At 43.5% G+C, this 230,686-nt stretch carries 215 protein-coding genes, 2 tRNA genes, 1 other RNA gene, 2 pseudogenes, 1 riboswitch and 4 other annotated features (2 of these 225 running past the window's edge); of the genes and pseudogenes, 195 read left to right on the top strand and 25 right to left on the bottom strand.

Annotation, left to right across the window (positions count from 1 at the left end):
• Together ACXAFV_RS06915 and ACXAFV_RS06920 are read left to right on the top strand one after the other, a co-directional pair.
• Nucleotides 1-764, top strand: partial view of an acetate kinase gene (locus tag ACXAFV_RS06915; RefSeq protein ID WP_475125342.1) — the 3' portion only. The gene continues 430 nt to the left of window position 1, outside the view; 764 of the gene's 1,194 nt are visible here — the last part of the coding sequence; its start codon lies beyond the left edge, outside the window; the stop codon is at nt 762-764.
• 166 nt (nt 765-930) lie between these two features.
• The gene (locus ACXAFV_RS06920; protein WP_475125343.1) at nt 931-1,767 is read left to right on the top strand and encodes an EcsC family protein; all 837 of its coding nucleotides are present in this window, start codon (nt 931-933) and stop codon (nt 1,765-1,767) included.
• 62 nt (nt 1,768-1,829) lie between these two features.
• Here ACXAFV_RS06920 and ACXAFV_RS06925 read toward each other — a convergent pair whose 3' ends face one another.
• On the bottom strand, nt 1,830-2,216 hold the full coding sequence (locus tag ACXAFV_RS06925) for a hypothetical protein (protein ID WP_475125345.1): 387 nt from the start codon (nt 2,214-2,216) through the stop codon (nt 1,830-1,832).
• A 167-nt stretch (nt 2,217-2,383) separates the two neighbouring features.
• On the opposite strand from ACXAFV_RS06925, the gene ACXAFV_RS06930 reads away from it, so the two are divergent.
• Both ACXAFV_RS06930 and argH read left to right on the top strand, forming a co-directional pair.
• Nucleotides 2,384-3,595 carry an argininosuccinate synthase gene (locus ACXAFV_RS06930; RefSeq protein WP_475125347.1) on the top strand — a complete coding sequence of 404 codons (1,212 nt, stop codon included), beginning with the start codon at nt 2,384-2,386 and terminating at the stop codon, nt 3,593-3,595.
• Nucleotides 3,592-4,989 (top strand): argininosuccinate lyase, encoded by a 1,398-nt coding sequence (argH, locus tag ACXAFV_RS06935; RefSeq protein WP_475125348.1) that lies wholly within the window; start codon nt 3,592-3,594, stop codon nt 4,987-4,989. Before ACXAFV_RS06930 ends, argH begins: the two co-directional genes overlap by 4 nt.
• A gap of 62 nt (nt 4,990-5,051) precedes the next feature.
• On the opposite strand, the gene ACXAFV_RS06940 is transcribed toward argH, so the two are convergent.
• Nucleotides 5,052-5,504: a universal stress protein gene (locus tag ACXAFV_RS06940; RefSeq protein ID WP_475125349.1), complete on the bottom strand. Its 453-nt coding sequence runs from the start codon at nt 5,502-5,504 to the stop codon at nt 5,052-5,054.
• 106 nt (nt 5,505-5,610) lie between these two features.
• On the opposite strand from ACXAFV_RS06940, the gene ACXAFV_RS06945 reads away from it, so the two are divergent.
• Nucleotides 5,611-5,766: a hypothetical protein gene (locus tag ACXAFV_RS06945; RefSeq protein WP_475125350.1), complete on the top strand. Its 156-nt coding sequence runs from the start codon at nt 5,611-5,613 to the stop codon at nt 5,764-5,766.
• A 44-nt stretch (nt 5,767-5,810) separates the two neighbouring features.
• On the opposite strand, the gene ACXAFV_RS06950 is transcribed toward ACXAFV_RS06945, so the two are convergent.
• Complete coding sequence (locus tag ACXAFV_RS06950) at nt 5,811-7,154, bottom strand: purine-cytosine permease family protein (protein ID WP_475125352.1); 1,344 nt, start codon at nt 7,152-7,154, stop codon at nt 5,811-5,813.
• Nucleotides 7,155-7,391: 237 nt separating this feature from the next.
• Here ACXAFV_RS06950 and ald point away from each other — a divergent pair, with 237 nt between their 5' ends.
• The 4 genes from ald to ACXAFV_RS06970 all read left to right on the top strand — a co-directional run bounded on the left by ald (nt 7,392) and on the right by ACXAFV_RS06970 (nt 11,523).
• The gene (gene ald / locus ACXAFV_RS06955; RefSeq protein ID WP_475125353.1) at nt 7,392-8,510 is read left to right on the top strand and encodes an alanine dehydrogenase; all 1,119 of its coding nucleotides are present in this window, start codon (nt 7,392-7,394) and stop codon (nt 8,508-8,510) included.
• 554 nt (nt 8,511-9,064) lie between these two features.
• On the top strand, nt 9,065-9,745 hold the full coding sequence (locus ACXAFV_RS06960) for a metal-dependent hydrolase (protein ID WP_475125355.1): 681 nt from the start codon (nt 9,065-9,067) through the stop codon (nt 9,743-9,745).
• A gap of 123 nt (nt 9,746-9,868) precedes the next feature.
• Nucleotides 9,869-10,108: a hypothetical protein gene (locus ACXAFV_RS06965; protein WP_475125356.1), complete on the top strand. Its 240-nt coding sequence runs from the start codon at nt 9,869-9,871 to the stop codon at nt 10,106-10,108.
• Between the two features lie 98 nt (nt 10,109-10,206).
• Complete coding sequence (locus ACXAFV_RS06970; RefSeq protein ID WP_475125357.1) at nt 10,207-11,523, top strand: DRTGG domain-containing protein; 1,317 nt, start codon at nt 10,207-10,209, stop codon at nt 11,521-11,523.
• 159 nt (nt 11,524-11,682) lie between these two features.
• Here the strand turns inward: ACXAFV_RS06970 and ACXAFV_RS06975 are convergent, their stop codons facing one another.
• Entirely contained in the window at nt 11,683-11,988 is a 306-nt protein-coding gene (locus ACXAFV_RS06975; RefSeq protein ID WP_475125358.1) for a YtpI family protein, read from the bottom strand.
• A gap of 94 nt (nt 11,989-12,082) precedes the next feature.
• Here ACXAFV_RS06975 and ACXAFV_RS06980 point away from each other — a divergent pair, with 94 nt between their 5' ends.
• Entirely contained in the window at nt 12,083-13,021 is a 939-nt protein-coding gene (locus ACXAFV_RS06980; protein ID WP_475125359.1) for a DHH family phosphoesterase, read from the top strand.
• 580 nt (nt 13,022-13,601) lie between these two features.
• On the opposite strand, the gene ytrI is transcribed toward ACXAFV_RS06980, so the two are convergent.
• Both ytrI and ytrH read right to left on the bottom strand, forming a co-directional pair.
• The gene (gene ytrI, locus ACXAFV_RS06985; RefSeq protein WP_475125360.1) at nt 13,602-14,105 is read right to left on the bottom strand and encodes a sporulation membrane protein YtrI; all 504 of its coding nucleotides are present in this window, start codon (nt 14,103-14,105) and stop codon (nt 13,602-13,604) included.
• Nucleotides 14,102-14,437, bottom strand: coding sequence for a sporulation membrane protein YtrH (gene ytrH / locus ACXAFV_RS06990; RefSeq protein ID WP_475125361.1), 336 nt, complete (start codon nt 14,435-14,437; stop codon nt 14,102-14,104). Before ytrH ends, ytrI begins: the two co-directional genes overlap by 4 nt.
• A 142-nt stretch (nt 14,438-14,579) precedes the next feature.
• On the opposite strand from ytrH, the gene dnaE reads away from it, so the two are divergent.
• The 8 genes from dnaE to ACXAFV_RS07030 all read left to right on the top strand — a co-directional run bounded on the left by dnaE (nt 14,580) and on the right by ACXAFV_RS07030 (nt 26,152).
• Nucleotides 14,580-17,933, top strand: a complete 3,354-nt coding sequence (dnaE, locus tag ACXAFV_RS06995; protein ID WP_475125362.1) for a DNA polymerase III subunit alpha — start codon at nt 14,580-14,582, stop codon at nt 17,931-17,933.
• Nucleotides 17,934-18,082: 149 nt separating this feature from the next.
• On the top strand, nt 18,083-19,321 hold the full coding sequence (gene ystJ / locus ACXAFV_RS07000; protein WP_475125363.1) for an NADP-dependent malic enzyme: 1,239 nt from the start codon (nt 18,083-18,085) through the stop codon (nt 19,319-19,321).
• The gene (locus ACXAFV_RS07005) at nt 19,321-19,986 is read left to right on the top strand and encodes a FadR/GntR family transcriptional regulator (RefSeq protein ID WP_475125364.1); all 666 of its coding nucleotides are present in this window, start codon (nt 19,321-19,323) and stop codon (nt 19,984-19,986) included. Before ystJ ends, ACXAFV_RS07005 begins: the two co-directional genes overlap by 1 nt.
• Nucleotides 19,987-20,111: 125 nt before the next feature.
• Nucleotides 20,112-20,990: an acetyl-CoA carboxylase, carboxyltransferase subunit beta gene (gene accD / locus ACXAFV_RS07010; protein WP_475125365.1), complete on the top strand. Its 879-nt coding sequence runs from the start codon at nt 20,112-20,114 to the stop codon at nt 20,988-20,990.
• On the top strand, nt 20,984-21,964 hold the full coding sequence (gene accA / locus ACXAFV_RS07015; protein ID WP_475125366.1) for an acetyl-CoA carboxylase carboxyl transferase subunit alpha: 981 nt from the start codon (nt 20,984-20,986) through the stop codon (nt 21,962-21,964). The genes accD and accA overlap by 7 nt, the downstream gene beginning before the upstream one ends.
• A 433-nt stretch (nt 21,965-22,397) precedes the next feature.
• On the top strand, nt 22,398-23,357 hold the full coding sequence (pfkA, locus tag ACXAFV_RS07020; RefSeq protein WP_475125367.1) for a 6-phosphofructokinase: 960 nt from the start codon (nt 22,398-22,400) through the stop codon (nt 23,355-23,357).
• Between the two features lie 34 nt (nt 23,358-23,391).
• Nucleotides 23,392-25,152: a pyruvate kinase gene (gene pyk / locus ACXAFV_RS07025; protein WP_475125368.1), complete on the top strand. Its 1,761-nt coding sequence runs from the start codon at nt 23,392-23,394 to the stop codon at nt 25,150-25,152.
• Between the two features lie 613 nt (nt 25,153-25,765).
• Nucleotides 25,766-26,152, top strand: coding sequence for an FxsA family protein (locus tag ACXAFV_RS07030; RefSeq protein ID WP_475125370.1), 387 nt, complete (start codon nt 25,766-25,768; stop codon nt 26,150-26,152).
• 421 nt (nt 26,153-26,573) lie between these two features.
• Here the strand turns inward: ACXAFV_RS07030 and ytvI are convergent, their stop codons facing one another.
• Nucleotides 26,574-27,686: a sporulation integral membrane protein YtvI gene (ytvI, locus tag ACXAFV_RS07035; RefSeq protein WP_475125371.1), complete on the bottom strand. Its 1,113-nt coding sequence runs from the start codon at nt 27,684-27,686 to the stop codon at nt 26,574-26,576.
• Nucleotides 27,687-28,153: 467 nt separating this feature from the next.
• Between ytvI and citZ the strand changes: the two genes are divergently transcribed.
• The 25 genes from citZ to ACXAFV_RS07160 all read left to right on the top strand — a co-directional run bounded on the left by citZ (nt 28,154) and on the right by ACXAFV_RS07160 (nt 54,869).
• Nucleotides 28,154-29,272: a citrate synthase gene (gene citZ, locus ACXAFV_RS07040; RefSeq protein WP_475125373.1), complete on the top strand. Its 1,119-nt coding sequence runs from the start codon at nt 28,154-28,156 to the stop codon at nt 29,270-29,272.
• Nucleotides 29,273-29,394: 122 nt separating this feature from the next.
• The gene (gene icd, locus ACXAFV_RS07045; protein WP_475125375.1) at nt 29,395-30,666 is read left to right on the top strand and encodes an NADP-dependent isocitrate dehydrogenase; all 1,272 of its coding nucleotides are present in this window, start codon (nt 29,395-29,397) and stop codon (nt 30,664-30,666) included.
• A 70-nt stretch (nt 30,667-30,736) separates the two neighbouring features.
• Complete coding sequence (mdh, locus tag ACXAFV_RS07050; protein ID WP_475125377.1) at nt 30,737-31,675, top strand: malate dehydrogenase; 939 nt, start codon at nt 30,737-30,739, stop codon at nt 31,673-31,675.
• A 466-nt stretch (nt 31,676-32,141) separates the two neighbouring features.
• Complete coding sequence (locus ACXAFV_RS07055; protein ID WP_475125379.1) at nt 32,142-32,618, top strand: MaoC/PaaZ C-terminal domain-containing protein; 477 nt, start codon at nt 32,142-32,144, stop codon at nt 32,616-32,618.
• A 173-nt stretch (nt 32,619-32,791) separates the two neighbouring features.
• Nucleotides 32,792-33,508, top strand: coding sequence for a response regulator transcription factor (locus ACXAFV_RS07060; RefSeq protein ID WP_475125381.1), 717 nt, complete (start codon nt 32,792-32,794; stop codon nt 33,506-33,508).
• Complete coding sequence (pnpS, locus tag ACXAFV_RS07065; protein WP_475125383.1) at nt 33,505-35,301, top strand: two-component system histidine kinase PnpS; 1,797 nt, start codon at nt 33,505-33,507, stop codon at nt 35,299-35,301. Before ACXAFV_RS07060 ends, pnpS begins: the two co-directional genes overlap by 4 nt.
• Before the next feature lie 276 nt (nt 35,302-35,577).
• On the top strand, nt 35,578-36,534 hold the full coding sequence (hflK, locus tag ACXAFV_RS07070) for an FtsH protease activity modulator HflK (RefSeq protein ID WP_475125384.1): 957 nt from the start codon (nt 35,578-35,580) through the stop codon (nt 36,532-36,534).
• Nucleotides 36,534-37,469, top strand: a complete 936-nt coding sequence (gene hflC, locus ACXAFV_RS07075; RefSeq protein ID WP_475125385.1) for a protease modulator HflC — start codon at nt 36,534-36,536, stop codon at nt 37,467-37,469. The genes hflK and hflC overlap by 1 nt, the downstream gene beginning before the upstream one ends.
• Nucleotides 37,470-37,658: 189 nt before the next feature.
• On the top strand, nt 37,659-40,289 hold the full coding sequence (polA, locus tag ACXAFV_RS07080; protein WP_475125386.1) for a DNA polymerase I: 2,631 nt from the start codon (nt 37,659-37,661) through the stop codon (nt 40,287-40,289).
• A 22-nt stretch (nt 40,290-40,311) separates the two neighbouring features.
• The gene (gene mutM / locus ACXAFV_RS07085) at nt 40,312-41,142 is read left to right on the top strand and encodes a DNA-formamidopyrimidine glycosylase (RefSeq protein ID WP_475125388.1); all 831 of its coding nucleotides are present in this window, start codon (nt 40,312-40,314) and stop codon (nt 41,140-41,142) included.
• A 71-nt stretch (nt 41,143-41,213) separates the two neighbouring features.
• Nucleotides 41,214-41,852 carry a sporulation membrane protein YtaF gene (ytaF, locus tag ACXAFV_RS07090; RefSeq protein ID WP_475125389.1) on the top strand — a complete coding sequence of 213 codons (639 nt, stop codon included), beginning with the start codon at nt 41,214-41,216 and terminating at the stop codon, nt 41,850-41,852.
• Between the two features lie 22 nt (nt 41,853-41,874).
• Entirely contained in the window at nt 41,875-42,480 is a 606-nt protein-coding gene (gene coaE, locus ACXAFV_RS07095) for a dephospho-CoA kinase (protein ID WP_475125390.1), read from the top strand.
• 408 nt (nt 42,481-42,888) lie between these two features.
• Nucleotides 42,889-43,917: a glyceraldehyde-3-phosphate dehydrogenase gene (locus ACXAFV_RS07100; protein ID WP_475125392.1), complete on the top strand. Its 1,029-nt coding sequence runs from the start codon at nt 42,889-42,891 to the stop codon at nt 43,915-43,917.
• A gap of 564 nt (nt 43,918-44,481) precedes the next feature.
• On the top strand, nt 44,482-44,862 hold the full coding sequence (speD, locus tag ACXAFV_RS07105) for an adenosylmethionine decarboxylase (protein ID WP_475125393.1): 381 nt from the start codon (nt 44,482-44,484) through the stop codon (nt 44,860-44,862).
• Between the two features lie 406 nt (nt 44,863-45,268).
• Nucleotides 45,269-45,649 carry a cytosolic protein gene (locus ACXAFV_RS07110; RefSeq protein ID WP_475125394.1) on the top strand — a complete coding sequence of 127 codons (381 nt, stop codon included), beginning with the start codon at nt 45,269-45,271 and terminating at the stop codon, nt 45,647-45,649.
• An 82-nt stretch (nt 45,650-45,731) separates the two neighbouring features.
• The gene (nrdR, locus tag ACXAFV_RS07115) at nt 45,732-46,187 is read left to right on the top strand and encodes a transcriptional regulator NrdR (RefSeq protein WP_475125395.1); all 456 of its coding nucleotides are present in this window, start codon (nt 45,732-45,734) and stop codon (nt 46,185-46,187) included.
• A 125-nt stretch (nt 46,188-46,312) separates the two neighbouring features.
• A complete protein-coding gene (locus tag ACXAFV_RS07120) occupies nt 46,313-47,704 on the top strand; it encodes a replication initiation and membrane attachment family protein (protein WP_475125397.1) in 1,392 nt (463 codons plus the stop codon).
• Between the two features lie 12 nt (nt 47,705-47,716).
• Entirely contained in the window at nt 47,717-48,649 is a 933-nt protein-coding gene (dnaI, locus tag ACXAFV_RS07125) for a primosomal protein DnaI (protein ID WP_475125398.1), read from the top strand.
• Nucleotides 48,650-49,057: 408 nt separating this feature from the next.
• Nucleotides 49,058-49,924, top strand: a complete 867-nt coding sequence (locus tag ACXAFV_RS07130) for a putative sporulation protein YtxC (RefSeq protein ID WP_475125399.1) — start codon at nt 49,058-49,060, stop codon at nt 49,922-49,924.
• Between the two features lie 388 nt (nt 49,925-50,312).
• Nucleotides 50,313-52,244, top strand: coding sequence for a threonine--tRNA ligase (gene thrS / locus ACXAFV_RS07135; protein WP_475125400.1), 1,932 nt, complete (start codon nt 50,313-50,315; stop codon nt 52,242-52,244).
• A gap of 181 nt (nt 52,245-52,425) precedes the next feature.
• Nucleotides 52,426-52,567 (top strand) — a sequence feature (ribosomal protein L20 leader region).
• Between the two features lie 9 nt (nt 52,568-52,576).
• A complete protein-coding gene (gene infC, locus ACXAFV_RS07140; RefSeq protein WP_475126090.1) occupies nt 52,577-53,155 on the top strand; it encodes a translation initiation factor IF-3 in 579 nt (192 codons plus the stop codon).
• Between the two features lie 22 nt (nt 53,156-53,177).
• On the top strand, nt 53,178-53,378 hold the full coding sequence (gene rpmI, locus ACXAFV_RS07145) for a 50S ribosomal protein L35 (protein ID WP_032087387.1): 201 nt from the start codon (nt 53,178-53,180) through the stop codon (nt 53,376-53,378).
• A gap of 28 nt (nt 53,379-53,406) precedes the next feature.
• Nucleotides 53,407-53,766 (top strand): 50S ribosomal protein L20, encoded by a 360-nt coding sequence (rplT, locus tag ACXAFV_RS07150; protein WP_032087388.1) that lies wholly within the window; start codon nt 53,407-53,409, stop codon nt 53,764-53,766.
• A 97-nt stretch (nt 53,767-53,863) separates the two neighbouring features.
• The gene (locus ACXAFV_RS07155) at nt 53,864-54,142 is read left to right on the top strand and encodes a DUF1294 domain-containing protein (RefSeq protein ID WP_475125401.1); all 279 of its coding nucleotides are present in this window, start codon (nt 53,864-53,866) and stop codon (nt 54,140-54,142) included.
• Between the two features lie 148 nt (nt 54,143-54,290).
• Nucleotides 54,291-54,869, top strand: coding sequence for a TVP38/TMEM64 family protein (locus ACXAFV_RS07160; protein ID WP_475125402.1), 579 nt, complete (start codon nt 54,291-54,293; stop codon nt 54,867-54,869).
• Between the two features lie 48 nt (nt 54,870-54,917).
• On the opposite strand, the gene ACXAFV_RS07165 is transcribed toward ACXAFV_RS07160, so the two are convergent.
• Nucleotides 54,918-55,376, bottom strand: a complete 459-nt coding sequence (locus ACXAFV_RS07165) for a sigma-w pathway protein ysdB (RefSeq protein ID WP_475125403.1) — start codon at nt 55,374-55,376, stop codon at nt 54,918-54,920.
• A 142-nt stretch (nt 55,377-55,518) separates the two neighbouring features.
• Here ACXAFV_RS07165 and ACXAFV_RS07170 point away from each other — a divergent pair, with 142 nt between their 5' ends.
• Nucleotides 55,519-56,007 carry a dUTP diphosphatase gene (locus ACXAFV_RS07170; RefSeq protein ID WP_475125404.1) on the top strand — a complete coding sequence of 163 codons (489 nt, stop codon included), beginning with the start codon at nt 55,519-55,521 and terminating at the stop codon, nt 56,005-56,007.
• Nucleotides 56,008-56,089: 82 nt separating this feature from the next.
• The gene (locus tag ACXAFV_RS07175; RefSeq protein ID WP_475125405.1) at nt 56,090-57,175 is read left to right on the top strand and encodes a M42 family metallopeptidase; all 1,086 of its coding nucleotides are present in this window, start codon (nt 56,090-56,092) and stop codon (nt 57,173-57,175) included.
• Between the two features lie 48 nt (nt 57,176-57,223).
• On the opposite strand, the gene ACXAFV_RS07180 is transcribed toward ACXAFV_RS07175, so the two are convergent.
• On the bottom strand, nt 57,224-57,763 hold the full coding sequence (locus ACXAFV_RS07180; RefSeq protein WP_475125406.1) for a cysteine hydrolase family protein: 540 nt from the start codon (nt 57,761-57,763) through the stop codon (nt 57,224-57,226).
• A gap of 250 nt (nt 57,764-58,013) precedes the next feature.
• A complete protein-coding gene (gene sspI, locus ACXAFV_RS07185; RefSeq protein WP_175990816.1) occupies nt 58,014-58,232 on the bottom strand; it encodes a small acid-soluble spore protein SspI in 219 nt (72 codons plus the stop codon).
• A gap of 125 nt (nt 58,233-58,357) precedes the next feature.
• Here sspI and ACXAFV_RS07190 point away from each other — a divergent pair, with 125 nt between their 5' ends.
• The 6 genes from ACXAFV_RS07190 (at nt 58,358) to ACXAFV_RS07215 (ending at nt 64,818) form a co-directional block, all read left to right on the top strand.
• Nucleotides 58,358-59,116, top strand: a complete 759-nt coding sequence (locus tag ACXAFV_RS07190) for a TrmH family RNA methyltransferase (RefSeq protein ID WP_475125407.1) — start codon at nt 58,358-58,360, stop codon at nt 59,114-59,116.
• Between the two features lie 366 nt (nt 59,117-59,482).
• Nucleotides 59,483-60,520 carry a phenylalanine--tRNA ligase subunit alpha gene (pheS, locus tag ACXAFV_RS07195; RefSeq protein WP_475125408.1) on the top strand — a complete coding sequence of 346 codons (1,038 nt, stop codon included), beginning with the start codon at nt 59,483-59,485 and terminating at the stop codon, nt 60,518-60,520.
• A gap of 31 nt (nt 60,521-60,551) precedes the next feature.
• Entirely contained in the window at nt 60,552-62,966 is a 2,415-nt protein-coding gene (gene pheT, locus ACXAFV_RS07200) for a phenylalanine--tRNA ligase subunit beta (protein WP_475125409.1), read from the top strand.
• 274 nt (nt 62,967-63,240) lie between these two features.
• Nucleotides 63,241-63,729 (top strand): DUF4489 domain-containing protein, encoded by a 489-nt coding sequence (locus ACXAFV_RS07205; protein WP_475125410.1) that lies wholly within the window; start codon nt 63,241-63,243, stop codon nt 63,727-63,729.
• Nucleotides 63,730-63,759: 30 nt separating this feature from the next.
• Nucleotides 63,760-64,311 carry a DUF4489 domain-containing protein gene (locus tag ACXAFV_RS07210; RefSeq protein WP_475125411.1) on the top strand — a complete coding sequence of 184 codons (552 nt, stop codon included), beginning with the start codon at nt 63,760-63,762 and terminating at the stop codon, nt 64,309-64,311.
• 27 nt (nt 64,312-64,338) lie between these two features.
• Nucleotides 64,339-64,818: a DUF4489 domain-containing protein gene (locus ACXAFV_RS07215; RefSeq protein ID WP_475125412.1), complete on the top strand. Its 480-nt coding sequence runs from the start codon at nt 64,339-64,341 to the stop codon at nt 64,816-64,818.
• 146 nt (nt 64,819-64,964) lie between these two features.
• On the opposite strand, the gene rnhC is transcribed toward ACXAFV_RS07215, so the two are convergent.
• Nucleotides 64,965-65,888 (bottom strand): ribonuclease HIII, encoded by a 924-nt coding sequence (gene rnhC / locus ACXAFV_RS07220; protein WP_475125413.1) that lies wholly within the window; start codon nt 65,886-65,888, stop codon nt 64,965-64,967.
• Between the two features lie 132 nt (nt 65,889-66,020).
• Here rnhC and zapA point away from each other — a divergent pair, with 132 nt between their 5' ends.
• From zapA to ACXAFV_RS07245, 5 genes are all read left to right on the top strand, one after another.
• Nucleotides 66,021-66,281 (top strand): cell division protein ZapA, encoded by a 261-nt coding sequence (gene zapA / locus ACXAFV_RS07225; protein ID WP_475125414.1) that lies wholly within the window; start codon nt 66,021-66,023, stop codon nt 66,279-66,281.
• Nucleotides 66,282-66,288: 7 nt separating this feature from the next.
• Nucleotides 66,289-66,828, top strand: a complete 540-nt coding sequence (locus ACXAFV_RS07230) for a CvpA family protein (RefSeq protein ID WP_475125415.1) — start codon at nt 66,289-66,291, stop codon at nt 66,826-66,828.
• Nucleotides 66,829-67,181: 353 nt separating this feature from the next.
• Nucleotides 67,182-68,894 (top strand): DNA polymerase/3'-5' exonuclease PolX, encoded by a 1,713-nt coding sequence (polX, locus tag ACXAFV_RS07235; RefSeq protein ID WP_475125416.1) that lies wholly within the window; start codon nt 67,182-67,184, stop codon nt 68,892-68,894.
• A 180-nt stretch (nt 68,895-69,074) separates the two neighbouring features.
• Nucleotides 69,075-71,438: an endonuclease MutS2 gene (locus tag ACXAFV_RS07240; RefSeq protein ID WP_475125417.1), complete on the top strand. Its 2,364-nt coding sequence runs from the start codon at nt 69,075-69,077 to the stop codon at nt 71,436-71,438.
• A gap of 21 nt (nt 71,439-71,459) precedes the next feature.
• Nucleotides 71,460-71,867, top strand: a complete 408-nt coding sequence (locus tag ACXAFV_RS07245) for a DUF350 domain-containing protein (RefSeq protein WP_175990825.1) — start codon at nt 71,460-71,462, stop codon at nt 71,865-71,867.
• Nucleotides 71,868-72,262: 395 nt separating this feature from the next.
• On the opposite strand, the gene ACXAFV_RS07250 is transcribed toward ACXAFV_RS07245, so the two are convergent.
• Nucleotides 72,263-73,612, bottom strand: a complete 1,350-nt coding sequence (locus tag ACXAFV_RS07250) for a glucoamylase family protein (RefSeq protein WP_475125418.1) — start codon at nt 73,610-73,612, stop codon at nt 72,263-72,265.
• 352 nt (nt 73,613-73,964) lie between these two features.
• Between ACXAFV_RS07250 and ACXAFV_RS07255 the strand changes: the two genes are divergently transcribed.
• The 17 genes and pseudogenes from ACXAFV_RS07255 to ACXAFV_RS07335 all read left to right on the top strand — a co-directional run bounded on the left by ACXAFV_RS07255 (nt 73,965) and on the right by ACXAFV_RS07335 (nt 92,485).
• The gene (locus ACXAFV_RS07255; protein ID WP_475125419.1) at nt 73,965-75,659 is read left to right on the top strand and encodes an AMP-binding protein; all 1,695 of its coding nucleotides are present in this window, start codon (nt 73,965-73,967) and stop codon (nt 75,657-75,659) included.
• A gap of 146 nt (nt 75,660-75,805) precedes the next feature.
• The gene (locus tag ACXAFV_RS07260; protein ID WP_446243847.1) at nt 75,806-76,393 is read left to right on the top strand and encodes a TetR/AcrR family transcriptional regulator; all 588 of its coding nucleotides are present in this window, start codon (nt 75,806-75,808) and stop codon (nt 76,391-76,393) included.
• Between the two features lie 21 nt (nt 76,394-76,414).
• Nucleotides 76,415-77,185 carry an enoyl-CoA hydratase gene (locus tag ACXAFV_RS07265; protein WP_475125420.1) on the top strand — a complete coding sequence of 257 codons (771 nt, stop codon included), beginning with the start codon at nt 76,415-76,417 and terminating at the stop codon, nt 77,183-77,185.
• Between the two features lie 143 nt (nt 77,186-77,328).
• Complete coding sequence (locus ACXAFV_RS07270) at nt 77,329-78,102, top strand: electron transfer flavoprotein subunit beta/FixA family protein (RefSeq protein WP_446243845.1); 774 nt, start codon at nt 77,329-77,331, stop codon at nt 78,100-78,102.
• Between the two features lie 65 nt (nt 78,103-78,167).
• Nucleotides 78,168-79,148: an electron transfer flavoprotein subunit alpha/FixB family protein gene (locus tag ACXAFV_RS07275; RefSeq protein WP_475125421.1), complete on the top strand. Its 981-nt coding sequence runs from the start codon at nt 78,168-78,170 to the stop codon at nt 79,146-79,148.
• A 133-nt stretch (nt 79,149-79,281) separates the two neighbouring features.
• Nucleotides 79,282-79,529 (top strand): annotated as a pseudogene (locus ACXAFV_RS07280) (hypothetical protein).
• A gap of 19 nt (nt 79,530-79,548) precedes the next feature.
• Entirely contained in the window at nt 79,549-79,863 is a 315-nt protein-coding gene (gene trxA, locus ACXAFV_RS07285) for a thioredoxin (protein WP_058297920.1), read from the top strand.
• Between the two features lie 211 nt (nt 79,864-80,074).
• The gene (locus ACXAFV_RS07290; RefSeq protein WP_475125422.1) at nt 80,075-81,259 is read left to right on the top strand and encodes a hypothetical protein; all 1,185 of its coding nucleotides are present in this window, start codon (nt 80,075-80,077) and stop codon (nt 81,257-81,259) included.
• 114 nt (nt 81,260-81,373) lie between these two features.
• A complete protein-coding gene (locus tag ACXAFV_RS07295; RefSeq protein ID WP_475125424.1) occupies nt 81,374-82,321 on the top strand; it encodes an NAD-dependent epimerase/dehydratase family protein in 948 nt (315 codons plus the stop codon).
• On the top strand, nt 82,305-83,243 hold the full coding sequence (locus ACXAFV_RS07300; protein WP_475125425.1) for a lysylphosphatidylglycerol synthase transmembrane domain-containing protein: 939 nt from the start codon (nt 82,305-82,307) through the stop codon (nt 83,241-83,243). The genes ACXAFV_RS07295 and ACXAFV_RS07300 overlap by 17 nt, the downstream gene beginning before the upstream one ends.
• Entirely contained in the window at nt 83,227-84,690 is a 1,464-nt protein-coding gene (locus tag ACXAFV_RS07305) for an alkaline phosphatase family protein (RefSeq protein ID WP_475125427.1), read from the top strand. The genes ACXAFV_RS07300 and ACXAFV_RS07305 overlap by 17 nt, the downstream gene beginning before the upstream one ends.
• Nucleotides 84,683-85,441 carry a glycosyltransferase family 2 protein gene (locus ACXAFV_RS07310; protein ID WP_475125428.1) on the top strand — a complete coding sequence of 253 codons (759 nt, stop codon included), beginning with the start codon at nt 84,683-84,685 and terminating at the stop codon, nt 85,439-85,441. Before ACXAFV_RS07305 ends, ACXAFV_RS07310 begins: the two co-directional genes overlap by 8 nt.
• Before the next feature lie 61 nt (nt 85,442-85,502).
• Nucleotides 85,503-86,252, top strand: a complete 750-nt coding sequence (locus ACXAFV_RS07315; RefSeq protein WP_475125430.1) for a hypothetical protein — start codon at nt 85,503-85,505, stop codon at nt 86,250-86,252.
• A 24-nt stretch (nt 86,253-86,276) separates the two neighbouring features.
• Nucleotides 86,277-87,260 (top strand): FTR1 family iron permease, encoded by a 984-nt coding sequence (locus ACXAFV_RS07320; RefSeq protein WP_475125432.1) that lies wholly within the window; start codon nt 86,277-86,279, stop codon nt 87,258-87,260.
• A 119-nt stretch (nt 87,261-87,379) separates the two neighbouring features.
• On the top strand, nt 87,380-88,864 hold the full coding sequence (locus tag ACXAFV_RS07325; RefSeq protein ID WP_475125433.1) for a hypothetical protein: 1,485 nt from the start codon (nt 87,380-87,382) through the stop codon (nt 88,862-88,864).
• Nucleotides 88,861-90,633: an excinuclease ABC subunit UvrC gene (uvrC, locus tag ACXAFV_RS07330; RefSeq protein ID WP_475125435.1), complete on the top strand. Its 1,773-nt coding sequence runs from the start codon at nt 88,861-88,863 to the stop codon at nt 90,631-90,633. Before ACXAFV_RS07325 ends, uvrC begins: the two co-directional genes overlap by 4 nt.
• Before the next feature lie 237 nt (nt 90,634-90,870).
• Nucleotides 90,871-91,049: riboswitch (Lysine riboswitch) on the top strand.
• 197 nt (nt 91,050-91,246) lie between these two features.
• A complete protein-coding gene (locus ACXAFV_RS07335) occupies nt 91,247-92,485 on the top strand; it encodes an aspartate kinase (RefSeq protein ID WP_475125436.1) in 1,239 nt (412 codons plus the stop codon).
• 66 nt (nt 92,486-92,551) lie between these two features.
• Here the strand turns inward: ACXAFV_RS07335 and ACXAFV_RS07340 are convergent, their stop codons facing one another.
• Nucleotides 92,552-92,989: a YslB family protein gene (locus ACXAFV_RS07340; protein ID WP_475125437.1), complete on the bottom strand. Its 438-nt coding sequence runs from the start codon at nt 92,987-92,989 to the stop codon at nt 92,552-92,554.
• 347 nt (nt 92,990-93,336) lie between these two features.
• Here ACXAFV_RS07340 and ACXAFV_RS07345 point away from each other — a divergent pair, with 347 nt between their 5' ends.
• The 24 genes and pseudogenes from ACXAFV_RS07345 to ACXAFV_RS07460 all read left to right on the top strand — a co-directional run bounded on the left by ACXAFV_RS07345 (nt 93,337) and on the right by ACXAFV_RS07460 (nt 117,230).
• The gene (locus ACXAFV_RS07345; protein WP_475125438.1) at nt 93,337-93,945 is read left to right on the top strand and encodes a succinate dehydrogenase cytochrome b558 subunit; all 609 of its coding nucleotides are present in this window, start codon (nt 93,337-93,339) and stop codon (nt 93,943-93,945) included.
• Between the two features lie 67 nt (nt 93,946-94,012).
• A complete protein-coding gene (gene sdhA, locus ACXAFV_RS07350; protein ID WP_475125440.1) occupies nt 94,013-95,776 on the top strand; it encodes a succinate dehydrogenase flavoprotein subunit in 1,764 nt (587 codons plus the stop codon).
• Nucleotides 95,776-96,543, top strand: coding sequence for a succinate dehydrogenase iron-sulfur subunit (gene sdhB, locus ACXAFV_RS07355; protein ID WP_475125442.1), 768 nt, complete (start codon nt 95,776-95,778; stop codon nt 96,541-96,543). The genes sdhA and sdhB overlap by 1 nt, the downstream gene beginning before the upstream one ends.
• Nucleotides 96,544-97,282: 739 nt before the next feature.
• A complete protein-coding gene (locus tag ACXAFV_RS07360; RefSeq protein ID WP_475125443.1) occupies nt 97,283-97,753 on the top strand; it encodes an acyl-CoA thioesterase in 471 nt (156 codons plus the stop codon).
• Nucleotides 97,754-97,900: 147 nt separating this feature from the next.
• Nucleotides 97,901-98,125, top strand: a complete 225-nt coding sequence (locus tag ACXAFV_RS07365; RefSeq protein ID WP_032087424.1) for a helix-turn-helix domain-containing protein — start codon at nt 97,901-97,903, stop codon at nt 98,123-98,125.
• A gap of 252 nt (nt 98,126-98,377) precedes the next feature.
• Nucleotides 98,378-98,836, top strand: coding sequence for a MarR family winged helix-turn-helix transcriptional regulator (locus tag ACXAFV_RS07370; RefSeq protein ID WP_475125445.1), 459 nt, complete (start codon nt 98,378-98,380; stop codon nt 98,834-98,836).
• A 9-nt stretch (nt 98,837-98,845) separates the two neighbouring features.
• Entirely contained in the window at nt 98,846-99,646 is an 801-nt protein-coding gene (gene racE / locus ACXAFV_RS07375; protein WP_475125446.1) for a glutamate racemase, read from the top strand.
• 131 nt (nt 99,647-99,777) lie between these two features.
• Nucleotides 99,778-100,851 (top strand): GerMN domain-containing protein, encoded by a 1,074-nt coding sequence (locus ACXAFV_RS07380; RefSeq protein ID WP_475125447.1) that lies wholly within the window; start codon nt 99,778-99,780, stop codon nt 100,849-100,851.
• Nucleotides 100,852-100,974: 123 nt separating this feature from the next.
• Complete coding sequence (gene rph / locus ACXAFV_RS07385) at nt 100,975-101,712, top strand: ribonuclease PH (protein ID WP_475125449.1); 738 nt, start codon at nt 100,975-100,977, stop codon at nt 101,710-101,712.
• 15 nt (nt 101,713-101,727) lie between these two features.
• Nucleotides 101,728-102,324 (top strand): XTP/dITP diphosphatase, encoded by a 597-nt coding sequence (locus ACXAFV_RS07390; RefSeq protein WP_475125451.1) that lies wholly within the window; start codon nt 101,728-101,730, stop codon nt 102,322-102,324.
• 15 nt (nt 102,325-102,339) lie between these two features.
• Nucleotides 102,340-102,843 carry a metallophosphoesterase family protein gene (locus ACXAFV_RS07395; RefSeq protein ID WP_475125452.1) on the top strand — a complete coding sequence of 168 codons (504 nt, stop codon included), beginning with the start codon at nt 102,340-102,342 and terminating at the stop codon, nt 102,841-102,843.
• 224 nt (nt 102,844-103,067) lie between these two features.
• Nucleotides 103,068-103,144: transfer RNA gene (locus ACXAFV_RS07400), tRNA-Arg, on the top strand.
• Nucleotides 103,145-103,329: 185 nt separating this feature from the next.
• Nucleotides 103,330-103,406: transfer RNA gene (locus ACXAFV_RS07405), tRNA-Arg, on the top strand.
• A gap of 152 nt (nt 103,407-103,558) precedes the next feature.
• Nucleotides 103,559-104,569, top strand: coding sequence for a tetratricopeptide repeat protein (locus ACXAFV_RS07410; protein WP_475125454.1), 1,011 nt, complete (start codon nt 103,559-103,561; stop codon nt 104,567-104,569).
• Nucleotides 104,570-104,730: 161 nt separating this feature from the next.
• Nucleotides 104,731-106,014: a trigger factor gene (gene tig / locus ACXAFV_RS07415; protein WP_475125455.1), complete on the top strand. Its 1,284-nt coding sequence runs from the start codon at nt 104,731-104,733 to the stop codon at nt 106,012-106,014.
• A 362-nt stretch (nt 106,015-106,376) separates the two neighbouring features.
• Nucleotides 106,377-107,648, top strand: coding sequence for an ATP-dependent protease ATP-binding subunit ClpX (gene clpX / locus ACXAFV_RS07420; protein ID WP_475125457.1), 1,272 nt, complete (start codon nt 106,377-106,379; stop codon nt 107,646-107,648).
• A 129-nt stretch (nt 107,649-107,777) separates the two neighbouring features.
• Nucleotides 107,778-109,442, top strand: a complete 1,665-nt coding sequence (lonB, locus tag ACXAFV_RS07425) for an ATP-dependent protease LonB (protein ID WP_475125458.1) — start codon at nt 107,778-107,780, stop codon at nt 109,440-109,442.
• Nucleotides 109,443-109,707: 265 nt separating this feature from the next.
• Nucleotides 109,708-112,032: an endopeptidase La gene (gene lon / locus ACXAFV_RS07430; protein ID WP_475125460.1), complete on the top strand. Its 2,325-nt coding sequence runs from the start codon at nt 109,708-109,710 to the stop codon at nt 112,030-112,032.
• A complete protein-coding gene (gene yihA, locus ACXAFV_RS07435; RefSeq protein WP_475125461.1) occupies nt 112,029-112,613 on the top strand; it encodes a ribosome biogenesis GTP-binding protein YihA/YsxC in 585 nt (194 codons plus the stop codon). Before lon ends, yihA begins: the two co-directional genes overlap by 4 nt.
• 622 nt (nt 112,614-113,235) lie before the next feature.
• On the top strand, nt 113,236-114,012 hold the full coding sequence (locus ACXAFV_RS07440) for a transporter substrate-binding domain-containing protein (RefSeq protein WP_475125463.1): 777 nt from the start codon (nt 113,236-113,238) through the stop codon (nt 114,010-114,012).
• Between the two features lie 105 nt (nt 114,013-114,117).
• The gene (locus tag ACXAFV_RS07445) at nt 114,118-114,765 is read left to right on the top strand and encodes an amino acid ABC transporter permease (protein WP_446243799.1); all 648 of its coding nucleotides are present in this window, start codon (nt 114,118-114,120) and stop codon (nt 114,763-114,765) included.
• A gap of 21 nt (nt 114,766-114,786) precedes the next feature.
• Nucleotides 114,787-115,521 carry an amino acid ABC transporter ATP-binding protein gene (locus ACXAFV_RS07450; RefSeq protein WP_475125465.1) on the top strand — a complete coding sequence of 245 codons (735 nt, stop codon included), beginning with the start codon at nt 114,787-114,789 and terminating at the stop codon, nt 115,519-115,521.
• A 174-nt stretch (nt 115,522-115,695) separates the two neighbouring features.
• Nucleotides 115,696-116,603, top strand: a pseudogene (locus ACXAFV_RS07455) (DMT family transporter).
• A gap of 69 nt (nt 116,604-116,672) precedes the next feature.
• Nucleotides 116,673-117,230: a cysteine dioxygenase gene (locus ACXAFV_RS07460; RefSeq protein WP_475125466.1), complete on the top strand. Its 558-nt coding sequence runs from the start codon at nt 116,673-116,675 to the stop codon at nt 117,228-117,230.
• A 105-nt stretch (nt 117,231-117,335) separates the two neighbouring features.
• Here the strand turns inward: ACXAFV_RS07460 and ACXAFV_RS07465 are convergent, their stop codons facing one another.
• Nucleotides 117,336-117,821: a LiaI-LiaF-like domain-containing protein gene (locus ACXAFV_RS07465; RefSeq protein WP_475125467.1), complete on the bottom strand. Its 486-nt coding sequence runs from the start codon at nt 117,819-117,821 to the stop codon at nt 117,336-117,338.
• A gap of 567 nt (nt 117,822-118,388) precedes the next feature.
• Here ACXAFV_RS07465 and hemA point away from each other — a divergent pair.
• The 8 genes from hemA (at nt 118,389) to ysxE (ending at nt 127,616) form a co-directional block, all read left to right on the top strand.
• A complete protein-coding gene (gene hemA / locus ACXAFV_RS07470; protein ID WP_475126091.1) occupies nt 118,389-119,741 on the top strand; it encodes a glutamyl-tRNA reductase in 1,353 nt (450 codons plus the stop codon).
• A 15-nt stretch (nt 119,742-119,756) separates the two neighbouring features.
• Nucleotides 119,757-120,590 carry a cytochrome c biogenesis protein gene (locus ACXAFV_RS07475; protein ID WP_475125469.1) on the top strand — a complete coding sequence of 278 codons (834 nt, stop codon included), beginning with the start codon at nt 119,757-119,759 and terminating at the stop codon, nt 120,588-120,590.
• Between the two features lie 17 nt (nt 120,591-120,607).
• A complete protein-coding gene (gene hemC, locus ACXAFV_RS07480; RefSeq protein WP_475125470.1) occupies nt 120,608-121,540 on the top strand; it encodes a hydroxymethylbilane synthase in 933 nt (310 codons plus the stop codon).
• The gene (locus ACXAFV_RS07485; protein WP_475125471.1) at nt 121,540-122,334 is read left to right on the top strand and encodes a uroporphyrinogen-III synthase; all 795 of its coding nucleotides are present in this window, start codon (nt 121,540-121,542) and stop codon (nt 122,332-122,334) included. Before hemC ends, ACXAFV_RS07485 begins: the two co-directional genes overlap by 1 nt.
• Nucleotides 122,335-122,361: 27 nt before the next feature.
• Complete coding sequence (gene hemB, locus ACXAFV_RS07490) at nt 122,362-123,336, top strand: porphobilinogen synthase (protein WP_475125472.1); 975 nt, start codon at nt 122,362-122,364, stop codon at nt 123,334-123,336.
• A gap of 44 nt (nt 123,337-123,380) precedes the next feature.
• Nucleotides 123,381-124,673, top strand: coding sequence for a glutamate-1-semialdehyde 2,1-aminomutase (hemL, locus tag ACXAFV_RS07495; protein WP_475125474.1), 1,293 nt, complete (start codon nt 123,381-123,383; stop codon nt 124,671-124,673).
• Nucleotides 124,674-125,174: 501 nt separating this feature from the next.
• Complete coding sequence (gene spoVID, locus ACXAFV_RS07500; RefSeq protein ID WP_475125475.1) at nt 125,175-126,380, top strand: stage VI sporulation protein D; 1,206 nt, start codon at nt 125,175-125,177, stop codon at nt 126,378-126,380.
• Nucleotides 126,381-126,584: 204 nt separating this feature from the next.
• The gene (gene ysxE / locus ACXAFV_RS07505; protein WP_475125476.1) at nt 126,585-127,616 is read left to right on the top strand and encodes a spore coat protein YsxE; all 1,032 of its coding nucleotides are present in this window, start codon (nt 126,585-126,587) and stop codon (nt 127,614-127,616) included.
• Nucleotides 127,617-127,658: 42 nt separating this feature from the next.
• On the opposite strand, the gene ACXAFV_RS07510 is transcribed toward ysxE, so the two are convergent.
• Nucleotides 127,659-127,847: a hypothetical protein gene (locus tag ACXAFV_RS07510; RefSeq protein WP_175990861.1), complete on the bottom strand. Its 189-nt coding sequence runs from the start codon at nt 127,845-127,847 to the stop codon at nt 127,659-127,661.
• 171 nt (nt 127,848-128,018) lie between these two features.
• Nucleotides 128,019-128,246, top strand: a binding site (T-box leader).
• Between the two features lie 70 nt (nt 128,247-128,316).
• Between ACXAFV_RS07510 and ACXAFV_RS07515 the strand changes: the two genes are divergently transcribed.
• From ACXAFV_RS07515 to minD, 21 genes are all read left to right on the top strand, one after another.
• The gene (locus ACXAFV_RS07515; RefSeq protein WP_475125477.1) at nt 128,317-130,968 is read left to right on the top strand and encodes a valine--tRNA ligase; all 2,652 of its coding nucleotides are present in this window, start codon (nt 128,317-128,319) and stop codon (nt 130,966-130,968) included.
• A gap of 107 nt (nt 130,969-131,075) precedes the next feature.
• Nucleotides 131,076-132,392, top strand: coding sequence for a bifunctional folylpolyglutamate synthase/dihydrofolate synthase (locus ACXAFV_RS07520; protein WP_475125479.1), 1,317 nt, complete (start codon nt 131,076-131,078; stop codon nt 132,390-132,392).
• A gap of 88 nt (nt 132,393-132,480) precedes the next feature.
• Nucleotides 132,481-134,193, top strand: a complete 1,713-nt coding sequence (locus ACXAFV_RS07525) for a diguanylate cyclase (RefSeq protein ID WP_475125480.1) — start codon at nt 132,481-132,483, stop codon at nt 134,191-134,193.
• 215 nt (nt 134,194-134,408) lie between these two features.
• Nucleotides 134,409-135,038: a hypothetical protein gene (locus ACXAFV_RS07530; RefSeq protein ID WP_475125482.1), complete on the top strand. Its 630-nt coding sequence runs from the start codon at nt 134,409-134,411 to the stop codon at nt 135,036-135,038.
• 27 nt (nt 135,039-135,065) lie between these two features.
• A complete protein-coding gene (locus ACXAFV_RS07535) occupies nt 135,066-136,424 on the top strand; it encodes a VanW family protein (protein ID WP_475125483.1) in 1,359 nt (452 codons plus the stop codon).
• A gap of 29 nt (nt 136,425-136,453) precedes the next feature.
• Nucleotides 136,454-138,112 carry a GspE/PulE family protein gene (locus ACXAFV_RS07540; protein WP_475125485.1) on the top strand — a complete coding sequence of 553 codons (1,659 nt, stop codon included), beginning with the start codon at nt 136,454-136,456 and terminating at the stop codon, nt 138,110-138,112.
• Nucleotides 138,113-138,126: 14 nt separating this feature from the next.
• Nucleotides 138,127-139,170 (top strand): type IV pilus twitching motility protein PilT, encoded by a 1,044-nt coding sequence (locus ACXAFV_RS07545; protein WP_475125487.1) that lies wholly within the window; start codon nt 138,127-138,129, stop codon nt 139,168-139,170.
• Nucleotides 139,167-140,378 (top strand): type II secretion system F family protein, encoded by a 1,212-nt coding sequence (locus ACXAFV_RS07550; protein WP_475125488.1) that lies wholly within the window; start codon nt 139,167-139,169, stop codon nt 140,376-140,378. Before ACXAFV_RS07545 ends, ACXAFV_RS07550 begins: the two co-directional genes overlap by 4 nt.
• A 117-nt stretch (nt 140,379-140,495) precedes the next feature.
• Nucleotides 140,496-140,936 (top strand): type IV pilin protein, encoded by a 441-nt coding sequence (locus tag ACXAFV_RS07555; RefSeq protein WP_475125489.1) that lies wholly within the window; start codon nt 140,496-140,498, stop codon nt 140,934-140,936.
• Nucleotides 140,937-140,943: 7 nt separating this feature from the next.
• Nucleotides 140,944-141,687 (top strand): prepilin peptidase, encoded by a 744-nt coding sequence (locus tag ACXAFV_RS07560; RefSeq protein ID WP_475125491.1) that lies wholly within the window; start codon nt 140,944-140,946, stop codon nt 141,685-141,687.
• A 26-nt stretch (nt 141,688-141,713) separates the two neighbouring features.
• Nucleotides 141,714-142,685 (top strand): type IV pilus biogenesis protein PilM, encoded by a 972-nt coding sequence (pilM, locus tag ACXAFV_RS07565; protein WP_475125493.1) that lies wholly within the window; start codon nt 141,714-141,716, stop codon nt 142,683-142,685.
• Entirely contained in the window at nt 142,672-143,265 is a 594-nt protein-coding gene (locus ACXAFV_RS07570; RefSeq protein ID WP_475125495.1) for a PilN domain-containing protein, read from the top strand. Before pilM ends, ACXAFV_RS07570 begins: the two co-directional genes overlap by 14 nt.
• Nucleotides 143,262-143,978 (top strand): hypothetical protein, encoded by a 717-nt coding sequence (locus tag ACXAFV_RS07575; RefSeq protein WP_475125497.1) that lies wholly within the window; start codon nt 143,262-143,264, stop codon nt 143,976-143,978. The genes ACXAFV_RS07570 and ACXAFV_RS07575 overlap by 4 nt, the downstream gene beginning before the upstream one ends.
• A gap of 330 nt (nt 143,979-144,308) precedes the next feature.
• Nucleotides 144,309-145,289, top strand: a complete 981-nt coding sequence (locus ACXAFV_RS07580) for a hypothetical protein (protein WP_475125499.1) — start codon at nt 144,309-144,311, stop codon at nt 145,287-145,289.
• A gap of 146 nt (nt 145,290-145,435) precedes the next feature.
• Nucleotides 145,436-146,002, top strand: a complete 567-nt coding sequence (locus ACXAFV_RS07585) for a Maf family protein (protein ID WP_475126092.1) — start codon at nt 145,436-145,438, stop codon at nt 146,000-146,002.
• A 32-nt stretch (nt 146,003-146,034) separates the two neighbouring features.
• On the top strand, nt 146,035-146,739 hold the full coding sequence (radC, locus tag ACXAFV_RS07590) for a RadC family protein (protein ID WP_475125501.1): 705 nt from the start codon (nt 146,035-146,037) through the stop codon (nt 146,737-146,739).
• Between the two features lie 235 nt (nt 146,740-146,974).
• On the top strand, nt 146,975-147,982 hold the full coding sequence (locus ACXAFV_RS07595) for a rod shape-determining protein (RefSeq protein WP_475125503.1): 1,008 nt from the start codon (nt 146,975-146,977) through the stop codon (nt 147,980-147,982).
• Nucleotides 147,983-148,337: 355 nt separating this feature from the next.
• The gene (gene mreC / locus ACXAFV_RS07600) at nt 148,338-149,222 is read left to right on the top strand and encodes a rod shape-determining protein MreC (RefSeq protein WP_475125504.1); all 885 of its coding nucleotides are present in this window, start codon (nt 148,338-148,340) and stop codon (nt 149,220-149,222) included.
• Entirely contained in the window at nt 149,219-149,740 is a 522-nt protein-coding gene (gene mreD, locus ACXAFV_RS07605; RefSeq protein ID WP_475125505.1) for a rod shape-determining protein MreD, read from the top strand. Before mreC ends, mreD begins: the two co-directional genes overlap by 4 nt.
• Before the next feature lie 127 nt (nt 149,741-149,867).
• A complete protein-coding gene (minC, locus tag ACXAFV_RS07610) occupies nt 149,868-150,548 on the top strand; it encodes a septum site-determining protein MinC (RefSeq protein WP_475125506.1) in 681 nt (226 codons plus the stop codon).
• A gap of 1 nt (nt 150,549) precedes the next feature.
• Nucleotides 150,550-151,353, top strand: a complete 804-nt coding sequence (gene minD, locus ACXAFV_RS07615; RefSeq protein WP_475125507.1) for a septum site-determining protein MinD — start codon at nt 150,550-150,552, stop codon at nt 151,351-151,353.
• A gap of 66 nt (nt 151,354-151,419) precedes the next feature.
• Here the strand turns inward: minD and ACXAFV_RS07620 are convergent, their stop codons facing one another.
• Nucleotides 151,420-151,752, bottom strand: a complete 333-nt coding sequence (locus ACXAFV_RS07620) for a hypothetical protein (RefSeq protein WP_475125508.1) — start codon at nt 151,750-151,752, stop codon at nt 151,420-151,422.
• Between the two features lie 99 nt (nt 151,753-151,851).
• Between ACXAFV_RS07620 and ACXAFV_RS07625 the strand changes: the two genes are divergently transcribed.
• From ACXAFV_RS07625 to pheA, 10 genes are all read left to right on the top strand, one after another.
• Nucleotides 151,852-152,640, top strand: a complete 789-nt coding sequence (locus tag ACXAFV_RS07625; protein ID WP_475125509.1) for a peptidoglycan DD-metalloendopeptidase family protein — start codon at nt 151,852-151,854, stop codon at nt 152,638-152,640.
• Nucleotides 152,633-153,499, top strand: coding sequence for a M50 family metallopeptidase (locus ACXAFV_RS07630; RefSeq protein WP_475125511.1), 867 nt, complete (start codon nt 152,633-152,635; stop codon nt 153,497-153,499). The genes ACXAFV_RS07625 and ACXAFV_RS07630 overlap by 8 nt, the downstream gene beginning before the upstream one ends.
• Nucleotides 153,500-153,621: 122 nt before the next feature.
• On the top strand, nt 153,622-155,067 hold the full coding sequence (locus ACXAFV_RS07635; RefSeq protein ID WP_475125513.1) for an Rne/Rng family ribonuclease: 1,446 nt from the start codon (nt 153,622-153,624) through the stop codon (nt 155,065-155,067).
• Between the two features lie 67 nt (nt 155,068-155,134).
• Nucleotides 155,135-155,213: a sequence feature (ribosomal protein L21 leader region), on the top strand.
• 13 nt (nt 155,214-155,226) lie between these two features.
• Entirely contained in the window at nt 155,227-155,535 is a 309-nt protein-coding gene (gene rplU / locus ACXAFV_RS07640) for a 50S ribosomal protein L21 (protein WP_064092499.1), read from the top strand.
• Nucleotides 155,536-155,546: 11 nt separating this feature from the next.
• The gene (locus tag ACXAFV_RS07645) at nt 155,547-155,879 is read left to right on the top strand and encodes a ribosomal-processing cysteine protease Prp (RefSeq protein WP_475125515.1); all 333 of its coding nucleotides are present in this window, start codon (nt 155,547-155,549) and stop codon (nt 155,877-155,879) included.
• Nucleotides 155,880-155,891: 12 nt separating this feature from the next.
• Complete coding sequence (rpmA, locus tag ACXAFV_RS07650; protein WP_032087495.1) at nt 155,892-156,182, top strand: 50S ribosomal protein L27; 291 nt, start codon at nt 155,892-155,894, stop codon at nt 156,180-156,182.
• Between the two features lie 529 nt (nt 156,183-156,711).
• Nucleotides 156,712-157,245, top strand: a complete 534-nt coding sequence (locus tag ACXAFV_RS07655; RefSeq protein ID WP_475125516.1) for a Spo0B C-terminal domain-containing protein — start codon at nt 156,712-156,714, stop codon at nt 157,243-157,245.
• Nucleotides 157,246-157,292: 47 nt separating this feature from the next.
• Nucleotides 157,293-158,582, top strand: a complete 1,290-nt coding sequence (gene obgE / locus ACXAFV_RS07660) for a GTPase ObgE (protein ID WP_475125518.1) — start codon at nt 157,293-157,295, stop codon at nt 158,580-158,582.
• Between the two features lie 26 nt (nt 158,583-158,608).
• Complete coding sequence (locus ACXAFV_RS07665; RefSeq protein WP_475125520.1) at nt 158,609-159,064, top strand: ACT domain-containing protein; 456 nt, start codon at nt 158,609-158,611, stop codon at nt 159,062-159,064.
• A 163-nt stretch (nt 159,065-159,227) separates the two neighbouring features.
• Entirely contained in the window at nt 159,228-160,079 is an 852-nt protein-coding gene (gene pheA, locus ACXAFV_RS07670) for a prephenate dehydratase (protein WP_475125521.1), read from the top strand.
• 338 nt (nt 160,080-160,417) lie between these two features.
• Here pheA and ACXAFV_RS07675 read toward each other — a convergent pair whose 3' ends face one another.
• Together ACXAFV_RS07675 and ACXAFV_RS07680 are read right to left on the bottom strand one after the other, a co-directional pair.
• Nucleotides 160,418-160,960 carry a 3H domain-containing protein gene (locus ACXAFV_RS07675; protein WP_475125523.1) on the bottom strand — a complete coding sequence of 181 codons (543 nt, stop codon included), beginning with the start codon at nt 160,958-160,960 and terminating at the stop codon, nt 160,418-160,420.
• Nucleotides 160,961-161,018: 58 nt separating this feature from the next.
• Complete coding sequence (locus ACXAFV_RS07680; RefSeq protein ID WP_475125524.1) at nt 161,019-162,155, bottom strand: IscS subfamily cysteine desulfurase; 1,137 nt, start codon at nt 162,153-162,155, stop codon at nt 161,019-161,021.
• A gap of 248 nt (nt 162,156-162,403) precedes the next feature.
• On the opposite strand from ACXAFV_RS07680, the gene nadB reads away from it, so the two are divergent.
• From nadB to yajC, 13 genes are all read left to right on the top strand, one after another.
• A complete protein-coding gene (gene nadB, locus ACXAFV_RS07685) occupies nt 162,404-163,987 on the top strand; it encodes an L-aspartate oxidase (RefSeq protein WP_475125525.1) in 1,584 nt (527 codons plus the stop codon).
• On the top strand, nt 163,956-164,816 hold the full coding sequence (nadC, locus tag ACXAFV_RS07690; RefSeq protein ID WP_475125526.1) for a carboxylating nicotinate-nucleotide diphosphorylase: 861 nt from the start codon (nt 163,956-163,958) through the stop codon (nt 164,814-164,816). Before nadB ends, nadC begins: the two co-directional genes overlap by 32 nt.
• Nucleotides 164,803-165,909, top strand: coding sequence for a quinolinate synthase NadA (nadA, locus tag ACXAFV_RS07695; protein WP_475125528.1), 1,107 nt, complete (start codon nt 164,803-164,805; stop codon nt 165,907-165,909). Before nadC ends, nadA begins: the two co-directional genes overlap by 14 nt.
• 237 nt (nt 165,910-166,146) lie before the next feature.
• Nucleotides 166,147-168,150, top strand: a complete 2,004-nt coding sequence (gene safA, locus ACXAFV_RS07700) for a SafA/ExsA family spore coat assembly protein (RefSeq protein ID WP_475125530.1) — start codon at nt 166,147-166,149, stop codon at nt 168,148-168,150.
• Nucleotides 168,140-169,123, top strand: a complete 984-nt coding sequence (locus tag ACXAFV_RS07705) for a phosphotransferase (protein ID WP_475125531.1) — start codon at nt 168,140-168,142, stop codon at nt 169,121-169,123. Before safA ends, ACXAFV_RS07705 begins: the two co-directional genes overlap by 11 nt.
• Nucleotides 169,124-169,231: 108 nt before the next feature.
• On the top strand, nt 169,232-169,972 hold the full coding sequence (locus tag ACXAFV_RS07710) for a YhcN/YlaJ family sporulation lipoprotein (RefSeq protein WP_475125532.1): 741 nt from the start codon (nt 169,232-169,234) through the stop codon (nt 169,970-169,972).
• A 185-nt stretch (nt 169,973-170,157) separates the two neighbouring features.
• Nucleotides 170,158-170,712, top strand: a complete 555-nt coding sequence (locus tag ACXAFV_RS07715) for a BofC C-terminal domain-containing protein (RefSeq protein WP_475125533.1) — start codon at nt 170,158-170,160, stop codon at nt 170,710-170,712.
• A gap of 281 nt (nt 170,713-170,993) precedes the next feature.
• Entirely contained in the window at nt 170,994-171,608 is a 615-nt protein-coding gene (ruvA, locus tag ACXAFV_RS07720; RefSeq protein ID WP_475125535.1) for a Holliday junction branch migration protein RuvA, read from the top strand.
• Nucleotides 171,609-171,636: 28 nt separating this feature from the next.
• Complete coding sequence (gene ruvB / locus ACXAFV_RS07725; RefSeq protein ID WP_475125536.1) at nt 171,637-172,638, top strand: Holliday junction branch migration DNA helicase RuvB; 1,002 nt, start codon at nt 171,637-171,639, stop codon at nt 172,636-172,638.
• Nucleotides 172,635-172,841, top strand: coding sequence for a DUF2905 domain-containing protein (locus ACXAFV_RS07730; protein WP_058297873.1), 207 nt, complete (start codon nt 172,635-172,637; stop codon nt 172,839-172,841). The genes ruvB and ACXAFV_RS07730 overlap by 4 nt, the downstream gene beginning before the upstream one ends.
• 37 nt (nt 172,842-172,878) lie before the next feature.
• A complete protein-coding gene (queA, locus tag ACXAFV_RS07735; RefSeq protein ID WP_475125537.1) occupies nt 172,879-173,904 on the top strand; it encodes a tRNA preQ1(34) S-adenosylmethionine ribosyltransferase-isomerase QueA in 1,026 nt (341 codons plus the stop codon).
• A 102-nt stretch (nt 173,905-174,006) separates the two neighbouring features.
• Entirely contained in the window at nt 174,007-175,146 is a 1,140-nt protein-coding gene (gene tgt / locus ACXAFV_RS07740; RefSeq protein ID WP_475125538.1) for a tRNA guanosine(34) transglycosylase Tgt, read from the top strand.
• Nucleotides 175,147-175,177: 31 nt separating this feature from the next.
• Nucleotides 175,178-175,438: a preprotein translocase subunit YajC gene (yajC, locus tag ACXAFV_RS07745; RefSeq protein WP_446243744.1), complete on the top strand. Its 261-nt coding sequence runs from the start codon at nt 175,178-175,180 to the stop codon at nt 175,436-175,438.
• An 81-nt stretch (nt 175,439-175,519) separates the two neighbouring features.
• Here yajC and ACXAFV_RS07750 read toward each other — a convergent pair whose 3' ends face one another.
• Nucleotides 175,520-175,906, bottom strand: coding sequence for a TIGR04086 family membrane protein (locus ACXAFV_RS07750; protein ID WP_475126093.1), 387 nt, complete (start codon nt 175,904-175,906; stop codon nt 175,520-175,522).
• A 147-nt stretch (nt 175,907-176,053) separates the two neighbouring features.
• Between ACXAFV_RS07750 and ACXAFV_RS07755 the strand changes: the two genes are divergently transcribed.
• Both ACXAFV_RS07755 and ACXAFV_RS07760 read left to right on the top strand, forming a co-directional pair.
• The gene (locus ACXAFV_RS07755; protein ID WP_475125539.1) at nt 176,054-177,349 is read left to right on the top strand and encodes an ArsB/NhaD family transporter; all 1,296 of its coding nucleotides are present in this window, start codon (nt 176,054-176,056) and stop codon (nt 177,347-177,349) included.
• A gap of 71 nt (nt 177,350-177,420) precedes the next feature.
• A complete protein-coding gene (locus tag ACXAFV_RS07760; RefSeq protein WP_475125540.1) occupies nt 177,421-178,065 on the top strand; it encodes a DUF421 domain-containing protein in 645 nt (214 codons plus the stop codon).
• Between the two features lie 56 nt (nt 178,066-178,121).
• Here ACXAFV_RS07760 and spoVB read toward each other — a convergent pair whose 3' ends face one another.
• Entirely contained in the window at nt 178,122-179,669 is a 1,548-nt protein-coding gene (spoVB, locus tag ACXAFV_RS07765; protein ID WP_475125541.1) for a stage V sporulation protein B, read from the bottom strand.
• Between the two features lie 131 nt (nt 179,670-179,800).
• Here spoVB and ACXAFV_RS07770 point away from each other — a divergent pair, with 131 nt between their 5' ends.
• The 8 genes from ACXAFV_RS07770 to dtd all read left to right on the top strand — a co-directional run bounded on the left by ACXAFV_RS07770 (nt 179,801) and on the right by dtd (nt 190,050).
• Nucleotides 179,801-180,118, top strand: coding sequence for a post-transcriptional regulator (locus ACXAFV_RS07770; protein ID WP_475125543.1), 318 nt, complete (start codon nt 179,801-179,803; stop codon nt 180,116-180,118).
• Between the two features lie 121 nt (nt 180,119-180,239).
• Complete coding sequence (gene secDF, locus ACXAFV_RS07775; protein ID WP_475125544.1) at nt 180,240-182,504, top strand: protein translocase subunit SecDF; 2,265 nt, start codon at nt 180,240-180,242, stop codon at nt 182,502-182,504.
• Nucleotides 182,505-182,617: 113 nt separating this feature from the next.
• Nucleotides 182,618-183,544 (top strand): cation diffusion facilitator family transporter, encoded by a 927-nt coding sequence (locus ACXAFV_RS07780; protein WP_475125546.1) that lies wholly within the window; start codon nt 182,618-182,620, stop codon nt 183,542-183,544.
• Between the two features lie 11 nt (nt 183,545-183,555).
• Nucleotides 183,556-183,891, top strand: coding sequence for a LapA family protein (locus ACXAFV_RS07785; RefSeq protein WP_475125547.1), 336 nt, complete (start codon nt 183,556-183,558; stop codon nt 183,889-183,891).
• A 107-nt stretch (nt 183,892-183,998) separates the two neighbouring features.
• Nucleotides 183,999-186,365, top strand: coding sequence for a single-stranded-DNA-specific exonuclease RecJ (gene recJ / locus ACXAFV_RS07790; RefSeq protein WP_475125548.1), 2,367 nt, complete (start codon nt 183,999-184,001; stop codon nt 186,363-186,365).
• The gene (locus ACXAFV_RS07795) at nt 186,356-186,868 is read left to right on the top strand and encodes an adenine phosphoribosyltransferase (protein ID WP_446243735.1); all 513 of its coding nucleotides are present in this window, start codon (nt 186,356-186,358) and stop codon (nt 186,866-186,868) included. Before recJ ends, ACXAFV_RS07795 begins: the two co-directional genes overlap by 10 nt.
• Nucleotides 186,869-187,404: 536 nt before the next feature.
• On the top strand, nt 187,405-189,594 hold the full coding sequence (locus ACXAFV_RS07800; protein ID WP_475125550.1) for a RelA/SpoT family protein: 2,190 nt from the start codon (nt 187,405-187,407) through the stop codon (nt 189,592-189,594).
• Nucleotides 189,595-189,609: 15 nt separating this feature from the next.
• A complete protein-coding gene (gene dtd / locus ACXAFV_RS07805) occupies nt 189,610-190,050 on the top strand; it encodes a D-aminoacyl-tRNA deacylase (protein WP_475125551.1) in 441 nt (146 codons plus the stop codon).
• Between the two features lie 66 nt (nt 190,051-190,116).
• On the opposite strand, the gene ACXAFV_RS07810 is transcribed toward dtd, so the two are convergent.
• Nucleotides 190,117-191,871 (bottom strand): SH3 domain-containing protein, encoded by a 1,755-nt coding sequence (locus ACXAFV_RS07810; protein ID WP_475125553.1) that lies wholly within the window; start codon nt 191,869-191,871, stop codon nt 190,117-190,119.
• Between the two features lie 181 nt (nt 191,872-192,052).
• Here ACXAFV_RS07810 and ACXAFV_RS07815 point away from each other — a divergent pair, with 181 nt between their 5' ends.
• From ACXAFV_RS07815 to ACXAFV_RS07835, 5 genes are all read left to right on the top strand, one after another.
• Nucleotides 192,053-192,229, top strand: a complete 177-nt coding sequence (locus ACXAFV_RS07815; protein ID WP_341985482.1) for an RNA polymerase subunit sigma-70 — start codon at nt 192,053-192,055, stop codon at nt 192,227-192,229.
• A 75-nt stretch (nt 192,230-192,304) separates the two neighbouring features.
• Nucleotides 192,305-192,534 (top strand) — a binding site (T-box leader).
• Nucleotides 192,535-192,607: 73 nt separating this feature from the next.
• Nucleotides 192,608-193,879 carry a histidine--tRNA ligase gene (gene hisS, locus ACXAFV_RS07820; protein ID WP_475125555.1) on the top strand — a complete coding sequence of 424 codons (1,272 nt, stop codon included), beginning with the start codon at nt 192,608-192,610 and terminating at the stop codon, nt 193,877-193,879.
• A gap of 40 nt (nt 193,880-193,919) precedes the next feature.
• Nucleotides 193,920-195,692, top strand: coding sequence for an aspartate--tRNA ligase (aspS, locus tag ACXAFV_RS07825; protein WP_475125556.1), 1,773 nt, complete (start codon nt 193,920-193,922; stop codon nt 195,690-195,692).
• Nucleotides 195,693-195,756: 64 nt separating this feature from the next.
• Nucleotides 195,757-195,942, top strand: a non-coding RNA gene (gene ssrS, locus ACXAFV_RS07830) — 6S RNA.
• Between the two features lie 387 nt (nt 195,943-196,329).
• Nucleotides 196,330-197,094: a tRNA threonylcarbamoyladenosine dehydratase gene (locus ACXAFV_RS07835; RefSeq protein ID WP_475125558.1), complete on the top strand. Its 765-nt coding sequence runs from the start codon at nt 196,330-196,332 to the stop codon at nt 197,092-197,094.
• A 52-nt stretch (nt 197,095-197,146) separates the two neighbouring features.
• Here ACXAFV_RS07835 and ACXAFV_RS07840 read toward each other — a convergent pair whose 3' ends face one another.
• Nucleotides 197,147-197,581, bottom strand: coding sequence for a hypothetical protein (locus tag ACXAFV_RS07840; RefSeq protein WP_475125559.1), 435 nt, complete (start codon nt 197,579-197,581; stop codon nt 197,147-197,149).
• A 148-nt stretch (nt 197,582-197,729) separates the two neighbouring features.
• Here ACXAFV_RS07840 and ACXAFV_RS07845 point away from each other — a divergent pair, with 148 nt between their 5' ends.
• Genes ACXAFV_RS07845 through ACXAFV_RS07865 form a run of 5 tightly spaced genes read left to right on the top strand, consistent with a single transcriptional unit; the run spans nt 197,730 to nt 201,451 of the window.
• Entirely contained in the window at nt 197,730-198,509 is a 780-nt protein-coding gene (locus ACXAFV_RS07845; RefSeq protein ID WP_475125560.1) for a hypothetical protein, read from the top strand.
• A gap of 3 nt (nt 198,510-198,512) precedes the next feature.
• Nucleotides 198,513-198,878: a GntR family transcriptional regulator gene (locus ACXAFV_RS07850; RefSeq protein WP_446243725.1), complete on the top strand. Its 366-nt coding sequence runs from the start codon at nt 198,513-198,515 to the stop codon at nt 198,876-198,878.
• Between the two features lie 2 nt (nt 198,879-198,880).
• Nucleotides 198,881-199,588, top strand: a complete 708-nt coding sequence (locus ACXAFV_RS07855) for an ABC transporter ATP-binding protein (protein WP_475125562.1) — start codon at nt 198,881-198,883, stop codon at nt 199,586-199,588.
• On the top strand, nt 199,585-200,511 hold the full coding sequence (locus tag ACXAFV_RS07860) for an ABC transporter ATP-binding protein (protein ID WP_475125563.1): 927 nt from the start codon (nt 199,585-199,587) through the stop codon (nt 200,509-200,511). The genes ACXAFV_RS07855 and ACXAFV_RS07860 overlap by 4 nt, the downstream gene beginning before the upstream one ends.
• Complete coding sequence (locus ACXAFV_RS07865; protein WP_475125564.1) at nt 200,504-201,451, top strand: ABC transporter permease; 948 nt, start codon at nt 200,504-200,506, stop codon at nt 201,449-201,451. The genes ACXAFV_RS07860 and ACXAFV_RS07865 overlap by 8 nt, the downstream gene beginning before the upstream one ends.
• 96 nt (nt 201,452-201,547) lie before the next feature.
• On the opposite strand, the gene ACXAFV_RS07870 is transcribed toward ACXAFV_RS07865, so the two are convergent.
• On the bottom strand, nt 201,548-202,267 hold the full coding sequence (locus tag ACXAFV_RS07870) for a protein-glutamine gamma-glutamyltransferase (RefSeq protein WP_475125565.1): 720 nt from the start codon (nt 202,265-202,267) through the stop codon (nt 201,548-201,550).
• A gap of 184 nt (nt 202,268-202,451) precedes the next feature.
• Complete coding sequence (locus ACXAFV_RS07875) at nt 202,452-203,726, bottom strand: replication-associated recombination protein A (protein WP_475125566.1); 1,275 nt, start codon at nt 203,724-203,726, stop codon at nt 202,452-202,454.
• 584 nt (nt 203,727-204,310) lie between these two features.
• Here ACXAFV_RS07875 and cymR point away from each other — a divergent pair.
• From cymR to ACXAFV_RS07985, 22 genes are all read left to right on the top strand, one after another.
• Nucleotides 204,311-204,730, top strand: a complete 420-nt coding sequence (gene cymR / locus ACXAFV_RS07880; RefSeq protein WP_175990924.1) for a cysteine metabolism transcriptional regulator CymR — start codon at nt 204,311-204,313, stop codon at nt 204,728-204,730.
• Nucleotides 204,731-204,744: 14 nt separating this feature from the next.
• The gene (locus tag ACXAFV_RS07885) at nt 204,745-205,887 is read left to right on the top strand and encodes a cysteine desulfurase family protein (RefSeq protein WP_475125568.1); all 1,143 of its coding nucleotides are present in this window, start codon (nt 204,745-204,747) and stop codon (nt 205,885-205,887) included.
• Nucleotides 205,888-205,933: 46 nt separating this feature from the next.
• Nucleotides 205,934-207,049, top strand: a complete 1,116-nt coding sequence (gene mnmA / locus ACXAFV_RS07890) for a tRNA 2-thiouridine(34) synthase MnmA (protein ID WP_475125570.1) — start codon at nt 205,934-205,936, stop codon at nt 207,047-207,049.
• Nucleotides 207,050-207,213: 164 nt separating this feature from the next.
• Nucleotides 207,214-207,876 carry a tetratricopeptide repeat protein gene (locus ACXAFV_RS07895; RefSeq protein WP_475125572.1) on the top strand — a complete coding sequence of 221 codons (663 nt, stop codon included), beginning with the start codon at nt 207,214-207,216 and terminating at the stop codon, nt 207,874-207,876.
• A gap of 18 nt (nt 207,877-207,894) precedes the next feature.
• Nucleotides 207,895-210,294: an SF1B family DNA helicase RecD2 gene (gene recD2 / locus ACXAFV_RS07900; protein WP_475125574.1), complete on the top strand. Its 2,400-nt coding sequence runs from the start codon at nt 207,895-207,897 to the stop codon at nt 210,292-210,294.
• Nucleotides 210,295-210,448: 154 nt separating this feature from the next.
• Nucleotides 210,449-211,045, top strand: coding sequence for a biotin transporter BioY (locus ACXAFV_RS07905; protein WP_475125576.1), 597 nt, complete (start codon nt 210,449-210,451; stop codon nt 211,043-211,045).
• A 22-nt stretch (nt 211,046-211,067) separates the two neighbouring features.
• On the top strand, nt 211,068-212,078 hold the full coding sequence (gene bioB / locus ACXAFV_RS07910) for a biotin synthase BioB (protein ID WP_475125578.1): 1,011 nt from the start codon (nt 211,068-211,070) through the stop codon (nt 212,076-212,078).
• Between the two features lie 245 nt (nt 212,079-212,323).
• Nucleotides 212,324-212,509 carry a hypothetical protein gene (locus tag ACXAFV_RS07915; RefSeq protein WP_071619022.1) on the top strand — a complete coding sequence of 62 codons (186 nt, stop codon included), beginning with the start codon at nt 212,324-212,326 and terminating at the stop codon, nt 212,507-212,509.
• Between the two features lie 6 nt (nt 212,510-212,515).
• On the top strand, nt 212,516-212,656 hold the full coding sequence (locus ACXAFV_RS07920) for a YrzQ family protein (protein ID WP_175990931.1): 141 nt from the start codon (nt 212,516-212,518) through the stop codon (nt 212,654-212,656).
• A gap of 99 nt (nt 212,657-212,755) precedes the next feature.
• On the top strand, nt 212,756-213,826 hold the full coding sequence (locus ACXAFV_RS07925) for an AI-2E family transporter (RefSeq protein WP_475125579.1): 1,071 nt from the start codon (nt 212,756-212,758) through the stop codon (nt 213,824-213,826).
• A gap of 354 nt (nt 213,827-214,180) precedes the next feature.
• The gene (gene alaS, locus ACXAFV_RS07930) at nt 214,181-216,814 is read left to right on the top strand and encodes an alanine--tRNA ligase (protein WP_475125581.1); all 2,634 of its coding nucleotides are present in this window, start codon (nt 214,181-214,183) and stop codon (nt 216,812-216,814) included.
• A gap of 83 nt (nt 216,815-216,897) precedes the next feature.
• Complete coding sequence (locus ACXAFV_RS07935; protein ID WP_071619018.1) at nt 216,898-217,164, top strand: IreB family regulatory phosphoprotein; 267 nt, start codon at nt 216,898-216,900, stop codon at nt 217,162-217,164.
• A gap of 3 nt (nt 217,165-217,167) precedes the next feature.
• On the top strand, nt 217,168-217,584 hold the full coding sequence (gene ruvX, locus ACXAFV_RS07940; RefSeq protein WP_475125582.1) for a Holliday junction resolvase RuvX: 417 nt from the start codon (nt 217,168-217,170) through the stop codon (nt 217,582-217,584).
• 15 nt (nt 217,585-217,599) lie between these two features.
• On the top strand, nt 217,600-217,887 hold the full coding sequence (locus ACXAFV_RS07945) for a DUF1292 domain-containing protein (protein WP_475125584.1): 288 nt from the start codon (nt 217,600-217,602) through the stop codon (nt 217,885-217,887).
• A gap of 214 nt (nt 217,888-218,101) precedes the next feature.
• The gene (gene mltG, locus ACXAFV_RS07950) at nt 218,102-219,202 is read left to right on the top strand and encodes an endolytic transglycosylase MltG (protein WP_475126094.1); all 1,101 of its coding nucleotides are present in this window, start codon (nt 218,102-218,104) and stop codon (nt 219,200-219,202) included.
• 225 nt (nt 219,203-219,427) lie between these two features.
• Complete coding sequence (locus tag ACXAFV_RS07955) at nt 219,428-220,078, top strand: O-methyltransferase (RefSeq protein WP_475125585.1); 651 nt, start codon at nt 219,428-219,430, stop codon at nt 220,076-220,078.
• The gene (locus ACXAFV_RS07960; protein WP_475125587.1) at nt 220,075-221,004 is read left to right on the top strand and encodes a peptidase U32 family protein; all 930 of its coding nucleotides are present in this window, start codon (nt 220,075-220,077) and stop codon (nt 221,002-221,004) included. Before ACXAFV_RS07955 ends, ACXAFV_RS07960 begins: the two co-directional genes overlap by 4 nt.
• 43 nt (nt 221,005-221,047) lie before the next feature.
• Complete coding sequence (locus ACXAFV_RS07965) at nt 221,048-222,319, top strand: peptidase U32 family protein (RefSeq protein WP_475126096.1); 1,272 nt, start codon at nt 221,048-221,050, stop codon at nt 222,317-222,319.
• Between the two features lie 5 nt (nt 222,320-222,324).
• On the top strand, nt 222,325-222,960 hold the full coding sequence (udk, locus tag ACXAFV_RS07970) for a uridine kinase (RefSeq protein WP_475125588.1): 636 nt from the start codon (nt 222,325-222,327) through the stop codon (nt 222,958-222,960).
• Between the two features lie 172 nt (nt 222,961-223,132).
• Nucleotides 223,133-223,609 (top strand): transcription elongation factor GreA, encoded by a 477-nt coding sequence (gene greA, locus ACXAFV_RS07975; protein WP_475125590.1) that lies wholly within the window; start codon nt 223,133-223,135, stop codon nt 223,607-223,609.
• A 497-nt stretch (nt 223,610-224,106) separates the two neighbouring features.
• The gene (locus tag ACXAFV_RS07980; RefSeq protein WP_475125591.1) at nt 224,107-225,852 is read left to right on the top strand and encodes a peptidoglycan D,D-transpeptidase FtsI family protein; all 1,746 of its coding nucleotides are present in this window, start codon (nt 224,107-224,109) and stop codon (nt 225,850-225,852) included.
• A 114-nt stretch (nt 225,853-225,966) separates the two neighbouring features.
• On the top strand, nt 225,967-226,683 hold the full coding sequence (locus ACXAFV_RS07985) for a YrrS family protein (protein WP_475125593.1): 717 nt from the start codon (nt 225,967-225,969) through the stop codon (nt 226,681-226,683).
• A 51-nt stretch (nt 226,684-226,734) separates the two neighbouring features.
• Here the strand turns inward: ACXAFV_RS07985 and ACXAFV_RS07990 are convergent, their stop codons facing one another.
• On the bottom strand, nt 226,735-226,941 hold the full coding sequence (locus tag ACXAFV_RS07990) for a DUF2536 family protein (protein ID WP_475125594.1): 207 nt from the start codon (nt 226,939-226,941) through the stop codon (nt 226,735-226,737).
• Nucleotides 226,942-227,140: 199 nt separating this feature from the next.
• On the opposite strand from ACXAFV_RS07990, the gene ACXAFV_RS07995 reads away from it, so the two are divergent.
• From ACXAFV_RS07995 to ACXAFV_RS08010, 4 genes are all read left to right on the top strand, one after another.
• Nucleotides 227,141-227,779: a class I SAM-dependent methyltransferase gene (locus ACXAFV_RS07995; RefSeq protein ID WP_475125596.1), complete on the top strand. Its 639-nt coding sequence runs from the start codon at nt 227,141-227,143 to the stop codon at nt 227,777-227,779.
• A gap of 14 nt (nt 227,780-227,793) precedes the next feature.
• Nucleotides 227,794-228,486: a 5'-methylthioadenosine/S-adenosylhomocysteine nucleosidase gene (gene mtnN, locus ACXAFV_RS08000; RefSeq protein WP_475125597.1), complete on the top strand. Its 693-nt coding sequence runs from the start codon at nt 227,794-227,796 to the stop codon at nt 228,484-228,486.
• 153 nt (nt 228,487-228,639) lie between these two features.
• Nucleotides 228,640-229,563, top strand: coding sequence for a PLP-dependent cysteine synthase family protein (locus ACXAFV_RS08005; protein ID WP_475125599.1), 924 nt, complete (start codon nt 228,640-228,642; stop codon nt 229,561-229,563).
• 2 nt (nt 229,564-229,565) lie between these two features.
• On the top strand, nt 229,566-230,686 hold the 5' portion of the coding sequence (locus tag ACXAFV_RS08010; protein WP_475125600.1) for a bifunctional cystathionine gamma-lyase/homocysteine desulfhydrase. Its footprint extends 16 nt past the window's final position; the window shows 1,121 of its 1,137 coding nt (coding positions 1-1,121); the start codon lies at nt 229,566-229,568; its stop codon lies off the right edge, out of view.

Below are 230,686 nucleotides of genomic sequence, written 5' to 3' on the forward strand. Positions count from 1 at the left end.
CGGTATTTGATACAGCTTTCCATCAGTCCATGCCTGAAAGCTCATTCTTATACAGCCTCCCGTATGAGTATTATGAAGATTTCGGAATCCGTAAATACGGATTCCACGGTACTTCACATAAATACGTATCCGAAAGGGCGGCTGAAATGCTTGGACGTCCGAAAGAGCAAGTACGCCTCATTTCTTGTCACTTGGGTAATGGTGCCAGTATCGCTGCCATTGAAGGCGGAAAGTCAATTGACACATCCATGGGCTTCACACCGCTTGCTGGAGTAGCCATGGGGACACGTTCAGGAAACATCGACCCTGCATTGATTCCATTCATCATGGAAAAAACAGGTTCAACAGCTGAAGAAGTCCTGAACATCCTTAATAAAAAATCAGGTATGCTTGGTGTATCCGGATTCTCAAGCGACCTTCGTGATATCGAGCAGCAAGCTTCTGAAGGAAACGAACGTGCTGAACTGGCCCTTGAAGTATTCGCGAATCGTATTCACAAATACATCGGCTCCTATGCTTCCCGCATGTACGGAGTAGATGCGATCGTCTTCACTGCCGGTATCGGTGAGAACAGCAGCCTTGTCCGTGAAAAAGTACTTCAGGGCCTTGAATTCATGGGTGTATACTGGGATCCTGCACGCAACAACGTGCGCGGAGAAGAAGCATTCCTCAACTATCCGCACTCCCCGGTAAAAGTCATGATCATCCCGACAAACGAAGAAGTCATGATCGCACGCGACGTAATGGAAAAAGGAAACATCTAATTTTTAATTTCAAAACAGGATCGCCCTCTATCGGTGATCCTGTTTTTTGTCCAATATTATAGAAGGAAATGACAGAAAATTCACATTGCAATGCTGATGAACGGAAAGCAATGAACTTTTTATGATATACTAAAATTAATTTTACAACTGTAAGGAGTGGGAAGTCATGAGCTGGTCAGATCGGGATAAACAAATTTGGCAGTCAATCAAAGCTTGGAAAGAAGACTTGTATGAATATGAAGCGAATGATTTGGAACATACATATGTTAAATGGTTAGATTATGCATTTGAATCCATCCCGCAAGATGTTCAGGAACAGTTCTTTCAGCGCCTGGACGGCTGGCTGTTCCACATGCATTCCCTCATCCAGGGGTCCCAGATGCAAAACGATGCGCGTGAACGGATTCTTGTGACAGCACGTGCTTTCAATCAGGAGATTCAGACGATAGAAGATCTTCAATACCTCACGATCGATCAGCTTCACTATATCGCAGAGCAGCATGCAGGACGCCACCGCATCTACTCATTATTCCAAGGCGGGATTACGGGAACAGGCGGCATTGTGGCCCTCGGTTCTGATTTGCCGGCAATGGCGGTAATCAATCTGCGTTCTGTCCAGCTGATTGCCATTACCTACGGATTTGACGTCCAGACCCCGTTTGAAATGATGACGGCATTGAAAGTGTTCCATGCATCAACCCTGCCTTCACGACTCCGTGCGCTGGCCTGGGAGGATCTGATGGAGGATTTAAATAAGAAGGATACGAATTATTTTTACGACGGATCTGAACAGCTGACTGATTATACTTGGCTTGAAGGACCGATGAAGCATGCGCTCAAAGGACTTGCAATCACGATGTTCAAAGGTAAGAAGTGGTCCGGTCTTCCGCTTGTCAGCATGGCGATCGGTGCCGGAGTGAATTATCAGCTCTCCCGTAAGATCACCGATTTTGCAGAGAAGTATTATCAGTATCGTTATCTGCGTTTGAAGAAAAATCAATAAATGAAAGAAAGCGAAGGAGCTGGAAGTGCTCCTTCGCTTTTTTTGAATTCAAGAGAGAATGCCTATTTTTTTTTCGGCGTTGTTCGATACCATAGCCACAAGTCATTGATCTCGGAAGCCCTCTCGGATATCTCGCTGTTCAGTCTGCATGATTCCTCAAAATCATCCTCTTGTCCAAGAGAGGACAGCAGCTCTTCAATATCCTTTTCAATTTCTCCAATACGATCAGGAATAGTGCCTCTTACCCTTTCCCACTCGAGAAGTATGGTTTCCTGAGTTTGAGGAGGATATGCGATCCAATCCTCTAACAGGCAAGGCACATCTATTTTTAAGCGCGGGTCGAAGGTGAAATATTTTTTTATTGTGCTCATATATGCTAGACAGTTCTCCTTTTCTGGTTGTATCGATACCATAAATCCTACATCAAAATCCCTCCAAAATCCATTCATCCCAATATTTCCAGCTTCGCTCGATAAAATATTTATACAAATTTATGAATAAGTATTGATAAACACAATAGAAGTTGTTAATATAAATTCATTCAAAAGAATAATTATTCATTTAAATGCTTTTATTAATCTCGATTTATATAAAACAACAACTGGAGGGAATACGATTGAATAAAAAAGTGGTTTTGGCTTATTCAGGAGGATTAGATACGTCAGTGGCAGTGCAATGGTTAAAGGAAAAAGGGTATGAAGTCATCGCCTGCTGTTTAGATGTCGGAGAAGGAAAGGACTTGGATTTTGTAAAAGAAAAAGCATTGACGGTCGGCGCGTCAAAAAGCTATGTGATCGATGCAAAGGAAGAATTTGCGAAGGATTATGCACTGCTTGCTTTACAAAGTCATGCTTTATATGAAGGGAAATATCCGTTGGTTTCAGCTCTTTCAAGACCATTGATTGCAAGTAAGCTTGTTGAGGTGGCTGAAAAAGAGGGAGCAGCAGCAGTGGCGCACGGATGTACAGGTAAAGGAAATGACCAGGTGCGTTTTGAAGTTTCCATTCAGGCTTTGAATCCGGATCTTGAAGTGATTGCCCCCGTACGTGAGTGGAAATGGTCCCGTGAAGAAGAAATCGAGTATGCAAAAGAGAAAGGCATTCCGATTCCAATCAACCTTGATTCACCATATTCCATCGACCAGAACTTATGGGGAAGAAGCAACGAATGCGGTGTATTGGAAAACCCTTGGACGGCTCCACCGGAAGATGCATATGATCTCACATGCAGCATTGAATACGCACCAGATGTGGCAGATATAGTGGAAATCACATTTGAGCACGGAGTTCCGGTTGAATTGAACGGCCAGGCGTACCCGTTGGATCAATTGATTTCTGAATTGAACGTCGTTGCAGGAAAACACGGGGTAGGGCGCATCGACCATGTGGAAAACCGTTTGATCGGCATCAAGTCCCGTGAAGTGTATGAGTGCCCGGGTGCTGTTACATTGTTAAAGGCACATAAAGAACTTGAAGATCTTACATTGGTGAAAGAATTAGCCCATTTCAAACCGGTCATTGAGAAAAAAATGACGGAATTAATTTATGAAGGCCTGTGGTTCTCACCATTAAATAAAGCACTAAAAGCATTTCTTGATCAAACTCAGGTGTATGTAAACGGAGTCGTTCGCGTGAAATTGTTCAAAGGTCATGCCATCGTGGAAGGAAGAAAATCCCCGAATTCTTTATATGATGAAAATCTGGCTACCTATACAAAAGCGGATGAATTCGATCATGATGCTGCAGTTGGTTTCATCAAGCTTTGGGGTCTGCCTACGAAGGTTTCTTCCGTGATTAACAATGAGAAAAAGGAGAAAGTGACTTTATGAGTAAGCTCTGGGGCGGAAGATTCACGAAAAAGCCTGAAGAATGGGTGGATGAGTTCAACGCATCCATCTCATTCGACCAGGAATTGGTCCTTGAGGACATTGAAGGCAGCATCGCCCATGTGACCATGCTGAAAAAATGCAGCATCCTTTCTGGAAAAGAAGCCGAACAAATTCTTCAAGGGCTCCAAACGTTATATCAAAAGGCTGTTGATCAGGAACTCGATTTCTCTGTGGAGTATGAAGATATCCACTTGAATCTTGAGAGACTATTGATCGACGAGATTGGTGAAGTCGGCGGTAAGCTTCACACAGGAAGAAGCCGGAATGACCAGATCGCTACGGATATGCATTTATTTTTAAAACGCAGAGTGCAGGAAATCATTGAATTGATCAATGAACTGCAGGAAGGGATCCTCCTCCAATCCGAGAAGAATGTGGAAACGATCATACCCGGTTATACCCACCTGCAGCGTGCTCAGCCGATCTCTTTTGCTCATCATCTAATGTGTTATTTCTGGATGCTGCAGAGGGATAAAGAGAGGTTATCAGATTCACTGAAGAGAATCGATATTTCGCCTCTCGGGGCCGGTGCGCTTGCAGGCACGACATTTCCGATTGACAGAGCGTATTCAGCTGAACAGCTTGGTTTCGGTTCCTATTACGAAAACAGCCTGGATGCAGTGAGCGACCGCGATTTCATCGTGGAGTTCTTAAGCAACAGCTCTCTCTTGATGACACATCTTTCCCGACTGGCTGAAGAGTTCATCCTCTGGTCGACGGAAGAGTTTCAATTCATCGAATTGGATGACAGCTTTACGACGGGAAGCAGCATCATGCCACAGAAGAAAAATCCTGACATGGCCGAGCTGGTCAGAGGGAAAACGGGGAGAGTGAATGGAAATCTCGTCTCACTTCTGACCGTACTGAAAGGCCTTCCGCTCGCGTATAACAAAGATATGCAGGAAGATAAAGAGGGCATGTTCGACACTGTCAAAACAGTTGTCGGTTCATTGAAGATTTTCAATGGAATGATCCGGACGATGACGGTCAAACAACAGAGAATGAAAGAAGCCGTTTCGAATGATTTTTCGAATGCAACCGAGCTTGCTGATTATTTGGCAGCTAAAGGCGTCCCTTTCAGACAAGCTCATGAGATTGTGGGAAAGTTGGTCCTGCACTGTATCGAGGAAGGGTATTATTTAAAAGATGTTTCACTGGAGCATTATCAGCGATATTCGGACCTTATCCAAGAGGATTTATATTCAATCTTGACGCTCTATGCAGCGGTTGAAAGAAGGAATTCATACGGCGGGACAGGGTTTGAACAAGTGAAACTCCAAATCGATAAAGGTAAATCACTTTTAAAAGCAGATGAAATGATAAAAACCAAATAAAGAAAAAGAGGCAGGATCTGGCGATTCCTGCCTCTCTTCACTTTCTGACGTCATAATTCATATTAATCTTCTTTGTCTTCTGTCCGTACAACAAGGACATCACAATGCGCAGCACGTGTAATATGTTCTGATACGCTTCCGATCAGAAAGCGTTCAACGGCATTTAAGCCGGTTGCCCCGCATATGATCAGGTCTGCTTTAATGTTCTTGTTTGCTTCTCTGGGGATGATAACTTTAGGAGAACCATATTCAACATACGTTTTTACCTTTGTTGCTCCTGCTTCGGCCGCTTCTGCTTTATATTCTTGCAGAAGTTCTTCAGCATAATGGATCGCTCTTTCACCGACTGTGCGATCATATGACTCAATCGCTGCAAAAGAGCGGGTATCGATAACATGAATCAATGAAAGTGTAGCATCATTTCGCTTAGCGATCGCAATCGCTTTTTGGAAAGCCCATTCCGCTTCTTTAGATCCATCTACGGCTACTAATATGTTCTGATATTTTAAACTCATTGTTATCCCCTCCTTACCTTTATCATACTACATTTTTCCACTTATAGCTTGTGGCAGATAATCGAACAATATAGAAGAAAAAAATCTCATGATAGGGGGATGTCCCATGAAGAAAAAGAATCCGCAGGAGCAGTATACGTACGATGAGCAGGGAAGCGAGCAAGTAAGCCAGCAAATCATGAATTCATATACGAGTGGTGTGATCGATACGGAGAATGGCCATTACAACACGTATGAAAATCACGGGGAAGATAATCAGTAATCGCCAGGAAAAAGGCTGATCCGCACGGTAGGATCAGCCTTTTGTTATCCAAGCTTATTTTCAAGTGAAGGAGAGTGTTCACCTGAATACGAACGCTGCTTCACAATCGAATAAACAACCGATGTCAAGATGAAAGATAGAAAGCCGGGGGAATAGGTTTCGGGGATGAGTATATAGGTTATCATCCCGGTGACAAGCACCCATAAAGCTTCTTTATTATAGGTTGATGTGCCATTCATAAGCTGAAGAAGAGAGCTTTCGGTCAATTTTCCTTTTTTTACGAACAGATAATCAGCTGTCACGATTGCTGAAATGGGGATGATCAGAATGCCAAGGAATGATATGTAGCCCTGTGCATTGAGAACGAGAGATGGAATACAGCTTAAAAAAATACCTGCAGCTCCAAAGGCAGCAGCACATTGAATCCTCGAGAGCCTTGGCAGGGCATTCAGTAAGCTGTAGCCCCCTGTATAGGCATTGCTGAGGTTGATAGAAATCATGGAAACCATCGCACATAAGGTAATGATTATTAAAAGTATCAGAGAAGAAGTAAGCTCACTTGCGACGACAAATGGATTAAGTTCCCCGAACAAGCTTGCGCACAAACCGCCTAATAAAGCGGTCATCATGAATCCCACTACATTTCCTCCATACAGACCCCAAAATCCGTGGGAACTGCTTTTACTGTAGCGTGTAATATCGGCGGATGCACTGACACCGGATACATATTGAACGAACACTAAACTGGAATAAAAAAAGAATGCAGCAGCCCCCGACTCTTTTGTTCCTTCTGTTAAAACAGACAAGTTTCCAGGTAACAGCCCTTTCGTTACAAACAAATAAAGGATGACCAGCTGGCCGAGTACAAGGACCGGGATGAAATATTTCGTCGCTTCTTTCACTGCTTGAAATCCGACTAAAGCGAGAAGCGTCATGATGAGCGCCAGACCTGCTGCGATGGGGATGAAAGGCAGTGACACGCCTGAAACCTTTTCAACGATCGACAAAAAGACATACGTACCACCGATCGTCTGTACACTGAACCAGTAAAGGGATGTCAGTGACCGGATCGGGGAAGCGATACGCATTGAAAGCTTTGTACCGAGCAGGGTCCTGAGTACATATTGTGCAGGCAGTCCATACCTGGATCCCGGAAGCGACAGAAAAGACACAAGCAGAAACGCAGCTAGCGCCCCTATGACTGTACACGTGAATGCAGCTGCAAAAGACAAGCCTCCTTCAAGCACAGCCAAAGCGGGAAGCAGGAAGTTGCCGGCATTGACCGAAAAGGCTAGCTGAATGATGAAATATTCTTTCCATGTCGTATTTTTTTGATCTATTGGAACCGGCTCCAGACCAAGCCGTTCAATCACTGGTTGTTTCACCATTGGAGTCTCCTTTGTACGTTTATTTCATATCCATCCTATTTTATAGAATTTTTGCAAAAAAGCGAAGAAATAAACATTAATAATTTTAGTGGAAAGTAGAGATATTTTGTTGTTTATTTGTTAGAATGTAAGTGCTTACAGGGATGCGAAATTCTCTTAGCTATTATATATGGAAAATGTTATATTTATGAAGTGATGCTCTGAAGGAGCAATAGTGGAAATAGGAGGTAGGCATATATGCGTATTGGTGTGCCAATGGAAATCAAGAATAATGAAAACCGTGTAGCGATGACTCCCGCTGGTGTCGTCAACCTTGTTCAATTTGGACATGAGGTTTATATTGAGTCCGGAGCAGGGATGGGATCTGGTTTTACAGATGAAGACTACACTGCTGCAGGCGGACATATTGTAAGAACTGCTTCAGAAGCATGGTCGATGGATATGGTCATGAAGGTAAAAGAACCACTTCCAAGCGAGTATTCTTATTTCCGTGAAGGGCTGATTTTATTTACATACTTACATCTTGCACCAGAACCGGAACTTACAAAGGCTCTTATCGATAATAAAGTAGTAGCGATTGCTTACGAAACTGTCGAAGTGAATCGTGCGCTTCCACTGCTGACTCCAATGAGTGAAGTGGCAGGACGCATGGCTACCCAGATCGGTGCTCAATTCCTTGAAAAGATTCATGGAGGTAAAGGAGTGCTTCTATCAGGAGTCCCAGGTGTGCGCCGCAGTAAAGTAACGATCATCGGCGGAGGGGTTGCCGGAACGAATGCAGCGAAAATGGCTGTCGGATTAGGGGCGAATGTAACCATCCTTGATCTGAACCCGGACCGTCTGCGTCAGCTTGATGATATTTTCGGCAGCGATGTGACTACGCTTATGTCCAACCCGTTAAATATCGAGCAGGCAGTAAAAGAAGCCGACCTGGTTATCGGTGCCGTTCTGATCCCTGGAGCCAAAGCACCGAAACTGGTAACAGAAGACATGATCAAATCAATGACTCCTGGATCGGTTGTAGTTGATATCGCGATTGATCAAGGTGGTATCTTTGAAACGACAGACCGCATCACGACTCATGATGATCCAACGTATGAAAAACATGGTGTCGTTCACTATGCCGTTGCGAACATGCCAGGAGCTGTACCGCGTACTTCTACGATTGCATTAACAAACGTAACTGTGCCTTATGCAATCCAAATCGCTTCTAAAGGCTACAAGAAAGCATGCCTCGATAATGAAGCACTTCTTAAAGGTATCAATACCTTGAACGGATATGTAACATATCAAGCTGTTGCAGAAGCACACGGCCTTGATTACTCAGATACAAGAACACAATTAGAACAGCTTTAATACACCCATGCCGGCCGCAGACGAATTTCTCTGGGCCGGTTTTTGTTTATCCATAGTTAAATACCGCAGTTGATTTCCGTGCAATACTTCGCTTTCCGCGGGTGACCCCTGAGCCTCCTCGGCAAGCCTGCGGTGTCTCACATTGGCCACTTCTCCCGCAGGAGTCTTCGTCTTGCACTCCAATCAACAGCTAGAACGACTCAAAATCTTAAGCATAATCAGTGTTTTTATTAATGCTAAGTAACGCACATTAGTGAGTATATTAATCTTGTTTTATTGAATGGCTGTTTGCATTTAATACTATTCTTAAAACTTAGAGTGGATTGGAGCGGAAGGCACTTGACTCCGGCGGGAAATAGAGGAAAAGTCAAGACCCCACAGGCGGAACGCCGAGGAGGCTTGACTTCCTCCCCGCGGAAAGCAAGTGCCTGCAGCGGAAAGGAACGGTCAAGGATATTCAAACAACAATCCATTTAGTAATTCAACTTTTAAAAACTTGAAAATCAGGGTATATCAAACTATATACAATAATAGATCATGCAGGAGGAGATACAATGAAGATTTCTTACCATGGACATTCAGTAGTGAAAATTGAAACGAATGACAAAACAATCTTGATCGATCCATTCATTAATGGAAATGAACTGACAGATCTTAAGGTAGAGGACGAAAAGCCGGACGTGATCATCCTGACACACGGTCATAACGATCACGTAGGAGATACAGTGGAACTGGCAAAGAAAAACGATTCACTTGTGATTGCCAACCATGAACTCGCGACGTACCTCAGCTGGCAGCTTGTCAAGACCCATCCGATGCACATTGGTGGAGCGTATGAGTTCGATTTCGGGAAAGTGAAGTTGACACAGGCTTTCCACGGTTCAGGACTCATGACAGATGGAAATGAAATCATCTATATGGGCATGCCGGCAGGTCTTCTTTTATTCATCGAAGGAAAAACGATCTATCATGCAGGAGATACGGGATTATTCTCGGATATGAAACTGATCGGTGAACGTCATCCGATTGATCTGGCATTCCTGCCGATCGGGGATAACTTCACGATGGGCCCTGAGGATGCAGCAGAAGCCGCTCGATTCCTGAAACCGAAGAAGGTGGTACCGATTCATTACAATACCTTCCCTCCTATCAAACAGGATCCGCATCAATTTGTGGAGATGCTGGATGGCTGCGAAGGACAGGTCATGTCTGCAGGAGACGTAATCGAATATTGATGGAAGAAGAGAGTGATGTATAGAAGTTGGATGTGACCTATGCGTCACTCTCTTTTCAGTTTTCACACAATATCTTGTCCTTCTCTGCATATACATGAAACATGCTTAGAGAGGAGGAATAATGTGAAGAAACAACGTTATATTCTTTGTTTATTATTGACGGGGGCATTATTGTATTATGCAGCTCCACGATTATCGATCGAAGCCGGGGGACTGGAGGGGGCATTCGCAATCGGCTGGCTCGTATTGGCCACATTTGTGATTGCCGGCAACCTTGCTGCACTCCTTTTCAGCCCTGCTAAAGCATCTAAAGGTACAAAGGCTTCGACGGTACGAAAAAAGAGGCTGCGCTCCTTCGGTTGATGGATAAACAGCCGTAAACCCTGATAAAATTGAAACCCCAAGCTTTTCACATTATAATGATACTATTAAGCAGGACGTAAAAAAGAAGGGTGAAAAGCTTGGCAACCAAACATGAACAAATTTTAGAATACATAGATTCCCTCCCCGTTGGAGAAAAAATATCCGTCCGCCAAATCGCAAAAGCACTGAGCGTCAGTGAAGGAACAGCTTATCGAGCGATTAAAGATGCGGAAATAAAAGGCTACGTGAGTACGATCGAACGTGTCGGAACGATCCGGATCGAACAGAAGAAAAAAGAAAATATCGAGAAACTGACATATGCCGAAGTGGTAAATATCATCGATGGACAAGTTCTCGGCGGAAGAACGGGTCTTCACAAGATGCTCAATAAATTTGTCATCGGTGCTATGAAGCTGGAAGCGATGATGCGTTATACCGAAGCGGGCAACCTGCTGATCGTCGGAAATCGTACAAAAGCCCATGAGCATGCATTAAGAGCGGGAGCTGCCGTCCTGATCACAGGAGGCTTTGACACTGAAGATGAAGTGAAGAAGCTTGCTGATGAACTGGAACTTCCAATCATTTCCACCTCCTACGACACGTTTACAGTGGCGGCAATGATCAACAGGGCGATTTATGATCAACTGATCAAAAAGGAAATCGTCCTCGTAGAAGATATTTTGACGAAAGTGGATAACACGGCTTACTTATATGTAAATGATACTCTTGAAGATTGGTATGAAAAAAATCAATACACATTCCACAGCAGGTTCCCGGTCGTCGATCAAAACCTGAAAGTGCATGGGATGGTGACGTCCAAGGATGTAATGGGACAGGAAAAGCATATCGGGATTGACAAGATCATGACCAAGCAGCCGATCATGGTCAGTTCGAAGACAAGTGTTGCCTCGGCAGCCCATATGATGATCTGGGAAGGAATCGAGGTCCTGCCGGTCGTAAATGAACAGAACAAGCTGCAGGGGATCATTTCACGCCAGGATGTCCTGAAGGCGCTGCAAATGATCCAGAGACAGCCCCAGGTGGGAGAAACGATCGATGACCTGATCAGCAATGGAGTGGAAGCGGGTGAGAAGAAAGGAGACAAAGAAATCTATCACTTTGCGGTCACCCCCCAGATGACAACAGGGCTTGGAACCATGTCCTACGGGGTCTTCACCACACTCATGACAGAAGCTGCCAACCGGGTATTGAAGCCATATAAAAAAGGTGATCTCGTTGTCGAGAACATGACCATCTATTTCATCAAACCGGTGCAGATGGAAAGTATGCTTGAAATTCATCCTAAGGTCCTTGATGTCGGGAGAAAGTTCGGTAAAGTGGATGTTGAAGTATACAGTGACGGGGTTCTTGTCGGTAAGTCCCTTATGATCTGTCAATTGATAGACAGACATTAAGAAAAAAGATTTTTATAAAAGGTACAGCTTGAAATACAGAGTGGATGTGACCAGGGAAGATGTGATGTGTACGAGCGGAAAGAAAAGTCAACTTTTATCCCGGCAGCAGCATGCTTGCAGAAAAAAAGACCGGGAATGACGATCCCGGTCTTCATGGCCTTAGTTGCCGTCCAGTTCTTTGGCTTCACGTTCCGCATAGGGAAGCACATGCTTATAATATTTATAGCCTGTCCAGCCGCTTGCGAATCCGATCAAGATGAACAGGGCCCCCACGATATATGTCACTGTACCTGGAAATAATACAAGCTGATTGACACCGAATAAAGCGACGAACAAGCCGAGAGCCATACTAGCCTTTGCAGAAAGCCACTTCTTCTCCATCGGCCGATTGCTTCTGACTTGCTTAACTTTATAAAAAATATAAAAAGTAAAAGCTAATGTAATGAAAAATGCGAGAAAATACATAGTCCTTATCCTCCAGTGCTGGCTTTCTCGCTACTATTTTACAGGTAAGAGATCAGATTGCCAAATGAAAATTTCGTGAAAAAAGGAGATACTTATGAAAGAACAGATCCTGGAATTAATCAAACAATATGAAACCATCATCATCCATAGACACGTCCGTCCAGATCCCGATGCATACGGTTCACAGGGCGGACTTGCTGAAATGCTGAAAGCTTCTTTTCCTGAAAAAAACATATATGCTGTCGGATTGGAGGAAGAAACTCTTCATTATCTGAACCGTCTTGATCCGATAGAAGATGAAGTCTTTGAGGGAGCCCTGATCATTGTCTGCGACACTGCCAACGAAGAACGGATCTGCGACAGCCGCTACAAACTGGGGGAAAAGCTTGTGAAAATCGATCATCATCCAAATGAAGATGCGTATGGTGATCATTTGTGGATCGATACGACTGCCAGTTCCGTCAGTGAGATGATTTATGAATTCTATCAATTCGGCAAAGACAAAGGGCTGGTTCTTCCGGATAGCGCAGCGCGTCTGTTGTTTGCCGGCATCGTCGGAGACACGGGAAGATTCCTTTATCCGAGCACCACGCAGAAAACATTTGATATAGCAGGTGAATTGATCCGTTTCGATTTTGACCGGAACGAACTTTTCAACAGAATGTATGAAGTCGATCCGAATGTAATGAAGCTTCACGGATTTGTTCTCCAAAACTTCGAAATGGATGAAGATGGATGCGGCCAGATGGTGATGTCCAAAGAAATCCTTGAACAGCATGGAGTGGTCCCTTCGGAAGCCTCCCTATTGGTAAGTACGCTAGGCAATGTGAAAGGAATCAAAGCATGGGTATTCTTTATCGAAGAAGATGACCAGATCCGTGTACGCCTGCGTTCGAAAGGACCAGTCATCAACACCATCGCCAAAAAATACAACGGCGGCGGACACCCGTTGGCGGCAGGCGCTTCGATTTATTCTTGGGAAGAGAAAGAGGATGTGCTTCGGGACCTGCGTGAGGTTTGCAGGGCTGATTGAATTATTATTGTTAATAAATAATTGTAAAAGCTCCCTGTTTTAGGGAGCTTTACATATGCTTGCCGCCTCCGCTTTTCGTATTGTCCAGCCCCAGGTCTTAGATGCACATGTCATAAGCCGAAACGTCCAAGAAGGCAAAAGACGCCTTCATGGCCGCTTCATCTTATGCCACCCGCCTCTGAGCAAAGCCCTTCCGCATTTCGTATTGTCCAGCTCCAGGGCTTAGAGGCACATGTCATAAGCCGAAACGTCCAAGAAGGCAAAAGACGCCTTCATGGCCGCTTCATCTTATGCCACCCGCCTCTGAGCAAAGCCCTTCCGCATTTCGTATTGTCCAGCTCCAGGGCTTAGAGGCACATGTCATAAGCCGAAACGTCCAAGAAGGCAAAAGACGCCTTCATGGCCGCTTCATCTTATGCCACCCGCCTCTGAGCAAAGCCCTTCCGCATTTCGTATTGTCCAGCTCTGGCGGCTAGAGGCTCGAGGTCATAAGCTAAACCTGCCAAAAAGGCAAAAAGCGCCTTTCCGTCAGGTTCATCTTATGCTTGTCGCCTCTGGTCGAGCCGCCTCCGCATTTCTTTTAATCCTCATATTTTAGCTCCAGCGTAATTTGAGTGGTCGTCCAGAAATACATCTCCCGCACTTTAAAGGTGAAGTCTTTTTCATTCAGTTTCACGGTTTTATTCTCGATGATTTTCTTGATCAGGTCCCGGTTTCCGTATACGGATTCCAAATCATTATTGATCAGGCTTCGGAGGTCCCCGCTCAACCGATCCTCAGTTTCATGGATGCTTAGCAATTCAACTTTTGTTTTAGTAGGATTTACAATTTTGATTTTCACTTCCTGAATGGTTAACTGTTCTTCGTTTTCTTCATTCAATTGTTTGTATTCTTCCTGCAGGTAGGAGAGGGTGTTTTTATATTTGCTGATTTCATTTTTCTGCTCTTCAATCAGTTGCGTTTGCTTTTCGTGCATGGCCCCGAACATGTAAATGAAGATCATCCAGCTGACGATGCCCCCTACAACCATACCGACAAAAAAACGCTGCCATGATGGCAGTTTGTAATATGGCGGGATCCTCATGACGATATATGCTCCTGTGTCAGCCAGGAAATAATCAGTGCGGCAGTGTTGGCTCCGCCTAAAGCAGAAAGAATCAATAGGAATTGTTTAAACACTTCTTTTGTTTCTCCATTTAAGAATCCCTTTTCAACATTGTATACCGTATCGAACGTACCCCCGATTGCAGCGATGATTGCCCAGATCCGCAAGAAATTGGAAAGGCGCCACATCTCGATGAACAAAGGCTGTCCCATCATAAACGAAGCCAACCCGCCCATTAAGGACCCTCCTAATAAAACGCCAAAAGCGATAAAGAAACTTTTAATCAATTCAGGAAAAAAGGCTTCAGCCATTTCATCAACTCCATATGAGCAAATCTTCTCTTACGATAACTATATGGGTTTCTGGGACAGGATATGAGGGAGAACATATTTTCTTTTTTTGCTTTTCTTACCTATAATATAAGTATATTGAAACTAAAAGGGTGTGCATAATATGTCGTTTGTTCATTTGCAGGTAGCAAGCGCTTATAGTTTACTTTCCAGCACAATCTCCATAGATGGACTTGTACATAAAGCGAAAACGCTCGGATATAAAGCATTGGCGTTAACTGATAAAAATATGATGTATGCTGCCATTCCTTTTTATAAGGCGTGCTTGAAGGAAGGGGTCAAGCCGATCATTGGATTGACGGCAGATGTGGCTGTCAGTGAAGATCAGTCTTTTCCCTTGGTGCTTTTAAGCAAGAATAATAGAGGATATCAGAATCTATTGAAGATATCGAGTGCGATCGGAGCCAAATCCTCAAACGGAATTCCACTGAAATGGCTCAATTCCTACAGTGAAGGTTTGATTGCCATCACTCCAGGTCCTCACGGTGAAATAGAAACCCATCTATTAAATGATGAAGAGGATAAGGCGAAGGAAGCCATACATACCTATCAACAAATGTTTGGACAGGATTCTTTTTATATAAGTCTGCAAAAACACGGATTGAAAGCAGAAGAAGCACTTATCCCGCTACTTAAAAAGACAGCCAGGGAATCCGGTGTGAACATGGTCGCGGCAAACAACGTCCAATATTTGAACCAGGAAGATCATTTTGCACATGAATGCATGGGTGCGATCAGGGATGGAGTCAAGCTTTCAGAAGATGAACGGGTGGTACTTGAGACAGAGGAGTACTATTTCAAGACTAGAGAGCAAATGGTCGATCTTTTCTCAGAAGAGGTGGAAGTGCTTGAGAACACATTGAAGATCGCGGACGAATGCAGAGTGCGGATCCCCTTTCATCAGCAGCTCCTCCCAAAATATCCTCTGCCTGATGGAGTGACCGCTCAGCAGGAACTGACCCATCTTTGTGAAAAAGGATTGAGTGAAAAGGTTGATGAAATAACCCCGGAGTATCTCGAGCGTCTTGATTATGAACTCGATGTTATTGGAAGGATGGGGTTCAGTGATTATTTCCTCATCGTCTGGGACTTTATGAAGTTTGCAAGGGATAGAGATATCCTGACCGGCCCGGGAAGGGGATCTGCAGCGGGTTCACTTGTTTCCTACGCCCTCAGTATCACCGATGTCGATCCAATCAAACATCATTTACTCTTTGAGCGTTTTCTTAATCCTGAAAGAGTATCGATGCCTGATATCGATATTGATTTTCCGGATCACCGCCGGGATGAAGTGATTGAATATGTGGAAGCAAAATACGGATCTCTTCATGTCGCGCAGATCATTACATTCGGTACTTTTGCAGCGAAGGCTGCCTTGAGGGATACAGGCAGGGTCTTCGGCTTGAATATGAAAGAACAGGAGCAGCTTTCCAAACTGATTCCGAATCAACTGGGCATCACATTGAAAGAAGCCTTTGGAAAATCAAAAGAGCTGCGTGAATTCATAGAGAATAATGAGTTATATAAAAAGCTATTCGAAACAGCCCTGAAGCTTGAGGGTCTCCCGCGCCATACATCTACCCATGCCGCCGGCGTTGTGATCAGCGAAGATCCTTTGGTGCAGTGGATCCCGATACAGGGAAGTGCTTCAGGGATTCACCTGACCCAGTATTCAATGGATATCCTTGAAGAAATCGGCTTATTGAAAATGGACTTTCTCGGTCTCAGGAATCTAAGCATCTTGGAGAGGATCGTAAAGAATATCAGGAGGGGAAGAGATAAACGGTTTTCATTGGAAGAGATTCCGGTAAATGATTCCAAGACATTCGAGCTGCTGAGTAAAGGGCAGACCAATGGAATTTTTCAACTTGAATCAGAAGGTATGCGCAATGTATTGACCAGGTTGAAGCCGACTTCATTTGAAGATATCGTAGCTGTCAATGCCCTGTACAGGCCTGGCCCGATGGAAAACATCCCGACCTATATTAATCGGAAGCACGGAAAGGAAAGCGTGGAATATCCACATCCTGACTTAAAACCGATCCTTGAAATGACGTACGGAGTCATTGTCTATCAGGAACAGATCATGCAAATCGCTTCGAAAATGGCAGGATTCTCCCTAGGGGAAGCCGATCTATTAAGAAGAGCCGTTTCTAAAAAGAAAAAAGACGTCCTTGATCAGGAGAGAGAGCATTTTGTGAAAGGATCCATTCAAAAAGGATACACAAGAGAAGTGGCGGATGGCATTTATGACCTTATCGTCCGGTTTGCGGATTATGGATTTAACAGGTCCCATGCTGTCGCATACAGCATGATCGCTTATCAATTGGCCTACTTGAAAACTCATTATCCTGCTTACTTTTTATCTGCCCTTCTTACTTCGGTCGTTGGAAATGAGACGAAAATCTCACAGTATATCAGGGAAGCAAAACAATATGGCATCGACATTCTGCCTCCTTCCGTAAATAGCAGTCAATTTGTTTTTTCTGTAGAGGGAAAAGACAGGATCCGTTACAGTTTAGGTGCGATCAAGGGGATCGGGGCACAGGCTTTGAAAGAAATCATCGCTGTGAGGAATGATAAACCCTTTGATGATTTGTTCGATTTCTGCATGAGGGTGTCTTCAAAAATCATTAACCGAAAGATTTTGGAGAATCTGGTTCTTGCCGGTGCCTTTGATGAATTCAATATAGACCGGGCAACGCTTTTAGCAAGCCTTGACGTCGCTATCCAGCATGCAGAGCTCGTCAATCCTGAGGATGACCATGATTTGTTCAAAGAAGAAGATGTGTTCCTGCTTAAACCGAAATATGTAGAAGTGGAAACCATGAATGTGGAAACGAAATTAAGTTTCGAAAAACAAGTATTGGGACTGTATCTGTCGAATCATCCTGTATCATCCTACAGGCCTCTTTTTGAAGACGTTGGTGTGACATTGATTACTGATTCCAGGCAGGGATCAAGAACGTCAATAGGAGGCTATATTACTTCTATCCGTTCGATACGCACTAAAAAAGGGGAAGTCATGGCTTTTCTCGAAATCAGTGATGAAACAGGAGAACTGGAAGCAGTCGTATTTCCTGCAGTCTATCGTCAAATTATGACACACTTAAAGGAAGGAAATGTGTTATGGTTTGATGGAAAAATGGAGGAAAGGAACAATAAGCTGCAGCTAATTATCAACAATGTGCAAACCATCGAAGATATAAAAGAACGAGCGGAAAAGCGGGAGAAGAAATTATTTTTAAAAATACCTTTTCACAGGGAACAGGATGCAGTCATGAAGGACATACAACAGATCATTCAACATAACAGAGGGACACATCCTGTGATTGTCTATATGGAGAAAGACAAAAAGAGTATAAAACTGTCTGATTTTTATAGAATCGCACCGACCCGGGATGTGCTGAATGAATTAGAATCGTTTTTAGGAAAACCCAATGTCGTTTTAAAATAACATACTTTACTTCAACCGATATTTATATTATTGTTTAATAGAAAAAGGTGGTCTGACCACTAAATTTCTGAATGCTATAGGAAGATATAGCCTTTGATGAATCGAAAAAAAGACCATATAGCACGGAAAATGATAAGGAGTGAATGATTTTGTCATTACGCGAAGAAGCTTTGCATATGCATCGAGTAAATAAAGGGAAATTGGAATCCAAATCAAAGGTAGAGGTACGAAATGCTGATGATTTAAGCCTGGCATATTCTCCGGGCGTCGCAGAACCTTGCAAAGTAATCTATGACAAACCGGAAACGGTATATGACTATACGATGAAGGGCAATATGGTGGCAGTCGTGTCAGACGGGACGGCTGTACTTGGTCTTGGAAATATCGGTCCGGAAGCCTCACTTCCTGTAATGGAAGGGAAGGCTGTTCTGTTTAAGAGCTTTGCAGGAGTCGATGCATTTCCTATCTGTTTGAATACAACCGATGTGGACAAGATTGTTGAAACAGTAAAGCTTCTTGAACCAACTTTCGGAGGAGTGAATTTAGAGGATATTGCCGCTCCGAATTGCTTTGAAATCGAAGAACGCCTCAAGAAAGAAACCAATATACCGGTGTTTCACGATGATCAGCACGGTACTGCGATTGTCACGGTCGCTGGCCTTGTTAATGCACTGAAGATCGTCGGCAAGAAAATGTCTGAAATCAAAGTGGTGGCCAATGGTGCCGGAGCTGCCGGAATTGCCATCATCAAACTGCTTTATCGTTATGGTGTAAGAGATATCATTATGTGTGATTCTAAAGGAGCGATCTTTGAGGGGCGCTCACAAGGAATGAACACGATCAAAGACGAAGTGGCAAAATTCACGAATCGTGACCGCATTGAAGGCGGTCTCAGTGACGTATTGAAAGATGCAGATGTATTCATCGGAGTTTCTGTCGCAGGTGCATTGACCGAGGAAATGGTGTCATCCATGAAAGAAGACCCGATCATTTTTGCAATGGCGAACCCTGTTCCGGAAATCATGCCGGATCTGGCAAAAGCTGCAGGGGCGAAAGTGGTAGGCACCGGCCGCTCTGACTTCCCGAATCAGGTGAACAATGTACTTGCCTTCCCAGGGATTTTCCGGGGGGCTTTGGATGTGCGTGCCACTCATATCAATGAGAAGATGAAACAGGCTGCCGTTGAAGCGATTGCTGATTTAATCAGTGAAAGTGAATTGAATGCAGACTATGTCATCCCAGGACCGTTTGATAAACGTGTAGCACCTGCTGTTGCAGCTGCAGTAGCGAAAACGGCAATGGAAACAGGAGTAGCCCGATTGAAGGTCGATCCTGAGGAAATCCGTAAAAAGACGGAAGAATTAGCCGTTATCGGGAAGAGTGAATGATGGCGAAAGTGAACTCTCTCCATACTCAATCAAAAGTATACATTGGAATTGTTCACCAACTTAGAGAAATGATATCGAAAGATGGCCTCAAGCAGGGGGATAAAATCCCTTCTGAAAGAGAGCTTTCTGAAAGGCTGAATGTCGGCCGCTCTTCCGTCAGGGAAGCACTGAGGGCCCTTGAACTATTAGGATTGATTGAAACCAGGAGAGGCGAAGGAACATTTCTGCGGGATTTCCGTGATCATCACCTGATTGATCTTCTCGGGATGTTCATTCTCCAGGATCAAAAAGCCCAGGAGGATGTCAAGTGTACGAAAACGATGATTGAAAAAGAAGCGCTTCGTACCATATTCTGCCATAATCTTGATGTGTCTAAACTGATTTCTAAGGTTACAGAAGACAATGACACTCTTACCTGGAGAGAAATATTTGAAGAAATCATTCTCATAAGCAACAACTATTTGTCACATAGAATCTGGAACGTCCTGAATGATTACGAAACTTTAATCATCGGAGAGAAGAAGATAACCCCTGAGATAAAAGAAAAGCTTTTAAGCCTGCTTCAAGGATTAGAAAAACAAGATAAAGAATCGGTGCAGACTGCCTATAAACAGCTCTCGGAAATCGGCGATCGCGAGCTGACAAATTCCAACATCTTTTTATAAACTCTTCAGTTAAACTGGGAGACAAGCATTTAATGGAATTCACCTGCACCTTGCACTTATATATTTCTAGCATCCAAAGAATACGAATACAAAAGCGACTGTAATTAGTTAAGGAGGTTTCAACCTTGCTTAAGGAACTTTTCAATAAATCCAATAAACCCAAAAAGAAAAAATATGCCACCATTCCTTCCGAAGCATCCAAACAGGATGTTCCTGAAGGGATCATGACCAAGTGTCCCAATTGTAAAAAAATCATGTACACAAAAGAACTGCAGAAGAACCTGAAGGTCTGTATCCATTGTGGACACCATCATGGGATGAGCTCGACGGAGCGAGTCGACTGTTTCATCGATGATGGGACATTTGAAGAAATTGATGCGGGCCTTGTATCCGTGAATCCGCTCGGCTTTCCCGACTACCTTGAAAAAGTGGAAAAAGATCGAAAGAAGACCGGTTTAAACGAAGCAGTACTTACAGGATCGGGGAAAATAAATGGTATCGACGTCGTCGTTGCGATCATGGATTCCAGATTCCGAATGGGAAGTATGGGATCAGTGGTCGGTGAGAAAATCACGAAAGCCATTGAGGAAGCAGACAAACGACACGTCCCGTTCATCATTTTTACAGCATCAGGCGGTGCCAGAATGCAGGAAGGTGTGCTGTCCCTTATGCAGATGGCCAAAACCAGTGTCGCCCTTAAACGATTCAGTGAAAATGGAGGTCTCTTCATTTCGATCATGACTCATCCGACGACAGGGGGAGTATCTGCAAGCTTCGCTTCTGTAGGGGACTATAATTTCGCAGAGCCGGGTGCATTGATTGGTTTTGCAGGAAGAAGAATCATTGAACAAACGATTCGGGAAGATCTCCCTGAAGACTTTCAAACAGCGGAATTCCTTCTCAAGCATGGTCAGCTTGATGGAGTCATTTCCCGGATGGAAATGAAAGAGAAGATAGGTTTAGTACTAGATATACATCAGTGGGATGGTGATCTGCCATGGTAAATGAGCTCGAGTTTGAAAAGCCTGTAGTAGAACTGAAAAAGAAAATTGCAGAGCTTAAAGAATTCACTCAGAATTCGGAAGTGGATTTATCAAAGGAAATTGAAAAATTGGAAGCTAGATTACAAAAGCTTGAAAATGATATATATGAAAACATGAAGCCATGGGAGAGGGTACAGGTTGCCCGTCATCCGAATCGACCGACAACCCTGGATTATATCCGCTATCTGTTCACAGATTTCATGGAGATGCATGGTGACCGTCTATACGGTGATGATGAAGCAATTGTTTCTGGGCTTGCCAAATTTGATGGTGTACCGATCACGATAATCGGACACCAGCGCGGGAAGGACACAAAAGAGAATATCCGCAGAAACTTCGGGATGCCTCATCCGGAAGGATATCGTAAGGCGCTAAGATTAATGAAACAGGCGGAAAAGTTTAACCGCCCGATTGTTTGTTTCATCGATACAAAAGGGGCCTATCCCGGGAAAGCAGCTGAGGAACGCGGACAGAGTGAAGCCATCGCCAGAAACCTGGTTGAAATGGCCGGACTGACGGTTCCTGTCGTTTGTATCGTCATCGGTGAAGGAGGAAGCGGGGGAGCATTGGCTTTGGGTGTCGGCAATCACATTCACATGCTTGAAAACTCCACCTATTCCGTGATTTCGCCGGAAGGTGCTGCAGCCCTTTTATGGAAAGATTCCACTCAAGCGAAGAGAGCGGCAGAATCCATGAAAATAACGGCTCCAGACCTTAAAGAACTCGGAATAATCGATGAAATCATTACTGAAGTGACCGGGGGAGCACATAAGAATGTGGAAGAACAGGCTCACTTCATGAAAGACGTATTAAAACAGTCACTAAAAGAACTGATCCCAATGAGTAAAGAGGAATTGATCCAGCATCGATATGAAAAATTCAAAGCGATGGGTGATTATTCTGTTTTAAATGAATATATTGGGGTACAATCATAATGAAACCACTGGACTGACAAATAGGAACCTGCCTTTTGTCAGTCCTTTTATTTAAAATGCATTTTGTGAAGGCTGTGCTTTTTACATGATTGAATCTTAGAGTGCAGCGGAATGGAACGGTATACGTTAATTTCTTTTTACGAAACTATATATAAGAAACCCTATTAAAAAGTATAGTATTCGATTTTTTGAAAGTTTTAACAATTAAAACGCTTTCAGTTAAAAGATTATTTCGTCTATTGTATTTACAATGGGGAACTTGTTGAGATGCTTGACTCTTCGTGTTATTTTAGAAATAATCAATAGTCTATTGGTCCATAATAAATGGGAATAAAGATATTCCATAATAATGTTAACTGATGATATGTGAAACCATTAACAATTTGGTGAATTATTCCTTTACATATTAATTTATCTTCATGAGGTGATGAAAGTGAAAAAGATAGGAGTACTAACAAGTGGCGGAGATTCTCCGGGCATGAATGCCGCTGTACGTGCGGTCGTTCGTAAAGCTATATTTCATGGGGTTGACGTGTACGGTATTTACCAGGGATATAACGGCTTGATCAATGGCAACATCAAAAAGCTGGAGCTTGGTTCTGTAGGGGATATCATTCACCGGGGCGGAACGATGCTGTATACTGCCCGCTGCGAAGAATTCAAAACAAAAGAAGGTCAGAAAAAAGGGATCGAGCAGCTTGAAAAACACGGTATTGAAGGTCTTGTCGTAATCGGCGGCGACGGTTCTTATCAAGGTGCCAAAGCCTTGACTGAGTGGGGATATCCTTGTGTTGGAGTACCTGGTACGATTGATAATGATATCCCGGGTACAGAGTTTACGATCGGTTTTGATACAGCACTGAACACAGTGATTGATGCGATTGACAAAATCCGCGATACTGCCACTTCTCATGAGCGGACATTCATCATTGAAGTCATGGGCCGGAATGCAGGAGATATTGCTCTATGGTCGGGGCTTGCAGGGGGAGCAGAGACTGTTCTTATTCCTGAAGAAAAATTTGACATGGACGATATCGTCAGCCGTTTGAACAAAGGTCAGGAACGCGGTAAAAAGCACAGTGTCATTATTGTAGCAGAAGGTGTTATGTCCGGTAACGAATTTGCAAATCGTTTCACAGAAGCGACAGGCATGGACACAAGAGTTTCGGTTCTCGGCCATATTCAGCGCGGAGGAACTCCGACAGCTTCTGACCGCGTGTTAGCCAGCCGATTGGGTGCGCGTGCCGTTGAACTCTTGATGGCCGGAAAAGGCGGAAGAGCCGTAGGGATCGAAAAGAATGAAATGGTTGATTATGACATCATCGAAGCACTTGCAAAGCCTCACAAAATTGACTTAGATATGTACCGACTTTCAAAAGAGCTTTCTATATAAATAATTGCTGAAAGATTCAGGAGGTAAAAAAATAATGAGAAAAGCAAAAATTGTATGTACCATTGGCCCTGCCAGTGAAAGTGTAGAAAAATTATCCCAGCTGATCGAGGCGGGAATGAACGTTGCCCGTTTGAACTTCTCGCATGGTGATCATGACGAGCATGGACAGCGAATTAAAAACATTCGCGAAGCAGCTTCAAAAGCAGGTAAAAACGTAGGGATCCTTCTTGATACAAAAGGCCCTGAAATCCGTACAAACAACATGGAAAATGATGGGTTCGAACTAAAGCAGGGAGATTCCGTCATTGTATCCATGAAAGAAGTATTGGGTACTCCTGAAAAATTCTCCGTTACATATGAAGGATTGATCGATGACGTACATGTCGGTTCTAAAATTCTTTTAGATGACGGACTGATTGGACTAGAAGTGACAGACATCGATAAAGCGAACGGTGAAATCCATACCACTGTTGCAAACAGCGGCATGCTGAAAAATAAAAAAGGTGTAAACGTTCCTGGTGTTTCTGTTAACCTGCCTGGAATCACTGATAAAGACGCGAAAGATATCATTTTCGGTATCCAACAGGAAGTTGATTTCATTGCAGCTTCATTCGTACGCCGAGCATCAGACGTACTTGAAATCCGTCAATTATTGGAAGAACATAATGCATCACACATTCAAATCATCCCTAAGATCGAAAACCAAGAGGGTGTTGATAATATCGATGAAATCCTTGAAGTGTCTGATGGATTGATGGTTGCCCGTGGAGATCTTGGTGTCGAAATCCCGGCAGAAGAAGTACCTCTTGTACAAAAACAATTGATCAAGAAATGCAACTCACAAGGGAAGCCTGTCATCACAGCTACTCAAATGCTTGACTCCATGCAGCGCAACCCAAGACCGACAAGAGCGGAAGCAAGTGACGTGGCCAATGCCATTTTTGACGGTACGGATGCCATCATGCTTTCAGGTGAAACAGCAGCAGGTACGTATCCTGTAGAAGCGGTTCAAACAATGCATAACATTGCTTCAAGAGCGGAAACTGCACTTGATTTCAATGAAATCCTTTCAGCACGCAGCAAAGAAAGCGATCATAACATGACAGATGCCATCGGTCAGTCAGTGGCTCACACTGCAATCAACCTGGATGTCAATGCCATCGTAGCACCTACGGAAAGCGGTCATACAGCACGCATGATTTCTAAGTATCGTCCTAAAGCTCCGATCGTAGCTGTAACTGGAACGGAATCTGTATCCAGAAGACTTGCTCTTGTATGGGGCGTGTATCCTACAGTCGGACGCAGAGTATCCACAACGGATGAAATGCTTGATATGGCTGTGGAAGAAAGCATGAATTCCGGAATGACAAAACACGGTGACCTGATCGTGATCACTGCAGGGGTTCCAATCGGTGAATCAGGCACGACCAACCTGATGAAGATCCATGTAGTGGGTGACATCGTCGCTAAAGGACAAGGGATCGGACGTAAATCTGCTTACGGAAAAGCTGTCGTAGCTTCAAACGCAGAAGAAGCAGTGAAAAACGTTCAACCCGGCTCAGTACTTGTGACGATCGGTACTGATAAAGACATGATGCCTGCCCTTGAGAAATGCTCTGCATTGATTGTAGAGGAAGGCGGATTGACAAGCCACGCAGCTGTAGTAGGGATCAACCTTGGTATTCCTGTGGTTGTTGGAGTGGAAAATGCAACTTCCATGTTTGAAAATGGACAGGAAATTACAGTGGATGCCACTCGCGGCGTGATCTATAACGGTCATGCAAGTGTACTTTAATATTTAAAAAATAACCGGGGCCTCTTTATGGGGCTCCGGTTTTTTGTTTTAGAGGATGTTAGAGAGGGCTGTTTGCAGGGATTCGATTTTCATGTGAAAAGGCTGGAGTATAGAAATGATTGAGTTTTTTCGTGGGAAGAAGGGATGTTTTGTTAGAAAAAGGGCCGTGCTTTGACGGAAATGGAATAGGAGACGTTGTTACGATCCATTATCAAGGGATGTGAGGCTGTCATTTTGAAGAAATAATTTTTTTGGAGATTTATGATCCTGTTTTGGAATTTATGATCCTATTTTGAGATTTATGATCCCTGTTTTGAGATTTATGATCCTATTTCAAAAAATACGATCCTTTTTAGAATTTTATGATCTATTAATAATCATTCTAATTAGTATCTGAATCCCGATCCCAATCCCAATCCCAATCCCCACTACTAACAATCATCTAACCACGAATTTCTCTGCGAATTTAGCAGAATTGCCGTCATTAGCTCATAAATCCCAAATCAGCACAATACTACCTTTTGGACGATGCTTAATCAACAGGAATAATACCTGTCCAGCCCCGATATGTTATAATAAAGAAGCAAGTCATACATTACAGGAGGAATTCCTCGTGAGATATATTCTGCCGTTTTTAATTGTAGTGCCTGCTTTGGAAATCGGGATCCTTATACTGGCTGGACAAACAATCGGTGTGATACCGACCGTATTGATGATTATAGCAACCGGGATTGCCGGAGCATATTTGGCGAAGAAACAAGGTCTTGAAACAATCAGGAGAGCTCAGCAGGACATGCAATATGCCCAGTTCCCAGGTGATGTCATCATCGACGGTCTATGCATATTGGTCGGCGGCGTGCTGTTATTGACCCCTGGCTTCATTACAGATGCAACAGGCTTTTTATTGCTGCTTCCTCCGACGCGGAAACTATTCAAACCTTTTATCTACAAGTTATTTAAGAGATGGTTCAATAAAGGGAACCTAATTATTTATCGATAATATGAAAAAGCACCGCCTCGGCCAGTGAACCGAAGCCGTGCTTTTTTATTTGTCCAGCTCCTGCGGCTAGAGGCTCGAGACATAAGCCATGCCATCCAAAAAGGCAAAAAACGCCTTTATGGCTGCCCTGTCTTATGCTTGTCGCCTCTGAGCGAGCCGCCTGCGCTTTTCGTGTTGTCCAGCTCCTGCGGCTAGAGGCTCGAGACATAAGCCATGCCATCCAAAAAGGCAAAAAACGCCTTTATGGCTGCCCTGTCTTATGCTTGTCGCCTCTGAGCGAGCTGCCTGCGCTTTTCGTGTTGTCCAGCTCCAGGGCTTAGAGGCACATGTCATAAGCCAAATCGTCCAAGAAGGCAAAGTGCGCCTTCTAGGCCAATCCGTCTTATGCCACCCGCCTATGAGCAAAGCCCTTCCGCTTTTCTTATTTATTCCCCATTATAAATCTCCATGTATCTTCAAAAACCCCTGCACGCCTTAATGTGGACAGGATGACAAGGACGACAGGGCCCACGATCAATCCGAGGAACCCGATCAATTTGAACCCTACGAATAAAGCGATCAATGTAGCGAGGGGGTCCAAGCCGATGCTTGAAGACAGCACTTTTGGTTCCATGATCTGGCGCTGAACGACGACGACTAAATATAACACAGAAAGCCCGATGCCAAGTCCGACATTTCCTGTAATGAATTCATAAGCAATCCACGGTACAAATACCGCTCCAGTTCCTAAATAAGGAAGGATATCCACCAGGCCGCTTACTAACGCGATGGTTATGGCATAATCGACCCTTAGAATGATTAACCCGATCAATACGATTATGGCCGTAATCGAAATCAATGTAAATTGAGCTCTTATAAAACCGAACAGAGCTTTTTTGAGATCCATGAACACGGTTCTTCCACTCGTCATTGCTTTCCCAGGAACGAATCTCTCTGCTTTTGCCGATAATTTATACCAATCTTTACTGATAAAAAAGGTTGCTAACGCTGAAAAAATTAGTACAGACGCAGCATTTGGTATCCACGAAATAAGTTGAGGAAGCCTCTGGAAGAAGTTTTGAAGAAAATCACCTGCCGATTGGGCAATCTTGCTGCCTGCTGTTTCAATGTTTTCCAGGATGGTATTCTGCTGTCCCGCATCTAGATTTTTGAAAAGTCCAGCAATCTGGTGGTAAAAAGGAATCACCTGCCCGACAATGAAGTTCTCTGCATAGGTTACGAGAGTCCTGACGTGTTCAGGCAGCACTTCTGATAGATAGTTTGCTCCGGATACAATTTCTGCAATCAATAAGGTGATCAGACCGGCAAATATCCCCACAATCAGAAATAGGGAAACGACTACTGCCCACACCCTCGGCAGCCTGCCTTTCGTTTCAAGCCAATTGACGAAAGGATTGATCAGTAGAGCGATTCCAACGGCAATGACGAAGGGGTATGCGAGTTTCCATATGTAGTACAAAGCGAATAATGAAAGAAAGATGATAGCGATCACAATAAGAAAGCGAATGGTTCTATACACATATTCCAAGTTCAACTGAGTTCCCCCTGACCTGTCTATTACTACCTATTTTATAAGAGACTGGAAATGAAAGAAAGTTCTAATTTTAATAAAATTGTTCTATTTGCAGCAGTAGTTTAGTAGGGGGGATATACAAATTTTCATGGAGTTCCAGCACCGTGAAGTCAGATAGGTTTATTTTTCTAGTAAAATAATTTTAGATAAATTCGAGCGTTTTCATTCACAAATGTCAGATAATTGTTTATAATAGAAAATGTAAGCGCATCCCAAGCTCTATTTCCCTGCTGGTTTTTCAACGTACAGGGAATCATTTTTTGTGCAGGGATTGAGCAATCGCTCAACATACGAAACGGAATGATTAATAGCCCTCAACAAGTGATCTACTTGCTTCTATTAAACAAGCCCGCTACAAATTTTCGTGCAGGGTTTTATGCTCATAAGAAAATGGGTAAAAGGGAAATACATTCAAAGGAGAGATTATTATGACAGCGACTCGCGGACTAGAAGGAGTTGTAGCTACTACTTCATCCATCAGTTCAATCATTGATGACACTCTTACATATGTCGGTTATAACATTGATGATTTAACAAACAATGCTACATTTGAAGAGGTAATTTATTTGCTGTGGCATTTGAAACTACCTACTCAATCAGAGCTTCAGGAGCTGACAGATCAATTAGCGGAAAACATGGCTCTTCCTCAGGAGGTTCTTGATCACTTCAAGATGTACAATATCAAAGAAGTGCACCCGATGGCTGCATTGCGTTCTGCAGTATCTTTACTGGGCTTATATGATGAGCAGGCAGATGTTATGGAAGAGGAAGCAAACTACATGAAAGCCGTTCGTCTTCAGGCGAAGATCCCTACGATCGTAACGAGTTTTGCGAGAATCCGTAACGGCCAGGAGCCGATTGCCCCTCGTAAGGACCTTGGTTTTGCTGCTAACTTCCTATATATGCTGACAGGTAAAGATCCTGAGCCTATCGAAATCGAAGCATTTAATAAGGCGCTTGTCCTTCATGCGGACCATGAGTTAAACGCTTCCACGTTCACTGCACGTGTGTGTGTAGCTACACTTTCAGATGTTTACTCTGGTGTTACAGCTGCAATCGGAGCGCTTAAAGGACCTCTTCACGGTGGAGCCAACGAGCAGGTTATGAAGATGCTTACTGAAATCGGATCAGTCGATAAAGCGGAATCCTATATTTTAGATAAGCTTGAGAAGAAAGAGAAGATCATGGGCTTCGGTCACCGTGTTTATCGTCAAGGAGACCCGCGTGCCAAGCACCTTAAAGAAATGTCCAAAAAGCTGACTGAGCTTAGAGGAGAAAGTAAATATTATGAAATGTCTGCGAAGATCGAGGAAGTCTTCACAGCAAATAAAGGGCTTCCGCCAAATGTTGATTTCTATTCAGCATCTGTGTATCACAGCCTTGGCATCGATCATGACCTGTTTACACCGATCTTTGCTGTAAGCCGTGTATCCGGCTGGCTGGCTCATATCCTTGAGCAATATTCAAATAACCGTTTAATCCGCCCGCGTGCTGATTATATTGGGCCTGGCAAACAGAAATATGTGCCGGTTGATCAAAGAGGTTAATCATCAATATTTACAAATAGTGAAAATATTGGTGTAATAAATAAGAAGGGGAATGACTCTGAATGCCAAGATGCAGTTATGGGTCATCCCCTTTGATAATGAATGAAAATGGAGGTTACATAATGACACAAGGTGAAAAGATTACAAACCAAAACGGCCAGCTGAATGTGCCAAACAATCCAATCGTTCCATTTATCGAAGGTGACGGGACAGGTCCTGATATCTGGGCTGCAGCGCAGCGCGTATTAGATGCATCTGTTGAAAAAGCATATAAAGGTGAGCGTAAAATTGAATGGAAAGAAGTTTACGCGGGTGAAAAAGCATTCAACAAAACAGGTGAATGGCTTCCAAATGATACCCTGGAAGCGATCCGTGAATATTTCATCGCCATCAAAGGCCCTCTTACAACTCCTGTCGGCGGCGGAATCCGTTCATTGAACGTGGCTCTTCGCCAAGAGTTGGATTTATTCACATGCTTGCGTCCAGTACGCTACTTCGAAGGTGTTCCTTCTCCGGTTAAGCGTCCTGAAGATACAGACATGGTCATCTTCCGTGAAAACACTGAGGATATCTATGCAGGTATCGAATATGCGAGTGGTTCTGATGAAGTAAAGAAATTGATCAGCTTCCTTCAAGATGAAATGGGAGTAAATAAAATCCGCTTCCCTGAAACTTCAGGAATCGGTATCAAGCCTGTATCAGAAGAAGGTACTTCCCGCTTGGTTCGTGCGGCAATCAACTATGCCATCACAGAAGGCCGTAAATCAGTGACGCTTGTACACAAAGGAAACATCATGAAATTCACTGAAGGTGCTTTCAAGAACTGGGGTTACGAGCTTGCTGAGAAAGAGTTTGGCGATAAAGTATTCACTTGGGCTCAATACGATAAGATCAAAGACGCTGAAGGCGTTGAAGCAGCGAACAAAGCACAATCTGAAGCAGAAGCTGCAGGCAAGATCATCGTTAAAGACTCAATCGCTGATATCTTCTTACAACAAATCCTTACTCGTCCGGCTGAGTTCGATGTAGTTGCAACAATGAACTTAAACGGAGATTATATTTCTGATGCCCTTGCTGCACAAGTAGGAGGAATCGGTATCGCACCAGGAGCGAACATCAACTATGAGTCCGGACATGCGATTTTTGAAGCAACTCATGGTACTGCTCCTAAGTATGCAGGTATGGATAAAGTGAATCCTTCTTCAGTCATCCTTTCAGGAGTGCTTATGCTAGAGCACCTTGGCTGGTCTGAAGCTGCAAACCTGATCACGAAGTCAATGGAAAAAACCATTGCTTCAAAAGTCGTAACGTATGACTTTGCCCGTCTGATGGATGGCGCGACTGAAGTGAAATGTTCTGAATTCGGAACAGCTCTAATCGAAAACATGGAATAATTTAACCCGCAGAAGCATTCCTTTTAGGAGTGCTTCTGTCTTACATATCAATTGAACAGGGGGAACCATGATGACAATTAAACGCAGAAAAGTTTCAGTGATAGGCGGAGGTTTTACAGGTGCAACGACTGCACTCATGCTGGCGCAAAAAGAACTTGGTGATGTGGTGCTCGTTGATATTCCGCAAATGGAAGATCCAACAAAAGGAAAGGCTTTGGACATGCTTGAAGCGAGTCCGGTTCAAGGGTTTGATGCAAACATCATCGGTACTTCAAACTATGAAGACACAAAGGATTCTGATATTGTCGTCATTACTGCAGGAATCGCACGCAAACCAGGGATGAGCCGTGACGACCTGGTTCAGACAAACCAAAAAATCATGAAATCTGTGACAGAACAAATTGTCAAATATTCTCCAAACTGCTATATCATCGTACTGACTAACCCCGTCGATGCGATGACCTACACGGTCTTCAAAGAATCAGGATTCCCTAAAGAACGAGTAATCGGTCAATCGGGTGTCCTTGATACTGCCCGCTTCCGTACGTTCGTTGCACAGGAATTGAAGCTGTCTGTGAAAGACGTGACAGGTTTTGTACTTGGTGGACACGGAGATGACATGGTTCCATTAATCCGTTACTCCTATGCGGGAGGAATTCCTTTAGAAACCCTGATTCCGAAAGAACGCCTAGATGCGATCGTTGAACGTACCCGTAAAGGCGGGGGGGAGATTGTCGGTCTTTTAGGCAATGGATCTGCATACTACGCTCCAGCTGCTTCCCTCGTTCAAATGGTGGAAGCAATCCTTAAAGATCAACGCCGCGTAATCCCGGCAATCGCCTACCTCGAAGGCGAATACGGCTTCGAAGGAATCTACCTTGGAGTCCCAACCATCCTGGGAGGCAACGGCCTGGAAAAAATCATCGAACTAGAACTAACAGAAGAAGAACAGTCAGCCCTAGCAAAATCAGCTGACTCTGTTAAGAACGTCATGTCATCTTTGGCGTAAGTTATATTTAGCCGGTTCCTATAATAGGAACCGGCTTTTTTTGTACATTTTAATGAAGATACAATTTAATACGTTTTGTAATTTTAAACCGGATCTAGCTGTTGATTGGAGTGCAAGACGAAGACTCCTATCAGAAAAGCGGAAGGGCTTTGCTCAGAGGCGGGTGTCATAAGACGAATCGGCCGGGAAGGCGCTCTTTACCTTCTTGGTCGGTTTGGCTTATGACATGTGCCTCTAAGCCCTGCAGCTGGACAGTTATCCTCCTGATATGAATTTTCAGGCTCACCAACCGCCCGCGGAAAGCGAAGTCTTGCACGGAAATCAACAGCGGTGTTAGAAGTGGAATAATTATGTGTAAAATCCCTTTGATTGGAAAGCCTATAAGTGATATTATAGTAATATACAGATAATAATGACTATTTCTATTATTGTAAATTGTATGCGTTTACATACGGAGGTGCTTCTTATGTTATTAGGGAAGAAAAGAAAACTAGGAAGAAAAATAGAGGAAATGACAATCGGAGAAAAATTAACATTAACAGAAAAAATAGAAGATAATGATCTGCTGCTGTATTTGGGGCTGACGAATGATGCCAACCCTTTGTACATCCAGCATGATTATGCTTCCCAGACCCCATTTAAAAAACCGATTGTTCCATCCATCATGCTGACAGGTATCATAACATCTGCCGTTTCGAAGTATTTACCCGGACCAGGTTCACACATCATCGAACAGAATATCGACTTTCCCAGACCCGTTTATCATTATGCAACGATCCAGTTCCTTTTTGAAGTCACTGAAGTCGAACCGGTATCCCATACCGTCACAATCAGCGTAACAGCAGTGAATGAAGAAAATGAAAAAGTCATAAACGGATTAATCAAAGTGTGTCCGCCTCACAAGCTTGAAAAAATGAACAGCCACGCACTGGAAAACTTCTAATACTAGTCGTAAAGCTATAAAATCCATTTGGATTTTATAGCTTTTTTTTATATGCATATACTAATACTATCTTTATGGTATAGTCAGGACATACAATTGTATTATAATGAAAGTATAATTACATAATATCGTTGGATGATGGGGTTAATTTCTTTTGTATGGAGGCACATTAAATGAGCAAAAAAATCCTTGTAGTAGAAGATGAACAATCGATCGCCACTTTGTTAAAGTACAACTTGGAGCAGTCGGGTTATTCGGTCATCACCGCACAAGATGGTGAAGAGGGAAGAGATATGGCTGTCGATCAGCTCCCTGACTTGATGATCCTGGATCTCATGCTCCCTAAAATGGATGGAATCGAAGTATGTAAAGAATTAAGGCAGAGGAAAGTGAATATTCCCATCCTCATGCTGACAGCGAAGGATGATGAATTCGATAAAGTCCTCGGCTTGGAGCTTGGTGCTGATGATTATATGACAAAGCCATTCAGTCCGAGAGAAGTGGTGGCAAGAGTAAAAGCAATCCTGCGTAGAAGTCAAACGATTCAGAACGCCGGGGAAGTAGAAGAAGAACCTGCTGATTATAAAGAAGTAGGAGAACTGAAAGTATATCCTGAGCAATATGAAGCGTATTTCCAAGGTGAATTATTAGAATTGACGCCAAAGGAATTTGAACTTCTCCTTTATTTGACGAACAACAAAGGGAGGGTGCTGACCCGGGATCAGCTTCTTAGTGCCGTCTGGAATTATGATTTCGCAGGCGATACTAGAATCGTCGATGTCCATATCAGCCACTTGCGTGAAAAAATTGAATCCAATACAAAGAAACCTGTTTATATTAAAACGATCCGCGGACTCGGTTATAAGCTGGAGGAGCCAAAGGTTCGATGACGAAGTTCAGAACGAAACTTCTTTTTGCACTGATTACGTTAATCATTCTCGTTTTGATCGGCCTTGGCCTCGTATTGGGCCAGATATTCAAAAACTTCTATTTGGACACCTTTAATTCAAGGATCCAAAAGGAATCAAGATTATTGGCAAGCTCAATCGAAGAGAACGGAAGCTTAAGTGACATCAACCCTTCCATGATTGAAGAACTCAGCGATATACTGGACGTCCGGATTACAATCCTCAGTGATTCCGGCAAGGTCATTCATGATACAGAATCGGCTGATTCGCTCTTGGACGTCCATCAGAAGCGGATGATCAATGAAATCGGTGAGAACTGGGATGTCAAAGATAAAAATAAAAAACTTGTGTTAGCCGGAAAGGAATACCGTTATTATTGGTATCCACTCAGAAAACAAGACGAAACGATTAATGGACTCCTGATAATGAGTACTGAAGTAGACGCACTAGAAAAAGGTACAGGACAGATTTGGCTTGTCCTGACGGTTTCCCTCGGTCTTGCGTTGATACTCATCATCATTCTGGGTTCAAGGATCACGGTACGCTATACGAGGCCCATCGAGTCTGCCACTAAAGTGGCGATTGAACTTGCAAAAGGGAATTTCAGGGCAAGGACCTATGAAGATCGATTGGATGAGACCAGCATGCTGAGTACATCCATTAATATATTGGCTCGTAATCTGCAGGAGATGGTTACTTCACAAGAGATGCAGCAGGACCGGCTGACTACTCTGATCGAGAATATGGGAAGTGCTTTGCTCCTCATCGATCAGCGCGGGTTTGTTGTGTTGACGAATCGCACATTCAGGGAGTTCTTTAATCTGAAAGAAAGCCAGTTGAAGAAAGTGCGCTATCATGAAGTGATACACTACCAGCAGGTCAATAAGCTGGTGGAAGAAATCTTTATGACGGAAGACCGCGTAAGAAGGCAGATTCTCCTTCCCCATCGGATTGAAAGAAAGCATTATGAAGTGTATGGTGCGCCGATCATCGGTCAAAACGATGAGTGGAAAGGGATTGTCGTCGTTTTCCATGATATTACCGAACTCAAGAACCTGGAGCAAATGAGAAAAGACTTCGTAGCCAATGTATCCCATGAATTGAAGACCCCTATCACTTCAATCAAAGGATTTTCTGAAACGCTTCTTGATGGTGCCATGAAGGATGAGGATACGTTGAAGTCTTTCCTTGAAATCATCCTGACTGAAAGTGATCGCCTTCAATCCCTGATACAGGATCTATTGGAGCTATCAAAAATCGAAAAACACGGATTTGAGTTATCTTTGGAAAAGCAAGAGATTTCAGAGCTTGTTGGAGAGGTCCTGCCGATCCTGAAAGACAGGGCTGAGAAGAAGGAGATTTCAATCCATACCCGATTTGAATCTAATGGAGAAGCGGAGATTGATACTTATCGGTTGAAGCAGGTATTCATCAATCTGATTTCCAATGCTATTGTTTACACTCCGAAAGGCGGAGATGTCACCATAACCATTACGGAAGATAAAGAAAAGGTGCACGTTTCCATTAAGGACAATGGGATCGGGATAAGTGAAGAAGAGCTGCCGAGGATCTTTGAACGTTTCTACCGGGTAGACAAAGCAAGAAGCCGTAATTCAGGTGGGACCGGACTTGGCCTTGCCATTGTTAAACATATAATCGAAGCCCATGAAGGGAAGATCGAAGTGGAGAGTGAAGTGAACAAGGGTACAACATTCACGGTCTGCCTTCATAAAAAATTTCCTGAACACTCATTCGGAGAAAATAGTAGAAAATAATCCAACCTCTTACTCATTTTTTACATTCTATTTACAAAGGGTTAAACCAGACTTAATAAAGAGGTGCTACCATAATAGATGAAACCCCTTCATCCAAGGAGTGAAGAAAAGACGAGAACCAACCCCGTTCTCGTCTTTTCGCATTGGCTGAACTTTCTCCCCCGCTTATCTGTTTTTTTGTCATAAACTTGAAACCTTTCTGTATTCCAATCGTATATATTGTTATCAACCAATAGTATAGAGATAGGTTGCTTTTAAAGAAAGGGGAGGAAGTTTATGAGTCTAAAACGCATTTATATGATTACCGGAATGGTAGTTGCCGCTCTCATATTAATCCTAGTATTAGTCACATCCTGGTACACCGTCGATGAATCAGAGCAAGCGCTCGTCTTGACATTCGGTGAAGCAGGTGAACCTGTTGTGGAACCCGGGCTGCATTTCAAAATGCCCTGGCCGATGCAACAGGTAGAGGTACTTTCAAAAGAAACATTCAGTCTTCAGTTCGGTTATGAAGAAAAGGATGGAGAAATCAAGGAAGTTCCCAAAGAAACAAAAATGATAACGGGTGATGAATACATCGTCCTTGCCGACCTCGTTGTCCAATGGAAGATCACGGATCCCGAAAGTTACCTTTATAACTCGGATGATCCCAAGGAAATCCTGTATGATGCTACTTCTGCTTCGTTAAGAAGTATTATAGGAAGTTCACTCATCGATGATGCATTGACTTCGGGAAAAGCAGAAATCGAAGCCAATGTCAGGGATTTATTAACGGAACTGATCGATAAGTATGATATCGGTATTTCCATACTGGCTGTCAAACTGCAGGATGTAGAGCTTCCTAATGAAGAGGTCCGCAGTGCTTTTACAGCTGTTACAGATGCTCGTGAAACGATGAATACGAAAATCAACGAAGCCAAAAAATACCGCAATCAGCGGACGAATGAAGCGCAGGGTGAAAAAGACGCGATCATCTCGAGAGCCAAGGGGGACAAAATTGCCCGCGTAGAGCAAGCACGCGGTGATGTGGCTGTCTTTGATAAGCTGTATACGGAGTACAAAAGCAATCCTGAAATCACCCGAAAGCGTTTAGTCCTCGAAACGCTTGAAAATGTCCTGCCTGACGCTGAAATATATATCATGAAGGATAATGGCGACACACTTAAATATTTTCCTATCAGACAGCTTGAAAATCAAACACCACCGGTAAAACAGGAAGGGAGTGAGGAATAATGTCTGATCAAAATGTCTATGATTTCAAATCAAAACAGAAAGATCCGGTTGAATGGAAAAGATATAAGAAAATGGGCATTTTCCTTGTCCTCCTTCTTGCTGCTCTTCTCCTTCTTTTCACCAGTCTTTACATTGTGAAAGAAAGTGAATATAAGGTGGTAAGGCAATTTGGTGAGGTGGTTAGAATTGATAAGGAACCAGGTTTGAAGGTGAAAATCCCGTTTATTCAATCCGTCACTACGCTGCCAAAACATCAAATGACCTACGATGTAACCGAAGCAGAAATCAACACGAAGGATAAAAAGCGGATCTTGATTGATAATTTTGCTGTATGGCGCATTGAAGACCCCCTGAAAATGATCAAGAATGCAAGAACGGTGGTCAATGCTGAAACTAAGATGGAAGAGTTTATTTACTCGGTTGTCCGCGCAGAGCTTGGCCGCTTGAAATATGATGAGATCATTGATGATGAAAAGTCATCGCGGGGAAGTCTCAATGATCAAATCACCAAGAAAGTAAATGAACTGCTGGCAAAGGATGAATACGGAATTGTCGTAAAAGATGTCCGCATGAAGAGGACCGATCTGCCTGAAGCCAATGAAAACTCTGTTTATACTCGTATGATTTCTGAGCGTGAATCGAAATCCCAGGAATATCTATCGATGGGAGACGCAGAGAAACAGAGGATCACAGCCGATACGGACAGGGAAGTGAAGGAGCTGCTTGCCAAAGCAAGTGCAGATGCAAATGTCATCCGCGCAGAGGGAGAATCGGAGGCAGCCAAAATTTATAACAATTCATTCTCGAAAGACCCTAGTTTCTATGATTTATATAAAACCCTGGAAACATATAAGAAGACGGTAGATGATAAAACGGTCATCATCCTCCCTTCAGATTCACCGTATGCCAGATTACTGATGGGCTATACGGAATGACAAATGAGCCTTTCCGACAAGGAGATTCCTCCTCGGAAGGGCTTATTTTTTTCTGAGGGTCACCCGCTTTTTCCTTTCTCCCTTCGACATGATAGAATAAAAGTGGATGACATAGAAAATAATGGCCAATCAAAGGCCGGCATAAATAAAAGTTAAAGTATACTCAACCCTTTTTATAGGAGGTTCGTTATGACGAAGAAGTTAGTATTGATTGATGGAAACAGCATTGCTTACCGGGCATTTTTTGCCCTGCCCTTACTGAATAATGATAAAGGTGTACATACAAATGCAGTTTACGGGTTCACCACAATGCTGCAAAAGGTCCTGGAAGACGAAAAGCCCACCCACATCCTGGTTGCCTTCGATGCAGGCAAAACGACTTTCAGACATAAGACATTCAAAGAATACAAAGGAGGGAGGCAGAAAACTCCACCTGAGCTGTCAGAGCAATTTCCGTATATCAGGGAACTCCTTGATGCTTACGGCATCAAACGCTACGAAAAGGAAAATTATGAGGCTGATGACATCATCGGGACGCTTTCCCTTCAAGCTGAATCAGACGGCTATGAAGTGAAGATCTTTTCAGGAGATAAAGACCTCACTCAGCTCAGCACGGATAAAACGACCGTATGCATCACTAGAAAAGGGATTACGGATCTTGAAGTCTATACTCCTGACCATATCAAGGAAAAGTGGGAGATTTCGCCTGATCAAATCATTGATATGAAAGGATTGATGGGGGACAGCTCCGATAATATTCCAGGCGTTCCCGGCGTTGGGGAGAAAACAGCGATCAAGCTCCTGAAGGAATTCGGTTCGATTGAAACCCTCCTTGAATCCATCGACAAGGTAAGCGGAAAAAAATTGAAAGAAAAGCTCGAGGATAATAAAGAATCAGCCGTCATGAGCAAGGAGCTGGCTACTATCCTCAGGGAAGCACCGATTGAGCTCAAAGTGGACGAGCTGAACTATGACGGCATGGATACAGCCAAGCTGAAAGAAGTTTTCAAAGACTTAGGCTTCAATTCACTGCTCGAAAAAATGGGCGATACGCCTCAGGAAGAAGCACAGGATCTAGAAGCAATTTCTTATGAAACACTTCAAAAAGTGGAAGAAAAGCACCTTGCAAAAGAGAGCTCATTATATATCGAGATGCTCGAAGACAATTACCATCTCGGGTCCATCATTGGATTGAGTCTGCATAACGATAAAGGTACATTCTGTTTTTCATTGGATACCGCACTGGAGTCGGAAGATTTTAAAAAATGGGCGGAAAGCAATGAAAATATCAAATATGTATACGATTCGAAACAGACCGTCGTTTCTCTAAAAAGGTACGGCATCGATGTAAAGGGAATCGAATTCGACTTATTATTGACCTCCTATATCCTTAACCCATCCACTTCAGGTGACGATTTTGCTGCAATCGCGAAAGCACACGGTCTTCCTGCAGTGGATACCGATGAAGCGGTTTACGGTAAAGGAGCGAAACAAAAAGTGCCGTCAGAAGACATCCTTTCCGAGCACTTGGCGAGAAAAGCAGCTGCCCTCTATGAACTTAAATCTGTGTGTACGAAAGAGCTCGAGGATAACGATCAATTAGAATTGATTACGGAGCTCGAGCTGCCTTTGGCACTGATCTTAGCTGAAATGGAGCATACCGGAGTAAAGGTAGATCAGCAGCGACTAACCGATATGAAAGAAGAACTTGGAATCCGGATTGAAGAGCTGGAGAAGAAGATTCATGAATTGGCCGGTGAAAATTTTAATATCAACTCACCGAAACAACTTGGTGTCATCCTCTTTGAAAACCTGGGACTGCCAGTCGTCAAGAAAACCAAGACTGGGTATTCAACATCCGCGGATGTACTGGAGAAACTCCAATCAAAGCATGAAATCATTGACTACATTCTGCACTATCGTCAATTAGGAAAGCTTCAGTCCACTTACCTGGAAGGTCTTTTAAAGGTGGTACATGAAGACTCGAGCAAAATTCATACACGATTCAATCAAGCACTGACGCAAACGGGCAGACTAAGTTCGATCGATCCGAATCTGCAAAACATTCCGATCAGGCTTGAGGAAGGAAGAAAAATCCGCCAGGCGTTCATTCCATCAGAAAAAGGATGGGTGATGTTTGCAGCAGATTATTCTCAAATCGAGCTCAGGGTGCTTGCTCATATCGCAGGTGATGAGAAACTCATCGAAGCGTTCCGGAATGATATGGATATTCATACGAAAACAGCGATGGATGTTTTCGGTGTGTCGAAGGATGAAGTGACTTCCAATATGAGGCGTCATGCGAAAGCGGTCAATTTCGGTATTGTATATGGTATCAGTGACTACGGCCTTTCACAGAGCCTTGATATCACCCGTAAGGAAGCCGGCGAATTCATCAAGAAGTACTTAGAAAGCTTCCCGGGGGTCAAAGAATATATGGATGATATCGTTCAGGAAGCGAAGCAGAAGGGGTATGTTACGACCTTGCTGAATCGACGCCGCTATCTGCCTGAAATCACGAGCAGAAACTTCAATCTGAGAAGTTTTGCAGAGCGGACAGCCATGAATACACCGATTCAGGGAAGTGCAGCTGATATTATCAAGAAAGCGATGATTGAAATGGCCGCCCGTCTGAAAGAAGAAAACCTTCAATCACGTTTATTATTGCAGGTGCATGATGAACTGATTTTTGAAGCTCCTGAAGAAGAGATTGAAACATTGAAGAAGATTGTACCGGAAGTGATGGAAAATGCGATGGAACTGGAGGTTCCTCTCAAGGTCGATTATTCTTATGGACCTACCTGGTACGATGCCAAATAACCAATTCTAGGAGGTGCCCGGCATGCCTGAGCTTCCTGAAGTAGAAACCGTCAGAAAGACGCTGGAGATGCTTGTCATCGGAAAAAAGATAAAGGAAGTTTCTGTTTTCTGGCCTAAAATGATTAAACATCCTGAAGATAGCGAAGAATTCATTCATGCTCTCAAGGGACAGGAAATACTTGAAATGAGACGAAGAGGAAAATTCTTGATTTTCTATATGAACGAAGTGTCCATGGTATCCCACTTAAGAATGGAAGGCAAATATGGCCTGTATGTTGAGAATGATCCCATCGAAAAACATACCCATGTCATTTTTCATTTTTCTGATGGTACAGAACTCAGATATCGGGATGTCCGTAAATTCGGAACGATGCATCTTTTTAAAAAAGGGGAAGAACTCGTGCATCGGCCGCTCCTCCAATTAGGGGCTGAACCTTTTGATAAAGAGTTTACCGTTCAATACCTCCAGCAGAAACTGAAGAAAACGGAGCGAATCGTAAAAGCTGCCCTGCTGGATCAGTCTGTATTGGTGGGCCTCGGAAATATTTACGTAGATGAGGCACTGTTCAGGGCAGGGATTCATCCCGATCGAAAAGCAAAATCGCTTACCAGGAAAGAAATGAATGAATTACACCGCTGTATTATCGAGACGCTTAGAGAAGCTGTCGAGATGGGCGGCAGCACAATCAGGTCGTATGTGAATTCACAGGGACAAATGGGAATGTTCCAGCAAAACCTGTTTGTATACAGTCGAAAAGACGAAGACTGCAGAATTTGCGGCACTCCCATCGAAAAGAAGGTATCAGCCGGCAGAGGGACCCATTATTGTCCCCGCTGCCAGAAAGCTAAATAAGCCTAAAGACATTTAACATCTGATAAGCCCTTGCCATATAGTATTGTAATGATTTTTGGGAGGGCTTTTAGATGACTGAAACATTCTCCTTGTTACTGCTTGCGTTTGCTGTAAGTCTTGATAGCTTTAGCACCGGTTTAACTTATGGATTACGAAAAGTAAAAATTCCTTTAAAATCAATCAGTATCATATCTGTCTGTTCGGCAAGTTCCCTTCTCGCGGCCATGATGGTCGGCGGTGCGATTCAATCATTCATCACCCCTGTTTGGGCGGGCAGAATAGGCGGCCTCATCCTTGTCGCTATTGGTGCAGCTGTCCTGTATCAGTTTTTCAGACCTGAAAAAGCGGCAGAGCATCACCCATCTGAAGAGAAGACGCTGATCAATTTTGAAATCAAGTCCATCGGATTGGTGATTCAAATTCTGAGAAGGCCTTTGACAGCTGACTTTGACCGATCAGGTACGATTACCGGAATCGAAGCGTTCATGCTCGGGATCGCGCTGTCGCTGGATGCATTCGGCGCTGGAATCGGCGCGGCTCTATTGAATTTCTCCCCACTTCTATTAGCCGTGGCCATTCTTTGCATGAGCTTCATTTTCTTATCTTCGGGCTTGAGAATGGGGCAGTTTTTTTCCCATTTAAAATGGATTCACCGGGTCTCTTTCCTGCCGGGCGTTTTATTGATACTTATAGGGATTTTGCGTTTTTAAGAGAATAGGAAGTGTAGAAATTATGGCAATAATTTTAGGTTTAACAGGCGGTATCGCGAGCGGCAAGAGTACCGTATCAAGTATGCTTGGGCAAAAAGGGTATACAGTGATCGATGCGGATCTTGCGGCACGCAAGGTTGTTGAGGTCGGACAGCCGGCTTACCTCGCGATCGTAGAAGAGTTCGGTAAGAGCATTCTTCATGAGGAAGACGAAACAATCGACCGTATAAAGCTCGGTAATATTGTGTTCCATAACGAAGAATTGAGAAAAAAATTGAATGGCATCGTCCATCCTGCAGTACGCGGCCTGATGCTTTCAGAAAAAGATCAGGCCATTAAGTCGGGGAAAAACACGATCATCATGGACATCCCGCTTCTATATGAAAGTGAGCTGACATGGATGGTGGATCGGACTATCGTCGTATATGTAAATGAAGAAACCCAATTATCGAGGCTGATGAAACGAAACCAATTCACCGAACAAGAAGCATCATCACGAATCGCTTCCCAATTTCCACTGAAAAATAAAGTCGGCCTTGCCGATGCCGTCATCGACAACAACGGAACCATTGAAGAAACAGAAGAACAGCTCGAGAAGATTTTAAAAGATTGGGATTTGAGACCATAATACTTAACCTAAGCCGACAGGAATTTTGTTCTTGTCGGCTTTTTAATTTTGGGCAGGTATAAATTATTGTTAATTGTAGAACGGCGCCAGCTTTTGATTGGAGTGCAAGACGAAGACTCCTGCGGGAAAAGTAGCTTATGTGAGACCCCGCAGGAGCGAATGCGACGAGGAGGCTCACGGGCTACCCGCGGAAAGCGTAGTCTTGCACGGAAATCAAAAGCGGTAATCAAGGCTTGATTTATTTCTGCTCACATTCATTTTCCGGAGAGAAAAAGAATATACATTTGTCAGAATAATAAAACATTTAAAATCCGCAAATTACTTATTAACTATTTCTCTAAATATGTTATACTATTTTTAGTTAATAAACATATAAGTATAACATTAATATAGAGGGGAGCCGGATTTATGAAGGCGAAAATTGCGATTAACGGTTTTGGACGTATTGGAAGAATGGTTTTCAGAAAAGCGATTATGGAAGATAACTTAGAAGTTGTGGCGGTTAATGCGAGTTACCCAGCTGCGACACTGGCACATTTGATTAAGTATGACACAAATCATGGAACATTCGAAGCAGAGGTACTGACTGAAGAGAATGCCATCATCGTAAATGGAAAAAGAGTTCAATTATTAAGTAATCGTGATCCAAAAGCATTACCTTGGAACGAAATGGACATCGATATTGTCATCGAAGCAACCGGGAAATTCAATTCCAAGGATAAAGCGAGTCTTCACCTGGAAGCCGGCGCTAAAAAAGTAATCCTTACAGCTCCAGGAAAAGATGAAGATGTTACGATTGTCATGGGAGTAAATGAAAGCGCATTAAATATCGAAGAGCATTCGATTATTTCAAATGCATCTTGTACGACTAACTGCCTGGCTCCGGTAGCCAAAGTACTGGATGAACAGTTCGGAATTGAAAACGGACTGATGACAACTGTCCATGCTTATACAAATGATCAAAAAAATATCGATAACCCACATAAAGATCTGCGTAGAGCAAGAGCATGCGGACAATCAATCATTCCTACAACAACCGGAGCTGCAAAAGCATTGTCGCTTGTGCTTCCTCAATTACAAGGAAAGCTGCACGGGATGGCTCTGCGTGTTCCTACTCCAAATGTATCACTTGTTGATCTGGTAGTGGATGTGAAGAGGGATGTAACAGCAGAAGAGATCAATGAAGCGTTTATCACAGCATCATTGGGGTCACTGCAAGGAGTTTTGGAATATACTACTGAACCGTTAGTATCCATTGACTTCAACACGAATCCGCACTCTGCCATCATTGATGGACTATCGACAATGGTGATGGGTGACCGCAAAGTGAAGGTCCTTGCATGGTATGACAATGAGTGGGGCTATTCCTGCCGCGTCGTCGATCTTGCTAAATACGTAGCATCAAAAATGAATGTCAAAACTGAAGTAAACGTTTGAAAGAACCGAGAAAAATAATAAGTAACATCATTCGAACGTCCTCCGGGACGTTCTTTTCTTTTGAAGTAATTTCTTCTAGCTCTGCTTGGTAAGGATGATTTAAGGCAGCTTTTTTATGTTTTTTTGTTAAAGGATTCGCTGATTTAAGGTGACTTCAGCTGTTGATTGGAGTGCAAGACGAAGACTCCTATCAGAAAAGCGGAAGGGCTTTGAAGAGAGGCTTATGACATGTGCCTCTAAGCCCTGCAGCTGGACAGTTAAGTCGACACTTCAAGGCTAGCCTCAGGAGGCTCACCGGCCGCCCGCGGAAAGCGAAGTCTTGCACGGAAATCAATAGCGGTGTTTAAACAGGTTCATTAAAAAAGTTTTAATAAACTTATTGCAAAAGAATATTAAACAAAGTATACTATTTTTCGTGAACTTCTTAATGGCAGATGAATACTGATTTAGCTACTTAAAGGGTTAGGACCTCTTCGGACTAACTTTCCCCCGTGGTAGTTAAGATTTTGCTAAGGGATTCGTTCATTTTGACGAAAAAAATTATGTCAAAGGGGGAAACGATCAATGGAAACAATGGGTCGTCATGTAATCGCAGAACTTTGGGGCTGTGATTTCGAAAAGCTTAATGATGTTGTAGGAATTGAAAAAACGTTTGTAGATGCTGCACTTAAATCAGGTGCTGAAATCCGTGAGGTAGCCTTTCATAAATTCGCTCCTCAAGGTGTGAGCGGTGTTGTGATCATTTCTGAATCACACTTAACCATCCACAGTTTTCCTGAACATGGTTATGCAAGTATTGACGTATATACGTGCGGTGATTTAGATCCAAACATTGCTGCTGAATATATAGCAGAAGCTCTTGGTGCAGATACTCGCGAAATAATCGAGCTGCCTAGAGGAATGGGTCCGGTTCAAGTGAAAAAATCACAGGCTCAAGCACTTTAATAGTGATAACGTAAAGAGATGCATGATGGTGCATCTCTTTTTTGATGTGTTTTACTGAGGATTGATCTTGTAACTAGCGTTAATTGGGACTTGGAAGGTGCTTGAATTGAAAAGCTGGGGCTTTGTATGAAGCTGAAGCCTTCTTTAGGTGGGATATCTGCCTTTTTATCATTTTATCTGCCATTATTTTCGTTTATCATCCAAAAAAAAATTTTATCTGCCATTTTAAAATTATATCTCCCATTCTACAAAAAACGACAATTCTCGCGAAGCAATTTCCGAATCCGCAACCTGCTCTTCCCCACACGCACTTCCATACTCATCAATCTCCCCGCCATTCACCATCAACAATTTCCATCTCTCTATTTTTCGTGTAAAATAAGGGTAAATAAAGGGAGGCAGTTAAATGAGTGGATTAAAAACCCTGTTAAGAAGATTTCAATCAGAATGTGAAACATCCGATCAGCATGAAGATTCTGATTTACGTTCACACTATTATAAATCGATGCATGGAGCTGCATATACTTCGGTTCTTGATTTATTCTCATCTTCAGAGTATGAGGTCATTTCAGAATCAAAGGAACGAGGAGAAATAACGGTCCGCAAAAACGGGACTCCGCGTCTTTTCATCGTCGCAACCGTGATTACTGTCCGCCCCCTTGAAACAGCTGTAGACTTCAAGGTAAGTGCAGATAAAGGAAAAATCTTTGGTACATATACAGTGTTGAAAGCTCAAATCAGACATTACTATGGAAGACTGGAAAGTCAATTGACAAAGGTAAAATAACGGTAATTCCGTCATTTGCTTGTTTAAATGACAGCTTTTTAATATGATAAAAGTAATAGTTTGTTAAAACGGAGCTGATATTATGAAATGCCCGTCATGCCAGCATAATGGGACGCGTGTAGTCGATTCCCGTCCAGCTGACGAAGGACGCTCGATCAGAAGACGGAGAGAATGCGAAGAGTGCAATTTTCGGTTTACGACATTCGAAAAAGTGGAGGAGCTTCCATTGATTGTCGTAAAAAAAGAAGGCGTTCGCGAGGAGTTCAGCCGTGAAAAGATCCTCAGGGGATTAATCAAGGCTTGTGAAAAGAGACCTGTCCCTCTGGAGAGCTTGGAGAAAATCTCTATGAATATCGAGAAGGAGCTCAGAAACCAGGGTGCGTCCGAAGTGGAATCTGTCAAAATCGGCGAAATGGTGATGGATGAGCTAGCGAAAGTCGATGAAGTGGCATATGTACGTTTTGCATCTGTTTATCGACAGTTCAAGGATATCAATGTATTTATAGATGAATTAAAAGAGTTAATAAAAAAAGAGTAAAGTGTTGAGCTGAAGAGACATTCTTTAGCTCTTTTTCTCTTTATTATTTTGAAGGCTATGTTAAAGAACCGTAAGCAATCAGCAGCGGAGTTTAATAGAGTAATTTTGAAAGGTAGAATCAGATGATGAAGAAGCATTGGAACGAAATACAGCCGATCGATCACTACACCGTAGCGACAAATGGAATGCTTCAGGACTATGACCGGAAGATTATCACGTTTCTTTATCAGCCGTTAATCGGTGCAGCTCCCTATAGCTTGTTCATGAGTCTATGGGGTGAGGTAGAGGAAAACAGGCTATGGTCCATAGAATCTGCTCATTATCATTTAATGAACGTTCTTTCTGTGAATCTCCAGGAAGTATATGAAGCAAGACTGAAGCTCGAAGGTATCGGTCTTTTGAAGGTGTATGAAAAAAAAAGCGACGGGGAACGCAGATTTGTGTATGAATTGCAGAGACCGCTTTCACCTCAGGAGTTCTTTCATGATGGCATGCTAAATGTGTATCTTTATCAGAAAATCGGCAGAACCCATTATATGCGTTTAAAGAACTTCTTTACCGACCAGGCTGTCGAAAAGGATCAATTCAGTGAAATCACCCGTTCATTTCAGGATGTCTTCACTTCAGAACAGAACATCAATTTCCTGCAGCATGATGCAAATGCAGATTCGGAAACTGACTCCGGCCGGCAGTTCATTCAATATCAGGACGGATCCGGATTGCCCCTGGATGAGGTGGATTTTGATTTTCATTTATTACTCTCGGGCCTTTCAGAGGCAATGGTACCGAGAAAGGCTTTCACTGTGAAGGTTAAAGAAACGGTTATAAAGCTAAGTTATTTATACGGGATCGATCCTCTTCAGATGAAGAACCTTATATTAAGCTCCATGGATTCGGAAGATGAAATTGACCTCGAAATGCTAAGGAAAGCTGCGAGGGACTGGTATCAGCTTCAAACGGGAGATCAGCTGCCAGATTTGGCTGCACGCGTCTCGACTGCGAGAGAGGTTAAAACAACGGATAAGCCGCTTTCGAAGGAAGATGAGCTCCTGGAATATCTTGAAACGACTTCACCAAAAGATGTATTGGCGGATATTTCAAATGGAAGCAATCCTTCCAAGTCTGATCTTCAAGCGGTCGAAGAAGTATTGATGTCACAGAAACTTCCGATCGGGGTCATGAATGTACTCATCCAGTATGTGTTGCTGAAAACCGATATGAAGCTCACCAAAGGCTACATGGAGAAAATTGCTTCTCACTGGGCACGCAAGAAAGTGACGACAGCCGGACAAGCAATGGAGCTCGCGAAAAGAGAGCATCAGCAATACCTTGAATGGGCGCAGGGCAAAAAAGAAAACAAAACGAGAAAAAGAAAACCGATACGTACAGAAAAGCTTCCTGAGTGGTTCCAGGAAGGGGGAAGTACGGGTGATAAATCTTCTTCAGACAATGAAGATTACGACTTTGAAGCCGAAAAGAAAAAGCTTGAAGAAGAATTGAAAAAATTCAGGAAGTAGGTGAATGACAAGATGGAAAGAATCAACAATACGCTAAAGAAACTGGCGGCTTCGAGTTCATTTCAGCAGCGCTATGAAAAAATGAAAAAAGAAATCCTTGAAAATCAAGATGTAAGAGATTTCATCAGCAAACATCGGGATCAAGTCACATCTGACATGGTGAATGAGAGCCTGATGAAACTTTATGAATACATTTCTCAAAGTAAGGAATGCAGGGAATGTCCTTCTCTTCAGGAATGTAAAAATATGATGCAGGGATACGACCCTCATCTCGTCATCCGTGGGAACACGATTGATATCGAATACCACCGGTGCCCGCGAAAAGTAGTGCACGATGAACGGACAAGTTCTCAAAAACTCATAAAGAGTCTTTATGTACCGAAAGATATTCTTCAAGCTTCATTCTCCACTCTCGAACTTGATTCGAAGAGCCGACTGGAAGCCGTGCGACAGGCGAAGAATTTTGTAGAAAATTATTCACCTGATGACCGGTTGAAAGGATATTATTTTTATGGGAAGTTCGGTGTAGGGAAGTCCTATATCCTCGGTGCGATTGCAAATGAGCTTGCTCAGAATAAAGTGGCATCGATGATTGTATATGTTCCGGAGTTTTTCCGTGAAATCAAGCAATCTCTTGGTGACAACTCGCTTAACGAAAAACTTGATGCTGTTAAATCAGCACCTGTCTTAATGCTGGATGATATCGGGGCAGAAACGATGTCAAGCTGGGGAAGGGACGAAATCCTCGGCACCATCTTGCAGTACAGAATGCTTGAAAACCTGCCTACATTCTTCACATCAAACTTTAACTTTGACGAGCTGACGCACCATTTGACCTACACACAACGTGGGGAAGAAGAGAAACTGAAAGCTGCAAGAATCATGGAAAGAATAAAATACCTCGCCAGGCCTGTCCTCATCGACGGCAGGAATAGAAGAGAATAGAATCAAACAAAAAGAAAAGGTGCGATTGCCTTTTCTTTTTTTATCCATTCAATTAATAAATTGTAATTGGATTGATGGTATGAATGTTTTTGATCTTAGCACTATCCAGCGGTTGACTGGAGTGCTAGACGAAGACTCCTATCAGAAAAGCGGAAGGGCTTTGCTCAGAGGCGGTTAGGCTTATGACATGTGCCTCTAAGCCCTGCAGCTGGACAGTTAAGTCTACTTCAAGGCTTGCCCGAGGAGGCTCACCGGCCGCCCGTGGAGAGCGATGTCCTGCACGGAAATCAAAAGCGGTGATAAAAGCACAACAAAACATTATCAAATAATTCACAAACAAACTTCTAATTCATACAAGCCCCCCATATATATAAAGCAGGGATTCCGGCTTTAAGGAGGGGAGCAAGTTTGATTGAATTCATTTTCAGACAGAAAAATGATGCATTAAAGCTTCAACAATGCCTGACCAAGTTTGATCTGCAATCATGGTTTCATGAAACGCTTTTTCAACATAAAACCCATTATAACCTTACTATAGATAGTTCAACTCCGTATAACGGAAAAGAACGGCTTTTAAAAGGAACAACAGAGTTCATCCTTTTTGATAAGTGCATCGATTGGGCGGAAGATATTCTGCGGACCCAATTTTATTTCGAAGATGTCCATGAGATTGAGCAGATTCTGGAAATCGTTTCCGATATGAGGATGGGAGAACGTCCCGAACTGGATCAGCTCCTGGAAAAGTGGGACGAAACGTCCTTTGTCAGTGAGAGTCTGGATCTGTTACTGGATGGAAATACACCTGTATCGTTTGATTCTTTCAGCACTTTCAGGTTGAAGAAGCTGCAGCTCCGGATTACCGAAATGGTGGAACTGGCGATTGATGAATATAAGATGGAACAGGAATATCAAATGTTCATCCATATGCTCAGGGAATATTTAGCTTCAAGAGAGAAGAAGCTGGATACGATTCATCTTTACTCCACAGGATTCGGATTTCGGTTTTTTGATGAAAATATGAAGGAAGTATCAAGAAAAGAGCTTGCCAAGTTCATTGATAAGCGGCTTTTGACCAATCATCCTCTGTATGTGGATTCCTATACGATTGCGCCGCTATTGTCTATTGCTCCTGAAAAAATATATGTGTATGGGAGCGGGGAGCATAACCTGGTAAGAACACTTCAAAATATTTTTGAGGAGCGGATCGATCTTCTTCCTCTCCACTATTTTCCGGAAACACTCCTGTATCCTTCTATTGACATCGCAAATGAATAGGAAGTCTAATTCTGCCTTTTACCCCCTTGCTTTTGCCTGCATAACCGATTATAATACCTACATAATAAGTCTATAAGGTAAAGGTTATGAAGAGGACAACAATATTCCTATTCGATTCACAGAGAGGGAAGTCACGGCTGCAAGCTTCCTAATTCGACAGTAATATTTACCGCCTCGGAACTTCAATCCTGAAAAGGCACAACTGCCTCGTTAAGGGTTGACGGCTAAATGTCGTTATTCGTTTTCAATGAAGTCATTCTTTGCATTGTGCAGAGGATGAGAAGTTGGGTGGAACCACGAGTATATCTATAAACCTCGTCCCTTCAATTATGAAGGGGCGGGGTTTTTTATTTTTTTACCCCCGAAAAATTTAAAGGAGTGAACACAAATGTCTGAACAGATTAAAATTACGTTCCCGGACGGAAATGTGAAGGAGTTTCCCAAAGGGACAAGTACTGAGGACATAGCTGCATCGATCAGCCCGGGCCTGAAGAAAAAGGCGATTGCGGGTAAGATAAATGACGAATTGATTGATCTTCGTACAGGGATCATGGAAGATGGGGAAATTGAAATCATAATGCCGGACAGTAAAGACGCACTGGAAATCCTGCGCCACAGTACGGCCCACTTAATGGCACAGGCAATTAAACGCCTGTACCCGGAAACAAAGCTTGGAATCGGTCCTGTCATCGAGGGCGGCTTCTACTATGACGTGGATTCCGAACACACATTTACTCCTGAAGATCTTCCTCTTATTGAAAAAGAAATGAAGAAGCTCACAGGTGAAAATCTTGACGTTATCAGAAAAGAAGTAAGCCGTGATGAAGCGAAGAAAATCTATGAAGAAGTCGGGGATGAATACAAGCTTGAACTTCTTGAAGCGATTCCTGAGGGTGAGCAGGTATCGATTTATGAACAGGGAGAGTTCTTTGATCTTTGCCGTGGTGTCCATATCCCATCCACTAATAAAATTAAAGAATTCAAGCTGTTGAGCATTGCAGGTGCCTACTGGCGTGGAAACAGTGACAATAAGATGCTTCAGCGTATCTACGGAACTGCCTTCTTCAAGAAAGCAGATCTGGACGAGCACCTGCGCCTATTGGAAGAAGCGAAAGAGCGTGATCACCGTAAAATCGGTAAAGAACTGAACCTGTTTATGAATTCACAAAAAGTAGGTCAGGGCCTTCCGATGTGGCTGCCAAAAGGTGCGACAATCCGCCGCATTATCGAGCGCTATATCGTAGATAAAGAAGAACGCCTGGGCTACGACCATGTTTATACTCCGGTGATGGGAAGTGTAGAGCTTTACAAAACAAGCGGACACTGGGATCACTACCAGGAAAACATGTTCCCAGTCATGGAAATGGACAACGAAGACCTTGTTCTCCGCCCAATGAACTGTCCTCATCATATGATGATTTACAAAAATGATATCCACAGCTATCGCGAACTGCCAATCCGTATCGCAGAACTTGGTTTGATGCACCGCTACGAAATGTCCGGCGCACTTTCAGGCCTTCAGCGTGTTCGAGGCATGACGTTGAATGATGCTCATATCTTCGTCCGCCCTGATCAAATCAAGGAAGAATTCAAGCGAGTCGTCCGTCTGGTCCAGGAAGTGTACAAAGACTTTGATCTTAAGGACTATTCATTCCGATTATCGTATCGTGATCCTGAAGATACTGAGAAATACTTCGATGACGATGAAATGTGGAACCGTGCACAAGGAATGATCAAAGAAGCGATGGATGAACTGGATATTGAATATTTTGAAGCAGAAGGTGAAGCGGCATTCTACGGACCAAAGCTTGATGTACAGGTGAAGACAGCTCTTGGAAAAGAAGAGACGTTATCCACTGTTCAGCTTGACTTCCTTCTCCCTGAGCGATTCGATTTATCTTATGTCGGAGAAGATGGTAAACAGCATCGTCCGGTTGTTATCCACCGCGGTGTGGTATCGACAATGGAACGCTTTGTTGCTTTCCTGATCGAAGAATACAAAGGGGCATTCCCGACTTGGCTCGCACCTGTACAGGTTCAGCTGATCCCGGTTTCTCCTGACGTACACTTCGACTATGCAAAAGAAGTGAAGGAGAGGCTTCAAGCCGAAGGCCTTCGTGTTGAAATCGATGACCGCAACGAAAAAATGGGTTATAAGATCCGTGAAGCTCAAATGAGCAAAGTTCCGTATATGCTTGTACTGGGAGATAATGAGATTTCAGATCGAGCAGTGAATGTCCGTAAATACGGCGAGCAAAAGTCTGAAACAATTTCATTGGATCAGTTCGTGGAAGAAATCGTGAAAGAAGCAAAGCGATAATAGATTATTGAGGACGGACCTGGTTTGGGGTCCGTTCTTTTTCTAGAGAACAATCATTTCAAAAAAACTATTGCACGAAAAAGAGATGTCTGCTATTATAAGAAACGTTGTGACATCAGAACGATAGTTTGACATCACGTATGTCATGTGATATAGTATCTAAGGTGAATTGAATACAGTTTGGTACAAGAAGAAGCTACCCGCTTCTCACCTGAATGACGCTTTTATAGCAGTTGCCAGGTATGATAATGACTATTAAAGCTTTATTATATATGCTTAATAATCAGATGCGGGTGTTTCGACACTCGCATCTTTTTTTGTGCAAACAAAAAATGGGCGGGTGCCTGAGACCAAAGCCGTTGTATTCTTTTAATAAACCTTGGAGGTGGCTAATTATTAGCAAAGACATGATCTTAAACGAAACCATTCGTGCCCGTGAAGTACGTCTTATCGATCAAAATGGCGAGCAGCTTGGAATCAAATCCAAGAATGAAGCCCTTGAAATCGCTGAACGTGTAAATCTTGATCTTGTTCTTGTTGCTCCAAATGCCAAACCACCCGTTGCCCGTATCATGGACTACGGAAAGTTTAAATTTGAACAGCAAAAGAAAGAAAAAGAAGCGCGTAAAAATCAGAAGATCATCAACCTTAAAGAGGTGCGCCTAAGCCCTACGATTGATGAGCATGATTTCAATACTAAGCTTCGCAACGCCCGCAAGTTCCTTGAAAAAGGAGACAAAGTAAAGGCGTCAATCCGATTTAAAGGCCGTGCGATCACGCACAAAGAAATTGGTCAACGTGTGCTGGATCGTTTCTCAGATGAGTGTAAAGATCTTGCAACTGTTGAATCAAAGCCGAAAATGGATGGTCGCAGCATGTTCTTGGTGCTAGCACCAGTTAACGAAAAATAAAGGACCCGAGGAGGAAAAGCACATGCCAAAAATGAAAACTCACCGCGGCTCAGCTAAGCGTTTCAAGAAAACAGGTTCTGGTAAACTTAAACGTTCTCACGCTTACACAAGCCACTTATTCGCAAACAAATCTACTAAAGCGAAGCGTAAACTTCGTAAAGCGGCTGTTGTCTCTAAAGGAGATTTCAAACGCATTCGTCATATGCTTGACAACCTAAAATAAGAAGTAATAGAAACAGGAGGGAATTATTATGCCACGCGTAAAAGGCGGAACAGTAACACGCAGACGTCGTAAAAAAGTTCTTAAATTAGCCAAAGGTTATTTCGGTTCAAAACATACTTTATATAAAGTAGCAAATCAACAGGTTATGAAATCATACATGTATGCTTATCGTGACCGTCGCCAAAAGAAACGTGATTTCCGTAAACTATGGATCACACGTATCAATGCGGCTGCACGTATGAACGGTCTTTCTTACAGCCGTTTAATGCACGGATTGAAGCTTGCTGGTATCGAAGTAAACCGCAAAATGCTTGCTGAGCTTGCGATTGCTGACGAAAAAGCATTCAACCAATTAGCAGAAGCTGCTAAAGCTCAACTTAACAAGTAATATCTAATTGCATTCGTGCAAGCAGATTAAAAGGACTGGCCTGATGGGTCAGTCCTTTCTTCATAATCAGCTCAATTTTATAATAGGAGGTTTCAAAATGGAATCTTTATTGAGTCTTCTTTATGTGTATATCCTGATCATCAATATCTTCGGCTTCGGTCTCATGAGGAGCGACAAAAAGAAAGCAGAGAAACATGAATATAGGATCAAGGAGCGGACATTATGGACAATTGCAATCATAGGTGGAAGCATCGGCTCTTATATTGCCATGAAGGCTTACCGGCATAAAACCAAGCACAGATTATTTGCAATGGGCTTTCCCTTCCTTGTCATCGTACATAGTGTTCTGTTTATCTGGATCAATCAAGGGATTTAATAAAGAGGTGAGTTTGATTTCCTTCTGTACCCTTCCCATAGGTGGACAATCTCCAGTCTGCCATAAATCTTCTCCATTTGTCATACAGTGTAGACTGTATGTATAAACTGTAGAGAATAGAGGTAACAGAAGGAGGTCTGCATTAGCTATGGACGACCGATTAGTAGCAGCATTCGCCATCATGGAAGCTAGTGGATATATCGCTCCTGTTCTGTTTATTTTGTTTCATGTATTGAGGCAGTTTCTTTTTATTCCTGTCGCCCTGGTGTGTATGGCTGGAGGTATACTATTCGGCAGTATTCTGGGTACGGTGTACTCGCTGATCGGATTAACGCTTTTATCCATCATTTTTTACTTTGCCATTAAAAGTTTTACGTCATTTTATGAACGCCTGTTGAGATTAAAAGAAAAATGGTTCGGGAGAAGTGCCGATTTGACAACGGGGCAGATTGCGGTATTACGGCTGATTCCCTTTATACACTACCAATTACTCAATCTCTGTTTGATGCAGAAAAATCCACAGTTCAAGCCTTTCGTTCGTGCCACCATCATTTCCAATATCCCTCTCGCTTTTTTCTACACAGTATTCGGCCAATATATCAAGCAATTCTCCCCTCCCATACTTGTCATGATTCTGCTGGCTTTGGTTGTACTTTTCTATTTGTTAAGAGAGAAAGTGAGAGTCATTGGATGGAATGAGTTTTTTCCTGAGAAAAGCCGTATGTAATCAAAATCTCGCTGAGTAACAAACGCTGCATGCAAAAAAGGGAACCTGTCAAGGTTCCCTTTTTTCGTATACGTCTTTATCGTTATTTACAGTGTTCATATCTGCTAAGTTACCATTTTCATTTATTGGTTTTCTCATAAACTCGTGAATCGGACTCTTCCAGTCAATTTTTGCGTTAGGGTAGCGTTCTTTAATTTCATTCTGGACATAATGAAAATCCTCATACCCCAGACCTTTCAATGACGAAATATTATTGGCCCATACAAAGATCGATACCACTTCAAAGGACCTTTCCGTTGTCCCCAGATATTTTTCACCTTCAAATAAAACACCTTTATATGTTACATAAAAGTTCTTTCTGACGTTTTCCTGGTCATCAAGGAAATAAAAGCGTTTCTGTTCTTGAGCAAGCTCCAGCTTTCGTTTAGGATCAATGATATATTTTATACTGCGGTAAAAAAGGTAGATGATAAGCACAAGAATGAATAAGCGAATGAGCCATAGCATGTAAATTACCTCCATAGGCATAGATCTTCTATTATTATTTACGGCATAAAAATAAAAAGGTTTCATTTTTATTTAAAAAATATCAAAAAGTTTGTCATACTAAACTAAGAAAGCGAAAAAAGAAAGGAAGAGGAGATCAGTTATGAATATAGAAAAGCTATTACATATGCAAAAGAAGCTGGATCAACATATTGAAAGTGAGCATGGACTCGAAAATGAGGATTTAGTCGATAAAAAGATATTGGCTTTATTGGTGGAAACAGGTGAGCTTGCGAATGAAGCGAGAAGCTTCAAATTCTGGAGTAAGAAGTCACCTTCGGCAAAGGAGGTCATTTTGGAAGAATACGTCGATGGTATCCACTTCATCCTGTCCTTAGGTCTTGAAATGGGTCTGAAGGAGATTGACTTGGATGAAAATCATACTGCCAGTGAGGACTTGAATGAGCAGTTTCTTCATGTGTACAAAGCGATAATTGATTTGAGGGAAGAGCGATCGGTTCGCCACTTTTTTACGCTGCTTAATCAGTATTTATCACTGGGAGAAATACTTGGTTTTTCCAGCGGAGACGTATTTGATGCGTATGTGGAGAAAAACAACGTGAATTATGAACGTCAAAAAGAAGGATATTAAGCTTGGTTCATTAGCTTATTTTGAAGTATTAGTAAGATTTTAGTATAATGGGAATAGTTTAAACATTTAGGGGGTCGAAAGAATGACAAAATTAGACGAAACTTTAACCATGCTTAAAGATCTGACAGATGCAAAAGGTGTTCCTGGAAATGAAAAAGAAGCAAGGGACGTAATGAAACGATACATAGAACCATTTTCAGACGAAATCACAACAGATAACTTAGGCAGCCTTATCGCAAAAAAAGTCGGGGATGAAAACGGTCCTAAAATCATGGTGGCTGGACATCTTGATGAAGTCGGCTTCATGGTCACGCAAATTGATAAAAAAGGCTTCCTGCGTTTCCAGACGGTTGGCGGCTGGTGGTCACAGGTCATGCTTGCCCAGCGTGTGACAATCGTGACAAGCAAAGGGGAAGTAACGGGAGTGATCGGCTCCAAGCCTCCTCATATCCTGCCTGCAGAAGCACGCAAAAAGCCTGTTGATATTAAAGATATGTTCATTGACATTGGGGCATCAAGCAGAGAAGAGGCCCAGGAGTGGGGCGTTAAGCCGGGGGATATGGTCGTTCCATATTTCGAATTCACTGTGATGAATAATGAAAAGATGCTCCTTGCCAAAGCATGGGATAACCGCATCGGATGTGCGATTGCGATCGACGTCCTGAAAAATCTTAAAAATGAGCAGCATCCAAACGTCGTTTATGGCGTGGGTACAGTGCAGGAAGAAGTAGGCCTTCGCGGGGCAAGAACGTCTGCAGCGAAGATCCAGCCTGATATCGCATTCGGTGTTGATGTGGGAATCGCAGGGGATACACCTGGAATCTCAGAAAAAGAAGCCCAAAGTAAAATGGGTGAAGGCCCGCAGATCATCCTTTATGATGCATCCATGGTCTCTCATAAAGGGCTTCGTGACTTTGTGACAGATACAGCAGACGAGCACAATATCCCTTATCAGTTCGATGCGATTGCAGGCGGCGGAACGGATTCCGGTGCCATCCATTTAACGGCAAACGGTGTTCCTGCACTTTCAATCACGATCGCCACTCGTTATATTCACTCTCACGCTGCAATGCTTCATCGTGATGACTATGAAAATGCAGTTAAATTGATTACCGAAGTGATTAAAAAGTTAGACAAAGACACAGTTGCTAAAATTACATTTGATTGATCGTTCAAAAAAGACCCTGTTCGATGCAGGGTCTTTTCGTATGGTGGATTAAAATTCTATCTCAGTTGATCCGGCCATATCGGCATCGATCGTTTTATTGATGATATGAATGGCGCTGTCATTATCCTCCTTGCGTTCGGATGCGATACAGTCACTTGGGATGCTGACTTCGTATTCTCTCATATATGCATCGTTAGCAGTAAATAGTACGCAGATATCACCGGCGATTCCAGTTAAAATCAAATGGTTCACTTCCAGCTGATGAAGGAGGATTTCAAGCTGGGTACCGAAGAAACAGGAATGCTTCGGCTTTACAATAAAGTAATCATCTTCATCAGGATGGATCTTTTCAATGATGGATTTACCCTTACCGTCTTTACACTTGTTGATGATATCATTCATATTATCCTGCCAAAGGCCGTAATTGTCGTTTACATAAATGACTGGGATGTCTGCTTTTTTAGCCTTCTTCTTCAACTTCCTGATGGGTTGGACGATGTCTTCTGTATTTGATAGTAATTCGTCTCCACCGTTAAAATCGAATGTATTGATCATATCAATGATTAATAAAGCCTTCTTGTTACTCAAACAAAGCAATCTCCTTTCTTGGAAATCAGACTATATCATCGGTGATTATTCCGACATGAAATATGTTGGGGTTTGTCGAATTGTCGGCAAATCCCTTAAAAATGTCCGCAAATCCAACTTTTCGTCCGAATATCAAAAAAAATGTCCGATCCCCGTTTTTGTGAAGGTTATTCTTCTCTTTACCACGTAAAAGCGGGAGGTAAAACAGCAATAATGAAAAACGGGTGACCCAGCTGGGTCACCCGCTTCATTATTGCTGTTGTTGCTGTAATGACTCTTCTAACGTTTCGAGCAGCATTTGTTGTTCCTGAGGGTCGGCATTTTGCCAGAACACTTCAAGCAGAACACCTAAACCGGGAAGTGTTTTCTCTTCTCCGCCTTGAATGGCATCGACGATTGTATCCTTTATTTCTTCCTGGCTGTTTCCAGAAACGTTGTGTATAATCGCTTTTCTCAAGTTAAGGTTCATCAAGCATTTCTCCTTTTGCTTTAGGATGAGGAATTCATTGTTATCTTGTCTCAAATTGAATTTATTATGTATATAAGTTAAGGTATAATGAAAACTTGAAATGTAAAATGAAGGAGCGGGTACGATTGAAGTATATTCAATCCTCTAAAAACCCTGTCGTGAAGCAGTGGAAAAAATTATTGACTAAAAAGGGAAGAGATCAGTCCCTTACATATATTGTAGAAGGCTTTCACCTCGTTGAAGAAGCATTGAAGCAAGACGATACCGTGATAGAGCTGATTTTTGTCGAAGGCATTGCACTTCCGAATAAATGGAATCTCGATGGTGTCGAGTTGACACAGGTTTCAGAGGAAGCAGGGAATGCACTGGCTGATACTGAAACGACTCAGGGAGTGTTTGCGGTATGCAAGCAGAAAGATACAGCATCCATTGATGAATACAAGACATTTTTACTCCTTGATGGCCTCCAGGATCCGGGGAATATCGGAACGATCATCCGTACGGCAGAAGCTTCCGGTATCGAAGCAATCATCCTTGGGAAAGGAACCGTCGATCTATATAATCCTAAGGTGCTCAGGTCCGCACAGGGAAGTCATTTTCACTTGCCGGTCATCAAGGGTGAGCTTCCAGAAATTATTTCAGTCCTTAAAGAAAAAGGGATACCTGTCTATGGTACGGCACTGGAGAACGGTGAAGAATATACGACCGTGAAGCCGCGGGATGAATATGCACTGATCGTAGGGAATGAAGGAAACGGAATGAGTTCTGAAATTCTTTCCCAAACCGATCAGAATCTGTATATTCCGATCTACGGGAAGAGCGAATCACTGAATGTCGCAATTGCGGCAGGCATCTTGTTATATTATTTTAAAAATGGGCAATAATTTTTCTTAAATGGTTTGAATTATTGAGAATAATTCACTATAATTATGCACATATACTTTTAAAAACGAAGACAGAGGAAAGTAACGCATGAAGATCTTCAAGGGAGAGAATGCCATCAGACTGAAAGCATTCTTAAGAAAAGCATGACGTGAACATTTCACCTCTCGAGTTGGCATCGGGACCATTTCATCATTGAAATGTAAAGATGCACCGGCAAAGCCGTTATCCGAATCAAGTGAGTGTATCAGTATATCGATACGCTTATAAGGGTGGTACCGCGATCACAACCTCGTCCCTTTCCAGGGATGGGGTTTTTTTGTTTTTTATAAAGCTGCCTGATTCACGACCATAAAGGAGGAAGAAACATGGAGGATAAATTACGATCCCTTCAGACCGAAGCAATTGAAAAGATTAACGAAGCACAGGACTTAAAAGAACTGAACAACATTCGTGTTGCCTACTTAGGAAAGAAAGGTCCTGTAACCGAAGTATTGAAAGGTATGGGAAAACTCTCTGCAGAAGAACGCCCTAAAATGGGTGCACTTGCGAATGAAGTCCGCGGTGCAATCACCGAGAAGATAGAAGCGAAGCAGGAGAAGCTTGAAAAAGAAGCAGTGGAGAAGAAGCTTCAATCAGAAACGATTGATGTGACACTGCCGGGCAGACCTGTCAGAAAAGGGAATCATCATCCGCTTACGATGATCATCGAAGAAATTGAGGACTTATTCATCGGTATGGGGTATACGGTTGCAGAAGGTCCTGAAGTCGAAAAGGATTACTACAACTTCGAAGCGCTGAACCTTCCGAAAGGACACCCTGCCCGCGATATGCAGGATTCCTTCTACATCACAGAAGAAACATTGCTTAGAACCCATACATCACCGGTGCAGGCGAGAACGATGGAACTTGCTAAAGGTAAAGGCCCTATTAAAATCATCTGTCCGGGTAAAGTATACCGCCGTGATACAGATGATGCGACGCATTCTCATCAGTTCATGCAAATCGAAGGACTTGTCGTGGATAAAGATATCCGAATGAGTGACCTGAAAGGGACGCTGAATGTATTCGCGAAGAAAATGTTCGGTGAAGACCGTGAAATCCGTCTGCGCCCGAGTTTCTTCCCATTCACGGAACCTTCAGTAGAGATGGATATCTCTTGTAAAATCTGCGGGGGAGAAGGCTGCCGAGTATGTAAAGGAACGGGCTGGATCGAAATTCTTGGAGCGGGAATGGTTCATCCGAACGTTCTTGAGATGGCAGGATTCGATCCTAACGAATATACAGGTTTCGCATTCGGAATGGGACCTGAACGAATCGCGATGCTGAAATACGGAATCGATGACATCCGTCACTTCTACACGAACGATACCCGTTTTGTAACACAATTCAAAGTGACAGAGTAATGCAACACTATTATCGAGCGGAGGTAAAAACATGTTTGTTTCATATAAATGGTTAGAAAACTATGTGGATCTGTCAGGAGTCACTCCTGAAGATCTGGCTGAAAAAATCACAAGAAGCGGGATCGAGGTTGAAGGCGTCGAAAGAATCGGTGAAGAAATCAAGAACGTCGTTGTCGGGCATGTGCTCGAGTGCGAACCGCACCCGGACGCAGATAAATTGAATAAGTGCCAGGTTGACGTTGGTGAAGAAGAGCCGGTTCAGATCATCTGCGGTGCTCCGAATGTCGCCAAGGGCCAAAAAGTGGCTGTCGCTAAAGTTGGCGCGGTGCTCCCGGGTAATTTTAAAATCAAAAAAGCAAAACTTCGCGGAGAGGCATCTCATGGGATGATCTGTTCACTTCAGGAATTAGGCGTTGAAGGAAAACTTGTGCCAAAAGAGCATGCTGAGGGCATTTATAACTTCTCCAATGATGCAGAGGTTGGCAGCAATGCAGTTGAATTACTGAATTTGGATGATGCAATTCTTGAACTTGGCTTGACGCCAAACCGTTCTGACTGCTTGAGCATGCTTGGCGTTGCGTATGAAGTGGCTGCCATTTTAGACCGTGAAGTAAAGCTTCCGGAAGTCAAGGAGACAGCAGGAAACGAAAAGGCATCCGATTACATCACTGTTAATGTGGAAGCAAAGGAAGATAACCCGCTGTACGGTGCGAAAATCATTAAGAATGTAAAAGTGGGTCCTTCACCTATATGGATGCAGAATGCGCTGATCGCTGCAGGGATTCGCCCTCATAATAACGTGGTAGACATCACGAATTATATTCTATTGGAATATGGTCAGCCGCTTCACGCATTTGATTATGACCGCTTGGGATCTAAGGAAATCCTTGTCCGCCGTGCGAAAGATGGAGAAACATTCGTCACACTTGATGATGCTGAAAGAACCTTATCTTCAAGTCAATTGGTGATCACGAACGGAGAAGAGCCGGTTGCCCTTGCAGGGGTAATGGGCGGAGCCAATTCCGAAGTCCAAAATGATACGACGACAGTTCTTCTGGAAGCAGCTTACTTCACAGGTGCAATTGTCAGAGGTGCCTCAAAGGATCACGGTCTGCGAAGTGAAGCAAGTACCCGTTTTGAAAAAGGAGTAGATCCGGACCGCGTCCTGAAAGCAGGAGAGCGTGCAGCTGAATTGATGGCAGAATACGCAGGCGGCGAAGTCCTTGAAGGAACAGTTCTATTCGACGAACTGACCGTTGAGCCTGCAGTCGTGGAAATCACGCTTGAGAAAATCAATTCTTCATTGGGAACTTCGATTACCGCTGAAGAGGTGAAAGACATTTTCCGCCGCCTTCAATTCGAAGTAAGTGTGGATGGAACGGCAATTACTGTCACGGCTCCAACGAGAAGGGGAGACATCACCATTCCTGAAGATCTGCTCGAGGAGGTTGCCCGTCTATACGGATATGACAATCTTCCGCTTACTCTGCCTAAAGGAGAAAGTACTCCGGGAGGATTGAATAATCATCAGCTGAAGCGCCGTACAGTCCGCCGTTACTTGGAAGGTGCCGGACTTCTTCAGGCAATCACATATTCATTGACAAACGACGAGAAGGCGACGAAATATGCACTTGATGTAAAAGATCCGGTCCGTCTCCTGATGCCGATGAGTGAAGAACGCAGCAACCTGCGTTTGAGCATCATTCCACAGCTTCTGGAGGTAGTCTCCTATAATAAAGCACGTCAAAATGATTCTCTTGCTTTCTATGAAGTGGGATCCGTGTTCTTGAAGGAAGACGGGGAAGAGCTTCCATCGGAAGAGGAGCATATCGCAGGGGTGTTGACAGGCTTATGGCATATGCACCCATGGCAGGGAGAAAAGAAGGCTGTCGACTTCTATGTGGCTAAAGGCATTCTTGAAGGACTGTTTGAAGAATTGGGTGTTACAGAAGCTGTATCATTCCGCCAGGCAGCAATAGACGGCCTGCACCCTGGAAGAACAGCTGAAATCCTCTTGGACAATGAGGTAATCGGCATGATTGGAGCGGTCCATCCTGAGGTAGAAAAAGAGCTCGATCTGAATGAGACCTATGTATTTGAACTTAAAGCGAAGCCGGTCTTCCATTATGAAAAGCCGGCATTGAGCTACTCACCGATTCCGCGCCATCCGTCTATCACGAGGGACATCGCTCTTGTTGTAGACACGGAGGTAAAAGCAGGTGAACTGAAGGCTGTGATCAAAGAGGCTGGTGGCAAACTTCTTAAAGAGGTATCCGTATTCGACCTTTATGAAGGCGAACATATGGAACCTGGCAAGAAATCGCTAGCATTCTCACTTAAATACTTCGACCCTGCAAAGACACTGACTGATGAAGAGGTCGTTAAAGTACATGACGGCGTCCTTGCTGCAGTGAAGGAGAAAGCCGGAGCGGAATTAAGAGGATAATTTTAAATATTTTATAAAGATGTCTGGCCTGTAAGTTGGTCGGGCATCTTTTTTGTTTGGAAAAATATTAGAAACTCTTTTCGAAAATTGTGTAAGAGCAGCTCATTATTTAACAAACTGGCCATATTACTGGAATATCCTTAACATTTATAAATGTGATCATAATGTTGCGATACCCCATATACTGCATAAAATGTATGAAGTGATTAATGAAAGTTATCTTAAAATGCATGCCAAGAAACTACATTTGGAAAAAAAGATGAAGGAGGAAAATATGATTAGGAAAAGTAATTTACCATTTGTAAAGTGTGGTAAGGTATTCAATCCTGATTTGCCATTCCATATAGATGCAAGTGAACCTCCAATAGTATTAGCTGTGGTCAATGTAAATCCAAAGTCCGTCACAAGACCATGTGTACTAGTAAAATACTCGCAATTTATAAACTTTTCGTTATTAGGGTTGAACCCTAAGATAAATATATTTTACCGACTAGTCAGAGAAAGCAGCAGAACAAAGGATGCACAAATTTTACAGGAATGGGAACTTGGAATTGAATCATTAGAGTTACTAGAAGTTGCTAATGTGGATACTAATCAACCAACAGTTCTTAATTTTTGTGATTGTTTAGATCATTATGAAAGAGAAAGCCTAACTTACAAGCTGGAAATCGTTCAAATCGAAACTAATAATGTTAGAAGATTTGGTATTACGAATAAAAGTATTACAGCTACAGTAATTAGTGAGGCACCTGAGTGCGAATAAAAGGGCTTGTTAGTAAAAGGAGGTGATAAGTTGAAAAAACGTGGAGATGCTCCTAAACCTCTAATGTATATTGATCAAGGACATAAAAAAAGTGCAGATGGAAAGAGGCTGGAACATGATAAAAGTTTTGTGCCTTTTGTAAAGTGTGGAAAAGTATTTAATCCTGTCTTACCACTTCGACTGAGCAAAGAAGATCCGCCTGTCGTACTGACGCAATTAAAAATTAATACAGAAAAAATAAGTAATCCATGCATTTTAGTGAACTTTTCTTGCTTTGTCACTTCTATTTTAAAAGTAGAACGATTCAATAAATTAGTATTCAGGCTGGTAAGTACTTGTACTGAAAACTCAAAGACAGAGGTTCTTGAAGAATGGCCGTTTAAAAGGGAATTTGTAAATGATACGAATATTAAAGAACCTGTCGTGTTTAACTTTTGTAAATGTTTAAATACGAACAATGAAAGGTGTTGTACGTACACCATCGAATTGGTTGAGGTGAGGTTATCAGAACAATCATCATACAATATCACTCAAAAAAGTATGACTGCTCAAGTTTACAGTAGTTCAGGTAAACAGACTTAGGCATTATTTTTGTAAGGAGGATTTACCATGCAATCATATTCGGGTATGCCTTTTTTAAGTTGCGGAAAAGTATTTAAAGGTAATTTGCCAAATGTGTTAACTAGAAGTGATCGACCAATTAACTTAGCTGCAGTAAAAGTAAATACAAGGAATATAGAAATGCCTTGTGTTCTTTTTAATTACTCTCAAATATTAGAGTTTGAGATTTCTGGCTTTAATCCAGAATTAACTATATTGTATAGACTAATTCGTAGTTCTAATCAAACAAATAGAATAAGAGTACTGGAAGAATGGACTTTTAGAGCAGCAGAGGTCTTTCCAACTATGGTACAGGATATCAATACAATTGAACCTTTAGTTCTTAACTTCTGTGATTGTCTGGATAGAAATAGTAATGAATCATTAACTTATATTTTGCAAATTAAAGAAATAGTTGAAAATAATACTACTTTTAAAATAACGAACCAAGAGATTTCCGCAATTGTAAGTAGCGGAAAATCAGAATGAAAAAAGTTAATCTGTTTTTGTGTGTAATAAAGTAAAACTTTAAAAACTGAAAAACATAGCATTAATTAAAAAGCAGCCTGAAAGCGTGATACTAAATCTTCATAAACAAAAACCCCTGCCGTCCGAAAAACGGTAGAGGTTCCCTTCTACTTTCCTGCCAGCCGGATGGCCTTCTCGCTATTCGCAAAATGCCACTTCGTCATCGATTTCAACTCTTCAATCCCTTTACGCTTAATGATTTTTGCAGCGGCAACATCCACCTGCTTGCCTGCACCTTTGGGAATGTCCACGCCTGCTTTGGCACTGAGCTTATCCATCTCCTTCAGGAAGGCGTACCTTGCAATGATGGATGCGGCAGCGACCGCGATATGGATGCTTTCCCCTTTTGTACTGAAGTAGACACGGTCACGCTGAATCTTCTTTTGGGCGCTGATATGCTTGAAGTATGTGTTCTTTTCGACAAACTGGTCGATCAGAATGCCTTCAGGCTCTTGGGGTGCCATTTTGTCCAGTAAATGAAGGATGGCCTGGTTATGCAGGATGGCTTTCATCTTTCCTTGGGTCATTCCGCCGCTTTGTAGCGAATTGTATTTTTCATTATGCAGGACCAATAAGCTGTATGGTATGGTCTTGACCAGATCTTTTGCAATGGAGATGATCTGTGGATCGTTTAAGTTCTTAGAATCCTTTACGCCAAGCTCTTTCATTAAAGGGATTTGCTCTTTCTTCACATAGGCACTTACGACTGTGATGGGGCCGAAGAAGTCGCCTGTCCCTACCTCATCCGAACCTATAACGGACCAATCCGCAAAGTTTTCAGGCAGTGTCGTCGTTCCTTTGGAAGGTGATTTCACCTTTGGTGCCTGGACACTGCCCCATTTCTTTGCTTCTGCTTCCCCGTTTGCCCCTTGAAACAGGACTTTTCCAGATTTGTAAGCCGTCACTGTGCAGCCGGCGGGTTTGGCAGAAAAAACGGCACCGGGGGGCAGCTTGCTGACAAGAGTATCCTTATAGTAATCTTTCATTTTTGTTGTTAATGCACTGTTTGCTTGAATGACTGTATTCGCCAAATAAACCTCTCCTCATGACAAAATTCTATGTAATAACAAAAAATTAGACTATAATTGACAATTTCTTTTCAAAACAAAAAGATTTCATGGTATGATATTGTTTAGGATTCTTATGAACAGGGGGTACTCAGATTGTCAGAAGAACAAAAAAGTCGCACAACTGTAGACATATATGGTCAACAATACACTATTGTCGGAACTGAGTCGACAAGTCAAATTCGATTTGTTTGTTCGAAAGTCGATGACAAAATGAGAGAAATCAAATCTATGAATCCATCTCTTGATACTGGTAAGCTCGCTGTGTTGACAGCCGTTAATGCAGTCAATGACTATATCAAACTGAAAGAGCAGTTTGAGGAGCTGGAAAGAGAAATTAAACGCTTAAAGGGTTGAAAATGACATGCTTGATTTAGTTTTACTGATTATCCTGTTAGTGGGATTCTTCACCGGTCTAAAACGCGGTTTTATTCTGCAGGCTGTCCATATGACAGGTTTTATCATTTCTTTTATTGTAGCATACATATATTATGATCAGCTTGCACCAAAACTTACTCTCTGGATTCCATATCCAGTACTTGATGAACAATCAAAATTGAATATGATCTTTGAAATGACCAACATGGATCAGGCGTATTATCGGGTAATCGCTTTTGCCATGATTTTCTTTGCGGTCAAGATCATTGTTCATATTTTTGGATCAATGCTCGACTTCGTGGCACATCTTCCGATTCTGAAACAATTGAATGTCATTGGCGGAGGACTCTTGGGGTTGATCGAAACGTATCTTATCATTTTTATACTATTATTTATTGCCGTACTGCTGCCAATCGATACGGTACAGTCTTTTATTAACGATTCATTTATTGCACAGGCGATGGTCAAGCATACACCTGTATTCTCTGAAATGGTTAAAGACTGGTGGATTGAAAACGCAGCTTGATTGGAAGGCTGACTTGAAGAGGATGGAATGATTGATGTTAAGTAGGATACTCTTAACATCATCGCTCTTCCTTGAAAAGTCAGCTTTTTTTAAGGTAAGAGTCCTGATTTTTGGCTTATCGAGTGAAACGAATGTTTCACTCGCTTTTCAGCGAAGCTGAAAATTCGTCAGTATGGAAAGACCCTGAAGCATAAATGTATTTATGCTTCAGGGTCTTTCCATACTGACGGAATAAGCCAAAAATCAAACGGATTCCAGGTGCATCGCTTTCTTTTTTTGGTTATTTTGCTACTATATAATAAGAGAAGTATGACGGGATTACCTATTTATATAGAGAGAAGCAGGTGAATGGGATGAATAAGAAGGATATTATCAAATTGTTGGAAACGATAGCTATTTATATGGAACTTAAGGGTGAAAACTCTTTTAAAATATCAGCATACAGAAAAGCGGCCCTTGCGCTGGAAAATGACGACCGCAGTTTAAGTGATATCAGTGATTTTACCAAACTGAGCGGAATCGGCAAAGGAACAGCGGGGGTCATAGAAGAGTACATTAACGAAGGTTCGTCTTCTGTTCTTGAGGAACTGAAGTCAGAAGTGCCCGAGGGATTGATCCCTCTTCTTCAGCTTCCCGGGCTCGGAGGCAAGAAGATCGCCAAACTGTATAGCGAGCTAGGTGTTGAAGGGATTGAAGATTTAGAGGAAGCCTGCCGTTCGGAGAAAGTCCAGGGTCTTCCAGGGTTCGGCAAGAAGACAGAGGAGAAGATACTGGCTGCGATCGCTCAGGCAGGTAAACGTCCGGACCGTCTGCCTATTGCGTTCATGACTGGCATAGCGGAAGAAATCGAAGCTCATTTAACCAATATACAGGAAATAGGCACCTACTCAAGAGCGGGAAGTTTAAGAAGGATGCGGGAAACGATCAAGGACTTGGATTTCATCATTTCAACAGAGGAACCGAAGAAGGTAAAGGACGCGTTACTAAAGCTGCCCAATATTGTGGAGACGATCGCAGCGGGCGAAACAAAAGTTTCACTGACCCTTCAATACAAATGGGATGTCAGCATCGATTTTCGTATTGTAAAACCGGAAGAATTCGCGACCACGCTCCACCATTTCACCGGATCTAAAGAGCATAATGTCCGGATGAGGCAGCTGGCAAAAGAACGCGGAGAGAAAATAAGCGAGTACGGCGTAGAAAATAGTGAAACAGGAGAGATCAAAACGTTCGAGACCGAAGAAGAATTTTATTCCCACTTCAATCTTCCGCTCATTCCGCCTGAACTAAGGGAAGACGGGAAGGAAGTCGATGAGTACCATAAAGGCTATGACTTGATTGAATCTACGCATATCAAAGGTGATTTGCACATGCATACCACATGGTCGGATGGAGCCTATTCCATTGATGAAATGGTACAGGCATGTATTGCCAAAGGCTATCAATATATGGCCATCACCGATCACTCCAAATATTTACGTGTGGCAAACGGCCTGACGGATGAACGCCTGTTGAAACAAATAGAGGAAATCAAGCAAATCAATGAGAAGTATGACGAGATTGAAGTACTGTCGGGAATCGAAATGGATATCCTTCCGGACGGCACCCTTGATTATGGTGATGAAATCCTTGAAAAAGTCGATGTCGTCATCGCTTCCATCCATTCAAGCTTTTCACAATCGCAGGAAAAAATCATGGAACGCCTCATAAATGCACTCCATAGTGCGCATGTCGATGTCATCGCCCACCCGACAGGAAGAATCATCGGTCGGAGAGAAGGGTACGATGTAGACATGGATCTGCTAATCGAGCTGGCAAAAGAAACGGATACGGCGCTGGAGCTGAATGCGAATCCAAACAGGCTCGATCTCTCTGCCGAAAATATACGGAAAGCCCAGGACAACGGTGTAAAACTTTTTATCAATACCGATGCACACAGCCATGAACATCTTGAGTTCATGAATATAGGTGTGGCTACCGCAAGAAAAGGCTGGATCAAGAAAGAAACCGTCATTAATACATGGGGCAAAGAAGAACTATTGAATTTCTTAAGAAGGAATAATTGATTAATTAAGGCATAAAAACATTACTAAATTTGAGAAAGTGCCAGCTCCAGCGCCAAGACCCTCGAGACGTTTCGGTCCGCCCGGTGAAGTCATAGAACGACTTCACCAGGCGGCCCTAAAGCGCTTGTCGGGGCTGAACTAGGCGCTTGCGCTCTTCTTATAAAAGGTGGAATAAAGTCTGTGAATTCTAAAGTACTGAAAACATTGGAATTTGATAAAATAAAGGAATTGTTAAAAGAGTTTGCTGCATCTGCACTCGGTCATGCAAGGGTTGCAGCACTGACTCCATCCATTGATTTTGAAGAAATTACCGGTATGCACGAGGAAACCGATGAAGCGATGACGATCCTTCGTTTGAAAGGCCATGCACCTTTAGGGGGAATCTTTGATATCCGTCCACACGTGAAACGTGCCGGAATCGGAGGAATGCTCTCTCCAGGTGAATTGGTGCAGGTAGGCAGCACGATACGTGCGAGCAGAAAACTTAAGACGTTTGTGGAAGAATTAGTGGACGATGAAGTTTCCATTCCCCTTCTGCAGGCTAAATTAGATACAGTGATACCGCTGCCCCATTTAGAGCAGGAGATTCGCAATGTCGTGGATGATAACGGTGAAATCCTCGACTCTGCAAGCGACACATTGCGCACGATCCGTACACAGCTTCGTGCGAATGAAGGAAGGATCAGGGAAAAGCTCGAGCGCATGATACGTTCTTCCAATGCGTCCAAGATGTTATCTGATGCCATCATCACCATCCGAAATGATCGTTACGTCATCCCTGTAAAGCAGGAATACAGAGGTCACTACGGAGGGATCATCCATGATCAGTCGTCTTCCGGTCAGACCCTATTCATCGAACCGGAAGCGATTGTTCAATTAAATAATCAACTTCGCGAGCTGCGGTTGAAAGAACAGAATGAGATTGAAAAAATCCTTCTTGCCCTTTCTCAAAAAGTACAAGAATCAGGAGAAGAATTGCTGTTAATCGTAAGTGTCTTATCAGATATTGATTTTATGTTCACAAAAGCAAAATTCGGCCAATCCATCAAGGGTTCGAAACCGATCATCAATAACGAAAGGCGCATCAAATTGAATAAAGCCCGCCACCCGTTATTGCCGATAGAGGAAGCAGTCGCCAATGATATTGAATTAGGCAATGAATTTTCATCCATCGTCATCACAGGTCCGAATACAGGAGGAAAAACTGTCACACTTAAAACGCTTGGGCTAACGAACATCATGGCGCAGGCAGGCCTTCCGATCCCTGCGCTGGATGGATCCGAGGTGGGAATCTTCCGTTCCATCTATGCAGATATCGGAGATGAACAATCGATCGAACAAAGTCTAAGTACATTCTCCTCTCATATGGTCAACATCGTGGAAATTCTAACTAAAGTGAATCATGAGAGTCTTGTCTTATTTGATGAGCTGGGAGCAGGTACCGACCCTCAGGAAGGTGCCGCACTTGCCATCTCCATCCTTGATGAAGTCCATGGCAAAGGGGCAAGAGTGCTGGCGACAACCCACTACCCCGAATTAAAAGCATATGGCTATAACCGGGAAGGTGTCGTCAATGCAAGCGTCGAGTTTGACGTTGAGACATTGAGCCCGACCTATAAACTACTGTTGGGTGTACCGGGAAGAAGTAACGCGTTCGACATTTCTAAACGCCTTGGCTTATCGGACACCGTCATCCATAGGGCCAAATCACATATCGGCACAGACAGTAAAGAAGTCGAAAACATGATCGCCTCTTTGGAAGAAAGCAGACGCCAGGGTGAAAAAGAATTGGAAGAAGCCCATGAGCTGTTAAAACAAGCAGAGAAAATGCATAAAGACATGCAAAAGCAAATGATGGAGTACTACGAAAAGAAAGATCTAATGTTTGAAAAAGCTCAGCAAAAAGCCGAAACAGTGGTTGAAAAAGCGAAAGAAGAAGCAGAGCAGGTCATCAAAGACTTGCGAAGAATGCAGAAGGAAAAATCTGCTCAAATCAAGGAGCACGAACTGATAGAAGCCAGAAAGCAGCTGGAGGAAGCAGCACCATCCCTTCCTAAGTCATCTCGACAAAAGAGTAAGGTTGCGCAGAGCACAAAACGTGAGCTGCATCCGGGAGACGAAGTTAAGGTATTGAGCTTTGACCAGAAAGGCCACCTCGTTGAACGAGTGTCCGACAAAGAGTGGCAGGTTCAAATGGGGATCATGAAAATGAAAGTAAAAGAATCCGACCTTGAATTCATCCAAACGCAGCAAAAGGTTGAAACCAAGCCGTTGGCTGTGGTTAAAGGAAAAGATTTTCACGTAAATGTCGAGCTTGATTTAAGAGGGGAACGATTCGATAATGCCATCTCAAGGGTTGAGAAGTATATCGATGATGCTCTTCTCGCCGGATATCCTCAAGTGTCGATCATCCATGGAAAAGGAACCGGGGCTCTAAGACAAGGTGTTCAAGAATATTTAAGAAATCATCGGGCGGTCAAAGGGATCCGTTTCGGGGATGCCGGTGAAGGTGGAACGGGTGTCACGGTAGTTAAGTTTAAATAAGGAAGAAAAGGGAGCAGGGAAATGGAGAATTTTTGGGAGAATGAATACATTCAAACAGCAGGAAATTATAGTGTTGTCATACTATGTCTCATCCTTTTCTTAACTGTATTCGAATTGGTCACAAAATATAAAAATTGGGAAGAGATCAAAAAAGGCAACCTGGCCGTGGCAATGGCTACAGGTGGGAAAATATTCGGGATTGCGAATATTTTCCGGCATTCCATTCAGCAGCATGAGACGATCCTTGCAACGATCGGTTGGGGGGTATTTGGTTTTTTCCTGCTGCTGATCGGCTATTTCATTTATGAATTTTTGACCCCGAAGTTCAAAATAGATGAAGAAATTGCAAATGATAACCGGGCGGTCGGTTTCATTTCACTCGTCATTTCAGTCGGATTATCGTTTGTCATAGGAGCAGGGATTTCTTAAGGAGAGGAATTATGGAAACATTAGCGAAAGTGTTACTTGTTTTATGTGCAGGGTTTATCATGGTCGGTGTTATTTATATGGTGTTTTTTGCTTAGCAGGAGGACTGTCTCGTTGGATGAGGCAGTCTTTTTATGTGCGCTCTTATTACCGCTAATGATTTCCGTGCAAGACTTCGCTTTCCGCGGGCGGTTGGTGAGCCTCCTCGTCGCATTAGCTCCTGCGGGGTCTCACCTAACTCGCTTTTCCCGCAGGAGTCTACGTTTTGCACTCCAATCAACCGCTGGAACAAGCATAAAACTAAAAAAAAGCCCGAACTAATTTGAATCCTTAAAGTCAAATTAGTTCGGGTTTTATTAAACTAAAATACTTTTCTCCCGGATTCCACTTCAATTACATCATTGAATTGAAAAAGCTTCCTTCTTCAGCAGCTCTTCAGGGTTCTTGCCGATCGGATCCTGATGGAAGTGATCACGGATCACTCCATCTTTTAAATAATTTGCGATTGACACCATGATCATCCCTTGATCGAGTGCCAGATAAGCTTTCGCAATTTCACCTGTTTCGACGTTGACGGAATCATAAAAGCCATATTTTCCGTAAGTATTCATTTCTTTTAACGCTTTGATGTTTTTGCGCACTTCGTCTGGAGCATATTCAAGAGCGAGGAAAGTCGCATGAGCTGTGACGGTTGCTTTGTCGCTGTAGCCGGAAGTTCCAAGCGGCGTAGCGGCAAATTCACTGTAGCCGTCTGGTGACGCGGCTGGTGAGAAGCCCCACGCTTTGTATCCTTTATCTTTGGCATATTGGATCTGAAGTTCGACGTGTCGCTTATTATTCAGTCCCAGTGCCTGTTTGCCAATTTCTTTTTCTTTTAATACGATGCCAGGCATCAGAGCTTCGAACATACTGCCTCCCCAGCTTGGAACAAATTTCACTCCATTGTATTCATAGTGGCCCTCGAATACGGAAACACCGTCATATTCAGCATACTCACCCTGAGGGACTTGAGACTGCCAATCCAATTCGGCTGGAATGGTGCGCTCCATTTTCCACCAGTGCTCGCTCGGGACATCGCCTTTACCGATTGAAATATAACTTGCCACGCGCGGTTCTGTATAGAGGAGACCATAATGATGATCCGTCATTTTTCCCTGAGCGACATCGTATCCTCCCCGGAATTGCCCTACTTCAGGATCATAAAGAGTAGTATAATTCATATTCTCGACCAATTCGCTTGTCTGGTCATTCAATTCATCATATGCCTGTCCGACAACGATCAATCCTGCAGACAGCCATCCATTATCGACCTGGGAAATGAATTGTCCCCAGTCTTTTTTCAGTGAACCGTCTTCAGTATAGTACCAGTTATAAAATAAGCCATTCCATTTTTCTAATGATTCTAGTGTATCCAATGTAATTTGGATACGGTCGACCGCTTCTTCTTTTGAAATGATCCCCATTTCTTGGGCAGATACAGTACTCATCATATACATACCGATATTTGTCGGTGAGGTGTGTGTTGCATTTTTCTTGCCTTCATCGGTGTAGCGGGTTTCATCGAACGTAAGGCCAGTATCGGGATCGGTGTGATCCTCATAATATTTATACGTTTTCTTTGCAATCGCTTTCAATTCAGCGCGTAAAGCTGTGTCCTGATCATTCTTACCATGTGCAGAAACAGCCGGGATGTACAGGAGACTGGTGATAAGACAAAAAATAGTGAACAGACTGATTTTCTTTTTCAAACTCAATACCCCTTTCAAAATTGGAATCGAAACGTTTCACCAACAGTGTAACACGTTTATCTCCAAAAAAAAGCCTGTTTCTGAATATTCGGTCATATGGTACAGAAGCTGTTGATTTGTTGGGTAATAAGACGGGGTGAAAGGATTAACAGTCTAGAGGTATGTGGGAAAGGCCTACTATCATATCTTTTAAAGTAAGGAACTTTTAAAAGGACGTTTCCTTACATCCTCTAATCAACGAAGTAGTAATTAAGTCGTGGTTGAAAGGTAATTCAAATTGTAACTGGTGTCCCCTTATATTATAATAGTAAAAAGAACTAAATTTTCTAAAAATTCTGGAGGAGGGATAACAATGACAAAACCTTGGCTTGCAGAGTACCCTGAAGAAATACCAGGTGAATTGACACTACCGGAGAAACCATTGCACTCTTTTTTGACTGAGGCAGCTGAACTTTACGGATCGAAATCGGCCATCCACTTTATGGGGAAGGAATTGACGTTCAGGGAAGTTTATGAATCGGCATTGAAGTTTGGCAATTACTTGAGAAGACTGGGAATTGAACGAGGGGACCGGGTAGCAATCATGCTTCCGAATACACCTCAATCAGTCATCGCGTATTACGGCGTCCTTTATGCCGGGGGAGTGGTGGTGCAGACCAATCCGCTGTATACGGAGAGGGAGATAGAATATCAAATGAAGGATTCGGGTGCAAAAGCGATCCTCACGTTGGACATTCTCTACCCAAGAGTATCAAAAGTCATGAAGGAAACAGACCTTGAGCACATTATTGTAACCGCTATCAAAGAGTATCTTCCATTCCCTAAAAACATGATTTACCCATTCATTCAAAAGAAGCAATACGGAATAGTCGTTAAAGTGGAACCATCTGAGCAGAATCATTTATTCCCAGACATCATGGCTTCCTCTTCACCTGAACCGATTCCTGGTGAATTTGATTTCGAGAATGATATAGCCCTGCTGCAATACACCGGAGGCACAACTGGGTTTCCAAAAGGAGTCATGCTTACTCATAAAAATCTGGTGGCAAACGCGGCGATGTGTGATGCCTGGCTGTATAAGTGTAAAAAAGGCGAAGAGAAGATCCTCGGCATTCTTCCATTCTTCCATGTATACGGGATGACAGCCGTGATGATCCTTTCAATCATGCAGGGATATAAAATGATCCTTCTGCCGAAATTCGATGTTGAAACGACACTGAAAACGATCCATAAGCAGAAGCCAACATTGTTTCCTGGCGCACCGACGATATACATCGGTATTTTGAATCATCCTGAACTGAAGAAGTATGATCTATCATCCATTGATTCATGTCTCAGTGGGAGTGCCCCCCTTCCAGTGGAAGTGCAGCAGAAATTTGAAGAAGTCACCGGCGGGAAACTGGTAGAAGGATACGGCTTGACTGAATCCTCTCCTGTCACTCACGCAAACTTTCTTTGGGATAAAGAAAGAATTAAAGGAAGTATCGGGCTGCCATGGCCTAGTACAGATAGTGCTGTCTTCTCACTTGAAACAGGCGAACCGCTGCCTCCAAATGAGATCGGTGAGATTGCGGTCAAAGGTCCGCAAGTGATGAAAGGGTATTGGAACCGTCCAGAAGAAACTGAGCATACGTTAAAAGACGGCTGGCTGTTGACAGGAGATTTAGGGTATATGGATGAAAGAGGATATTTCTACGTGGTGGACCGTAAAAAAGATATGATCATAGCGGGAGGCTTTAATATCTATCCAAGGGAAATAGAAGAAGTATTGTATGAACATCCGGCTATACAAGAAGTGGTTTCTGCGGGAGTACCGGATCCATACAGGGGAGAAACGGTCAAAGCATACGTGGTTCTTAAAGAAGGGGAGACCCTCACAGAAAAGGAGCTGGATGAATTTGCACGGAAATATCTAGCCGCCTATAAAGTGCCAAGGATCTATGAATTCAGAAAAGAACTTCCTAAAACTGCAGTCGGAAAAATCTTGAGAAGAGCGCTTGTGGACGAAGAACGGAAAAAGATAGAAGAAGAACAGAAATTAAGTTAAAATGAATTAGGGAATCTTCATATAGATTCGCTTTCTTTTTTAACAGAATCGGACAAGGGTCCTTCTTGACAATTATACTCAACCATTTTATTATAAAAATATGAATGACCATTCATTCATATTTTGATAAGGCAGGTCAACTATCTATGAAAAGAAATAAACCGAAATACAAACAAATCATTGATGCTGCCGTCGTCGTTATAGCGGAGAATGGATATCATCAGGCGCAGGTTTCGAAGATAGCCAAACAAGCCGGCGTCGCCGATGGCACCATTTATCTTTATTTTAAAAACAAGGAAGACATTCTGATATCTTTATTCAGGGAGAAAATGTCCATCTTTGTTGAAAAAATTGAAGAAGTTATAGCAGGAAAACAGACGGTTTCAGAGAAGTTATATGTGATGGTGGAAAATCACTGCAAGCTTCTATCAGAAGATCATCATTTAGCAATAGTCACTCAGTTGGAGCTCCGCCAGTCCAATAAAGATATCCGGGTAAAGATCAACGATGTGTTAAAAGGATATCTGCAATTGGTGGATAAGATACTGATCAGCGGAATCGAGGCCGGTGAACTTCCCAAAGATCTTGAAGTGCGGCTTGCACGTCAAATGATCTTTGGAACACTGGACGAAGTCGTCACAACCTGGGTAATGAATGATCAAAAATATGATATAGTGGCTCAAGTCCCTGCTATACACAAGCTATTACTTCATGGATGTGGAGGCAGGAACTAATTACGTATAGGAGGATGACACATGGAAAATTTATCTTGGACACTAGAAGGAAAGGTAGCGCATGTTACCATTCAGCGCCCGCCTGCGAATGCACTGGCAAGCGGTCTGATAAGAGAAATCGATGCCATCCTTGACGAACTTGAAGGAAATACGGAAGTCCGTGTCATCCTGCTGAAAGGCGAAGGCCGATTCTTCTCGGCGGGAGCGGATATAAAAGAATTCACAACAATCGAAACAGGTGAAGAATTTTCTCAGCTTGCTAAAAAAGGACAGGATGTTTTCGAACGGATGGAAAACTTCTCGAAACCTATCATCGCAGCCATTCACGGTGCTGCTTTGGGAGGCGGTCTGGAGCTTGCAATGGGCTGTCATATCCGCCTTGTCAGTGAAAATGCCAAACTTGGCCTGCCGGAACTGCAATTAGGTCTTGTACCGGGATTTGCAGGTTCGCAGCGTCTGCCAAAACTTGTCGGAAGGGCAAAAGCGGCAGAAATGCTCCTGACAAGCGATCCGATAAGCGGTACGGAAGCAGTTCAATGGGGACTTGCCAATAAAGCATACCCTGAAGATGAACTTTTTGCGAAAGCTGATGAAATGGCACAAAAGATCGCCAAGAAAAGCCCGGGAGCCATGAAAGCGGCAATCGAGCTATTAAGCTATACAAAAGACGACCGCTTCTATGAAGGGGTTATGAGAGAATCTTCCCTTTTTGGCGATGTCTTTGTTTCAGATGATGCGAAAGAAGGCATTTCAGCTTTCATAGAAAAAAGAGAACCTGAATTTAAAGGGTAGAAAACATTCTACTAATATAGTAAAATCAAGACAAGGGCAGTGTGAAAACGTTATCATTTTTTCGCACTGCCCCTACAAAGGGGTTAAATTTTCAAAATCTTTTTAAGGGAAAGAATGTTTTAATTATTAGGAGGGACTTAGGAATGAACATCTATGTACTTTTGAAAAGAACGTTTGATACTGAGGAGAAAATTTCTATCCAAAACGGTCAAATCGCAGAAGATGGGGCTGAATTTATTATAAATCCGTACGATGAATATGCGGTGGAAGAAGCGATCCAAGTCCGCGATGCACATGGCGGGGAAGTGACAGTCGTGACAGTCGGCGGAGAAGAAAGTGAAAAGCAATTAAGAACTGCTTTGGCAATGGGAGCAGATAAAGCTGTATTGATCAATACAGAAGATGATCTTGATTATGGAGATCAATTCACAACGGCATCGGTTCTATCACAATACTTAAAAGATCAGGAAGTTGATTTAATCCTTGCTGGTAATGTGGCGATTGATGGCGGTTCAGGCCAGGTCGGCCCGCGTGTAGCAGAGCAATTGGATATCCCATACGTAACAACCATCACAAAACTGGAAATCGATGGTGAAACAGTGACAGTCACACGCGATGTCGAAGGTGACTCTGAAGTGATTGAAACTTCACTTCCTTTATTGGTGACTGCGCAGCAAGGATTAAATGAACCGCGTTACCCATCTCTGCCTGGAATCATGAAGGCGAAGAAAAAGCCTCTTGAAGAATTGGAACTTGATGATTTAGATCTGGATGAAGATGACGTAGAAGCGAAGACCAAAACGATTGAAATCTATCTGCCGCCTAAGAAGGAAGCAGGAAAGGTATTGGAAGGCGAGCTGGATGCACAGGTTTCAGAACTTGTACAGCTTCTTCGCAACGAAGCGAAAGTAGTATAATTTCGGATCGAATTCCTTAGAAACGTATCTAATCACAATCAACTAACACTCAGGGGGTATATAACATGGCAAGAAAAGTATTGGTACTAGGAGAAGTTAGAGACAGTTCATTGCGTAACGTTTCTTTTGAAGCGATTGCTGCAGGTAAAACCGTTGCAGAAGGCGGCGAAGTCATCGGTGTTTTAGCGGGTAAAGAAGTAAGCGCTTTAGGCCAGGAAATGATCCAGTATGGTGCAGATAAAGTGATTATTGTTGAAAACGATAAGCTTGAACAATACACTTCGGATGGGTATGCGCAGGCATTGATGGCTGTCATCGAGCAGGAGAAACCGGAAGGAATCATTTTCGGTCACACTGCATTAGGAAAAGATTTGTCACCAAAGCTTGCCAGTAAGCTCAGCACGGGGCTGATCTCTGATGCAACGCACTTGGAAGAAGCGGGTGGAAACCTTGTTTTCACACGTCCTATCTACTCCGGTAAAGCATTTGAAAAGAAAATCGTCACTGACGGTTTGATCTTTGCAACAATCCGTCCAAACAATATTGAACCTTTGGTAAAAGATGAGTCACGTTCCGGCGATGTTTCCTCATTGTCTGTGGATGTGAAAGACTTACGTACAATCATCAAGGAAGTAGTACGCAAAGCAAGTGAAGGTGTAGACTTGTCTGAAGCGAAAGTCATCATTGCGGGCGGACGTGGAGTGAAAAGTGAAGACGGCTTCGAGCCGCTGAAGGAATTAGCTGACGTTCTCGGCGGAGCTGTAGGTGCATCGCGCGGTGCCTGCGACGCCGATTACTGTGATTACTCTTTACAAATCGGACAGACAGGTAAGGTGGTTACACCTGACTTATACATCGCATGCGGAATCTCTGGAGCAATCCAGCACTTAGCGGGTATGTCAAACTCCAAAGTAATCGTAGCCATCAACAAAGACCCTGAAGCGAATATCTTTAACGTTGCAGACTACGGTATTGTCGGTGACCTTTTTGAAGTTGTTCCAATGCTGACAGAAGAATTCAAAAAGCTTAAAGTCGCTTCTTCTTAATCAGTAAGTTTTAAAAGCAAATGAATGGGTAATTGAATAATATAAGAATAAAATAAGGAAGTAGCCCCATGTGGTTACTCCTTATTTTTTGCTTTGTTAAAAGGTGTTCTTATTATATAACCTGTTCTAGCTGTTGATTGGAGTGCAAGACGAAGACTCCTGCGGGAAAAGCGAGACAGGTGAGACCCCGCAGGAGCAGAGCGACGAGGAGGCTTACCGGCCGCCCGCGGAAAGCGAAGTCTTGCACGGAAATCAACAGCGGTTTTTAAAGAGCAATATTTTGAAGGCTTGAATAGAACGGTTACGGAAGGGTATATTACCAACGAGCAGATTTATAGCATAGCAATGTTATCGGTGATATACTTACGCTATATTCATTGAAATTAGGAGGCATATACTTATGGCAATTACAAACGCTACAGATCAAAATTTCGTAAATGAAACAAACTCTGGACTCGTATTGGCAGATTTCTGGGCACCTTGGTGCGGACCTTGTAAAATGATCGCTCCAGTATTAGAAGAGCTTGACAGTGAAATGGGCGACAAAGTTAAAATCGTCAAAGTTGACGTTGATGAAAACCAAGAAACAGCTGGGAAATATGGTGTAATGAGCATCCCGACACTAGTTGTCCTTAAAGACGGCGAAGTGGTGGATAAAGTAATCGGATTCCAGCCGAAAGAAGCACTTGCAGAACTATTAAATAAACATGCTTAATGAGCATTGATTGAAAAGCCGAGGCCGCATTCAGCCTCGGCTTTTTTTATGCATGTAAATCGTATTGTCCTGTATGTGGTTTTCTGTTTTTTATGGCTAATGAAAGATGATGTAAGCAAATACATTTTCAAATAATCGTTGACTCTGAGAATCGTTCTCGATATAATGTGAATGAAAATCATTATCAATTATTTGCTGGGGGTACATACATATGAGAAAGTCAGAATTAGCTAAAATCTTTGGAGCATTTCTTTTAACGGGTTCAGTATTGGCAGGATGTTCTAGTGCTTCAGACGAACCGAAAGAAGAAAAGTCTGCTGAAGAAAGCAAGGAAAAATCAAATGAAGATCAGAAAGAAGAAGCTGCTCTGACATCGGAAACTCAGGTTAAAGCCTATTCAGATATGAAAGCAGAACTGGAGAAAATGAAAGAAGATCAAGAAGTCGATTGGGATAAAGTGAATGAAATCTACACTTCTGATTTGCAAGCACACGTAAATGAAGTGGATGGTGAATTTTCACAAGCGATCGAAGCCGCTATTTCAGGCGGACAGTCAGGGGATCTCGACAAAAACGTTGCACGCCAGATTATCGATAAAGTGACTCAGTCCTATTTCTATCAAATGCAAAAAGGCCTTCAAGGGCAAGCGGCTGAAGACCTGAAAGCAGACAAAGGTGAAGATGCAGCAAAGAAAATGGATGAAGTAAAATACCTTGCTGATAACGTCTTTATCCCAACTGCGGAAAAGCGTGACAGTTACTATGAGCTATCCGGAGAATCAAGCATGGTTGAAAACATCAAAAATGGCCTTTCTTTACAAGAAGAGGCGATCGCCAATTCAAATGCAGAAGATTTTTCAGTATACAAACAAGTGACGGATAAATCAATCTATCAAAGCTATTATATGGCTTCTAATTCCTACGGTGAGAAAATCAGCAAGGCAGTCGAAGAAGGGAATACAGAGGAACTTGCCATCATGCAGGCAGAAGGATATGGATTCCTGCAGGCAATCAAAGGTTCTTTATCTGGTGGAGACGAAGCGGCTGCTGCCGAGCTGAATGACATTTTCTCTTTAGAGAATGACCCGGCAACAATCGATGCTGAAAAAGTAAACAGCCTTTACACGAAAGCCATTACAGGAAAAGTGAAAGGGTACCATGAGAAAGTGACAGAATCACTTGAAAAAGGTGAAGTAGCTTCAGCTAAGGAACAGGCAATGGAAGGTAATATGTTCAGTAAAATGCTCGAAGTGAACATCAAGAACAAGCTTGGGGAAGAGAAATCCAAAGAGTTATTCGATCACTCACAAAAATGGTTCGAAGCAGTTTCTTCTGAAAAAGGTGACGAAGCAAAACAGCATAGTGAAGCTATTCTAGATATCCTGAACCAGCTTTAATACAGATTGAATGGAGGCTGACCTTTTGCTGAGGGTCCGCCTCTATTTTTGTGTCATCTTCTTTTCATATCTATGCTAAACTAGAGCTATTGTAAAAAAGCGAGTGTGATAAACGTGAAAATTGTACTGACAGGCGGCGCGGGATTTATAGGCATGCATCTGGCCGGCAGACTGCTGAAAGAAGGTCATCAAGTCATCATTATTGATTCCCTGCATTCCTATTACCCAGCCGCAAGAAAGAAGCATCATTTAGAGGTCATCAACTTTCCGATGGAAGATTTTTATAAAGTGGACTTATTGGATCGTGAAGCGATCAAAGCCCTTATTAAAGAAATCCATCCCGAGGCGGTCATTCATTTGGCAGCCCTGCCGGGGGTCGCATATTCAATTGAAGAACCGCTGAAATATGTAGATTATGATATCAAGGCGACAATCAATATATTGGAAGCATGTGGAGAAGCAGGGACAGATCGATTCCTGTTCGCTTCTTCATCATCTGTTTACGGTGATAAGCCTGGAGCTGCTTTGAAAGAGGAAGATGCAGATGGGAAGACCGTATCCCCGTATGCAGCTTCAAAATGGAGTGCTGAAAGCTTTTGCCATATGTATGCAGGAATGTACGGAATGAAGCTGAATACCATGAGGTTTTTTACTGTATACGGACCATGGGCAAGGCCGGATATGGCGATTCCAAAGTTCATTAAGATGGCAATGAAAAGTGAGACGATTTCTATATTCGGTGCTGACAGCGGAAGGGATTATACATACATTGATGACATAGTGGAAGGAATACACCTGACACTGCTTCATGGCAGAAATGGAGAAGCGTATAACCTTGGCAGTGGACGAGAGGTGAAAATGCTTCAATTATTGGAAGAATTGAAGAATACTTTTCCCACAATGAAACTGGATTTTACCGATTATCGTTTAGGGGATGTATTATCCACTCATTCAGATATATCAAAAGCAAAGAGTCACCTCAACTATTCTCCGAAAACGACCATTGAAGAAGGATTGAAAAAAACGATCCAATGGGCTAAGAACAATGAAGATCTTCTATAAACTGATCAAATTTTCGGTGGGTATAGGGATTGCAGGCTGCTTTATATGGTTAATAGCGATGGGATGGGATGGAGAACAATTCTTGATTCTGATTGACAACCTGGCAGAGCATCCGCTTATCATTTTATCAGGGGCAGGCCTTTATGGCACATCCTTCTATCTAAAGGGTTTCGCCATACGAATATTACTTCACCGTTCCATCCGGCTTTCCAGTGCGATGTATGGGTTATGGTACAGTCTTGCATTAAATCATTTGTTACCTGTAAAGGTGGGGGATATTGTCCGCTCCTACATCTTTTTCGAGCGTGAGAATTTAAGTAAATCAGTGTCCGCCCAATCTGTTATCATTGTCAGGCTGATGGATATTTTCAGCCTGTTTATATTGGCTTCTTTGGGAATGACCTTTACCTTTTGGATGGCGTCACCACTGGTCATCGCAGCGGCTGGTGCTGCGGGTATTCTTTCTGTAGTATTTGTTTTTCTCTTGAAACGGGAATTCATCATTGAGCAATGGAACGTCCTGATCTCCCTGTCAAAGGGGAGAATGTTCTTTTACTCTTTCTTTCTGGTATTTTTGAGCTGGATCCTTGAGGCTGCTTTGCTGTTTTCTGTTTGTATAGCTGCTGCTGTCGATATTACTACACTGGAAGCGATATGGGTGAACAGCTTGACTATTCTTGGACAAGTTTTTCAAATCACTCCTGGCGGGGTGGCGAATTATGAAACGATCATGGCTTTTGGTCTGAACAGGTTCGATATACCGTGGAAGGAAGGACTGCAGCTGGCCATTGTGACACATTTGATTAAATTCCTGTTCTCGTATGCGGCAGGTATTTACGCACTGATAAAATATCCAATTACATTTAAGAAATTGACTAAGCTAGTGAGAGAAAGGAGAGACTTCAATGAAAAGCGCATCTAAGTTTGAAAAATTTGCTGCCCGCTGCTGGAATCTACTGAATGAGGGAAAGCCGTTCACGCCCATCTTCACAGTTGGAACGATGCTTCTTTTTCATATCGGAGACATTGCTTCACCAGCATTCTGGCTGAGTTTTCTGATTGGCTTGGCAGTTACACTTCCTCTATTTGTTTTATATTTCATCTATGACTTCCCTTTGTTTTTAAGGAATTACCTTTGGATCCCTGTCGTTGCCTACTCGATTATAGGCTGGGAATGGAACCTTTCCTTGATGCTTTTTGCAGCAGGGCTGTATTTCTTCTTTACGATCCTCTTCTGGGGGACCTTGTATTATCATCTGCGAATCGGCACTTCGTGGTTGAATTTCACCCGATTCTGGAAGCTGGTGTTGAAAAACAGTGACTCAACAAGCGGAAATGCCCAGGAACAGCTGCCTAAGTTTCTGTTACTGCTGTCGATTTGGGAATATACGGTTTCGCTTCTAAGCACGGGTCAGCAGCTCCCTGCCATGACTATTTTAAGTTTTTATGCAGCGTTGTTCCTGTTCACGTTTATTCTCCATCGCTATTTGTTCGACTGGAAGCCGAAGATGTATGAAGAATATGCAGTTGAATCAGAAGGAGGCCGCGAAGAGCTAACGAATAGAGTCGTAGTCATCGTGGTGGATGGTATGAGGAAAGAACGTTTTCAGGATGCCGAGACACCTTTTCTTGATTCATTGAAAGCAGAAGGAACCGAATACACGAATATGGAAACCGTCTATCCTGCGAGAACGGTCGTCTGTTTTTCTTCCATGTTCACAGGAACTTATCCTCATGAGCATGGCATAACGTCCAATATGGTGTGGAAGCTCGGGGTCAAAGTAGAAAGTATTTTTGATTCATTGCGGAAGGTAGGAAAAAAAGGAAGGCTGCTCGGTGTCGCTCATCTCGTGGATTCCATGGGGGAAGACGTAGAAACGTACACCGCCGTTATGCACAATGATAAGGCTGATCCCACCATTATGAAAAAAGCCAAGCATATCATGAAAGAGCAGGATCCTGATTTGTTCATCGTCCAAATGATCGGTACAGACCAGACCGGGCACAGCCGTGGTGTGTTATATGATGAGTATTTGCAAAAGATAAAAGAAGCGGACAGCCTGATTGAGGATTTTGTGGGCTGGATGAAAGAAGAGGGAAAGATGGAAGATACGACATTGATCATTTGTGCCGACCATGGCCAGGCTGATGGTATCGGAGGGCATGGGCATCTCGATGAAGGCGAACGTTTCGTTCCGTTTATCATGCATGGTCCTTCCATTCACAAGGGACGTAAGGTAGAGGAAAGACATAGTCTTGTTTCGATGGCGAGTACAATCGCCCATCTTCTTGGAGCCCCTTTCCCGAGTCATGCGCGGGGGCCGGTATTGGAAGAAGCATTTAAAAGAAAGGAAGAGCATCATGAATAAGCAAAAAGTTATTGTTTTTCTGCCTGCTTACAACGAAGAGGAAACGATAGGGGATGTCATCAGGGACATTCCCAGAACGTTTCATCCCGATGTAACGGTTGAGGTGATGGTCATCAACGACGGATCAACTGATCAAACCGTTAACGTCGCAAAAGAAGCGGGTGCGGATTTTATCATACATATGGACAGGAACTCAGGTCTTGGGGCAGCTGTCAGAAGAGGATTGAAAGAATCGTTGAAGGCCGGCGCTGATATAGGTGTCATGATCGATGCGGATGGGGAATATCCTGCCGATCAAATTCCGGATATCCTTAAGCCTATATTCAATAATCAAGCCGACTATACGATGGGTTCGAGATTCAAAGGCACAATTGACGGCATGAGAATACACCGCCGGCTGGGGAATTATTGCTTTACCCTTTTACAATCCCTTTTGCTTAGAACCTGGATTTATGATGGCCAGTCCGGGATGAGAGCATTTTCAAAGCAAGTGATGGAACATGCCGAAATCATCCATGATTATAATTATGCTCAAGTTGTTACATTAAACATCATGCGAAAAGGGTTCAGGATGAAAGAGATTCCGATCACCTACAAAGTCCGGACAAAAGGCCAATCGTTCATCAAGTTCAAAGCCTATATGTTCAATGTCATTCCGGCCATTCTCAAAGAGATGAAAAGGCCGGTCAAAAAGGTGAAAGTGGAAGAAAACGTTCACAATATGACACAATCAAGGGCAGAAAGCCTTTGATACTGTATTGACAACCATAATGATAATCATTATCATTGATATGACAGGAGGATTTTCGTATATGAAAAAGAGTCTTTTTTTTAGTCTTTCGCTGATATTTATTCTCAATTACATATTTGTTCCTTCTGAAGCTTCAGCCTACTCCTATGGAGATCCAGGGGAAGAGAAAATTGCAGAAGCTTATAAAGAGCTTGAAACAAGCTTGGAAAATAATGATTGGGATAACGCCCAAAAAATATATGATTCCTATGAAAAAGATTTTGACTTGTATTTTTCAAAAGTTAAACCTGATATAAATAAGGCATTTGAAGAGAAGGATAAGGAACTGCTATTAAAAAGCTGGAGAGCTGCCTTGATGCTCAATATCGAAAGAAGGCTGCATTTTGCCCAGGAACAATTCGATGATTACGGGCAAGCCAAACTCCTTCTGGCCAAAGCGAGAGGAACGTTCAACGTTCTGGAGCCTTTTGTAGTGGAAAATGAGAATCAGGAACAAGCAGACAAAATCTATGCATCATTCGATTCTGCATTGAAATCACTGGGGAATCCCGGGTTGTTCGGGATCGGCAGCAAAGATAATGATCCTGAGGCATTCAATAAAGAAGTTGAATCCATTATCGATGAGCTGAGGCCGATGTTTCCGATTCCTTCTGAAGAAGGAGATCAAAGCCACTTGAACGAAGAAAACCTTGGATTGCTGGATGGTTTAGCTGAAGGAGGAAGTTCAAGCTTCTGGCTGTTTTTCTCGATAGCACTTATCCTGCTATTAATCGTTCTTATTGTTCTTAATAAACGTAAAAATAGAAATTAATGCAGCTACAAAGGGGGAAGGAAGTTGGATTTTCAGGCATTTTTGATTACTTTGAGGGAATGTTTAGAAGCCATTCTCATTGTCGGATTAATTATTTCATATTTAACAAGGCTAAACGCCGATCGTTATAAAAAATGGGTGTATGTAGGGGTTGCCCTGGCTCTTGTATCGAGCTTTCTAGTTGCGCTATTATTCCAAGTGGTCCTCACCGGCTTCTCAAGTTTCGGAGCGGAGGTTTATCTGAAGGTCGGAATCATGTTTGCTTCGGTATTCCTTTTGACACATATGGTTGGATGGATGAAGAAGCAGTCTAAAGGCATCAACACGGAAATGGAGAAAAAAATAAATGCCGCTCTGACCGCTGGAAGTGTTTCGGCCATGATCATTCATTCTTATCTGATCGTTTTACGTGAAGGGGTCGAAACAGTGTTTTTCTTTGCGGCTATCAGCGGCGGAGATGTCACCAAGGTATTCACGAGCTATGGAGCACTGAGCGGGCTGCTTCTGGCATTGGTTCTAGGTTATGCTTTCTTCTCGGGTACAATGAAGTTCAAGCTGAAAACATTCTTTAATGTAACCGGAGTCCTGATCATGCTGATTGCAGCGGGATTACTCGTTCAGGGAGTGGGGATACTTCAGGATCTTGGAAAAATGGGCTCACTTTATACAACGGCAGAAGGCAAGCCGGCAGCTGTATATGATATTGTCGAAATCATGCCTGAGCATTTTCAGGATGAGCTTCATTACGAACGTGATACCGGGGAAGAAGTCCTCATAAGCGGGCAGGTAGGGCTGTTCATGGCAGCTATGTTCGGTTACAGCCATAACCCAACCATTGAACAGATTCTGGCTTACTGGTTCTATTTTGGCTTTGTGTTCTTATGGATGTACTTGATCAGGACAGATAAAATCATCAATCCTTTCAGGAAGTCCTCGGTACCTGCTGGACCTGAACAACAGAAAAAGACGATAAAAAAGTCCGATGATATGAAATCAATAAATGCTTGACCCCTTTAAACCAACTCATGATTGGAAACAATCCTTCGAAAGCCTTACAATAGGCTAAGAAGCTTGTTTCTGGTCTGGTTGGTTTTTTATTATTGTCATGCAGTATAGGAGAAGTAGTCATGAAGAATGAAAATCACTTGAAAAGTTGGATGATTGCTGCGGCTGGTTTGTTTTTGGTGTATGCTGCTTCTAAGCTTTATTTCCTCCCTTCCTATGCTTCAAGCTGGGATGAAGTGGATTATGCTTTAGGGGTGATGGAATTCGATGTATTGAAGATGCAGCCTCACTTTCCCGGTTATCCATTTTATATATTGGGCGGAATGCTGTTTCATGTATTCATAGAAGACCCGGTGCGTTCCTTGCAAGCATTTAATACGCTCTTATGGATCAGTTCGATCCTTCCTGTGTTTTGGCTTTTTCGCAGTTACCTTTGCAAGATAAAAGCAACCATCGCTGTTGTTCTGCTCTTTTCACTTTCCTATCCAGGCATCATGATGGTACAGGCCATGAGCGAAGGGGCTGCCATTTCGATAATGTGGTGGTATCTCTGGAGCCTTCACCGCGCCGTTACGCTTAATACAAAGGATGCAGCCATACTCCCGATATTGTTATTTTCCCTTTTATTGGGGGTAAGACTCTCTTATATAGCATTTGGATTGGGCTTTCTCTATTATTGGTTCCGTTTTTGGAAAGGAAATGAAGTGCTCTCCTTTAAGATAAGGGCTATTTGTTTTCATCTTATTCTGATTGTCATTTCCCAAGGAGTATGGGTAACTGCCTTAGCAGCCAATACAGGGAGCCTGACAACATTGATTCAGATTGCCTTCGGCTTTACCGGGGGGCACTTCACCGAATGGGGCGGTGCTGCCGAATCCGGTACTAATATGTTAAATCGGACTGGCACGTATATCTTTACGAACATGTTCTGGAATGGCCTATTCACCCAGTCTGTATTGATTATGATGATTTCCATTGGTCTATCTTTACTAACGATCAGGCATTTTAAAAACTTCCGATGGAAAACTATCGATCGAGGTACCTTTTTGATCTTTGTTTGCTTTTTATCTTATTTATTCTGGGGGTTGTTTGCCCAAAATATTGATAAACCGAGACATATACTTCCCTTAGCTTTACTCCTCGGCTTTTTCTTGATCGTCAGCTGGTTAAGAAACGCAACCAAAATCACGGGAGGTTTATTGATCATCTGGCTGATCATTCATATGGGTAAAGGGCTGGAAATATTGAACAAATATAATGCCAATCCCCCTGCTGTCTACCAATCGGCAGTTTTCTTTTCAGACATCAATGATGAATCTCCTATAATGGTGTATACATGGGAAGAAACGAGGGTATATGCGTACCTGGATGTTGATTTTTCACATAAGCGGGTCTTAACGTACTCACAATTCCTGCAGGATATCAGACATTCCGGAAAGGATATATATATAACCAATCAAGTTGTAAATGGATTTAAACAGCAAGGGGTGGATATCGGGTCCAGGGTTAAAGAAGTGAAGACATTTCATTCACAGGAGATGCTGGACCCAGTATACTCCACGATTAAAATATATAAATGGGAAGATTTGAAGGGGGAGAGAGAGTGAATCGTGTCATTACAAATAAATTAGCCTTACTGCCCGATCAGCCTGGATGTTACTTGATGAAAGACAGGCAAGGCACGATTATCTACGTAGGCAAGGCAAAAGTATTGAAAAATCGTGTCCGTTCTTATTTCACAGGTTCCCATGATGCGAAAACACAGAGGCTGGTAGGGGAAATCGAAGACTTTGAATATATCATGACCTCTTCGGACCTGGAAGCTCTAGTACTAGAGATGAACCTGATTAAAAAATATGATCCTAAATACAACGTGATGCTGAAGGATGACAAAAGCTATCCATTCATTAAACTGACAAATGAACGCCACCCCCGCTTAATCACGACTCGCAAGGTGCAGCGGGGAAAAGGGAAGTACTTCGGGCCTTATCCGAATGTAGGTGCAGCAAATGAAACGAAAAAACTGCTGGATCGTCTATATCCACTGCGAAAATGTACAACCCTGCCTGACAGAGTCTGTCTCTATTACCATATGGGGCAATGCCTCGCCCCTTGTGTAAAAGAAGTAAGCAAGGAAACGTACAGGCAAATGACCGATGAAATTGCCCGATTCTTAAACGGGGGATACAAGGAAATCAAGAAGGAATTATCCGGAAAAATGAAGGAAGCTTCTGAAAACCTCGAGTTTGAACGAGCAAAGGAATTCCGTGATCAAATCCTTCACATAGAAGCAACGATGGAAAAGCAGAAGATGACGATGACGGATTTTACCGACCGTGATGTATTCGGTTTTGCAGTCGATAAAGGCTGGATGTGCGTACAGGTATTTTTTGTAAGGCAGGGGAAACTCATTGAACGCGATGTTTCGCTATTTCCTCTTTACAACGAACCGGAAGATGAATTCCTTACATTCTTAGGTCAGTTTTATTCAAAAGCGAACCATTTTAAACCGAGGGAGATCTTTCTTCCTGAGGAAATCGATGAAGAGCTGGCAGCGAAATTATTGGAAGTCAAAATCACACAGCCGAAGAGGGGAAAGAAAAAAGAACTGGTAAAATTGGCTGAGAAAAATGCCAAGCAGGCGCTTGATGAGAAATTCGCCTTGATTGAGCGGGACGAGGAGAGAACCATCAAAGCAATCGAAAGGTTAGGCGAGCAAATGGGAATCTATACGCCATTCCGGATCGAAGCATTTGATAACTCCAACATCCAGGGTTCCGCTCCTGTGTCGGCCATGATTGTCTTCATAGACGGAAAGCCTGCGAAGAAAGAATACCGAAAGTATAAAATCAAAACAGTTAAAGGGCCGGATGATTATGAATCAATGAGGGAAGTGGTGAGGAGAAGATATTCAAGAGTATTGAAGGATGGTCTTCCATTGCCGGATCTTATCATCATTGACGGGGGTAAAGGACAGATTGAAGCTGCGCGTGATGTGATTGAAAATGAACTGGGTCTAGATATACCTCTCGGCGGTCTGGCGAAGGATGAAAAACATCAGACATCTGAGCTGCTGTACGGTAACCCGCTGCAGGTCGTCCCTCTTGAAAAACGGAGTCAGGAATTCTATCTGCTTCAGCGGATCCAGGACGAAGTCCACCGCTTTGCCATCACCTTCCACCGCCAGCTCCGCGGGAAAAGCGTCTTCCAGTCAATACTGGATGAAATCGATGGTATCGGCCCCAAACGGAAAAAGCAGCTACTAAAGCATTTCGGTTCGATGAAGAAAATGAAAGAAGCAACTGTGGAAGAATTACAGGATATCGGTATTCCGGAGGCTGTTGCGAAGGTTTTGCATGAGAAGCTGCAGGAATGAAATAGATGTGTTTATTGCTCATTCGGGTGAAACGTTCGTTTCACCCGCTTTTCAGCTAATGCTGAAAAGTCCCAGATAAAATAAGAAAGCCAGAATCAAGCAAGCTTGGTTCAGGCTTTCTTATTTTATCTGAGAAATGAGCAATAAATTAAACGGAACTATTCTGAAAAAACTCATTGCTTCCATTTTTTTCGTGTGCTATAATTATCGATAATTTAAAACATTATCACTTTAAATAGTGGTGATAGAGGTGCGAACTTCAAGAGTACAGGCAAAGAGGAGTATGGGCTCCGTCGAGATGTCTGGAAAGGGGAGAGTCGCCGAAGTGGTGTTAGGCTCATACTAATTCCGCTGGTTCTGCGTTTAAGAAATGCAGGATTGTCAAGATGAATCAATCTTGGAGAGCTATCTCACAATGCCGATGAACGATTAAGTATTTTTTACTCTAAGTTCATAAAGCAATGAGATATCCGTCTCATTGCTTTTTTTATTATTTGGCATGGGACTGCCGGCGTTTAAGTCATTCAGCAGGCGCGGGATTTGTGCAGCAGTCAGATGATTCTCTTCAGAAAAAGATTTTATTTTTACACTCAAAGAGAAAGAAGGAGAAGCTGTGAGTATTATCGTTCAAAAATTCGGTGGAACTTCAGTAGGTTCTGTTGAAAAAATTCAAAATGTTGCGTCAAGGATTTTGGAGGAGAAGAATCGGGGAAATGATGTTGTCGTTGTCGTGTCCGCAATGGGTAAAACAACTGATACATTAGTCGGTTTAGCGAGGGAAATCACTTCTCACCCAAGTAAAAGAGAAATGGATATGCTTTTATCCACGGGCGAACAGGTGACAATTTCTCTATTGACGATGGCATTGCTGCAAGCCGGTCAGGAGGCCATTTCGTATACTGGATGGCAGGCCGGGATCGAAACAGAATCTGTTCATAGTAATGCACGTATCACCAATATCCATACCGAGAAAATGACAACACAGCTTCAGAGCGGAAAGATCGTTATCGTAGCAGGGTTCCAGGGAATGACGCCATCCGGGGAAATCACCACACTTGGGCGCGGAGGATCCGACACGACAGCAGTGGCAATCGCAGCTGCATTAAAAGCTGACCGCTGTGATATTTATACCGATGTCGACGGCGTCTATACGTCTGACCCGCGGTATATCGAAGGTGCCCGAAAACTGCCTTCCATTTCGTATGATGAAATGCTTGAGCTAGCCAATTTAGGTGCAGGGGTCCTTCATCCGCGGGCGGTTGAATTTGCAAAAAATTATCAAATCCCATTAGAAGTCAGATCTAGTCTTGAAAAAGTGGAAGGTACGTATATTGAGGAGGAAGCAAGCATGGAACAGAATTTAGTGGTAAGAGGTGTCGCATTCGAAGACGAAATTGTACGGGTGACTGTGTTTGGACTCGGAAATGCCCTGACAGGCTTGTCTTCAGTATTCACCACACTTGCTAAGAATCATTTGAACGTAGACATCATCATCCAGAGCCAGACAGACCGGAATACTACAAATCTATCTTTTTCAATCAAGGAACATGACCTCGATGATGCATTGGCTGTATTGGATAAGAATCAGGGAGAATTGGGGTTTACTCATATCGAACATGAACGGGATCTTGCCAAGGTATCCATTGTCGGATCAGGGATGATATCAAATCCAGGAGTGGCTGCAGAAATGTTCGAAGTCCTTGCTCAAAATGACATTGTCGTCAAAATGGTCAGTACGTCTGAAATCAAGGTGTCGGCTGTAGTCGATCAGAAAAATATGCAGAAAGCTGCAGGAGTCTTACATACGGCTTTCAAACTGGATGCCGTCCAAGTTGAAGAAGTGACGCTGTAAACTAAAAAGGGTTGACTCCTCATCAGAGTCAACCCTTTTCCCATTCATCTATTCGTTCATGCGCCGCTATTCAACTTTATCTTTTTCATCCCAGCGGGCGGTGATCTTCACGGATTGATTACGTTTATGTATCTCGTCTGCTGCTTCGGTCGTGCATTTCTTTTGGAGCTGGATCTGCTCTGCAAGAAAGCCTGCTTCCAATTTGAATGTAACGTCTGACTGTAGTGATAAGCGTCTTTCGACAAATGAACCGCGCAGTTCAAAGGTCATTTCGTTTTTCTTTTGTTCGACAACCGTTAACGTTCCCCAGCCTGCCTCATCAAAAAAGGATGAGCATTCATCCATTGATTGAAGGGGGAATTTTCTGGAGAGCTGCTTGCCTCCCCAATATAAAATCTCGGGAGTATGTTTTCCTAAAATATCCGGGAGCAGGATGTCCCTTATCATTTCATAGCCGAAAATTGGAACGGTTGGTTCGTAGATTTCTTCTTTTTTCTGTTCCAAGTAAATCCCCTCTTTCTATAAAACTATTATATACATGTATGGAAGAATAATCATCCCAAACATGTAAAATGGAAGTTGGGATATTTTGGTGGTATAATGATTTTGTTTAATAATTAGAATTTTCTAACTATTAAACATGGATTTAACTGGTTTTATTCATTATCTTTTTATTAAAAATATTTTAGCGATATTGTCGAATTTATGTATCCGTTTTCTTGACGCTTCCACTCTATGGGAGTAAAATGAAACTTGTCACATAATTGTTACAACATAAAATATGTATCGTAGTCTAATGAGGATGTTGATTAGAAAACGGCCTCATATTTTATGATTAAGGGGGGTAAATCATGGCTGGAAATCGAGAATTCAATTATCGCAGGCTTCATTCATTACTAGGTGTTATTCCAGTTGGATTATTTTTAACTCAACATTTAGTCGTGAACCATTTTGCAACAGGCGGGGAAGAATCATTTAATCAAGCGGCACATTTTATGGAAAGTCTGCCTTTCCGTTATTTCCTTGAAATCTTTATCATCTTCCTACCATTGTATTTCCATGCAATCTATGGAATTTACATTGCGTTCACATCTAAGAATAACGCCACTAAATACGGCTATTTCCGCAACTGGATGTTCCTGCTTCAGCGTGTTTCAGGGGTAATCACGTTTATCTTTGTGACATGGCATGTATGGGAAACAAGGGTTGCTGCTGCATTCGGAGCGGAAGTGAACTTTCAAATGATGGAAAACATTTTATCTAATCCACTCATGCTCGTATTTTATGTTATTGGTGTACTATCAACGATCTTCCACTTTGCCAATGGCTTATGGTCATTCTGTGTAAGCTGGGGAATCACCGTTTCACCGCGTTCTCAATTAATAGCTACATATGTAACAATCGGAATTTTTGTAGCGTTATCGGTAGTTGGTATGCGCGCAATCTTCGCATTTGTATAAGAGAAGAAAATATAGAAGTCTGATAGATATCAGCTGGCAACTTTGGTAGGAAAAGGAGTGAGTCACGATGAGTAAAGGCAAAATCATTGTAGTCGGCGGCGGATTAGCCGGCTTGATGGCCACAATCAAAGCAGCAGAAGTTGGAGCGGAAGTAGATTTATTCTCACTTGTACCCGTTAAGCGTTCCCACTCTGTCTGTGCTCAAGGTGGTATAAATGGAGCCGTTAACACGAAAGGAGAAGGGGATTCTCCTTGGGAACATTTTGATGATACTGTATACGGAGGGGACTTCTTAGCGAATCAGCCTCCTGTTCAAGCAATGACAGAAGCAGCACCGGGTATTATTCACCTGCTTGACCGTATGGGAGTCATGTTCAACCGTACGCCGGAAGGTCTGCTCGATTTCCGACGTTTTGGAGGAACTCAGCATCACCGTACTGCGTTTGCCGGTGCAACAACAGGGCAGCAGCTTCTTTATGCATTGGACGAGCAGGTCCGCCGTCATGAAGTAGCGGGTCTTGTGAACAAATTTGAAGGATGGGAGTTCCTCGGAGTGGTCGTGGATGACGAGGGAATTGCACGAGGAATCGTTGCCCAAAATCTTCAGACGATGGAAATCAAGTCGTTTGCAGCAGACGCTGTGATCATGGCGACAGGGGGACCTGGAATTATCTTCGGTAAGTCCACGAACTCTGTCATCAATACCGGTTCTGCGGCATCCATCGTGTATCAGCAAGGTGCTTACTATTCAAACGGTGAGTTCATCCAAATCCACCCGACAGCGATCCCTGGAGACGACAAACTGCGTCTGATGAGTGAATCTGCACGTGGTGAAGGCGGACGTGTATGGACGTATAAAGATGGTAAGCCGTGGTACTTCCTTGAAGAAAAGTATCCTGCATACGGAAACCTTGTACCTCGTGATATCGCAACACGTGAAATCTTCGACGTATGCGTAAATCAGAAGCTTGGTATCAACGGAGAAAACATGGTATACCTTGATTTATCTCATAAAGATTCCAAGGAGCTTGACATCAAACTTGGCGGAATCATTGAAATCTATGAAAAATTCATGGGTGATGACCCACGTAAAGTACCGATGAAAATCTTCCCTGCCGTTCACTATTCAATGGGTGGACTATGGGTTGATTATGATCAAATGACGAATATTCCTGGTTTGTTTGCAGCTGGTGAGTGTGATTATTCCCAGCATGGTGCTAACCGCTTAGGAGCTAACTCACTACTGTCAGCGATTTACGGAGGTATGGTGGCAGGGCCTAACGCTGTTAAGTATATTTCTGGACTGGAGAAAACAGTCGAAAGCGTTCCTTCTTCCGTATTCGACCGCTACGTGAAGCAAGAAGAAGAAAAATGGAATAACATCATGTCCATGGATGGTACCGAAAATGCATACGTGATCCATAAAGAGCTTGGTGAATGGATGACAGATAATGTAACCGTTGTACGTCACAATGATAAGCTGAAAGAAACGGATGCCAAAATCCTTGAACTGATGGAGCGCTACAAAAACATCAATATCAATGATACGGCTAAATGGAGCAACCAAGGGGCTATGTTTACCCGTCAGCTGTGGAATATGCTTCAGCTTGCACGTGTAATCACAATCGGGGCACTTAACCGTAATGAAAGCCGCGGCGCACACTATAAGCCGGAATTCCCTGACCGTAACGATGAGGAGTTCCTGAAAACGACAATGGCCAAATATAACGCATCAACGAATTCACCTGAATTCCATTATGAAGAAGTCGATACATCCATGATTGCACCTCGTAAGCGTGACTATTCTAAGAGTAAAGGGGGAAATAAATGATGAGTGAAAATAAAAGAGTCCGTTTTATCATAACTCGTCAAGACAGCCCGGAATCAGCCCCTTATCAAGAAGAGTTCGAATTAGCTCATCGTCCGAATATGAACGTGATTTCCGCTCTTATGGAAATCCGCCGCAATCCGGTCAATGCAAAAGGTGAAGCGACTACGCCGATCAACTGGGACATGAACTGTCTCGAGGAAGTCTGCGGCGCTTGTTCAATGGTCATTAACGGGAAGCCGAGACAATCATGTACGGCTCTTGTCGATCAGCTTGAACAGCCGATCCGCTTGGCGCCTATGAAGACATTCCCGGTCGTGCGCGACTTGCAGGTCGACCGCAGCCGGATGTTTGACAGCCTGAAAAAAGTAAAGGCATGGATTCCGATTGACGGGACATACGATCTTGGACCTGGTCCGCGTATGCCGGAGAAAAAGCGTCAATGGGCATATGAATTGTCCAAATGCATGACTTGCGGAGTATGTTTAGAGGCTTGCCCTAACGTAAACAGCAAATCCGAATTCATCGGACCTGCACCGCTTTCCCAAGTGCGTCTTTTCAATGCACATCCAACAGGTGCCATGAACAAAGACGAACGCCTGGAGTCGATCATGGGAGACGGAGGCCTTGCAAACTGCGGTAACTCACAGAACTGCGTGCAATCTTGTCCTAAAGGTATTCCTTTAACGACATCAATCGCAGCACTAAACCGTGAAACATCTTTCCAAATGTTCAAAAACTTCTTCGGAAGCGACCATATGGTAGACTAATATCAAAAGCACTTTCCTTCGGGGAAGTGCTTTTTTCTTTCGTTTAAAAATAAAAGGGTCTTTAATATAGTCTGTTCGAAATCTCAGACCGTTTCTTTTCGCTGCAGGCATTTGCTTTCCGCGGGGAGGAAGTCGAGCCTCCTCGTCGCTGCGCTCCTGTGGGGTCTCGACTTTTCCTCTATATCCCGTCGGAGTCAAATGCCTTCCGCTTCAATCCACTCTGTGTTTTTAATGTAGTATTGGAATTTTATTGAGTTTTCTCTAAAAAGCACTTTTAAATATATCATTACATAGTTTCAATTCAGTGCTTACAATATATTGTGTGCTAACCACAAGAGAGATTTTTTGCCTTCGTGCTGTGTTCTTACCTTCTGTTCCATCAAAGAAAAAGGAGGAACCAGACGAACTAAGATAAGCTGCCACCCATAATTTCAGGATTTATTTGTGTAGTCTTATCCAGATTCATAACCGATTCCAGCGGTTGATTGGAGTGGAAACGAAGACTCCTGCGGTAGAAGCGTGTTAGGTGAGATCCCGCAGTAGCATCGCGGCGAGGAGGCTCACCAACCGCCCGCGGAAAGCGAAGTTTTGCACGGAAATCAATAAGCGGTTTAAATGGATCAACCCACTGAGAAGTTTTTGGAGCTTAACGGTTCCTATATGAAGGAAAAAAGATTATAATAAACAAAAAAGAATGAATATTCATTCATTTTTAAAATGTACAGAAGGAGGAGCCATTTTGAAACATATTACATACATTAAAGATATAGACACATGGCAAAAAGAATTTCATTTCTCCATAGAGGTAAAGGTTCGTTTTTCCGAAACGGATATGTTTGGACATTTAAACAACACGATTCCATTTACATATTTTGAGGAAGCGAGAACCGACTTTTTTAAATACAAGGGATTCATGCAGGATTGGGTAAAGGCCGATCATGATACGATTCCGGTTGTAGCAGATCTGCAATGCGACTTCTTGAAACAAGTATACTTTGGCGAACGTTTGAATGTTTATGTCAAAGCAGCCAGTGTAGGAAACTCTTCAGTCGATCTGCATTATATGGGCGTAAATGAAAAGCAAGATGTCTGCTTCGTTGGCAGAGGAACGATGGTACAGATTTCACGTAAGACGGGAAAAGGTGTTCCTTGGACAGAAGAGATGAGAAAGAAATTTGACTGCCCATCAGTCATGTCCCCATCATCATAAATCGTGTGTGAATGAATCACTGCCTATTTTTTAAATTACTTCTTCTCTATGTCACTCTAAACCGTACCTTCACATATGATATTCTGACGACCGACAATACCCATCCCCGCGGTTTAAAGCTGGCGAAGGCAAGGAGGGTTACCATAATTGAAGGACAATGATTTTACACACAAACCGTTGCTCACAAAGAGAGAAAAAGAAGTATTCGAACTGTTAGTCCAAGATAAAACAACAAAAGAGATAGCAAGTGATTTATTCATCAGTGAAAAAACAGTTCGAAATCATATTTCCAACGCCATGCAAAAGCTTGGAGTGAAGGGGCGATCACAGGCTGTTGTAGAGCTTCTTCGCATGGGGGAACTCAAGCTTTAAAGTAAGGGACTGATTCTTATGAACAATTACCCGGTTATCACAAACCGTTATTGTGCCAATAAGAGTCAGTCTCTTTTAGTTTATATGGTATTTATATTGAACCTTATCCCGAACTTTTCTTGAAATTTCCCTTGAAAAAGGAGAAAATGCTAGTAGGTAAACTTGCGAAGATGATAAGTGACAGATAACGATCACTTCATGAAAAAGTGATGAAGTCAAATAAGTAATAGTCAGTCAAAGGAGAATTATTATATGAATAAAGAAGAAGTCCAGCTAAAATCCGATTTGCAAGTGGTAGCGGATATAGAAAAAGACTTGAGATACATATCTTCCATAATTAAACAAAAGGGACGCGAGATTTTAAGTCAATATACACTTACACCTCCTCAATTCATTGCACTTCAATGGTTATTTGAATATGGAGACATGACGATCGGCGACCTTTCAAATAAAATGTATCTTGCGTGCAGCACGACGACGGATCTTGTTGACCGCATGGAGAAAAATGAATTGGTTGAAAGGGTCAAGGATGAAAATGACAGAAGGGTCGTCCGCATTCATATGCTAAAAGAGGGCGAAAGAATTATTGAAGAAGTCATTGAAAAAAGGCAAAATTATTTACAGAGTGTCCTCGGGGATTTTTCAGAGGAAGAGGTACTTGGATTGAAGAGAAATTTAGCTAAACTTCATCAAGAAATGAAACCAGAGTGAGGGAATAAAGTGATTCAACCAATTGGCATCATTGATTCCGGTGTTGGCGGATTGACGGTGGCAAAAGAAGTCATGCGCCAATTACCTAAAGAAACGATCTATTATCTGGGTGACACAGCAAGATGTCCATACGGACCCCGGTCGGCCGGGGAAGTGAAGAAATTCACGTGGCAGATGACAGAGTATCTATTGCAATATGATATGAAAATGCTAATCATTGCCTGCAATACTGCGACTGCAGTAGTACTGGATGAAATCCAGACGCAATTGGATATCCCGGTCATCGGCGTAATCCATCCTGGAGCCAGGGCGGCGATCAAACATACGTATAATAAGAAAATCGGTGTGCTTGGAACCGTCGGGACGATAAACAGCGGAGCATACGAAGAAGCTCTTCATTCGCTTCATGGAAGTCTGGAGGTAAGTCCTTTAGCCTGTCCTAAATTTGTCCCTTTGGTAGAAAGCGGAGAGTATAACAGTGCTACGGCTGATTCGATTGTCAAGGAGACATTGGCTTCCATGAAACAAACAGACATTGATACATTGATCCTTGGCTGCACCCACTATCCCCTCCTTCAGTCAAAAATACAGGTGTTCATGGGGGATAAAGTGAGTGTCATCAGCTCCGGCGATGAGACCGCCAGGGAAATCAGTACGATTTTGGACTATTACAACCTCCTATACCGAGGAATCAGAGTGCCAGAGCACCGATTCTTCACAACAGGTTCTTCCATTTTATTTTCACAAATCGCCTCTGATTGGCTGAATATAGGGAAAGTCCATGCTGAAACCATCCGGCTTCAAGACTGAGTGTCTTGGCTGGATGGTTTTAATTATTTTCTCCTAAAAAAAGTTTGTCTGCTTTTCTAAAAAGTTTCGGTCTATTTCATTACGAAGGCTCGTATACATGTAGTACAAACTGTCTTTTAGGAGGTTTCGCGATGTCAAAAAAAGCGAAAGTATCAATTGCTGTAACGGTGTTAGCATCTTCAGTATATCTTTCAGGTTGCGGACTGTTAAGTTTTGGGGAGAAGGAAAAAATTGATCCGCCGCAGGAAGTATCACACTTAAAAGAAGGTGAGCAACTAGATACGGCAAAGAATGAAGAAGGTAAAGAGACGGCAGGCAACGATGAAGCCGTGGAAAAAACAGTGATGACAGAGCTTTATTTGATCGATAAGAATGGATATGTGGTTTCCCAGTCGTTACCTCTTCCGAATAATGAGAGTGTCGCCAAACAGGCGCTTGAATATCTGGTGGTTAACGGCCCTGTTCAGAATGTCCTTCCTAATGGATTCAGAGCGGTGCTGCCGGCAGATACCCAGGTCACAGTCAACATCCAAGATGGGAAGGCAATCGCCGACTTCTCACCTGAATTCAATAACTATCAGCCCGAAGATGAGCAAAAAATCCTTCAATCAGTCACTTGGACGCTGACTCAATTTGATTCAGTTGAAAAAGTCGAGCTGCGAGTAAACGGTTATCCGTTAACGGAAATGCCTGTTAACGGAACACCGATCGATGAATCCGGCTTATCCAGAAAAATGGGGATAAATGTAGATACAAGCGGAGTGGCCGACCCGACCAGTACAAAACCGGTAACTGTCTATTATGTTTCTCAGACTGATTCTGCGACGTACTATGTGCCTGTAACAAAACGGGTAAGTTCAAACGAAACGGATGAAGTTAAAGCGGTCGTAAAAGAACTCATCGAGGGACCGGGATACGGTTCGTACCTGGCAAGTGATTTTACCGGGGCGGAACTTTTGGATGATCCATCTCTGAAAGACGGGACAGTAACCCTTAATTTCAATGAAGCGGTGTATGGAAGCCTGGAAGAAAAAATAGTATCCGAGCATATGCTGAATTCACTCGTTCTTTCCTTGACGGAACAAAAAGGGATTAAAGGTGTGTCTGTACTGGTCAATGGTGAAGCGACCACAGTAAGCAAAGATGGAGAACCGGTCACTGAACCAGTCACTCGTCCTGAAAATGTGAATGCAATTAGTTTTTAAATGATCATTTTTTGATATACTATTATAGAATCATGAAAAAGAGGTTGGCTGATGCCGCCTCTTATCTTTTTGAGATGGACTATTTACATATGAATGAAAACGAGTTATGTAGGAGGATAAGATATGAGAGCTGATGGAAGAGAAAAGAATCAACTGCGTGAAGTGAAAATCGAAACGGGGTATGTGATGCATCCGGAAGGGTCTGTACTGATCACTGTTGGAAATACGAAAGTGATTTGTAATGCAAGTATTGAAGAGCGCGTACCTCCTTTTATGAGAAACAGCGGCAAAGGCTGGATCACCGCGGAGTATTCCATGCTGCCGAGAGCCACGGAAACAAGAAATATCCGTGAATCTTCCAAAGGGAAAATTTCTGGAAGAACGATGGAAATCCAGCGTTTGATCGGGCGTGCATTACGGGCGGTAGTGAATTTGGATGCCATTGGTGAGAGAACGATCTGGATTGATTGTGATGTCATCCAGGCGGACGGTGGTACCAGAACGGCTTCCATCACAGGAGCGTTCGTGGCAATGGCCCTGGCACTTGGGAAATTACAGGATAATAAAAAGATTTCCCGTTTTCCCCTTAAGAGCTATTTAGCTGCAACGAGTGTAGGTATCATTGAAGATCACGGCTCAGTGCTAGACCTTAATTATATTGAAGACAGCAAAGCCCTGGTTGATATGAATATCATCATGACCGGTGAAGGGGAATTTGTAGAGCTTCAAGGAACAGGCGAAGAAGCTACTTTCACCATGAACCAGCTGCATGAGATGCTGGAGCTGGGGCAAGTTGGAATCCAGGAACTATTCGAAATGCAAAAAAGTGCGCTTGGCGAATTGGCGCAAAGAATTCAATAAAGGGATGACACAGTTATGACAAAACGTGTAATAATCGCTACAAAAAACAAGGGGAAAGCAAAGGAATTTCAAAATATGTTTGCTCCCTATGGATATGAGGTACAAACATTACTAGACTTACCTCAAATCGAGGACGTTGAAGAAACAGGAACGACATTTGAGGAAAATGCCATATTGAAAGCTGAAACAGTAGCGAAAGAATTGGGTGATCTGGTGATTGCTGACGATTCCGGTTTAGCGATTGATGCATTGGATGGCAGGCCGGGAGTCTATTCCGCCCGCTATGCAGGGGAAGAAAAAAGCGATGAAGCCAACATGGACAAGGTGCTGGGGGAATTGAAAGATGTCCCTAATGGCGACCGGAATGCACGCTTTCACTGTGTACTGGCGATTGCAGGTCCAGGTATGGAAACACGCACAGTAAACGGCACCTGTGAAGGGCAGATCCTTCAGGAAAGACGGGGAACAAACGGATTTGGCTACGATCCGATTTTCTTTGTTCCTTCCCTGGGGAAATCGATGGCCGAACTCACACCGGAAGAAAAGAGCAGCATCAGTCACCGGGGCAACGCTCTGAAAAAATTGGGAGCACTGATTACAGACTTCGTTTAAGAGGGTGAGGAAATCATGAAGCTTTTAGTTGTCAGCGACAGCCACGGTTCGAGAAAGGAAATTACAGAACTGGCTGAGAAATATGATGGTGAAGTAAACGCGATGATCCATTGCGGTGACTCAGAACTAAGTGCCGATGATGAAGCACTTTCAAACTATTTAGCGGTTCGCGGAAACTGTGATATGGATGCCCGTCTCCCGGATGATTTAATAGAAGAATTAGATGGTGACACCATTCTCATTACACACGGCCATTTGTACGGCATCAAAATGTCATTGATGAAACTTCGCTACAGAGCAGAGGAAGCCGGTGCAAAATTTGTCTTCTTCGGACATTCGCATACACTCGGAGCGGAAATGGCGGGCGGTACGCTGTTTTTAAATCCTGGAAGCATTTTGCTGCCCCGTGGAAGACAGGAGCGGACATATGCTTTGGTGGAAGCTTCGGAAGAGATGGTCAAGGTGCAGTTTTTGGCTCATGAACATGAAGTGGTTGAGGAGCAGGAGTTCACGCTTTAGAAATTGATTATAAATGCATATGAACGATTGTTTAAAGAACCTTCTATTTAGAGGGTTCTTTTGCTTTTCAAACAGGAAGGCAAAGGATATAATAAATTGGTAGAGAGGTTAGCGATCAGGTTAAAAGTATTTCAGAAAACTTTTTTTGAAAATGTATTGACTTCTTTATGCTATGTGAATATAATAAATATTGTCCTTGAAAAACGGATGTTTAAAACTGAATTGTCCCAGTAGCTCAGCAGGATAGAGCAACGGCCTTCTAAGCCGTCGGTCGGGAGTTCGAATCTCTCCTGGGACGCCACTATCATTACATACATACCTTGGTTTAACAGGGTTTTGAACAGATAAGGGATACTGACACAGATAATTAGAATGTGTGAGTATCTCTTTTTTATCCTAACTGAACCGGATCCCTTGTTATTTCAATTATAAGGGAAAAGAAAATATTTATTAACGTTACCGCTTTGTGAAAATATTGATTAAATTGTCCCAGTAGCTCAGCAGGATAGAGCAACAGTTTCCTAAACTGTAGGTCGGGAGTTCGAATCTCTCCTGGGACGCCATTGAACCTACATACATCGAGTCTGCCGATCGGCAGGCTTTTTTTCGTTCTTCATATTGTTGAAGTATAGACCGGCTCCTTATAATCTTTGTTTTCTCCAACCTCTCATGCTACACTATTACCATCTTTAATACGTATAGGCGGGTACAAAACATGACAAAGAAAAACAATGAGGAAAAAGGAAAGGTCCTGCAATTTCCCGGATTGAAGGAGAGGCTCCTTGAAAAAGGGGTTCAGTCCCTCGAGAACGGGGATATCCAGGAATCAGCAGACCTTTTGACCCAAGCGTATGAAATGGATCCGAAGAATCCTGATATCAATACAGCGTTGGTATTAGCCCTTTATGAAAATAAACAATATGATGAAGCAAAAGTGATCTGCAAAGAAATGCTTCTTGAAGGGATTGGGGAATATTTCGAGGTGGTCGATATGTACCTGATGATCCTCATCCAGCTTCATCAGCATCAAGATGTAATTGATACGATACACGCACTTTTTGACGAAAAAGAGGTGCCTTTTGAAAAGGAAGAGCATTTCAAGAAACTGCTGCACTTCAGTGAAAAAGTAAGGGATGGAAAAGAGCCGGATAGCGAGACGAAAGTAACACCTGAAATTCCGGAGACCTCCATCCTGAAAGATAAGAGTCTCGAGGAACAGACCCTGATCGCAGCCCAGCTGGTTCATCAGAATATCCGTCCGTATCTGCCTGAGCTCCTTTCTTATTTAGGGGACGGGGATTCGCATCCATTTCTGCAGTCCATGATCCTGAATGTATTACGTGAACATGGATTTGATAAGGGAATTTTAATCAGTAAGTTGAATAAAGAAGTGCAGGTCGCTCCTTCTTCACTGCAGGATGTGTTTGAAACCGACTTTTTTATAAAAGTGACGGAAGAGCTGGAAGACCTATTATCACAGCGGAATCCCACACTATATCAACATGCCCTTGAATTGGTTAAGAGACATTCTTTCCTTCTGTATCCATTTGAACTGCAAGGGGGTCCGAGCAGTGCGTCCATCGTTTACGGATATTATACAGCGGGAATGTTTGCCGATACTATTCTCCAGGAAGAATTGAAGGAGAAGATCGAAGAATGTGAGGAATGCCGAAGCCTGCTTGAGCAGCTGAATGAGCTAGAGGAAATTTCTTCACCGATAATTTAATTGCTCTCTGTTGAAAGAATGAGGCTGTATGTTATAATATAATGGTTGCAATAGAATAGATTTTTATATATTTACGATGATAGTGCTAGATTCATACACGGGACTATCTACTACTATGCGTAAAAAATTAGAATCAAATATAGATTGTTGGAGGGAACAGTATGTCTGCAAAATGGGAAAAGCAAGAAGGTAACCAAGGAGTACTTACAATTGAAGTAGAAGCTGCGAAAGTAAACGAAGGTTTAGACGCTGCGTTCAAAAAAGTTGTAAAGCAAGTAAATGTACCAGGATTCCGTAAAGGGAAAATGCCTCGCGGTATGTTCGAAAAGCGCTTTGGTGTAGAAGCTCTATATCAAGATGCATTAGACTTCATCTTACCTGAAGCTTATGCTCAAGCAATCGAAGAAACTGGCATCGAGCCAATCGATCGTCCGGAAATCGATGTTGAGCAAATGGAAAAAGGCAAAGAGTTGATCTTCACTGCGAAAGTACAAGTGAAGCCTGAAGTGAAACTTGGAGACTACAAAGGTCTTGAAGTAGAAAAAATGGAAACTGAAGTAACGGCTGAAGATGTTGAAGCTGAACTTACTTCACTTCAAGAAAAACAAGCTGAGCTTGTTGTGAAAGAAGAAGGAAAAGCTGAAGAAGGCGACACAGTAACAATGGATTTCGAAGGATTCGTTGACGGTGAAGCGTTCGAAGGCGGACAAGCTGAAAACTATTCTCTTGAATTAGGTTCTGGACAATTCATCCCAGGATTCGAAGAGCAATTAGTTGGAGCAGCTGCGGGTGTTGAGAAGGATGTTGAAGTTACATTCCCTGAAGAATACCATGCTGCTGAGCTTGCAGGAAAAGCTGCAACATTCAAAGTGAAACTCCACGAAATCAAAACAAAAGAACTTCCAGCATTAGACGATGAATTCGCGAAAGATGCTGATGAAGAAGTTGAAACATTAGCAGAGCTTAAAGAAAAAATCGAAAAGCGTCTTCAAGAATCCAAGAAGAACGAAGCTGAAACAGCAGTTCGTGAAACGCTTGTAGAAAAAGCTTCTGAAAATGCAGAAGTTGAAATTCCTGAAGTAATGGTAAACAGTGAAGTAGACCGCATGATGCAAGAATTCGGTCAACGTCTTCAAATGCAAGGTATGAATCTTGACCTTTACTTCCAATTCTCTGGTCAAACAGAAGAAGATCTTCGCGGTCAAATGCAAGAAGATGCAGGCAAGCGTGTACGCACTAACCTTACGTTAGAAGCAATCGCTGCAGCTGAAAATCTTGAAGTGACTGATGCAGAAGCAGAAGAAGAAGTAAATAAAATGGCTGAGCAGTACAACATGTCTGCTGACAACATCAAGCAAGCCCTAGGCGGTCTTGACACACTTAAAGCGGACCTGAAAGTTCGTAAAGCAGTAGAATTCCTTGTTGATAACAGCAAAGAAGCATAATAATAATAAATAGGAACAAGGCGCGATTCGCGCCTTGTTTTGTACAATTAATAGTTGATTTTCAATCGTACAAAAGAATAATAATCTGCAATTTTGGATAAACCTTAATAAGCAGGGGTTAAATTTCTGACAATGCTTGCAGTCTTCTTCCATACTGATATACATAAAAACATGTAAGTAAAATATTTGCTAAAATGTCCGATACATAATAAGATGATTCTTAAGAATCGTATAATTTTTTTACAAACATATACTGTGCTAAAATGCAATACATAACTTAGTGGTGAGAAGAAGCAAGTACACGGTCGTCCATAATCAATTTGTGATTGATTGAAGCAGTATTAATGAAGGGGTGAAATACATTGTTTAAATTTAATGATGAAAAAGGACAATTAAAATGTTCTTTTTGCGGAAAAACGCAAGATCAAGTTCGTAAATTAGTAGCAGGACCTGGTGTTTATATATGTGATGAATGTATCGAGCTTTGCACTGAAATCGTGGAGGAAGAACTCGGTACGGAAGAAGAAGTTGAGTTTAAGGATGTTCCGAAACCAAAGGAAATCCGTGAAATTCTCGACGAATACGTCATTGGACAGGAACAGGCTAAAAAGTCTCTTGCTGTCGCTGTGTACAATCATTACAAACGTATCAACTCAAGCAGCAAAGTAGACGATGTAGAACTGTCAAAAAGTAACATCGCGATGATCGGACCTACAGGAAGCGGTAAAACATTACTTGCTCAAACTCTTGCCCGTATTCTTAATGTGCCATTCGCAATCGCGGATGCGACATCTCTGACTGAAGCAGGTTATGTAGGTGAAGACGTTGAAAACATTCTGTTAAAGCTGATTCAAGCAGCCGATTATGATGTGGAAAAAGCCGAAAAAGGCATCATCTACATCGATGAAATCGATAAAGTGGCAAGAAAATCAGAAAATCCTTCCATCACTAGAGACGTATCAGGAGAAGGTGTACAGCAGGCGCTGTTGAAAATTCTTGAAGGTACAGTGGCAAGCGTGCCTCCACAAGGTGGACGTAAGCATCCTCATCAGGAATTCATCCAAATTGATACGTCGAATGTACTGTTCATTTGCGGTGGTGCATTTGATGGTATCGAACAAATCATCAAACGCCGCCTCGGCCAAAAGGTCATTGGATTCGGTTCCGATCCTAAGAGTGCTGAAGTAAAAGAAGATAAATCTCTTCTATCCAAAGTGGTACCTGAAGACTTATTGAAATTCGGTCTGATCCCAGAGTTTATCGGGCGTCTTCCAGTAATTTCGAGTCTAGAGCCGCTTGACGAAGAAGCGTTGGTTGAAATTCTGACAAAACCTAAAAATGCATTGGTGAAACAATACCAAAAAATGCTTGAACTTGATGATGTAGAATTGGAATTCACAGAAGAGGCCCTTCTTGAAATTTCCAAGAAAGCAATCGAGCGTAAAACAGGTGCCCGCGGACTGCGTTCCATCATCGAAACGATGATGCTTGATGTGATGTTCGATCTTCCTTCACGTGACGATATCAAAAAATGTATCATCACAAAAGAAACGATTCTTGAAGATGCAGTACCACAGCTAGTCCTTGAAGACGGCACCATCATCGATCCAAACGAAGAAAAAACATCTGCTTAACAGCTTCTAAAAGCCCGGAATGGTTTATCATTCCGGGCTTTGTTTTATGTCTGTTATTTTTTTGTTTATTCCCACAACCTCAAGGAGATACTAACCCGTAACAACATGTATCTACTTGGAGGGAGACGAATGAGCTTTACTAGCATCGCTTTATTTATCCAATTGTTCTTCGGAATCATCATTGGATTGTATTTCTGGAACCTTCTTAAAAATCAACGAAATCAAAAAGTGACCATTGACCGTGAATCGAAAAAGGAAATGGAAGAACTGAGAAAAATGAGATCCATCTCTTTGACAGAGCCGCTGGCAGAAAAGGTAAGACCGACGAGCTTCGATGATATCATCGGTCAGGAAGATGGAATAAAAGCATTAAAGGCAGCCCTTTGCAGCCCGAATCCACAGCATGTAATCATCTATGGGCCTCCGGGAGTGGGAAAAACGGCAGCTGCCCGTCTGGTGTTGGAAGAAGCAAAAAAGAACTTCAAATCCCCTTTCAAATCAAGCGCAGTTTTTGTGGAATTGGATGCTACCACTGCCCGATTTGATGAAAGAGGCATTGCTGATCCATTAATCGGTTCTGTCCATGATCCCATCTATCAAGGTGCCGGTGCCATGGGGCAAGCGGGAATCCCGCAGCCGAAGCAAGGAGCGGTAACAAATGCACATGGCGGTGTGTTATTTATTGATGAAATAGGAGAATTACACCCTATTCAAATGAATAAACTATTAAAAGTATTGGAAGATAGAAAAGTTTTCTTGGAAAGTGCTTATTATAACGAAGAGAATCATCAGATACCCACCCACATACATGATATTTTCAAAAACGGCCTTCCAGCCGACTTCAGGTTGATCGGAGCCACTACTCGTACACCAAATGAAATTCCTCCTGCGATTCGATCACGGTGCATGGAAGTGTTTTTCAGGGAGCTTGAGCAGGATGAAGTAAAGAAGGTGGCTGCTCGGGCAGTGGATAAAATCAATATGAAAATCAGTGATAAAGGCCTAAATACGCTTGCTTCGTATTCCCGCAACGGACGTGAAGCAGTTAATATGGTTCAAATCGCAGCAGGTGTAGCCATCAATGAGAACAGAAATGACATGTATGATCATGAACTGGAATGGATCATTCAGTCCAGTCAGTTGACACCGCGCTATGAAAAGAAAATCAATGAAGAAGCAACGATCGGGGTTGTGAACGGTCTGGCTGTAACGGGTCCGAATACCGGGTCTCTGCTGGAAATCGAAGTGACCGTGATTCCTGCACAAGACAAAGGACAAATCAATGTAACGGGTATCGTTGAAGAAGAAAGCATCGGCGATCGAAGTAAATCAATCCGCCGTAAAAGCATGGCAAAAGGTTCGATTGAAAATGTCATCACGGTACTTCGCTCGATGGGGGTGCCGGCGGATCAATATGATATACACGTAAACTTTCCCGGAGGAATACCTGTGGATGGACCTTCTGCTGGAATCGCGATGGCGCTCGGCATTTACTCGGCTATTTACCGTATACCAATCAAACATAACCTCGCTTTAACCGGGGAAATCAGTATTCATGGATTTGTTAAACCTGTCGGAGGGGTATTTCCGAAAGTGAAAGCGGCGAAATTAGCAGGTGCCGAGGTCGCAATCATTCCACATGAAAATCAGCAATCCATGATGAATGAAATCGAAGGAATTGAAGTCATTCCGGTCAAACATTTGAAGGAAGTACTGGACCTGGCTCTAGTGAAAGATCAACTAAGCACAAGTGAGACAGCACTGTTAAACGAATCAAATAAAAAAAGCGTATAGACTATGGCCGATTCGGGTCTATCCGAATCGGTTTGTCTTTGAGTAAGAGAGGCTAATTTTTCTAGAGTATTGTCCAGCTCCAGCGCCTAGCCCCTCGAGACGTTTCGGTCCGGCGGGTGGAGTCAAAGAGCGACTTCACCGGCCGGTCCAAAAGCGCTTGTCGGGGCTAATCAAGGCGCTTACGCTTTTCTAATTAATAGACACTACCTAGTAAATAAGTTAGAATTGTACAAAGGCTAAGAGCCTAATTTTGGAGGTGTTAGATTTGGCAAAGCAAAATAAAATAACGGTTCCCCTCCTTCCATTAAGAGGCTTACTCGTATATCCGACAATGGTCTTGCATTTAGATGTTGGGCGTGAGCGCTCCGTACAGGCTTTGGAAAAAGCCATGATGGATAACCATTTAATTTTCTTAACAACCCAAAAAGATATGAATATAGATGAGCCTGAACAAGAAGATTTTTATGAAATGGGAACACTGACCAAGGTAAAGCAGATGCTTAAATTGCCTAATGGAACGATCCGGGTTCTCGTGGAAGGGTTGAATCGTGCCTCGATTGCCGCATTTACTGACGAGGAAGAGTATTATGAAGTAGAAGTGGAAGAGCTTCATGATCCCGTCGAGAAGGAATCCGAAACGGATGCATTGATGAGAACACTTTTGAATTATTTTGAGCAATACATAAAGTTATCGAAGAAAGTATCAGCAGAAACATATTCCACTGTCTCTGATATAGATGAACCAGGCAGACTTGCCGATATCGTCGCTTCGCATCTGCCTTTGAAAATGAAGGAAAAGCAATCTGTGCTGGAAACGCTTGATATCAAGAAGCGTCTTCAGATGGTGATCGAAACCATTAATAATGAAAAAGAAGTTTTAAGCCTGGAAAAGAAAATCGGCCAGCGGGTAAAACGTTCAATGGAGCGTACCCAAAAAGAATATTATCTGCGGGAACAGATGAAAGCAATCCAAAAAGAGCTTGGCGACAAAGAAGGAAAAGCCGGTGAGATTGATGACTTGACGTCGAAGATCGAACAGGCAGATATGCCAGAAGAAGTGGAAAAGACCGCACTAAAAGAGCTGGCACGTTATGAAAAAGTTCCTTCAAGCTCTGCGGAAAGCTCTGTTATCAGGAACTATATCGAATGGCTGGTTTCATTGCCATGGTCGACAGAAACAAAAGACCAGCTGGACATCAAACGCTCAGAAGCCATCCTGAACCGCGACCATTATGGACTCGAGAAAGTAAAAGAGAGAGTATTGGAATATCTGGCTGTCCAGCAGCTGACGAAATCGTTAAAGGGACCGATTCTCTGTCTTGCAGGACCTCCTGGAGTCGGGAAAACGAGTCTGGCACGCTCTGTCGCTGAGTCACTCGGAAGAAACTTCGTCCGGATTTCCCTGGGGGGAGTCAGGGATGAGTCTGAAATAAGAGGTCACCGCCGTACCTATGTAGGTGCAATGCCGGGAAGAATTATCCAGGGGATGAAAAAGGCAGGTACTGTCAATCCGGTTTTCCTGCTGGATGAAATCGATAAAATGTCAAGTGATTTCAGGGGCGACCCTTCTTCTGCGATGCTAGAAGTCCTTGATCCCGAGCAGAACTCCAATTTCAGTGATCACTACATCGAAGAGACGTATGATTTATCGAAGGTCATGTTCATTGCAACGGCGAACGATCTGTCCACGATACCCGGCCCGCTCCGAGACCGTATGGAAATCATCACGATTGCCGGCTATACCGAGCTTGAGAAGATGAATATTGCAAAGCACCACCTGTTGACCAAGCAGATTAAAGAACACGGCCTGACCAAGAATCAAATGCAGGTAAGGGATGAAGCGATTGTTGATATCGTCCGTTATTATACGCGTGAAGCAGGGGTACGGAGTCTGGAGCGGCAACTTGCCTCCTTATGCAGAAAGACGGCAAAAATCATCGTATCAGGCGAGAAGAAACGCGTCGTGATCACAAGCAGCAATATCGAAGACTTCTTAGGTAAGAAAAAATTCCGCTACGGACAGGCGGAAGTGGAAAATCAAATCGGGGTTTCCACCGGCCTGGCTTATACATCCGTGGGAGGGGATACGCTCCAAATTGAAGTGTCGCTCGCTCCAGGGAAAGGAAAGCTTGTCCTGACAGGGAAGCTTGGGGATGTCATGAAGGAATCTGCCCAGACTGCCTTCAGTTATGTACGGTCTAAAGCGAAAGACCTCGGAATTGATGAAGAATTTCACGAGAAATGGGATATTCACATCCATGTCCCTGAAGGAGCGGTGCCAAAAGACGGCCCATCAGCAGGGATCACGATCACTACAGCCCTCGTTTCTGCCCTTACAGGTAAATTTGTAAACAGAGAAGTGGGAATGACAGGGGAAATCACCCTCCGCGGAAGGGTTCTTCCAATCGGAGGTCTAAAAGAAAAATCATTAAGCGCTCATCGTGCTGGAATCAAAACGATTATCCTGCCGAAGGATAACGAGAAGGACATTGAAGACATTCCTGAAAGTGTTAGGGAAGATTTAACTTTCATTCTTGTATCCCATATAGATGAGGTCTTAGAGAAAGCATTAGTAGGTGAAAAGAAGTGAAAGTAAATCAAGTTGAATTAGTAATCAGTGCGGTCCGTCCGGAACAATATCCGGAAGGGGACCTGCCTGAATTTGCACTGGCAGGACGTTCGAATGTGGGGAAATCATCCTTCATCAATAAAATGATCGGCCGGAACAGCATGGCAAGGATTTCATCCAAGCCGGGTAAAACCCAGACGCTTAACTTTTATAAAATCGAGGAAACACTGTACTATGTAGATGTTCCTGGATACGGCTATGCAAAAGTATCCAAAAAAGAGCGAGAAGCATGGGGGAAAATGATCGAAACGTACATCACTTCCCGTGATCAGCTTAGAGCCGTCATCCTCATCGTCGATCTTCGTCATCCTCCTACAAACGATGATGTAGTCATGTATGAATTTCTAAAGCATTATGGCATTCCATGTATTGTGATAGCCACAAAAGCTGATAAAATACCAAAAGGGAAATGGCAAAAGCACCTTAAGGTAACAAAAGATACACTAGAAATGGATAAAGAGGACGAATTAGTCTTATTCTCCTCGGAAACTGGCTTAGGAAAAGACAAAGCATGGTCAGCAATTAAATCGTTTTATAAATGAACCTATAACACAAATTTTGTTAAAGGCACTTGTTGATATTTAATCCTCTCCAGCGGTTGATTGGAGTGCAAGACGAAGACTCCTGCGGGAGAAGCGAGACAGGTGAGACCTGTCCAGCTGCAGGGCTTAGAGGTACATGTCATAAGTCAAATCGGCCAAGAAAGGCAAAGAACGCCTTCGTGGCCGATTCGCCTTATGCCACCCGCCTCTCTTCAAAGCACTTCCGCTTTTCTAACCCACAGGAGCGCAGCGACGAGGAGGCTCACCGGCCGCCCGCGGAAAGCGAAGTATTGCACGGAAATCAATAGCGGTGTATCACAGCCATTAACTCTCTGTCTAATAAAAAAGAACTGCTTCAATAGTGAAAGACAAACTATTGAAGCAGTTCTTTTTGTTATGAGTGGTCTAATAAGGGAGTAAATACCTAATCGTATTGAGTATTATTAAGGATATGAAAGGGATATGTCGCATCCTTGTTTATAGTCAAGCTCAGTTCATGTCACCATTAATTATGCGTCATTATAAATAATTATAAGAGTATTTGAATTTTGAGAATTTTCTCTTTTGTTGATACAATTGTGAAAGATATACAGTAATACATACTAAAGGGGGACTTCGAAGAGTGAAGAAATTGACAGGATTATTAGTATTGGCATTAGTGCTTATCCTTTCTGCATGTGGGGGGAAAGCGACAACCGAAAGCGGAGCAAAGCTTGTTGAAGAAGGAAAGCTGATTTATGCAGCTTCAGGAGAATTTAAGCCATTCAGTGTAACCGAAGATGACGGTACGATGTCAGGGTTTGATATCGAGGTCGCCGAAGCGGTTGCCAAGGAATTGGGACTGGAGCCTGAACAGAAGAAATTCAAGTTTGCCGGAATCGTCGAAGGTGTAAAATCAGGACGTTTTGATGTGGCGGTAGCAAGTCATACGATTACAGAAGACCGTTTGAAAGAAGTGGACTTTTCTACTCCTTATTACTACTCAGGTCCACAGATTTTTGTCCGTCCGGACAGTTCGGTAGAGACGCTTTCTGACCTTGAAGGGAAAGAAATCGCGGTTTCAAAAGGATCTACCTATGCGGACACTGCGAAAGAAGTAACAGACAGTATTCAACAGTATGATAGTGATGTCGTCGCACTTGAAGCGTTAAATAAAGGAAAGCATGATGCAGTCATCACAGACTTCATCACGGGTAAAGAAGCGATTGCTTCCGGTTTGAAGCTCGAAGCACGCGAACTGATCGGACGCAGTGAACAGGCAATCGCTGTTGGAAAAGAGAATGAAGCACTGCTTGAAGATATCAACAAAGCACTCGAAAAGCTGAGAGAAGATGGAACACTGAAGAAAATCAGTGAAAAGTACTTTAATACAGACATCACAACAGACCCGGAAGAGTAAGCGCAGCATGATGGAAAGCGAATGTGCTTCGTGTGCACATTCGCTTTTTTTATCGGCAGCCTGCTTGGTTCAGTCTAAAGCAAATAGTTGAATGGAGGGACATTCATGCATTTTCTCGAAACCTTTGCAGATACATATGACATCTTTTTGAAAGGGATGCTGTTAACATTCCAATTGACGATCGTATCCGTACTGATCGCCATTGTAATCGGACTATTCTTTGCCTTTTTAAAGATTTCCAAGGTGAAGCCGCTGGAGCTTTTGGCAGATTTATATATCTTCGTCGTCCGCGGTACACCGTTGATCGTACAGATCTTTATTTTCTATTTCGGACTGACCGCACTGCACATTTCAGGATTCTGGTCCGTCGTGTTAGGTCTTGCCTTCCATAACGGGGCCTATATTGCGGAAATCTTCAGGGGAGCCATTCAATCCATTGACCGCGGTCAAATGGAAGCAGGTCGTTCCCTGGGGATGTCAAACGGTCTGACAATGAGAAGGATCATACTCCCGCAGGCCTTCAGAAGAGCCCTGCCGCCACTTGGAAATCAGTTTATCATCGCGCTGAAGGATTCATCCCTTGCTTCCTTTATCGGTATGTTTGAACTCTTTAGTGTCGCGACGACCTTGGGATCAAATAATTTCGACTATATGACGTACCTGCTGATCGTTGCAATCTACTACCTGGTTCTTGTCCTGGTATTCTCAACGATTGTGAATATTATCGAAAAACGTATGTCGGTCAGTGATTAAATCGATGCTGGAGGGATGAATATGAGTCAGGAAATGATCAAGGTAGAAAAGTTGAATAAATCCTTCGGGGACTTACATGTACTGAAGGATATCGATATGAGTGTGAGGGAAAGTGAAGTTGTCTGTTTGATCGGCGCCAGTGGATCAGGCAAAAGCACCCTGCTTCGCTGCCTGAACTTCCTGGAACTGAAGGATAACGGCCAAGTGGTCTTTGAAGGGGAAGAAGTCAATCAGGATACCCATGATTTAAACAAAATCCGTCAAAAGGTGGGAATGGTATTTCAGCACTTCTATCTGTTTCCTCATATGACCGTTTTGGAGAACGTTATGGAAGCTCCTGTTCACGTGAAACGGGTACCAAAAGCAGAAGCCAAGAAGAATGCAAAGGAGCTCTTGAAAAAAGTAGGGTTGGCTGAAAAAGAAAATGTCTATCCTTCCAAGCTTTCAGGTGGGCAGAAGCAGCGTGTCGCCATTGCAAGGGCACTTGCGATGAAACCCGATATCATGCTCTTTGATGAACCCACCTCAGCCCTCGATCCCGAATTAGTCGGAGAGGTACTGTCTACAATGAAGGAGCTTGCCCTCGAAGGGATGACGATGGTCGTCGTCACGCACGAAATGGGGTTTGCCCGGGAAGTGGGAGACCGAGTGGTTTATATGCATGATGGAAGAATCGTGGAAGAAGGATATCCGAAAGAAATGTTCTCGAATCCTAAGCAGCAAAGGACTAAAGAATTTTTGGATTCTGTACTCTAAAGCGATGAAGAGAAGCGTCTCAATTTAATTGAGGCGCTTTTTGTATGTAATGGAAAAATGCGTAATCCATGACACTTGGCATAACAATCATAAATGTTCCTTTCTTCCGCTTTTTCTCATTTTCTTGTTGGACATGCATATGATGGTATAAACCTCTGAAAGGAAATATTGAATATGAATAAGGCGACTATCGCAGCATCTTTCTATGCAGCAATCTCGATAAGTTTCTGGGGGATATCGTTTGTATCAACCAAAGCTGTAGTCGATACCCTTGAGCCATATACCCTTCTTGTTCTCCGTTTTGCAATCGGTGCACTATTTTTATTAGCGGTATTGGTTATAAAACGTTCCTTCCATTACGCTATATCCCGCATCTTATTGTGCTGTCTGTACTGGGGGTTTTTATACATCAGGTCATACAGGCAACGGCCTTATTATCCATAGATGCGTCTGCTGCAGGATGGATGATATCTTTTTCCCCTGTTTTCACTGTAATCCTATCGATGCTTTTTTTACATGAGAAAATGACGTGGCTGCGTACGGCAGGTATGCTTATTGCCATCATAGGGGTGTTGATGGTGACAAGTGCAAGAAGCGGTCAGTCTCCGGGTTTTGAAGTTAATTTCGGCTATATACTGATGGTTCTTAGCACATTGAATTGGGCTGTGTACTCGGTCCTATTAAAAAGATTGAGGGTTCCTCTCCCGTCGCTCATTGTCACTTTTTATATGAGTCTGCTTGGATGTCTGTTGAGCATCCCTTTCCTGCTGAGGAGTAAGGGGTGGGAAAACATGTCTCTCCTCACTAATACAGAATGGGCGCATATATTGTTTCTTGGGATTTTTGTCTCAGGTGTCGGATATTGGTATTGGGCAAAAGCACTGGAGATAATGGAAGCATCGAAGGTTTCAATGTTTCTCTATTTAGAGCCGCTTGTGACGTTCATCGCAGCAGTCCTGTTGCTGCATGAAAAGATTTTTTTCATAAGTATACTGGGAGGGATCATAATCATAGTAGGGGTCATCATAGTGAATGGTCAATTAGTGCCGGTTATTCGCCGCATCATTTGGGCAAGGAAGTAATCCAAGACTAACCCTGGAGAGGGAGAGTTAAGTGGAATGACCAGCTCCATGTATGAAAGGAGAGTATCTATGACATTGAATGAACGTATTGAGAGAACATTGGCTGGGATAGCGTCTCCTTCAGCACTTCAGCTGAAGAAAGCACTGGAATCGTTGGAAATCAGCCTTGAAGATTTGAAGCCGTTTCTTCACTCACCTGAAGGAAAACCATATTACCGCCGCTTATTGTATAAAAACGAAGAGGCAGAACTGCTGGTGATGAACTGGTCGGATATCGAATGCGCCCCGCATGACCACGGGAGTTCCAAAGGCTGGATTCAAGTCATGGAGGGAGGGGCATTGAATACAGTGTATGAAGTGAGGGATGGTCTACTGCCGAGAGAGATATTTAATCGAACCTATCATAAAGGTTCATTCTTTTTTGCCCCAAAAAGCGGGATTCATAAAATGAAGAAGGGAGGATCTGGAAATCTTGTCACCCTGCATTTGTATTCCCCGCCTATAGAAGGAATGAAGGTTTACAATTTGGAAAAATGCGCTGCTTGTGTTGTTTCAAATGAATGTGGTGCATGGTGGCCGGACGATCAAAAGCAAAAATTAAAGGATATCAGAATAAGTAGGCGCTAAGGGAGGAGGATTGAAGCATGCAATTTCCCTCCCTTATTACAACAAATGGTCCACCTCATAAGTACTTTACATGATAGCTGACCGGGGTGAATTACAGATAAAACCCTACTTTTTTCTGATAAACAGAAGGTATACGCCAATCGCAATGATGAAGATCGGCCAGAACTCCCAAGCTGAACCGACTCTTCCCTCAATCAGCCCAAGCCAGACTGCTGCCTTATCAGAGAATAGGAGAATAATAGAAAGGGCGAGAAAAAGAATTCCATGGAACAAGCCGTTCCTTGTCTTCTGGTACCGCAGTAAAAACCCTAGTGCTATGATCAAGATGAAGGTCCCCATATGATCAGGCCATATTTCCAATTTATTTACTACGTGAAAATGAAGTCCAAAGCCGACCAGGATGGTTCCGGGAAGAATGGCTTCATTTTCACGCCCCCTATATCCCTGCCCGAGAAATGCGATCCCCACGATGATAAGAAGAGTGGGCCAGGTGAAAAAGTGCTGGAATAAGACAATATTTGCTTGCTGAAGATAAAAGTATAATCCGAATCCTATCAAGATCAATCCAGGGAAAATTCTTTGCTGTTTCATGTTAATCCTCCAATAAAACAAAATTTCTGTGTACAAGCCCGGTATAAAGAAGGTTCAATATGTATCTGTTGTTACTTTTACCCTGTCCATTGCAGGGAAAACTGATTTTGTTTTGCATTACCTAAGGAAAAAACAGGCATGTAGAGATTCCCCGTTATCTTCCTCAATTAACATCATAAGAGTCAGGAGTAAGCCAATAGTGTTATTAAACCATATCCTACTCGATTCAGAGTGAGGATTAAGGTTTATTTTATCCGGATTGAGGAAAAATGATAGAAAGAAGCTTTTATCATACTATATACGCCGAAAATAGTGTGAATCCTTTCCATCACTTGATTCTTTCAGCTTGTTTTGATAACCTACATTAGTAGGAAATGTCGAAATTCAAGAGAAATGAAACGGTTTTCATTGATGACCCTATGAAAGTTCAACAATTCCTGTTGATTTTTAATATGGTACATCATAACATAGTCAGGTTTCAATTTCTGTTCACATTTACGGACAAAGGATACTTAACGGACATGTTATAATAAGGGTAATGATTTTATTGGGGGTGTAGTGCATAGCATGTATACGATTGTCGTTGGTTTAAATTATAAAACGGCCCCTGTTGAGATTCGTGAGCGTTTATCATTTAATGAAACTGATCTGCCATTTGCTATGAGAGCATTGAAGGAAAAGAAAAGCATTCTGGAGAATGTGATCGTTTCCACTTGTAATAGAACGGAAGTATATGCAGTAGTTGATCAGCTTCACACAGGTCGTTATTATATAAAAGATTTCTTATCACAATGGTTTGATATAGATAAAGAGGAGTTCACCCCGTATTTGTTCATTTATGAACAAGAAGGAGCGGTCGAACACCTTTTTAAAGTGTCTTGCGGTCTGAATTCAATGGTTCTTGGGGAAACGCAGATACTTGGCCAGATCCGTACAAGCTTTTTGACTGCACAGGAAGCGGGAACAACTGGAACGGTATTTAATCATTTGTTCAAGCAGGCTGTGACCGTGGCGAAAAAAGCTCATTCAGAGACGGAAATCGGTTCAAACGCTGTATCAGTCAGCTATGCAGCGGTCGAGCTTGCCAAAAAGGTATTTGGCAGTCTCGAAAACAAACACGTACTGATTCTTGGAGCAGGTAAAATGGGAGAGCTTGCTATCAAGAACTTACACGGCAGTGGTGCTACAAAGGTAACTGTGATCAACCGTACCTTTGAAAAAGCCCAGACGCTTGCCGGACGTTTCGATGGTAAGGCAAAGACTCTGCAGGAACTGAATTGTGCACTGGTCGAAGCGGATATTCTGATCAGTTCCACTGGAGCGAAGGACTTTGTCCTTACGAAAGAAACGATGTCTTATGTGGAGCGCATGAGAAAAGGGCGTCCACTTTTCATGGTGGATATTGCAGTGCCTCGTGATCTGGATCCTTCCATCGGTGAACTGGAAAGTGTTTTCCTCTATGACATCGATGACTTGGAAGGTATTGTCCAAGCTAATTTAGCGGAACGTAAAAAAGCTGCTGAACAGATCGAATTGATGATCGAAGCTGAGATTGTTGCGTTTAAAGATTGGTTGAATATGCTTGGGGTCGTACCTGTCATCTCAGCGCTTAGACAAAAAGCATTATCGATTCAGGCGGAAACGATGGAAAGCATCGAGCGCAAAATGCCCAACCTGACCGACAGGGAACGGAAAGTATTGAGCAAACATACGAAGAGCATCATCAATCAATTGCTGAAAGACCCGATTTCACAAGCAAAAGAACTTGCTGCCCTGCCCGATGCCGAGGATAAATTGGATTTATTCGTTTCGATTTTCAACATCGAAAAGCAAGTGCAGGAACAGACACAACTAAAAGCAGCCAATGAGAAGAGTGAGAGCAAAAAGAGCTTCACTCCACAACCTTCTTTTCATGCGTAAGTGAGGTTATTGTCTATGTTTGAACAAACGATGACTAGGCTGCACGAACTGATGATTGTTCTGTATGCTATTAGTATTCTGTTTTATTTTATAGATTTCTTAAACAAAAACCGGAAGGCAAACCTTTTTGCCTTCTGGTTACTTGCAATTGTTTGGGTCCTTCAAACAATTTTTTTATTTCTTTACATGATCAATACAGGCAGGTTTCCAGTCCTCACGATTTTTGAGGGGCTTTATTTTTATGCCTGGGTATTGATTACCCTGTCATTGGTGATCAACCGGCTGCTGCGGGTTGATTTCACTGTCTTTTTCACCAATGTACTGGGATTCATCATCATGGCCATCCATACGTTTGCGCCCGTGCAGGTGGAGTCACGCGCGATGGCTGAACAGCTGGTTTCAGAATTGCTTCTGATTCACATCACGATGGCCATCCTATCATACGGGGCCTTTACATTATCCTTTGTTTTCTCTCTTCTCTACTTATTGCAATTCAAACTTTTGAAAGAAAAAAAGTGGGGAGAAAGATTATGGAGGATCAGTGATTTGTCCAAACTTGAGAAGATATCTTATATTTCGAACTCGATCGGAGTGGCCATGCTTCTGCTCAGTTTGATCCTTGGCATGCAGTGGGCTTTTATTAAATTACCAAACTTCATTTTGTATGACCCGAAAATTATAGGATCATTCATTCTATTAATTTTATACAGTACTTACTTATATCTGAGAATCAAGAAGAACGTATTTGGAAAATCATTGGCAATGCTTAATGTAGCTGCTTTCTTGATCATCTTGATCAATTTCTTTTTGGGAAGCCGGCTTTCATCCTTTCATTTCTGGTATTCATAAGCTTTCAGGAGGTAATTATGAGAAAAATCATTGTAGGATCAAGACGAAGTAAATTAGCACTTACACAAACAAATTGGGTGATCGATCAGTTGAAGGCAATCGATTCCTCTTATGATTTTGAAGTGAAAGAAATCGTGACAAAAGGGGATCAAATCCTGGATGTCACACTTTCCAAGGTAGGCGGAAAAGGCTTATTTGTTAAAGAAATCGAGCAAGCCATGCTTGATAAGGAGATTGACATGGCTGTGCACAGCATGAAAGATATGCCTGCTGTACTGCCTGAAGGTCTTACAATCGGATGTATACCAGAACGTGAGGATCACCGTGATGCGTTTATCAGTAAAAATCATGTTGCGCTGAAGGACCTTCCTTCCGGTGCCATTGTCGGTACAAGCAGCTTGCGAAGAGGGGCACAGATTCTATCCGTGCGTCCCGACCTCGAAATCAAATGGATTCGCGGTAATATCGACACACGTCTTTCCAAGCTTGAAAATGAAGACTATGATGCCATCATCCTGGCAGCTGCAGGCCTTTCACGCATGGGCTGGACAAGTGATGTTGTGACTGAATTCCTTGATCCGGATCTTTGTCTGCCAGCTGTCGGCCAGGGAGCACTGTCAATCGAGTGCCGCGAAGATGATGATGAGCTTCTGGGCTTATTGAATCAATTTTCTGATGAAGAAACAACTCAAACCGTGACTGCGGAAAGAGCCTTTCTGCATAAGATGGAGGGCGGATGCCAGGTGCCGATTGCCGGATATGCGGAGCTTAAAGACAACGGTGAAGTGGCGCTGACAGGCCTTGTGGCATCTCCTGACGGCCACACGATTTATAAGGAATATATGTCAGGGGCAGATCCTCAAACTGTTGGTGAAAGAGTAGCGGAAAGCTTGACTGAGCTTGGTGCTAAAGCACTGATTGACAAAGTGAAAGAGGAGCTTGATCAATAATGAACGGTGAAAAGCCTTTAGATCAAATAAAGGTACTCATCACAAGGGGAAAAGAGGGAGCCAAGGATTTGAGCTCCCTTATTGAGGGATATGGAGGGGTTTCTGTAGTGATCCCCCTCCTGGACTTCAAATCATATGATGATCCACGGGGAACGTCCCTGCTATTATCGATACATAACTATGAATGGATTGTATTCACCAGCAGAAATGGTGTTGCATTTTTTCTGGATCAATTAGAAAAACATAAAATAAAATTATCTTCGCTGTTTGCCAAATTTGCTGCAGTAGGGACAAAAACAGAAAAATATTGTGAAAATCGCGGACTGTCCGTTTCGTTTGTTCCAGATGATTTTACAGGGGATGACTTTGTACATCAGTTCATCTCTGAGAAGAAGCCGAACGGAAAAGTGCTGGTTCCAAAAGGGAACCTGGCAAGGGATGTCATAGCGAAAGAGCTGATTGAAGCAGGGGTCCGCTGTGATGAGTGGATCGTATACGAAACGATCTTACCTGAAGAAAGCATTGGTAAGCTAAAAGGAGTAATCGCAGAGGGCAATGTCGATATCTTGACTTTCACGAGTTCCTCTACCGTCCATCATTTTATGAAGGTGATCGATAGGTATTCCCTGCACTCGAATATCCGGAACCTTCCGGCAGCGTGCATCGGCCCTCTTACCAAAAAGACGGCAGAAGAGTACGGATTACATGTAAAAATTTGTCCAAACACGTATACTGTAGATGAGATGGTCGCGGAAATGATAGAATATGCGGCTGCAGCCAGAGATAAATCATAATCATACCGATCCAACGGAGGTTTTAAAATGAAAGATCTAACATTTAATCGCCATCGTCGTTTAAGACAATCAGAAAATATGCGTTCATTAGTAAGGGAAACATATCTTAGAAAAGAAGATTTGATCTATCCTTTATTTGTTGTAGAAGGAGAAAATATCCGTAAGGCAGTACCTTCCATGCCGGGAGTGTTTCATATTTCCATGGATAATCTCCATGCGGAGATGGATGAGATCGTCTCATTGGGCATTAAATCAATCATCCTGTTCGGTGTGCCTGCAGAAAAAGATGAGCTTGGGAAACAGGCTTATCATGAGCATGGAATCGTGCAAAGAGCAACCCGCTTCGTGAAGGAACTCTACCCTGAAATGGTTGTCGTAGCAGATACCTGCCTATGTCAGTACACGAGCCATGGCCACTGCGGAATTGTTAAGGAAGGAAAAATCCTGAACGACCCGACTCTTGACCTGCTTGCAAAAACGGCCGTCAGCCAGGCGGAAGCGGGAGCGGATATCATCGCCCCTTCTAATATGATGGACGGCTTTGTCGCTGCCATCCGTCATGGCTTGGATGAAGCAGGCTTTACGGACGTACCGATCATGTCCTATGCAGTGAAGTACTCTTCAAGCTTCTACGGACCGTTCCGTGATGCAGCTCACTCAACACCTCAATTCGGTGATAGAAGAACATATCAGATGGACCCGGCAAACCGTTTGGAAGCATTGCGCGAAGCACAATCCGATATCGAAGAAGGAGCAGACTTCCTGATTGTGAAACCGGCTCTTTCTTATATGGATATCATGAGAGAAGTGAAGGACCGTTTCAACGCACCGGTTGTTGCCTATAATGTAAGTGGAGAATACAGCATGGTCAAAGCCGCTGCAGAAAACGGCTGGATCAACGAGCAGGAAATCGTGATGGAAAAACTGACAAGCATGAAGCGTGCTGGGGCAGACCTGATCATTACGTATTTCGCAAAAGACGTAGCAGGCTGGCTGTCTTAAAACAGTTCAACATTCCTGAATATCATTAAAGGAGGAGAACGGACATGCGTTCATTTGAAAAATCACAAGAAGCGTTCAAAGAAGCAAAGAAGTTAATGCCAGGCGGTGTAAATAGCCCTGTCCGCGCATTTAAATCAGTCAAGATGGATCCCATCTTCATGGAAAGAGGAAAAGGGTCCAAAATCTTTGATATCGATGGAAATGAATATATCGATTATGTACTTTCATGGGGTCCCCTTATTCTTGGTCACAGCAATGACCGTGTGGTGGAAGCGATCAAGAAGGTGGCTGAAAGCGGGACAAGCTTCGGTGCACCAACTGAAATCGAAAATAAACTGGCTCAATTGGTCATCGAACGTGTTCCAAGTATAGAGATCGTTCGTATGGTTTCTTCAGGGACGGAAGCGACCATGAGTGCACTTCGTCTTGCACGTGGTTATACAGGACGAAATAAAATCATTAAATTTGAAGGCTGCTATCATGGCCACGGAGATTCGTTGCTGATTAAAGCCGGCTCCGGTGTAGCAACCCTTGGTCTCCCTGACAGCCCAGGAGTACCTGAAGGCGTCGCGCAAAATACGATCACCGTTCCATACAACGATCTTGAAAGCATCCGTTATGCATTCGAACAGTACGGTGATGATATTGCAGGAGTGATCGTCGAACCTGTTGCGGGAAATATGGGAGTTGTCCCACCTCAGCCAGGCTTCCTGGAAGGACTGCGAGAAATAACGGAGCAGAACGGTTCACTGTTGATTTTCGATGAAGTCATGACTGGATTCCGCGTAGGATATGGCTGTGCTCAGGGGTATTTCGATGTGACTCCTGATCTGACTTGCCTTGGAAAAGTGATCGGCGGCGGACTGCCTGTTGGAGCGTATGGCGGAAAAGCCGAAATCATGGAGAGAATCGCTCCGAGCGGTCCGATATACCAAGCAGGAACCCTGTCAGGAAATCCGCTGGCGATGACGGCCGGTTACGAGACACTCAGTCAATTGACGCCTGAAAGCTATGAAGAATTCGGACGCAAAGCAGATCTTCTTGAAGAAGGCCTGAAAAAAGCGGCTGAAAAACACAGCATCCCTCACACGATCAATCGTGCAGGCTCGATGGTCGGATTATTCTTCACAAATGAAGAAGTGAAGAATTATGAAGGGGCAAAATCCTCCGACCTGGAAATGTTCGCAGACTACTACCGTGAAATGGCGAATGAAGGAGTATTTTTACCGCCTTCCCAATTCGAAGGGTTGTTCTTATCAACTGCCCACACTGATGAAGACATCGCCAAGACGATCGAAGCTGCGGAAAGGGCGTTTGAGAAGATTAGTAAAAAATAAAAAAATTAAGGAAGCCGGCCTTTTTATAAAAGGCTGGCTTTTTTGATTCATTTGGACAATTCAAAAGGAAATAAAATTATTCGAGATACAAAGCTTTTTGGAAATAAACCGTTTCCAGCTTTTGATTGGAGTGCAAGACGAAGACTCCTCCGGGAAAAGCGAGACAGGTGAGACCTGTCCAGCTCCGCCGGCTAGCCCCTCGAGGTCATAAGCTAAATAGGCATAAAAGGCAAAACGCGCCTTTTCAGCCTATTCATCTTATGCTTGTCGGGGCTGAGCAAGCCGCCTCCGCTTTTCTTCCCGCAGGAGCGCAGCGACGAGGAGGCTCACCGGCCGCCCGCGGAAAGCGAAGTCTTGCACGGAAATCAAAAGCGGTGTTAGAAGGACACTCAATTTTTCAAAACTTAAGCATCTCTATCATATTTCTCCCATCCAAATCATAAAGTGATAATGACATTGTCATATATTTCTTAGGTTTGGAACTTGAAAGGAGGAATTTCTTTGTCACAAGATCAACAATCGTGCCTGCGATTTTCTTTGGAAGAATCAATTTGGTTCAAAAAAGGACAGGAAGTTGAAGAACTGCTATCTATCTCCTTAGATCCACATATAACGATACAAGAACAGGAACAGTATGTACTCATCAGAGGGACGCTTGATTTATCCGGGGAATACCTGCCGAGCACTCTCAGGGATGATGAAGGTGTAGACGAGTTTGAGGCGAGCGGTAAATTCGTTCAGACAGTTGAAAAAAGGGAAAAAGGGGAAAATGAGTTTGTCCACCGCTTCCCGGTCGATGTGACGATTCCAAAAAACCGCATTGCCAATTTAGGGGACATCGATGTGTTTGTGGAATCTTTTGATTATGTCGTTCCTGAAAATGCTTGTTTAAAACTGAATGCAGATTTGACCATCACAGGAATTTACGGTGAACAGCAGACTCATACACCACTTGAAGTGGAGTACAGCGAAGAAGAGGCCTATGCCCCCCTTCACCGTTCTGCTGCCGTTCTTGACGCACCTGTTGAAGAAGAGGAAGAAGCAAGTCCTCAATACTACGATCATGATGAAGATGAGAATGAATCATATGATCAAGACGATTATGAATATGATCTCACAGATGATGAATCTACGGATGATTCAGAGGATGATGAGTATCAGCCGTTCTCATTGGAAGGAAGAACCCCTCCTGCCGGGGAAGAAGATGAGATTCCTGTTCATATCCAGTATGATTCACATTCAGCACAAGAAGAGAGCTACTATAGAAAGGAAAATGTGTTTGAACTTCCTGAGCATGAATTAAGCGAATCCTCGCAGGAGCAGGAAGTGACACAGCCTGCCAGTGAACAAATGAATATGCAGAAACCGGCTCCGGTTCAAGAGGAGCAAGAAGAAGAATCTTCCTCAATGGAAGCGGAATTGGAAGCTGAAAGTGAAGAAGCGGCCGATAAAAAGAAAAAAATCAAAGGGAAAAAGAAATATGAATCCATCTCCCTCACCGATTTCTTCGCACGTAAAGAAGAGGAAAGAGCAGCAAAGCTTAGAGTTTGCATTGTGCAAGAAGGGGAAACACTCGATAACATCGCAGAAAAATATGATTTGACGATTGCCCAGCTATTACGGGTCAATCATTTGGAAGCGAATCAGGATGTGTACAACGGCCAGGTTCTCTACATCCCAAATGAAGAGCCTGTGTTCAAGGCGTAATTTAAAAATGAAGCAGAACGATTGAATATTGACGATGAATCAGGACTGACACCAACTTACTGGCGGCAGTCCGTTCTTTTTTTACTTGGCGAAATTAACTAGTGGAATAGCCGGAATGCCAATCGCGTGGCTGAATTGCAAATCAATATCACACTTTAATAGATCAGCTTTGATACCTTGTAATAACGGGGAGGTGCAAAAATCGTGCAAACCATCGATAGTCTAAGACCTGTGCTGCAGCCATATGGGGTAGAGCCCTATTTTGTGGAAGACACAGGGAAAGTAAGCAAAGTGTACTCGAATAAAGGGACCCTTGCTGTAAAGCATATATCCGCTCAGACCGGAGTCGATTTCGTCCGGAACGTCCAGACCCTTTTTCAACGGGGGTATAACCGAATCGTGCCCATCTATCCGACAATGGACGGGCGTTATGCTGTCTGGCACGAGGGGGAACTTTACTATGTGATGCCGTGGCTGAACAACCAGGAGAAGGAAGACCGATTCGAAAAGCACCAGAAGCTGTTCCGTGAACTTGCCAGGCTCCATACGATATCCTCACAGGATGTGAAAATAAACAAAGAAGAAAGAGAATCGCATTATGAACAGCTGACTTCACGCTGGGAAAAGGAACAGCAGTTTCTGGATGAATACGTGGAGGAATGTGAAAAAAGCGTTTATATGTCACCGTTTCAATATCATTTTTGTATGTTTTATAAGGATGTGTCCCAGGCTCTCAAATTTTCAAGGAAAACGCTCGATGAATGGTATGAAAGTACGAAGGATCTTGAGAAGGTCAGAACGGTCATCATCCACGGCAAACTGTCAACAGAGCATTTCTTGTACGATGACAGGGGGCTCGGGTATTTCAATAACTTCGAAAACTCAAAAATCGCGTCTCCTTTTCATGATTTGCTGCCGTTCCTGTCCAGAACCTTGAAAACCTATCCAAAGTATTATGACGAATGTGTAGAGTGGCTAGAAACATACTTTCAGCACTTTACTGCCCGCAACGAAGAAAGGCTTCTGTTTATGTGTTATTTAGCCTACCCAAGCTCCGTAATCGCCATTGTTGAAAAATATTTTCATACTCCGAAAGGCAAAAGGAATGAGCGTAAATCACTAAAAAAACTTCAGCGTCATTACTGGCTGCTGAAAAACACGGAATACGTAGTCATGCGGCTCGACGAAATCGAGCGGAAGAAAAAAGAAGCAGCCGAGGCAGAATCGGAGGCATAAAAAAAGGACTGACGAAAACGAAAGTCCATGTTTCGTCAGTCCTTATATCCAATCAAAATAGATGGCAAGGGCGATGCCGATGAACAGGGTCAAGAGAAGAACATCAAATGTGGTGGGAAGCAGAATGGTCCGGATGGCTTGAAACACAGAAAAAGGGATGATGAATTGCTTACAGATCAAGCGAACATTACGCAGCCATGGGGGCAGGGTGTATGGATTGTACTTTCGCATACTTTTCACTCACTTTCTGGGTAGATTCACTACTATATCCTATGAAAAGAATGAAAATTGGTTCTCGGGTAAACTATAGAGAGATACTGAAGAATATTTTTTATGAAAATGGGCGATAATGATTGACGAAAGTTTAGTGAATCCTATACTATAATGAGTACATAAATAATTTAAAAAGCGTTGAACAGGAAGAGTACATTGCCCCCCGCTTTCAGAGAGGAAAATCATTTGCTGAGAGATTTTCCAAGCGAAGACGATGGAAGGTCGCCTGAAGAGCTGCTTCTATGAAGACAGTAGTAGAAGCCGGTTAAAAGCCGTTATTGTTCATTGAGAGTTCAGGGGTCTGTACGGCTTCTGAGAAAAAAGGTGGTACCGCGAAACGAATCCTTCGTCCTTTTACAGGGCGAAGGATTTTTTGTGTTTTAAATCACCTTTCTAAAAACCTACAATGATTAAGGGAGGATATACAATGGAAACTCAAGATCAATTATCGATGCCGACCAAATATGATCCGAATGCCATTGAGCAGGGAAGATACAAATGGTGGCTGGAAGGAAAGTTTTTTGAAGCGAAAAGCGATAAAGAAAAGGAACCGTATACAATCGTCATTCCACCGCCGAACGTAACAGGCAAACTTCACCTCGGCCATGCATGGGATACGACACTTCAAGATATCCTGACGCGAATGAAGCGTATGCAAGGCTACGATGTATTATGGCTTCCAGGAATGGACCATGCCGGCATCGCCACTCAGGCCAAAGTGGACGAAAAGCTGCGCAGTCAAGGGATTTCGCGTCATGACTTGGGTCGTGAGAAATTCGTTGAAGAGACATGGAGATGGAAAGAAGAGTATGCAGAGCATATTCGCAAGCAATGGTCAAAAATCGGGCTGGGCCTTGACTATAGCCGCGAACGCTTTACGCTGGATGAAGGTTTATCTGAAGCCGTTCAGAAAGTATTCATCGATCTGTATAATAAAGGCTTGATTTACCGCGGTGAATACATCATCAACTGGGATCCCGCGACGAAGACGGCCCTATCCGATATTGAAGTTATCCACCAGGATGTCCAGGGTGCCTTCTATCACATGAAGTATCCACTGGCTGATGGAAGCGGACATATTGAAATCGCGACAACACGTCCTGAAACAATGCTTGGTGATTCAGCAGTCGCTGTACATCCTGAGGACGATCGCTACAAGCACCTGATAGGTAAAACGGTCATCCTTCCGATCGTTGGACGCGAAATCCCGATCGTCGGTGACGATTACGTAGACATGGAATTCGGTTCAGGTGCTGTGAAAATCACGCCTGCTCACGACCCGAATGACTTTGAAATCGGGAACCGCCACAATCTTGAACGCATCCTGGTGATGAATGAAGACGGTAGCATGAATGAAAAAGCAGACAAATATAAAGGGATGGACCGTTTTGACTGCCGTAAGCAGATCGTCAAGGACCTTCAGGAAGCTGGCGTACTGTTTAAAATTGAAGAACATATGCACTCGGTTGGACATTCTGAGAGAAGCGGAGCGGTTGTAGAGCCATACCTGTCCACGCAATGGTTCGTCAAAATGGATCCGCTCGCACAGGAGGCAGTCAAGCTGCAGGAAAAAGAAGGCGAAAAAGTAAACTTTGTTCCTGACCGTTTCGAAAATTCATATCTGCGCTGGATGGAAAACACCCGTGATTGGTGCATTTCCCGTCAATTATGGTGGGGACATAGAATCCCTGCATGGTACCACAATGAAACCGGTGAAGTATATGTAGGAAAAGAAGCGCCGGCTGACAGTGAAAATTGGTCGCAGGAAGAAGACGTCCTTGATACATGGTTCAGTTCAGCGCTTTGGCCTTTCTCCACAATGGGCTGGCCTGATATGGATGCGGAAGACCTTAAGAGATATTATCCGACAAATACGCTTGTAACTGGCTACGATATCATCGGTTTCTGGGTATCCCGCATGATTTTCCAAGGACTAGAATTTACAGGAGAACGCCCATTCAAAGATGTTCTGATCCACGGGCTTGTTCGTGCTGAAGATGGCCGCAAAATGAGTAAATCCCTTGGAAATGGTGTCGATCCGATGGATGTCATCGAGAAGTACGGTGCCGATTCGCTTCGATATTTCTTATCGACTGGCAGCTCACCTGGTCAGGACCTGCGATTCTCATTTGAGAAAGTGGAGTCCGTTTGGAACTTTGCCAATAAAATCTGGAATGCATCCCGTTTTGCCCTGATGAATATGGATGGAATGACCTATGAAGAAATCGATTTGAGCGGAGAAAAATCCGTTGCTGACAAATGGATCCTTACCCGTCTGAATGAAACAATCGAAAACGTGACACGTCTTGCCGACCGCTATGAATTCGGTGAAGTGGGAAGAATCCTTTATAACTTCATCTGGGATGACTTCTGTGACTGGTATATCGAAATGGCGAAGCTTCCATTATACGGGGAAGATGAAGCGGCCAAGAAAACAACCCGTTCGATTCTTGCATACGTGCTCGACAACACAATGCGACTTCTGCACCCGTTCATGCCGTTTATTACCGAGGAAATATGGCAGAACCTGCCGCATAAAGGCGAATCGATCACTGTAGCAGCATGGCCGGAAGTGAACCAAGACCTGACGGACGCCGATGCTTCCGAGGAAATGAAGCTTCTTGTAGAAATCATCCGTGCTGTACGAAATGTCCGTGCAGAGGTAAACACGCCGATGAGTAAACAAATCAAGCTTATCCTGAAAGCGAAAGATGAAAAGATCTTGAACATTCTCGATAAAAATAAAGCTTATATCGAACGTTTCTGTAATCCGGAAGAATTGGATATGGGAACGGATATCACTCCACCGGAAAAAGCGATGACTGCAGTAGTGACAGGAGTAGAGTTATTCCTGCCATTACAAGGACTCATCAATATCGATGAAGAGATCGCCCGTCTTGAAAAAGAACTTGAAAAGTGGACGAAAGAGGTAGCTCGTGTTCAAGGAAAGCTGAATAACGAAAAATTTGTAAGCAAAGCTCCTCAAAAAGTGGTAGACGAAGAAAAAGCCAAAGAAAATGATTACCTGGAAAAGCAGGCAACGGTAAAAGCGAGAATAGAGGAACTAAAAACCGTATAAAAACTATTTGAGAAGGCTTAGGAGCAGGAGTCTAATTGTATAGGGAAAACCACCCCTAAAGCAGCTAGGCTCCGCTCCGGCCTTTTTTTGATGGGAGTGAATCAGACATGTTTACATATGAAGAAGCGGTAGGGTGGATTCATGCCAGGCTGAGACTCGGGATAAAGCCGGGACTCCAAAGAATGAATCATTTATTAGAAGAGCTTGGGAATCCCCATGAGAAATTAAAGTCCGTCCATATCGGCGGAACAAACGGGAAAGGATCGACGGTCACTTATATACGCAATATCCTCCAGGAGGCAGGCTATACGGTCGGTACTTTTACTTCCCCGTATTTCGAACGTTTCAATGAGCGTATATCTGTAAATGGACAACCGATTCCTGATGGTGATCTTATTTCACTTGTTTCTCTCATAAAACCGATTGCAGAGGCGATGAAAGACAGCGAGTGGGGAGAGCCATCCGAATTTGAAGTCATCACAGCGATGAGCATGGTGTATTTTGCGGAAATAGAAAGGCCCGATCTTGTTCTATATGAAGTGGGACTTGGAGGAAGACTGGATTCCACGAATGTGATCACCCCTCTTGTATCGGTCATTACAAGTATCGGAATGGATCATATGAATTTTCTAGGGGATACGATTGAGGAAATCTCGTTTGAAAAAGCTGGCATCATCAAAAGAGGTGTTCCGGTGGTATCCGGTGTATCACAGCCTGAAGCAAGAAAGGTCATTCATGATGCGGCAGAGGTAAATGGAAGCCCTGTATATCAATCTGGACAGGATTTTCAAATTCACCGGGATACAGTTTTGGATAATGGAGAAAGATTTCATTTTGAGTCATCTGCACAAAATGGCACCTATGAAATTTCCATGTTGGGGGCACATCAAGTCCAGAATGCAGCGCTCGCCTTAAAAACGGTGGAATTACTCCAATCACAAAGTGAGATTGAAATTACGGACTTGCACCTTGTTGCTGGATTAAAAAAAGCCTATTGGCCTGGAAGGATGGAAGTGGTCAGCGAGAAGCCGGCTGTCATTCTGGATGGTGCTCATAATCCTGAAGGGATCAAAGCCTTGGTGACGACGATCAAGGAACGATTTACAACTAAAAGAGTGACGATTCTATTTTCGGCTTTGAAGGATAAAGAACTGAAACACATGATAGGGATGCTAGAAGAAGCTGCTTCGGCCATAAGCTTCACATCTTTTTCCTTTCCGAGAGTGGCGGATGCAGATGAATTATATTCCTTATCCGATCATCCCCACAAAATGAAAGCAGGGGACTGGCAGCATTATATAGAAGAAAAACTGAAATCTATGGGGAATGATGAAGTATTATTTATCACAGGGTCGCTCTACTTTTTATCAGAAGTCAAACCAGTGCTTCTTCAAAAGTTAGAAAATTCCAGAAAAAATAAGTGACTTTATCCTGCTACTCTGATAAAATATTCTTAAACTTGTGACTATTTAACTATTTTTCATTATAGATGGCAGATGAAGGAGGAGAGATATGCAGCTTTCACTTAAAAAGAAACTATGGATCCTGTTTGCATGGCTGGCAATCGTGCCTGCCGGATTGTATTATACATATCAATTCTATCCTCCTCAAAATGTGGAAGGAAACGGATGGGAACTGCTCACTCTGGTAGTATTTGCCACAGCCATCCCACTCATGCCAATCGTCATCAATGGCTCCACCATCTTCTTTATTCAATGGGTAACCCTTGTGGGATTCTTGAAATACGGTTTGTTTGTAGAAATCGTTCTTATGCAGTTTTCAATTATCCCCTTGCTGATAAGACTTCGAATGGCTAAAACAGATTGGCACAGGGCGCCATTAAATTCCCTCATGTTTTTTCTTGTTTCTTTTTCAAGCGGGTTGATCTATTTTCTGCTTGGCGGTGAAACGGGTGCGACAAGTATAGGGGAAATGCTTCCTGCCGCCTTGAGTTACCAAGTGGCATCCATCATGATCAATCAATTCCTTCTATTAGCCTACCAGCGTTATGTAGTCGTGAATGATATACGTTTTTACAGCAAAGATTTCATATGGGATTTTATTGCAAATATGATCATGTTCCCGATGTCCCTTTCACTGTATTTTCTCACTTTCCAAATAGGTCCATTCGCATCGCTGCTGATTGGTATCCCATTCATTAGTTTATCGTTGATATTGAAGATGTATAATTCCTCTGAAAAAATCAATGAATCTCTTCAAAAAGCCGGGGAAATAGGACATCAGCTGACAGAGAGCCTGAAGGTGGATGAAGTACTCGATATCTTCCTTGAAAAGATCATCGAAACCCTGCCAGTGGAATACGCGTACATATTGGACTGCAAAGGTGATGAACTGGTTCTTTTGAGAAGCGTCGAAAGCAAGCAGAAAAATGTGCATAAGTTCCCGACTTTGAGGCAAGGCCAGGGAATCAGCGGTATGGTGTGGGAGTCAGGAAAGTCGGTCATATATGACTCCAGGTCTGAATGGGTCGGACTCGCAGACGCATATATGCCCGCCGGGGTGGAAAGCGTCCTGTGCGTACCGATTGTGAGAAGCCAGAAGGTAGAGGGAATCCTTCTCTTGGCGTCTTCGAAAAAACGGGCATATGAGAAATTTCAATTGATGATTGTAGAAATCCTGTGCTCCTATTTCGGGGTTGCAATTCAAAATGCAAGACATCATGAAAAAACAAAGCAAAACAGTGAAAGATGTGCGCTCACGAATCTTTATAATTACCGATACTTCGAAGATATGCTGTCACTTGAGTTCAATGAACTTGAAAAGGGTGGGAGAACATCCTTATCCCTGATCATGCTGGACATTGATCACTTCAAGGTCATCAACGATAACTACGGTCACCAGAGCGGCAATGAAATATTGATCCAGCTCGCCGGCCGATTGTGCAAGCTGATCGGATCCAAAGGCACTGTCGCAAGATATGGCGGTGAGGAATTTGTCATTCTCCTCCCGGATACAGAAAGAGCAGAAGCCCTTACGCTGGCGGAACGCGTGAGGAAGATCATTGCCCACCGTCCATTCTTCCTACACGATTCGCTGCAAGCATCCAACAGAAAACTAATGGTCAGGATCACCGCGAGTATCGGAGTCGCCACTGCCCCTCAAGATGCAGACGATACAATGGCCTTGATCCGCCATGCCGACAGGGCGCTGTATACAGGTGCAAAGCAGGCCGGGCGGAATCGTGTGGCGGAATATGTGAAATAGAGACACCTTCCTTCACGGGAAGGTGTTTTCTTGCTATTGCCGCATACTTTGTTGTGTATGTATATAAGTGTATTTGGACAATCAGTGACTAACTTTATTTTTTCTCCCTTCAATTGCAATCATATTGTTTCAATTTTAATGTCTTTGTAATAAAATAGTAATAGTCGAATTTTGTACGATTCTAGCGATTTTAGTCTGAAAGTGGGAGGTTTGTGATGAACACTTTACTATTTGCTTCCGGTGCTTTTCTCCTCTTGCTTCCGTTCCTGAAATTCATTCCTTTAAAGCTCGCGTTCAAAAAGAAGGTGTACATTTCTTTCATCTCTTTTTGTATAACGATCCTGGCTTTAATAGGCAGTGATTTTCTTCCGTTTATAAGTGTGCTTGCCGTATTGGTTCTCTTGACAGGTCTGACTGCCTATTTAGCCGAGTCAAGAATCCAGAATGGGATAAATGCCCAGCGCGCCGAACTTCAACCAGAACCTCTTTCACCCGCCGCCCAGTATCATGAACCCAAAATCTATGAAACTACTATTGAACATAATGTCGATGCCGTTGATGATGAAACAGAATCAGAAGACGATCCCGAAAAGGATATAGAAGACGATTTTATTGAGGAAGAACAGCAGGACTACATAAAAGAATTGGATTGGGAAGACATTCAGCCTGTGGTTTCTTATGAAGCTGAGGGGCAGGACGCATTTGAATTTAATGAGGCGGTCGCAGAAGAAGAACTGCCGTCAATCGAGGACGGGATACCCGATTCCGTCAAAAGTCCTTCACCTTTTCAAATGGAAGAAGAAGAAGAAGAATACAACCGATTATTTTCCGGGAGAAAAAGGTAAAATCACAGTCAGGGAGGAGGTCCCTCATTGAAAAAATCATCTTATACTATTTCTGTTTTTTTAGTGCTATGCACAGTGTATCTATTCGGTTCAGCGCATGCAGGGGCCTATCTGTATGACCGTATTTTTCAATCGGAAAATGTTTCAGCCAATGGAACGAAGATAGCAGGTATAAACATTTCAAATGAAAGAACCAAGGAAATAAAAACAAAACTGCAAGAAGAAATACTCTTGTGGAAAGAGAGTCATAATCTCAAGGTTACCTATTTGGGTGTGGAGGAACGCATCCCTTCCCAAGTATTTCAGTTTGATGTTGATGCCACTGTAGGGAATGCGGCTGAAGGGGGAGATTCCCCGCTCCATTTACAATTGGACGAAGAGTTGCTTCTGCAATTATTAAAATCCTTGGGGATGGATATTGAACGCATACATATCGACAAGCTCAAAGATGCTGTACTGCAAAGAGCTTCAATGCTTGATGAGGATGAGCTGGAATTCTCGCTTGAAGACTATCTGAACAGCATGGAGGAAATGCAGGTATTGGCTGTAAAAGAGATGGGGAAAGTTGAAGTGACTCCGGGGCTTGAAGAATTTCTCTCTTCTTTTTCAGAGATCGATATCGAACCCATATCAACTTTTTCACTCTTGAAATTCGTGGAAGATCAACACATCAATAGCCTGACTGATAAAGAGCTGAGCTTGATTTCAACTGGTTTATATGCAATCCTGCTCCACTCCGACCTAGACGTCATTCAGCGCCATCAGGGCCGTTCACTGCCGGACTATGCTGAGCTTGGATTCGAAGCAAGAGTGGATAGGGGACTGCATCAGGACTTCATATTTGCAAATCCGAACAGCAAGTCATACAAGATACGCTTTCAGATGACCGGGGATTCTTTTTTTATTGTTTTAGAAGGACCGGAACTCCCTTATGAGGTGGAAATCTCCTTGCAGAACAAACAAACGGTGGAACCAAGGGTGATTAAGCAATTCACCCCTTACCTCGATAAAGGACAAACAAAAGTAAGGTCAGAAGGGGAAGATGGCGTCCAGGTTGAGGTATGGAAGAGCATGTTGGATTCCACGGGTGCGGTGTTGAAAGAAGAATTGCTTTCACGAGAGTATTATCCGCCTGTTCACAGGGAGGAGCTCGTCAGTCTCCAAGACTACATCGACAGCAATGGGGATAGTGGAACAGCAGGAGAAGCTGCCGTCAGTTCCCCTGGTACAAATGATGGTAAAGCCGGGGACTCCAATCAGCAGGAGAAGAATGAGGCTGACAGTCATGAAGAAGACCAGGATGAACAATCAGGTCCCCAGCAGCAGGAGAAACCTGAAAACCAGCCTTCCTCAAGCGGGAATATTCCGAATCCAAACATGAAGTAGTAGTCATATAAGAAGAGGGTGTATTGAAAATGGCACAAGAACGGAAACGATTAGGTGACTTATTAGTGGAAGCAGGCCTGCTTACCGAGGAAAAGCTTCAGCAGGCCCTTAAAGAGAAAAGCAAAGATCAAAAACTTGGTGATGCCATCCTGCAGAAGGGGTACATCACGGAGCAGCAATTGATCGAAGTGCTCGAATTTCAACTGGGCATCCCTCATGTAAGCTTATTCAGGTATCCGTTTGATCAAAAGCTATTTCACCTGATTCCTAAAGATATGGCGAAGCGGAACTTGATCATCCCCTTGAAAAAGGAAGGAGACAAGCTGTTTGTCGCGATGGCCGATCCAATGGATTTTTATGTGATAGAAGATCTTCGCTTATCAACAGGATTTTTCATTGAAGCAGCGATAGCGACCAAAGATGATATCCTCAGGTCGATCAATAAATTTTATGACATGGATGAGAGTTTTGAAGAGTTAAAAGGATTGGGGAACGAACCCCAGGCCGAGCAGGATGAAACGATCATGGATCAGGATTCACCGATAGCCCGGCTCGTAAATCAGATCCTCTCAAATGCAATGACCCAGAAAGCAAGTGACATCCATATAGACCCCCAGGAAACGAGAGTGCTGATACGGTATCGTGTCGACGGTATCCTCCGGACGGAAAGAGCGATACCGAAACATATGCAGAGCATGCTGACAGCGAGGATTAAAATCATGTCCCAACTGGATATCACAGAGCACAGGATTCCCCAGGATGGACGGATCAAGACGAATATCGATTTCCGTCCGATCGATCTGAGGGTATCGACTTTGCCGACCATTTACGGTGAAAAGATGGTTCTCAGGATCCTTGACTTGAGCTCCTCGCTAAACGATCTTACCCAGCTCGGATTCAATTCGCTTAACATGAAACGGTTCCAGTCCCTGATCGAGCGTCCTACAGGCATTGTCCTCATCACAGGGCCCACCGGGTCAGGTAAATCATCGACACTATATGCAGCTTTAAACAGGCTGAATAGTGAAGAAGTCAACATCATCACAGTCGAAGACCCGGTCGAATATCAGCTCGAGGGAATCAACCAGATCCAGGTGAACGCCAATGTCGGGCTCACTTTTGCAAAAGGACTGCGCTCGATCCTCCGTCAGGATCCAAATATCATCATGGTCGGGGAGATACGTGATAAAGAAACGGTGGAAGTGGCTATCCGTGCTTCCCTGACAGGTCATTTGGTACTGAGTACAATCCATACGAATGACTCGCTGACGACGGTCACACGCCTCATCGATATGGGGGTGGAGCCGTTCCTGGTGGCGACATCCCTCAGTGGAATCGTAGCACAGCGTTTGGTCCGGAAGGTATGCCGTGACTGTGCAGTCGAAGAGACCCCGACCAGGAGGGAACTTGATATTTTCAAGCGCAGAGGGCTCTCGGTCGAGAAAATCAACCGAGGAAAAGGCTGTGCTGCCTGTAATATGACGGGATATAAAGGCAGGCTGGCGATTCATGAAGTCCTGGTCATCAATGAAGAAATGAAAAAAATCATCATGAACAATGAACCGCTGTCAACCTTGAGGGAAGCGGCGTACAGATCGAAAACGATCTTTCTGCTGGATGATGGTTTGTTGAAAGTGAAGCAAGGGATTACCACGACGGAAGAAATTCTCAGGGTTGCAATCGAGTAAAGAAGGTGATCACGATGAAAGAACGCATAGATCAATTATTAAGAGCAGCATTTGAACTAAAAGCTTCCGATATCCACCTTACCGTCGGTTCATCTCCCGTTTTTCGCATTCACGGAGATTTGAAACGGTACGGCCAGGATGTCTTGAAGCCGAATGATACAGAACAAATGGCAAAAGCCGTCATCCCCGAAGAGCTCTGGGGTGAATTCAAAGAACGCGGAGAGCTTGATCTTTCGTACGCGATTCCGGGCGTCTCGCGATTCCGGGTGAATGCGTACCATCAGCGTTCATGCATTTCTATTGCACTGCGTGTCGTACCGACGAAAATACCTACGCTTGAAGAACTGAACCTTCCGGATGTACTGATGAGGATTGCCGAAAAGCCTCAAGGTCTGGTGCTCGTGACGGGACCGACGGGAAGCGGGAAATCGACCACATTGGCTTCGATGATCCAATACATGAATCGAACGATGAGAAAGCATATCATCACACTTGAAGATCCGATTGAGTATCTGCACAAGCACGGCTCTTCGATCATCGATCAGCGTGAAGTCGGCTTTGATACGAAGTCATTTGCATATGGACTTCGCAGTGCATTAAGGCAGGATCCAGATGTCATCCTGGTGGGGGAGATGCGTGATCTGGAGACGATCCATACGGCGATCACTGCAGCTGAAACCGGTCACCTCGTGCTCGGCACACTCCATACATCCAGTGCGGTGTCTACGATTGAACGGATCATTGACGTCTTTCCTTCCGTCCAGCAGTCGCAAATCAGGGTGCAGCTCGCATCGGTTCTTCAAGGGATCATCGCCCAGCGCCTTCTGCCGACTGCAGATAGACAGGGGAGAGTGGCTGCGACAGAAGTGCTGTTGAATAATTCAGCAGTCGCAAACCTGATCCGTTCCGAGAAGATCCACCAGATTCCAAGCGTGATGCAGACGTCAAAAGCGATGGGGATGGAGCTTCTTCATTCGTCGGTCAAAAGATACGTGGACATCGGGATGGTCTCACGTGAAGCTGCTCAGCCGTACATGCAGGAGACCGTTTCTGTATGACGCGGTTTAAATATGAAGGAAGGGACAGGAGCGGCAGGAAGCGGGGAGTCATCTCCGCCCCTTCGAAAAAAGAAGCAATGCTGAGACTGAAGAATCAGGGGATACGTGTCATCTCTGCAGAAGAGGTTCCGGAAACGCTTCTCACGAAAGAAATCACACTTGGAAACCCAGTGAAGCTTCAGCAGATGGTCGTATTTCTAAGGCAGTTTTCCACGCTTCTGAAAGCAGGGGTGACCGTCGTCGATGCAACGAGGATCCTTTCCGCCCAAACAAGCAGTAAAGCGCTAGCGAAGGTACTGTCGGAAGTTGAGTTGGAATTGAAAGAGGGGAACCCGCTGTCAGAAGCTTTTGCCAAGCATCGAAAGGTCTTTGAACCTTTGTTCATCAATATGCTGAAAGCAGGTGAAGCAACGGGGAGCCTCGATGAAACGCTCGAGCGACTCGGTGATCACTATGAGAAGCAGCATACGACCCGGCAAAAAGTCATTGCAGCCCTTTCTTATCCTGCAGTGGTCGGAGTCATCGCAATCGGCGTTGTCGTTTTCCTGCTGCTGGCTGTCGTCCCTACCTTCGTTGATATGTTTGCCGATATGGGAAGCGAGCTGCCGTTGATCACAAGAGCAGTGCTTGGCGCCAGTGAGATCGTGCAGAAGTATTGGTATGTTCTGTTGCTTCTCGTCATCTTGGCTTCAGTCGGGATCACCTTACTAAGGCGCAAAAAGGAAACGAAATATTATCTGGATTATATGATTTTACGGATTCCGATTTTCGGGAGCCTTATTCAAAAAGCAGTGCTTGCAAGAATGACAAGGACATTCAGTTCTTTATTTTCCAGTTCCGTACCCATTCTTCAGTCCATGGTGATATTGGAGAAAGTAGTGGGAAACGAAGTGATTGCAAAAGTCATAAAGGAAGCAAAGGACTCCCTTGAGAGCGGAGGCTCGCTTACTGAACCGATGAAAGATCATTGGGCCATCCCGCCGCTTGTTTCACATATGATCTCGATCGGGGAAGAAACGGGTTCGCTCGACGGTATGCTCTCTAAAGTCGCAGACTTCTATGAAAAAGAAGTAGAAAACACCACGGATCAGTTGAAATCACTGATCGAGCCGCTGATGATCGTCGTACTGGCGGGCCTTGTAGGGACTATTGTCACAGCTATCATGATTCCGATGTTTGAAATGTTTAACAATGTTCAAAATTTCTAGCATTTCTGATAAAATATTACACATTCTTACTATTTTTTTAATTGTTCTGCTGTATAATGAAAGTAGATTGATAGAGTACAAAAGTACTACATAAAAACCAAAAGGGGAGGAAGAAAGATGTTGAAAAAGTTTTTGAAAAATGATAAGGGTTTAACTCTTGTCGAGTTGCTTGCTGTTATTGTGATTTTGGGGATTATTGCGGCGATTGCGGTGCCGAGTATTGCAAATATTATTGAGAATTCTCGTGCGGATGCCGTTAAGGCGGAAGGACTTCAAGTCCTGAACGCTGCGAAGTTGTATGTTGCATCTGAGGGTGTTCCCGCAGACGGTAGTGATTTAGATGCTACTGATTTAGCTGATTATCTTACTGAGAATGACGAAGATATTTGGACCGAAGCATATTCTGTGACAATTACAGATGCAAACACTTTTACGATAACCGGTACTGGAACGAAGGGTAGCGTTAGTATAGAATTTATTAATGCTTCAATAAATGAAATAAATGATGCAGCTAAAGATGATAGAGAAATAGGTACGGCTCCAGATTCAGAGATATAATTTTACTATGCTACTTATAATTTGTATGTACGCACTCCTCCTAGGCTCCTTCTACAACGTAGTCGGCCTAAGGGTGCCGTTAAAGAAATCAATCGTAAAACCCAGGTCGAGCTGTCCTTACTGCCGTCATCAAATGACGGCCCTGGAGCTCATACCTGTATTTTCATATCTCATCCAAAAGGGGAAATGCCGCCAGTGCAAAGGGCGCATTTCTCCTTTATATCCATTTATGGAAGCTTTGAATGCTGGGCTATTTGTACTAGCCTATCTGCAGTTAGGGATGCAGTGGGAGATTCTTGTCGCTTGGACCATGATTTCCATGCTCGTCATCATTACGGTTTCCGACCTTAAATATATGGTCATCCCCGACAAAGTCCTTCTCTTTTTCCTAGTGCTTTTCATCATCGAACGCCTATTCATCCCCCTTTCACCATGGTGGGACAGCCTCGCAGGCGGTGCGCTCGGATTCGGACTGCTTCTGCTTATCGCGATCATCAGCAAAGGCGGCATGGGCGGAGGAGATATCAAGCTTTACGGAGTCATCGGTCTTGCCGTCGGTGTGAAGATCACGATTCTCTCCTTTATGATTGCTACATTCCTGGGAGCGGTTATTGGACTGACAGCCCTGGTATTCAAGCTGATTGAAAAAGGTAAGCCGATCCCATTCGGCCCGTTCATCGCAGCTGGGACAATATTAGCCTATCTGTTCGGCGACGCGATTATTTCTCTTTATCTATCATTATTCTATTAAAGTATTGCAAAGAAAGGATCCGGTCCATGGGTTTTCTATCGTTTCTCTCAAGTTCTCATAAAACAGCAAATATTGTATTCACCGACCATTGCATTCGATTTCTCGAGTTGAAACAGACTTCCCCGCCATTGGTGGCTTCGCTGGACGAGCGTCAGCTCCCGGATGGCGTCATCAAAGGGGGAAGGATCGTCGATAAGGAAAGCCTTTTGTTCATATTGGAAGAATGCATCGACGAATGGAAAATCAAGCGCAAATCTGTGCGATTCGTGGTTCCGGATCCGTTCGTCGTCCTGAGAAAAGTATCCATACCTTCTGACATCAGGGAAGATGAGATGGAAGGCTATCTCTTCCTCGAAATAGGATCAAGCATCCACTTGCCGTTTGAAGATCCGGTATTCGATTATTCCTTATTGGGAACTTCAGGAGAGAAACAAGAGGTTTTATTGGTTGCATCACAGGAAGAAATCGTTGACAGCTATAAGAGTTTGCTTGAGGAAGTGAAGTTGAAGCCTTTCGCTGCAGACATTGCCCCTCTGGCCCTGTATCGCTCTGTTCTACATGAAGGAAAAGCTTCGCCACATGAACACATGATGCTGCTTCATATGGATGAGCAGCTTCTTACGGTTTCGATCTTTAATAAGCATGAACTCATCTTCACGAGGCCGATCGTACTGGAAAGTGAATTGGAAGACCGTGCATCAGAAGATGAATTTCCAGTGAATGTGCTTCAGGATACGCTTAATGAAATCGAAAAAGTAATGAATTTTTATCGTTACTCGCTGAATAAAGGCGAGCAATTGGTTGAGAAAACGGTTATCAGTGGAGGTCACCCCCGCTTGCAGCAATTAAAAGAACAGCTGCAGGAAAGGGTTTCGATACCGGTTGAATTGCTTCAATTGAAAAATGTCCCGACACTCCATGACGAAAAGGTGTCATCGGAATATGCCATCGCGTTAGGTCTTGCTTTAAAAGAGGTGCAGCTCAGTGAAACTTATTGATATTAATCTTTTGCCTCAAAAAGAAACGAAACGAAATGCTTTTACATATAGTGTCCTGGGTACTGCAGGGATGATCATCCTCCTTGCAGTTTTCATGATGCTGTCATGGCAGGGCACCATCACAGAAACGAAGAGGACGGATGAAAAGATCAAGAACACCAAAAAAATAATCGAGGCCCAGCAGGCGAAAGTCCTTGGTGCAGAAGCGTCCAACAGTATCGGTGAGCTGAACAAAGCGGTCCAGAACATGGTGGACTATCCAGTGAAAACTGTTCCACTATTAAATGAATTGATCTCTCTTTTACCTGAAAGAGGGTTTATTCAGGAATTTGAGTATAGTGACAGAACGATCATCAACCTGTCCGTACAATTTGACTCCTCAAGGGAAGCAGCATTTTACCTCTCCAGGTTAAAAACGGTGGAGTGGATCGAGGAAGCCGAAATCCTTGAAATCACGACTGAAGAAGTAGAGGAGTCCGAAGAAGAGGATATCCTCCCGAGATATTCGGCTATGTATGCCCTTCATTTCGACTCAGACAAGCTCGCAGCACTTCTTTCTGAAGAGGGGGAAGAAGAATGAAAATCGATTTCACAAAAAAACAATGGGCAATACTGATAAGTCTGATTATGACCGGCATGTTAATCTTAGCGGCTGTAAACTTCGTTGCATTGCAGCCAGCTGAGAAAAGACTGCAGTATAAAAAAGATGAACTGGGGATTCAGATGAAATTACAGGAAGCGGTCGAGGCAAAGGTGAACAGTATCGGGGAAAATGAGACACCGGATTCCACCTCGCTGCAAAAGAAAATCCCTGTAGACCCATTAACCGAGCGAGTCATATTGGATCTCGAAAAAGCAGAACTGCTCTCTGGGAGCACCATTCAGTCTATTAACTTTGAGAAAACCGACGGAGCCATTGCACCCAAAGAGAGTGAAGAGACAGAAGCTGCACCATCCGGCGAAACCCAACTTCCTTCTCTATTAAATAGGCTTCAAATGACGATGACGGTTGAATCACCGACCTATTTCGAAATGGAAAAATTCCTCGAAGAAATAGAAAACCTTGAAAGGATCGTCGAAATCAACGGCCTGTATTTCGAAGGTGAACAAGAACTGAAGGAAAACATGGAAGGCTACAGCGAAGATACCATCACCTTTGAAGTAATCGCATCTGCCTTCTACATCCCTGAACTAAACGATCTCAAAGACGGACTTCCTGTCATCGAAAGCCCATCACCCTCCCTAAAAAAGAATCCCTTTCCTCAATTCCCAGAGGAAAAGGAGAACGAATAACCATTTTTTTTAATAGTTTAAAGCTGGAGACCAATAGATAAAGCTTGAGTGTAATGGAGCGGAAGGCACTTGACTCCGACGGGATAAAGAGGAAAGGTCGAGACCCCGCAGGAGCGCAGCGACGAGGAGGCTCGACTTCCTCCCCGCGGAAAGCAAGTGCCTGCAGCGCAATGAAACGGACTAGGTTATAGCAAGAATCAACAATATTGGAAATCAGTTTTCTATTAAAAAATTTGACGAAAACCTCTTAGGACAAGACGACAAAAGTCTTGTTCTTTTTTTTATGGGATGTGATAGCATGGAAAAAAATAGATGAAGAGGGTGGCGATCGTGGACAAACCTAACGGCAATAAAAAAATCTCCATCAAAATAAATGGTGAGAGTACTGAGTTCGAAGAGGACTACCGTGTACACGATTGGAAGCTGGGTAAAGCAGAAACAGCAGCAGGGGAAGAAAAACTCGAGGATCAGGGCTTTGATTGGAACCTGCCTGATGAAACTCCTCAGCCTCCAAAGGAATACAAAAAGATTAACTACGTGGGCGGCAAGAAAAAGAAGAATCGGAAATCATTCAAAAATCCTTTCCATGATTCGGTCAATCTACTTATGTCCATTATCGGTGCGGTGGTTGTCGGTGCCGTTCTTGGATTCGGAACGTTGAAGGTCATCACCAATACAGACGGGGGAGCTGTGCCTGCGGCAACCTTGCAGGATGATACTGCCGCTGATGAGACGGGTGGACGTTCAGCAGCGGGTCCTGTTCAGCTAAAGGGGTTTTCGACTCCGGTCGTTCAGGGAGGCTTCTTTTCATCTAAAGAAACCATAACAGCTATGCAGGATTCACTGACTTCCAAAGGAATCGCGAGCGCGTCAGTTGAAAAAGACGGACAATGGTTTTTGCTGCTCGGGGTTTCGGCTGATGTCGAAACGGCTAAACTTCTTGGGGAAGACATGAAAGAAAAAGGTGTGGAAGTATATGCCAAAGACTTCGAGCTGAATGCCAAAGAAATCAAGGCAAGCAGTGAAGAGAAGACATTTCTGGAAAAGGCAAATGGCCTCTATGCCATCCTTGCTGAAGAGAGCAGTAACGGGGTATTGAACGAAAAGACGAATGAGTCTGCGGCTGGTTCCATTGAAGCCAGCATGAAAGAAATAGAAGGCATCAAAGTGGAACAGGAATCGATTTCACATATGAAAGAATCGATAAAGAAGGCAGCCAGTCAGACACTTTCCATCAAGACGTCAGAGGATGCAGCGAATGTCCAGGGAGAATTGCTCGCGTATCTGGAAACATACAGCCGTTTACAATAAACACTGATATACGACTATTTTCTAGGAAATAATTGATGGGGCGACAGGTATCGAACTGCTTGTCGCCTTCTGCTTGTTTAAGGAGGCAGGATTTGGTACTATTATTTTGTATCTCCCAATCTATACTCCGAAAGGACTGGTATGCTATGTCCAACCTCATACTTGCTTCACAATCACCTCGCCGAAAAGATCTTCTTCAACAGCTTCAACTATCTTTCACCACCATAAGCAGCAATGTCGATGAAACGGTTGAGCCTCATTTGAAACCCCATGAAGTGGTCATGGAACTCGCGCTGAAAAAAGCAAAAGAAATTTCAGGAAAACACCCTGAGTCTTACGTGTTAGGCTCAGACACGGTGGTAGCCCAGGGGGACTCTATCCTTGGAAAGCCTCAATCAGAGGAAGAAGCCAGAGAGATGCTTGTCATGCTGTCTGGCAAAACGCACTCGGTGTATACGGGTGTCGCGATTCTTAATGGCGATAATCAAACTCTATTTTATGAAAAAACAGATGTTACGTTTTGGGAGTTGACACCTGGAGAGATCGACGATTACATCGCTTCTGAAGAACCATTTGATAAAGCGGGAGCCTACGGGATTCAGGGACTTGGGGCAAAGCTGGTAAAGGAAATCAAGGGAGATTATTTCTCCGTTGTCGGCTTACCGATCTCTAAAGTATACCGGGCTCTCCGTGAAATGGGCTACCTTCAATAAGAACGGCTCCTTTGACTGACAAAGGAGGGCCTATGGAAAAAACAGTGGAAAAGCCTAACAATTTGATGATTCGTGATTTCCCGCAGGATGAAAGACCGAGGGAGCGTCTCATCCAAAGCGGGGCCGCCAGTCTCTCCAATCAGGAATTATTGGCGATCCTGCTCCGGACAGGTACAAGGGCGGAATCTGTTCTTCAGCTATCTAACCGTCTGCTGACCAGCTTTGACGGACTGAATCTATTAAAAGATGCGTCCCTGGAAGAAATCACGAAAACGAAAGGCATCGGACTCGCCAAGGCTGTTCAGATCATGGCTGCTGTCGAACTGGGCCGCAGGATCGGCAATCTTGCCTTCGATGACCGCTACAGCATCCGGTCCCCTGAAGATGGAGCGAATTATGTCATGAATGACATGCGTTTTTTAGCTCAGGAACATTTCGTCTGTCTTTACCTCAACACCAAAAATCAAGTTCTCCACAAACAGACCATTTTCATCGGCAGTCTGAATGCTTCAATCGTCCATCCGCGTGAGGTGTTCAAAGAAGCCTTCCGCCGGTCGGCAGCATCGATCATCTGCATCCATAACCATCCTTCCGGTGACCCGACCCCGAGCAGGGAAGATATCGAGGTTACAAAGAGATTGGTAGAATGCGGGCGGATCATAGGGATTGATATACTCGATCATCTTATTATAGGAGAGAAAAAATTTATCAGTTTAAAAGAAAAAGGGTATTTATGACACTAGGATTTTTTTAATGGGTACGATATAATTATGCTTATGATTTTTACTCACAATATGCTGATTCATTAAGCGTAGCTCATTGAAAAAAGAGTCGTTCTTTAAAGGATGAGTCTTTTCGTTATGTCATGAAGTTTCAACTATTGTAAAAATACGAGGATGAAGAGTTTGGACAACTCTCCTGTTTAACCAAATAGAGACCAGTCAATTTGTATCAGAAAGGGAGATACCATTAATGTTTGGAACGAAAGATTTAGGAATTGATTTAGGCACAGCCAACACGCTGGTGTATGTAAAAGGGAAAGGCATCGTTGTACGAGAGCCTTCCGTTGTTGCACTTCAAACTGACAATAAACAGATCGTTGCTGTCGGAAACGATGCAAAAAATATGATCGGAAGAACACCGGGGAACGTAGTGGCGCTCCGCCCGATGAAAGACGGAGTCATTGCGGACTACGAAACGACTGCTACCATGATGAAATATTACATAAAGCAGGCGACCAAAAACAAAGGTCTCTTTTCAAGAAAGCCTTATGTAATGGTATGTGTCCCGTCAGGAATCACAGGTGTGGAAGAGCGTGCTGTCATTGACGCAACAAGACAGGCGGGGGCAAGGGATGCGTACACAATCGAAGAGCCTTTTGCAGCTGCGATCGGAGCCAACCTCCCAGTGTGGGAACCTACGGGAAGCATGGTCGTTGATATCGGCGGCGGTACGACAGAAGTTGCAATCATCTCACTTGGCGGGATCGTAACAAGCCAGTCAATCCGTGTAGCCGGTGATGAAATGGACGACAGCATCATCAACTACATCCGCAAAACATACAACCTTATGATCGGTGACCGTACTGCTGAAACCATCAAGATGGAAGTTGGTTCAGCGGGAGATCCTGAAGGGATTGAATCGATGGAAATCCGCGGGCGTGACCTTTTGACAGGGCTTCCGAAAACGATTGAAGTGACGGCTGCTGAAATTGCTTCCGCTCTTCATGATACGGTATATGCAATTGTCGACGCGGTTAAGAGCACCCTGGAGAAAACGCCTCCCGAGCTTGCTGCGGACATCATGGATAGAGGGATTGTGCTGACTGGCGGAGGTGCACTGCTCCGCAATATGGACAAGGTGATCAGCGATGAAACAAAAATGCCTGTCCTTATCGCAGAAGAACCGCTGGACTGCGTAGCCATCGGTACAGGCAAAGCACTTGATCATATCCACCTATTTAAAAATCGCGGTAAATAATCAGTTTAAATGAAGTGGGGACTGTTCCTTAAAGTACTTCACCATAGTACATTAAGGCGTCCCCATCTTTTTTGCGCTTCATGAATGTCGAAAAAAGTAAATAATTTGATGAATGATATCAATATCTAAAAGATTTTGATATAGTATTTAATAGAATTAGGGATGTTACAGCTAGTTGAACTGGTTCAGCTGTTGATTGGAGTGCAAGGCGTAGACTCCTGCGGGAGAAGTGGCCAATGTGAGACCCCGCAGGCTTGCCGAGGAGGCTCGCGGGTCACCCGCGGAAAGCGAAGTCTTGCACGGAAATCAATAGCGTTGTCTAACATCAGAAATAATAAAGGTTGAGGTGTACAGCATGCCACAATTCTTCCTGAACAAACGATTAATCATCCTGCTTGTCAGCATTATCGTTCTCGTAGCCTTGATCGGATTTTCGTTACGGGAAAGAGAGAGCATCAGCTGGCCCGAGCAGTTCGTGAAAGATATGGTAGGATTCGGACAATCATTGATTTCAAAACCTGTCAATTACACAGGCGGAGTCATCGAAAACGTGAAAGATCTTCAAAATACATACACAGAAAATGAAAAACTGAAATCCCGCCTCGATGAGCTCGTCAAGCTCGAAACGCAGGTAAGGGACCTTAAACAGGATAATGAAGAACTAAGAGCCGTTTTAGAGAAAAAAGAAGATTTAAGAAGCTATGATACGATCCAGGCAACGGTTATTGCCAGAAACCCTGACCGATGGCAGGAGCTGATTACGATCGACAAAGGTGAAGTCAACGGGATCAAATCAGATATGGCCGTCATTTCTTCCGCTGGATTGATCGGAAAAGTCAAAAGTGTGAACGAATTTTCATCAACCGTGGAGCTCATCTCAACGAACAACACGAAGAACCGGATCTCGACCGTCATTCAAGGAAAGCAAGATATCAATGGCTGGATCGAAGGCTATGACAGTGATAAAAAAGAGATACTGGTCAAACGGATACCGAATGATCTGAAAGTGGAGGAAGGATCCAAAGTCATCACATCGGGACTCGGCGGAGTATTTCCAAAAGGGCTGGTGGTCGGTGAGGTAAAAGAAGTTAAACCGGATCAATACGGCCTTACACAAACAGCACATGTCAAACCGGCAGCCGATTTCTATCATTTGGAGCATGTGATGGTGATTGACCGTGAAATGAAGGGTCTCACCGAGGCTGAGGCTGAAGAGGATAGCGGGGAGGAAGAGCAATGATCAACAGGCTCATCCTTCCTTTAGTGACCCTTCTTATCTTTTACAGTGAAAGCCTTTTTGTCATTCTTTTTCCCAATTTGGAAATGGTCGATCAGCGTATCCTGGTGCCTCATTTCCTGATCATTTTTATTCTTTTTATTTGTGGTTTCTTTCAATATAAAACCGCCTTATTATATGGATTTATCTTTGGGTTCCTTTTTGATATTTTTTACACGGAAATCAACGGGATTTATTTAGTATTTTTTCCATTCGTCGTATTTCTTGCGCACGCAATGATGAAGGTACTGCATAATAATTTATTCGTGTTCGCACTCATTGTACTGGTGAATTTGTCGGTGCTCGAGTTTCTTGTGTATCAAATCAATGTCATCATACAGCGCACAGATATGACGCTTATTCAGTTTGCCGACTTGCGCCTATGGCCGACACTGGCTCTGAACGCAATTTTTTATATCATCTTTGCTTATCCCTTTAAGGTATTTCTTCAAAGAAAACAGAAGCAGCTTCTTGAAGATTGATAGGGGGATTTTAAAAGAAAAAGAGAATTCATATCTGTGCTTGATATTCGCGAAAATTGTCCTATAAAAAAAGGATATATACATGCTTATGTCGAATTTATACACGACTGAGGTGAAAAATTGCGCCATGAAAAAGAAACCAAATGTAATGATCAAGGGTACTAAAGAAGGACTCACCCTTCATCTCAATGATCAGTGTTCGTTTGATGATCTGAAGAAAGAGTTGGACGAAAAGCTGTCGGCTCATTACCGTGAGACCGAGGGGACCCCTTTACTCACTGTAAATATCCAAACGGGGAACCGTTATCTGACAGAAGATCAAGTTGAAGAGCTGAAGGAGATTGTCAGGCAAAAACGCAATCTGGTTGTAAACGAAGTATGGAGTAATGTAGTCACAAAAAATGAAGCAGAAAAATTAATGAATGAAAGAAATATAGAAACCATAACGGGTGTCATTCGCTCAGGGCAAGTGATCGAAACACCGGGGGATATCCTGATTGTAGGTGATGTGAACCCCGGCGGAAGGATCCTTGCAGGAGGGAATATCTACATATTAGGTGCTTTAAAAGGAATTGCCCATGCAGGCTGCACCGGGAAAGAAGAAGCGGTCATCGTCGCTTCGAAAATGCTCCCCTCCCAGCTGCGTATCGCAGACTTTCTGAATCGTGCTCCTGATCAGCCGCTTGATGAAGATCAGCATGATATGGAATGTGCCTATATTGATGAGCACGGGCAGATCGTGGTCGACCGCCTGCAGGTACTAAAGCATCTTAGACCAAATATTACGAGTTTTAAAGGAGGAAGCTAATGTGGGTGAAGCCATAGTTGTTACTTCAGGTAAAGGTGGAGTGGGTAAGACGACTACTTCTGCCAATGTTGGTACAGCATTAGCTCTACAGGGTAAAAAAGTTTGTCTGATTGATACGGATATCGGTCTCAGAAATCTCGATGTTGTCATGGGACTGGAAAACCGAATCATTTACGATTTAGTCGATGTCGTGGAAGGGCGCTGCAAAATTCATCAGGCGCTCGTGAAGGATAAGCGGTTTGAAGACAAATTGTTCCTTCTGCCAGCCGCACAGACAAGTGATAAATCAGCGGTAAATCCCGACCAGATGAAAAAATTGGTCCTGGATTTAAAACAGGATTATGATTACATCATCATCGACTGCCCGGCAGGGATCGAACAGGGCTACAAGAACGCGGTAGCGGGTGCGGACCGTGCCATCGTTGTAACAACTCCTGAAATCTCAGCAGTACGTGATGCCGACCGTATCATCGGACTGCTTGAGAAAGAAGATATCGAACCGCCTAAACTGATCATCAACCGTATCCGCAGCCATATGATGAAAAATGGCGAAGCACTGGATGTGGACGAAATCACAGCACATCTGTCGATCGATCTCCTCGGGATTGTAGCGGACGATGACAATGTCATCAAATCCTCCAATAAAGGAGAACCGATCGCCCTTGATTCAACAAGCAAAGCTTCGATTGCGTATCGGAATATCGCGAGGCGCATCCTCGGGGAATCCGTTCCTCTGCAATCGCTTGAAGAAAACAAACCAGGCATGTTCTCGAAAATCAAAAAACTCTTCGGCGTCAAGGCTTAATAGTTTAATAGAAATGAAAGAGACCTGATAAGTGTTCATTTGAATGCTTATCAGGTCATTTTTGTTTTATGAATAGTGGATACTATTTGAAGCCAGGCACAAATGGTCTGTTTTGAGCCAGGCACAAATGGTCTGTTTTGAGCCAGGCACAAATGGTCTGTTTTGAGCCAGGCACAAATGGTCTGTTTTGAGCCAGGCACAAATGGTCTGTTTTGAGCCAGGCACAAATGGTCTGTTTTGAGCCAGGCACAAATGGTCTGTTTTGAGCCAGGCACAAATGGTCTGTTTTGAGCCAGGCACAAATGGTCTGTTTTGAGCCAGGCACAAATACCCCATTTTGAGCCAGGCACCCACCGCTTCACCCCATCCCCCATTCCACGCATTTTTGTTTTCTATCATGAATATTCCTTTCGGACAAGTCATACATTGTAGCATGTGAATAGAACAGGCTCGTTTGGCGCGGAGCCGGACAATACCTTATAAAAAGGAATGGTGTTCATGGGGAATCGAGCGGATGAAATAAGAAAGCGAATAGCTAGAAGAAAGAAAACAAATAAAATGACCACTCAGCGCGGCTACACAAACAGCTCATATTTTCTGCCGAGTGATGAAGAACGTTATGGGGCAGAACGGTATTCGAGCTTTGAAGGCGGACCTCCCCCGGAAGGATTTCATCCGTTATTTAAAAAAGAGACCTTCATGATGAAGATTTTGGGTGCCGGCATCATGGTATTGATCACAGCGATCATGTTCAAAAGTCCTTCGCCTGTTTTCGATGAAGCGAAAACGGTGGTCAATCGTACGATGGAGACCGAGTTTCAATTTGCCGCCATCTCGTCCTGGTACGAGGATCAATTCGGTAAACCCCTTGCATTGCTGCCCGGCGGCACGGAGGATAAAGACTCTTCCTCCGTTGTTAACACTGAAGAATACGCCCGGCCAGCTTCCGGAAAAGTCGTAGAGAATTTTAAAACGAATGGACAGGGCATCATGCTTGAAACCGGTTTTGGCGAAGATGTTGCCGCTATGAAGGGTGGTCTGATCATTTTTGCAGGAAAGAAGGATAAGCTCGGGAATACCGTCGTCATCCAGCATGAGGATAAAACGGAATCCTGGTATGGCCATCTCGAATCGATTGATGTGAATCAGTATGAATATGTAGATAAAGGGTCTGCAGTCGGGCAAGTTTCAACAAGCGGGGAAAGCGACGTCTCAGGGGAATTTTATTTTGCCATTAAAATGGGTGATGAATTCATCGACCCGATACAGGTGATATCATTTGACTAATTTTACTTCGGCAGTAAAGAAACTCTATATTCATCCATTGCTCTGGCTTGTCATGGCCATCGGCATTGCGACGGCTCATTTTCTCGAACTGATCATGCTGCTTCTGATCATCACCATCCACGAATTGGGGCATGGGGTGACTGCTCACTATTTTTCGTGGAGAGTGAAGAGGATCGCACTCCTTCCTTTTGGGGGAGTCGCTGAAATGGATGAACACGGTAACCGCTCCCTTCGCGAGGAGTTCTGGGTGATTGCATCAGGGCCGCTTCAGCATGTCTGGCTTGTTGGGGCAGGGTGGCTTTTGATGAAAGGAAGTTTCATCAGCGGAGACTTATTCACGCTGTTTCTTCAATTAAACCTTATGGTGCTGCTGTTTAATCTGCTGCCGATCTGGCCGCTTGACGGCGGAAAGCTGATTTCATTACTGCTGTCACTTAAATTCAATTACTTGAAAGCATATGAAATGACGCTGATCAGTTCATTTTCACTCCTGATCCTGTTTCACATATCCATCCTGGTGATTGCACCTCTTCATCTGAATCTTTGGATTGTGCTTTCGTTTCTGTATTTTTCATTATGGATGGACTGGAAGCAGAGAAGGTATAACTTCATGAAATTCCTGTTGGAACGTTATTATGGGAACAGTCATCAATTCGCTGATTTGAGACCTCTGCCGATCGAAGGGGATGACACACTGCTAACGGTTGTGGAACGGTTTCATCGAGGTGTGAAGCATCCGCTCGTCGTCCTTGAGAAGGGGGCTGAAGTCGGCAAGCTTGATGAATATGAACTTCTACATGCTTTCTTTGCTGAAAAAATGACAAACGCAAAAACGAAGGATCTTCTCTACCTTTATTGACGAATGGGGAGAGACTGTATAAAGTGAATAGTAGAAAATACACAAAGGTTTGACGTCACGTCATTCCTTTTCTTTTTGTCCCGGGAAAAATGACGTGTCCTATAGAAAAGAGGGATCCTGCGTTGGAAGAAATCATTGTGCATGGAAAAAGCAGAGAAAAACGATGGGTTCTGCGTAAAGATCAAAAGATCGGCGGGCTGTACACGTATCAGCCGCAGGAAGAAACGCTGACAGGGAATATTTATTTTGGCAAGGTGGTCAAGGTACAAAAAGGCCTTGGTGCAGCATTCGTTGATATCGGCAAGGATAAAAACGGCTATCTTCATGAAAAAGATTTCCCCCTGAATGTTGCAGCGTATCACACTGGCGATGCGGCTGTGCCGATCGCAAAATGTGTACATGAAGGCCAAAAAATCCTAGTGCAGGTGACGAAAGATGCGGTCGGAACCAAAGGCCCGAAATTATCTGCAGTCATCGAACTCAAGGGTGAGCACCTTGTTTATATGCCCGAGGGCCATTATATCGCCGTTTCAAAAAAATTGGATGAAACGATAAGGCGAGAATTGAAACGTACCGGGAAAGAATGGAAAACCGACGCGGAAGGAGTAGTCTTCCGTACGAATGCTTCAAGCGCTGACAGTGAAGCTTTGATAGAAGAGCTGAACACATTGAGAACCAGATTTCAGGCTCTCGAGGGATTGAGTCGTCGAAGCAAGGCTCCCTCCTTACTATTTAAAGAGGATGCGTTCTATAAGGATCTCTTTGAACAATTGAAAACAGGCGAAGGCGGACATATAGTTGTCGATGACTTTGAGAGCTTTGACCATATAAAAGGCTGGATAGATGCTCATTACAGCGGCAAATGGACGATTGAGCTGTATCAGGATAGAGAAAATATTTTTCAGCATTTCGGCGTCTCTTCTGTTTGGAAAAACGCGATGAAAAAAGTGGTCTGGCTTGATAATGGCGCATTTCTGCTTATCGAATCGACCGAAGCGCTTACAGTGGTGGACGTTAATTCGGGCAAATTCACAGGTAAAGATGACCTTGCACAAACCGTATTGAAAACGAATATACTGGCAGCCGTGGAAATGGCGAAGCAGTTGGTCCTAAGAAATATCAGCGGCATCATCCTGATCGATTTTATTGATATGAAAAAAGTGAGTCATCAGGAGGAAGTTTTGTCAGCGTTTAGTGCGGCCCTACAGGATGATTCACAGCGCACGACCGTTTTGGGCTTTACTTCGCTTGGCGTCCTGGAGCTGACGAGAAAAAGGACAAGGCCGTCTTTGAATGAATATTTGACAGTCCCCTGTCCTGTGTGCAGCGGAACCGGGCGGATCGTCAGTCCAGAAAGCAAAGCGTTTCAACTGGAGAGAGAGCTGTGGGAATATCAGGGTACAGACACATCGCAAATCGTAATAGAGGGAACAAAAGATGTGCTCAACGTATTTGCCGGCAGCGAAAAGCACCATCTAAAAAGACTCGAGCAAGCATTGAAGATAAAGCTTGATCTTTATGTCATCGATCATTCACATCCGTATTATAAAATCACAAAGATCATATGAATTTCTCGAATTATATTGACACCCCCTCTCAAATTGTGATAGGATTCTAATGTTATTGATTGTAGCACCCGTGCTACAACCGCTCAGAACAGGTCTTAAAGTATGGAGAAATCCAACACCTGTGATTGGCGAGTCTGAGTTTATTAAGGAGGTGCGATTATGTACGCAATTATCGAAACAGGTGGTAAGCAAATCCGTGTAGAAGCTGGTCAAGAAATCTACATCGAAAAGCTAAACGCAGGTGAAGGTGATACGGTAACATTCGACAAGGTTCTTTTCGTTGGTGGTGACGATGTGAAAGTAGGAAGTCCATTAGTGGGTGGAGCTACTGTAACAGCGAAGGTTGAAAAACAAGGCCGCGCGAAAAAGCTTGTAGTATTCAAGTACAAGCCTAAGAAGAACTACCGTCGTAAGCAAGGTCACCGTCAACCTTACACAAAAGTTGTAATTGACAAAATCAACGCGTAAGGCGTGATTGAATGATTAACGTTTACGTTGAGAAGTCCGGCGAAAGAATTCGTTCTTTTTCTATGGACGGTCATGCAGATTTTGCCGAACATGGGCAAGATATCGTTTGTGCCGGTGCCTCTGCTGTTTCATTCGGAAGTGTCAATGCCATTATGTCATTGACCGGTGTTGAACCTGCTATCGAGCAATCTGCCGATGGAGGTTATCTAAGCTGCGTCATCCCTGACGGCTTAACGGAAGAAACGGACATGAAGGTCCAGCTGCTACTCAGTGGCATGGTGATCAGCCTGCAAACAATTGAAAGAGACTATCGTGATTTCATTAAAATAACCTTCAAAAAGTAGGAGGTGGAACAGATGTTAAGATTAGACCTTCAGTTTTTCGCGTCTAAAAAAGGAGTAGGTTCGACTAAAAACGGTCGTGACTCTATTGCTAAGCGTCTTGGTGCTAAGCGTGCAGACGGTCAAATGGTTACAGGTGGATCTATCCTTTACCGTCAACGCGGTACAAAGATCTATCCTGGATTGAACGTTGGCCGTGGTGGTGACGATACACTTTTTGCTAAAACAGACGGTGTTGTTCGTTTCGAACGCATGGGTCGTGACAAGAAAAAAGTGAGCGTATACCCTGTTGCGAATGAAGCTTAATCGCATATCTTTAACGAAAACTCTAACCGACTTTCGGTTAGAGTTTTATTTTTTGTCAATGATGTGAAAAGCTCATTCCGGGTGGCAAGTGCTGCATTCGAGGAGATCGTTGAAGACACGCGGTTTTGATATTAAAAATGGATTTTTGATAATAAATATCCTGTTTTTGATAATAAAAGCCGAATTTTGATAATAAAAAGGCCATTTTTGATAATAAACCTTTTGATTTTGATAATAACAGCTTCAGGCAAGCACGAAATAGCTTTCGAAGAGGTCTACAGTAACCGTATTACGGGGCATTTTTCAACTATTGAGGTTTTATTTTCAACTTCCAGGCATTTATGATCAACTTTACCTGATTCATTTTCAACTTTATCATGACCAGCTCAGCACCACATACCGGTTCCATCCACTCAACCAGCCACCCAGCCAATTCCCCGTCCTTCGACACTTTTTTCATAAACAATATACGCGGATGGCTTATCTTTGATATACTAACTAATAGCACTTAAAGTATAGGAGTTATTATATGAGCGAAAATTGGAGTATTTTGGACGCACTGAGACATGCTCGTCATGATTGGATGAACGATCTGCAGTTGATCAAAGGCAATCTTGAATTAAATCGGATTGAGCGTGCGAAGCAAGTCATAGACACCATGGTTCTCACAGCGCAAAATGAATCTAAGTTATCGAATCTAAAACTTCCATTATTGGCTGAATGGATTTTAACATATAACTGGGCAACACATTTCGTAAAATTGGAGTTCGAAGTGGGGCAGACCGGGTATACCGGCAAGCTGAATGATCAAAAGCTCGTTCTCGTATGTAAAGAGGTAATGGGACTTCTTGAATCCAATACAGAGGCCAACACAGAAAACCAACTCTCATTAATCATTAACCTTTCTGAGGAACATCCCCGTTTTATATTTGATTTCACAGGTATACTAAAAGAGACGAATGTTTTGGAAGAATGGATTAACAATAAACAAAAAAACGGACAAAATATAGAGACAGAACTGCTTCAAAAAGAAGCGTTTGTGATTCATCTTTCTGTTGCATAACATTTACATAATGATATCAACGTGATGGATAAGTTAGGAGTGAAAGTATGTTTGTCGATCAGGTCAAGATTTATACAAAAGGCGGAGACGGCGGTAACGGAATGGTTGCTTTCCGTCGTGAAAAATATGTACCGAAAGGCGGCCCAGCAGGCGGAGACGGCGGTCATGGGGCAGATGTCATTTTTGAAGTGGACGAGGGCCTCAGAACGCTGATGGATTTCCGTTATCAGCGTCACTTTAAGGCACCGCGCGGAGAACATGGCATGAGTAAGAACCAGCATGGAAGAAATGCTGAAGACATGGTTGTAAAGGTGCCGCCGGGTACGGTTGTCAAAGATGATGATACCGGCGAAACGATTGCTGACTTAACGCAGCATGGACAGCGCGCGGTCATCACTAGAGGCGGGCGCGGAGGACGCGGAAATTCACGTTTTGCCACACCGGCCAATCCTGCTCCAGAACTTTCAGAAAAAGGTGAGCCCGGTCAGGAACGCTATATCGTCATGGAATTGAAGCTGCTTGCCGATGTCGGACTTGTCGGGTTCCCGAGTGTGGGGAAATCAACGTTATTATCCGTCGTATCTGCAGCAAAACCGAAGATTGCTTCGTATCACTTCACGACGATCGTCCCGAACCTTGGAATGGTTGAAACGGCTGATGGGAGAAGCTTTGTCATGGCAGACCTGCCGGGATTGATTGAAGGAGCGCATGAAGGAGTGGGTCTCGGTCATCAATTCCTTCGCCATATCGAGAGAACGCGTGTCATCGTCCATGTGATTGATATGAGCGGTATGGAGGGGCGCGACCCTTACGAAGATTATCTGACAATCAACGAAGAGTTGAAGCAATATAATCTTCGCCTTACAGAACGCCCGCAAATCATCGTGGCCAACAAGATGGACATGCCTGAAGCAGAAGAAAATCTGGAAGTATTTAAAGAAAAGCTTCAAGATGATTATCCTGTATTCCCGATATCAGCATTTACTCAGCAAGGCCTGAAGGAGCTGCTGTTTGCCGTTGCTGATAAATTGGAGACTACAGAAGAGTTCCCGATTACAGAAGAAGTCGAGGAAACAGGTATACATCGTGTGGTTTACAGACACGAGGAAGATCAGCGTGACTTTGTGATCACTCGTGATCCTGATGGAACCTTTGTTGTCAGCGGAGCGAAAATCGAACGACTATTCAAGATGACTGATTTCACTCGTGAAGACTCTGTCAGACGTTTCGCAAGGCAGCTGCGTTCTTACGGTGTGGATGATGCACTCCGCGAACGCGGTGCTGAAAACGGCGACACGGTCCGCTTATTGAAATATGAATTTGAATTCGTTGATTAAGCCTGGTCATATTGGAGGAGTAATCATTGGGAAAAAAATTTCAGGACGGTAAATTTTATTTAGTCCGTGAAGATGTTCTGCCTGAGGCGATGAAAAAGACGCTTGATGCCAAAGAACTGATCGAAAGAGGGAAGGCCGATTCCGTATGGGAAGCGGTAAATCGAGTGGATTTAAGCCGGAGTGCGTTTTATAAATATCGTGACACGGTCTTTCCTTTTCATACGATCGTGAAGGAAAGGATCATCACGTTATTCTTTCATTTGGAAGACCGCTCAGGAACCCTGTCTCACCTTCTCAGTGAAACAGCGAAGCACGGATGTAATATATTAACCATTCACCAGACGATTCCGCTGCAGGGGAGAGCGAATGTCACGCTGTCCCTGAATGTGACGGATCTTACCGTTGGCTTAGAAGAATTACTGTCAGTGTTAAGACGCCTTGAATTTGTCGAAAAAGTAGAAGTGTTGGGCTCCGGTGCCTGACACTTCTTTTTTTTGCGGTTTGGCTCACCGGCCGCAAAAGCGAAGTCTTGTTCGGAATCGTGCAGCGGTGGATTGACCGACCAACTTTTTAAAAAGATGTATATACAAAACCATCAATCCCATGTTAGAATGTTCAATAAATTTCTCGAGAGGAAGAGACCAATTGAAAATTGCTTATCTAGGACCTCAGGCATCTTTCACGGACCTGGCCGTGAAGAAGGCTTTTCCGGAAGAACATCAAGTACCATGTGTGACGATACCAGATTGCATTGAAGCGGTCATTGAAGAGGAAGCTGACTATGCGGTGGTCCCCCTGGAAAACGCGCTGGAGGGATCTGTACATATTACAGTTGATTATTTATTTCATGAAGCGGATTTATCCATCGTTGCAGAGCTTACTTCCCCGATACAACAGCATCTGATGGTGCATCCGGAAAACACCGGTGCTGAAAGTGAGATAGAGAAAATCCTGTCCCATTCCCATGCACTGGCTCAGTGCCATAAATTTCTTCATCACCACTATCGCGGCACGTCACTGGAGCAGACGACTTCAACCGCGGCTGCAGCCAAATACGTGAGTGAGCACTCGCAGAAAAAGCTGGCGGCCATCGGTAATGAATTAGCGGCACAAGAGTACGGGCTCAGGATTATCGATGAGAACATACACGACTTTGCTTATAATCACACACGTTTTATCGTACTGCATAAGCAGAGTGATGCGCTTACGATTGACCTTGAAAAATCTTCAGACAAAACGACGCTCATGGTGACTCTTCCTAAAGATCGTTCGGGAGCTCTTCATCAGGTTCTCTCCACGTTTGCCTGGAGACAGCTTAATTTAAGCAAGATTGAGTCAAGACCTTTAAAGACCGGTCTGGGTGACTATTTCTTCTTAATTGATGTTGCTCATGGAATGGACGAGGTGCTGCTTCCGGGAGCGATCAGCGAGATGGAGGCGCTTGGATGTGAAGTGAAGATGATCGGAACGTATTCATCGTATTTGCTGGATGAATAAATGGAAAAGACAGCCCCTTTTTTTGAGAAAGGAGCTGTCTTCTTTCATTCATGAGCAGGAATCATTTAAGAGCATTTCGTGGCCGGGTATATGATTGTTGCAAGATGCAGGATATTTGTAAGTGAAAAGGGTGACTGAAAAAAGTTTATGCTCGATATCTCAGATTTATGCTCGAAAATCTAATTATATGCTCGAAATCGGTCCATTTATGCTCGAAATTCCAGATATATGCGCGAACCCGAGATCCCATTCCTTACCTTCATGAATACACCCAACTGTATGCACCGCTGCCAACCATACAAAAAGTACCCGTGCCTATATTAGGCCGGGTACTTCCATCAACTATACGACTTCATCAAAAAACCAGCTTCCTTTAGTGCATTTTCTGCATTCACCAATGTTTCCTCATTGTGGGCCATCAGTGTATGTAAATGCACACCGTCCGTTAATTCGGATAAGTAGGCTGCCTGAGTTTTTTTGATTTTCGTTAAAAATTGTTCCACTTCTTTTCGATTGGAGACCATGATGGATGCTGTTAGGTCACCGTAAACGCCATGTTCGATTTTAACGTCCTTCACTGTGACGCCGTGATCGACGAGTAACAATAGTTCCTCTTCGGCTCTGTCGGGAGAGTGCTGACAGGCTACGATCCGTTCCACCATGGAATCGCGATTTGAGCTTGGCATATAGAGATATCCTTGGCTGGTAGCGATGATCGGTTCTCCTTTAGCCTTCAGTAAGGTAATATCACTGACGATGACCTGCCGGCTTACATTGGCAAGCTTTGCAAGGTCGCCTCCTGTTATCGGGGCTTGTTTTGTAATGAGGTGATCGAGAATGACTTGTCTTCTCTCATCTCCAAGTATCTTTTTCCCTGCCACTGCTATCTCCTCCGCACCTATTTTATATAGGAAATCATACCACACCTGATTCATCAAGTTAAGAAATGTATGCTTCCTGCCGAAAATGGGACAGGACCTCTGCCAGTTCTTCGACATGTTCACGAGTTGTATCCCGCCCAAGGGAAATCCGGATAAACTCTTTTCCTTCCCTTTCTCCTATCCCCATCGCATCTAGGGTCTTAGGAATCGAATGCTTCCCTGTCTGACAGGCACTTCCCGTTGAGATGTGGATGCCTTTCCGGTTGCACTCAAGCATGAGCCATTGACCTTCCACCCCGTTGATTCTCATTCCTATTACATGTGGAAGCTGATGCGCGGCTGGACCACCATATGCTGTGTAATGATTTTCCAATAAGCTGTTCAGCTTATTGAAAAAATAGTTTCGCAGCGAAGAGTAATGATCATCCTCCTCGTGAGGCGAGGTCTTTAGTGCCGCCGATACAAAACCTGCAATCCCGGGAAGGTTGACTGTGCCACCCCTGAAACCACCTTCATGCGTCTGATGCGGCATGAAAGGCTGGATATCAGATTGGGGATGAATATAGACGGCACCGGCACCTTTTGGTCCATAGATTTTATGAGAAGAAATCGTAAAACTGTCCACAATCGAAGCGGCTTCCTTTATATCGAGCTTGCCAATGGATTGCACCATATCACTGTGAAATAAGATACCTTTCCCTTGCAGCAGTTTTTTTATTTCAAGGAGAGGCTGGATGGTGCCGATTTCGCCATTTGCATGGCAGACGGAGACGACCGTCGTTTGATCTGTAAGGGCCCTTTCCAAGGACTCCAGGTTTATAAGTCCTTCAGGGGTATAAGGAATCTTCGTTATCCGGAATCCCGCCTTCTCCAAAAAGGCAGCAGCACTGTGGATGGACGAGTGTTCAGCCCCGCTGATGATGATATGTTTCCCCTTCTTTTCATAACTGAATGCGAGTGAGAGAAGGGCCACATGATTTCCTTCTGTTCCACCGGAAGTAAAAGATATTCCCTCAGCTGGGACCCCCAATACACCTCCAAGCCTCTTTCGGCAATTTTCCAGAAGCAGCTGAGCTTTTCCTCCGGTATCATGAAGGCTGCTGGCGTTTCCCCAACAGTCTTCACTGACCTTCGTATAAATCTGTAAACACTCCGGATCGACAGGTGTCGTTGACGCATAATCAAAATAAAGCATTGTCATTCTCCTTTAAACGTTTCAACTTTAGCAATCTATCAAGCTCTTTATACAAAATCATTTCAAATGTAAAATCCTAAGCCTTTTAGTCTGAGTACGAATGGGGCAAGTGAACGCGACCCATCCGGAAAACAGATGAAAAACAACGGCCATAAAAAATGCCATCCATAAAAAAACTCTTGTCATTAGTTTAATAATGTGTAAATATATGTGTCAAGACACCTGTAAATAATCAGGAGGATTTTAATATGATGAATACCGATGTAATCATTGTGGGAAGCGGGATTGCGGCATTACAGCTTGCCCGTCAGCTTCAGGAGCATTTGAATGTGATAATTATCACAAAGAATAAAGTCAAAGACAGCAATTCATATCTTGCCCAGGGCGGGATTGCTGCACCGGTCGGCAAACTGGATAAAGTCGAGCTTCATACAAGAGATACTATGACAGCAGGCTGCCACCATCAGTCCGAGGAGATAGTGAAGAACGTTATAAGGGATGGTAAAAGAATCATAGAATACTTGATCAATGACGGGGCTCCTTTTGACAGGAAGGCTGCGGGGGACCTTGCGCTCGGGATGGAGGGAGCACACAGTATGGCGCGCATCCTCCATAGCGGCGGCGACCAGACAGGGAAATACATCGTCGATTATTTATTGAATGCACTTGAAAAAGTCAGCTTCGTTCAAGAAGAAATGGTTTTCGAACTCATAAAAAATGAACGGGGTCATTGCTGCGGAGTCAAAACGATGAAAGGTGACGGGTCCATTCATCACTATTTTGCTCCTCATGTGGTCCTTTCCACAGGAGGCGCGGGCTCGATCTATTCATTGAGCAGCAATGCACCAACGGTTACGGGCGACGGTATGGCACTGGCCTTTCTAGCGGGGGCTGCGCTGTCTGATATGGAATTCATTCAATTTCATCCTACTCTTCTGTCCTTGGGCAGCACTTCCGGCGGGCTCGTTTCAGAAGCAGTCCGGGGAGAAGGGGCACTCTTAATCAATGATTCAGGAGAAAGAATCATGGAAGGTGTGCATCCACAGCTAGAGCTTGCCCCGCGCCATATCGTGGCAGAGAGGATCAATCGTGAGCGAATGGAAGGGAAAACGGTCTTCCTTGATATCACTCCGGTAAAAGATTTTGAAACGAAATTTCCTTCCATCACAAAAATGTGTGAAAACCATCATATCTCCTTATCAGAAGGGAGAATCCCGGTTACTCCGGGATGTCACTTCACGATGGGGGGAGTTGTGACAGATGAAGAAGGAAAAACCACGGTCCATGGTTTATATGCAATCGGGGAGGTAGCCTGCACAGGATTACATGGTGCAAACCGGCTTGCGTCGAACTCCCTGCTCGAAGGTCTGGTATTTGGAGAAAGACTCGGACATCATCTGATTAAAACTAAAAAGAATGCTGCTTTTTTCAAGGCAGCTTATCACGTTCCGAAATATAGAGGAACTAATACGGAAATTACGTTTGATCCCGCTGAACTTAAAGAGCGGATGATGAGGGATGTAGGGATCATACGAAATGAACAAAGTTTAACCAATCATTTGAACTGGCTGAAAGCCCAATCCTTAACTTATAAAACAGACCTCGACCAATTGTCTCAAGGTAAGGTGCAAACATACTTAATGTGGGTGGTCAGTATGTTGATCACACAGTCAGCCCTCATAAGGACGGAAAGCAGGGGCGGGCACATCCGATCCGACTATCCTGGAGAGAACAATACAGATTGGTTTAAACGTTCGATTTTTTTAATAAATGAAAATCATCAACTGAAGGTGGTACATGATGAACAACATCAAATTGAAATCTATGCTTGAAGAATTTCTAAAAGAAGATCTCGGTGACGGTGATCTTTCATCAGAAAGTGTATTTGCGGAAAGCGATGAAGGAACGTTCTACTTAATGGTAAAAGAAGAAGGGATTTTCTGCGGAAAAAGCGTGATTGAAACGACCTTCTCATTATTGAGTCCGGAATCAGTCGCCGAGGTGCTAGTGGAAGATGGAGAACCCGTGAAAGAAGGACAGCTGATTGCTAAAGTGACCGGGAGCATGAGGTCTCTTCTTCAGGGGGAGAGGGTCGTACTGAATCTTATTCAGCGAATGAGCGGGATAGCGACCTCAGCACACCGGGCAGTCCAGAAAGTAGAGGGAAGCGGAGTTCGGATCTGCGACACCAGAAAGACGACGCCGGGACTCCGGATGCTTGAGAAATACGCTGTGCGAACAGGCGGAGGCTTCAACCACCGAAACGGTTTGTATGATGCCGTGATGTTAAAGGATAACCATATTTCATTTGCAGGATCTATTTCGGCGGCAGTAATAAAAGCGAAACAGCAGTGCGGTCATACAGTGAAAATTGAAGTGGAAATCGAAAGTGAAGAGGGTCTGATAGAGGCGGTCGCCAGCGGTGCCGATATCATCATGTTCGATAACTGCAGTCCACAGCAAATCAAGGAGTGGATCCAGCACGTCCCTCCTCAGATAGTGACGGAGGCTTCAGGGGGGATTACGGAAGAAAATCTGAGAGAGTACGCACAAACCGGTGTCGGGTACATTTCACTCGGATACCTGACTCATTCAGTAAAGTCTTTGGATATAAGCGCAAGAGTATTAAGGCAGGAGGGGATTTATAATGGGATTACTTGAAGAACTGACAGTCGAAACAGGCGCCCTGCCTGAATCAATCACATCCCTTACGAAAGAAGAAATGGAGAATCGGGTAAGGGAAATCAAAAGAGTGCTGGGAAAAAAACTGTTTATTCCCGGTCATCATTATCAGAAGGATGAGGTAATACAATTTGCCGATGCAGTGGGTGACTCCCTTCAATTGGCGCAAATTTCATCCCGAAACCAGGAAGCGGATTTTATCGTGTTTTGCGGGGTTCATTTCATGGCAGAAACGGCCGATATTTTAACACAGAATCATCAACAGGTCATTTTGCCCGATATGAGAGCAGGATGCTCCATGGCGGATATGGCTGATATTTATCAAACAGAGAAAGCCTGGTCAAAGCTTCAGGAATCATTCGGGGATACGATCATCCCTCTCACCTATGTCAATTCAACCGCAGCCATAAAAAGCTTTGTTGGAAAAAATGGCGGAGCCACAGTCACTTCATCCAACGCACACAAAATGGTGGAATGGGCATTGGGGGAAAAGGAACGAATTCTGTTCCTTCCTGATCAGCATCTCGGAAGAAACACAGCGGCAGACCTAGGGGTGGCAAAGAGTGAAATGGCCGTTTGGGATCCGATCCGAAATGATTTGATATATGGGGGGAAACTGGAGAGTATTAAAGTCATCCTTTGGAAGGGACACTGTTCCGTTCATGAGAATTTTACAGAAAAGAATATTGAACATGTACGCAGCACACATCCTGAAATGAAAATCATCGTGCATCCTGAATGCCGAAGGGAAGTCGTTGAAAAATCAGACATGAACGGGAGCACGAAGTTTATCATAGATACAATCAGCAATGCTCCAAAGGGTTCATCCTGGGCGATAGGGACAGAAATGAATCTGGTCAAAAGGCTGATTGCACAGCATCCCGACAAGCACATCATTTCCCTTAATCCATATATGTGTCCATGCCTGACAATGAACAGGATCGATTTGCCTCATTTACTTTGGTCGTTAGAAAATATAATCGATAAGAAACCACAAAATATAATAAAAGTGAACATGGATATCGCTGATAATGCCACGTTGGCATTAGATCGAATGTTAGCCCGCGCGTAGAGGTCAAGAGAAAACGGCGGTTTTAACATGCAGACCCTTGTACATTCGAAAATCCCTTAAAAAAAGCAAGCAGTGAAAAATTATTCTTTTCTGCTTGTTTTTTGTTTATTGAAGAGTGTTCCCAGCTGATGGCAGGTATATTTTTTTTCGCCCATTCATAAGTTTTTATGTAGATGATTAGCAATTTGCCTATCTTGTCATAGGATATATAGACTTATGCCTGAGGAGGGAAAAAGAGTGAAAATCCATATTGTTCAAAAAGGGGACACTCTTTGGAAAATCGCCAAGAAATATGGTGTGAATTTCGAAGAGTTAAAGCAAATGAATGCCCAGCTATCGAACCCTGATATGATAATGCCGGGAATGAAAATCAAAGTTCCGACGACAGGGGGGTCCGTAAAAAAAGAAGCACAGATAAAGTTCGGATCTAAAGAAGCTCCTAAGAAAGAAATGCCTATGAAGGAGATGCCTAAAGCAGAGCATCCTTTTAAAGAGCAGAAACCGATCACACAGCCTGTTGCCGAAGAAAAGCCGAAGGAAGCACAAAAACCGTTTACTCCGAAGATGCCGAAGCCGGTCATCCCGGAAATTGATATCAATAACTATTACATGATGAACATGGCGAATATGCAAATTCAGCAGCCTATGCAGAAGCCGATGCAAAAACCGGTCCAGCAGCCTAAACCACAGCCCAAACCACAGCCTAAAACTCAACCAAAAGCGAAAGCTCAACCAAAAATGCCGCCTAAACCTTCCAATATTCTTCCGCAAGCCAAAGATAAAAAATCACCAAAAGCTGAAAAGCCCAAGCAAAACAATGTAAAAGGAATTCAGGATGAAGAAGAAAGCTTACAAATGCCGGCTCAACCGGCACAATCAGCACAACCACAAGGAGGGTACAATCAGCCTATGTATTTCAACCCCTATAATTGCGTACCTGTATCACCTGTTATGCCAGGATCCGGATTTGGGCCTCATGGAGGAATGCAGCCGGGTTATGGAATGCCGATGGGTCCCGGAGGTCAGGTCCAAGGTGCGATGATGCCTGGAATGCAGCAAATGCCAATGATGCCTGGTATGGGCTATGATGATGATGAATCTTCTATGATGCCTTATATGCCGCATCAAAGTCCGATGGGTCAGCCGTCCGGCGTAATGGGAGCCCAATCACCAATGGGTCAGCCATCCGGCGTGATGGGAGCCCAGTCACCGATGGGTCAGCCGTCCGGTGTAATGGGAGCTCAATGGCCAATGGGTCAGCCGTCCGGTGTAATGGGAGCACAATGGCCAATGGGTCAGCCATCCGGTGTGATGGGAGCCCAGTCACCGATGGGTCAGCCGTCCGGTGTAATGGGAGCACAATGGCCAATGGGTCAGCCATCTGGTGTGATGGGAGCCCAGTCACCGATGGGTCAGCCATCCGGTGTAATGGGAGCACAATGGCCGATGGGTCAACCATCAGGCGTAATGGGAGCACAATCGCCGATGGGTCAGCCATCCGGCGTAATGGGAGCCCAATCACCAGTGGGTCAGCCGTCCGGCGTGATGGGTGCGGCGGATGAAGAAGATGGATATCCATCCGTTCAAATGCCTTCACAAACTGCTCCAGGTCAATGGATGCCTTATGATAATTGCTATCCGGTATCCCCTGTAATGCCGGGATCGGGATTCCCTGGAGGCATGCATGGTCAGCCGATGTGGCCTGGGCAGGTTCAAGGAGCGATGGATGAGTCACCTTCTTCAGGACAATGGCCGATGGGTCAGCCGTCCGGAGTGATGGGGGCACAGTCACCGATGGGTCAGCCGTCCGGAGTGATGGGAGCACAATCACCGATGGGCCAGCCGTCCGGAGTGATGGGAGCACAATGGCCGATGGGTCAGCCATCCGGAGTGATGGGAGCGCAGTCACCGATGGGCCAGCCGTCCGGAGTGATGGGAGCGCAGTCACCGATGGGTCAGCCGTCCGGAGTGATGGGAGCACAATGGCCGATGGGTCAGCCATCAGGAGTAATGGGAGCGCAGTCTCCAATGGGTCAGCCATCAGGGGTTATGGGAGCTGCCGATAAAGATGACTGCGGATGCGGGGGACCTAAAGGATATGGTGCGATGCCACAAGGAATGCAGCCTCCATACGGGTATGGTCCTGGAATGATGGGTCAGGGTATGCCGATGGGTCAAGGGATGTTTGGACCAAGAGCCTTCTCCATGCCAAACTTCCAAGATGATGATCTTGACAGCTGATATCCATCCGAGAGGAGACGATTATACGTATCGTCTCCTTTCTTTTTTAAAATACAAATTAAATGATCAATCCGCATCCCTAAAAAAATTAAAAGAAGGAAAATGGGTGTTATACAGTAATGGAGTTAAGTGGTTTGTAAAAAAATATTCCAGCCAGAGCAGATTCATCATGCAGGAAACTTTGGTAAGAATGTTAGTACAGCAGAATTTCCCTCACGTCCTGCGATTTCACCCCATACACCAAAGAGAAATACTTATATTCGAAGGTCATCCCATCGGATTGACGATATGGCTGGAAACCAGTGAACCAATCAGCTATGGAAATGCACAGGACAGGATGGACGTTTTGTTTGTGCTTAAAATGTTCCATGCATGCACAGGAACAATGCAAGGGAAGTGGCTGGAGGAACTTCCGAGATACAAATGGGTGAAGAAGTGGAAGAAACGTTTGAGTCAATTTGAAAATAATATCCCCTTTCTTCAATCCTTTATCCAGCCATATTATCTCTATACTTATTTGGAATGGGGAAAGCGGGCGGTTGAACAGCTGGAAGTGCTGAATATGGTGGAGAAGCCTTCTTGCATTACACATGGAGATGTAGCCCATCATAATTTTTTAAGAGGAAAGAATGGGAATGTCTATTTGATTGATTTCGATTTGATCGCACTTTCTACGCCTTTAATGGATGATTTGCAATTTTGTAACCGCATCCTTCCATTTATCGATTGGTCGTTGAATGAAATAAAACAGCTGAATGTTTATCAACCTTATCTCAATCAATCTGTCTTTTACCTGGGATTACTATACCCTACAGATATTTTCAGGGAGTGGAATCGGTTCCTCAGGGAAGATTACAATTATAAACAGAGGGCATGGAACTATCTCATTCATTTGACAATCCATCAATTTCCACAAAGAATGCAATTTTCTCAAGAGGTGCATCAGGAAATGAATCGCCTCCTTAATCCATAATGTAGGAGAAGTCTCCAACTACTTGAAGGAATGAAGACTGCCTCTCCTTCACACCCTAATGATGAGCATGTAATATGCTCAATCAGCGGGTTGAAGGAGGAAGCACCATTGAATAAAAAATTATTCATGGTACCAATGGCAGCCGTAATGACGATGGGTCTGGCAGCTTGTAATACAGGTGAAGAAGAAGCTCAGAACCGGTATACAGATTCCTATGAACCACTCGGATTCTACTCCAACGAAGGCCACGGTGGAGATGAGCGGGACGAGAGGGATGGTCCACTGACTGAAATGTATGACCATTCGCCGATTGGCAGGGAAGGACAGGATATCCGTCAGAAGAAACGTGAATACCTTCAAGTCAAGGACGAAAATGGAAATCCAAGGAATCCTTCTGCTCCACTGGCGGATTATGACAAAAGCTTTCTTGAACAGGATGGCCGTGCCAGTCATGGAGACGCAAATTATCATGGGCATTTAGATGATAATACCAGAAAAGCCAACAGATCTTACTACACTGCATACGAAGGCGACCTTGCCGAGAAAATTGGGGAGGTTACCGGTAAAGTAGAAAACGTAAGTGATGTCCGTGCAGTTGCCTACGGTACGGATGTGCTGATAGCGGTCGAACTCCAAAATCACAGCAAAGATAAAGAAGATGAAACAAAAGAAAGAATAAAGAGAGCTGTAAAACCATATCTTAACGGCCGATCAGTAAAGGTTGTAACTGATGAAGGAACGTTCAGCCGAGTCCGGAATATCGATAATGACCTGCGTGACGGCGGGCCTTTTGAAGGTATCAACTTAGATATCGATAATATGTTCAAGGCACTTAAGAATAATGAATGAAAATAAAGGTCACTAAAAGAGTATCCCTCTTTGGTGGCCTTTTTTTATTGCATATAGTAACAAAAAAATAATCTATTGGATATTCTTAGCAGGGTTTGGCAACACTAGTTATTGAATAAGGCTCTGCTTACTCTATCCGTAAAGAGCTTTTAGGAATGACATAAAACGAGTACGAGGTGATCACGATGACGATGAAGATTCGAATCGTGTTTATGGTAATGCTGCTATTGGGTGCATTTTATTTCACTTTCTTTTATACAGAAGAAAAACAGGCTGCCGATCGTGAAAACGTTCAACAGACTGAGACAGGGGAAGACCCGGTTGATGTTGTTTCAGCGCATACTGTTACCGTGAAATTGGAAAGAGTGTACCTGGACGGAGAAATCAGTGAAGAAATTGTACAGGAGACAATCTGGAGTATGGAAGATTTCTGGGCGGCCTATGCTGACTGGCAGTTGATTGACATGACTGAGGAAGAAGTCGTATTCCAGAAGCAAGTGGATGATATTTCGCCTCTGTTAAAAACGAACGGCTATTTCGGTATATCAGAAAATGGGGTGCTGTCCATCTTTAATGGAAAACCCGGCCAGGCAGAGATCATACAGTCTTTCTTTCAGATTGATGTCGAAAAGCTTGAAAGCAACAGCCATGAGACTTTACTCAAAGGTATCCCTGTGAAGTCCAAACAGAAATTCGAAGAGGTTTTGGAAAGCTTTAAACAGTATTCCGTGCCGGAATGAAGAGCACTCAAAATTGTAACTGTACTAAAGGAGACAACTTAATATACTATAGTATAACAACCAGAAGGAAACGGGATTCTGGTTGTTTTTTTATATATGGACCAATTATTTAAACATCGTATTTCTGCCTTTCTGTTTTATAAAATTTCTCTTCCCATTTGCGTTCACAAGCGACCATTTTTTGATAAAATAAGAACAGATGTTTCTCTGTGCGGAGGGATTTTCCGCCCTATTTCATCAAGATGTGATACAATGAGTATTTAAAATGAGGAGAGAATTCAATGTATGAATATATAAAAGGGACTGTTACTCAGGTTGGTCCCGAGTATGTAGTTATAGAAAACAACGGTATCGGTTATCAACTCTATACTGCCAATCCATTTCTTTATTCAAAATATCAAAATCAGGAGATACAGATTTTTACATATCAACATGTGCGGGAAGATCTCATTGCTCTCTATGGGTTTCTTGCATTGGAAGAAAAATTATTGTTTATGAAATTATTGAATGTATCTGGCATTGGCCCCAAGGGAGCTTTGGCCATTTTGGCATCGGGTGCTCCGCAGCAGGTCATTTCCGCGATTGAAGAAGAAAATGAAAGCTTTCTGACGAAGTTTCCGGGGGTCGGGAAGAAAACCGCCCGCCAGATGATCCTTGATTTGAAAGGGAAGCTCCAGGATGTCGTGCCGGATTACTTCCCGAATCTGTTCAATGAACACGAAGGAACTCCAACAGGAGGAGCAGATAAAGATGAAGCGTTTGAAGAGGGCATCCTTGCTCTTAAGGCCCTTGGTTATTCTGACAGGGAGATCAAGAAAGTGACTCCAAAATTGAAAGGTCAAGGTTTATCAGCGGATGAGATTATCCGGAAAGCCCTTCAGCTGCTGCTAAAATAATAAGATATCAAGAAAGGAGGAAGGGTAGATGGAAGAAAGAATTGTATCAGGGGAATCTGAACTCAATGAGGATTCTTTCGAGTATTCACTGAGACCTCAGACGATTAAGCAATATATCGGCCAGGATAAAGTGAAACACAATCTGGAAGTGTTTATTGAAGCGGCGAAAATGCGGCAGGAAACCTTGGATCATGTTCTGCTCTACGGGCCGCCGGGTCTGGGGAAAACGACGCTGGCAGCGGTCATAGCCAATGAGATGGGCGTGAATCTGCGGACGACTTCCGGACCGGCAATCGAAAGGCCGGGAGACCTTGCCGCTGTCCTTACAGCACTGGAGCCGGGCGATGTACTGTTCATTGATGAAATTCACAGGCTCCCCCGCGCGATCGAAGAGGTCTTATATCCCGCCATGGAAGATTTCTGCCTCGATATTGTGATCGGCAACGGCCCGAGTGCACGGTCCGTCCGCTTAGATCTTCCGCCTTTCACTCTTGTTGGAGCGACGACACGGGCAGGTGCTCTTTCAGCACCTCTCAGGGACAGGTTTGGAGTTTTGTGCCGTTTGGAATACTATAATGAAGAGCAATTAAATGAAATTGTTCAGAGAACGGCGGCAATTTTGAATACGAAGATTGAAGAGGCCGCATCAGCTGAGCTGGCAACTCGCTCAAGGGGGACCCCGCGAATAGCGAATAGATTGCTTCGCAGAGTGAGGGATTTTGCTCAGGTCAAAGGAAACGGTGATATCACCTCAGAGCTTTCGAAAGAAGCGCTCGAACTGCTTCAAGTCGATAAACTGGGTCTTGATCACATCGATCATAAGCTGCTCCGCGGCATCATCGAACGCTTCAGGGGCGGACCGGTCGGTCTTGATACCATTGCCGCAAGTATTGGTGAAGAATCCCATACCATCGAAGATGTGTACGAACCCTATTTGCTGCAGATCGGCTTCTTACAGCGCACACCAAGGGGGAGGGTCGTGACGCATCTTGTGTATGAACACTTTCAACTGGAGGTGCCGTCCAAGTGACAGGTCTACCTAAGCTGCTGATGATCATCGGAGGAATCATACTGATCATCGGCTTCCTGATGCAATTTATAAAAATTGGGAAACTCCCTGGTGACATCGTCATCAAAAAAGAAAATACAACATTTTATTTTCCACTTATGACTTCTATTTTGTTAAGTGTTATACTTTCTCTTGTCTTTTATATCATTGGACGTTTTAAATAGACCTCATATGTGAGATTGAAAAGCTGGGTGACATGAAGTGAATGTAGAAGATTTTGATTTTCACCTGCCTGAGGAATTGATCGCTCAGACACCGCTTGAGCATCGGTCCGAAAGCAGGTTGATGGTATTGGATAAAGAAGATGGATCCATTGAACATTACCGTTTTAAACATATCGTCGATTTCTTGAAGGAAGGAGACTGCCTTGTACTGAACGATACGAGGGTGCTGCCTGCACGGCTCTTTGGTCAGAAGCAGGATACAGGCGCCAATATCGAAGTCCTGTTATTGAAACAGGAAGACGGGGATCAATGGGAAACACTTGTAAAGCCTGCAAAGCGGGTGAGAGTAGGCACGGAAATTGTGTTTGGCGATGGAAAGCTGAAAGCGGTATGTGTCGGATTGAAAGACCACGGTGGGAGAATACTGGAATTCAGCTATGAAGGTATTTTCTATGAAGTGCTTGATGAACTCGGTGAAATGCCTCTGCCGCCTTATATCCGGGAACGCCTTGATGAACAGGACAGATATCAGACCGTGTTTGCAAGGGAGAGGGGATCTGCGGCAGCACCGACGGCAGGCCTTCATTTTACAGAAGAGCTTTTAGAAGAATTGAAAGCAAGAGGGGTACATATTGCCTTTATCACTCTTCACGTAGGGCTTGGAACATTCAGGCCCGTATCAGTGGATAAAATTGAAGAACATGACATGCATGCCGAGTTTTATCAGGTTTCAGAAGGAACTGCACGGCTTTTGAATGAAGTGAAAAGCAAGGGCGGGAGAATCATCACCGTCGGAACCACATCAACACGGACGTTGGAAACCATTGCTTCGAAGCATGGAAAATTCGTCGAAGAAAATGGATGGACCAATATCTTTATCTATCCCGGTTATGAGTTCAAGGGAATTGATGGGCTAATCACGAATTTCCATCTCCCGAAATCCACCTTGATCATGCTTGTCAGTGCTTTAGCCGGTAGGGAGAACGTTCTAAATGCTTATGAAACGGCAGTGAAAGAAAAGTACAGATTTTTTAGTTTCGGCGATGCCATGTTTATTAAGTAATCCTTTTCTAAAACTTTGTTAGCGTAGGAAAAGCAGCAAACGATTAGAGAACAGCCTTAAAGTAATCTAAGCTTTACCTAATTTGGAAGGAGAATTACCACCTTGACTGCAATAAAATATGAATTGATCAAAACGTGCAAACAAACCGGGGCGAGACTCGGGCGTGTTCATACACCGCATGGATCCTTTGAAACACCTGTCTTCATGCCGGTCGGGACCCTGGCCACTGTGAAAACGATGTCCCCGGAAGACCTTAAGTCAATGGATGCAGGAATCATACTCAGCAACACGTATCATTTATGGCTCCGTCCTGGTCATGAGATTATCAAAGAGGCAGGCGGCCTGCATAAATTTATGAACTGGGACCGCGCCATTCTTACAGACTCTGGTGGATTCCAAGTATTCAGTCTGAGCAAGCTTCGTCAAATCGAGGAAGAAGGAGTCCATTTCCGTCATCATCTGAACGGTGATAAATTGTTCCTCAGTCCGGAAAAAGCGATGGAAATCCAAAATGCCCTTGGCTCGGATATTATGATGGCGTTTGATGAATGTCCTCCATATCCTGCAGAATATGAGTATATGAAGAGTTCCGTGGAAAGGACGTCAAGATGGGCTGAACGCTGTCTTGAGGCTCATCAGAGACCGCATGATCAAGGGCTGTTCGGTATCGTGCAAGGGGGAGAATACGAAGAACTCCGTAAACAAAGTGCACGGGATCTTGTTTCGATGGACTTTCCGGGATACGCTGTCGGAGGACTTTCAGTAGGCGAACCGAAAGATGTCATGAATCGCGTGCTCGATTTCACCACCCCTCATCTGCCGACGGATAAACCTCGTTATTTAATGGGAGTAGGGTCGCCGGACTCGCTCATTGACGGCTCTATCAGAGGAATCGATATGTTTGACTGCGTACTTCCGACTCGCATTGCACGTAATGGTACACTAATGACGAGTGAAGGTCGCCTGGTCGTGAAAAATGCGAAATACGCAAGGGATTTCCGTCCAATCGACGAAAATTGTGATTGCTATACGTGTAAAAATTATAGCCGCGCATATATCCGTCATCTCATCAAATGTGATGAAACCTTTGGGATACGTCTTACGACTTATCATAATCTTCATTTTCTGTTAAAATTAATGGAGCAGGTCAGACAAGCGATTCGAGAAGATCGACTGGGGGACTTCAGAGAAGAATTTTTCGAGCAATATGGCTTTAACCGTCCAGATGCGAAAAACTTCTAAGCTATATAGGAATTGAAAGGAGGGGAAAGGAATGGAAGGTTTAGGTACGATTTTACCGTTGATCCTTATGTTCGTACTGTTTTACTTTTTACTGATTCGTCCGCAGCAGAAGCGCCAAAAAGCAATCACGAAAATGCAGAATGAACTGGCGAAAGGTGACAGAATCATTACGATCGGCGGGTTACACGGAACGATTGATGCCATTGAAGAAGGCAAGATAGTCATCCTGTGCGGAGACGGAAGCCGACTTACATATGATCGCAATGCAATCAGAGAAGTAGTCAGCGTGTAAAAGACTCTAAAAAAAGCTGCTCCAATATGTGCCATGCACATGGGAGCAGCTTTTTTATTTATGTTCTCGAGGAATCCTGATTTAATCGCCTGAAGGGCCGCCGCTCAAATTGACCCCTAGAATGCCCCCCATCATTGCTGTCAGGATATAACAGCCATGATAGACCATTTGTTCGATTGAAAAAAGACTGTCGTATCCCAAATATTGAAACAAGAAAACGATGAGCGTGTAAATCAGTCCGGTTGATCCCCCAAGCATCCATCCTTTCATCTTCCCTTTTCCGCCTGACATGAATCCGCCGATGAATAGTGCTAAAAACGAGACGATTGTGACAAATAGCGATATCGAACTCTCAGTTAGCTCGGTAAATCGAAGCATTAATGAAAATACAAGACTTGCCACAACTGCTATAAGAAAAATGGTTAAAGTTCCGTAAAGTACGGCACCTCCGATTTTTTTCGCTTCGATGATGGTTCTCCCCTTTCTGCCTCTGTTATTTAATTTTCTACTAGTACAAGCATATTCACCTGGTATCGAAAAAAGACTAGATATTTTTCATGGTCAAGCCTCATAGACTTATTATGAAACTTGACTTCGGGCAGAAGGAGCTTGATTATGTCACCGACTCTAGTGCTTATCGTTTTTATCGTTGTATACATTCTGTTGATTTCAGAAAAATGGAACCGCGTCCTGGCTGCGATGGCAGGTGGGGCTGCCATGCTTTTGATAGGAGCATTCCCTATAGAAAAAGCTCTCTTTACCTATATTGATTGGAAAACCATCGCTCTATTGTTTTCAATGATGCTCATTGTCACGATGACCAGTAAAACTGGTTTCTTCGAATATATCGCGATTCGTCTGGCGCAGTCCGTAAACGGGAACGGGCTTGCCTTGCTCATTCTTTTCTCGCTGCTCGCGGCAGTGGGATCCGCTTTTTTGGCGAATGTCACAATCGCGATGCTGCTTGTCCCCATATTGTTTAAGCTTACCAAATTACTTGATCTTCCCCCGATCCCGTATCTGATCATGACCATACTCGCATGCAATATAGGAGGGACCGCGACACTCATAGGGGATCCGCCGAATATGATGATCGGCCAGGCAGTGAAACACTTCACATTTAATGCATTCATTGAAAACCTTCTTCCGGTGGTGGTGATTGTATATGTTGTCACTCTATTGATCATGGGGACGGTGTACAGGGAGGTCCTTCATGTGAAGGAAGACCGTAAGCTTCTTCTCAAAGGAGTGGCTGCAAAGGATTATCTGAAACGAAACAATGGTTTATTTCAATCGATTGCTGTGCTTCTGATGGTCCTCACAGGCTTTTCGCTATATCCTATGTTCCATCTTGATGTGACAACAGTGGCAATTGCAGGAGCCGTGCTTTTGATGTTGCTGCTTGAAAAGATTTACCCGCCGGAAAGTATTTTAAGAGAAGTGGAGTGGGGTACATTATTCTTCTTTATAGGGTTGTTCCTGCTTGTAGGTGGGATTGAAGAGGCGGGATTCATCGATGAAATTGCGCGTGAAATCATAAGGGCGACTGATGGGGATATGCAGAAGACATCCTTTGTCATTCTATGGGGTACGGGAATCCTTTCAGCCGTTGTTGATAATATACCGTTTGTGGCTGCCATGATCCCTGTCATCCAGGAATTCGGTGAATTTGGAATGGTCAATATGGATCCGGTTTGGTGGTCGCTGGCTTTAGGCGCATGTTTGGGCGGTAACGGCACACTCTTGGGATCTTCATCCAACTTGGTCATAGCGGGGCTTGCATCGAAAGAACATGTACATATCAAATTTTATCAATATTTGCTCATCGGCGTCCCCATCACCCTGATATCATTGGCTGTATCAACTGTGTATGTATATTTTAAATATATCCGGCCATTCCTGGGTGGATAAAAATTCCTCCGATTATTTTTTCAAGAAGGTTCATACTAATAGGTGAAATGTTTTTTTGAGGGGGAAAAGTGGTGGAGGAATATGGAGTCATAATAATACGCACACTTTTTCTTTATTTATTGATTACGTTCATCTTTAGAATCATGGGAAAACGGGAGATAGGGGAACTGAGCATTTTGGACTTGGTTGTCTTTATTATGATTGCCGAGATGGCTGTATTGGCTATTGAGGAGCCCACAGATCCAATCATTCACACGATCCTTCCCATCAGTGTGATGGTTCTCGTTCAATTTGCATCTGCATGGCTTTCATTACGGTCGAAATCATTCAGGGAGTTTGTCGATGGAAAGCCGACCGTACTGATCCATAATGGAAAAATAGATGAAAAAGAGATGAAGAAACAGCGGTATAATTATGATGATTTATTACTCCAGTTACGTGAAAAGGATGTTTTCAACCTGGCAGACGTCGAATTTGCCGTTCTTGAGCCGTCAGGAAGCTTGTCGGTTTTAAAAAAAGAAAGAAAATCTACTGGCTCGCTGACACTCCCACTGATTCTTGACGGGCAGGTCCAAAGAAACCATTTGGAGATGATGGGAAAAACCCCATTCTGGCTGCGGAAAGAACTGCGGGAAAGAGGATACAAAGAGATCTCGGAAATTTCCTTCTGCAGCTTCCATAACGGACAGTTTTATATTGATTTGATTGATAAGTGATCTTTTAAAATGAAAACCCCTTTCTGATATTCAACATCAGAAAGGGGTTTATTAGATTAAACAATGAATCTGCGTAAAAACGGGATCCGCTCCAAGTCATTTTTCACGATAAGCTTCAACGCGAAGGAAAGTCCGGTGTAAACAATCGTTGTGGAAAAGACTCCGAACAGGAGTCTCCAGATAAGACCTTCATTCGTAAAGAGAGTAAGGAACGAATAATGACCCCACAGTCCTGAAAGAGCGAGGACCAGGATGACCTTTAAATAATCCCTGAGATAAATGGTCATCGGTATATATTTAAGAATGGTCATGAAATGAAGCAGGGTGACCAGCATGAAGCCAGTGACGATTCCTAAAGCGGCACCGTTGATCCCGAATGCCGGCTGGGAGGCAAGGATGAAAATCACCGCTGTCTTTACGACTGCTCCTATCAAGCTGTTGACCATGGCTGCCCGTGCGAGATTCAACGCCTGCAACACCGCTTGCAGCGGGCCTTGATAGTAATAAAACAAGAAGAAAGGGGCCATGATCATGAGGAATGCCGCACCGCTTTCACTGCCATACATGACCTGCATGAGAGGCTTTGCGTATATATACAAAACGACGACCGAAATACCGCCAGTGATAAGGCAAAAGCGTAAAGCCTGCTGCAGCCTGTGCTCAATCAACGAAAAATTTTTATTAGAATTTGCTTCACTGATAGCAGGCACCAATGACTGGGACAGGGATAAGGTGACGAAAGATGGCAAAAACAAGAGAGGGAGAGCGTAACCGGTCAGTGAGCCGTACTGTTTTGTAGCCATCGACGCTGCCACTCCTGCAATGGCAAGGCTGTGTGCGACCACGATCGGTTCAAAAAACCAGGCGATGGACCCGATCATCCTGCTTCCAGTAGCAGGGAGCGCAACGCTCATCAATTCATTGAAGGTGTGCCGACCGTCTTTAATCGATTTAAAGAAGTTCTTTCTCATTTTAAATTTCTTTTTTAATTTAAAACTTGCAAACAAATAAAGCAGCGAGGCAAGCTCTCCAAGTACCGATGCCGCCATGGCCGCAGCCGCGGCGTATTCAATGCCATATGGAAGGAACGTTTTCGTCAATACGGCAATGAACGTGATGCGGACGACTTGTTCTATCACTTGTGAAATGGCAGAGGGTTTCATATTTTGCCGGCCCTGGAAGTACCCTCTGATCACGGAAGAGATGGCCACGATCGGAATGATCGGGGCGATGGCGACTAGAGGATAATAGATGCGGTCATCCGTGAACAGTGTTTCGGTTAAATAGGGAGCCAGTAAGATCAGGGCAGGGGTGAATATCAAAGATAGGAGTAAAGTAGTGGATAGGGAGACAACCAAGATTCTTTTGACTTTCCGGATATCCCCTTTCGCTTCCGCCTCTGCAACATTCTTAGATATGGCTACAGGGAGGCCCAGCTGTGTGATGGTGATGACAAGAATCAAGGTCGGGAATGCCATCATGAAAAGCCCTACGCCTTCTTCACCGATGAACCTGGCGACGACGATTCGATTGACAAAACCCAATATTCTTGTAATAAAGGCTGCAACCATGAGGATGATTGTTCCTTTAAGAAACTTTGACATAAAATTCCCTGCCTTCTCAAAATTGGTATTATCGTATACAATAATGTATATGCAGGCATGTGGACAAAGCATGACAAGTTGTACATAATTCTGGCTAATTGTGATAGGTTAGCCCTAGGCGGTGACGAGGAATGAAAGCGAATCAGCATCCTTACGATCGTTTTTATGATTCATTAGAACCAGCACTTTCAAGTAAAGTAGAAGAATTTGAGATATTGGGATATGGCAAGGCGAATGTTGAACGGCTTTGGGCTTATTTGACTAAAAAGAAGTGGAAGAAGCCTGAGGTGGACGTGAAGTTTTTTCAACTGGTAAGTGACGTCCTTTCAGTCAAGCCGGGAGAATATATGAGTTTTGAAACGGTGGAAGCGTATCGTTCTCCTAATTGGTTCGAGGATATTAATGAAGAGGAATTGAATGCACTTTTGCGTCCAGGAAAGAAAAGGTAAATTGTCTGATATTTAATTGACACTCCTTTGATTCTCATAGATAATGAGTATGGATTTATCGGGAATATAATAGAATAATTTTTATCATGTGGTGAAAAACGGCAAGGAGGATTTATACATAATGGTAAAGCGCGGCCGAATAATCGCCTTCTTTTTACTTGTATTTTTACTTGCAGGTACTATGGGAGGAACAGCAAAAAACATCCTGGACAACATTAAATTAGGATTGGACCTGCAGGGTGGTTTCGAAGTACTATATGAAGTTAAGCCTCTTAAAGATGGGCAGGAAATAACGAAAGAAACAGTCTCCAATACCGCGGATGCGCTGGACAAGCGTATTAACGTACTCGGTGTCAGTGAACCGAATATCCAAATTGAAGACGGAAACCGTATCCGTGTTCAATTAGCCGGTGTAGAGGATCAGAATCAAGCGAGGGAAATCTTGTCTACCCAGGCAAACCTGACTTTCCGCGATGTAAATGATAAGGTGCGCCTTGACGGGTCCGATTTGGTCTCCGGTGCGGCGAAACAAACCTTCGATGAACAGAATAATCCGATCGTTTCCCTGAAACTGAAGGATCGTGAAAAGTTCTATCAACTGACAAAAGATATCCTGGCAATGGCTCCCGAAAATCAGCTGGTTATCTGGCTGGATTATGAAGAGGGGAAAGATTCTTATAAAGAAGAAGCGGGTAAGCAAGATCCCAAGTTCTTATCTGCTCCTGGTGTAAGCAAGCCGATCAACTCGGATGAAGTCATCATTGAAGGTAATTTCACAGTGGAAGAAGCACAGAATCTTGCTTCCCTGTTAAACGCAGGAGCACTTCCTGTTAAATTGGATGAAATCTATTCCACTTCCGTCGGGGCACAATTCGGTCAGCAGGCCCTGGATAAGACAGTGCTGGCGGGAATAATCGGCATCGCGATCATTTTCTTATTCATGATTGCATATTACCGTTTCCCGGGTCTTATCGCTACGATAACGCTGTCGGTTTATATTTATCTGGTTCTATTGATTTTTGATCTTATGAACGGGGTATTGACGCTTCCGGGTATCGCAGCCGTCATTCTCGGTGTCGGTATGGCAGTCGATGCAAATATCATCACATATGAAAGAATAAAAGAAGAGATGAAGGTCGGTAAACCGATTCGTTCTGCTTTCCAAGCAGGAAATAAATCTTCTTTCTTAACGATTTTGGATGCAAATGTAACCACGATTCTCGCTGCTTCTGTACTATTCATGTATGGTACAAGCTCAGTTAAGGGATTCGCGACAATGTTGATTGTCAGCATCCTGACAAGCTTTATCACAGCTGTCTGGGGATCACGTCTATTACTGGGACTGTGGGTGCACAGTAAATTCTTTAATAAGAAGCCGGGCTGGTTTGGTGTGAAGAAAAGTGAAATCAAGGATTTAGCTGAGAATTATGATACTCTCGACCTGCCTACCAAATTTGATCGTTTCGATTTTGCTAAGCAGCGCAAAAAATTCTTTGCTTTATCAGGAATCTTGATATCTGCGGGTATCCTGATCCTTGTCATTTTCAAGCTGAACCTTGGAATTGACTTTGTCAGCGGATCACGAATGCAGATCCTGGCAGATGAAAGCCTGACAAATGAGGAGATCAAGAAAGAATTGGAAGAAGTGAAGCTGACTTCTGACGATGTGGTGATTTCAGGGGATAAAGATAATATTGCAGTCGTCCGTTATACGGAAGATCTCAGTAAAGGTGATATTGCCAAGTTAAAGGATCATTTCAATGGCCTTTACGGGGCAGAGCCTAGTATCAGTACGGTATCACCTGTCATCGGTAAAGAACTTGCCAAAAATGCAATGATTGCCGTTGCGATCGCATCAATCGGTATCATCATTTATGTAACGTTCCGCTTTGAATGGAGAATGGCACTGGCATCCATAGCAGCCCTCTTGCATGATGCATTCTTTATCATCGCTTTCTTCAGTTTGACGAGGCTTGAAGTGGATATTACATTCATTGCCGCAGTATTGACGATTGTCGGGTATTCGATTAATGATACGATCGTTACCTTTGACCGCATAAGGGAAAATCTTCGTAAAAAACGCCGTCTGAAAACGGATGAAGATATCGAAGATGTTGTAAATCAGAGTCTTCGCCAAACGATGGGACGCTCTGTGAACACCGTCCTTACTGTAGTCTTCGCCGTCATTGCCCTCTTGATTTTCGGAAGCGAATCAATTCTGAATTTCTCGATTGCATTATTGGTAGGTTTGATTGCAGGTACTTATTCTTCAGTATTCATCGCGTCACAGCTGTGGCTAGTCATGAAGAAAAAGGAACTGAAGAAAAAAGGTACGATCAAAACGGTAAAAGAAAAGAAGAAGTGGTCCGACGAACCACAAGTTTAATAGTAAGAACTGAAGAGATCCAGGGTATCCCTGGATCTTTTTCTTTGTTTCTGAATTAGCGTTATTTTACGGTGTTAGGTTACAATAGAAAAGTAGTGGAAGGAGGTTACTTCATGAATCCTGAAGATCGCTTTAAAAAAGCTGAGTTCGCTGCTATGGTTGGAATTGTCGGGAATATACTGCTTGCCCTCATAAAATGGGGAGCGGGAATAGCCGGTAACAGCCGTGCACTGATTGCGGACGCCGTACATTCCGCTTCGGATGTAGCGGGATCCCTGGCTGTATATATTGGGCTGCGTGCAGCAAAGCAGCCTCCAGATCAGGATCATCCCTATGGTCATGGAAAGGCAGAATCGATTGCAGCGATCATTGTCGCAGTCTTATTATTTTTAGTGGGCATTGAAATCGGGAAATCGTCAATAGAATCTTTTTCACACCCTTTAACCCCTCCTGGGATGATCGCGATTTATGCCGTCATATTTTCGATTATAGTAAAAGAAGCGATGTTTCAATATAAATATCGTTTGGGTAAAAGGTTAAAGAGTGATGCCTTGATTGTGAATGCATACGAGCACCGCTCAGATGTGTTTTCATCAATCGCTGCACTCATCGGGATCTCAGCTTCCATTCTGGGCGGAAAGCTGGAGATTGGGTGGCTGGTTTACGCAGATCCGGTAGCAGGGTTGTTTGTCGCGCTCCTCGTGCTGAAAATGGCTTGGCATCTGGGCAAGGAATCCATACATAATACACTGGATCATGTCCTTCATGAAGAGGATATCATCCCATTACGAAAAATCGTTGAATCCGTGCCCGAAGTAAAAGAGATAAACGAATTGCATGCGAGGGAGCATGGACATTATGTCATCATCGATTTGAAAATCAGTGTAGATCCCTTTATGACAGTCGAAGCCGGGCATCGTGTGGGGAAAGCCGTGAAGCAGAAACTCATGGAAGAATCAAATGTAAATGACGTATTTGTTCACATCAACCCATATAATCCAACAGAAGGGGAATCCAAGGATTCGGTTGATCTAATGTAGGAGGAGATAGGATGAAATTTCAATGGACATTACTTTTGGGGATATCTTTTGCGCTGATCGTTGCGGTCTTTGCGGTCATTAATGTTGATCCGGTAACCGTCAATTATTTATTCGGCCAGTCTGAATGGCCGCTTATCCTCGTTATTCTTGGCTCTGTATTGATGGGTGGTATCATCATCGGCTCCGTCGGTCTTTTCCGGCTATATGTTGTGCAGCGTAAAGTCAAAGCGCTGGAAAAAGAGAATCTCCTTCTAAGGGAGCAGGCGGAAAAGAAGCATACCGATAAAAAGAAAGAGACTTCCCTGAAGAAGCAGGCACCGGATTCAATAGGTGAAACCGGTGAGTAACAAAACCAGTGGCATGTGCCACTGGTTTTTGTTTTCTTTTCGAACGGAAGATAGATTGAAACCCCTCCCTCATTTTTGTATAATTAGTAAGGCTGAGGAGTGAACGTATGTTAAATTCTAAAACACGCTGGATGATTGCAGAAAATGACCAGCAGAAGATAGAAGAACTTGAAAGAGAATTAAAAATACCATCGCTTGTAGCGAAATTACTATTGAACCGAGACTTGAAGAATGTAGAAGAAGCTCGGGATTTTTTGTTTGATAAAGGCGATTCTTTCCATGACCCATTTTTATTCAATGATATGAAAAAAGCGGTCGGGCGCATTCAAGATGCGATAAATAATCAGGAGAGAATCCTTGTATACGGTGATTATGATGCCGATGGAGTGAGCAGTACATCGGTGATGATGACTGTTCTGCGTGATATCGGAGCCCATGTGGATTTCTATATTCCAAACCGCTTCAGCGAAGGATACGGTCCGAATGAAGCGGCATTCCGCTGGGCAAAGGATGAAGGATTTACACTGATCATCACGGTTGACACTGGAATATCAGCCGTACATGAAGCACAAGTAGCTAAAGAGTTGGATATTGATTTGATCATTACGGACCATCATGAACCGGGTCCTGTCCTGCCTGAAGCACATTCCATCATCCATCCTAAGATAGAAGGCTCAGAGTATCCGTTCGAAGACCTTGCAGGAGTAGGGGTAGCCTTCAAGCTGGCCCATGCTTTATATGGTGAACTTCCCGCTCATCTGCTTGATCTTGCTGCGATTGGGACGATTGCTGATTTAGTGCCCCTCCGCGGGGAAAATCGGATACTTGCAAAGCGGGGGATTGCTAAACTCCGTGTAACGGAACGAAAAGGCATAAAAGCTTTATGCAAAGTGGCGAATTCCCATCAGCATGAAATGACTGAGGAGTCGATCGGCTTCATGATTGCTCCCCGCATCAATGCGGTTGGACGTTTGGGCGACGCAGATCCGGCAGTGGACCTCATGTTGACGGAAGATGAGGAAGAAGCGAAAGCACTGGCTGAAGAAATCGATTCGTTGAATAAGGAAAGACAATCCATTGTGAACACGATGACCCAAGAAGCGATAGAAATGGTGGAGAACGATTTTCCTCTGGATGACAACTCTGTTCTCGTGATTGGCAAAGAGGGATGGAACTCAGGAGTAGTCGGCATCGTGGCATCAAGATTGGTAGATAAATTCTATCGTCCTACCATTGTGCTGAGCTTTGATTCTGAAAAAGGAATGGCAAAAGGATCAGCCAGAAGCATTGTCGGCTTTGATTTATTCAAGAGCTTATCGGAATGCCGTGATATCCTGCCGCATTTTGGCGGACATCCGATGGCGGCCGGTATGACATTGGAGCTCGATCACGTAGGTGAGCTAAGGAATAGACTCAATGAAATAGCCGGGAGTGAATTGACGGAAGAAGACTTTATCCCAGTCACGGTAATGGATGCAGCAGTCAAAATGGAAGAAATCACAATTGAATCGATTGAGAAGCTATCACTTCTTGCTCCGTTTGGGATGCAGAATCCAAAACCAAAGTGGGTAATCGAAAATGTTTCGATTGAACACTACAAAAAAATCGGGTCCAATCAAAATCATTTAAAAGTAGTACTTGGGGATGAGAACAATAAATTGGATGGAGTCGGTTTTGGACTTGGGGAACTCGCTGACCATATCACCCCGTTTTCGGGTGCTTCTATCATTGGTGAATTATCGATCAATGAGTGGAATAATCGGAAAAAACCCCAGATCTTCCTGCATGATATTAAAATCGACCAATGGCAGCTCTTTGATGTGCGCGGTATCAGACAGGTCGATAAATGGGAAAAGCTTGTTCCGGAAGAAAACAAAAAGATCTTTTGTTTTCATTCAACCACCCTTGAAAAGCTGAATATGAGAGATCGGGAGGATGTTCTTCTAGTAGAAGGTGCTGAATCACTCAGTGATGTATCTACAGACGGTGCAAGCATCGTTTTCCTGGATATGCCTGCATCTAAGGAGTTGGTGAAAGCCATCGTTGGAAAAGGGCAGCCGCACCGCATTTACGCTCATTTCTTTCAGGATGAAGATCATTTCTTCAGTACGATGCCGACCCGCGATCATTTCAAATGGTACTATGCCTTTCTCACAAAGCGAGGTTCATTCGATTTAAACAAGCACGGCGATGATCTTGCAAAATATAAAGGATGGTCGAAAGAAACAATAGATTTCATGTCACAGGTGTTTTTTGAATTGAAGTTTGTTACAATAGACAATGGATTTATTTCTCTTAATCCCGTTAAAACCAAGAAAGACTTATCAGAGTCCCCGGCGTATCAGAAGAAACAGCAGCAATACGAACTTGAAAACGAGTTGTTATATTCTTCTTACAACGAGTTGAAGGCTTGGTTTAATGAGAGGATAAAAGAGTCCGTTACATTTGAGGAGGAAGTAGAAGCATGGACTTAAAACAATATGTTACAATCGTTGAAAACTGGCCTAAAGAAGGAATTAAATTTAAAGATATCACCACACTCATGGACAATGGTGATGCCTATAGATATGCTACAGACCAAATTGTAGAATACGCCAAGGAAAAAGAAATAGACCTAGTAGTGGGTCCTGAAGCAAGAGGATTCATTATCGGTTGTCCAGTAGCGTATGCATTGGGTGTAGGTTTTGCACCGGTACGCAAACCAGGTAAACTGCCTCGTGAAACGATCAAAAAAGAGTATGGATTGGAATATGGCAAAGATGCACTGACGATTCATAAAGATGCAATCAAACCAGGTCAGCGGGTACTTATCACGGATGACCTCCTTGCAACAGGCGGTACAATCGAAGCTACCATCAAGCTTGTAGAAGAACTGGGCGGCATCGTGGCAGGATGTGCATTCCTCATTGAACTCACATACCTCGACGGCCGTGATAAACTTGAAGGATATGACGTCCTTACACTAATGCAATACTAATCGTTTACATTCTTTCAACAAGGTCAATACTACAATAAACGAATCCATAAGGGACTGGCATTGCGAAATGTCAGCCCTTTTTTATATATGGTAATTTAATGAATTGTTTTCAAAAATAAGATTGTTAAAGTCTATGCTTTTATCACACAGATAAAAATGTGGATAGGTACACTCTAAATTCAGCTAAGTTTATGAGAACTTCGATATTTAGTCTTTCCAGCTGTTGATTGGAGTGCAAGACGAAGACTCCTGCGGGAAAAGCGCGTAAGGTGAGACCCCGCAGGAGCGAAGCGACGAGGAGGCTCACCAAACGCCCGCGGAAAGCGAAGTTTTGCACGGAAATCAACAGCGGTATTAGAAAGACTATTTAATACTAATTAGAAAGTTAATCTATCGACTCATTTCGACAAACTTTGATGAAATCTGAGAATTTTACCCTAAACCCTTTACAGAACCTTAATTTTTTTTGATAATAGTAACAATCATTAAAATTGAAACAGCACTGAAAATTTTTAAATATAAAGGTGATTTTGATCATGTCCAAAGATCAAGTACTAACCCCTGAACAGGTTATCGATAGAACAAAAGAATATCTGAATGATGAGCACGTGCAAATGGTACAGAAAGCGTACGATTTTGCCAAGGAAGCTCATAAGGAACAATACCGGAAATCCGGTGAACCGTATATCATTCACCCCATTCAAGTTGCCGGAATCTTGGCAGACCTGGAAATGGATCCGTCCACTGTCGCTGCCGGGTTTCTTCATGATGTGGTGGAAGATACCGACATCTCACTGCCCGAGATCGAAGAGGCATTCAACGCAGAAGTGGCCATGCTCGTAGATGGGGTTACAAAGCTTGGTAAGATCAAATATAAATCCCAGGAAGAACAGCAAGCTGAAAATCACCGGAAAATGTTTGTTGCAATGGCTCAGGATATCAGGGTCATCTTGATCAAGCTTGCCGACCGTCTGCATAATATGAGGACGCTGAAGCATCTGCCTCAGGAAAAACAAAGAAGAATCGCGAATGAGACACTGGAAATCTTCGCTCCCCTTGCCCATCGATTGGGGATTTCAAAAATCAAATGGGAGCTTGAAGATACTTCCCTGAGGTATTTAAACCCTCAGCAATACTACCGGATCGTCAATTTAATGAAGAAAAAGCGTGCGGAACGTGAAGAGTATCTGGATGATGTAGTGAATGAAGTGAAGGACCGCCTTGGTGATGTACAAATCGAAGCGGAAATTTCAGGACGCCCGAAACATATATACAGCATCTACCGGAAGATGGCTCTTCAAAATAAGCAGTTCAATGAAATTTATGATCTTCTGGCCGTCAGGATCGTTGTAGACAGCATCAAAGATTGTTACGCGGTACTTGGGATCATCCATACATGTTGGAAACCGATGCCTGGCAGGTTCAAGGATTATATCGCCATGCCCAAACCGAATATGTATCAATCTCTTCATACGACCGTCATCGGACCTAAGGGAGATCCTCTCGAAGTACAGATCAGGACGCTTGAGATGCATGAAATCGCAGAGTACGGGGTAGCGGCACATTGGGCTTATAAAGAAGGGAAAAGTCTCGATGATAAAGTTTCATTCGAAAAGAAACTTTCGTGGTTCAGGGAAATTCTGGAGTTCCAGAATGAATCGGCCAATGCTGAGGAATTCATGGAGTCTCTTAAGATTGACCTTTTTTCCGATATGGTGTTTGTGTTCACGCCAAAAGGGGATGTTCTCGAGTTACCGTCTGGATCAGTTCCAATCGACTTTTCCTACCGCATCCACTCGGAAATCGGAAATAAAACGATCGGCGCAAAAGTGAATGGGAAAATGGTGACACTTGATTATAAATTAAAGACGGGTGACATCATTGAAATTCTTACGTCCAAACATTCATATGGACCTAGTCAGGACTGGTTGAAGCTAGCTCAGACTTCACAGGCCAAGAATAAGATAAAACAATTCTTTAAAAAGCAGAGAAGAGAAGAAAACATTGAAAAAGGCCGCGATCTGGTTGAAAAAGAAATTAAAAATCAGGACTTTGATTTGAAGGAAATCCTAACTGCAGAAAACATCCAGCGTGTGTCAGAGAAGTTCAACTTCTCGAATGAAGATGATATGTATGCCGCAGTCGGCTACAATGGCATCACGGCAGCCCAAATTGCTAATCGCCTGACAGAGAAAGACCGTAAGAAACGTGAACAGGAAGATAAGCTCGAAGAAACCATGAAAGAATTGAATGCTCAGCCTGTTAAACGGAAAAAGGATGCCGGGGTACAAGTGAAGGGAATCGACAACCTGCTTATTAGGTTATCGCGTTGCTGCAGTCCTGTGCCCGGGGATGAAATTGTCGGGTTTATTACAAAAGGCCGCGGAGTTTCCGTACACCGGGCAGATTGTACGAATGTCCAGACGGAAGAAGTTGAACAGCGCCTCATTCCGGTTTCATGGGAAGGTGACGGCCAGGATCGGAAAGAATATAATGTCGATATTGAAATATCAGGCTATGACCGCAGAGGTCTCTTAAATGAAGTACTGCAAGTGGTAAATGAAACGAAGACAAATATTACTGCTGTCAGCGGTAGATCGGATCGAAATAAAATGGCAACCATCAATATGTCTATTTCGATACAGAATATCTCCCACCTTCACAGGGTTGTGGAGAGAATTAAACAAATATCTGATGTATACGCTGTACGCAGAATTATGAACTAGGGGAGGTTTTCTTTCATGAAAGTCGTTCTGCAGAGATGTAAAGAAGCCTCTGTGACTGTCGGGGGAGAAGTGACTGGACAGATTCAGTCAGGCTTTGTTCTGCTTGTAGGCATCACCCATGAAGATAAAGAAGAAGACGCCCGCTATATAGCAGATAAAGTGGTGAATCTGAGGGTATTTGAAGATGAGGACGGAAAGATGAATCATTCCCTGCTGGATGTAAAGGGTGAAATCTTATCAATTTCTCAATTCACATTATATGGTGACTGCCGAAAAGGAAGAAGACCGAATTTCATGGATGCAGCAAAGCCCGGTCATGCACTCCCTCTTTATGAACATTTCAATCAACTGTTGGAAGTAAAAGGTGTTAAGGTGGAAACAGGTGTGTTCGGGGAAATGATGGATGTCAAATTGACAAACGACGGACCTGTCACGCTGATCCTGGAAAGTAAATAATCTAATGAAAAAGCTGCCTCATATGGGGCAGCTTTTTCATTGTTAGTTTAATGTGCTCAGGACCTATCAATTAGAGAAATAATCATTCAGCCCATGATAGATCGCTGTTGCAGCCAAATCTTGATAATAATGAGAAGTCATATTCGCTTCTTCAGCCGGATTGCTTAAAAATCCTAATTCGAGCAGGATGGCAGCTTGTTTGTTTTCGCGGATGACATGATAGTCCCCAGTGCGGACTCCGCGGTCTCTTGATGGCAGTCTGCTTGCAAGGCTTTCGTGCACATCATACGCCAGATCTTTTTGATAGCTTTTATTATAAAAGGTAGTATGGCCGGCGACACTGCTGTCATAAATACTGTCGAAGTGGATGGAGATAAACGCATCCGATTCATAATAATGTGACAGTGATACGCGCGAAGGAAGTGACACATATTCATCGTTTTTCCTAGTGAGGACGACTTCTGCACCCGCGCTTCTAAGCTTATCTGCCAGAAGCTGTCCGGTTTTCATTGTAATCAGCTTTTCAAGCGTCCCCCTCGTACCGATCGTACCGCTGTCACGGCCACCATGTCCTGGGTCAATAATGATGACTTTGTCTTTTATCCCTCCGCTTGTGTTCCTGGAAGGAGTGGTCTCAGAACCATTCCCCGATCGTATAGATACGATCCATCCTGCAACATAAGCGATCGTTCCATCCTCCAATTTGATTTCATACCAGTCTCCTTTTTTTTCTGTGACAGAGAAGGTTTCTCCGCTGTTCGCCCGTCGGACGACTTCAGACTGAACATCGGCACTGCTTCTGATATTGGTCCCGTTATGAAGGATGGTTACCTTCTCACCTGAAGGCTGTGCTGAAGAGGTTGCTTTTTTCTGTTCTTCGGCTACCGTTTTTTGCACAAACCAACCGGCAATCCAACCAGATTTACCGCCGGAGAGTTTGATCTGAAACCAATTATTTCGCTCTGACAATATAGGGTACTTCTCTCCTTTATTGACCTTGCCGATGATATTCCCGTTTAAAGAAGCCTCACTTCTAACATTTAATGAATTTACGGTTATCATTCCTGTGAAGCTCTCCGAAGTGGAAGGAGCATCAGCCGAAGTGCTGGATATTTCAATATAATTATCTGAAATCCAGGCTTTCGTATTTCCAAATTGAATCTCATACCAGCCGGAGACACTGCCGGTGATCGATACTGTATTGCCTCTGTGGACAGCACCAGCAATGGGACTCCCAAGTGAAGGTGATTTTCTGACGTTTAACGTGCCTGTGGTAATCACGCCCTGCTTCGCTTCCTGTTTTTTAGAAGGAGAAACAGGTGTACTTGAACGTTCGCTCAGATTCACGTAATCCTTATGGACCCATCCGCTCACATTCCCCGATTGCACGGACAGCCAGCTGCCGCTCGATTCGGAGATCGTAACCTTGTCCCCTTTATTTAAAACTGAGACGACCGCCTCGGACGTGCTCGGGCCTTTTCTTAACCGCAGTCCATTGGTACTTACAGTTCCCTGTTGCCCGGTTTCGTCAGATGATATTGATTCACGGGTGACGAGCCAATTTGCCACCCAGCCTTCTCCTTTGTCTGTGGAGATCTTGTACCAGTCATTCTTCGTCTCAACAATACGGAACGTCTGATTTCTATGTACTTGTGTCAAGACTGGATAACTGAGGCCAGGTCCTGTACGGACATTAAGCGTTGCCGTACTGATGGACACTCTTCCTTCGTCGGCATGGACGTAGGATTCCGTCAACGGCTGAAAAGGGAAAATTAATAATAATGCCAGGATGACTGCTGTGACTTTTTTAATTGCCTTCACCACCTTCTGTTGATTTTTCTTACTCCTTTATTATCGGAGATTTTTCAGGAACTTTTATTTCATCCGATGAAAATTCCCATTACCGTTTAATACGATAAAAAAATTAAAATTCCTCCATGACGATAGAAATTTGGGTAATTGGAAATGATAGTAGATATGAATGTTGGAAAGGATGGTCTGCATGAGGTCCAGTGATAAAAACTTTATGAGTGCCAATGGGGAGAATCAGTTATTCGGAGTGAATTTTCATCATTTTGTAGAGCGGGAGAAAGATGCGATGAATGTTGAACTCGCCTCTGAATTTGGGCTTTCCTTAAGGGAAGTCAAATTATTGAAAAAGAAAATGGAAAGATCCTGAGAAAAAATTCATTCAGCCTCTTGACATGAACTTATGCCATACGTATCATTATAGAAATAAAATAACATTTTATATTTAAAACCGATGATCGAGAACAGTAACTAAGCAAACACTTGGATAAGAGAGGAAATGCCGCGGCTGAAAGCATTCTGCAAAGTGCCTTAGTGAATGAACACTCGGGAAGGTTTCGCTCTGAACGTTATACTAGTAGGAGATGAACGTACCAGGCGTTAACTGGCTGAGTGGAGGTCTTTATTGATCTCAATTAGGGTGGCACCACGGGAATAACAGCTCTCGTCCCTTGTTTTTTATGACAAGGGATCGAGGGCTTTTTTTATTTACATAAATTAGTTAGTTTCATTGAAGGAGGAATTCAACTTGTCCATTCAAATACCAAGAGGTACACAGGATATATTGCCTGGGGATGTGGAAAAGTGGCAGTACGTAGAGGAAGTGGCGAAAAATCTATGTCATGCCTATCAATATAAAGAAATTCGCACACCGGTCTTCGAATCGAGCGAACTTTTTACAAGAGGCGTAGGGGATACGACGGATATTGTTCAAAAAGAAATGTATATGTTCGAAGACAGGGGAGGGAGAAGTCTTGCCCTTCGTCCTGAAGGAACGGCATCTGTCGTAAGATCTTTTGTCGGCAATAAGATGTTTGGGAATCCGAGTCAGCCGGTGAAACTGTATTATTCAGGACCCATGTTCCGGTACGAACGTCCTCAGGCTGGACGATACCGCCAGTTCGTTCAATTCGGAGTCGAAGCACTCGGGAGCGAGGATCCGGCTATCGATGCGGAAGTCCTTTCCCTTGCAATGAGCATTTACAAAGAACTAGGTTTGAAACAGTTAAAGCTGGTCATCAACAGCCTCGGTGATTCGGGAAGCCGAAATGCGCACAGAGAGGCTCTTATCAATCACTTTAAGCCAAGAATCAACGAATTCTGCGGAGACTGCCAGAACAGACTGGAGAAAAACCCATTACGAATATTGGATTGCAAGAAAGACCGCGATCACGAATTGATGTCTACGGCCCCATCAATCCTTGAATATTTAAATGATGAATCGAAGGATTACTTTGAAAAAGTCCAGCGCTACCTGAAAGACATGGATGTAGAGTTCGAAGTGGATCCGACTCTCGTAAGAGGGCTGGATTATTATAATCACACGGCCTTTGAAATAATGAGCAATGCGGAAGGTTTCGGAGCGATCACGACGCTTTGCGGAGGCGGGCGTTATAACGGTCTTGTTCAAGAGATTGGAGGACCTGAAACACCCGGTATCGGCTTTGCATTCAGTATTGAAAGACTGTTGTCCGCTTTGGATGCAGAAGGAGTCGAACTTCCAATCGAAGAGGGAATAGACCTCTTTATCGTGTCTCTTGGTGAAGAGGCCAAAGATTATGCAGTGAAGCTTCTTCACACGGTAAGAAAAGAAGGTATTTCTTCCGAGAAGGATTATCTTGACCGGAAGCTGAAAGCCCAGTTCAAAGCAGCAGACCGTCATCAGGCCAAGTATGTCGCGGTCATCGGAGACGACGAGCTGAAGGAAAACAAGATTAATTTAAAAGATATGGCGACCGGAGAACAAGAAGAAGTCAATCTTGACCAGTTTGTCGATACGATTAAAGGAAAATTATCCTAGTGGAAAAAAGATGGAGAATTTCATCAAGGAGGAGAACGAGATGACAAAAAGAACAGCATACTGCGGTGAAATAACAGAATCATTCATTGGTCAAAAAGTGACCATCAAAGGATGGGTTCAAAAGAGAAGAGACCTCGGCGGATTGATTTTCATCGATCTTAGGGATAGAGAAGGGATTGTGCAGGCTGTTTTCAATCCGGATCTCTCAGAAGAAGCCCTTGCTCTTGCAGAGAAAATCCGCAATGAATATGTGTTAAGTATTACCGGTACGGTAGTAGAAAGAGGAGAAGGAACAGTCAATCCTAATTTAAAGACCGGTAAAGTCGAAATCCAGGTTGATAAGGTGGAAATCATAAATGAAGCGAAAACTCCTCCATTCATGATTGATGACCAAATGGAAGTGTCGGAAGATGTCCGTTTGAAATACCGCTATATCGATCTTCGACGCTCTGCTGTGGCCGACACCCTTAAAATGCGCCACAATGTAACGACATCGTTCCGTACATTTTTAAATAATAATGGCTTCTTGGATATCGAAACGCCGATTCTGACAAAAAGTACTCCAGAAGGCGCGCGTGATTATTTAGTGCCAAGCCGTGTACATCCGGGAGAGTTCTATGCTCTGCCTCAATCACCGCAGATCTTCAAACAATTGCTGATGGTTTCCGGGTTCGACCGCTATTATCAAATTGTACGCTGTTTCCGTGATGAGGACCTTCGAGCAGACCGCCAGCCGGAATTTACTCAGATTGATATGGAAATGAGCTTCATGGAGCTGGATGAAATCTTGGCCCTGGTCGAAGATATGATGAAAAAGCTTATGAATGACGCAAAAGGCATTAATATCGAAACACCATTTCCGCGCATGACGTATGATGACGCCATGAGCCGTTATGGTTCGGATAAGCCAGATACACGATTCGCGATGGAACTCATCGATGTATCGGAAATCGTGAAGGATTCCGGTTTCAAAGTCTTCTCCGGTGCTGTCGGGTCCGGCGGTCAAGTAAAGCTGATCAATGTGAAAGGAGCTGCATCTGAGTATTCACGTAAAGATATAGATGCATTGACTGAATTCGTTTCTCGTTACGGTGCAAAAGGACTTGCATGGCTGAAAGTAGAAGAAGAAGGATTGAAAGGTCCGATTTCAAAATTTGTGACCGACGAAGATGCCTCTCAACTATCAGCTGCAGCTCAGGCCGAAGCTGGAGACTTGCTTCTATTCGTAGCTGATAAAAAATCAGTCGTTGCTGACGCATTGGGTGCTTTGCGTTTGAAATTAGGAAAAGAGCTTAAACTGATTGATGAGAGTAAGTTCAATTTCTTATGGGTGACGGATTGGCCGCTCCTTGAATTCGATGAAGAAGAGAACCGTTATTACGCAGCACATCATCCATTTACAATGCCAGTCCGTGAAGATATCGAAAAGTTCAATTCTAATCCTGCAGAAGTACGTGCTGAAGCATATGACCTAGTCCTCAACGGATATGAACTTGGAGGGGGATCGCTTCGTATTTACGAACGCGACATCCAGGAGAAGATGTTCAACGTACTAGGTTTCTCTAAGGAAGAAGCTCAGGAGCAATTCGGATTCCTATTGGAAGCTTTCGAATACGGTACACCTCCACATGGCGGAATCGCTCTGGGATTGGACCGTGTTGTTATGCTCCTTGCCGGTCGTACGAATTTACGCGACACCATTGCCTTCCCTAAAACAGCAAGTGCAAGCTGCTTGTTGACAGAAGCGCCTGGCGGTGTCAGTGCAGCTCAATTAAAAGAATTATCTTTGTCCCTTGACGTTGAGAATGAGTAAAATTTACTAAGGTCAGTTCATTGAAAATTCAAAATTCTTATGGTATGATTTAAACAATCACAAACGAGTCCTGATGTGTACGACGTTAACCCTGATAGTTTTGACCGAACACTTATAACTTTGGGAGCTTGTCGTTTCTGTTACGCGTTCATGCCTCAACGAGGACTAACAACTAGCAGAGCAAAGCACCCACCTGCCGAGAGCGGGTTCAAAACGAAGGAATCGCAGCGACGGCACGATTGGGACTTGTTTACTTCTATTAAAAAAATCATATTTGAATAAAACCAGGCTGGTTCAAAGCCTGGTTTTTTTGTTGGACCATTAATATAAAAAGCTTTATCCAAGTAGGTTGTTGCTTACCTCTTTGAAAACACAGAGTGGATTGGAGCGGAAGGCATTTGACTCCGACGGGAAATAGAGGAAAAGTCGAGACCCCGCAGGCGGTACGCCGAGGAGGCTCGACTTCCTCCCCGCGGAAAGCAAATGCCTGCAGCGGAAAGGAACGGTCTAAGTTTTAAAGATAAAGACTCTTAGAAAAACAAACGGCAGAAAAGATTTCAAGTTGATTTTCCCCCTGCTATCCTTTATTCTAATTCAGTATAAACCTAGTCGAATACTTATAATGGAGTTGATTGAATTGCTACACCAGTTTTCAAGAAATGAATTAGCGATCGGAAAGGAAGGCCTCAATACGCTGAAGAACAGTACAGTTGCTGTGCTCGGAATCGGCGGAGTGGGATCCTTTGCAGCAGAAGCATTGGCACGTTCAGGTGTAGGACGTCTTTTATTAGTGGATAAAGATGATGTGGACATCACAAATGTAAACCGTCAGATTCATGCGCTGCTCTCTACAGTAGGCAAGCCCAAAGCCGATTTGATGCGCGATCGCATTAAAGATATAAACCCAGAGTGTGAAGTGATTTCACTGAAGATGTTCTATACGGAAGAAACGTATGAAGAGTTCTTCAGTTACGGATTGGATTATGTGATTGATGCATCCGACACGATTTCTTATAAAATACATTTAATGAAAGAATGTCTCAAGAGGGATATTCCTTTGATCTCAAGTATGGGTGCCGCAAATAAAACAGATCCTACCCGTTTCCAGATTGCCGATATCAGTAAAACGCATACGGATCCGATTGCAAAGGTCATCCGGACACGTTTGAAGAAAGAAGGAATCAAGAAAGGTGTAACCGTTGTATTCTCTGATGAGAGTCCGATTGTCATCCGAGAAGATGTGAGGAAGGAAGTAGGAAAGGACGATGCTAAGATCAGGAAAGCTCAGCTTCCGCCGTCTTCGAATGCTTTTGTCCCTTCGGTGGCAGGGTTAATTGCAGCAAGCCATGTAATGAATCAATTGTTAAAAGATATTGAAATCAAAAGAGTGAAAGATAAATAAAAGAGGAAGACCCGTCTGGAAAAAAGACGGGTCTTCTTTTTTGTGAAGGAGCTTAATGAATGACCGGTGCAGAAGAAGGCTCCTCATAATTTTCGGCTTCTTTGATGATCGACAGCAATTGTTGCAGCTTCTCGTGTTTCCCCATGAGTGTAATATATCTGTCCTTTAAATGTTTTTGAACTTGGAGAAGCTCCCTCTTATCTTTTTTCAACGACTCATTTTCTTGTCTTAGGGTTTCCGGCTGCTGCGTGTCGTTTAGAAATTGGATGCAATCCTGCAGTGTGATTAGGGAGTCGTTCACCTCTGATGGTTGTGTTTTCCTTATAGCATAATAACGATGGGAGCAGGTGGCAGCTGAACGGTTTATTTTTGCAGCCACTTCCTTGAACGCTTCCTTCTTCGGAAGTCCCCGGTCCAAGTATGAGTGCACGGTGTTCATTAACAGCTTGTCTTCTGAATCTGTCCAGCTTTTTTTTGAAGAATTCATGATATCCCTCCCTGTATAAACTCTTTTTTATAGCTTTACACAACAGTTAAAATAAATGAACCCATTTTATGTAAAATGGATTGACTCTTGAACGTGTTATAGTGTACTATCTAACTAGAACACTAAAACGCTTTAGGGAGAGTCGGATATGAGCGCATTTAAAGGACTTCTGTGGAAGGATATGAAAACATCAAAAATTTGGTTTTACGGATGGCTCGCCATTATCTTATTTATTTACGCATTGGGGATGATACTCGGCAGAGTGACAGGGGAACCGACTGTTGTGATTGTGTTTGTCATTATGCTCGGGGTCTTCCATCTGGCCGTCATGCCGGTTATCCTTTTCTCCATGCTCAGGGTGGAAGGTAAGACACAGCTGTGGCTGCATAGTCCACAAAGCGGTTTTAAGCTGATCGCTCCGAAATTGATTATTGCCTTCATTTACTCAACATTGTCTTTCTTATTGGTTGATATTCTTGGGGTCATCAGTATTGCGGGACTGCCGGATGCTGAGAACTTCTTTTCGTATTGGCCGTTTAAAGAAGGAATTCTTTTTAATCTTGGAATCACTGTTGCTGCGTTTAACTTTTCCATTTGGACCTTCTTTTTTTGGACTTTTTACCACGCACTGGGGAAATTCCCGGCGATTAAAAACATTAGATGGCTGTTCATCTTGGTATTCATCATTGTCTATCAGAGCAGTACAGCAATCTTGATGAGTGTCGGATGGGTGCAGAATCTTTTTGAAGTCTGGACGATCGATGTACCGTCAGGCTTTGCGTTTACAGCCGGGCAGGGAACTGCAGAGGCAGGGTTTTATAGTGAAGTCATCCCGTTTCCTATCCTTCCCTTTGCTTTTGAAGGACTTGTCATGATTACTTTATTTATCATTTCCTGCTGGTTATTAGACCGTAAAGTAGAGGTGTAAGGAATGACAGAAGAATATACAGCATCAAAACCGATATACGTACAAATAGCAGACCGCATCATCCGGGAAATCGTCAGAAATGAATTGAATCCTGGAGATAAGCTTCCCTCCGTCAGGGAGATGGCGATTCAATCAGGGGTAAATCCGAATACCATTCAACGTACGTACAGCGAATTAGAAAGGATGGATATCGTGGAGACAAGGAGAGGGCAGGGAACATTTGTAACGGAAAATCAGGAGATTCTATCTGTGCTGAATGAGAAAGTTCAAAGGGAAGTGGTGGAGCAATTCATCCGCAACATGAAAGAACTCGGTCTATCGCAGAAACAAATGATCGAAAGCCTTGAAAAGTATGGAGAGGGGGAATAGGCGTGATCCGGTTTCAAGAGGTGACAAAAAAATACGGTCATGGGACGGCACTTCAAAACACTACGATTCAGTTTGATAAAGGGAAGATATACGGATTACTGGGCCCGAATGGGAGCGGTAAATCAACGACATTAAAGATGATTGCAGGCCTGGTTATCCCGAGCAGCGGGACAGTGACAGTGAACGAACATGAAGTAACCAGGAAAATAGCGGACAAAGTGGCTTATTTGACTGAACTGGATATGTTCTACGAAGCTTTCACCGTTGAGGGGATGATTTCCTTCTATGCTTCTCAGTTCTCAGATTTTGATTTGAAAAAGGCGTATGATCTGACCGGATTCATGGATTTGGATAAAAATAAAAAAATTAAACATTTATCAAAGGGAAATCGTGGAAGATTGAAACTTATTCTGACCCTGTCACGTAATACAGAGGTGCTTCTTTTGGATGAACCGTTTTCTGGATTAGATCCGATGGTCAGGGATTCGATTGTGAAGAGCCTGATATCGTACGTGGATTTTGGAAATCAGACGGTCATCATTGCTACACACGAGATTGATGAAATCGAAGCAATCCTGGATGAAGCCTATATAATTCATAATGGAAAGATCGAAGGTCATTGCGAAGTGGAGAGGCTGAGGGAAGAAGAGGGATTATCAGTGCTTCAATGGTTGAAGAAAATGACGGCTGGAGGGAGAAGAGAAGAATGAATACAATTGTTAAATTACAAAATGTGTCAAAAGTCATCAAGGGTAAAAAGATCATAGATGACCTGTCTTTTAATGTGTATGAGGGAGAAGTGTTTGGATTCCTTGGACCGAATGGAGCGGGGAAAACGACGACCATCAGAATGATCGTGGGATTGATGAGTATCACTGAAGGAGATGTTCTTATCTCGGGCAAAAGCATTAAAAAAGACTTTGAAGGTGCCATTGCTTCAGTGGGAGCGATTGTTGAAAACCCAGAGCTTTATAAGTTCATGTCTGGATATAAAAATCTGCAGCATTTTGCCCGCATGCAAAAAGGGATAACGGAAGAAAGAATCAAGGAAGTAGTCGAATTGGTCGGTTTATTTGATCGGATTCATGACAAAGTCAAGACGTATTCCCTTGGGATGAGACAGCGTCTGGGGCTTGCTCAGTGCCTGCTGCATAAACCGAAAATCCTTATTCTTGATGAGCCTACCAATGGATTGGATCCAGCCGGTATCCGTGAAATTCGTGCCTACATTAGAAAGCTGGCACAAGAGGAAGGAATGGCTGTCATTGTATCAAGTCACTTGCTTTCTGAAATGGAAATGATGTGTGACCGTATCGGGATCATCCAAAAAGGGAAGCTTGTCGATGTTCAGACTGTGCGTGATTTTGTGGACGGGAAGGAGCTCGTCTATCAAATTGAAGTGAATGATGAGGAGAAGGCTCGGAGTGTCATGAACTCCTTCAACCCTACTCTTGTATTCGAAGTGAAAAATAACAAGCTTCAAACAGGCATTACAAAAGAACAGGTTCCCCTGCTGATTAAAGCATTCGTGGAGAACGAAGTGGAAATATTCAGCGTTATGCAGGTTGCGAAATCATTAGAGGACCGCTTCCTGGAAATCACAAATGAGAAGGGAGAGGTCTTGCATGCTTAATCTGATAAAGAACGAATGGATGAAAATATTTAAGCGGGTAGGCACCTACGTCATGCTCGGCCTGTTGATCTTGGTCATTGGAATAGTTGGCGCATTTGAGAAATATGAGGATTCAAAAGTGAAAGAGTCTGATAACTGGAAACAGGAGCTATCCATGCAGATCGAGGGGGATAAACAAGCTCTATCCCAAGAGGGAATGAATAAATTCAGTAAAAGCATGATCGAACAAAATATTGCCCTCAATGAATATAGAATCGAAAACGATATAGCACCAAATTCGAAAGAAACGGTATGGACCTTTGTAGAAACAAATGGTTTTGCCGTGACGCTCGTCGGGTTATTTGCGATCATCGTGGCAGCTGGTATCGTTGCAGGTGAATTTTCATGGGGGACGATCAAGCTGTTATTGATCCGCCCGATATCAAGGACAAAGGTTTTGCTATCAAAATATATAACGGTCATCCTTTATGGGGCGACACTGCTTGGAATTCTTTTCGCTGTCTCATTCCTCGTAGGTTTGATTCTTTTCGGAGGAACAGGCCAATCTGTTCACCTGGCTTATATAGATGGTGAAGTGGTCGAGCAGAATATTGTTGGATACCTGATCAAAACCTATTTATTGAAATCGATTGATGTGACAATGATGGCCACGATGGCCTTCATGATTTCGACTGTTTTCAGAAGCTCTTCACTTGCAATTGGAATCTCTTTATTCCTCTTGTTCATGGGAGCGAATGCAACGGGATTACTTGCCATGAAGTTTGACTGGGCAAAATACAGCCTGTTTGCCAATACCGATTTGACTCAGTATACAGGCTTCAGTCAACCACTTGTAGAAGGGATGACGATGGGGTTCTCCATCACGATGCTGATCATTTACTTTGCCGTCTTTCAGCTTCTTGCGTTCTTCGTGTTCAGGAAGCGGGATGTAGCAGCTTAGAAAAGCGGATAGGTTTGTCTGAATAATATTGTGAGCCTGTTGAAGGCTGCTAAGTCATACTCAAAAATGACGGTCTAGATAAAGACCGTCATTTTTTTATGAGTACTTATATAGTTCTGAGAAATCAAGTCTGGTAGTCTGGTTTAATAAAAATGCAGATCTTGTTGCATTCATTCTTCGCAATGTATTCAGTGCCTCAATCATTTTATCGTGCGTGACGATTCCTATCCCGTGCCCGAAGTATTGGTCCTTCTCCAGGAAGACGGCATTCTCCCCCATCCAGATCGGGTCTTCATAATCCGGATTGGAGAAGTAATACACGTCTCCCGGTATATAGTCGATCCCTTCGTATGTCACCATATGCATGGCGTCGTTGAAGTTATGTCCCCAAATGAGCATCGGTGAATACAGACGATCGAAATATTCCGGGCTTATCATATCGAGAATGGATTTATAATAAATCAGGACGACGGTTGTCACACATTCAAAACTATACAGGTAAGAATTTTCAAATACATCCTTTATCGCAGCGGAAGGACGCCTTCCTGCCCGTAATCTATAGCCGTTCATCGTTTTTATCCAGTAGTAAGGATTGAACGAAGAATTGGGAAAGGTGGTAAACGTCGCCGCACTGCTGTTCAACAATCTGCTGTTCATGATGATTCGTTCTCTTACCTTTAATTCAAACGCAAGCTCTTTCAGGTTATTATATTCATAGCGGATTTTGCTTTTTTCAATTGCATTCAGGATCATGGATTCTGCAGGAGACAACCCTTTTAAGCTGCTGGTGGAAGAGCCGTCTTTCAGTATAATCATCGGCATGACCTCCGCGGACTTTTTATCAGTGTATGTGATGGATGCCCGAGGGGGAACTTTTTTGAAAGGGCAGAGGGGAGAGTGAGTGATGCAATCGCAGGCACGAAAGCAGTTATTGGCAAAACTAATTTTTTTCGAATATTAAGAGAGCCAGACCCTATCATGAGGGTATGGCTCAAAGACTCTATTTCATCTGTTTATTGATCTTTTCATAAACCCCGGCGATGGCCTGCTCAAACTTCCCGGTCGATTTAGGGGTGTAGTAACGGGTATTTTTTAACCGGTCGGGCAGATAGGTTTGCGGCACCCAGCCTGATTCGTAGTCATGAGGGTATTTATACTCTATCCCTCTGCCCATTTCACTTGCCCCTTTGTAATGGGCATCTTTCAGATGATCGGGAACTTCCCCGCTTTTCCCTTTCCGGATATCTGCCAAGGCACCGTCGATAGCGAGGATGGCCGAATTGGATTTTGGAGACAGGCAGAGTTCGATGATTGCATTGGCCAAAGGTATCCGCGCTTCGGGAAACCCGATTTTTTCAGCCGTTTCGACTGCCGCAAGAGTACGTGAACCTGCTGCAGGGTTGGCAAGGCCGATATCTTCATAGGCGATGACGAGCAATCGTCGTGCAATGCTCGGTAAATCACCCGCTTCCACCAATCTCCCTAAATAATGAAGGGCGGCATTCACATCGCTGCCCCTTATCGATTTCTGAAAAGCGCTCAATACGTCATAATGTGCATCGCCGTCTTTATCGTGGGAAAAGCTTTTCTTTTGCAGACATTCCTCTGCAATTCCGACATCGATGTGTATCGTGCCATCCGCATCGGGTGATGTGGATAAGACTGCCAGCTCTAATGCGTTCAGGGAGCTTCTCACATCACCGTTGCTGCTGCTTGCGAAGTGTTGGACGGCTTCATCGGATATGTCAAGGTAGTAGTCCCCCAGTCCGCGCTCTTTATCTTCGATCGCCCTATGGATGGCGGTTTTCATTTCATCAACAGTAAGGGGCTTCAGTTCGAAAATCTGGCATCTGCTTCTGATAGCGGGATTTATGGCATGATACGGATTGCTGGTTGTTGCACCGATCAGAGTAATCATCCCATTTTCAAGATAGGGAAGCAGAAAATCCTGCTTTCCTTTATCAAGACGATGGACTTCGTCGAGCAGCAGGATCACTTTCCCCGACATCTTGGCTTCTTCCGCGACGATTTGTATATCCTTTTTATTATTTGTAACGGCGTTCAACGTTTTGAATCTATATTTCGTACTGCCGGCAATCGCACTTGCAATCGATGTTTTACCGATTCCGGGCGGGCCGTATAAAATCATGGAAGAAAGCTGTTTGGCTTTTACCATCCGATCGATGATTTTTCCTTCTCCCACTAAATGCTGCTGTCCGATGATCTCATCTATTGTTCTCGGCCTCATTTTAAAGGCAAGTGGTTTAATAGCCATATCATATCTCTCCAAACTGGTGTTCTCGAGTACTCTTACTTTATCACAGGCCATGTTTAATAGGAAATGATTCCGTCTGCAAAGGAATCAAACGATCCTTTTCACAGCACATGATCGGATATGCTATAATAACTAGGGTTAATACGGATAATTCTATCAAATACCGCTGTTGATTTCCGTGGAAGACTTCGCTTTCCGCGGGCGAGCGGTGAGCCTCCTCGTCGCTTAAGCTCCTGTGGGGTCTCGCTTTTCCCGCAGGAGTCTACGTCCCCCACTCCAATCAACAGCTGGAACCAGTTAGATACAATAACAAAGTTAAATGGAGCCATACTGATAAAGTAAGGTTATACCCCTGAATGTCTAGAAAGTATTTTACACAATTTATAAGAAACACAGAGTGGATTGGAGCGGAAGGCACTTGACTCCGACGAGAAATAGAGGAAAAGTCGAGACCCCACAGGCGGAACGCCGAGGAGGCTTGACTTCCTCCCCGCGGAAAGCAAGTGCCTGCAGCGAAAAGGAACGGACCACTTATAATAATTACCACTATCAGCTAACTAAAAGAATTTAAGAGGTGCAGGAATATGAAGATTTCTACTAAGGGCCGTTATGGCTTGACGATTATGATTGAATTGGCGAAACGTCACGGAGAAGGACCGACTTCTCTCAAGACAATTGCTCAGCAGCATGAACTTTCGGAACACTATCTTGAACAGCTCGTGGCCCCCCTTAGGAACGGCGGACTTGTGAGAAGCATCCGCGGAGCATATGGCGGCTATGTACTTGGTCATGAACCATCTGAAATCACAGCCGGGGATATCATCCGTATTCTCGAGGGGCCGATCAGTCCTGTAGAAGGAATTGAAGATGAAGAGCCTGCGAAGCGTGAGTTATGGATTCGTATCCGTGATGCAGTTAAGGATGTATTGGATAATACAACGATTGAAGATTTAGCCAGCCATTCAGATGATGGCGAATCCGATGCTTATATGTTTTATATCTAGGAGGTGTACTGAAGATGGATAGAATATACATGGATCATGCCGCTACCTCACCTATGCATCCTGATGTAATAGAAGAAATGTCATCTGTCATGAAGGAGACATTCGGGAACCCATCAAGCATTCATTCCTTTGGTCGTTTCGCCCGTCATCTTGTAGATCAGGCCCGTACAAAAATCGCCAACAGTCTGAATGCGGATTATAATGATATCATTTTTACAAGCGGTGGAACAGAAGCGGATAATTTAGCCATAATCGGTACGGCACATGCAAACAAGTCTAAAGGGAAGCATATTATTACAACCCAAATCGAGCATCATGCTGTTCTCCATACATGTAAGCATCTCGAAGAACAAGGATTCGAAGTAACATACCTGCCAGTTGATGAAACAGGCAGGGTCTCACTGCAAGATATAGAACGTGCACTGCGCCCGGACACCATTTTGGTCACGGTTATGTATGGGAATAATGAAGTTGGGACGATTCAACCCATTCAGGAAATTGGGAAGGTTTTGAAAGATCATGGTGCATATTTTCATACAGATGCTGTACAGGCATTTGGATTGTTGGATATGGATGTGAGCGAACTTGGAGTCGATATGTTATCCGTTTCAGGTCACAAAATCAATGGCCCTAAAGGAGTCGGTTTCCTATACTGCCATAAGAAAGTGAATCTTATGCCCGGCTCTTTCGGAGGAGAGCAGGAACGAAAGAGACGTGCAGGGACAGAAAATGTTCCGGCCATTGCCGGCTTGGGGAAAGCAGTGGAGATTGCTCAGAATTCCTGGAAAGATAAGCATGACATGTACGAAGGCTTCAAGAGTCTATTTAGAAAGACGTTAATGGAACAAAATGTTGAACTCGCTGAGAACGGATCTCTTGAGCACGGATTACCCCATGTGCTAAACTTAAGCTTTCCTGGAACAGATGTTGAATCGATGCTGATGAATCTTGATATGTCGGGCATTGCCGTTTCAAGCGGATCAGCCTGTACAGCAGGTTCCATCGAACCTTCGCATGTATTGGTTGCCATGTTTGGAACAGACTCAGAAAGATCCAAGAACTCAATCCGGTTCAGCTTCGGGCTCGGGAATACAGAAGCACAAATCGTGCATACTGCAAACGAAGTTGCCAAGGTGGTAAAAAGGCTGGTTTCTTAAGCCTTGAATAGATAGAAAGAGTAAAGTAATTAAGGAGGTGGCGTAAATGAAAAAGGACCCAAAGGATACAAGGGTGGTCGTCGGGATGTCCGGCGGTGTGGATTCATCTGTAGCGGCTCTTCTACTGAAAGAGCAAGGTTACGAAGTCATCGGCATCTTCATGAAAAACTGGGATGACACAGATGAAAATGGTGTATGCACCGCTACAGAAGACTACAACGATGTCATTCGAGTATGCAATCAAATCGGAATCCCTTACTACGCTGTCAATTTCGAGAAACAATATTGGGATAAGGTATTCACCTATTTCCTTGATGAATACAAAGCTGGAAGAACGCCAAATCCAGATGTAATGTGCAACAAAGAAATCAAATTCAAGGCATTCCTCGAGCATGCCATGAAGCTTGGTGCCGATTACCTTGCTACGGGGCACTATGCTCAGGTTGAGTACCGCGACGGAGAATATAAAATGCTCCGCGGTGTCGACAACAATAAAGATCAAACCTACTTCCTCAATCAACTTGGACAGGAACAGCTTGAGAAAGTCATGTTCCCGCTTGGCGGAATTGATAAAAAGAAGGTGCGCGAAATCGCAAAAGAAGCAGGGCTTGCTACGGCTTCCAAAAAAGACAGTACCGGAATATGCTTTATCGGTGAACGGAATTTCAAGGACTTCTTAAGCAATTACCTGCCTGCGCAGCCGGGGAATATGGAGACGATGGACGGCAAAGTCATGGGGAAACATGATGGCTTGATGTATTATACGATCGGCCAGCGCCATGGCCTCGGTATCGGCGGTGCCGGAGATCCATGGTTCGCCATCGGAAAAGATCTGGAACGAAATGTACTGTATGTCGGCCAAGGATTTGAAAATCCTGCATTGTATTCTGATTCGATTCTTGCAGCTGATGTGCACTGGACATCCAATAGAGAAAAGCCATCTGAATTCAAATGCACGGCTAAATTCCGTTACCGTCAGGCAGACAATTCCGTTACGGTCATACCACTTGAAAATGGAGGAGTCAAAGTGATCTTTGATGAACCTCTCCGTGCGGTGACTCCGGGGCAAGCAGTCGTCTTTTATGATGGTGATGAATGCCTCGGCGGCGGAACGATCGATACCATTTTTAAAGATGAGAAAAAATTGACCTACGTCGGATGATGACCGGTTATGAATGAAATAAGGACTGTGAAGAAGCGAGTGGAAAATTCCTTCATCTCAGTCCTTTCTTTTACGCTCTTTTTGCTTGGCTGCTCTGTGGTATACTGAGTACAATTACGAAAATGAATGAAGCCATAAATGATTACATAATAGAGGTGCTAAAAATGGACAAAAACTTAAAAGGAATTGAATTATTACAGGAAGGGAAACTGGAGGATGCCGTCAAGCTATTCACGGAAGCCATCGAAGAGAATCCGAAAGATCCGGTCGGTTACATCAACTTCGGTAATGTCCTCATGTCGGTAGGGGACGGCGACAAAGCAAAATCATTCTTTGAGAGAGCGATCGCTGTAGATGAAAATGCGGCGGCAGCATATTATTCATTGGGGAATTTGTTCTTTAATGAAGGAGATTATGATTCGGCCAAGAATCAATTTGAAAAATCGGTCCAAAAGGGAATGGAAAATGCCGATGTGTACTTCATGCTTGGTGTGAGCCTTGTCAACCTTGAACAGCCTAAATTTGCCGTGCCTTACCTGCAAAGAAGTGTAGAACTGAATGAAGAAGACATTGAAGCCCGCTTTCAGTTGGGCTTGAGCCTTGCGCAGGCAGAAGCCTACGAGGAATCAATCGTGCAGCTTTCAAAGGTGATCGAAAAGGATCCTGAACATGCTGACGCATACTACAACCTTGGAGTGGCTTACGCAGGGTTTAAAGATGATGCCGACATAGCATTGGAGTATTTTAATAAAGCAGTGGAAATTCAGCCTGATCACATGCTTGCAGGATACGGAATCAAAATGATCGAGAAAATGAAGAACGAATAGTTAGGGGGTTCACAAGCCTTGAGCCAGCAAGATTCTTTGAAGCTGTTTGGAGATGAAGAAATATATATTAAGGGCAGGCATCTTGTGACGATTTTTCATAATGAGGAGAATCTTTATACGGTTGTCCGGATCCGGGTGGATGAAACAAACCATTCCTACGAAGAAAAGGAAGCAGTCATCACTGGACATTTCCCCCGCATCCATGAAGAAGAAACATATGTGTTTTACGGACGCTTTCAAGAGCATCCGAAATTCGGTATGCAATTCCATGCGAAACATTTCAAAAAAGAAATACCGCAAACAACTCAAGGTGTCGTCCATTATCTTTCCAGTGATCTATTTAAAGGTATAGGTAAAAAAACAGCGGAGAAGATTGTAGAGCATATCGGTGAAAATGCCATTTCAAAAATCCTTGAAAACCCAAGCGTATTGGATGAGGTTCCAAAGCTTCCTCCCGATAAAGCAAAAAACATCTATGATACTTTGACTGAGCATCAGGGATTGGAACGTGTGATGATCGTTCTGAATGATCTGGGGTTCGGACCGCAGATTTCCATGAAGGTTTACCAGGCATATAAAGAACAGGCGCTGGAGATCATTCAGAATAATCCATACAAACTCGTCGAAGACATTGAAGGGATCGGGTTTACAAGGGCGGATGAGCTGGGCTCGAAGATCGGGATTACCGGCAGCCATCCTGACAGGATCAAGGCAGGATGTCTTTATACCCTTGAACAAGTCTGTGTAAAGCAGGGCCATGTATATCTTGAAGCGGAAGAACTGATTGTGACGGTAAAGGAATTGCTGGAAAAGAGTCAGCCGGAAAAAATCGAGTATACTGAGATATCCAGTCAATTGGTTTCACTTGAGGAAGAAGGCAAGTTGATCGGGGAAGGCTCCAAAGTGTATGTCCCTTCTTTATATTTCTCTGAAAAAGGGATTGTGACGAGCATCGAGAAACTATTAGCGCAAAAGCAATATGAAGATCAATTTCCGCAATCTGAGTTTTTGCTGGCACTGGGTGCGTTAGAGGACCGGCTTGGCGTCCAATATGCACCTTCGCAGAGAGAAGCCATTGAAACAGCTCTGATGTCTCCCATGCTGCTGCTGACAGGGGGACCGGGTACCGGAAAGACAACTGTCATCAATGGTATAGTAGAGTTATTTGCTGATCTTCACGGATGTTCTCTTGACCCAAAAGACTATAAAGATGAGCCTTTTCCGGTTTTACTGACTGCTCCCACAGGCAGAGCGGCTAAACGCATGACCGAATCAACAGGACTTCCTGCGATGACCATCCACCGTTTACTGGGCTGGAACGGACAGGAAGGTTTCCAAAGTGATGAAGAACGTGCGATAGAAGGAAAGCTCCTGATCGTCGATGAAGTGTCAATGGTCGATACTTGGCTTGCACATCAATTGTTGAAAGCACTGCCGGATGATATTCAAGTGATCTTTGTAGGGGATGAAGATCAGCTGCCTTCTGTAGGGCCGGGACAGGTATTGAAGGATATGCTTCGGTCCGGGGCCGTCCCAACAGTCAGGCTGACGGATATTTACCGGCAGGCAGAAGGCTCCTCAATCATAGAGCTTGCTCATCACATGAAAAAAGGGAAGGTACCGGCCGATCTGACAAAGCAGCAAAAGGACCGATCCTTCTTCCCGTGCCAGACGAATCAAATAGCTGAAGTCGTCCGGAAGGTAGTCGAAAACGCTAAGAAAAAAGGCTATACCCCAAAAGATATACAGGTACTTGCCCCCATGTACAGAGGGTCAGCTGGAATTGACAACCTGAATAAGTTACTGCAGGAAATTTTCAACAGCAATGATGGTTCTCGGAAAGAAATTTCCTTCGGAGACGTTCATTACCGCATCGGTGATAAAGTACTGCAGCTTGTTAATCAACCTGAAAACAATGTATTCAACGGAGATATCGGGGAAATCGTTTCGATTTTCTATGCAAAAGAAAATACGGAAAAGCAGGATATGATCATCGTCTCTTATGAAGGTAATGAAGTTACATACACAAGACAGGACTTAACCCAGATTACCCATGCCTACTGCTGTTCGATTCATAAATCACAGGGAAGTGAATTTCCTATTGTCATTTTACCTGTCGTGAAAAGTTATTTCCGTATGCTGCGCAGAAACCTTCTATACACCGCGATCACCAGAAGTAAACAGTTTCTTATCCTCTGCGGGGAAATGGAGGCATTTAAACTCGGGGTGGAAAGAGAAGACGATTTCATGCGGAAAACTACTTTGAGTGAAAAGCTTTCCCTCATTGTGGAAGGGAATGGATATGACGGGGATGACAAGGATAATGACATTCTGACTATGGCTGAAGCGTTGATGAAGGAAGATCCAATGATTGGGATGGAAGGGATTACCCCTTATGATTTCATGGAAGTTGAATAATCTTTTTGCTTAGGTTAACAAAGAACGATAGTCTGTTTTTTGTTAACCTTTTTATGTCTTTTAAGTAAACCAAAATTAAATATTGGTTGACATTAAGTTGCGGAGAACGATATTCTTAAATAGTAATTAACTTTCAATTTGGGGGAAGAGAGACATGAACAGAAAACTAAGAACCATTGATTTGACACTGGCTGGTATGTTTGTGGCACTTATGGCTGTAGGTGCAAACATCACATCCTTCGTACCATTCCTGGTCATCGGCGGAGTTCCCATCACTCTCCAAACGTTTTTCGCAATTCTGGCCGGCGCCATTTTAGGGAGCCGTATAGGAGCTATCTCCATGGCTGTCTATGCCTTAGTCGGTTTAGTTGGAGTACCGGTGTTCGCACGTTTCGGAGCAGGTTTTTCATCGATTATCAGCCCGACATTCGGCTTCATCATTTCATTTATATTCACAGCTTATATAACAGGCAAGATTGTTCAAAAGCATAGGGGAATTAAAGGTTATATCATTGCAGCATTGGTCGGTATGGCCGTCAACTATATTGTCGGGACTAATTGGATGTATGCAGCTTACAAACTTTGGGCCCAAGCTCCAGATGGCTTGACGTACGGATTGGTATGGTCCTGGATGGTCGTTCCACTGCCGAAGGATATCATTTTAGCGGTTTGCGCAGGGATCATGGCTCACCGGTTGGAGAAATCCGTTCTGTCGAAGAGTACGTTCAGAAATGTAAATCGCGCAGCATAATAATATTTTAGGGGGATATGTTATGAACAAATCATGGAAGAGTCTAGCACTTGAGGTTCTTGAGGGGAAAGAAATCAGCGACGAGGATGCATTATCGATTTTACAAAGTCCGGACGAGGAACTGTTGGAGCTTCTGAACAGTGCCTATCATATCAGGAAGCATTATTATGGCAATAAAGTTAAACTAAATATGATCATTAATACCAAATCAGGTCTGTGTCCTGAAAACTGCGGATACTGTTCGCAGTCCATCGTATCAAAAGCACCGATCGAGAAATATGCGATGGTGGATAAGGATACGATTTTAAAAGGTGCGGAGAAGGCTCATCATTTAAACGTCGGGACATACTGCATCGTGGCAAGCGGCCGAGGTCCTACTAACCGCGACGTTGATAAAGTGGTATCTGCAGTCAAAGAAATCAAGGAAAACTACAGCATGAAGGTATGTGCCTGCCTCGGCTTGTTAAAGGAAGAGCAGGCACAAAAGCTGAAAGAAGCAGGCGTAGACCGTTACAATCATAATATTAATACGTCAGAAAACCATCATGAACAAATCACTACTTCCCATACATATGAAGACCGTGTGAATACGGTTGAACTTGCTAAAAAGCAAGGAATTTCCCCTTGCTCCGGAATCATTGTCGGCATGAAAGAGAGCTATCAGGATGTAGTGGATATGGCAAGAAGCCTGAAAGTGCTTGATGCCGATTCAATACCGGTTAACTTCCTTCATGCAATCGATGGAACACCTCTTGAGGGGACAAATGAACTCGATCCAAGATATTGCTTGAAGGTACTATGCCTGATGAGGTTCATCAACCCTACAAAGGAAATCAGGATTTCAGGCGGACGTGAAGTGAATCTGCGCAGTCTACAGCCACTTGGATTGTATGCTGCAAATTCAATCTTTGTAGGTGACTACCTGACAACAGCCGGTCAGCAGGAAACGGCCGATCACCAAATGCTCAAAGACCTCGGCTTCGAAATTGACTACACAAATGAAATCACCGCTGAAGATCTGGTGAATCAATAAATGACTGCACACCTTATTCATGAAAAACGGATGGAACTAAGTTTCATCCGTTTTTTTGCTGGCTTCTTTGGTAAAAGTATCTCCTCATGAATTAAGGAAAATATCTCACACTAAATAAGAACGGTGAACGATGAGGGTGCCGTTCAGGCGTGTTTCTTCTCGGGCAGGTATATTTTTCACTCTGGTTGGACATGATGGTAGGGAATAATCACCAGTTTTTCTGGTGCAATAGAGGTGACCTTACGATGAAATGTCCAAACTGCCAGAGTAAAGATATAGGGAAGATCGGGATCAACCAATATTATTGTTGGGGATGCTTTATTGAGCTTTCCTTGTCAAAAGGAGTCATTCACACTCATCAGGTGGAAGAAGATGGATCGTTAAGCTCTTTAGACGACTTGTTCGATGAGGAAGACCGCCAATTAATCTAGGAAGAGGTGTCTTTCTTGAACAGAACTTTTGCATCGATTGTTGGTTTTGGAGCGGGAATCGCAGCATCCATTTATTCTCAGCGATCAAATATGATGAACCGTAAACAAATGAAAAGACTTCGCAGACAAATGAAGAAAATGTTTTAACTATGTCTGACTCTCCGCCCAGGGGAGTCAGTTTTTATATTTATTGTATAAAAACCTCCCCCAACTTCTAACAATATACAATAAGAAGGAGGGGTGCAGGTGGAAACAAGAAATTATGCCAAGTGGCTGTACAGGCTGTCCATAGCACTAGTCTGTGCCGTATTCCTGTATATACTCTTTTTACTCAGGCCTGTATGGCATCCGATTTTAGATGTAGTGCTCATATCCCTTCTTCCATTTATGATTGGTGGTTTCATCGCGTATTTGCTTCACCCTTTGGTGGAGAAGCTTCATGAAGCAGGCATACATCGGGGAATCGCCATCATGCTCATATACATCCTCTTTTTCGGCGGTTTGGGGTATAGTCTTTACAAGGGAACCCCCGTCATCATTCATCAGTTGAGAGATTTATCGGAAAATGCACCTATGTTCACGTCCCAATACCAGAAGTGGCTTCATTATATACAAAGTGAAACCTCGACTTGGCCGGATGGGATTCAGACACAATTGGAAGAGAGAATTGAAGGAATCGAAGACTGGCTGACGGGTCTTGTTGCGTCGGCGCTTGCCATTCTTTTGAAGCTGATGAACAGCCTGTTGATCATTGCAATTGTACCTTTTGTCTCATTTTATCTATTAAAGGATATTACAAAAGTGAAGAAATTCTTTTGGGAGCTGACACCGCGGAGATGGAGGGAAAGTGCGCTGAGATTCTCCCAGGATGTCGATGAGTCGCTCGGCGGATATATCCGTGGGCAGCTGCTGGTCTGCCTGATCATCGGAGGACTCTCTGCAGCTGTGCTTTGGTTTTTGGATATGAAGTATCCGTTGATACTTGGTGTCATCATGGGTGTCACCAATGTCATTCCTTATTTCGGTCCGGTCATCGGTGCTATTCCTGCGGTGATAGTAGCGAGTACCTTATCATTGAAAATGATTCTCTATGTCGTCATCCTGGTTGTTGTATTGCAATTTCTCGAAGGAAACATATTATCACCCATGATTGTCGGGAAAAGTCTCCATATGCATCCATTGTTCATCATGGGTGCCCTTATAGTCGGGGGAGAAATCGGAGGCGTCATCGGGATGATTGTAGCCGTTCCTGTCCTTGCCGTGATAAAGGTGGCCATTTTACATGGAAGGACACATTTTCTTAATGCAAAAAACTGATAGGATAACATTGACAAAAGGAATGAATATTTCTATAATCCAACATATACAATAAAGTTTACAAGAAGAAAATGATGAAGGATCCAGTAGGTTATAGCCCATCTGAGTGCAGAATGCATATAAGAGAGGAACTTCCAAGGCTGAAAGGAGTTCCAGATGAAGGATGACCGAATGCTAATCCAGAGTGCAGGAAAACCCTGCCGTTGAACCGCGTTAAGGTGTATGAGGGGTGAATATAGGGATTTTCCATATTCACAACCAGGGTGGTACCGCGAGTCAGCTCTCGTCCCTGTTTTTGGGATGAGGGCTTTTTTGTATTCTTTTTTAAGTACATAACTAAAGGAGGAAATTCAAATGAACAAGTTAACCGGCGCACAAATCCGCCAAATGTTTTTAGATTTCTTTAAAGAAAAAGGTCACAGCGTAGAACCGAGTGCATCGCTTGTGCCTCATGAAGACCCTTCACTGCTGTGGATCAACAGCGGGGTGGCAACATTAAAGAAATACTTTGACGGACGTGTCATTCCGCAAAACCCGAGAATCGTCAATGCACAGAAATCCATCCGTACGAATGATATTGAAAACGTAGGGAAAACGGCCCGCCATCATACGTTCTTTGAGATGCTTGGAAACTTCTCGATCGGGGACTACTTCAAAGTAGAATCGATCGAATGGGCTTGGGAATTTCTGACTGATAAAAAGTGGATCGGATTCGACCCTGAGAAATTATCCGTCACCATTCATCCAGAGGACGAAGAAGCATTTGAGATCTGGAACAAAAAAGTCGGAGTTCCCGCTGAACGCATCATCCGCATCGAAGGGAATTACTGGGATATCGGGGAAGGCCCAAGCGGACCCAACACTGAAATCTTCTACGACCGCGGTCCCGAATACGGTGATGACCCAAAAGATCCAGAATTATATCCCGGCGGTGAAAACGACCGCTATCTTGAAGTATGGAATCTGGTTTTCTCCCAGTTCAACCATAATCCTGATGGCACGTATACACCGCTTCCTAAGAAAAACATCGATACAGGGATGGGACTTGAAAGAATGGCCTGCGTCGTTCAGGAAGTTCCTACCAACTTCGATACCGATTTGTTCATGCCGATCATGAAAGCTGTTGAAAAGATTTCAGGAAGGACATATGGCGAAAAAGAAGAAACAGATGTAGCTTTCAAAGTAATTGCCGATCATGTCCGTACGGTGTCGTTTGCAATCGGTGACGGAGCCCTTCCTTCAAACGAAGGACGTGGGTATGTCTTGAGACGATTACTGCGCCGTGCCGTCCGTTTTGCAAAGCAAATCGAGATCAACCGTCCGTTCATGTATGAATTGGTCCCTGTTGTTTCTGAGATCATGGTAGATTTCTACCCGGAAGTAAAGGAGAAGGCGGAATTCATTCAAAAAGTAGTGAAAAATGAAGAAGAACGTTTCCATGAAACGTTAAATGAAGGACTGGCGATTCTTTCTTCCATTGTAAAAAGAGAAAAGAAAGCAGGAAGCAATACAATCCCTGGTGAAGATGTATTCAGACTTTACGACACATATGGTTTCCCTGTGGAGTTAACCGAAGAATATGCTGAAGAAGAAGGACTTTCTCTCGATCACGAAGGCTTTGAAAAGGAAATGGAAGGCCAGCGTGAAAGAGCACGTGCTGCACGTCAGGATGTCGGAAGCATGCAAGTGCAAGGCGGTATCTTAAGTGATATCACTGCGGAAAGTAAGTTTGTAGGATATGACAACCTGGAAACGGATGCGACTGTAGTGGAGGTTCTCGTCGATAAGGACAGGCAGCCAAAAGTGGATAAAGGACAGGAATTCCAGTTCATTCTTGATCAGACTCCTTTCTATGCAGAAAGCGGCGGACAAATCGGTGACAAAGGATATCTTGAAGGCGATGGTGTTAAAGTTTATGTAACCGATGTTAAGAAAGCACCGAACGGACAAAATCTTCACACTGGAATCGTGGAAGAGGGCACGCTTGAAACCAATCAAAAAATTGTAGCGAAAGTATCACGTGATTCAAGGAAGAAAGTGGAGAAGAACCACACAGCCACCCATCTTCTGCACCAGGCCCTGAAGGATGTACTTGGTGAACATGTAAATCAGGCCGGATCTTTAGTGGAACCGGACCGTCTGCGATTCGACTTCTCACATTTCGGTTCGGTCACGGATGAAGAGATGGAGAAAATCGAAAGCATCGTGAATGAGCAAGTGTGGAAAGCCATTTCAGTGAATACGGATCTTAAATCCCTGGCTGAAGCAAAAGCGATGGGTGCGATGGCATTATTCGGCGAGAAATACGGGGAAGAAGTCCGTGTTGTTTCCATCGGTGACTACAGCCTTGAGCTTTGCGGAGGCTGCCACGTTTCCAACACATCTGAAATCGGTTTGTTCAAAATTGTTTCTGAAAGCGGCATCGGTGCAGGAACACGAAGAATCGAAGCTGTTTCAGGAGAAAATGCTTATAAACTGCTGAACGGACAAGTGTCACTCCTGAAAGAAGCGGCAAACAAACTGAAAGCGAACCCGAAAGATATTGTAAACCGTGTGGATGCCTTGATGCTGGAAATGAAAGAACTGCAAAGAGAAAATGAATCATTAGCAGCGAAGTTGTCTAACATAGAAGCAGGAAGCTTATCCGATCAAGTGAAAGTAGTCGACGGAATCAACGTACTTTCAGCTAAAGTCGGAGCGGGTGACAGCAATGCTTTGCGGACTATGATGGATGATCTTAAGCAGAAGCTCGGATCCGCTGTCATTGTCCTGGGTACTGCAGGTGATGGCAAAGTGAACGTGATTGCCGGAGTTACCAAGGATTTAGTGGACAAAGGATATCATGCAGGAAAACTTGTTAAAGAAGTCGCATCCCGCTGCGGCGGCGGTGGGGGCGGCCGTCCTGATATGGCACAAGCCGGAGGTAAAAACCCTGAGAAATTGGAGGAAGCACTGCAATTTGTAGAAGAATGGGTTAAATCCGTTTAACTCTGCGTTAAAGTGGTGTACAATGTAGGTAACGATTAACAATTCGTTTGTTTGAAAGACAAGCCTGAAGAGAGGTGCTAAAAATGAGTTCTTTTGACAAAACGATGCGATTTGATTTCTCTGATGAGCCATTTGAACATGACGTCAAGGAAGTTTTGCTTCAAGTTCATGATGCGCTTCAAGAAAAAGGGTATAACCCGATCAATCAAATTGTTGGGTATTTATTATCTGGGGATCCTGCTTATATCCCAAGACATCAAGATGCCAGAAATATCATCCGTCGCTTGGAACGTGATGAAATCATCGAAGAATTAGTCAAATCGTATTTGAAACAGCATAAAGAGGGATAATGAATGCGAGTAATGGGACTGGACGTTGGCTCTAAAACTGTAGGCGTTGCAATAAGCGACGCCCTTGGCTGGACAGCTCAAGGAATCGAAACAGTGAGAATCAATGAAGAAGAAGGCGACTTCCGTATTGACCGTTTAAAGGAGCTGGCCGAGGAATACGAAGTGGAAACAATCATTGTCGGGCTTCCAAAAAACATGAACAATACAATCGGACCGCGCGGGGAGGCTTCAAAGGCCTACGGCGATCTGATACAACGTGAGCTTTCCATACCGGTTAAATATTGGGATGAACGCTTAAGTACGATGGCTGCGGAGAGGGTCCTCCTGGAAGCGGATGTCAGCAGAAAGAAACGTAAGAAAGTGATTGATAAAATGGCTGCAGTGATGATTCTTCAGGGATATCTTGACAGTCAAAAATAATGAGGTGAATGTTCAATGGAACACGGAGAAAAACAAATTACAGTAGTGGACGAACAAGGAAATGAACAGCTATGTGAAGTCCTATTCACATTTGAATCAGATAAATTCAACAAGTCATATGTTCTGTACTATCCGCTTGGATCAGATGAAAATGATGAAGAAGAAATCGAAATCCATGCTTCTGCATTCGTTCCTGGTGACGAAGGTGAAGAAGGCGAATTAAAGCCGATTGAAACAGAAGAAGAGTGGGACATGATCGAAGAAATGCTGAATACTTTCCTGGATGAAGAAGAGGGCGAATAAACCTCAATAAACCTCTCAATTATAAAGGATTATAAAGACAGGGATCGGTGAAAGGATAATTTTTATTCCTTTTTGCCGGTCCCTGTTTCACTTTGTGCAAAATATTGTATAATAGGGAAGATGATGTCGAAATCAACATGACGGATATCCCGCTTTTTTGCTCGAAAGGGGGAATGAAGAGTTGGAAGATAAAAATAAAATAAAAGAAACGCTTATGAACAAACTCTTGGAAAGACAAGAAGAGGCGAAAGTCATTCGTAAAGTTGTCGGACTTATCTTTTTATCGCTTATTATTATAATCGGAGGCACGGCCGTCGGTGGATACCTTTATGTGAAGTCTGCCCTGAAGCCCGTGGAACCGGATAATAGCAAACCGGTGAAGGTGGAGATCCCGATTGGATCCGGAGTCACTTCCATTGGTAATATCCTTGAAGAAAATGGTATTGTGAAAAACGCAACAGTTTTTAAATACTATGTTAAATTCAATAATGAATCTGGATTTCAGGCAGGTTCATATGATCTGACACCTTCCATGACGCTGAATGAAATCGTCAATAGCTTAAAGACAGGCAAGGTTATGAGAAAGGCAGAATTCAAAATTACGATACCTGAAGGACTTCAACTGGATAAAATTACAGAAATTATCGCAGATAAGTCCCCATATAAAAAAGATGAAATTGAAAAGAAACTGAATGACAAGAAATGGATCGAGCAATTAAAAAAGGAATATCCGAACTTAATAACAGACGAAGTATTCAATAAAGAGATCAAGAGATCGCTGGAAGGGTATCTTTATCCGGCAACCTATTCTTTCTATGAAAAGAAACCTTCTCTGGAGGAGATACTCACGAAAATGATCGCTCAAACCGATGAAGTGCTTGCACAATACCAAGATTCTATGGCGGATAGAGAGTATACAGCACACGAATTATTAACGATGTCTTCCCTGATTGAAGAAGAAGCAACTGAAAAAGCAGACAGAGGCAAGATATCAAGTGTGTTCTATAACCGCATCGAGGAAGGGATGCCCCTTCAAACCGACCCTACCGTCCTTTATGCACTCGGAGAGCATAAATCCCGTACGGTTTACAAGGACTTAGAGGTGGACTCACCTTATAATACGTATAAAGTGACAGGCCTCCCACCGGGTCCGATCGCTAATGCAGGACTATCATCTATTGAAGCGGCACTTCAGCCGGAAGACACGAATTATTATTATTTCCTTGCTTCCTCCAACGGTTCTGTCTATTATTCAGAAACGCTTGAGGAGCACAATGAAAAGAAAGCTAAATATATTACAAATAAATCCGAATGATTCATCCTGTGAAAGCAGTTGTGAATCAACTTCGGCAGCAGGAGAAGAGGAAAGAAACATTCGCTTTCCTCTTCTCTTTGTGTTAAAATAGTACAAGTTATTTTTCATAAATGTGCGTTATCTATATGGATAAGTGTAATGAAGTAGAAAGCTCAGAGCAGCTTTCTTCTTTTCATGTTATACCGAAGTCATAAGGTAGATTACAGATGAGGATTGTGAAAACATATGATGAACGAGCAGGTTATTAACTATATAGAATCAATCACCAGAAAACGTTCCCCACTTCTGGCAGAAATGGAAAAGTATGCTGAAGAACATCATGTACCCATTATGGAGCTGGTAGGGATTGAGGCCCTTTTGGGTATACTATCCATTCAACAGCCTGCCCGTATTCTCGAAATCGGGACGGCCATCGGATACTCTGCACTAAGAATGGCGGAAGCACTGCCCGGAACGGAAATAACGACAATTGAACGGGACGAAGAGCGGTACGGGGCGGCACAGGCATTTTTGACACGTTCAGAACACAGCGACCGTATTCATACTCTTTTTGGTGATGCTCTCGAACTTCAGGAAGAGGTAGAGAAACATGGCCCGTACGATGCCATTTTTATTGATGCTGCAAAAGGCCAATACCAGAAATTTTTTGATCTTTACTCAACGATGCTTTCCGAAAACGGCGTCGTATATTCAGACAATGTTTTATTCAAGGGCCTTGTTGCAGAAGAAGAAATCGAACAAAAAAGAATCAGGAACATGGTCAAAAAGCTGCAGAAATATAATGCTTGGCTAATGAATCATGAAGATTATGAAACATCCATCTTACCAGTAGGGGATGGTATTGCCATAAGCAAAAAAAGAGGTGAACGAACGTGAAAAAGCCTGAGTTGTTGGTGACCCCGACATCCATCTCAGATATTGAACCCTTAGCCCATGCCGGAGCAGATGCATTCATCATCGGTGAACAAAAATTCGGATTGCGCCTGGCAGGGGAATTCTCAAAAGAAGACATAAAGAAAGCCATTAAGACTGCCCACAGCTACGGTAAAAAGGTATACGTCGCAATGAATGCGATTTTTCATAATGATAAAATCGAGGATCTTGAAGAGTATATTTCCTTCTTAAAAGATGCTGAGGCGGATGCCATTGTCTTTGGCGATCCTGCTGTATTGATGGCCGCAAGAGCAGCGGCACCGGATATGAATCTGCATTGGAACACAGAAACGACGGCGACAAATTGGTATACATGCAATTACTGGGGCAGAAAAGGTGCAAAGCGTGCAGTCCTTGCCCGTGAATTAAGCATGGATGCCATTATGGAAATCAAGGAAAACGCGGAAGTGGAAGTCGAAGTTCAAGTGCATGGCATGACATGCATGTTCCAATCGAAACGCTCCCTCCTCGGTAACTATTTTGAGTATCAAGGAAAAGTGTTGGAAGTAGAAAACCGCAAGGAGCAGAAAAATATGTTCCTTCATGACAAAGAACGTCATAACAAATACCCTATTTTCGAAGATGAAAATGGTACTCATATCATGAGCCCGAATGATATGTGCATCATTGATGAGCTTGGCGAAATGATGGAAGCCGGAATTGATTCATTCAAGATCGATGGAGTTTTGAAATCCTCAGAATACGTAGTTGAAGTCACGAAACTGTATCGAAAAGCGATTGATTTATTTGTACAGGATGAAGAACAGTACGAAGAAATGAAGGATGAGCTGTTAGAGGAAGCAAAACTGCTTCAGCCCGAAAATCGCCTGCTGGATACAGGGTTCTTCTTTAAAGAAACGGTGTATTGAACCAATAAAGAAAGATGATAAGAACGGAGGAGTTACGTTGACCATGGTTGTTAAAGACCTTATCTCTAACGTTGTTGACGGTAAACGTGTTATCGTGAAGAAGCCTGAGTTATTGGCTCCTGCCGGTAACCTTGAAAAATTGAAAATAGCAGTGCACTATGGTGCAGATGCAGTTTATATAGGCGGACAGGAATTTGGGCTGCGTTCAAACGCAGGCAATTTCACATTGGAAGAAATGAAAGAGGGCGTGGAGTTCGCCCGGAAGTATGGTGCGAAGATCTATGTAACCACAAATATCTTTGCCCATAATGAGAACATGGATGGTCTGGAAGAGTATTTAATGGGTCTTCAGGAAGCAGGGATTGCAGGAATCATTGTAGCAGACCCATTGATTATCGAGACCTGCAGACGAGTTGCCCCGAAGGTCGAGGTTCATTTAAGTACACAGCAAAGCCTTTCCAATTGGAAAGCAGTTCAGTTCTGGAAAGAAGAAGGCCTAGACCGTGTTGTCTTGGCTCGAGAAACGAGCGGTGAAGAAATTCGTGAGATGAAGGAAAAAGTCGATATTGAAATTGAGACGTTCATTCATGGGGCTATGTGCATCGCTTATTCCGGCCGCTGTACACTAAGCAACCATATGACTGCACGTGACTCAAACCGTGGCGGCTGCTGTCAATCATGCCGCTGGGATTATGATCTCTATCAGCTTGAAGACGGTGATGAACAAGCTCTATACAGTGAAAATGATGCTCCTTTTGCCATGAGTCCGAAAGACTTGAAGCTCGTTGAATCGATTCCAAGAATGATCGAACTCGGAATCGACAGCCTTAAAATCGAAGGACGCATGAAATCGATTCATTATGTTGCAACAGTTGTAAGTGTGTACCGCAAAGTCATTGATGAATACTGTAAAGATCCGGACAATTTCAATATCAGGAAAGAATGGCTTGAAGAACTTGAAAAATGCGCCAACCGAGAGGCCGCTTCTGCATTCTTTGAAGGGGTCCCAGGGTTTAAGGAGCAAATGTTCGGCGTTCACACTAAAAAGAACACGAATTTTGAATTCGTTGGACTTGTGCTTGATTATGATGAAGATACTGGAATGGTCACATTGCAGCAGCGAAATCATTTCAAGTCTGGCCAGGAAGTGGAATTCTTCGGACCAGAGATCTCTAATTTCACACAAGTGATCGGACAGATTTGGGATGAAAAAGGAAATGAACTTGACGTGGCGCGCCATCCCTTGCAAATCGTAAAGTTCAAAGTTGATCAGAGAGTCTACCCTGACAACATGATGCGAAAGGAGAACACATAAAAGATATGAAACATAAACCGGTTGTTATAGGTGTAGCAGGAGGATCCGGATCTGGAAAAACTAGTGTAACGAAAGCTATTTATGAGCAATTCCAGGGACACTCGATTTTAATGCTGCAACAGGATTATTATTATAAAGATCAATCACATCTGCCTTTTGAGGAACGTTTGAAAACCAATTACGATCATCCTTTGGCATTCGACAATGATCTGCTTATAGAGCATTTAAACGAACTTCTTAACCATCAGTCGGTTGAGAAGCCTGTGTATGATTATAAAATGCACACACGTTCTGATGAGACTATTTTGGTAGAACCAAAGGATGTCATCATTTTAGAAGGAATTTTAGTATTAGAAGATGAAAGATTGCGCAACTTAATGGATATCAAGCTTTATGTGGATACAGATGCAGATCTTCGCATCATCAGAAGGATGCTCCGTGATATTAAAGAAAGAGGACGTTCAATCGACTCAGTGATAGATCAATACATCACAGTGGTGCGCCCGATGCATAATCAATTCATAGAACCGACGAAACGATACTCGGATGTGATTATCCCTGAAGGCGGCCATAATCACGTGGCAATTGATTTAATGGTAACAAAAATTCAAACAATTCTTGAACAAAAGTCATTTTTGTAATACGATAACATAGATAAACATATATAGGTTAAATTCCCATCAATGTAACGGAACCGGGGAATGGAGGAGAAGAGTCTTTCCCTTCATTCCCTGCCTTTACATTTTCAAGCAAAATGAAGGACTACATAAAAAGCCTGGGAAGCTTTAAGACAGTTAAGGAGTGAAGAGGGTCATGAGTACAGAAAAAGTATACCCGATGACATTAGAGGGTAAAGAAAAATTAGAGAAAGAATTAGAGAATCTTAAAACAGTTAAACGTAAGGAAGTAGTGGAACGCATCAAGATCGCCAGAAGCTTCGGGGATTTATCCGAGAACTCTGAGTATGATGCAGCGAAAGACGAGCAGGCATTCGTCGAAGGCCGTATCTCTACATTAGAAAATATGATTCGCAACGCTAAGATCATCCAGGAAGATGACATGAATTCAGATACAGTTCAATTAGGTAAGAAAGTAACGTTCGTGGAGCTGCCTGATGGAGACGAAGAATCATACACAATCGTCGGAAGTGCAGAAGCAGATCCATTCGAAGGGAAAATCTCCAATGATTCTCCAATCGCGAAAAGCCTCCTCGGCCACAAAGTCGGAGCGAAAGTAACAGTTCAGACTCCGGGCGGGGAAATGAATGTGAAGATTGTAGAAGTAAGCTAATTATTCATCTTGATTATGAGAAAGAAACTCTTTTTAGGGTTTCTTTCTTTTTTTTGCGATGCTATTTTCCTTCCTACATCCTGTAGGAAGTTCCTAAAGAGACTTTCATTATGAAAATAGCCTTTTTACCATCTTTAATATGCCGGGATTGCATGATTTTCAATACGAAACGCTCTATATGAATGATTGCCGTGGAGATTTCATCAGATTGTTTGAGTGAGAATGTAAATATGATTCATTTCGCGAATTTATGATCCATTTTGGAAAAATACGCTCCATTCCAAGTTTTTATGATCCATTCGACAAAAAACACGCTCCATTTTCCAGATTTATGGTCCTTTAAGAATGATTCTAAATAACAGAGTCAGCGTCCCTTGCAACCTTCTTATCGACTGACCGGTTTTCTAATAGATCCCGTACTTTTACACAATCATAGAAGCCCTTGAAACGGTTAGAACTCTAAAATCTCGTCAACAATGTATACGAGGTGAAGAGGAATGATACGGAAACGAGTCGGGTTGCTTGGCATCCTGCTGCTTATCGGACTCATATTGTTATCCGCCAGATTGATGCAGCTTCAATTATTCCAAGCAGAATCGTTCTCAAAGCATAAGATCAATCTGATTGAGGAAAGTGTGGTACAACGCACACAGCAGCTCGTCATTGATGAGGGCAGGGGGCAGTTTTTGGACCGGAATGGGAAGCCGCTTACGTTCCGAGAAAAAAATGTACTGGTGTTATTTCCTTTTTTAAAAAGAATGGAGTGGCCGGTTGATGATGTGGCGCGCATCATTCATGTCACCCCTGAAATCATTGAAACTAAGCTCGAACGTGCAAAAGGCCCGATTGTATTCGGAGGCAAAGAGGCGTATCAGCTATCGGATGAACAGATGAATGAGATAAATGCATTGAAAATCCAAGGAGTATTTGCGGTTACAAGAAAATTTAAAAATGAACAAGTCCCTGCTTCCCAGCTGATAGGAATAACCGGGGAAAACGCGGAAGAATTTCATGAACGCTACCCTGACAGAGTAAAAGGGGTGCACCAGAAGATAGGTGTGACAGGGATGCAGGAGATCTTTGATGAATGGCTGATATCTGAAGAGCAGTCAAAGCTGATCTATCATGTAGATGGAATCGGAGGACCGTTATTCGGTGCGGATGTTAAGTATCTCGCACCTGCCAATCCGTTTTATCCTCTCAATGTCAAAACGACGATTGATACAGAAATGCAGGAGGCATTGGAAAAGGTGGCAGACCAGTACAATATTGAAAAAGGCGGCTTGCTGCTCTTGGATATTGAAAATAGTCACATACTTGCCAATGTGTCGCGCCCCGCGGTTAACAATAGTGATCCATTCAGCGGAGGAGCAACCAATTATATGCTGAAAGCATTGGCGCCCGGTTCTGTTTTCAAAACAGTCGTCGCGGCAGCCGCCATGGATGAAGGAATCGTGGATGAATCTCGCATGTTTAATTGTGATGAAAGCATTCGTGGGACCCCGGCTGAAAAGCCGCATGGCATGATAAATATCAAAACGAGTATCGCAGTCAGCTGTAACAGGACCTTCGCTGATCTGGCAAAAGAACTTGTGGAAAAAGATCCCAATTCCCTTGAACAATATGCAGGGAAGCTTGGTTTATTAGGTGACATCACATGGAAGGGAAACGTCTTTCATTATGAAGATTTTTCTCAGCTGCAAGTGAGTGAGGGAAGAATTTTTGTTTCGGACGATGAACGTAAAGATCCCAACTATATCTCTCAAACAGGAATAGGGCAGAAGGAAGTCAGAGTCACCCCGCTCGGTATGGCCAATATGATGGCGACCATCGCCAGGGGAGGGGAGAAATTCATGGTCAGTTCTGCAACCTCCATTGATTATCAAAACGGGACAAGCATGTTTACTTTTCCTAAAAAGAAAATGGAAGGAGATAAGATTTCCCCTTTCACGGCGATGAAACTGCAGCAGTATTTAAGGGGAGTCGTCAACTCTCCTGAAGGGACCGCCCCTTATTTAGACACAGCCCTTTATACAATTGCAGGTAAAACCGGAACCGCCCAAACAGGAAAAAAGCTTGAAGACAAGGAACTGTACAATAAATGGTTTGCAGGATATTTTCCATTTGAAGATCCTAAATACGCCTTGGTGGCTGTCAATCTGGATGTACTCCTCAGTGAAGGTGGCATTTACCCGATTTTCAAAGATAGTGTGGACGCTGTTTATAAGCTTGAGAATGAGTAATATCTCCCGTTCCGATTGGACCAATCATCCTGACAATTAGAAAATGGTATATGTTTCGCTTTATTCTTATTCCTCTATCATGTTAAAATGTTTAGGATAATGGGAGGGAATCTTATGGCGAAATATAAATCTCGATTAGACCGACGCTCTAAAAGTAAAACCAATACAGTGTTAAACATAGCGATCGCTGTTGTTGTTCTCTTGATCGTTGTGGTAGGCGCAACGATTCTGACCGGTAACGGAACTGATAAAGAAAATGCATCAACAGAGGTTGAAAACAGCGATAAAAATACAAGTGATAATAGTGCGGATCGTGATAACGATAGTAAACAAAAAAATGAAGAAAACTCTGTTTCTATGGAAGAAGAATCATCTGAATCAGAAGAAAAAGATAAGATGAAAGAACAAGAAGAAAAAGATAAAGCCAAAGAAGAAGAGAAAGAAGATGCACCAGAGGAAAAGGAATCTGTTGCACTCGATGACAGCAATGCCCAGATAGAGGAAAGCGGGGGGCCAAATGTGAAGAGAACGATCGTGCACCCAGATTGGGAGCCTGTCGGAACACAGCAGTCAGGTGAGCATGTGTCTTCATATGACATGGGCAGTCCCGACTGGCAGGAAAAAGAGAAAGCACTATCTTACGCAACCGGCATCCCTCAGGATAACATGACAGTGTGGTTCATCGAAGGAAACGGCGGTCCGCAAAAATCCATTGGTACAGTGACCGAGAAAGGCGGTTCTACAGCCTATCGGGTATATCTTCAATGGATCGACGGACAAGGATGGCAGCCGACAAAGGTTGAAGAACTGATAGAAAATGATAAAGATTAAGAATTGAGAAAGCTCCGGCGAGTGTGACCGGAGCTTTTTTTTATTTTATTTTTATTTATTCACCTTGAAATGGACGACGGCTGTAAATAGTTTTCTTCCATTTTCATCAATGGCGACCTGATGCTGTACGTGATGCACGCCGAGCATGATCGCTTTATTATGCTCGATTTGCTCCTCTACCTTTTTCTCAAGGGTTTGTAATCGATCTGCTTCAAAAAACTCCACTTTGTCCTGGATTAAATCGAATGAGATATTCATCCTTCGTCCTCCTATATATGAATGAAATAACACGTCAATTCAAACTGCTCCTCTCTCATTTTAGTGGTCAAACGGTATTTTTACAAATTTTATTTGTTGAATTTATAAAAGTAATATGATACTTTAATAACAGTTTTAAAATTAATTCATAGTATATTGATAGGAATTATAAACTTAATTTAAAACTGGGGTGCTTAGGATGGGAAGAGAATTCTTGGATTTGTTCGAAGACTGGGCAGATTCATACGATGATACGGTCGCCGGTAAAGATGAAGAGTATAAGGAAGTCTTTGAAAAATATGAAGACATCCTGGAGGAGGTCGTTTCCCGATCTAATGGAAAAGTCGTGGAATTCGGACCTGGCACGGGAAATCTGACAGTTAGGCTCTATGAAGCAGGGTTGAACGTCATCCCGTATGAACCTTCCCCCGAGATGAGACTCATCGGGCAGCAGAAGCTGGGGGATAAAGTCCCGTTTTTAGACGGTGATTTTCTTGAATTTAATTTGGATGATGATGTTGATACCATTGTCAGTACCTATGCTTTTCACCATTTAACAGACGAAGAAAAAGGAAAAGCCTTTGGCATATATGGAAACTTGCTTGCTCAAGGTGGTAAAATAGTATTTGCTGATACGATGTTTGAAACGGAACAGCATTATCAAGCCGCCATAGATCAAGCAACGGATAAAGGCTTTCTGAATCTTGCAGAAGATTTAAAACGGGAATATTATACGACTCTGGAAGTACTCCAAAGGTTATTGACTGAAGAGGGGTTTTCCGTTGAATTTCGGCAGATGAACAACTTTGTCTGGATTATGGAGGCGACTAAACAATAGAAAGAGGTTTTAATGTGAGAATCGCCATCATTGGAGCAATGGAAGAAGAAGTAGCATTACTGAGAGAAAATATTTCAAATCCGCAAACAGTAACAATTGCCGGGTGTGAATATACAAGCGGGACGATGAAAGGTAAAGAAGTGATTCTTCTTCGTTCAGGAATCGGAAAGGTAAACGCAGCTATGTCTACAGCCGTATTGTTACAGCACTTCAAGCCGGATGCCATCATCAATACAGGGTCAGCTGGAGGATTCGATCCTTCATTGAATGTAGGTGATGTCGTCATTTCAACAGAAGTGCGCCATCATGATGTTGATGTGACTGCTTTTGGATATGAATACGGTCAGGTACCTCAATTACCTGCTGCATTTACAGCAGATGAGAAACTGAAGAAGGCAGCAGTAGACAGTGTCAGGGAACTGGGAGATGCCCAGGTCGTATCAGGGTTAATTGCAACTGGAGACTCATTCATGAATGATCCTGCACGGGTAGAAGCGATTCGGGATAAGTTCACAGGGTTACAGGCCGTTGAAATGGAAGCAGCTGCAATCGCGCAGGTAGCACACCAATTCAATGTCCCATTTGTGATCATCCGCTCTTTATCAGATATCGCAGGAAAGGAATCAGACGTTTCCTTCGAGCAATACCTGGAAAAAGCAGCCCTGCACTCTGCTAAAATGGTTATGAACATTGTAGAATCCGTATAAAGTATAGAGAAAAAAGCTGACCCAAGCGCCAAGTATTCTCTTTCGTTCTAAGGAAGCTGTAGCAAAACCGCTAATGGCTTCCGTGGACTGATCGTGAGGAGAAGGTGTGCAAAGGTCAGCTTTTATTCATTTTTGGAAAAAGGGGGCAGGGTAATGGATGTATATAAAAGTGTACATGAGCTGATAGGCAACACTCCTGTTATAGAGCTTACGCATTTTCCAATAAAAAAAGGTGTCCGTCTATTTGCCAAACTGGAATTCTTCAATCCCGGCGGAAGCATCAAGGACCGGCTGGGCATCGAATTACTGAAAGAGGCAGAAGGAACGGGAAAAATCAAACGGGGCGGAGTTTTCATAGAACCGACTGCAGGAAATACAGGAATCGGCTTGGCATTGGCCGCTGTGAATTCGGGATATAAAGTGATCTTTTGTGTACCTGAAAAATTCAGCATCGAAAAGCAGGATTTGATGGAAGCTTTGGGAGCTGAAATCATCCATACACCCACTGAACTTGGGATGAAAGGAGCCATTGCAAAAGCGAAAGAGCTATCGGATCAAATCGATAACTCGTATTATCCAGGTCAATTTGAAAATGAAGCCAATCCTGCCACTTACTATAAGACATTGGGTCCTGAGGTATGGAAGCAAATGGACGGACAAATCCATAGCTTTGTCGCAGGCGCAGGAACAGGCGGTACATTCATGGGAACTTCCAGGTATCTTAAAGAAATGAATCCGAAAATCAAGACCGTCATCGTGGAACCCGAAGGCTCGATCTTGAATGGAGGAGTGTCAGGACCCCACAAAACCGAAGGAATCGGTATGGAATTCCTGCCGGATTATATGGATGCGTCATACTTTGATGCGATTCATACCGTTACCGATGCTGATGCATTCAGAAGAGTGAAAGAACTCGCGGTACAGGAAGGGCTGCTGGTGGGAAGTTCATCTGGTGCAGCGCTGCACGCGGCCTTGATTGAAGCAGAAAGAGCAGAGTCCGGAAGCAATATCTTAACCATCTTTCCTGACTCGAGCGAGCGTTACTTAAGTAAGAAAATTTATGAAGGAGGAATCTGATCATGAAAAAGAAAACACAGCTAATCCACGGAGGAGTAGGGCTTGATCCGCAAACAGGAGCGGTTTCTACACCAATCTATCAAGTAAGCACATATAAACAGGATGAAGTAGGTAAACATAAAGGATTTGAGTACTCCCGTTCAGGGAACCCGACAAGACACGCCCTTGAAGAACTGATCAAGGATCTTGAAGGCGGAAAGAAAGGGTTTGCGTTCGGATCCGGTATGGCAGCCATTACAGCCGTGATGATGATGTTTGACAGCGGGGATCATGTCGTGCTTACGGATGATGTATACGGCGGTACTTACAGAGTGATGACGAAAGTATTAAACCGCCTTGGTATCGAGTCGACATTCGTAGATTCCAGTGATATTGAAAATATCGAAAAAGCGATCAAACCGAATACTAAAGCGGTTTATATTGAAACACCAACAAATCCTTTACTGAAGCTAACTGATATTGAAGCAGCTGCAACGCTTGCCAAGAATTACAATCTATTAACGATCGTTGATAATACGTTCAGTACCCCGTATTGGCAGAACCCGTTAAGCCTTGGGGCTGATATCGTGCTTCATAGTGCTACAAAATACATTGGAGGGCACAGTGACGTAGTGGCAGGTCTCGTTGTAGTCAATTCCGAAGAATTGGCCGAGGACTTGTTCTTTGTTCAGAATTCCACCGGAGGCGTATTGGGACCGCAGGATTCATGGCTCTTGATCAGAGGGATCAAAACGCTCGGACTCAGAATGGAAGAGCATGAAGAGAACACGAAGAAAATTGTAGACTACCTGACGAAGCATCCGAAGGTTTCAAAGGTCTATTATCCAGGCCTGGAAACTCATCCTCATCATGCCGTCGCGAAAAAGCAGGCTGCCGGATTCGGCGGTATGGTATCTTTCGATGTGGGAAGTGAAGAAAACGCAGACCGCCTCCTGACCAGCACAAAGTATTTCACATTAGCGGAAAGCCTTGGAGCGGTCGAGAGCCTGATATCCGTGCCAGCACGTATGACACATGCTTCGATCCCGAGGGAACGCCGAATCGAATTGGGAATCACGGATGGCCTGGTGAGAATCTCGGTCGGCCTAGAGGATGCAGAAGATCTTATTGAAGACCTTGAAAG

The organism is Rossellomorea sp. ABR4_012, assembly GCF_056159545.1.

Bases quoted from the DNA above. Each gene is read 5' to 3' on its own strand.
- ACXAFV_RS06920 (WP_475125343.1), top strand. From the start codon at position 931: ATGAGCTGGTCAGATCGGGATAAACAAATTTGGCAGTCAATCAAAGCT.
- ACXAFV_RS06925 (WP_475125345.1), bottom strand. From the start codon at position 2,216: ATGAATGGATTTTGGAGGGATTTTGATGTAGGATTTATGGTATCGATA.
- argH (WP_475125348.1), top strand. From the start codon at position 3,592: ATGAGTAAGCTCTGGGGCGGAAGATTCACGAAAAAGCCTGAAGAATGG.
- ACXAFV_RS06940 (WP_475125349.1), bottom strand. From the start codon at position 5,504: ATGAGTTTAAAATATCAGAACATATTAGTAGCCGTAGATGGATCTAAA.
- ACXAFV_RS06945 (WP_475125350.1), top strand. From the start codon at position 5,611: ATGAAGAAAAAGAATCCGCAGGAGCAGTATACGTACGATGAGCAGGGA.
- ACXAFV_RS06950 (WP_475125352.1), bottom strand. From the start codon at position 7,154: ATGGTGAAACAACCAGTGATTGAACGGCTTGGTCTGGAGCCGGTTCCA.
- ald (WP_475125353.1), top strand. From the start codon at position 7,392: ATGCGTATTGGTGTGCCAATGGAAATCAAGAATAATGAAAACCGTGTA.
- ACXAFV_RS06960 (WP_475125355.1), top strand. From the start codon at position 9,065: ATGAAGATTTCTTACCATGGACATTCAGTAGTGAAAATTGAAACGAAT.
- ACXAFV_RS06975 (WP_475125358.1), bottom strand. From the start codon at position 11,988: ATGTATTTTCTCGCATTTTTCATTACATTAGCTTTTACTTTTTATATT.
- ACXAFV_RS06980 (WP_475125359.1), top strand. From the start codon at position 12,083: ATGAAAGAACAGATCCTGGAATTAATCAAACAATATGAAACCATCATC.
- ytrI (WP_475125360.1), bottom strand. From the start codon at position 14,105: ATGAGGATCCCGCCATATTACAAACTGCCATCATGGCAGCGTTTTTTT.
- ytrH (WP_475125361.1), bottom strand. From the start codon at position 14,437: ATGGCTGAAGCCTTTTTTCCTGAATTGATTAAAAGTTTCTTTATCGCT.
- dnaE (WP_475125362.1), top strand. From the start codon at position 14,580: ATGTCGTTTGTTCATTTGCAGGTAGCAAGCGCTTATAGTTTACTTTCC.
- ACXAFV_RS07005 (WP_475125364.1), top strand. From the start codon at position 19,321: ATGGCGAAAGTGAACTCTCTCCATACTCAATCAAAAGTATACATTGGA.
- accA (WP_475125366.1), top strand. From the start codon at position 20,984: ATGGTAAATGAGCTCGAGTTTGAAAAGCCTGTAGTAGAACTGAAAAAG.
- pyk (WP_475125368.1), top strand. From the start codon at position 23,392: ATGAGAAAAGCAAAAATTGTATGTACCATTGGCCCTGCCAGTGAAAGT.
- citZ (WP_475125373.1), top strand. From the start codon at position 28,154: ATGACAGCGACTCGCGGACTAGAAGGAGTTGTAGCTACTACTTCATCC.
- icd (WP_475125375.1), top strand. From the start codon at position 29,395: ATGACACAAGGTGAAAAGATTACAAACCAAAACGGCCAGCTGAATGTG.
- mdh (WP_475125377.1), top strand. From the start codon at position 30,737: ATGACAATTAAACGCAGAAAAGTTTCAGTGATAGGCGGAGGTTTTACA.
- ACXAFV_RS07055 (WP_475125379.1), top strand. From the start codon at position 32,142: ATGTTATTAGGGAAGAAAAGAAAACTAGGAAGAAAAATAGAGGAAATG.
- ACXAFV_RS07060 (WP_475125381.1), top strand. From the start codon at position 32,792: ATGAGCAAAAAAATCCTTGTAGTAGAAGATGAACAATCGATCGCCACT.
- pnpS (WP_475125383.1), top strand. From the start codon at position 33,505: ATGACGAAGTTCAGAACGAAACTTCTTTTTGCACTGATTACGTTAATC.
- hflK (WP_475125384.1), top strand. From the start codon at position 35,578: ATGAGTCTAAAACGCATTTATATGATTACCGGAATGGTAGTTGCCGCT.
- hflC (WP_475125385.1), top strand. From the start codon at position 36,534: ATGTCTGATCAAAATGTCTATGATTTCAAATCAAAACAGAAAGATCCG.
- polA (WP_475125386.1), top strand. From the start codon at position 37,659: ATGACGAAGAAGTTAGTATTGATTGATGGAAACAGCATTGCTTACCGG.
- mutM (WP_475125388.1), top strand. From the start codon at position 40,312: ATGCCTGAGCTTCCTGAAGTAGAAACCGTCAGAAAGACGCTGGAGATG.
- ytaF (WP_475125389.1), top strand. From the start codon at position 41,214: ATGACTGAAACATTCTCCTTGTTACTGCTTGCGTTTGCTGTAAGTCTT.
- coaE (WP_475125390.1), top strand. From the start codon at position 41,875: ATGGCAATAATTTTAGGTTTAACAGGCGGTATCGCGAGCGGCAAGAGT.
- ACXAFV_RS07100 (WP_475125392.1), top strand. From the start codon at position 42,889: ATGAAGGCGAAAATTGCGATTAACGGTTTTGGACGTATTGGAAGAATG.
- speD (WP_475125393.1), top strand. From the start codon at position 44,482: ATGGAAACAATGGGTCGTCATGTAATCGCAGAACTTTGGGGCTGTGAT.
- ACXAFV_RS07110 (WP_475125394.1), top strand. From the start codon at position 45,269: ATGAGTGGATTAAAAACCCTGTTAAGAAGATTTCAATCAGAATGTGAA.
- nrdR (WP_475125395.1), top strand. From the start codon at position 45,732: ATGAAATGCCCGTCATGCCAGCATAATGGGACGCGTGTAGTCGATTCC.
- ACXAFV_RS07120 (WP_475125397.1), top strand. From the start codon at position 46,313: ATGAAGAAGCATTGGAACGAAATACAGCCGATCGATCACTACACCGTA.
- dnaI (WP_475125398.1), top strand. From the start codon at position 47,717: ATGGAAAGAATCAACAATACGCTAAAGAAACTGGCGGCTTCGAGTTCA.
- thrS (WP_475125400.1), top strand. From the start codon at position 50,313: ATGTCTGAACAGATTAAAATTACGTTCCCGGACGGAAATGTGAAGGAG.
- infC (WP_475126090.1), top strand. From the start codon at position 52,577: ATGGGCGGGTGCCTGAGACCAAAGCCGTTGTATTCTTTTAATAAACCT.
- rpmI (WP_032087387.1), top strand. From the start codon at position 53,178: ATGCCAAAAATGAAAACTCACCGCGGCTCAGCTAAGCGTTTCAAGAAA.
- rplT (WP_032087388.1), top strand. From the start codon at position 53,407: ATGCCACGCGTAAAAGGCGGAACAGTAACACGCAGACGTCGTAAAAAA.
- ACXAFV_RS07155 (WP_475125401.1), top strand. From the start codon at position 53,864: ATGGAATCTTTATTGAGTCTTCTTTATGTGTATATCCTGATCATCAAT.
- ACXAFV_RS07160 (WP_475125402.1), top strand. From the start codon at position 54,291: ATGGACGACCGATTAGTAGCAGCATTCGCCATCATGGAAGCTAGTGGA.
- ACXAFV_RS07165 (WP_475125403.1), bottom strand. From the start codon at position 55,376: ATGCTATGGCTCATTCGCTTATTCATTCTTGTGCTTATCATCTACCTT.
- ACXAFV_RS07170 (WP_475125404.1), top strand. From the start codon at position 55,519: ATGAATATAGAAAAGCTATTACATATGCAAAAGAAGCTGGATCAACAT.
- ACXAFV_RS07175 (WP_475125405.1), top strand. From the start codon at position 56,090: ATGACAAAATTAGACGAAACTTTAACCATGCTTAAAGATCTGACAGAT.
- sspI (WP_175990816.1), bottom strand. From the start codon at position 58,232: ATGAACCTTAACTTGAGAAAAGCGATTATACACAACGTTTCTGGAAAC.
- pheS (WP_475125408.1), top strand. From the start codon at position 59,483: ATGGAGGATAAATTACGATCCCTTCAGACCGAAGCAATTGAAAAGATT.
- pheT (WP_475125409.1), top strand. From the start codon at position 60,552: ATGTTTGTTTCATATAAATGGTTAGAAAACTATGTGGATCTGTCAGGA.
- ACXAFV_RS07205 (WP_475125410.1), top strand. From the start codon at position 63,241: ATGATTAGGAAAAGTAATTTACCATTTGTAAAGTGTGGTAAGGTATTC.
- ACXAFV_RS07215 (WP_475125412.1), top strand. From the start codon at position 64,339: ATGCAATCATATTCGGGTATGCCTTTTTTAAGTTGCGGAAAAGTATTT.
- ACXAFV_RS07230 (WP_475125415.1), top strand. From the start codon at position 66,289: ATGCTTGATTTAGTTTTACTGATTATCCTGTTAGTGGGATTCTTCACC.
- polX (WP_475125416.1), top strand. From the start codon at position 67,182: ATGAATAAGAAGGATATTATCAAATTGTTGGAAACGATAGCTATTTAT.
- ACXAFV_RS07245 (WP_175990825.1), top strand. From the start codon at position 71,460: ATGGAGAATTTTTGGGAGAATGAATACATTCAAACAGCAGGAAATTAT.
- ACXAFV_RS07255 (WP_475125419.1), top strand. From the start codon at position 73,965: ATGACAAAACCTTGGCTTGCAGAGTACCCTGAAGAAATACCAGGTGAA.
- ACXAFV_RS07260 (WP_446243847.1), top strand. From the start codon at position 75,806: ATGAAAAGAAATAAACCGAAATACAAACAAATCATTGATGCTGCCGTC.
- ACXAFV_RS07265 (WP_475125420.1), top strand. From the start codon at position 76,415: ATGGAAAATTTATCTTGGACACTAGAAGGAAAGGTAGCGCATGTTACC.
- ACXAFV_RS07270 (WP_446243845.1), top strand. From the start codon at position 77,329: ATGAACATCTATGTACTTTTGAAAAGAACGTTTGATACTGAGGAGAAA.
- ACXAFV_RS07275 (WP_475125421.1), top strand. From the start codon at position 78,168: ATGGCAAGAAAAGTATTGGTACTAGGAGAAGTTAGAGACAGTTCATTG.
- trxA (WP_058297920.1), top strand. From the start codon at position 79,549: ATGGCAATTACAAACGCTACAGATCAAAATTTCGTAAATGAAACAAAC.
- ACXAFV_RS07290 (WP_475125422.1), top strand. From the start codon at position 80,075: ATGAGAAAGTCAGAATTAGCTAAAATCTTTGGAGCATTTCTTTTAACG.
- ACXAFV_RS07300 (WP_475125425.1), top strand. From the start codon at position 82,305: ATGAAGATCTTCTATAAACTGATCAAATTTTCGGTGGGTATAGGGATT.
- ACXAFV_RS07305 (WP_475125427.1), top strand. From the start codon at position 83,227: ATGAAAAGCGCATCTAAGTTTGAAAAATTTGCTGCCCGCTGCTGGAAT.
- ACXAFV_RS07310 (WP_475125428.1), top strand. From the start codon at position 84,683: ATGAATAAGCAAAAAGTTATTGTTTTTCTGCCTGCTTACAACGAAGAG.
- ACXAFV_RS07315 (WP_475125430.1), top strand. From the start codon at position 85,503: ATGAAAAAGAGTCTTTTTTTTAGTCTTTCGCTGATATTTATTCTCAAT.
- ACXAFV_RS07325 (WP_475125433.1), top strand. From the start codon at position 87,380: ATGAAGAATGAAAATCACTTGAAAAGTTGGATGATTGCTGCGGCTGGT.
- ACXAFV_RS07345 (WP_475125438.1), top strand. From the start codon at position 93,337: ATGGCTGGAAATCGAGAATTCAATTATCGCAGGCTTCATTCATTACTA.
- sdhA (WP_475125440.1), top strand. From the start codon at position 94,013: ATGAGTAAAGGCAAAATCATTGTAGTCGGCGGCGGATTAGCCGGCTTG.
- sdhB (WP_475125442.1), top strand. From the start codon at position 95,776: ATGAGTGAAAATAAAAGAGTCCGTTTTATCATAACTCGTCAAGACAGC.
- ACXAFV_RS07370 (WP_475125445.1), top strand. From the start codon at position 98,378: ATGAATAAAGAAGAAGTCCAGCTAAAATCCGATTTGCAAGTGGTAGCG.
- ACXAFV_RS07380 (WP_475125447.1), top strand. From the start codon at position 99,778: ATGTCAAAAAAAGCGAAAGTATCAATTGCTGTAACGGTGTTAGCATCT.
- rph (WP_475125449.1), top strand. From the start codon at position 100,975: ATGAGAGCTGATGGAAGAGAAAAGAATCAACTGCGTGAAGTGAAAATC.
- ACXAFV_RS07390 (WP_475125451.1), top strand. From the start codon at position 101,728: ATGACAAAACGTGTAATAATCGCTACAAAAAACAAGGGGAAAGCAAAG.
- ACXAFV_RS07395 (WP_475125452.1), top strand. From the start codon at position 102,340: ATGAAGCTTTTAGTTGTCAGCGACAGCCACGGTTCGAGAAAGGAAATT.
- ACXAFV_RS07410 (WP_475125454.1), top strand. From the start codon at position 103,559: ATGACAAAGAAAAACAATGAGGAAAAAGGAAAGGTCCTGCAATTTCCC.
- tig (WP_475125455.1), top strand. From the start codon at position 104,731: ATGTCTGCAAAATGGGAAAAGCAAGAAGGTAACCAAGGAGTACTTACA.
- lonB (WP_475125458.1), top strand. From the start codon at position 107,778: ATGAGCTTTACTAGCATCGCTTTATTTATCCAATTGTTCTTCGGAATC.
- ACXAFV_RS07445 (WP_446243799.1), top strand. From the start codon at position 114,118: ATGCATTTTCTCGAAACCTTTGCAGATACATATGACATCTTTTTGAAA.
- ACXAFV_RS07450 (WP_475125465.1), top strand. From the start codon at position 114,787: ATGAGTCAGGAAATGATCAAGGTAGAAAAGTTGAATAAATCCTTCGGG.
- ACXAFV_RS07460 (WP_475125466.1), top strand. From the start codon at position 116,673: ATGACATTGAATGAACGTATTGAGAGAACATTGGCTGGGATAGCGTCT.
- ACXAFV_RS07465 (WP_475125467.1), bottom strand. From the start codon at position 117,821: ATGAAACAGCAAAGAATTTTCCCTGGATTGATCTTGATAGGATTCGGA.
- hemA (WP_475126091.1), top strand. From the start codon at position 118,389: ATGTATACGATTGTCGTTGGTTTAAATTATAAAACGGCCCCTGTTGAG.
- ACXAFV_RS07475 (WP_475125469.1), top strand. From the start codon at position 119,757: ATGTTTGAACAAACGATGACTAGGCTGCACGAACTGATGATTGTTCTG.
- hemC (WP_475125470.1), top strand. From the start codon at position 120,608: ATGAGAAAAATCATTGTAGGATCAAGACGAAGTAAATTAGCACTTACA.
- ACXAFV_RS07485 (WP_475125471.1), top strand. From the start codon at position 121,540: ATGAACGGTGAAAAGCCTTTAGATCAAATAAAGGTACTCATCACAAGG.
- hemB (WP_475125472.1), top strand. From the start codon at position 122,362: ATGAAAGATCTAACATTTAATCGCCATCGTCGTTTAAGACAATCAGAA.
- hemL (WP_475125474.1), top strand. From the start codon at position 123,381: ATGCGTTCATTTGAAAAATCACAAGAAGCGTTCAAAGAAGCAAAGAAG.
- ACXAFV_RS07510 (WP_175990861.1), bottom strand. From the start codon at position 127,847: ATGCGAAAGTACAATCCATACACCCTGCCCCCATGGCTGCGTAATGTT.
- ACXAFV_RS07515 (WP_475125477.1), top strand. From the start codon at position 128,317: ATGGAAACTCAAGATCAATTATCGATGCCGACCAAATATGATCCGAAT.
- ACXAFV_RS07520 (WP_475125479.1), top strand. From the start codon at position 131,076: ATGTTTACATATGAAGAAGCGGTAGGGTGGATTCATGCCAGGCTGAGA.
- ACXAFV_RS07525 (WP_475125480.1), top strand. From the start codon at position 132,481: ATGCAGCTTTCACTTAAAAAGAAACTATGGATCCTGTTTGCATGGCTG.
- ACXAFV_RS07530 (WP_475125482.1), top strand. From the start codon at position 134,409: ATGAACACTTTACTATTTGCTTCCGGTGCTTTTCTCCTCTTGCTTCCG.
- ACXAFV_RS07540 (WP_475125485.1), top strand. From the start codon at position 136,454: ATGGCACAAGAACGGAAACGATTAGGTGACTTATTAGTGGAAGCAGGC.
- ACXAFV_RS07545 (WP_475125487.1), top strand. From the start codon at position 138,127: ATGAAAGAACGCATAGATCAATTATTAAGAGCAGCATTTGAACTAAAA.
- ACXAFV_RS07550 (WP_475125488.1), top strand. From the start codon at position 139,167: ATGACGCGGTTTAAATATGAAGGAAGGGACAGGAGCGGCAGGAAGCGG.
- ACXAFV_RS07555 (WP_475125489.1), top strand. From the start codon at position 140,496: ATGTTGAAAAAGTTTTTGAAAAATGATAAGGGTTTAACTCTTGTCGAG.
- ACXAFV_RS07560 (WP_475125491.1), top strand. From the start codon at position 140,944: ATGCTACTTATAATTTGTATGTACGCACTCCTCCTAGGCTCCTTCTAC.
- pilM (WP_475125493.1), top strand. From the start codon at position 141,714: ATGGGTTTTCTATCGTTTCTCTCAAGTTCTCATAAAACAGCAAATATT.
- ACXAFV_RS07575 (WP_475125497.1), top strand. From the start codon at position 143,262: ATGAAAATCGATTTCACAAAAAAACAATGGGCAATACTGATAAGTCTG.
- ACXAFV_RS07585 (WP_475126092.1), top strand. From the start codon at position 145,436: ATGTCCAACCTCATACTTGCTTCACAATCACCTCGCCGAAAAGATCTT.
- radC (WP_475125501.1), top strand. From the start codon at position 146,035: ATGGAAAAAACAGTGGAAAAGCCTAACAATTTGATGATTCGTGATTTC.
- ACXAFV_RS07595 (WP_475125503.1), top strand. From the start codon at position 146,975: ATGTTTGGAACGAAAGATTTAGGAATTGATTTAGGCACAGCCAACACG.
- mreC (WP_475125504.1), top strand. From the start codon at position 148,338: ATGCCACAATTCTTCCTGAACAAACGATTAATCATCCTGCTTGTCAGC.
- mreD (WP_475125505.1), top strand. From the start codon at position 149,219: ATGATCAACAGGCTCATCCTTCCTTTAGTGACCCTTCTTATCTTTTAC.
- minC (WP_475125506.1), top strand. From the start codon at position 149,868: ATGAAAAAGAAACCAAATGTAATGATCAAGGGTACTAAAGAAGGACTC.
- ACXAFV_RS07620 (WP_475125508.1), bottom strand. From the start codon at position 151,752: ATGATAGAAAACAAAAATGCGTGGAATGGGGGATGGGGTGAAGCGGTG.
- ACXAFV_RS07625 (WP_475125509.1), top strand. From the start codon at position 151,852: ATGGGGAATCGAGCGGATGAAATAAGAAAGCGAATAGCTAGAAGAAAG.
- rplU (WP_064092499.1), top strand. From the start codon at position 155,227: ATGTACGCAATTATCGAAACAGGTGGTAAGCAAATCCGTGTAGAAGCT.
- ACXAFV_RS07645 (WP_475125515.1), top strand. From the start codon at position 155,547: ATGATTAACGTTTACGTTGAGAAGTCCGGCGAAAGAATTCGTTCTTTT.
- rpmA (WP_032087495.1), top strand. From the start codon at position 155,892: ATGTTAAGATTAGACCTTCAGTTTTTCGCGTCTAAAAAAGGAGTAGGT.
- ACXAFV_RS07655 (WP_475125516.1), top strand. From the start codon at position 156,712: ATGAGCGAAAATTGGAGTATTTTGGACGCACTGAGACATGCTCGTCAT.
- obgE (WP_475125518.1), top strand. From the start codon at position 157,293: ATGTTTGTCGATCAGGTCAAGATTTATACAAAAGGCGGAGACGGCGGT.
- ACXAFV_RS07680 (WP_475125524.1), bottom strand. From the start codon at position 162,155: ATGCTTTATTTTGATTATGCGTCAACGACACCTGTCGATCCGGAGTGT.
- nadB (WP_475125525.1), top strand. From the start codon at position 162,404: ATGATGAATACCGATGTAATCATTGTGGGAAGCGGGATTGCGGCATTA.
- nadC (WP_475125526.1), top strand. From the start codon at position 163,956: ATGAACAACATCAAATTGAAATCTATGCTTGAAGAATTTCTAAAAGAA.
- nadA (WP_475125528.1), top strand. From the start codon at position 164,803: ATGGGATTACTTGAAGAACTGACAGTCGAAACAGGCGCCCTGCCTGAA.
- ACXAFV_RS07715 (WP_475125533.1), top strand. From the start codon at position 170,158: ATGACGATGAAGATTCGAATCGTGTTTATGGTAATGCTGCTATTGGGT.
- ruvA (WP_475125535.1), top strand. From the start codon at position 170,994: ATGTATGAATATATAAAAGGGACTGTTACTCAGGTTGGTCCCGAGTAT.
- ruvB (WP_475125536.1), top strand. From the start codon at position 171,637: ATGGAAGAAAGAATTGTATCAGGGGAATCTGAACTCAATGAGGATTCT.
- yajC (WP_446243744.1), top strand. From the start codon at position 175,178: ATGGAAGGTTTAGGTACGATTTTACCGTTGATCCTTATGTTCGTACTG.
- ACXAFV_RS07755 (WP_475125539.1), top strand. From the start codon at position 176,054: ATGTCACCGACTCTAGTGCTTATCGTTTTTATCGTTGTATACATTCTG.
- spoVB (WP_475125541.1), bottom strand. From the start codon at position 179,669: ATGTCAAAGTTTCTTAAAGGAACAATCATCCTCATGGTTGCAGCCTTT.
- ACXAFV_RS07770 (WP_475125543.1), top strand. From the start codon at position 179,801: ATGAAAGCGAATCAGCATCCTTACGATCGTTTTTATGATTCATTAGAA.
- secDF (WP_475125544.1), top strand. From the start codon at position 180,240: ATGGTAAAGCGCGGCCGAATAATCGCCTTCTTTTTACTTGTATTTTTA.
- ACXAFV_RS07780 (WP_475125546.1), top strand. From the start codon at position 182,618: ATGAATCCTGAAGATCGCTTTAAAAAAGCTGAGTTCGCTGCTATGGTT.
- ACXAFV_RS07785 (WP_475125547.1), top strand. From the start codon at position 183,556: ATGAAATTTCAATGGACATTACTTTTGGGGATATCTTTTGCGCTGATC.
- recJ (WP_475125548.1), top strand. From the start codon at position 183,999: ATGTTAAATTCTAAAACACGCTGGATGATTGCAGAAAATGACCAGCAG.
- ACXAFV_RS07795 (WP_446243735.1), top strand. From the start codon at position 186,356: ATGGACTTAAAACAATATGTTACAATCGTTGAAAACTGGCCTAAAGAA.
- ACXAFV_RS07800 (WP_475125550.1), top strand. From the start codon at position 187,405: ATGTCCAAAGATCAAGTACTAACCCCTGAACAGGTTATCGATAGAACA.
- dtd (WP_475125551.1), top strand. From the start codon at position 189,610: ATGAAAGTCGTTCTGCAGAGATGTAAAGAAGCCTCTGTGACTGTCGGG.
- ACXAFV_RS07815 (WP_341985482.1), top strand. From the start codon at position 192,053: ATGAGGTCCAGTGATAAAAACTTTATGAGTGCCAATGGGGAGAATCAG.
- aspS (WP_475125556.1), top strand. From the start codon at position 193,920: ATGACAAAAAGAACAGCATACTGCGGTGAAATAACAGAATCATTCATT.
- ACXAFV_RS07840 (WP_475125559.1), bottom strand. From the start codon at position 197,581: ATGAATTCTTCAAAAAAAAGCTGGACAGATTCAGAAGACAAGCTGTTA.
- ACXAFV_RS07845 (WP_475125560.1), top strand. From the start codon at position 197,730: ATGAGCGCATTTAAAGGACTTCTGTGGAAGGATATGAAAACATCAAAA.
- ACXAFV_RS07850 (WP_446243725.1), top strand. From the start codon at position 198,513: ATGACAGAAGAATATACAGCATCAAAACCGATATACGTACAAATAGCA.
- ACXAFV_RS07860 (WP_475125563.1), top strand. From the start codon at position 199,585: ATGAATACAATTGTTAAATTACAAAATGTGTCAAAAGTCATCAAGGGT.
- ACXAFV_RS07865 (WP_475125564.1), top strand. From the start codon at position 200,504: ATGCTTAATCTGATAAAGAACGAATGGATGAAAATATTTAAGCGGGTA.
- ACXAFV_RS07870 (WP_475125565.1), bottom strand. From the start codon at position 202,267: ATGATTATACTGAAAGACGGCTCTTCCACCAGCAGCTTAAAAGGGTTG.
- ACXAFV_RS07875 (WP_475125566.1), bottom strand. From the start codon at position 203,726: ATGGCTATTAAACCACTTGCCTTTAAAATGAGGCCGAGAACAATAGAT.
- cymR (WP_175990924.1), top strand. From the start codon at position 204,311: ATGAAGATTTCTACTAAGGGCCGTTATGGCTTGACGATTATGATTGAA.
- ACXAFV_RS07885 (WP_475125568.1), top strand. From the start codon at position 204,745: ATGGATAGAATATACATGGATCATGCCGCTACCTCACCTATGCATCCT.
- mnmA (WP_475125570.1), top strand. From the start codon at position 205,934: ATGAAAAAGGACCCAAAGGATACAAGGGTGGTCGTCGGGATGTCCGGC.
- ACXAFV_RS07895 (WP_475125572.1), top strand. From the start codon at position 207,214: ATGGACAAAAACTTAAAAGGAATTGAATTATTACAGGAAGGGAAACTG.
- ACXAFV_RS07905 (WP_475125576.1), top strand. From the start codon at position 210,449: ATGAACAGAAAACTAAGAACCATTGATTTGACACTGGCTGGTATGTTT.
- bioB (WP_475125578.1), top strand. From the start codon at position 211,068: ATGAACAAATCATGGAAGAGTCTAGCACTTGAGGTTCTTGAGGGGAAA.
- ACXAFV_RS07915 (WP_071619022.1), top strand. From the start codon at position 212,324: ATGAAATGTCCAAACTGCCAGAGTAAAGATATAGGGAAGATCGGGATC.
- alaS (WP_475125581.1), top strand. From the start codon at position 214,181: ATGAACAAGTTAACCGGCGCACAAATCCGCCAAATGTTTTTAGATTTC.
- ACXAFV_RS07935 (WP_071619018.1), top strand. From the start codon at position 216,898: ATGAGTTCTTTTGACAAAACGATGCGATTTGATTTCTCTGATGAGCCA.
- ruvX (WP_475125582.1), top strand. From the start codon at position 217,168: ATGCGAGTAATGGGACTGGACGTTGGCTCTAAAACTGTAGGCGTTGCA.
- ACXAFV_RS07945 (WP_475125584.1), top strand. From the start codon at position 217,600: ATGGAACACGGAGAAAAACAAATTACAGTAGTGGACGAACAAGGAAAT.
- mltG (WP_475126094.1), top strand. From the start codon at position 218,102: ATGAACAAACTCTTGGAAAGACAAGAAGAGGCGAAAGTCATTCGTAAA.
- ACXAFV_RS07955 (WP_475125585.1), top strand. From the start codon at position 219,428: ATGATGAACGAGCAGGTTATTAACTATATAGAATCAATCACCAGAAAA.
- ACXAFV_RS07965 (WP_475126096.1), top strand. From the start codon at position 221,048: ATGGTTGTTAAAGACCTTATCTCTAACGTTGTTGACGGTAAACGTGTT.
- udk (WP_475125588.1), top strand. From the start codon at position 222,325: ATGAAACATAAACCGGTTGTTATAGGTGTAGCAGGAGGATCCGGATCT.
- greA (WP_475125590.1), top strand. From the start codon at position 223,133: ATGAGTACAGAAAAAGTATACCCGATGACATTAGAGGGTAAAGAAAAA.
- ACXAFV_RS07980 (WP_475125591.1), top strand. From the start codon at position 224,107: ATGATACGGAAACGAGTCGGGTTGCTTGGCATCCTGCTGCTTATCGGA.
- ACXAFV_RS07985 (WP_475125593.1), top strand. From the start codon at position 225,967: ATGGCGAAATATAAATCTCGATTAGACCGACGCTCTAAAAGTAAAACC.
- ACXAFV_RS07990 (WP_475125594.1), bottom strand. From the start codon at position 226,941: ATGAATATCTCATTCGATTTAATCCAGGACAAAGTGGAGTTTTTTGAA.
- ACXAFV_RS07995 (WP_475125596.1), top strand. From the start codon at position 227,141: ATGGGAAGAGAATTCTTGGATTTGTTCGAAGACTGGGCAGATTCATAC.
- ACXAFV_RS08005 (WP_475125599.1), top strand. From the start codon at position 228,640: ATGGATGTATATAAAAGTGTACATGAGCTGATAGGCAACACTCCTGTT.